Below are 230,686 nucleotides of genomic sequence, written 5' to 3' on the forward strand. Positions count from 1 at the left end.
CGTCGTTTTTCTCAAATTGGCTTACCTGAACAATTTCCTGGTGCTAGAAATACTTTTCTCTGGATGAGTGAAATGATGGATCTTAAAAAAGAAAAAAACTTTTTTGAAACTCGTGTGATTGAATATCAATCTGGTGGTACGCTAAGATGGGACAAATAAAGGATATTAAGAAGGCTGTTACATCTAAACAAACTGTATGAATAAATAAGGGAGAGCAAGTAGTTGCCTGTGTTGGAAGGAAAAAAATTTTTCATTACTTTAGTAGTTATTACCCTATATTTTCTTGACTTAAGAGGTTTTCTTGCACAAAATTGCTTACACTGATTTCTCTTGCTCTATCTTGCAACTCCCGATACTATTCAAAGCTATTTGTCGTTAGCTGAGAGAAATATGCGTACGCATTATACTAATAAGGTCAGTTCAGCATTAATCGGGCAGACTATTACTCTTTCAGGTTGGGTTCATCGTCGTCGAGATCATGGAGGGTTGATTTTTATCGACTTACGTGATCGAGAAGGATTAGTTCAGCTCGTTTGCAATCCTACCAAACCATCAGTCTTTAAAATTGCAGAAAACTTACGAAATGAATATGTCATCAGCGTTAAAGGAACGGTTCAAAAACGGCCAAAAGGGACAATCAATCCAGATATTACATCTGGTGAAGTTGAGATAGCGGCAACACATATGATTTTATTGAATAAATCTAAACCGTTACCTTTTAATATCGATGCATATCAAGAAATCAGCGAAGAAGTTCGTCTGAAGTACCGCTATCTCGATTTACGAAGACCCGATATAGCTCATCGTCTTAAAATGCGTTCCTATATCGTTCGAGAAATTCGACATTTTTTGGAGGCGCGTGGCTTTTTAGACGTAGAAACGCCCATGTTAATTAAATCTACGCCTGAAGGTGCACGAGATTATCTTGTTCCTAGTCGAACTCAACACGGTCATTTTTTTGCATTACCACAATCGCCACAAATTTTTAAAGAAATGTTGATGGTTGCAGGTTTTGATCGATATTACCAAATCGTTCGTTGCTTTCGTGATGAAGATCTCCGAGCCGATCGCCAGCCTGAATTTACTCAGCTCGATTTGGAAATGGCATTTGTAGAAGAGAAAGATATACAAAACCTCATGGAAGAATTAATCCGTTATTTATTTTCTACCTTTTTAAAGGTGGACTTACCTAATCCTTTTCCACGTATGACTTATGCGGAAGCAATTAAAAACTATAGTACAGACAGACCTGATCTTCGCAATCCTTTGAGATTTGTTGATGTTACAGATCTAATGAAAGCTGTTGAATTTAAAGTCTTTAGAGAGTCAACCAATGATCCGCAAGGGCGCGTAGTTGCTTTACGTTTACCGAAAGGCGCTGAATTATCGCGAAAAGCAATTGACGATTACACACAATTCGTAAGTGTCTATGGTGCTAAGGGACTAGCTTATATTAAAGTGGAGAATATCAATCGAGGTTGCAAAGAACTCCTCCAATCGCCCATTCGGAAATTTCTTCCGGAAAAAATCATTTCAGAACTTCTACTTCGCACACAAGCACAAAACGGCGACTTAATATTTTTCGGTGCTGATAAAGCAAAAATCGTCAATGAATCGCTAAATGCTTTACGTGAACGATTATGTGCGGATCGTAATTTGTATGTAGGATCATGGAAACCTCTATGGATAATAGATTTCCCCATGTTTAAACGCGAAGGTTCTGGAAATTGGCAAGCACTGCATCATCCCTTCACAGCTCCTCAAGATACAAACCCAACTAAAGTTATGGCTTACCCAGAGGCATCGCTTTCACGCGCTTATGATATGGTTCTTAATGGGAGTGAAATTGGAGGCGGTTCAATTCGTATTAATGATATTGACATGCAGTACGCGATATTAAAAATTTTGGGTATTTCAAAAGAAATAGCTGAAACACAGTTAGGGTACTTATTGACAGCATTACAATTTGGGTGTCCGCCCATGGGCGGTATTGCCTTTGGATTGGATCGACTGATAGCTGTCATGACTGGTGCTTCTTCCATTCGTGATGTAATTGCTTTCCCAAAAACCCAAACAGCACAATGCCCTCTAACAAACGCACCTGCTCCTGTTGAAATTCAACAATTAGAAACTTTGGGGCTTAAGGTAAGTAAATACGGAAAATAGATAAATTGTGTTGAACATATTAAGCGACTGCTATTAAACACACGACAGTTTATTAAGACGCTACTAAACCACAACAAGCTTTTCACTGATTCACAAAATTATCATAGCTACTCGTTTGAATAACAAAAGTACGAATTCCAATGCCTGTTTTCAAGCATTACAGCAGTCAACAAAACATTTTACACTAATATGCTAAAAGACATTAATTAATCTATTAAACAAGAACACTTTTGATAGTTTAAAAGTTCACTATGAAAAGTGAATATGGATTTGAGGCATAAGCTTTTATAATGAATTATTTAGTCAATATCATCATACTACAATGACGGAAGTATGCTATATCTTCAATAAATTCGGTGATATATGTAGAAATAAAGGGATTGTTGTTTATCTTTATTAAACAAAAGCCTATATGTAATCTTGATTCAGAGAACTAGTTAAAGAAAAAATGATGGAATTCGCTTTAGGGATGGCCTTTTTCTGCACCTTAGTATTACGGATGAGAAGAAAATAAATGACGATTTATCGTATTATTGAGTGTGTTAAAAGTGTGAGGACATTTAAAAATGTATGTACAGCATATGCTTCCAATTTTATTTCTTTTCACGTTAAAATTACCAAATGCTTATCTTCATGCAATTAAACTTGATATAAAATCGCAGAAAAAATGGAACGATTGACAAAAATATGGAAGATCTGAAATGATGTTCGAAATGTTTATTCTAGATAAGATTGAAGAAGGTTAGAATGGTAGAATGAACCAATCAAAGCGCATCATCATTGGTATCGATCCAGGATTACGCATTACCGGTTACGGGGTTATTTGGTCAAAAGGTTCTCAGCAGGGTTGTATAACATTCGGACAAATCAAAACTCGGGCTAAGTCTTTGAATGGTCGACTTCACCAAATTGAAGAAGAGTTACGTAACATCATCAGTACTTATCAACCTAACGAATCTGCTATAGAACAAGTGTTCACTTTTTATAATCATCAGTCAGCTCTAAAACTGGGACAGGCTCGTGGGGCCGCTTTAGTAGCTACATCTGTTTATGCCCTTCCTGTAGCCGAATATAGCGCTCGTCAAATTAAGCAAGCTGTTGTGGGTTATGGGGCAGCTACAAAAGCGCAAGTACAACATATGATTCGAATACTGCTACAATTAGAAAAAGTGCCATCAGCCGATGCGGCTGATGCGTTGGCGATTGCTTTATGTCACGCAATCAGCTTCCGTTTGAACAAAAAATTAATGCGTGCATAATAAATTTTCTACTGGTTAAATGATTTCGAGAGTAAAGAGAATCGGTTTTAATCAAGAAGAATTTCCTCAGCGCAGTTAAATAAATAAGTAAGAAGAGAAATATGATTGGACAACTTAGAGGGATTATCCTTGAAAAACAACCTCCCTATTTATTACTTGAGGTAAGCGGGGTAGGCTATGAGATAGCAGCACCTTTATCGACATTTCAACATCTTCCTGATACAGATCAGGAAATAATTCTCTATACCCATCTTGTCGTTCGCGAAGATGCACATGTTCTGTATGGATTTTATAATGAACATGATCGTCGTTTGTTTCGTGTATTAATTAAAGTAAACGGTATTGGGCCTAAATTAGCATTAACAATCTTGTCTGGTATGGGTTTAAATGAGTTTGTACGCTGTATTGTCGACCAAGATATTCAACAATTAATAAGCATTCCAGGAATTGGCCGAAAAACAGCAGGACGTTTAGTTATTGAAACGAAAAGTACTTTGACAAGCTGGCAATTGAATATAATTTCATCTAACGAAATTAATACATCTATCACTCAAGCTGCTCAAGATGCCATTAGCGCTTTAATTGCATTAGGTTATAAGCCTAAAGAGGCCAAGCGTACCATCGAAACCCTAAAAAAACCAGGGTTAACCCGCGAAGATTTAATTCGTCAAGCATTAAGAAAATGGTAACAGAGGAGTATAAGGAATGGAAAACTGTCTAATTGATGCTACGTTGGAACCGAATGAATTGATAATAAAAAATTCTATCCGTCCACGTCGGTTAAATGATTACATTGGCCAATTAGCTGTACAGGAACAAATGGATATCTTTATTCGTGCAGCAATGAAACGACGAGAAGCATTAGATCATGTTTTAATCTTTGGACCTCCAGGACTAGGTAAAACAACCTTGGCCCATATCATCGCTCATGAAATGCGAGCAGGCTTAAAGCAAACTTCGGGACCTGTATTGGAAAGACCTGGTGATTTGGCTGCTTTGCTTACAAACCTTGAACCACACGATATATTATTTATTGACGAAATTCACCGATTAAATTCGACTATTGAAGAAGTATTATACTCTGCGTTGGAAGATTTTCAGTTGGATATTATTATTGGCGAAGGTCCTGCAGCTCGCTCAATTAAATTAGATTTAACGCCTTTTACTTTAGTTGGTGCTACTACCCGTGCTGGTCTACTAACCTCTCCATTACGTGATCGTTTTGGGATTGTTCAACGTTTGGAATTTTACTGCGTTGACGATTTAGTTCGTATCATAAGACGCGCTGCTCAAATTTTAGGAGCGTCTATCGAAGAAAATAGTGCTCAAGAAATTGCTCGTCGTTCGAGAGGCACCCCCCGTATTGCAAATCGATTGCTTCGTCGGGTTCGTGACTTTGCAGAAGTTCAAGCTTCTGGAGTTATTACTGAAAATATCACTAAAGAAGCTCTCGATTTATTAAATGTTGATACTCGCGGTTTGGATTTGATGGATCGAAAATTACTGCACACTATTATTGAAAAATTTCAAGGCGGGCCTGTTGGAATCGAGAATCTCGCGGCAGCCATTTGTGAGGAGCGCAATACTATCGAAGACGTTATTGAACCTTATTTAATTCAAGAAGGATTTATTCTTCGCAAGCCTAGAGGTCGTATTGCTACTGAACAAACTTACCATCATTTTAAATTACCCATGCTCTCATCCACTTTTGTAAGAAATCCCAGTCATTGAAGTGATCTGCATTTATTTAGAGATGGATTTTTATTTACTCCAAAACGAGGGGTCTCCTTATTTTCCTTTTTAAAAGAGAGAGCTGTTACTAAAGGTTCTGAAAACCAGGACTAAAAAGTTCTCCATAAAGTTATTGTCTTTTAGAAGCAGATAGTGAATATTTAATTGAACTTAATCGAAGTCGAAGTGATCAATGAATTTATTAGGATATTCAGTTCTCATTAGCGTTTTTTTCTACTATTCAATCATTTAGTAGGAAATGTTTTTTATAGCTACACTGATATTTAGAAAGGATGTTACTCCTTTTTGAATATCAGTGCATTTTGTTTCCTATTGTGTGGTATGATCTCGTTATCGGTTCTTTTCGAACTGAACCTTTTTGTATGGGGAAGTACATTCCTTTTGCTTAGTTTAGATATAAAAATAATCACGTGTACTACATCTAAGTATTTTCTTTTTATAATGTATACTGTACGAACACTCAGATAATTTTTAACGATATACGATGTTCTGAAAAATGTTATTCCTTTCATTACGTTTAAATTTTATCCTTAATTTATTGGTTATCCTTTTAAAAAAGGTTATACTACATAAAAACTACGTATTTGGACATCTTTATTCTGAATTAATTCCAGGATCCACTCATACTGAACATGTACTATTTATTAGTTGAGTTCCAAAACATTAATAATACCGCTGTGATCCTATAAGTGGGCACTACTATTTTCATTAAAATCTTACTTCAATCCACTAATTAGATGAAAATTTCAAATATCGTTAATCATCGTAAAGTAATTGTAATGATTTCGGTACTTGAATGTATGCATGAAGGAGCAGAACACTATCGAATTTACTCGTTTATTTTGTTATTATTTTAGAGATACTCTCACTATTCCTATTCTCTGAATGAATCTCATTTCTTTTCTTGAGTGCCTCAAGATAAGTAGAAGAAATTTATCTCGACATCTTGAACTAATTTTCTCAAACTACTTATCGTTAATGCTGAATTTAATTCCTATTTTAGATAAAATGTAAATCTCAAAATTAGCGGGGTGTTCTACTCAAACATCTCTGATAAAATCAATCAACAATCTACATAACAGAGAGAAAAAAATGAGTGAACTTACTCTGTGGAGTTTTATCAGTCATACTAGCTTTATCGTTAAGCTAGTAATTTCTATTTTATTTTTAGCTTCTATTACTTCATGGGCTATTATTTTTCAACGGCTTATTTTACTACGTTATACTTACAGGGAAATAAAAAAATTTGAACAACTTTTTTGGTCTGGTATTGATTTAACAATACTATTTCATCAACTCGCAGAAAAAAAAAGAAAACTTTCAAATATGGCTAATATTTTTTTAGCTGGATTTAATGAATTCTCTCATTTACGACAAGAAGCACACTTAAAATCAGAAACCATCTTAGAAGGAACACAACGTGCCATGCATATCGCTCAAAGACGAGAAGTAAGTTTTTTGGAACGTAATTTAAACTTCTTAGCAACAGTTGGCTCAATCAGCCCATATGTTGGTTTGTTTGGGACGGTATGGGGAATAATAACCTCACTTCGAGCCTTGGGTACTGTTCAACAAGTTACTATTTCCGTAGTAGCGCCTGGGGTTTCTGAAGCCTTAATTGCAACTGCCATAGGGCTCTTTACAGCTATACCCGCTGTCATTGCGTACAATTACTTTATCAGTGAGTTAGAGCAAATAACTCAAGTTTATGATACTTTCCAGGCAGAATTTTTAACTCTATTAAATCGCAAATCTTATAGTTTAAGACAAGAAAATGCGTAAGCGACCATTAGTTGAAATTAATGTAGTCCCCTATATTGACGTCATGTTGGTTTTATTAGTTATTTTTATGATAACCGTACTCCCCCTAACACAAGGTATTCATGTGAAGCTTCCACAAGCTGCTGAAAAAAAACTTGTTCTGCAAAAAGAAATCCCTGTCATTATCAGTATAGATAGTCAAGGAAATGATTTTCTTAACATTGCAAAAGAGCCTTATCAACCAATTACCAAAAAAGATCTTATTATTCGAATTACTACAGCTTTGAAATTAGCTAAACAAAATCATCAAAAACGAAAGATTTATGTGAAGGGTGATAAGAAAGTAGACTATGGAAAAGTTGTTCAAGTTATGGTATTACTGCAGCGTGCCGGAGCTGATAGTGTGGAACTCATAACTCAAACATCTTCTACCACAAAATCAAAAATACTTAGGTGATACTTTACACTAAAGATGATAAGGATAAGTAATTACAATAGCCAATAGTAACATCTTCACAAATCAACTTAGATCTAAGTAAAGCTGCCACTTCTGTCTCTATGAGAGATGCGGACCGTAGAAATAGAGCAAAGACAATAGAAAAGAAGTAATGTCTCAAATAAAAAGTTTTAAAGTTTCTATTCGAAGAATTTCTTCAGAAAATGAATACTAAAAGAATTTTTTTGATTTTGATAATTTCTACCAATCAATAATCGAACTAGTTCATAATCAGAAAAATATTTCTCTGATATTAAAAGTATAGAAAGTGCCTTGAAAAAAGACATTTGAAAAGAAAAGAGCTATAAGCTTATGAAGGAGGAACAAACAAGTTTCACACTTTGGCATATCTGTATCAATACGAGTTGTTTTATGAACAGATTTATATAAAAAATCTCGAGAAGCTTTTAAATGCTTAATTTTCTGTCTGAAGTCAATAAAGAATCGGAATACCTGCTTTATGTTTTAGTAAAGAATATATTTAGGGGCGTTATTAGTAAAAATTTAAAAAGCCATCTAGCATCAAGATTTTCCCAATTTCTTAAAAAGCTTCTTAGCTTAGCGGTCTTGATATGCTCGATTATTTCTGAACCTTAATTATAAAGAATTTTCCTGAGCAAAAAATTTGTCCTTACCAAAACTTCAGGAGTACTTAACAAAGAAGATATTTCGTAAGCTATATAAATCAGTGATGCTTCGGGACATTTTGGATTGTAACATAAAAGAATCGAGGAAAGCACAATTTTGTTTTCCCTGTTAATTACTATTCTTTAGACTTTTCGTTAGACAGCAGGATAAAAGAAGATACTAGTGCTCAAGAAATATCATCAAATTCTTGATAGGATAGTTTATTCAATTCTTTCAATGCCAACTTAGGACAATTATCTGAAATATCTTCCTGTTAAATTCAACATTAATCCTCAGTCAAAGATGTAAAGGATACTATTAAAAATAGTCAAGAGGCTTCAGAATGTATTGTATTCATATTATGATTTTATTCTTCTTCTACCATCGTTTGATAATCTGCCGCAGATAAGATTGTTAGAAAATCCTTAATGACCCCCCCCTAAGGTAATAACAATAAATAAATAATAAATCTAGCAGATCAATTGCATTCAAAAAGCTCTTAAAAAACTCATTTTTTGATAAATTACAACATATTCATTATTTAATCAAAACTTACTTTAGATTTTTTATTTGCTTCTCAACTTGTGTCTATTAATAACCTTTTATTTATAGTAGTTAAGTGTTTTTAAAACTTTTCTAATGAAAATTTTTATCATTTTCTACTTATCAAGAAAATGAGATTGCACTTTCATCAGTTTATAAATAATATTCACCGCAATTTAATTCACTTATAATAAGATTACAGAAATTATTAGACCTCATTAATCAAAAACTGGCACAGAAGATGAAAAATGATTTTTTTTAACTGAGTGGTTTATAACACCTTATTTACTTATGAGATTTGTCTTATTATTATCTTATTATAAGGTCAAATATTTTTTTTTGACGATTTTTACAAGGTAAAATGTAAAACTAAATAACCTGATATCCCAGATAGGAAGGAACCAATAATAATACCTAATCGCACCATCGTAGAATAATGCTGTTGCTCAATGCTGCTAAATGCAAGAACTCCAATAAATAAACTCATAGTAAAACCTATACCTGCCACCAAACTAATTCCATAGAGAGAACGCCAGTTACCGCCGTATGGCATATGAGCCCAACCTGTCTTGATCCAAATCCAACAGGTCGACCAAATCCCAATTTGCTTTCCCAAAAATAAACCTAAAGCAATTCCTAGTGTGATAGGGTTAAATAAATTTTCTAATAACCTTATTTTCGAAAAAGAAATACCTGCGTTCGCGAAAGCAAATATTGGAAGCACCCCAAAAGTTACCCATGGATATAGTGTATGCTCTAAATTACGCAATGGCGAAACTCGAGGGTTTCTCCAATCACGGATTGGAATCGTAAAAGCTAAGGCGATACCGGATAAAGTGGCATGAACACCAGATTTTAAAACGCAAAACCATAAAGCAACACCAATCAAAATGTAAGCCATAATTGTTGTCACATGTAATTGATTTAATAGGATTAATAATCCTAAGAGTAAACCTGCACTCAATAAGAGAATTAAGGAAATATGATGCGTATAAAAAACGGCAATAATAAAAACTGCGCTAATATCATCAAAAATGGCTAACGCCGTTAAAAATACTTTGAGGCCGATAGGTAATTTATTTCCTAATAACGATAAAATTCCTAATGAAAATGCGACATCAGTGGCGACAGGAATTGCCCATCCCTGCAAATAACTAGTACCCTCCCTTACATTAAAAGCAAAATAAATTAAGGCGGGAATAAACATCCCTCCTAATCCTGCTATTACAGGAAGAAAAGCTTGAGCAAAATCATTGAGCTTGCCTTCAAGTATTTCTCTTTTAATTTCTAATCCTATTAATAAAAAGAAAACCGTCATCAATCCGTCATTAATCCATAATAATAGAGGCTTGGATAATTGTAACGGGCCTAATTGAATATTCAGAGGTAAATTGAACAGGGCCTCATAATAAGTACACCATGGTGTATTATCAAGGATAAGCGCCAAAATGGCGGTGATAAATAAGACAATACCACCACCGGATTCTAATTTAATAAATTTTCGCAGTGTCGAGCCCAAAAATTACTTTCCTTAAAATAAAACTTCATAATTCAACAAATTTAAATTTCAAAGGCTATTTAGTTTAAATAAGACAGACAACTCAGGTTTTCATTTAATTTACCTACGACAGACGCTTTGATCAATCTCTATTATCGATTTATGACATCTGCCGATATAAGACTATAGAAATCAAGAGATTACACTGCTCACTAATAAAGTCTATGATAGATCAATGCTTCATTAGAAGCGCTGTTATTAAACTCTCGAATTGCTACTTAGTTAGAAGGCGAGTGATTGTATTCTGTTCTAAAACCCAGTATGATTAAGGACTTTAGAGGTAAATTAATGTATGCCAATTATAGAAGTACCTAATAATAATGCTTTTGATGTTGCTATGCGACGCTTTAAACGAGCGTGTGAGAAAGCGGGAATTCTTACCAAATTACGTCAAATTGAATATTGTGAAAAGCCTACAAACAAACGCAAACGAAAACAAGCTGCTGCTGTGAAGCGCCACGCGAAGAAGATACAAAAAGAAAAAGAAGCACTAGAACGCGAGCGAACCCGCTATTAGTTTATTAAAAGGAGGAAAAATGAGGATTTAATCTGGCTACACTGGATGCAATTTAAGCGCTAACACAAAATCAATGTTCCTAAAGAAAGGGGCAAGAGGGGTAACAACATAATAAAGTAATCAAAGTGTAAACAAGCAAGTACGTAACGTCGAGAAAGTTTGTCTTCTATATCTATAATAAGAATATAATATAGCTGTCTCTGGATTCCTCTTATAGAACTATATCAGGAAGTTGATCAAATAATTTAAAATAACTAAATAATTATTAAAATGAAAAATAACTATATAAAGATTTAAATAATTTCAATTAAAAATAAAAATAATTTTATGATTTCGAATAATCTCGCAATATAAAACATTATCTCTTCTTCCCCCTCTGAACGACTGCGAAAAACCTAAGCTCTGCGTGTAAAATAAAATTATGCGACGTATCCCACAATCTTTCATCCAAGATCTATTATCTCGTGTTGATATTTTAGAATTAATTCAATCACGTGTGAATCTAAAAAAGAGGGGTGAAAACTACCTAGGACTTTGCCCATTTCATAATGAGAAAACGCCCTCATTTACCGTCAGCCCCACGAAACAATTTTATTATTGTTTTGGTTGTAGGACAAACGGAAATGCTATTAATTTTTTAATGGCATTTAATCACAGCAAATTTGTTGAAACCATTACAGACTTATCTGCTCAGATCGGCCTTGAAATTCCAGCAGAAGTTCAGAGATCGACCGTACCCGAACTGGAAGATCATTATAATCTTTTAGAAAAAATTGCTCGTTATTATCAACAACAATTGAAATATTCACCAATTGCTATTAATTATTTAAAATCGCGCAAACTCACAGGTGAGATTGCTAAACAGTTTATCATTGGATACGCGCCATCGAACTGGGAAAATTTGAAAATGTTTACTCAAAATCCTAAAGTTAAAGCTCAACTTATTACCAACGGATTACTTATTAAAAAAGACCATCGCTATTTCGATCGTTTTCGTCACCGTATTATCTTCCCTATTCGCAATGCTCGAGGTCATATCATTGCTTTTGGAGGACGAGCTCTAGGGAAAAATCAACCTAAATATATAAACTCTCCTAAAACACCAATTTTTCATAAAGGCAACGAATTATATGGGTTGTATGAATCTCATAAAAGGCATGGCAATCTATCACCGTGCTTTTTAATTGTAGAAGGCTATATGGATGTTATTTCTCTTCATCAACATCAGATTACCTATGCTGTAGCTACACTAGGTACATCAACCAATGTACAACATTTAAAAAAATTACTGCAGTATACTAATGAAATTATCTACTGTTTTGATGGTGATAGCGCTGGAAGGCGAGCTGCATGGCGAGCACTCACTGAGATTTTACCTTTAATGCGTGATGGTGTTCATATTCGTTTCTTATTTTTACCCGAAGGGAAAGATCCCGATAGTTTAATTTACAAAATCGGTAAGAGTGCTTTTGAAGAAAAAATAAAAGCAGCCTTGCCATTGAGTGACGTATTCTTTGAGCATTTGCAAAAAGAAATTCCATTACATTCCATTGCTGACAAAGCTGATTTTGCTAAAAAGGCGTTAAAGTATCTAAGCACTATGCCAAAAGGTCTCTTTTATCAACTTCTCGTCGAAGAACTTGCCAAACGGCTAACAGTTAGAGTTAGTGAGATCCATTCACTTATTGAAGACAATTCAGAAAAGAAAACCGATAATTCTTGTCTATCTTCCCAAGTACTCTCTCTAGCTAATCATGCAATATCTATCTTGGCACAAATACCCTCGTTGGCTAGTTTAATTTTGGAGAACGTTTTTCCTATCAGTGATGCGCCTGATATGCAATTACTCTTCAAAGTTATTACATTCTTAGCTAAAAATCAGATTAATTCGACTGCTGAATTGCTTGCTCTATGGCCTAATTCTCAAGAACGCCAATTAATTGCAGAGCTAGTCGGACGTCGTCTGCTCGAAGAAGCCCGTTTATCAACCGACGATTTAGCCATTGAACTCCAAGATGCTATTCGACGCCTTAAAGAGCAAAATGAAAAAGAAAAAATATTGCAGCTCTTGAAGAAGAAGGAACTTGACGAAACAGTCAAATAACCTTATATAAAGGGAAATCTTGTATTGTCTGATCCATTTTAATTAATACCTAAGAAAGTCTTTGGTAAAGTTTCAATTTGAAGGATGAGGAATGATATACTGATAGGCTATACGTTAGCAAATAGGCTGTATTTTAACCAAAACGTGATAAGGTAGAAAAATATTTATGCCAACTCATAAGAAAAAATCCAATTTTTTGAAAGAAAAAAGAAAAACAATAAAAGTAAAGATTAACAAAATTAAGATTAAAGCTTCCGTAAAACTCAAAACGAAACATGTGATTAAACACTCAGTGGAAAAGAAATCCAAACCATCCAAAACCAAAAGAGAAGTAATAAAAATGGCGAAAGTTTTGGTGTCTAAAAAAATCGAAGGAGAAGCGATTAAAAAACCGGGTCCCCTCCCCGCGCAACAGGCTAAAGAAGAAGCAGCTTTCATCTCATCAACTATTTCTTCCGCTAAATTAGAAGAGAATATAAACGAGATCAAACGATTAGGTTTTAGCGCCTTACTAGATGAAGCTAAAAATAAAGGATACCTAGTGCACGAAGATCTCATTAATCTTTTACCCAACGATTATGCCGATCCTACACAAATGGAAGGTATCATCGGTCGCCTCGCTGAGATGGGCATTAAGGTATTCGAGATTCCACCTGATACAGATTCTTTACTTTTGGAAGACGATACCCAATCAAACGATGACGAAATTAATGAAGACGTAGCAGAAGTATTAGCGACGGAAACGCGAACCACAGATCCCGTTCGTATGTACATGCGGGAGATGGGTAGCGTCGAGTTATTAACGCGCGAAGGTGAGATTGTCATTGCTAAACGAATAGAAGAAGGGGTTCGTCAAGTAATGGGGGCTGTGGTCCAATACCCAGAACTCATTGAATCCTTTATTAAAGAATATGAGACCATCGTAGCTACTGAGGGTCGATTAAGCGATTTACTTATCAGGTTTTTCGATGAAGAAGAAAGTGATGAAGAAGGTGTAGATGAATTCGGTGAAAGCGGGCCAGATCCAGTGGTAACTCAAAAACATATGGAAGAGTTTAAAGCACTCTACAGTCGTTACTTAAATACAATTAAACGCTACGGTAAGAAAGCACATGTTACGCTTAGGAATCAAAGAAACTTAGCAGAATTCTTTTCTACATTTAAACTCTCTATTCGGCAATTCAATCAACTCACCGGACGATTACGTCATTTATTGAAAGAAGCACGTAATTATGAGCGATTAATTATGACTTATTGTGTGATAAAAGCAAAAACACCCCGTAAAAAATTTATTGCATCTTTCCCTCATAATGAAACTAATATGAATTGGTTAGAACAATATAAAAAAAGAAATAAAGAGCAAGCAAAACGATTGGAACTTTACAGTAAAGAGATTTATCGTGCTCAACGAAATCTTGCACAATTAGAAGAAAAAAGTAATTTGACTATTCAGGAAATTAAAGAAATTAACCGGCGAGTTGCTATTGGGGAAGCCAAATCACACCGCGCAAAAAAAGAAATGATTGAAGCTAACTTACGTTTAGTGATTTCTATAGCAAAAAAGTATACCAATCGCGGCTTACAATTTCTTGATCTTATTCAAGAAGGAAATATCGGTTTGATGAAAGCCGTGGATAAATTCGAGTATCGTCGGGGTTATAAATTTTCAACTTATGCTACTTGGTGGATCCGGCAAGCAATCACTCGTTCAATCGCTGATCAGGCACGCACTATCCGAATTCCTGTACATATGATTGAAACTATCAATAAACTTAATCGAATTAGTCGGCAAATTTTGCAAGAAACTGGCATGGAAGCGACTCCTGAAGAATTAGGTCGTCGTATGGATATGCCCGAAGAAAAAGTAAGAAAAGTACTGAAAATTGCTAAAGAGCCTATTTCTATGGAAACACCAATTGGTGAAGATGAAGACTCTAACCTTGGTGACTTCATTGAAGATGTAACTGTAAAATCACCTATTGATTTCGCAACTTCAGCCGGTTTAGTAGAGGCAACCCGTGAAATTTTATCCATTCTTACACCACGTGAGGCCAAGGTTTTACGTATGCGTTTTGGAATTGACATGAATACTGATCATACTTTGGAAGAGGTAGGTAAGCAATTCGATGTAACTCGAGAACGAATACGTCAAATCGAAGCGAAAGCGTTACGAAAATTACGCCATCCCAGCCGAGCCGAAAAATTACACAGTTTTCTTGAAACTGAAGAATAAGCTAAATCTATTTCACTAAAAAGATTCGTAAAACCCATTAAAAGTAATGCAGTAAAATCTTATTTAATGGCTACATTAAATCCCTGTAAGTATATAAGTAAGAAGAACTCATACGCTAGCATCAATGAGATTTCTCAAAATGAAAAGTAATTTAAAGAAAATCTGCAAGCTTGTACACAATCAGTCCTCCAAACATTACATAGAATCATGGGGAAAAGGCAACCTTCTATCGAGTAAAAGAGAGTTCTTAAGTCGTTTCTATTCTCTATATATCAGAAAAAAAGTTCTAGAAAAATAACACAGAAAACCTTTCCTAATAACCGAATTTTTAAAATAACACACCCATACACTACTTCTCCACGAGTAAAGAAAGCTGCTTTAGAAAAATTAAAAATAAGATAAAATAAATCCCTTTGTCGTTAAGATGGTTGTTGGTATACACTGCTTTATGAATTAATGGGCCCACCAGGATTTGAACCTGGGACCTGTCGATTATGAGTCGATCGCTCTAACCAACTGAGCTATGGGCCCGTAGTTTATCTGCCCTCTTCTTTAGATAGGGTTATTTTTATTATACTACCATCCTATGAGACAAATAAGCATCTATCAAGTCAAGTCAAGTCAATTTAATTAAATTCTAATTCCCCCTTGGGCACTTTTATCAAAGTGATTATTGTGATTATTCAATGTTATCGGTATCGTTCTTAAGTACATAATATAAGTAGAATCGGCTTCTGAACTAAGCTAACAGGGTTATATATCGAGGTGGTGCTACAACCATAGCCCTCCCGCTTCTTTCAATCTAACACTTTATCTCATCCATGATTGGTCTAAGATTGGCAAATAACCACTTTTATTATTACTATCGGCATGACTGAATTTAATAAAAGCTAACTTACTAGCGGAATAAACCACTTCATGTTATTTCTTCCTTTTTTAATATTGTCCGTAGGTGAAATTAATTAAATCAAATTATTTAGCAAAATGGCAGATAGAAAAAAGGTCTTGTATTATTTTGTAAAGTACAAGGAAGTTATTATGATTAAGCAATCTTCGAACGTATCTTTAATGACCCTTGGTTGGCGTGAGTGGCTTACTCTTCCTGAGTTTGGTGTCAATTGCATTGAAGCTAAAATCGATACCGGTGCAAGGACTTCAGCCCTCCACGCTTTTTCCGTGGATATCGTAAATGGGAATCCCAATCGCTTATGCTTTCACATGCATTCCATCCAAAAAAATGATCAAGTTATAGTTGCTTGCGAAGCAGATATTCTGGATCAACGACTTATAACTAATTCAGGTGGATATAAAGAATTGCGTTACGTCATTAAAACAGACATTATTCTAGGTAATAGACGTTGGCCCATCGAAATTACTCTCACTAATCGCGCCAGCATGGGCTTTCGAATGTTATTGGGTCGATCAGCTCTAAAGAACATTATTATCAATCCCAATCGATCATTTATAGCAAGTCATAAGGATCCTTTTTAGTGAAAATTGCGATTTTATCAACTAAGCAAGCACTCTATTCTACTCAGCGTTTAAAAGAGGCTGCTTTGTCACGGGGACACCGAGTGAAAATTATTAACACATTACGCTGTTATATGAGCTTAAGTCATGAAAAACCAACTATTCATTATATGGGGAAAGAATTAGCTACATATAATGCCATTATTCCTCGTATTGGTTCTTCCATTACTTTTTATGGAACAGCAGTGGTACGCCAATTTGAAATGATGGGAACCTTTTGTCTCAATTCTTCTATGGCCATTACTCGATCTCGGGATAAATTTCGTTCACTTCAATTTCTTTCTCGAAAAAGAATTGATCTCCCCATTACTGGTTTTTCTCATTCACCTGATGATATTGGTGATCTTATTCAAATGGTGAGTGGTCCACCTTTAATTATTAAACTTATTGAGGGAACACAGGGAATTGGAGTGGTTTTAGCTGAAACCAAAAAAGCGGCAGAAAGTGTAATACAAGCATTCCTGGGATTGAAAGTAAATATTATTATTCAAGAATTTATTGAGGAGACCCAGGGGCAAGATATTCGCTGTTTTGTGATTGGTAACAAAGTAGTTGCAACTATGCAGCGCGAGGCACAACCCGGTGATTTTCGATCGAATGTACACCGAGGAGGAACGATGAAGCTAATTAAAATTACCCCTAAGGAAAGAGAGATTGCTATTAATGCTGCTAAAGCTATGGGACTTAATATAGCTGGTGTTGATTTATTACGCTCAAAACGCGGCCCTTTAGTGCTTGAGGTAAATTCATCCCCAGGATTGCATGGGATCGAAAAAATTACTCAGAAAGATATTGCTGGAATGATTATTGATTTTATAGAAAGGAATGCTAAGCCAATTAAAGGCTATAATCGTTATCAAGGCTAATTATAAAAAAGGAGCCTAAAATTTTTAGACATTCAATAGAATCTAAAGAATAACTCAACTTACGTTCTAAGTTATTTTACATAAATACCTATTGATATTCCAATAATTGGTGTTGTCTACAATTTATATACATGTTTATCTATAAACTACTCATCATCGAAATCTCTATTCTGGCGATGAAACCGTTCCGAGTTTATAAGAGATACCCTGTCATTAACCACGTTTTGGCAAAGTTGCTTTTGCCACCGATAATAATTAAAAATTTACTTCCGATGGTGATATACTATTAAAATCTCTAAATAATTCTGGATTTTTTTCTATTGTAGGTAATCCATCTAAAACTGAATTGGTATTCGGATCAATACCAGGCACTTGTAAATCGATAATATGATTGACAATACAATCAAAGAATTGCTGCTCATTATGAAAATCAACACTATAAAAACCATTGTCCAAATCTATCAAAATTATAGCTAAATTTCGAGATTTATAATAACTAACTGTCCAAGGAATAAAAAAATAACATCTTACTTGGTTAAGATGTTATTTTTTTATTCCATTGAATATTAAATTGGATTTCACAAATCATGGGTTTAAATTGGCTAAGGAGCGCGTGGATCTAAAATATCGATGATATTAAAAACTCAAGGAAAAAACAGATAATGGGAAAAAGTTTCGACGATAAATTAGTAATTACGGATTCTACAGTGGGATTCAGTGGTGTGCCAAGCGCGGTCTGTCGTTTTTTGACTTTGATCAAATAAATAGTGTAATGTGCGAATTTGTTCGAGTAAAAATAGCATCATTTTACAGATCGTATTTGAAAATATTTTGTTAACGTATTCAAAATCTTGCACTAGATTTGTAAAGCCATTTTAGTTGTTAACAATAGTACTTCCTAAAGGAAGTACCACAGCACTTAGGATTCCGTCCAGAGACACAAATCTAAAATAAATTTTTTGAGTGACGATAAAAGATGATTTAACGTGAATTTAGGTTTGATTCTAAAATTTGTCATTTGATTTGATTTATATTTCTTAAAGTAATTAAGCACTTAAACACAGGTACACAGGTACACAGGTACACAGGTACACAGGTACACAGGTACACAGGTACGGTCATCTAAAGCAAGCGCACCCTCTCCTTCCTACCTCTATCCTTATACGATTTTAGCAGCAGATTTTATCAAATCCAGGAAAGCGTTAATCTGACCTACAAGAATTAGGTGAGAAAATTATTAATCATATAGCAGTATATAATACAAAGAAAGCCGATAATAATCTTTCAATCGAAACCACATGGTTGGAGAATAAGTTGACACAGATCAGCGGTTTAAATTTTTTTATTTTTTATAAATGATATTTTCATCATTTCCTGAAGTTATTTAAGATCTTTTAAAATATACTTAGCTCCACAATAAGGACATACAAAATAGCCTTCTTGCTTAATAGGTAAGTAAACCCGAGGATGAGCATCCCAGAGATGATATTTTGGCATAGGGCAAGAAAGTGGTAAATCCGATTGAGTTATTTCATAGTATCTCTGTCCAGCAAATTGAAGTTTTTCACGTTTCGCCATTATCTGTCCTCTTTCAAAGAAGCAATTTTAACATTTGCTTTCATCAAGAAAAATGTTTAGATCGAATTTTAGTTTTTCCTCACTTTTAAAAGAAAACAACATCCTTCAATTATTCGCGACATTTCATTTTTTGAAGGTGCTTCCTTTTATTTTACAAAAATCACTCTATGAACTTAAACAACCTTTTTGCTAAATATGTTTTTATTTTTTTAATGGTTTTTCTATACAGAAGTAGCTTTTTTTAATTTTACTTTCCCAAAGTCGAAGCATACATCGGTATCATCGGTATTACTTTACTATGACAATTGGTTAAAATCGGGTTTATTGGCTCGAAGTTACAAAGAGGATTTGTCTGTTGAATGCATAAGTATTAAGGTAATGCCATTATGTTTTGTAATTAAAAATTACATAATCTCGTATTCCAAGTATCACTACAAAAACAACTTCATCAATCGATCGAGGAATAATTATCATTTATAAGACCATACCAGATTGAATCAAGTGGGGAGATGCAAATTACTCATTATAGATGCAGTCTAGTAATTCAAACTAAAACTCACGATGTGGCAATCTCACCCAGTTTAACTTGAAACGTCTAATATTTTGCCAGACCGAAACCTCAACTTTTTAGATAAAGCTTACCATGCAGAAGTAGTACTCTTATTTTTCAAGATGTTTTATCCAAGTAACTAATGGATCAAAAGCTTCATAATAAGTAAGATCCACACGCAATGGAGTTATTGAAACATATTGATTGTTGATGGCAAAAAAATCTGTCCCAGGACCTGCATCTTGTTCAGCTCCTGCTGCCCCTACCCAATAGATAGGATGACCACGAGGATCAATTTGTCGAATTATTGGCTCAGCTCGATGTCGAGTACCTAACCGAGTAATTTTAAAACCCTTTAATTCATGGTATGGCAGATCTGGTACGTTGATATTTAATATCATAGTAGGTGGTAAAGGATCTTTTATAATATGTCTAATTAATTGTCGAGTTACTTTGGCTGCTGTTTTGTGATAACAAAATTGTTCTCCTGCCAACGAAACTGCTAGTGCAGGCAAACCTAAAAACCGCCCTTCCATAGCAGCAGCGATTGTGCCGGAATACCAAACGTCATCACCTAAATTAGGTCCATCATTAATCCCAGCTACCACCATATCTGGCATTTCCAGAAGTACTCCTGTAATGGCCAAATGAACACAATCGGTAGGCGTTCCTTCTACACTGATCATTCCGTTTTCTAAGTTTTTAATATGTAATGGGGCATGCAAAGTTAAAGAATTACTCGCACCACTACGATTACGATCTGGCGCTACGACGTTCACGCGACCGAGATCTCCCAAGGTTTTGGCTAAAATTGATAGTCCTTTTGCATACACACCGTCATCATTGGAAAGTAATAAGTGCAATTTCTTATCTAAGGTACTTTTCATAGCAGGAAGCTTAACATTTTGCATCTAATTTGACGATAAAAGAGTCGAAAAAGCTTTTTTGTTGGGAACTTTCTTTAGAACTACTGATAAAGATTAGCAATTTGATAAAATACTTCACTTTTTTTAATCATTCCTAAATCGTTCCGAGCACATTCTTCTATGGCCTGATTACCATGTTTTAAATAAAAAATATCGGCTATTAATACAGTGTTACGCTCTGTTAATTTTTTATTCTCAACTGCTTGATAATTAAGATTTTCGTAAAGGCGATAAGCTGATAAAATACTACTTGCTGCAAACCACAATTGATACTGTAACAAAAAGAACGTAGTTAAAAGAATTAAAATAATCAAACGCATTTTTAATCGCTTTTTACTCTAAAAAAGGAAGTGCTTGCCTGCTAGTATACGGCGCTTGTTCACCGAGTTCACGCTCAATTTGCAGAAGTCGATTATATTTAGCTACTCGGTCAGATCGGCATAAAGAACCTGTCTTTATTTGCCCAGCGGTGGTTGCTACTGCTAAATCAGCAATTGTAGTATCTTCTGTTTCACCAGAACGATGAGAAATAATAACGCCGTAATTAACACTCTTAGCTAAGCCTACAGTAGCTAACGTTTCCGTTAAAGTTCCAATTTGATTAAGCTTAATTAAAATAGCATTTCCTATACCATCTTTAATTCCTGCTTCAAGAATTTTTGAGTTTGTGACAAAAATATCATCCCCTACTAGTTGCACTTTTTTCCCAAGGTGTTTCGTTAATAATTCCCAACTTGTCCAATCATGTTCAGAGAGTCCATCTTCAATAGAAATGAGGGGATATTTTTTTGTCCATTCTGAATAACGATTGATTAACACTTCACTAGTGAGTTTATTACTTTCAAAGAGATAATATTCTTCTTGATAGAGTTCTGAACTCGCTGCATCAAGAGCTAAATAAATATCCTTACCTGGAATATAATGAGCATCTTCAATAGCTTCTAAAATTAATTCAAACGCTGCTTCGGTTCGTGGTAAATCTGGAGCAAAACCCCCTTCATCACCGACAGTCGTCATCAATCCTTGTGATGTCAAACGGCGTTTTAATGCATGAAAAACCTCAGCTCCGTAACGTAAAGCTTCAGAAAAAGTCGGCGCTCCTAAAGGAACAATCATAAATTCTTGAAAGTCTAAATTATTATTTGCGTGCACTCCACCATTTATGATATTCATCATGGGAACAGGCATACTAAAAGGGCCATCGCCCCCTAAATAGCGGTATAAAGGCAGATTAGCATCATTAGCTGCTGCATAGGCCACTGCTAAAGAGACGCCAAGAATTGCGTTGGCACCCAAATTAGCTTTATTTTCCGTCCCATCTAATTCAATCATAATGCGATCGATATCTTCTTGCGACCCTGGATCTTGATCTAATAAGGCATCTCGAATAGGGCCGTTTACATTTTCCACCGCTTGCAAAACACCCTTCCCCCCATAACGATCGAGATCGTTATCGCGCAACTCCACAGCTTCATGCTTACCAGCTGAAACTCCAGAAGGTATAGTAACAAAACCTCGCGTATGGGAGGACAATGTAACTTCCACCGCAATGGTAGGATTACCACGGGAATCTAAAATCTCACAAGCATCAATATCGGTAATGATGGTTTTCATAGAAATTACTATAGCATTGCTGATTACTATGCTCTCAAATACCTATTTTTCTCGAGTTTCTAAGCTACTTTCTATAATTCTGATTTTTAACAACTTTATCAATAGCTTTCAACACCCTTAATAGATGTTGCATCTTTCCTAATGGCCATGAACTAGATCCATCGCTTAATGCCTGATCAGGATTCGGATGAGTCTCCATAAAAATCCCGGAAATTCCAGTTGCAACTGCAGCACGTGCCAAGACAGGAATAAATTCACGTTGTCCTCCTGAGCTTAGCCTTTGACCTCCAGGTAATTGAACAGAATGCGTGGCATCAAACACTACTGGGCAAGTAGTCTCACGCATGATAACCAAAGACCGCATATCAGAAATTAAATTATTATAACCAAAAGCATAACCTCGTTCGCAAACCATAATTTTTTCATTTCCTGTTGCTAATGCTTTGGCCACCACTTGTTTCATATCCCATGGCGCTAGAAATTGTCCTTTTTTTATGTTAACAGGTTTACCACAGGCTGCAACATTGCGAATAAAATTACTTTGTCGGCATAAAAAAGCTGGGGTTTGTAACACATCCACGATGGAAGTTACTTCATTTAATAGCGTATCTTCATGAACATCAGTTAAAACTGGAACGTTAGTTATTTTTTTAACTTTTTCAAGTATGGCTAATCCTTTTTCAATGCCAGGACCTCGGTAACTCAAATGAGAAGAGCGATTAGCTTTATCAAAGGAAGCCTTAAAAATAAAAGGCATTCTAAGTGCCTGGGTAATTGACTTGAGCTCATTTGCCATATCTAGGACAAGTTGCTCGCTTTCAATTACACAAGGCCCTGCAATTAAAAATAAAGGCTTATCTAAGCCTATTTCAAAATTAGCGATTTTCATTTCCACACTTTAAAGAAATTAATAAGGAATAACAAACACGTGCTTGGAAAAGCTTTATAATAACTATTATGATTATCCACTGATAGTTTTTGATAAAATTAAATAAAAATAATAATAAAAAATTTATTTTATCCCATTTTATCTATGGGTATTCCGAACACCAATTCTTTTCTTTCCTGACTCGCCAATGCAGCTTTAACAAAGCTAATAAAAAGTGGATGCCCTTTACGAGGGGTAGATGTGAATTCAGGATGGAATTGACAGCCCACAAACCAGGGGTGATCAGATAACTCAATCATCTCTACGAGACAACCATCAATCGAACGTCCTGATACAATTAGATTTCTTTTTTCTAATTCTCCAATCCAATCATTATTAATTTCATAGCGATGACGATGTCGTTCTGTAATAATATCTTTACCATAAAGTTGTCTTGCTAGTGTTTGAGGTTTAAGTTGGCAGGCTTGCCCACCTAGTCGCATTGTTCCACCTAAATTTTCCCCGAGTTTACGTTTTTTAATCATGCCCTCCTTCGCCAACCATTCACTCACTAATGCTACGACTGGGTAGGGGGTATTTGGATCAAATTCTGTGCTATTAGCATTTTTCATCATTGCTTTATGACGAGCAAATTCAATTACTGCAACTTGCATTCCCAAGCAGATCCCTAAGTAAGGGATATTATTTTCCCGTGCATAACGTACCGCTAAAATTTTCCCCTCAATACCTCTCGATCCAAATCCACCCGGCACTAAAATAGCATCTGCATTTTTTAAAAAATTAGTGCCTTGTAATCCAATCGCTTCAGAATCGATATATTTAATATTAATCTGCGTGTTTGTGTGGATACCGGCATGAATAAGCGCCTCGCTTAAGGATTTGTAAGAATCCGAAAGGTCTACATACTTCCCAACTACAGCAATAGTCACTGTGTAAAGATGCTTTTTTTGTGCTGCTATCACTTTTTTCCAATCGTCCAAATTAGCTGGAACCGCCTCAATTTTTAATTTTTTACAGACTTGATCTCCCAACCCTTGATCATATAAAACCAAAGGAATTTCATAAATAGATTCTACATCAGATAAAGAAATGACATCCGATATAGCCACATTAGTGAATAAAGCAATTTTTGCCCGCGCAGCTTTTGACAAGAACTGTTCGGAACGGCATACTAAAATATCAGGCTGAATACCAATGGAACGTAATTCTTTCACTGAATGCTGAGTGGGTTTAGTTTTAATTTCTCCTGCAACAACAATGTAGGGTACCAATGTTAAATGAATGAATAAAGTCCTGTCTTCTCCTAATTCAATACGCATCTGACGAATAGTTTCTAGGAACGGTAGAGATTCGATATCTCCAACAGTTCCTCCAATTTCTACTAAAGCGATATCAGACTCACTAGCACCTACAAGAATTTTCTCTTTAATTTCATCGGTAATATGGGGAATAACTTGAATTGTTCCACCTAAGTAATCGCCTTTTCTTTCTTTTCTAATTACATCGGCATAAACCTGTCCTGTCGTGAAATTATTTTTCCGCGTCATGGCCATATTAACAAAGCGTTCATAATGCCCCAAATCTAAATCTGTTTCTGCCCCATCTTCTGTTACAAATACTTCACCATGCTGGAAAGGATTCATAGTTCCAGGATCGACATTGATATAAGGATCAAGTTTGAGAAGATTAATCTTAAGGCCTTGTGCTTCAAGAATTGCACCAAGAGACGCCGAAGTAATGCCTTTTCCTAAGGAAGAGACCACTCCGCCGGTAATAAAGATGTACCGTGTCATACAACTTCCCCGCTTTTACTGAAAACGGAAAGCCATTTTATCAAAAGTGAATATAACTTGAAACTATAATGTCGACTAGCAGAGGATTTTGTTGATACTAAATAGTGAATTAGCATTAGCAAATGCATCGTAACTCACTATAAAAAATCACAGAAAAATAACAGAAATTTATTATCTCTTCAGTCTGGATTCTAAAAGAGGATAAACAATCCATTAAAAACCAATTTATTGTGTTTAACTTTAAATAAACAATATTTGTGAGATCTTTTGATAATTTGTAATAATCGTAGAAGCAGATAAATCTTTGCACAGAATTTCTCATTTCCAGGATTGTTATCACTGGATTTTCTGATTTTCAACGTAGTAAGAAGACTGATTCTGAGCTATGATGTAGAAAATTAGCCATACCCCACCACAGTGCCCCATTTAACCATACTCTACCTCAATACCCTGAGGACTGTACTATATTACATAAATCCAACCCTAATAACCCTAATAACCCTAACCCGAGCAGTAGTGCTAGGACAGATATAGGAATCAGTTTGTCTTCGTTAAACTCTGAAGATTAGAATATCACACAAGAGCTCATTTTCATTATGTCAAACTTCGGTGTACTAAATTTTAAGCGATTGGCAGCATTACTCCTCGTTGACCTTGGTATTTCCCTCTGCGATCTTTATAAGAAAGATCGCAGACTTCGTCAGATTCTAAAAATAACATTTGTGCAATACCTTCATAAGCATAAATCTTAGCAGGCAAATTGGTAGTATTAGAAAATTCTAGGGTAACATGTCCTTCCCATTCGGGCTCTAATGGTGTGATATTGACGATAATTCCACATCGTGCGTAAGTAGATTTTCCTAAACAAATGGTCAATATATTCCGCGGAATTTTTAGATATTCTATTGTACAGGCTAAAGCGAAAGAATTAGGTGGAATAATACAAACATCCACTTTTAAATCCACAAAACTATTTCGGTCAAAGTTTTTTGGGTCAACAATGGAGGTATTAATATTGGTAAAAACTTTAAATTTGTCCGCACAACGAACATCGTAACCGTAGCTCGAAGTTCCGTAAGATAAAATCTTCCCCGATGATGTTTGTCGAACTTGATTAGGTTCAAAAGGGCTAATCATTCCATAGGATTTCGCCATACGTCGAATCCATTTATCTGACTTAATTGACATTATTTTGTTTTCTCCACTACGATATTTGGGAATTTTATGCCATAATTAATCGGCTGTAATGACAATTGTTCCACTAATTTAGAGGCAATATCCTGATAAATTTTTGCTATAGAGCTATCCGGATCTGCAATCACTGCAGGTATTCCTCTGTCCGAGTTTTTACGAATAGTAATATTGAGAGGCATTTGTCCTAATAAGGGGATATCGCTACTTTCAGCCATTCTTTTTCCACCCCCATTTCCAAAAATTGTTTCTTCGTGGTTACAATGAGGACATTTATAAGTTGTCATATTTTCAATGATACCTAAAATCGTAATACCCAGTTTTTTAAACATCATAAGTGCCTTACCTGCATCAATTAAAGCCACCTTTTGAGGAGTAGTAACGATGATAGCTCCAGCAAGAGGAACTTTTTTAGCTAAAGTTAATGGTATATCACCTGTGCCTGGAGGTAAATCCAGGATAAGGAAATCAAGATCTTCCCAAAGCGTTTCATAAACTAACTGCTGCAAAGCTTGGCTCACCATCGGCCCACGCCATATCGTTGGGGTTTGCATATCAATTAAATAGCCAATGGAAATTGATTGAATGCCATGCTGACGAAGAGGAATAAATTTTTTGTTAGAACTAATTTTGGGCTTTTCGTCAACTCCTAGCATAATGGGCTGATTAGGTCCATGAATGTCGGCATCTAGTAAACCTACTTCGGCTCCCAACTTGTAAAGTGCTAAAGCAAGGTTGACAGCAGTAGTTGATTTTCCAACGCCACCTTTTCCTGAAGCAATAGCAATAATATTTTTAATTGTAGTAATTCCTTTTTGCCCTGCTTGTACTGCATATGCTGAAATAAAGCGTTGTTTTAATTTGTCACGCGTGGATTGCTTCATAGAGAAATTATATCATAAACGTCCTTCCGCTTATTCAAACACCCTTATCTAAAAAGGGGAAAGGCACTGCGCTAAATAAAAGGAAATGGTGTGTAAAAATATACTCCAATTTTATTCTCTTTAGGATTAAGTGGGAAGGGAAAAGAGCTGAGGTGAGATGGTTAATTAAGAGCTAATACAAAATAATTTCCAGATGAAAATCTTTAATAAAATGAGTATAGTGTTAGTCTATGGATACAAAAAAACGATACATTCTAGTTACTGCTGCCTTTCCCTATGCTAATGGGCCTATTCATTTAGGACATATGGTAGAGTATATCCAGTCTGACATTTGGGTGCGTTTTCAGCGTCTTTTAGGAAATTCATGTCTTTATATTTGTGGAGAAGATGCTCATGGAAGCGCTATCATGATTACTGCCCAAAAACTAGGCATCTCCCCTGAAGCTCTAGTAGCTAGAATGCATAAAGACCATGCGAAAGATTTTTCTGATTTTTTAATAGATTTTGATAATTTTTATACAACACATTCTCCCGAAAATCGTAAATTATCAGAATTTGTTTATCAGAAATTAAAAAATAACGGCGACATTTTTACAGAAACTATTTCACAAGCTTACGACCCTGTACAAAATATATTTCTTCCTGACCGTTTTATTCGTGGTACATGTCCTCATTGTGAAGTGCTAGATCAATACGGTGATGTTTGTGAGTCGTGCGGTGCTACATACAGTTCTACAGAATTAATTGATCCTGTTTCCATTCTATCAGGTGCTAAGCCTATACAAGAGCGTTCAAAACATTACTTTTTTTCTTTAAATCGGTATAGAAACTTATTAGAAAATTGGATAAATGGAGGTCATTTGCAACCTCAAGTTGTAAATAAATTAAAAGAATGGTTTTCGAATGACCTTAAAGCTTGGGATATTTCTCGCGATGCTCCTTATTTCGGTTTTAAGATTCCTGGGTCGGTTGATAAATATTTTTATGTATGGTTAGATGCCCCAATTGGCTACATGGCTAGTTTAAAAAACCTTACTATGCAACGTGCCGAAATTGATTTTAATTTCTATTGGCAAAGAGAAAGTTCAACCGAACTCTATCATTTCATAGGAAAGGATATCGTTTATTTTCACGCTCTTTTTTGGCCAGCCATGCTCGCCGGTGCTGGCTTTCGTTTGCCAACAGGAATTTATGTACATGGTTATCTTACCATCAATGGTCAGAAAATGTCAAAATCTCGTGGAACATTTATTACCGCCCGTCAATACCTAGAACAATTGAACCCGGAATACTTACGATATTATTTTGCTGCTAAACTAGGCCCCAAAGTAGAAGATATCGATTTCAATCTAGAGGATTTTACTCAACGTGTGAATGCCAATTTAGTCGGTAAATATGTTAATTTAGCTAGTCGGTGCGCTGGTTTCATCACTAAAAACCGAAAAGGAAAATTAGCTGATAAATTACCGAAACTTTCGCTATATGAATCATTTATAGAAACTGAAAAAAATATCGTAGAATGCTATGAAACCTTAAATTACAAAAAAGTCGTGCGTATCATTATGACTCTCGCTGATCGAGCTAATCAATATATCGATGAAGAAAAACCATGGGTGCTGGTAAAAAAAGCTGGTCAAGAAAAACGTCTTCAAGCTGTGTGTACACAAGGATTAAATTTGTTTAAAGTGTTAACAACTTATTTAAAACCTATTTTGCCAAATACAGCAAAAAAAGTAGAAATATTTCTAAATTGCAATGAATTAAATTTCGCAAATTTAAAAGAACCGTTACTTAACTGTTCTATTAATCCATTTAAACCATTAATGCAACGAATAACACCTAAGCTACAGATCAATTAATTCAATGAGTACAAAGCAAGAGTTAATTGATAAACTGAATGACTTATTACCTCAAACACAATGTGGTTTGTGCAACTATGAGGCATGTCTTCCTTACGCCACAGCAATCGTAAATAATAAAGCTACCATAAACTGTTGTTTGCCAGGCGGAGTTGACACGCTCATCAATGTGGCCACTCAATTAGGTCAGGATCCGACTCCGTATATGGCTGAAATGCATAAAAAAGCAAAGTTACCGTCCATAGCCAACATTCGTGAAGAGGAATGTGTTGGTTGTACTAAATGCATTCAAGTTTGCCCCACCGATGCTATTATTGGTGCTGCCAAGCTAATGCACACAATAATTACTGATGCGTGCACAGGATGTGAACGGTGTCTTCCCTCTTGTCCCATGAATTGTATTGAAATAAAAACACTCCCTTCCATAAACACAGAAGTAAAAAAACATCATGCACAAAAATGGCGTTTGCGTTATGAAAAACGTCAAAAAAGACTCATACACGATAAAAATGAACAGCAACAGAAACATCAGGAGGCAAAATTAGTTAATTCTAAAAAAACGCTAGAAGCTCTTCAAGAATCTGTTCGAGCTGCTGTAGCTCGCGTTCATGCAAAAAAAAAATATCATGAATCAAATTGAATGCGAGGAAATCTTTCGCCGCTTCAAAGCTCATAATGCTAAACCTACTTCAGAATTAATTTATCGCTCTGAATTTGAATTATTAATTGCAGTAATATTGTCCGCTCAATCCACCGATGTGAGTGTTAATAAAAGCACTAAAAAGCTATTTAAAGTAGCAGATACACCTTTGAAAATGTTAGATCTTGGTGAAAAAGGTTTAAGGAATTATATTAAATCTATCGGATTGTATAACAACAAATCTAAAAATATAATAAAAACCTGTAAGATATTGATAGAAAAGCACTATTCACAAATACCAAAAACGCGGAAGGGACTTGAAGCACTACCAGGAGTTGGTCGTAAAACAGCAAACGTTATTCTCAATACTGCCTTTGGCTATTCTACTATTGCAGTCGATACTCATATTTTTCGCGTATCTAATCGTACTGGTTTAGCTTCAGGAAGGACGCCTTTAGCAGTGGAAAATAAATTAATGAAGATAGTCCCTAAAAAATATTTATCTGATGCTCATCATTGGCTCGTTTTACATGGTCGTTATATATGCATTGCTCGTCGCCCTAAATGCCCTGAATGTTTTATTAATGATTTATGTGAGTATCCTAAATAAAAACCATTTACTTAGGATACTGACGAAAGAAGATGATTGTATATGAAAATATTTCGAAACTTAAAAATGTAATAAAAACCACTCTCGCTGGGAAATTAATTAATTTCAGTAATATTAATTTATCACGCGAATAACTTCAGAAGAAAGACATACTACCTTTTTACATACATGAGGTAAAATGTTTAACTATAACTTCATTTGGAAAATCTAAAAAAATGATGGGATCTCTAATAAATAATCTCATATCAAGAATTTGAAAAATAATATAAAAAATCATACTTAGCGGATAAATACCTGATAAAAATAAAAAACCCACTCCAAAAATGAAGCCTAGGACCCATTATAGCAAAATGCGATTTTAAAATAGACATCGAATTGCAAAACAAATATATTTTAGATGCTTACCAGTGTTCGCTTTGTATGAGATAAGATGAGTCTAAACACGTACTGATTTTTCCCATAGGTTGCAATATTCCACCAACAACACTTTCTCGACATTCAATCTAATAACTCATCAAAGGACTTTCACTTAATTTCGCTTTTTCTTCTTTAGCTGAACATGTGTATATGTGTATGGAGAGTATGATTGTATATTGCTTTTGATTAGTGATGCGGTGATCCTCATTTAAACAATATAATTCTTCTTTTTTATACGTAATTTACTGCAGTTTGTGCCTTATTTCTTCATCGTTCGAATTTTTCGAATGTCAAAAAGAAGAATAAGCAATAAAGCTTTAGGTAGCCGAAAATGTCACAAAAACCATTTTTCATTTTTTTGGGCTTTATTAGAAGTTTTCGAAAAAAGACTTTTAGTTGTACACGGATCAAATGAGTTTTGCTAGAATCAGTTTTAATTGGAATTTAGGAACAAGTGAGAATGAATAAAATTACAATAATTCAGCCAGATGATTGGCATTGCCATTTACGTGACTATCCATACCTTGAACGAACCGTCACAGATGCTGCGCTCCAGTTTGAGCAAGCAGTTGTTATGCCTAATTTAGTGCCACCGATCACAACAGTGGCTCAAGCTAAAGCATATTATGAAAGAATCAAACAGCATATTCCCGCCAATTCCAAATTTACCCCTCTAATGACACTCTATCTTACCGATACTCTATCACCAAAAGAAATTAAAGCAGCAAAACAATCGAACTTTATCATTGCTTTTAAACTTTATCCTATGGGAACAACTACACATTCTCGATTAGGTATTAAAAGCTTTCAGAAAATTTATTCCATTATAGAAGCACTACAATCTATGGATCTACCCTTATTAATTCACGGGGAAACTATTGATCCAACCATCGACATTTTTGACCGAGAAGCTGTTTTTATCGAACGAGAATTAACTTATTTAATTAAGCATTTTCCAAACTTACGAATGGTTCTAGAACATATTTCTACTAAAATAGCAGTAGATTTTATTACAGAGACAGCGCTGCCAACATTGGCAGCGACTATTACCCCTCACCACCTTTGGCTTACCCGAGATCATTTATTAAAAGGAGGTCTTCGTCCTCATTATTATTGTTTGCCAATTTTAAAGACGAGTTCAGATCAAGCTGCGCTTATTCAAGCAGCTATTAGCGGTAATCCAAAATTCTTTTTAGGTACAGACAGTGCTCCTCATCCAAAAATAGAAAAAGAATCAGCTTGTGGAGCTCCAGGTATCTATAGCGCTCCTGCCGCTATCGAAATTTATACAGAACTATTTGATCGATATAATGCGTTAGACAAATTAGAAGGCTTTGCTAGTCGTTTTGGCGCACGATTCTACGGTTTACCAATTAATGCTAAAAAAATTACTTTGGTTAAACAAACTTGGCGAGTAGCTCAAGCTTTACCTTTTGGTTCAGACACTGTGATACCCTTATTAGCAGGTGAAATATTAAACTGGCGGATTAGCCGCACTTTGCCATTAAAAGATCACTTGAAAATTGAAACCTATGACTTATGATCAAAAATGATTCCTATCCAAACGACCTTTTAAAAAAGAGATTTAGCGGTTATCTTCCTGTTGTAATAGATGTTGAAACGGGTGGACTGGAACCCCTTAAAAATCCTCTATTGGAAATAGCTACTGTTTTAGTTGAAATTAATCAGGAAAAAAAATTACATCCCGGAAAATTATTTGCTCGTCATATATTACCATTCGAAGGTGCTTCTTTGGACCCAGTATCTTTAGAAATCACGCGAATTGATCCTTTTCATCCTTTCCGCTTTGCTATTAAAGAAAAAAAAGCATTACAGGAATTATTTACGTTCGTGGAAAAAGCTGTGGTTAATCATGGCTGTCGTCGAGCAGTTCTCGTAGGTCATAACGCCCATTTTGATTTGTCCTTTATTCAAGCGGCTATGAAGCGTTGTAAGATAAAAAAATCTCCATTTCACACATTTACTTGTCTTGATACTGCTACTCTAGCAGCTACTGTATTCGGCAAACCTGTATTAGCTAAAGCACTGCAGGAGGCTCGTATTCCATTTGATAAAAACGAAGCGCACTCCGCAATTTATGATGCCAAGTGTGCAGCTGCATTATTTTGCCACATTGTCAATAAAATTGGACCAAGATGGAGACGAGAAGAGCCATAAATCTTTTATCTTTTCCATCTATCGTCACCCAAAAGGTGATCAGAAGTGCGAAGATATAACCTACGAAAATATATCTCTGCTTCAGATATGCATCCATTATGCAATACTTCTTATTTATTTTAGTCCTATCTTAGGTTAAACATTGCGGTTTATGTTATATTTATAGTGTACTGGGTTTTTGAAATTCAACAACGGGAATTTGAAACGCTGCTGCATGATGTACTTTCTCACTCTTTAATTTCTAAATAGTTCTAATTTAGACCAATTTCTGTTATTTTCAGGTACTTCTAACATAGTACGGCTTTTTAATACTGATGATTTTTTTTAAGCTTTTTTAGAAATATGAATACATTAGGAAAGAAAATATATTATACCCTTTAAATAAAGGGAAAACAATGGTATTTAAAATTAATAGAAATATTGCACCAAACAAGTAGGTAAACTGTAATATTTATGATACTTGAAAAAATCTAAAAAAATTATTAAGCTCAAGTTTTACTAAGAATTTCTAAGTTAATTAGAAGGAGACTCAAGTGGCTTTTGAACTACCGGATTTACCCTATAAATTAAATGCCCTCGAACACTATATTTCTCAAGAAACCCTATCATATCATTATGGCAAACATCATCGCGCTTACGTGGATAAATTGAACAAACTCATTAAAAATACATCCTTTGAGAGCAAATCCCTTGAAGAAATTATCACGCAATCTGATGGGAGCATTTTTAACAATGCAGCCCAAAGCTGGAATCATACCTTCTATTGGCATTGTATGAGTCCGAAAGGTGGTCATGACCTGAGTAGTGATTTAGAACTAGCAATAAAAGGCCATTTTGAGTCCTTCGAAAAATTTAAAGAGGAATTTACTAATTCAGCTAATAATCATTTTGGCTCTGGATGGACCTGGCTGATAAAAGATAAAAATGGGAAATTGGAAATCTTGAGTACAGTAAATGCTCATAATCCTATGAGGGATGGTAGAAAACCATTATTAACATGTGATTTATGGGAACACGCCTATTACATTGATACACGCAATGATCGTTCCAAATACATCAGCAATTTTTTGCATATAGTTAATTGGGATTTTGTAACAAAAAATTTTCAATCTCAATGATCAATGTTGTTATCAATGGAGTTAACGGTAAAATGGGCCGTGTGGTTAAAAAAAGTATTTTAACTCAATCTGATTTTCACTTAGTTGCAGGAACTGGCCGACAAGACAATTTATCGAAAATTATTAAAGCAACAAAAGCAGATATCGTTATTGACTTCACTACCCAAGATGCAGTTTTTGTCAATACAGAAATAATTATTGATGCGGGCGCCTGCCCTGTAATTGGGACCACTGGATTGACTCTAGAACAGATTAACATTTTAGCAAAACAATGTCAGAAAAAAAAACTAGGTGGAATAATTGCTCCTAATTTTTCTTTAGGAGCGGTGTTAATGATGAAATATTCCATGGATGCTGCCCGTTATTTCTCCAATGCCGAAATTATTGAAATGCATCATCCTGATAAAGTAGATGCTCCTTCAGGCACTGCAATTAAAACTGCTCAAATGATGGAAGAAGTACGTCCTGCTTCTAAAGGAAGAGAAATCTATCGAAACTCTGCTCGCGGAGTATTAAAAAATAATGTGCCTATCCATTCTGTTCGTCTTCCAAGCTTATTTTCCCATCAATTTGTAATCTTTAGTGGAAATAAGGAAACACTGACCATTCAACATAACGGAATAGATCGTAGCTGTACAATATCAGGTATTTTTATTGCATGTCGAAAAGTAATGGATCTTGATCATTTGGTATATGGTTTAGAAAACCTTTCGTTAAAAGCCTGTCGCGGTGATATTCCTGTAAAATAAAGGTGATATTCCTGTAAAATAAAAATGAAAAACCCCCACACGGGTGGGGGTTTTTCATCGATAAAAGCTCGGAAGCAATTACATCATGCCGCCGCCACCCATACCACTCATTCCTCCCATATCACCACCAGCAACAGACTCATCTTTCTCTTTTGGAGCCTCAGTCACTATACATTCCGTAGTAATCATGAGCCCAGCAATAGAAGCTGCATTTTGCAAAGCAGTGCGGGTAACCTTGGTGGGATCGAGAATACCCATCTCAATCATATTACCGTATTCGCCTTTTGCAGCATTGTAGCCATAATTCATATCTTTATGGCTCAACACCTTATCGGCAATAACAGCAGCCTGTTCCCCTGCATTTCTTACAATCTGAGAAAGCGGGTACGCCATAGCACGACGCGCAATTTCAACACCCATGCTTTGATCTTCATTATCCACATTAATACTATTGTTTTCCAAAGCCTTTATAACACGGATCAACGCTACACCACCCCCAGGTACTACACCTTCTTCCACAGCAGCCCGGGTTGCATGCAGAGCATCTTCTACTCGTGCTTTTTTCTCCTTCATTTCAACTTCCGTTGCAGCACCTACTTTAATGACCGCAACACCACCTGCCAATTTAGCAAGTCGTTCTTGCAATTTCTCTTTATCATAATCAGAAGTACTTGCTTCAATTTCTGCACGAATTTGTTTTACGCGGTCCTTAATATTCCCAGCATCACCTGCTCCATCAATAATGGTGGTATCTTCTTTAGCAACTACTACGCGTTTAGCAGAACCTAAGTCATCCAATTTTGCCGATTCCAAAGACAACCCTACTTCTTCAGAAATCACTTTACTATTCGTCAGAATAGCAATATCTTGTAACATAGCCTTGCGACGATCACCAAAACCTGGCGCCTTAACAGCAGCTACCTTCATAACACCTCGAATATTATTTACAACTAAAGTCGCTAAGGCTTCTCCTTCAACATCTTCTGCTACTACTAAGAGTGGTCGACCCGATTTCGCAATATTTTCTAACAACGGAATTAATTCACGAATATTAGAAATCTTTTTATCCACCAATAGAATAAATGGATCTTCGAGTTCCGAACTCATATTCTGCTGGTTATTAACGAAGTAAGGCGACAGGTAACCACGATCGAACTGCATACCTTCAACTACTTCTAACTCATTTTCCAATCCAGAGCCATCTTCTACAGTGATAACACCTTCTTTACCTACTCTTTCCATCGCATCCGCAATGATTTGACCGATAGATTCATCTGAGTTAGCCGAAATGGTCCCTACTTGAGCAATGGCAGTTTTATCTGCGCAAGGTTTAGAAATTTGTTTTAATTCTGCGACAGCAGCGATTACTGCTTTGTCAATACCGCGCTTTAAATCCATTGGATTCATACCAGCTATAACTGCCTTAATACCTTCCACTAAAATAGCTTGAGCCAATACGGTAGCGGTTGTCGTGCCATCACCAGCATCGTCTGAAGTACGAGAAGCTACCTCTTTAACCATTTGGGCGCCCATATTTTCGAATTTATCTTTCAACTCAATTTCTTTGGCAACGCTTACACCATCTTTAGTAATGGCTGGGGCACCAAACGATTTATCCAGTACAACGTTACGCCCTTTAGGGCCTAAGGTCACTTTTACAGCGTTTGCCAAAACATCCACACCACGACTCATGGCATGTAACGCCTCATGAGAAAACTTTAAAACTTTTGCAGCCATTTTCTTCTACCTCTTATTTCCACTTTGATTATTTTTCAGTTAATACACCCATAATGTCATCTTCTCGCATGACGACATATTCCTTGCCACTAATTTTGACTTCGGTACCAGCATATTTACCAAATAAAATACGGTCACCCACTTTGACATTCAAAGGGCGAGTTTCACCATTCTCAAATTTTCCTGGACCGACCGCAACGATTTTCCCTTCAGAAGGTTTTTCAGCGGCAGAGTCTGGAATGACGATACCACCTGCTGAAGTACGCTCTTTCTCTTCAAGACGATGGACCACCACTCGATCGTGTAATGGACGTATATTCATGCTTACTCTCTCCATAATTTAAATTTCACTTACACAAGCTCACTAAGCGCGAGCTATAATCATTAAGTATATGAGGGCGTTGAGTAAAAATTCAAGGGCGAAAGCGGAAACAAAATAAAAAAGTAGAATTTTTCTGTGACGGAGCCAAAGATTGGGTTGCAAGATAAAGATTATGATAAGCTCAGTGCGAGATCAACTTCTGCTGCTGTGAGGTTATTTTATGTTAGATTCATTCAAAACATTACGCACACTAATCGTTAATGGTGAAACTTATTATTATCATAGTCTCACAGCAGCAGAAGAGGCAGGGCTATCAAATATTCATTCTTTACCTTACTCTCTAAAAATTCTTTTAGAAAATCAATTACGACACGAAGACGGCCAAACAGTTACTTATAAACATATTGAAGCTTTTGCACATTGGCTAAGAGAACAACATTCCAATCAAGAAATCGCTTATCATCCCGCTAGGGTATTAATGCAAGATTTTACTGGCGTTCCTGCTGTAGTAGATTTAGCCGCTATGCGTGATGCTATAGCAAACATGAAAGGCGACCCAACTAAAATTAACCCTCTTTGTCCCGTAGATCTCATCATTGACCATTCAGTGCAAGTAGATGAATTTGGAAATAAAAAAGCTTTCTATAATAATATGCATATAGAAATGCAACGGAATTATGAACGATATACATTTCTAAAATGGGGACAACAATCGTTTCATCATTTCCAATTAGTCCCACCAGGAAACGGTATTTGCCATCAAGTAAATTTAGAATATTTAGGGCGCGGGGTATGGTCTAGTCAAGTAGGAGATAAACTATTTGCCTATCCAGATACCGTCGTTGGTATGGATAGTCACACTACTATGATTAATGGTCTGGGTGTTCTAGGATGGGGTGTAGGTGGAATTGAGGCAGAGGCAGCCATGCTAGGCCAACCTATATCTATGTTAATTCCTAAAGTAGTGGGCTTTCGTCTATCAGGTAAGTTACAAGAAGGGGTAAGCGCTACCGACCTTGTTTTAACGGTAACTCAAATGCTACGACAGAAAGGAGTAGTTGGAAAATTCGTGGAGTTTTATGGCCCAGGTCTTGCTGAGCTTCCTATTTCTGATCGCGCAACTATTAGCAATATGGCTCCAGAATACGGAGCTACTTGTGGTTTATTTCCTATCGATGCAGAAAGCATCAAATACATGAAACTAACTAGTCGTGACCCTAAGATCATTGAACTAGTGAAAGCCTATTCCCAAGCACAGGGTACCTGGTATAATAAAGACACTCCAGAACCTGCTTTTAGTGATACGCTCTCACTAGATCTTTCCGCGGTTGAACCTAGTCTAGCAGGTCCGAAACGACCACAAGATCGTGTTAAGCTACCTGATTTAAAAAGAGCCACCGAAAATTTTATTACTACGGCCGCGCAAGCTCAAGAATTAAACCAAGCGTTCAAAAGTACCGACGATTTCAATCTTCATCATGGAGATGTAGTTATTGCAGCAATTACAAGTTGCACTAACACCTCAAATCCCAATGTAATGCTTGCTGCAGGCCTGATTGCTAAAAAAGCGGTGGAAAAAGGTCTGCGAAAAAAACCTTGGGTAAAATCATCGCTAGCCCCAGGATCTAAAGTAGTAACAAATTATTTACAAAAAACGGGATTAATTGATTACTTAGAACAGCTTGGGTTTTATCTGGTAGGCTATGGTTGTACAACTTGCATTGGTAACTCTGGGCCTTTGCTTGAAACAATTATTAAAACAATTACAAAAAATGATTTAATTGTTTCAGCCGTTTTATCCGGCAATCGTAACTTCGAAGGTCGGATCCACCCTTTGATTAAAGCGAATTGGTTAGCTTCACCTCCTCTAGTAGTAGTTTTTGCTCTAGTAGGAACCACTCGAATTGATCTTACTAAAGATCCAGTAGGAATTAATGATCAAGGTAAGTTAGTTTACTTACATGATATCTGGCCGTCGAATGCGGAAATTGCTGAAGTAGTCCATCAGGTGCATCATGAGATGTTTCATAAAGAATATTTGGATGTTTTTAAGGGCGATTCTGAATGGCAACGTATTACTGTATCTACAGGTAATACATTTAATTGGCAGGAAGATTCCACTTACGTAAAAAAACCACCATTTTTTGAAAGTATGGGGACTCACTCTAAATCTCTCAAAGAGATAAAGAAGGCGCGTATTTTAGCAATCTTTGGCGACAGTGTAACAACGGATCACATTTCTCCAGCAGGTGCTATTAAATCAGACAGCCCGGCCGGTAAGTATTTAATTGAAAAGGGTATCGACGTTAAAAATTTCAATTCTTACGGTTCTCGTCGAGGAAATCACGAAGTAATGATGCGAGGCACTTTTGCCAATATTCGCATTCGAAATGAAATGCTATCTAACATAGAAGGGGGATTCACTAAACATCTCCCTGATGGCGAGCAATTATCTATTTACGATGCTGCAATGAAATACCGCCATGAAAATGTCCCGCTGATAGTAATCGCTGGAAGGGAATATGGCACAGGTTCTTCACGCGATTGGGCTGCTAAGGGTCCACGATTATTAGGTGTTAAAGCTGTTATTGCGGAAAGTTTTGAACGTATTCATCGTTCCAATTTGGTGAGTATGGGTATTTTACCGCTCGAATTTAAAAATGGCGCTAATCGCAAAAGTCTAAAATTAGAGGGCAATGAAATAATTGATATTACAGGAATAGAAAATAATTTACACCCAGGTAGAGATGTCATTATGACAATCAAGCGTAAAAACACAATGATCGAAAAAATTCCGCTGCGTTGTCGAATCGAAACCAAAAATGAATTAGCTTACTACCAACACGATGGCATTTTGCAATTTGTATTGCGTCAAATGTTATCGAGCACTTAGAAATTTTAATGGGTTAGTGGTTTCTAAATGTTTTATTCATTAGATTATTTTTCTGTCAGTTCATACATAATGTTCTTCTCTGTTGGAAATATTTATTAATTGTGGATATCAATAGTATCCAACGTATTTCCGAAGGAAATAGAGTTTATAGAAAAACCACAATCAGTAAGATGTTAAAATAAGAAAATGAGACGCTTTTTATTCGCAAAGCTGGTTACTATTTATTTCTCTACTACACATACCACTTGAACAATTTACCTCTTTGATCAAGCATTGCACTTAAAGATTACCAAATGTGATATTGTTATTTAACACATAGAATGGATTCGATTCTTTCTACTTCTTAATGCAATCAGATCCCTTCCAATTTACTTAAAACCGACCTTGAAAATTATCGGTTTGTTTCATCCGATTTAAAATACCTAATTCCTCTTAATTAAAAACTACCAGCTCAATGCTTTATTTTTACGATAGATTACCCAACAAAGTTTTGGATAAAGGTATCTATCTGCTCATTTCGAAACAGTGGTTATTTCTTAGTTGAGAATTGTATACAACTTACTACTCCCACTATTAGTTGAGTATAGACGTTATACCTCGCAGCATGTTCAAAAATAGAAACTATAGTGCTTCTTAGTGGCACTGTCATTTGCATTTCAAAACTTTGGGTTATCTTACTTTATTTAGATTAATTAAAGTGATAAAAGTACACTTGTCCTTGACACGCAGCTGCCCATTTGGGTAACAGCTATTTAAATATTAGCGCATATTTATCGGATAACATTACTAATCTACTATGAACTCTCATATTAGTCATTAATTCTACGCATTGTAAAAAATAAGATAATTAGTGGGATTAATTTTATTTATTTCCATAGATGGTCTTAGTTCGCAATTTCTCTGGAAATATCAACCCTCTGTATCCTTTTTCGGGAAGATCAGAAACTCAAAATAGGAATAAAGAAAAATTTTTTTTGATTTATTTAATTCAAGAACCAAGTAACTATTAAAAATAAATAGCTTAAGACCTGGATCAATTTTATTCTAATTGATTTTTATTTGGATTGATATATTTCCTAAGAACAGACGAACCAATCAACTTTTCCAAATTCAAGAGTATAAAAGGAAATGTTAAAGATTCTGGAAATTCCTTACATAGTCTTACCATGAGAAGATCTTCTAGGTAATTATTAATTAATATTAGGGCATATATCTACTGTTCAAAATAAGATAAAACTTATTCTAGCTAAGCGTTTTTGATTAAACTGGTTTTTAATAAAATAAGTTAGATCTTACTGAGGTCTGTAGCAAATAAGATGATCAATTTTCGATTCTAGACAACTAAGACAAGATGAGGCAAAATTACTAACAAGTGATTCTCGTGTAAATGGGAATAGTGGTGGTTAATTATTTCCTGACCTGATAAAAGAAATTTCTGTGGACATTCGCAAGATTAAAAAACTCATTGAATTAATTCGTGAAACAGAGGTGGAAGAAATTGAAGTAAAATCCGGCCAAGAATTAGTACGCATCAGTCGATTCCCTCAACAACGGTCTTCTATAGTACCTCCTGCTCCTACTACCGTCATAACTGATTCACCAGAGGAACCCTTTTCTAGAAATGCTCTGATGATGACACCGGAGGTAAGTGAGATTTCAGCCCATGTTGCCTTAAATGGTCACTCTTTAAAGTCCCCCATGGTAGGGACGGTCTATTTATCACCAATGCCTGGAGCAAAACCTTTCGTAGAGGTTGGACAGCGAATTTCAGTAGGCGAGACAGTGTGTCTTATTGAAGCAATGAAAATGTTTAATAAAATTGAAGCTGATAAGAGTGGTGTCGTTAGTGCTTGCCTTGTTGAAAATGAACAGCCTGTAGAATTTGATCAACCACTCTTTGTTATTGAACAAGGCTAAGGGCTAGACGATATTTTCATGTTTAAAAAAGTATTAATCGCTAACCGCGGTGAAATTGCCTTACGCATTCATCGAGCCTGCAAGGAAATCGGTATCCAGACGGTGGCAGCTTATTCTACCGTTGATCAAAATCTTATGCATGTACGACTGGCAGACGAAGCGGTTTGCATTGGACCACCCAATAGCACTAGCAGTTATCTGAATATTCCAGCTGTCATTTCAGCCGCTGAAATCGCTCATGCTGATGCTATTCACCCAGGATATGGTTTTCTTGCAGAAAACCCTAATTTTGCTGAGCAAGTAGAAAAAAGTGGATTTACATTTATTGGACCCACTCATGATACTATCCATCTTATGGGAAATAAAATCTCAGCTATTAAAGCGATGAGAAAAATAGGTCTACCTTGTATTCCTGGTTCTGATGGTGCCCTAAGTAAAAATAATAATGCCAATATAGAGATAGCTCATCGAATTGGTTATCCTGTTTTAATCAAAGCTGGTGGTGGTGGTGGTGGTCGAGGCATTCGTGTTGTTCATCAAGAGGTGGATTTATTAAATTTAATTGCCTTAACACGGACAGAAGCAGCTGTTGCTTTTGGAACGGATGAAATTTACATGGAAAAATACCTTGAAAATCCCAGACATATTGAAATCCAAATTCTTGGTGATGGTAAAGGGCATGCTATTCATCTTGGAGAACGTGACTGTTCGATGCAACGTCGTCATCAAAAAGTTATTGAAGAGGCTCCCGCTCCAGGTATAACACTAGAGCAACGCGCTGCTATCGGTGAACAGTGTACTCAAGCTTGTGTTACTATGAATTATCGAGGTGCTGGAACATTTGAATTTCTATACGAGAAAGGTGAATTTTATTTTATCGAAATGAACACGCGAGTTCAGGTTGAACATCCCATCACAGAAATGGTTACGGGTGTTGATATTGTAAAAGAGCAAATTCATGTGGCTGCTGGACATCCTTTACGCTATAAACAAAAAGATATTGCAATTAAAGGGCACGCAATTGAATGTCGTATTAACGCTGAGGACCCTAAAAATTTTATGCCGTCTCCCGGAGTGATAACTGCTTATCATGCACCTGGCGGATTGGGCGTACGTATGGATTCCCATCTCTATACAAATTATCGAGTTCCTCCCTATTATGATTCCCTGATTGGAAAATTAATTGCTTATAATGAAAATCGTCCTGAAGCTATTTCCCGCGTTAAAAACGCTTTAACTGAACTGGTGATTGAAGGAATAAAAACTAATATCTCATTTCACCAAACGATGATGGAGGATAGGGCTTTTTATAAAGGAACACAAAATATCCATTATCTGGAAAAAAATTGGCTTTAATGAGAAGACTGAACAACTCTTAATTCAGCCTAAAGACTATTAACCATTCCGTTTTTGAATTTAAGATAATATCTCCAAATAAATTTTTTTAGATTGCTTCTTTTGTTTTTAGGATTATTTAAGAAATGTAATAACTATTCGCTTTTCTCTAAAATTTCCAGCCCAACTCTATTTTATCCGAACGGTTTTCATCAATAATGTTTGTAGTTAGTGTTTTATGGTTGTTATTACCTTTACCTATTTATCTTCTAATATTTTTGATTTTTTTGAGTGTCTGTAACAATAAGTAATGGTATTAGCATGTTTCACAGCAGATCCATCTCCTTTTCGGAAAAAATTTCTTTGAGTTTATTTTCCTCTCGAAATATCAAGAAGTTGCGAGTTAGTAGAATGCTGCAATAACTTAGTAGTTATCAAAATACTAAAAAATACATGCAGGTAAAATATGACAGTGCATTTTGTCAGGAATGGATAGAGGCCCACCCCCGCCCAATATCTTGGAATCATAATAATTCCAATAGTCTAAGTTTGCTCATTACGTTGGTCCTAACTTGGCACATTGCAACATTAAGTCATTAAAAATGATAGGGAAATTAATACTAATTTAACAATTTAACTCATCAAAACAAGTGATTACATAAATTAGATTAAATTTAACATAAAAAAACGATAAAATAGGTTTATAAAAGTATTTAATCCCGTTTAAATTAAGATCTCTTCGCTAAAAAATAAAAAACGCTGTCTAGCGGCAATCCATGTGCTAATGATAACAATTTTCTTAAAGTTTGAGAATAAGATATTGTGAAGCATACCCACTTTGATCCATCAATCATATTGGTTCATAACTTTCTGTTTTTGTGATAAAAATCAAAACTGATGGTGACAAGAAAATGAAAACCTTCCTTAAGTATGAACATAAGAATCTTTAATAATTCGGAGACGCTTTTGAGTATTGGTGGTTGACATTCCACAACATAAACCTTAAAAAATTAACATCACTTTGCTTAATCAGTATTGCTCTGCATTATCTTTCTGAAAAACTGTCTTTTCCACATCTTCGCCCTGAGGCTTTCTCCGTAATGTTTTTTGAAATTGAGCTCGCGGCCACCTTATCTTAGTTAAGTGTCCATCTGCAAGTTTTGAAAACAAACCTCAACTTCACTTGTTTTATTTTATTGTTTTTTATTTAATTAATAAGTTCCCCTGATTAATTTGATTTAGACCTTTTTGGAAAAGATTTCTCTCTGTTTGTGATAATTTCTCTTGTTCATTAAGTGCCAGACATAAAGGCAAAACCGGTGACAATGTCTTTGTTTTAATATAAAAATCACACATTTCCGCAATATGATGTCGATAATAAGCTCCGCCATACCCAATAAATCGCTTTACTAAACTAGCAGCTTCTACGTCGTTCATTCCATCACCAATATAGGCGATGCGAGGGTGTTCCTTTCTTAGCTCTTTAATTATTTTGCATTTTCCCAGTTGATAAGTCATTGGAGAATCTTCTTCATAGCTATCAAATTGCCCTTCATTATTAAAATACACATCAACTGCAAAAATATGTGTAGCAGGGATTCCTAAGCGTTCAGAAAACGCCTTGACCGCCGTCTTAATTCCAGCAGAAACCACATAAACAGGTTTATTCATATTTTGAAAGACAGCTATTACTTTCTCAGCATCTGGTGTTAAATTAGCATAATAACAATCGTCTAAACAGGCTACTTGTTTAGCTGTAGGACGAACCAAATTTAAGCACTTACGATAGATATCTGTGGTAATCCCTGTAAGATTCATTGCCGTTTCTGTTAAAAATCGGACATCGTCATCAACATGATTGTTTGCTGCTAGATAACCTATCCCCTCAATCTGACTTAAGGTCCCATCACAATCAAAAGCAATAGCATCAAGTGGTTTCGTTAATTGCCAAACGGCAGGGAGCATTCTTCTCACTCTACTTTTATCAAGATGTTAATTATATATCACTTAACTGCACTTAACAAAATATCAAGGACGTAATAGAGTGTTGCTTACTGAACACTTTCCCAAAGATAGTGGTTTTTGTTTTTGTATTTTTGTTTCTATTTTGTTAGATATTCCTTGATGATCTTAACAGAATGCCTGTAAATCCTAATATAATTTTATTTTAATTCTTAAATAATTTTCACGATAAAAGTTTTTTTGACAGTGTTAAAGCTATTGAATTGCAGCAGATGCTAACATTAATAATGTCACAAGTTTCACAATTGACTTCTCATGATGTTTCTATATGAGATACCCAATAAACTAAGGAAAGAAAGAATTAATAATCATTAGCATGATTTTTGGTTAGACGTTATTATATTTTACTCATCTGTAATTACACAAGTCTATTGGACTGAGTTAAAGAAATACCTTTCGAAATTAAGTGTGCTATTCCCAGCATTGCCCTCAAGTAATTTGCTTACCTCAATTTTAGTGCTTTATTCTATTAATTTTCTCAACTATAAAAACTCAAACAAACAGAGAGTGTAAAATTAATGTCATTAATAAAAAAATTCCTAGAGCGGAATCGTAACATGATTGTCCGAATTTTTCTACCCTTGTTATCTCAAAGACCAATATAATATTACTTATGGAATTAATTTGCAGGAAAATCGCTCACATTGTAATCGATCTTAATGATAAGACCAAAGGACAAGATTAATAAAAAGTTCTTGAAGCAAATGTAAAGCATTGATAGCTATCACCCAAGATATAAAGGATGATTTCCTCTCTTTACTCACCTAACCCCACCTCCCTACTGATTGAAGAGAAGAGAAAATGCTTTGAGGAAAAAAGTTTATTTAAGTAAAGAAGAAAAAAAATTTTCTTTTTCATAAGGGGTAGTAGGTAAAAAGAAAAAGCTATAGAGCACTTTCTAGAGTAATTTTCAGATTAACGTGAGGCTTGTTGATCTAACCTATTTAAATAGCTTATGAGACGCATCTTGCAAGGTAAGTGATGCACTAAGAATTAACCTTCGTCAGGGGGTAATTTAAAATCGTGATTCATATGCATACATTTATAATACTTTAACTAAATAAATCAATTAATTTTATTTTCTAATATTTCTTTTAGTTCATATGAGATCTATTTTTATTATGATAAAAATTATTAAAAGTAATTTAATCTCTTAAATTAAATTTTAAAAGTAACTGATCTCTGATATCTTTAGTTAAGATAGAGCCAAATGACATGAAAAAAAATTATCACCTATGAACTTTTCTCTCTACTGATCCTATAACTTAATTTTTTTCTAAAGAATTATATGATTTTCTCCTTCCGTTTATCTGCACTCCCTTGCTATCCTTTCATTTATGTCCAAATTTAAAAAACTATTATCCTATCGTGATGCTGGTGTAGATATCGAAAAAGTCAACTTGTTTGTAAATTCGATCAAGCCCATCGCTAAACGCACTCATCGGCCTGAGGTTTTAAGCGGTATCGGGGGATTTAGTGGCTTATTCAAACTGCCAGGTGGTTACAATTGCCCTGTCTTAGTTTCAGGAACAGATGGTGTAGGGACCAAATTAAAATTAGCCATCGATCTTAATCGTCACAATACAATTGGTATTGATTTAGTTGCCATGTGTGTTAATGATGTTATTACTAGCGGAGCGGAACCATTATTTTTTCTCGACTATTATGCTACAAGCAGCTTAAATATTGAGCAAGCGCATCAAATTCTTACAGGAATTATCAAAGGCTGCGAAATGGCAGGAATAGCTTTGATCGGGGGTGAAACAGCAGAAATGCCTAGGATTTATGATAGTGTCAACTACGACCTTGCGGGATTTTGTGTGGGTATCGTTGAAAAAGAAAAGATTATCGATGGAAGTCAAGTTCACATAGGGGATATTTTGATCGCTTTGGCGGCATCAGGACCCCATGCTAACGGCTACTCACTAATTCATAAAATTCTTGCTCGTACTAAAGTAAAACCTACTGATGTTTTTAAAGACTCTACTTTTGGAGATACGTTACTTACACCTACTAGAATTTATGCTCAGATCATTAAACAACTTTTACACAACTTTAATCTTCATTTTATAACTCATATTACAGGCGGAGGATTGATAGAAAACATCTACCGTGTGCTACCTCCTTTCATGCGAGCTGTTATTAATACTCGTAGCTGGGATTGGCCAGAAATTTTTCAGTGGTTACAAAAAGAAGGTGGAGTGACAGAACAAGAAATGGTCCGAACCTTCAATTTAGGAATAGGTATGGTTCTCTGTATTGCAGAAAAAGACACAAACAAAGTTCTAGATTTTCTTCTCAGCCTTGGCGAAAAAGCCTGGATAATTGGTGAGATTCAATTTTCTCTTAACAAGGAACCCAACGTCATGATGAGTTGTCAATGACAGCCAAAAAATTACCTATTGTTGTTCTCATTTCAGGATATGGAAGTAACTTACAATCCATTATTGATACAATAGAACAAGGCTTAGCAGCGGAAATACGCGCAGTTATCAGTAATAACACAGATGCTTATGGAGTAGAACGGGCTAAAAAATATTACATTCCCACAGAGATTATTCCTCATAACAACTTTACTAAGCGTAGTGGTTTTGAGCAGATTCTTCAGAAAACTATTGATAAGTATCACCCTAAATTAATTGTACTAGCGGGGTTTATGAGAAAATTGAGCTGTAATTTTGTAAGTTATTATGAAGGAAGAATACTTAATATCCACCCAGCTCTCCTCCCAAAATATCCTGGTCTTAATACTCATGCTCGTGTACTCGCAGCAGGTGATCGCGAACATGGTGTTAGTATTCATTATGTAACGGAAATCGTAGATAGTGGACCTATTATTTGCCATGCTAAACTTTTAGTTTCATCCCATGATACTCTAAAAAGTTTACGCACACGAGTTAATGCCATTGAGCGTATTATATATCCCCAGGTTCTTTCATGGATTATAGCCAGACGTCTAACATTGGTAGGAGATAAGGTTTTTTTGGATCAGGAAATATTACCTAAGAACGGAAAACAAATTAAAAGCGAATAATACAACCAGAAACGAAATTCGCTTTGGGGAAAAAATCCTCATCTAGGATCTGCGAGTTTCCCCGATTGAAACTTTAGAAAACACCATAATAGAGTAGAATTGTTAATAGCCCATCATGTATAATCGCTACTTGTCAGTAAATAGAGCTTATACAGGTAACAGTGTAATGGTTAAGTCTGAACTTATCAATCGCATCGCAACGAAACAAAAAACCCTCTCATTAAAGGATGTTGCACTCAGTGTTAACTACATTTTAGAACGCATGAGCCTAACTTTAGGCCAAAATAACCGAATTGAAATTCGTGGGTTTGGTAGTTTTTCTTTGCGTTACCGTTCTCCTCGCAAGGCGCACAATCCAAAAACAGGCGAATGTATTTATACTGAAGCAAAATATACGCCGCACTTTAAACCAGGAAAAGATCTACGAAAACGCGTGAATAATAATCGTCATCGCTATCAGATCACGGAAATAAAGACGATAAGTGCATACGCTATTGTTGAATAGTATAAGTGCTAAAGAATAAATTTTTTCGAGAAACATCGCAATCATGGTTAAATCCACTTTCTTTTTAAGCATTAATTTATTAGGTAAAGTAATATGATTAATAAATATGATTTTCCTTACTTATTTCTTTTGTTATTTCAGGATATCACTAGATAAAAAACAAAAATTTGTCGCTTTTTGACCTGAATTTTCACTTAACCGTTTTTTTAATTCTTATCTAAGAAGATAGTATCAATATGAACTTTTGTTAACTTGCAAGCTACTTTTAGTTTCACGCTACGAAATCTCACATTAAGAATCATGATAATATTGGCTCTCTTCTTTAATTTTTTACACAATAGGGGATATAGGAAATGCTGAAGAGACTTCATTTTGTCTGTGTAAAAATAGAAAAGAGGTCTTTATTCCGCAATATTGCAATAAGTCTTTGTGTTTAGGTTTATCCTCTCTAACTCAATTAAGTCAATAGGTTCGTTTTTAAGTTAATAAGCTCGCGTGGTTTTGATCGCCTGAAGAAATAATATCGGTTTACTACTCAATTGGAAATAGCAATAATGTATACAAATCAGGTATTAGGTAAAAAAGAGTAACTCTATTAAAAGTTTTTTGGACTAAGATAGATTTTGGGTCATGTAGTAAAGATTGTTATAACTACCATCAGCACTTTTTTGATTTTTAGTTACACTTTTTTATTTAATCCAGATTCTTTTCATGTCCTGCAAACACAATGAGAATTACTTGACAAAAAGACAATTTATAAAGTTAATAAGGAATTAAGCTACGAAATTTGTCAATTGTCAAAAAATTATATCAAATATCGACAAATTAGAATTTTGAAATCAGCGTTTTATGTTAAGCTTTTATGCTAAAGCATTGCATAAAAAAATGTGTTTTATTTCTACATTGGTTAAGAAAATTTTGACACTATTTTTCTAGTTACTAACTTTACATCTAAGTGAGACAAATTATTCTACTATTTCATTTTTATTATGCAGACGACGTTTCCTTTCTATACAATTTCTGCTATATTTATTCTAAACAGCAGTTATCGACACGACCCAGATGGCACAATTTTTGATGGTACATCTAGATTCTGGTTATAAATAATTGCCATTACTTTTTCAAAAAACGCGCAATAAATTAATATACTCTGGCTAAATTCCTAAAAGTAAAACCTCCCCTTCTATGCATCAAATACCATGAGGTTTTACTATGGTTTTCTTCTTAATAACAATATAAGTTTAGCGACTCATGTCTAAACTTAATACCTAATTAGCAAGTTATCTCCAGCTCTTAAAATAGACGCAAAAGCAATTAACAGCTAAGCGTACAAGTAATGAGATAATAATTTTAAAAATCCTATTATCTACTATAACTTTAATTTTGGTTTTAAATTTGAAAATATCTTGCAAATTTTTACAATTGCTTTACATCAAGAAAAATTTTGTACACAAGACGGAAGTAATTGATTTAATGATATCTTATCGATCAATTCTAGTCTTTTTATGAGTTTTCTGTCGTTATTCTTTTCATTTCATACATCTTAATAAAATATTTTTTGCCTAAAAGCATTACCTTATAAAAACTGCTCCCGCTCTATTTTGATTAAAATTATCTTGCTGATTTACTCGTATATCGCTTTGATATTTATGATAGTATTATTAATGGTGGATTTATTTTAACGTATTTAACATAATTTCAACGAAAACATTCAAACTAAAATCAAACTAAAATAATAGCTGTGCGAGGTGTTTTGTCGATTCTATTTTTCAAGCAAGAAAATTATATAGTTCATTATATAGTTCAATGCTTACTTACAAAGCATAAAATTCTAAGTTTCGGAAAGTGAAATCTTTTCCCTATAAATTAAAGGATTAGGAGCAAGCAGCGATATTGTATCAGCCCATAGTACTTGTTCGGTTGTTTCAAAATCTCCTTCAGTAATAGACGCTACTCACCAGCATACAATGAATGTCATTGCATTGACGGGAGCGAAATGAGGAAGACCTCTCCCTTTAATTAATTCCTTCAAGAACATGGAGATTCGAGTGCCTGCAGAATCTGTACTTATGTTTAAGAAACTCATTTACTTATTATGTATTATCTATGTAATATTATCGGCTGCTAGTTGTTTGAATTTGATAAATAAAAACACATTTACTAGCAGTTCTAAGAAATCATTAATTATAAGAAAATAATGAAAAAAATAATAATTTTAATGATGTTTATTTTTCCTTTAGTAGGTTGCGTTCCTGCTGTGTTTTTAGCAGGTGGTGCTACTAGTGCTGCTCTGGGTCTAGGTAAAGCTGTGATTCATGATCAACGAGCTTATCGAACAATAAATCAAGGTCATAACGCTCGTTCGATTATCCAGTATTGCTTAAATAATGATCCGCTTTTAAAAGGAAGATCTCATATTACTATTTCAGTATTTAAAAGCGCAATACTGCTTCTAGGGCAAGCTGAAAAACCAGAAATTCGCGATCGTGCTTATCAAATTGTAAAAAAATTGACTCACTCTCAATACATTTATAACGAAATTACTATTGAATCTCTGCTTTCTTTGGTACAAAGAGCTGCCGATGCGTGGATCACTACTAAAGTTCGAACAGCTATGCTAGATATAGCTGGTTTACATTTTTCTAATTTTAAAGTAATGACCGAAAATAAAGTCGTTTATTTGATGGGTACAGCCAGCCCTAGGCAAGCAGCAATAGCAACCGACATTGCCAGTCAAATTTCTGGAGTAAAAAAAGTAGTCAAGGTATTTGAATATAAATAATATAAATAATTACGTCAAAGTTATTTACAACCCAAAAATAGAACGAATAAATTGGGAAAGATAAATAACGGGGGGTGAAAGTATTCGATCGAGTAATCCAAACACTAACAGACCCAGCAAAATCCACATCCCATAAGGTTCGATTTTTGAATAGCTATAAGCTGCTTTAGGAGACAATATAGCAGAAACAACGCGACTTCCATCTAAAGGGGGAAGAGGAATTAAGTTAAGAATCATTAACACTATATTAATTAATATCCCAAAAATACCTGCATTATAGAAAAAAACCGTTATATTTATTAAGATAGAATCTTCTGTTCCGCTTCCCAAAATAACGCTTAGCTTTGCAATAGCTGCCCACAAAAATGCCATAAATAAATTGGCAAAGGAACCTGAGATTGCTACAAGAGCCATATCTCGACGAGATTTTCTCAGATTCTGCCAAGTAATAGGAACAGGTTTTGCCCAGCCAAAAGCAAACGTAAATTTACTCAGAATTAACATCAGAATTGGAAAAATAATAGTTCCCAAAGGATCAATATGCTTTATAGGATTAATTGTAACCCGTCCCATCATGAGAGCAGTCTTGTCGCCTAATTTACTAGCTACCCACCCATGGGCAGCTTCATGTAAGGTAATTGCAAACAATAAAGGTAAAATAATGACTGCAATAAGATGGATGAGATTGTTATAATTCATGAGGCTTAGTATATCAGAGACATCAAAAACTATTTAACAATATTCAAGCCTTTTTTTGACCAGCACACTTATTTGAGCGTGCTTCTAATCCTAGCTTTTTGGACCAGGAGAGAATTGTAGATGGATTTTTCAGAAGTCATATGGGAGCCCCACTTTTTCCAGTCCCTTCTTTATTATAAGGTATTTCACAGCTAGTTTCAAAGATGCAAACCGTGTATATTTTTATTTCTGAAATAAAAATATGGTAAGTAACTAGAAGAACGTGTAAATTCAATTACATTATTACTTGTTTTGTTATTTTATTACTTATTTTTTAATCACGCTCATTGCTTAGGATTCAACATTCAAAATCGTTTTTCCCATTTTAAATCGTAAATATCCCCTAACAAATAAAGAACGATTAGCAAGTTCTTGCGAAGGAATGACTAGAGCTTTCCATTTGACTCTCTATATTCGCGTTCAGCTTCACTTAAACTTGTCTGAAAGGATTTTTGATTAAACAATCGATTTTCATAATTAGCGATAGCTTTAGCCGAACGAGGTAATTGAATGCCTAAATGCGATAATCGCCATAATAATGGCAATAAAACACAGTCCACTAATGTAAATTCATCATTCATAAGATAAGGTTTTTCTTTAAAAATTGGTTCCATCAGTATTAGATCTTTTTTGAGTGCTTCACCTTCAACTTCTGACTGTTTAAAGAAATCCTTTTCAATGGACTTTAATCGCGGATATAAATCTCGTTCAATACGATACATTAATGAACGACATTTTGCTCGAGCTACAGGATAAACAGGTAATAAAGGAGGATGAGGAAAACGTTCATCTAAATACTCCATGATGATATGTGAATTAAATAGGACTAAATCTCGGTCTACAAGAGTAGGTAAAGCACTGTAGGGGCTAAGTTCAATTAAATCTTTGCTAGGATGATTCGCATCAACGTTAATGATATCAACGCTAACACCTTTTTCCGCTAGCACGATTCGTACTTGATGACTATAAATATCCATAGGACCTGAATAGAGAGTCATAATGGAACGCTTTAACATAATCATGGTTAACTTTTAGGTTATCCTAGAATTATCGTTTAGAATATTGGGTACCCTTTCGTGACTTATGATGGCCTACCTTCTTACGCTCAACCATACGAGGATCCCGAGTAACAAATCCAGCTTTTCGCAATACGCTGCGCCATGAGCCACCCTTTTTACTTTCTTCATCATAGCTTATTAAAGCTCGAGTAATCCCATGCCGAATCGCGCCGGCTTGTCCGCTATCACCTCCACCTTCAACAGTAGCATAAATATCGAATTGAGACTGGGCATTAAGGCTCATTAATGGCTGACAAACTACCATCCGAGCAGTTTCTCGACTAAAATATTCATCTAACTCTCTTCCATTAACCACGATCTTTCCAGAACCTCGTCTCAAAAAAACCCGAGCAGAAGCCGTTTTTCGACGTCCTGTGCCCAAATTTCGCTTTTCTATCGCTTCTTGTAGTAGTGCCATAGCTAAGACTTCTCTCCCCCTTCTTCTGTATCTAAACCAGATTAATTAATTCAGGTTGTTGCGCCTGATGAGGATGTTGATTTCCCACATAAACTCTTAACTTATTGTACATCTTATAACCTAATGGACCCTTAGGTAACATTCCCTTAACTGCTAATTCTAACACACGTCCCGGATATTTTGCCTGCAAATCAGAAAAATTAATGGTTTTTATTCCACCAGGATATCTAGAATGATGATGATACTTCTTATCTTTCAATTTCTTACCAGAAACGCGTATCTTATCTACGTTCACAACGACTATAAAGTCACCTGTATCAGCATTAGGAATATATTCTGGTTTGTGCTTTCCTCGTAAGCGCATAGCAATTTGGCTTGCCAACCGGCCAAGTGTTTTGTCCTTTGCATCCACTAATAGCCACTGTGGCTTAACAGTCTTTACGTTTGTCCTACAAGTCACCATAGTTATAAAATCATCAATTCAAAGAAAGGGAAAGCATGGTACAGCACATTGTATTGATATGCAAGCATAAGAGCGTTTTCTAAGAGGAATGTTCTAGCCTTAGTGATTTTTGAAGCAACAGCACTGCGACGAGAAAAAAGATAGCCAAAGAAGTTCGAGGATAAAAAAATCACTAAGGCTAGAAAGTGCTGAAGGTAAAGTCTAAAAAGAAAAAATTTTAAAAAAATTCGTTTTTATGCGAAAATATCTTACTTTTCAATAGTAGCTTTCTTACTATTTATAGTAAATTGTAGAAAACATAAAGAAGGAATTCTTATTAAGTAAAGTAAAAAGAGAAATCTACAAAACAGTGTAGTAAGAACAAAACTAAAACTCAATTTTACTCAATATGTACTCACCAATTCGTATTCATTATAAAAATCCTAACTTAATATTCTAGTCTTAGCGAGAGAAGCCCTGCTAAGTAGCAAAGATTTTGTGAGTCCTGTTTAGAGTAATGATATTCAGAAGCTAAATCTGTTATGATGTCATCAACGTTCGACTTACAGTAAGTAAAGATTTATGCCTAGAAGGAAGAATAATAACCTCTTTTTTGTCTTATCCTCTATTACGTATCTTTATCACGTATCTTTAAAAGATTCCTAACATTCACTTTAAATTAACTTAAGCTCACGAGGATAATTATCTCCATAATGGCTGTGTGTGTAGGATGGCCACTATTCTTCTTACACGATTAGGTAATCGATTAAAAATTTAATCCCTATTTTAAAAGCGTTGCAAAATTAAGAACTATCTTTTTTCAGTATCGATGAACATCCAAAGTAAAAATCTGACATCGGGTTAGAGTTCTCATCGATAAACTCAATCAATTAACGACGCTTTCTGGAAAAGTAGATGTTCCCACTAATATGATTGCTTTCAGTAGTAATTCTAAAACATAAAAACTCAAAATGCCGCTTTTTTAATACACTCGCAAAATATAAGAACAAAGAAAAAGAAAAAAAATGAAGTAGATATGGATTGTGACACAAAAACATTATCATAACCATTATTAAACACAGGATCAAAGACTTGAAGATGAATATTAAAAAAGCTCTACATTCTCAATAAAGCTCAACTTGGAGTAACATCGACCTTTTTGGCCATTTAACCGACGTAATCTTAATTGTAATCTTAATTACAAAATAATACTTTTAAAATCAAAAGATTAGCTGAGATGATCAATTAGATTAGCTGTTTTATATATTCAAATTCAAGGCCTAAACAACGAAACGGCTACATATGAATGATGCGATTATAACAACACCTATATAAACGATTAGCAAATATATCTTAGAATTGACTATCAAATACATCAATTTCAGAAATACTAATGAAGAAAAGCATCCGTTAGACAATATTATAAAAAATCCACTTAAAACACTTATCAAGCACTAACAAAATTACTAGATGAAGTGCTTAACATTAATGCCGTATTGACAACGATGGTAACACAGCTTCCCAATTTAAGGAATTAAACCACTGGTTTTAACTACATGCTAACGTCAACGTTATCGGACAATACAATCCATTTTAGAAAAAGATAAAAATGAAAAAATCCCATCTTAAAATACAGCAAGAATAAAATTTAAAATCAAAAAAAAGGGCCTAGCCTATGATGCAGATTTCTCTTCTTAAGATAGAAGGAAAGAGAATTAATGTCATTTTCTGGATGAACATATAGATAAACATAACTCTCACTTATAGCGATTAATAAAGTATAAATTCCGCATTCCCATGTATTGTATAATTCAATGCTTCCTATCCTTTCCAGATACACATTGATTTTTATAGATGTTTTTCCACAATAACATTTGATCTCCTAATTATGATGCTGTCAAGATACAAAATACTCTTTAATTTTCTATATAGCATCAACATCTCAGAGTCTTAAGTATTTTATGTATTTATCCATTAAATAACAAATCATCACTTTTAATTATAGTGAAATTAAAAAACCGTCATCTCCAAGATCAATATAACAGACATAACTAGAAAGAGCTTTATAACTAAGACCTATAATATGCTGTTATTATGCTGTATACCCGCAGATAGATGTTATACGTAAGTCCTGCATTCTCGATTGTTTGATACGCTTGTGCCTTTCATGAGATTTTCCGTCTATCTCAATATTCTGCGAGCAAAAACTCGATTATCGGAGACTTTTGTGCATACTGCCTATATAACAGCAGATGACCGGTCAATCATCCTATCCTACATCATGTTCATCCACTCTGGATATTTTTTAGCCAGGAACCATTTCCGCCTCAGTACCAAAGGATTACCAAAGGATTGACTAAGAGTACCTTTTCGGATTTATGATTTCACCATCGCTATTATCCTCCTTAACTACCATACCCCTCTAGGAAAATATAGCAATCCCTCTTCGAATCAAAAAACCTGGGAGAGCTATTTATTAACTTACCATAATGATAAATCATCCTTCCGATTTATCCGTAATAGACTTAGACTCTAGAAAATCTTCCACTGCACTGATGCTTACTTCTTGTAAAAAACGCAGCAATACTGTAAAAAGCAGAGAATTTTCTACGCGCTAAAGGCCGCATCCCAATCTATATTTTTTAAATAGAGTTTTTTAAGAGTACCTTATATCTCATTAGTTCATATTTTTCTTTATACTTTTTTTATCTATTGAATGTGTGTATTTGAAAAGTGAATAATTTCGAACAAGTACTACTCTCTCCTACCATTTAGTATTCACTTCTCTGCTTTCATTTCTAAATTAACAAAAAAGACACATCCTACAAAACAATAAATCAGATAACAACCTCATATTTGTTCATCAATCCATTTATAAATTTCAGTAAATTGGGAATGGCAAATTTGACACCTCGTGCCACAATCTGATGGTTTTCCAAGACGGTATATTTTCCCTTTTTTTATCCAGTGTTCTAACATAGAACGTATTATTTGAGGCTGCTTGCAAAAATGTAAAGATAATTCTTGCAAATTAGCTGTCTTTCGTTCTCTTAAAAAAGATTTTAAAGATAAAAGCACATCGCACCTGCTTATATTCAGTTTAAAAAGGAATCAACCTCTTTGGCTACTTATTCGATTCTTATTTTTTCTTGAGAAATCACAATAACACCGCAATCCAGCAATAACAATCATTAAAAAAGTGAGTAAACTTGTATTCCATAATAGTGTGGTCCATGGATGCTCAAACACTGTCAATAATTGGTAACAAATTACAGCCGATGTATAAGCTAAGACTGTGCTCCAAAGTATAGAAAATAAAGCCCATTTCTTACCTGCTTCACGAGATATCGCTACTATTGTCGAGATGCATGGAAAATATAATAAAACAAATAAAAGATAAGAAAATGCAGAAGCCTTCCCGCCAAACTGTCTATACATGACTCCATAAGCTGTTTTATCCATCTCATACAGCGATTCATTAGTTGAAATAGGATTTTTGAAAGCATCCCCTAATTGACTCAAATTTTGTGGCACAGATTTAATAGCGTCACACAGCCCCCTAAAAAAATTAAATTGAAATACTACAGTCTGCTTGCTTAAACAACCTTCCTGTTCGCTATATAAAGTATTTAAAGTACCTACAACTACTTCTTTCGCCAATATACCCGTTACTAAACCTACTGTAGCTGGCCAGTTATCTCTTTTTATTCCAAAAGGAGCGAATATAGGTGTTATGATTCGTCCCCCAGCTGATAATAGTGATTCATGAGTTATATTTTGCACTAATTTTCCTGTTATGGTGACTGAGTTTAAAACACTAATAATGACGCAAATCGGAATAATGTATTGGCCAGCGCGAAACAAAAAGTTTTTTAGTCGCTGCCACATATGACGATACATAAAACACAATCGGGGCACATGATAATGAGGTAATTCCATCACCAATGGTGCAGGCTTTCCAGGAAGAATCGTTTTCCGCAACACTAAACCGGATAGAACAGCAATTAAAATACCGATTAAATATAAAATAAATATGATAGTAGCGCCCCCACTTGGAAAAAAAGCACTGGCAAAAACAGAAAAAATAACCAACCGCGCTCCACAAGACATAAAAGGTACCATCATAACGGTTAGCACTTGATCGCGTCGATTTTCTAATGTACGTGCTCCTATCACTGCCAGTACATTGCAACCAAAACCAACAATCATTGGAACAAACGATTTCCCAGGTAATCCTAATGCTTGCATGAAACGGTCCATCACAAAAGCAGCTCGCACTATATAACCAGAATCTTCTAAGAAAGTAAGGAATAACAACATACCTCCAATAATAGGTACAAACGTAATGGTAGTATTTATACCTTTTCCAACACCACTAACCAAAAGCATAGTTATCCAGTCGGGACAATGCAAAGATATTAACACACGTGTCAGGCCGCCAACAAAAACGGTCATACTGCTAATATTAAAGAATTCTTGAAAAGCACCACCTATATTAATAGCAAATAAAAACATTAGGTACATAACTCCGAAAAATATTGGAATACCCAAAAATCGATTTAATACGATACAATCAATCCATTTTGTTATAGATTGTCGCGGTATTTTAATAAATTGTGTTATTTCCTGCATCATCTGATTAATAAATACGTAACGCGCATTGGCAATTAAAATATCAGGCTCTTCATTGAATTTAGTTTTAATTAAATCAATTCTATTTTTAGAAAATTTTAAAACCGACTCTTCCACCATTTGTTTTGCTAAATAATCATCTTCTAATAAACGTAAAGCTAACCATTTTGATAAATGGTTATCGCCGAAAGATATCATTCTCGTAAGTAGATGAACTGCCTCATTAATTTCGCTTGGTAGCAATAAACGAAATTTAGAAGGGTAGGGAGTTTTTTTTAATTTTAAAATAACATCTTTTAATGAATTTATGCCTTGATTTTGACAAGCAACCAAACCAACAATTGGAGAACCTAATAATTTACTGAGCTGCTTAAGATCTAACTTTAAGCCACGCTGTTTCACAATATCCATCATATTTACAGCCAAAATCACCGGAATATTCATTTCTAATAACTGTAAAGTAAGATATAAATTGCGTTCAAGATTGCTACCGTCAATGACGTTTATGACCATATTAGCTTCATCCGACAACAAACATTGACAAGCAATTTTTTCATCGACTGCATCTGATGCTACACTTGTTGAGTAGACTCCGGGTAAATCTATCACTCGCACACAAGAGTTTTGATGCTGAAAAAAGCCATATTTCTTATCAACTGTAACTCCTGACCAATTTCCTACATGCTGACGGCTACCTGTTAACAAATTAAATATAGCAGTTTTTCCGCAATTGGGGTTACCGGCTAAAACAACAGTAAAATCACTACTCATTCGCCACTCGCTCAATTTTTAATTGAATAGCTTCGTTTTGCCGGAGAGTAAGATAAAAATCACGTACCTGTATCTGGATTGGATCTCCTAGCGGAGCCCGCCGAATTACTTGAAATTGAGTATTTGGCGTGAGACCCATGGCAAGCAATTTTCGTCGATAAGATTCATCACCTGGATGAAACCCACAAATCCTACCCATGTCACCAAAATTTAAGTCGGAAAGAGTCAACATTCCTCCTTTTAAATGAGAATGAGATGCAATTGTATAATTCGCTATTATCCTCGTAATTCCAGATTGGTGTCAAGAAAATTGAGAATCATTCTCGTTAAATATGACCAATCTTCAGAACCGCTCTTTCTAAAAAATTCTGTGCAACAGAAAAATGATTTCTAGAGTTCTTTAAAAATCTCTCTAAAATATTAAAGAGCTTTTTCCTATTGGTTCTTAAGAGATTTGAACTATAAGATTAGATAAATTTACGCCGATTCTTATTTTAATTACGAAATTTTGGATGACTAAAGAAGATGACGGACCAGTTTAAATCAGGTATTCGCATTCAATGCTTCTCGAAGTTTAATCAAATGAGCACGAAAAATAGATGCGCGTAGCTTTGAAGTAGCCAAAAAATGATCTCTTAAATAGCTTCTTTAAACTAAAGAGCCATTTAGTTATTACTTATAACTTTCCTTTTTCAGTCTATTTAGCATTAGTAAAGATGTTCTATTCTTTTTCTTTGAAAACAATTTCATTAAGGGTTCTCTAAACTTAGAATACCTGAATTATAATCGTAAGCAAAAATTTCTGCATATCGACCCCAGTCAATGACAGTAGTTAAAACTTCGCTCGCTGTCTGCTCACTGAGATAATTCTCAAGATTATCCAGAAAGTGCTCTTTAGAAATCTCGTGGTTGAGATGTTTATTTAATTCTTGGCAGATTTTACTTGCTAATGGAACACATTCAATTAAATGCCTTGCAAATATTTTTTTACGTTCTAGAATGTTAGCTTCTGCTAATTGACGTCCTGCCTTTGTTAATTCGATGTCTCCACCGGAGACGCGAGCAAAATGCAGTATTTCAAGTGCTTCTGTAATAGGAAATAACGCATCAATTTCATAATGTAATTCTTCCGTTAATTCAGGTAAATCTATTTTTTTCTGCTCATAAGAAGCTAATGTTTCTATAAAGCCCATCATTTCAGAAATGGGTACTTGCGGTAACCTATAGCCAATATCGATAGTCTTAAATTTAATGGCTTCTGGAACAGCTTCTACCGATGATGGTTTTGTCATTAATCCATAAATATTATCTACGATTTGACGAAATTTTGGATCTTGATCATTTCGCAAATGCGGCAAGTCAACTTTCACTTCTGCACGAATAGTTCCTGGATTAATTGAAAATACTAAAATGCGATCCGCTAAAAATGCGGCTTCTTCAATATTATGAGTTACGATAATTACATTTTTAATGTTAGTTTTTCCAGAACGCCATATATTAATTAAATCACTTCTTAAATTTTCAGCCGTTAAAACATCTAACGCTGAAAATGGCTCATCCATTAATAGCACTTCTGGATCTACAACTAATGCTCGTGCTAACCCAACCCGTTGAGACATACCGCCGGATAATTCTTTTGGATAAGCCGATTCAAAACCATCAAGGCCCACGACATCAATAGCTTTAAGAGCACGAGCCCGACGCTCCTCACGGAGGACACCTCGGGCTTCTAGACCTAATTCAACGTTTCCTAATACCGTAAGCCACGGCATCAATGCAAAATGTTGAAACACCATACTTAATCCAGGAACAGGTGCAACGATGGGTTTATCGTGATAAAGAACTACTCCAGATGAAGGCTTAATCAAGCCTGCAATAATTCGCAGTAGAGTGGATTTTCCAGATCCGGATTTTCCTAAAATTGCGATAATTTCACCCTCATTTAAATTAAAGTTTATACGATCTAGCACTAATAAATCCTGTAAACCTTGTTTTTTAAATAGTTTACTTACATTTCTAACTTCGGTGATAGGATGATTATTTTTTCTCACGATCCACTACTCTGCCTGTTTTATTTAACCTGAAAATGTTCTTCCGCCAATCGATATAGCGGTCTCCACAGGCCGTGATTAAATGTTAATACATATAAAGACATCACCATAATCACTAGAGCAAGACGTGGAAAATCACCTTGTTGAGAAACAGATGTGATATAAGCACCCAATCCGATTGCATGTAAATGCGTGTCTCCCCAGTTCACTGCTTCAGCAATAATACTTGTGTTCCAAGCACTACCTGCTGCCGTAATGGCGCCTGTAATGTAATAAGGAAATATTCCTGGTAACATAAATCGTTTCCACCAGAGCCACCCCGTAACGTTCAATGTACCAACAGCATGGTGTAAGTTTTTAGGTAACGCCATTACTCCAGCAATGACGTTGAATAAAATGTACCATTGTGCGCTTAAAATCATCAGCGGTGAAGTCCAAATATTTACATTTAAAGCAAATCGAATGATGCAAACCACTATGATTGGAAATAACAAATTAGCAGGAAATGCTGCTAAAAACTGCGCGATAGGCTGAACTACTCGAGAGATATTCGGTCGTAAACCAACCCAAACTCCAATAGGCACCCAAATGAGAGAACTGAAAATAAGTAAAATAGTAACACGTAATCCTGTCACAAAACCCAAATAAAAGACGTGAAATATCTCAGACCAACTCACTTCAGCTAAAATAAAACGCATTAACAAGTAAAAAGAGATCGCCAATGCCAAAATTAAAAGCATATTCCAGCTTATAGTAAAAAACCGACGGAATAAATGTCGATATTCAGAAAATTTTCGTGGAAGACGATAATGAAAGATCCGGCAATTAACGATAGTGTTTCCTAATAAAGAGAAATATTTACCAATAAAACGTAAAAATCGCGTACGCTGAAATAAATTTAATATCCACGATTGTGCTTCACTTTCGCCTACATTTACTTCCGCACTGAATTTTTCTGCCCAAGCAACAAGTGGACGAAACAACAATTGATCATATAATGCAATCACGATAATCATTGTGATAATCACATAAATCACAGCCATTTTATCCGCGCGCTTAATTGCCAAACCGATGTAAGAACCAATGCCCGGTAACATAATATCGTGTCCTGCTACAGTAATCGCTTCTGAAGCCACTAAAAAAATCCAACTACCTGACATGGATATCATGGTATTCCACAATAAACCTGGTGTAGCAAATGGAGCTTCCACTCGCCAAAAGCATTGCCAAGCAGATAATTGCAACATTGTAGAAGCTTCTTGTAAATCATTTGGCACAGTTCGAAGGCTTTGATAAAAACTCAATGCCATATTCCATGCCTGTGCTGTAAAGATTGCGAATAATGCTGCACATTCAGGGCCTAATAAGCTACCGTGAAATATGGAAACAAAAGTAGCTACCGTAATTGTTAAAAAACCTAACACGGGTACGGATTGTAAAATATCAATTATAGGGATAATAATGCGTTCAGCATTGCGGCTTTTGGCAGCCCAAGTACCAAAAGTAAATGCAAATAATAGTGAAAAAAACATTGCGATTAACATGCGTAATATAGTCCGTAATGCATAATACGGCAGCATGGTCGGATCTAATGAAATAGAGAGAGGCTGCCCTAAATCAAACCTTGCCATCATTGCATTGGCGCCATAACCTAGTAAAACAAGAATGGCTAAAACCAATAAAAGAGCGACTGCGTCCCAATAATTCGGGATCGGAGATAAAATAACTTCATTTTTTGCATACGTTTTTTTTTTAAATAACAACACGTCCTCTCTATTTCTTTTTCTTTTATGGAGTAATTTTGGTGGCATCAACTGAAACTGAGAAACACCACATCCGATAAATCAAGATTCGATAATTTCTACTATAACTAACTATCGTCCATCGGCTTTCTACATTACCTGCAAAAACCTAAATTTAGGTGCAGTTTGGAAAACTATCATTATAGTCCTATGGACTATATAGGGAACTACTGGAAGTTTTTAAGCAAGGTGTGGTGTGATACACACAGCGCTCCTAGACCTCACAAAGAGGTAAGTTATTCAAAATTTGAGAACTTTACAGTGGTTTTTTAAAAAAGGCAACCTTCCTCTCTTTTGATTCCTTTTTTTCTATTTTTATCGATACCAATCATTTAATACTAATTTTACTCCATCCAAACCATTACTGCTCCGGTTGTGAGAAGAAAATAATTGAATGGATATCTTATTGCTGTTCTTATTGCCGTATCTAGTATTCAGCCAATGTTGTACTTCACTAAGAACTTTTTTCGCTACGCTTTGATTAAGTTTATCTGATTTCGTGAGGAGTATGTGAAGAGAAATATTGTATTTCACCACCCACTCAATCACATCCTCGTCCATCCCTTTTAAAGGGTGTCGTATATCCATAACTACTACTAATCCTTTTAAACAGTTCCGTTTTTTTAAATAACTCCTAACTAACTTTTCCCATCGTTCTTGAATTATACGAGGAACTTTAGCGTAACCATAGCCTGGTAAATCTACCAAACGCTGTTTCTCATTTAAGGCAAAAAAATTAATCATTTGCGTCCGGCCAGGCATTTTACTGGTACGCGCTAAACCTTTAATACCTGTAATTGCATTTAATGCGCTCGATTTTCCGGCATTAGATCGACCAATGAACGCAACCTCGGTTCCCTTATCCGGCGGAAAATTACTAAATTCAGCCGCACTATTAAGGTATTTTGTCTCTTGATAGATGGTGGATATCATAGTTCGATCATAAACTTAAATGTTTAATCTTGAAGGGTAAAGTATAACACTGTTTAAGATAAAATACGGAACTTTATCTAATTTTTTAAATTTAGTTCTTGTATAAATCCGAATAGGCAACGTTCTTTTATCCATTTCTCAGATAAATGATGTGTTGAGCATCAATGTTGGTTACTCATCCCCTAAAAAAATTAAATGACGAATTAAATGGAAAACTAATTGAGAGGCCGAAATTGTTATAACAGCAACTATTCAACAATAACTTAATGGCTTAATTCAGTACTTCATTCAGAAGATGGGCGGCTTGTGAGTATAATATTTTTCTATATTCCCATTTAGCCTATATGGTAGAAGTAGAGAATCTAAAGGATCTAAGAAGAGAGAAGAACTTGATAAATTCTTCCTGCCAAATTGGACTTTATTGAAAGTAATCATCACTTTATCCTGAACCTGCGAAAATTAAAACAAAAATTTTTCCTGTTAATTTAGGAGATTTTTTGAATGGCAGAATAAATTTCCTTTCCTTTCCTTTCCTTTCCTTTCAAGTTTCCAATTTTCAAGGAATCTTCGTTTTTTTGAACAAGTTTATCGTAAAGAGCACAAACAGTAATAACAATTTTCTAGGAAGTGAATAAACTTTTCAATATGAGATAAACTTGCAATAGTAAGCGTTGGAATTAAACATTTAACTAACAACTATTTTATTAAAATCGTCTTTTCCTTCCTCGGAACTTAAAAATTAACACAAGTCATTTTCTAAAATAACTTTTTTCTTATTAATTGAAGACAGACCGTTACTCAACGAGAAGATGTGATCTATACTAAATTCATATAATTATTCAACACGACAACCATCATAAGATTAAGATTAAATTGTTAACCGAAAACAACTACTTTTCTAAGGAAGTAGCATCTATGCATTCCGAACTCTCGGTTCAAGCTCATCATTTTTATAACGTTTCATCATATTTTCTAGTGAAATCACTTTGATTTTGTCGGCTTGCCCCGCAGTGGCAAACGCTTCATAACGTATTTCACATATGGCTTTCATTGCTTTTAGTGCTTCACTTAAGTATTTTCGCGGATCAAATTGAGAGGGATTTTTAACCAGATAACGACGAATGGCTCCTGTAGAAGCTAATCTTAAATCCGTATCAATGTTAACTTTCCGAACACCATAGCGAATGCCTTCTTGGATTTCTTCAATAGGTACACCATAGGTTTCAGGAATTTTACCTCCGTACTTATTAATTATCTTAAGCCACTCCTGGGGAACTGATGAAGATCCATGCATTACTAAATGGGTATCGGGTAGTCGTTCATGGATAGCTTTGATTCTATCAATAAAAAGCACCTCCCCAGTTGGAAGTTGTGAGAACTTGTAAGCACCATGACTGGTGCCAATAGCAATGGCTAACGCATCTACTTTAGTTTTTTTAACAAAATCAGCAGCTTGTTCAGGATCCGTTAACATCTGCTCATATGATAATCTCTTTTCAGAATCCAAATCATCCTTTTTGCTTGCTTTTAATTTTTCCAGCGAGCCTAAGCAACCAAGCTCCCCCTCTACCGAAACACCACAAGCATGTGCCATTTGTGCTGTTAATGCTGTTACTGAGATATTATATTCATAATCTGAAGGAGTTTTTTGATCTTCAAGAAGAGAACCGTCCATCATTACTGATGTAAACCCCATTTGAATAGACCGTTGGCATACTGATGGTGAAGCACCATGATCTTGATGCATGCAAATCGGGATATGTGGCCATTCTTCGGTTGCTGCAAGAATGAGCGCACGAATAAAATGAGGACCAGCGTATTGGCGTGCACTCGCTGAGGCTTGAACGATAACTGGGCTTCTCATTTTATCAGCTGCTTCCATAATTGCACGTACTTGCTCTAAGTTACTGACATTGAAAGCAGGAACTCCATACCCGTGCTCGGCAGCGTGATCTAATAGTTGCCGTAAAGTGATAAGAGCCACAAAATCTCCTTCTTTTTTATGTTTTATTATGAACCACTTTTAAAGGGTAAAATCTTTATGGCTTTATAAGCTATCCATCTCCATTGTATCTATATGATCACCCTTACCCCAACATTATAAAATTCTCATTATTAAATAAGCTCTTTTCCCATAAAAAATAGTTCTCGCGTAAGCTACTATTTAGAGTATATTCTGCAACTTCTATTGCGATAGAGATTACACATAAACGTCCTAACTATAACGAAAAAATCAAGTGGTTTTTTTTTATGTGCCGAGTTAAAAGCAGAATCGTTATTATTTTAACCAACATAATTTGAACATCATCGGCAATTGTGCTATTTTTCCTTAAATATAATTAAGGCCTTGTGAATGAAAGTACGTTTGTTTTTTTATTTTAAAAAAGCATCCGCTACATCTAACATACGGTTAGAAAACCCCCACTCATTATCGTACCAAGAGATAACCTTTACTAGTTTATCGATTATTCGAGTTTGACCTGCATCAAAAACTGATGAATGCGGGTTATGATTAAAATCGATAGAAACAAGCGGCTCTTCATTATAACCAATAACACCTTTCATTTTACCCAAACAAACTTCTTTCATCAAGGCATTAACTTCTAAAACATTCACTGATTTTTTGGCATTAAAAGTAAAATCAATCACAGAAACATTAATTGTAGGCACACGAATAGCATAACCATCTAATTTTCCATTTAATTCTGGCAATACCAACCCAACAGCAACGGCAGCTCCAGTTTTGGTAGGAATCATTGATTGTGTAGCTGCACGTGCTCGATGCAAATCTCTATGATAGCTATCAGTAAGGTTTTGATCGTTAGTATAAGAATGAACAGTTACCATTAACCCACGTTTAATTCCAATTTCATCATTTAATACTTTCACCAGAGGTGCCAAACAGTTTGTTGTACACGAGGCATTAGAAATAATTCTATCTTCTTTAGTAATAGTATTTTCATTAATACCAAATACAATGGTTTTGATATTATTACCAGCGGGTGCAGAAATTAAAACTCTTTTTGCTCCAGCGCTCAAATGCGCCTCAGATTTTTCTTTATTCGTGAATAATCCTGTACATTCGAGCACTAAATCAATACCAAGTTCTCGCCAGGGTAATTCTTTTGGATTTCTTATCGAAAATACTTTAATTTTATCGCCATTAATCACTAGTCCTTCTTTGTCAACGCTCACGTCAGCTGGAAATAGTCCATGCACTGAGTCATATTTAGTTAAATGAGCAGCATTGATGTTGGTATCTCCCAAATCATTAATGGCAACAATTTTAAAGTCATGATGCCTCTTTGATTCGTAAAAAGCCCGTAAAATATTTCGGCCAATGCGGCCATAACCATTAATAGCAATTTTATATGCCATGTTATCTCTCCTCAGTTTCAAATTTTTAGAAAAACCCTTTCACTGTATCAATAATCCGTTTTGGAGTGAATCCATATTCATGATACATCACTTGATAAGGTGCTGAAGCGCCAAATCGATCGATCCCAATTACCTTACCTTCGCGCCCAACAAATTGGTACCAATAATCTGGATGAGCTGCCTCGATAGCAATGCGCTTGGTTATGTGTGAAGATAAAACTGATTCCTGGTAATTGATATCTTGATTTTTAAAAATTTCACAACAGGGCATAGAAACAACTCGTACCGGAATGTTTTTTTCCAAAGCTTTTGCAACTTCAACAGCAATCATTACTTCAGAACCCGTAGCTATTAGAATAACTTGAGCTGGTTTTGTCGCCTCCCACAATATATATCCTCCTCTTGCAATTAATTTCATTTGTTTCAAATCATGATGCTGATGGGTAACCTTTTGACGAGTTAATAAAATACAACTTGGTCCATAATGCTCAATCATCTCTCGCCAAGCCACTGCTGTTTCGGTACCGTCACAAGGACGCCACACATACAAATTTGGAATCATTCGCAAAGAAGGCAATTGCTCAATTGGTTGGTGCGTAGGACCATCTTCTCCCAAACCAATCGAATCATGAGAATAAACAAAAATAGTATGTGCCTGAGTAAGCGCTGCTAGACGTATAGCATTTCGCGCATAATCTGAAAAAGTTAAAAAAGTACCAACAAAAGCAATAAAACCACCGTGTAGTGCAATGCCGTTTGCTATAGCTGTCATCGCGAATTCTCGCACACCATATTCAATATAATTTCCCTGACGATTTTCTTTACTCAAAATATTCGCGCCCGACCATTTTGTGCAATTCGATTCTGATAAATCGGCAGAACCACCAATTAATTCAGGTAATGAAGGTACAATAGCGTTTAAACATTTCAAAGATAATTTACGTGTAGCACTGTCTTCTTTCAATTCTTCCATATTTAAAATAAATTTTTCTACTGTTTTAGCATAGTCTACGGATAATAATTTTTTCTGTCGTCGCAAAAATTCTTTTGCTAACTTAGGATGATGTTTTTCATAATGAGTGAATAATTGATTCCACTGAGTTTCGCGTTCTTCCCCTTTTTCTCTCGCATCCCATGCAGCATAAATTTCCTGAGGAATTTCAAATGGCGGATAAAGCCAATTTAAAATTTTTCGAGCACCGGCAACTTCTTCCTTTCCTAGAGGAGCTCCATGTGTCAACGCTTGGCCTGCCAAAATAGGCGCACCATAACCAATAATCGTTTTGCAACAAATTAGTGTTGGCTTAGTGATTTCATTTTTTGCAACAATAATAGCTTGAGAAATGACGTCGGGATCATGCCCATCTATATGTGGAATTACTTGCCATCCATAAGCTTCAAAGCGCTTTGGTGTGTTATCGGTAAACCACCCTCGCACATCTCCATCGATAGAGGTACCGTTATCGTCATAAAAAACAATTAATTTTCCTAGACCTAAGGTTCCTGCTAACGAACAAGCTTCATGGGAAATACCTTCCATGAGATCCCCGTCACCTGCAAAAACATACGTGTGATGATCCACTATGATTGGAAAATTCTTACGATTAAAAGTTCTAGCTAAAACTTGTTCGGCGATAGCCATTCCCACCCCATTGGCTAAACCTTGCCCAAGTGGACCCGTTGTCGTTTCAACACCAGGAGTGTGCCCAAATTCAGGATGACCTGGTGTGCGTGAATGGAACTGACGAAAATTTTTTAAGTCTTCAATTGTTAAATCAAACCCACTTAAGTGTAACAGCGCGTATTGTAACATGGCTCCATGACCGTTAGATAAAATAAATCGATCACGATTGAACCAATAAGGATTAGTAGGATTGAATTTTAAAAAATCGCGCCACAATACTTCAGCAATATCCGCCATGCCCATTGGCATTCCGGGATGTCCAGAACTAGCTTTTTCTACAGCATCCATTGTCAACACACGAATTGCATTAGCACACTCTCGGCGTGATAGCATAAACCTTTTCCTTTGATAATTCTAAAAATTAGAATTCTAAATTAAAACATAAATATCAAACTATAGATGGTAACGCGTCTAAAGAGGTTACGCAATTTTAAGAGGTTTGGTGTTAAGTAAAATTGACGTTAAGTAAAATTCTCGGTCGAAAATTAGAGCATTCAGATTAACATTGGATAATATTACAGGACTGTAACACTTTGAGGTCTAAGCGTATTATCTCCTAGAGGTTAGGAATGTTGTTAATCTTATTATAAATCTCCAATTTTCCAAAAATAGAAATATAATCCAATGGGAAGTATAATTCTGTTTTTAAATTTTTCGATAAAGGAATGAAACGATGTGTGGCATTATAGGGGCGATTGCTCAACGTGATGTGGCAGACATTTTATTGGAAGGTTTGAACTATTTAGAATACCGTGGTTATGACTCTGCCGGAATCGCCATCCTTCATCCAGAAACTTATAAAATTCAACGATCTCGTATTAAAGGTAAGGTTCAAGCTCTTGTCAAAAAGCTAGAAAAAAAACCTCTGAAAGGTTACACAGGCATTGCCCATACTCGCTGGGCGACGCATGGAAAACCCACAAAAAACAATGCTCATCCTCTCTGCTCGAAAAATTCCATTTCCATCGTTCACAACGGTATCATCGAAAATCATGAATTGCTTCGGCAAAAGCTCACAAAATTAGGCTATGTATTTAAGACAGAAACTGATACAGAAGTAATTGTTCACTTAATTAATTATTACAGTAAAAATAAAAAGGAATTATTACCAGCTATCCGGCAGGCCACTCAGGAATTAAAGGGAGCTCATGCCTTAGCCATTATTTCCACTATAGAACCCGAAGCATTATATGCGGTTCGCTGTGGCAGCCCTTTAATTATTGGTCTAGGAATTGGCGAACACTTTATTGCCTCAGATATTAGTGCTTTGCTTTCAGTAACTCAGAAATTTATTTATTTAGAAGAAGGAGATATTGCTAAAATTGGAATTAATACTGTTTCTATTTACGACCAATCTGGAAAATTAATTGAACGGCCTTCACATACTTCGAAAATTGATTATGATGAGGTGAAAAAAGGGAAATTCCGTCATTTTATGCAAAAAGAAATTTTCGAGCAGCCACAAGGTGTGCTAGATACGATTTCTGGGCATTTAATAAATAATACAGTAACCCTACAGAGTTACAATCATCAAAAAGCAGAATCTATTCTTAGAAGAATAAAACGTCTCCAAATTGTTGCTTGCGGTACAAGTTTTCATGCTGCTTTAGTTGGTCGTTATTGGTTAGAAGACTTAGCCGGTATTCCTTGTCAAGTGGAAATCGCCAGCGAAAATAGGTATCGCAAAGTAGTAGTAGAACCTAATACTTTATTTATTGCTATATCTCAATCTGGGGAAACAGCTGATACGTTAGCAGCATTACGCCAAGCAAAGAAATTGGGATATGCTGCAACCTTAGGTATTTGCAATGTTCCAACAAGTTCCATAGCTCACGAAACTGACCTAGTTTTTCTTACTCGTGCAGGAATTGAAATCGGTGTTGCAGCTACTAAAACATTTACTACACAATTAGTTTCTTTATTATTACTAGTCGCCTTGTTTCAAAGAGAAAATAATGGAAAATGTGAAATTATCATTAATCATTTACGAAATTTACCAGATCTTATAAAAAAAACACTTGATTTAAGCGCTTCCGTCAAGCAGTTGTCGCAGCATTTTTTGGATAAACAAAATGCTTTATTTCTGGGTCGCGGTGCACTTTTCCCAATCGCTTTAGAAGGCGCTTTAAAATTAAAAGAAGTTTCCTATATGCATGCAGAAGCTTACCCAGCAGGCGAATTAAAACATGGTCCTTTAGCTTTAATCGATAAAGGCATGCCAGTTATCGTCATTGCACCTAATAACCATTTGATTGCAAAGTTAGAATCAAATATACAAGAAGTTCGAGCGCGGGGAGGTGAATTATATATTTTCATAGATGAACAAATTCCCTGGAAATCCAAAACTTACAATAGCTTAGGCTTAGCTATTCAAATGCCTACTATGGCTGACATAATCGCTCCTATTGCTTATACCGTACCCTTGCAATTACTAGCCTATTATACGGCTATTTTAAAAGGAACTGATGTTGATCGACCACGCAATTTAGCGAAATCTGTTACGGTAGAATAAAAATTGCTCTTGGCCCTAAGTCGCTCTAAAAAATCACTAAGCTCAATTTTCTCAACTGATGTATTAGCTTTTGATGTATTAGCTTTTACAGATTTTCTGTTGGTTAAAATTTTACCATAAAAGCGGAAGTTATTTGAAACGTTCGGACCTATCTCAAGAAGCTGACCGTAAACTCTTGACTAGGTGTAATCACGAGCATACGTACATATATGATAAAGCCTTACTGATCTTTGATGAAATTCAAGAATGCTTTAATATGCATTATCCTAAATAGTTTGCAAATATTTCTAAAGTTCCTTGTTTAGGTATAAAGCTAGTATATACTAAAGAAGTTTCTGTCCTTGCTCTGTTTTAGAAAGATGTATTTCAAAACCCTTTTTACCCGATTAACTTTAGTCTACTTAACTTTAAATTGAATTTTTGTATAATGAAGGCATCGGGTCGCTAGAAACTAAGAAGAAGAATCCACTTGACCATGTTTTAGTCTCCTTTGCATTTTTCGTCAAGCTATACCCATTTGAGAATGTAAGCAATTAATTACAGACCTCCTTTGGAATTTTTCCATATCGAGTGAAGATACACACGCTAATTCAAAACTACTTAACTAACCTAACCAAATTTTCCGTTACCCGAAGCTTGGTCATTTTTAAGAAGAAATTTCCGCTACAAAATGTATTATTGTAGAGTAATCATAACATCACCTGCTTTACGCAATACAACTGAATCAATAAAATCTATTATTTTCCAAGATTGATAATCATCGCTGACAAAATCTAATCGATGTAAGGAAAAGATTAAATGATATTAACCTAAACAAAAAAAATTTTTAGAGAAATATCACATAAGTCCTTCACCTGATGCTTCTTTTTTATGTAATCATTTGCATCAACAAGTCTTTCCTAAATTTACTACTATTTATCAGAAAAAGAGTTCTATCCTTTTCAAAAGGTTGCATACTCATTAATCAAACCTAATTACCGGGTTATAACCTCTTTTTTAAGAGCGAGAAAAATTTCACTACTTTTTTAGAAAAAGAATATTCGTGATCTATTGATTAATATTACAATCATTTTTCAAATGATTCGCTTTCTCAAAGCTTAGGAACGATGTTATAAAGATTACTTAGAACTTCATCCAGCGAACAGTTAGAGTCATGAGAATATTAGCACCCATAGCTAACACAAATAATCGGTTAGAAAAGAAGTTGAGAAAACATAATGCCTATTCACTTATCTTTGCTTGTTTAACTCATTTAGTCCGAAAAGCATATATAATAATTACTGAATAGCTAACAATCAATAGAAGAAGATGCTACAAATACCAACAGAACCCAAAAATAAATAATCTTAAAATAAAACAGCAACAATTAAGAGAAATTGGATGCCCATTGATTTTAATCAACATTGCTTTGATAGACGATTTATTAATCCACTAAAATAACCACAACTAAAATTAAAACCCTATTTCATCCGTGGGAAGTAAGAAGAGTAAACAATCCATAGTAGTAAGAAAAATCAAAAATGAATGGAAGGAAACTACTCAATTCATAAAATCACCACTAATGCAAAAATGAAATGTTTTCATTTTCGGATTTTTCCGTTCAACAACCCCACCCGTATTAAAATCTTGTAAATCTTAATAAAATATATAGCGTGATGAAATCAGATATGCGTTGCTTTTTCTGTTTTCAAGTTTCTTTAAAAATAGCCAAGCACCCACAGTAAAAATGCATTGGCCAATGAAATTGGCAAAGAAAAATTAAAGCAGTACTGATAAATTCAACCAATTTAAAAACATTGTCTAAATAATAAATGCTGTTAATAATCAAACTGATAATAAAGTCAAATAAGATCAGCGATAAAGACAATATTTCGCTTTATATTGATAAAAACTGATATTCATAATCATGCTTACGCAATGGAGCTTGCTTGATATGAAGTCGGCAATCCACACTTACTTCTAATGATTAATTAATAAAGATTAAACTATGGATAGCTATTTAATAGCTGACAATAAATCACTAAGAAACAACTCCAGTAAACAAATTAAAAATGCTTTTTGCAATCTATACAAATCGGATAAATCCCCTGAAATTGACTAGGGACGGCTTAGCATTCTAAAACCGCTTTCACGTGTAATCAAAGATCACAGTTCCGCTCTACTCTAAATACAGAGGGGTTTATGTAAACTTACGATACGAATCGTATCGCTAGAGTACAGCAGATATTAATAACTTGCTAATGAAGAATCAATACAGTTAATCCAGGCAAGAATACCCCCTTTCAAGCTTGAAACTCGAGTAAACCCACTATCTTTTAGTAATTGTGCGGCGTAATAACTACGCTGCCCGGACTTGCAATAACAAACGATAAACTTGTTTCTCGGTAACGTTGTTAGAAGCTTATTAAGTTTAGGTAACGGAATATGCAGACCACCAATATGGCAAATATCCCTTTCATAGAATTCACGCACATCAATTAATAAAATGTCTGCGTTTGATTTTTCTAACCACTGAGAGAGTGTCTTCACTTCTATTTCCTGAATTTGTGCTTGATCCTTACCTATCGGAAAAAACTCACTGATTGATTCACCTTCAATACAGCATGGACAATGAGGATTTTTGGGTATAACAAATTCTTTTACCTTCATTGATAAAGCATCAATAGTCAGCAGTCGTCCCGATAGTACTTTTTCTTTGTTTAATAAAATTTTTATAGCTTCGGTGGCTTGAATACAACCTAAAATTCCAGGTAATACACCTAGAACACCACCTAATGTACAATTGCCAATAAGTTCCTTTGGTGATAGTGCTTCATATAAACAACGATAACAGGGACCTTCTTTATAATTGAAGACACTACATTGACCTTGAAATTGGTAAATTCCTGCAAAAATTAGGGGTTTTTTATGTTTAACACAGACATTATTTAGTAAGTAACGTGTTCGATAATTATCAGTGCAATCGATAATAATCTCAAAATCACGCACTGTTTTTTCTGCGTTATCTTCTCTTAAGAAGATTTCATAGGTAATTACTTTTAAAGAAGGGTTAAATTGTTCAAGATAATGTTTTGCTTGAACTGCTTTATTCTTACCAATATCATTAGGTGTGAAAATGACTTGTCTCTGAAGATTCGATATTTCCACTTGATCACCATCAATAATACCCAAAGTACCAATACCTGCTGCTGCTAAATATTGCAATACAGGAGAACCCAACCCCCCAGCACCAACACAGAGAATGCGTGAATTAAAGAGACGTACTTGCCCTTTTTGACCGATTAATGGAAAATGGCGAGTATAACGTCTGTTATCCATGGAAGTTAGCGCCATAAAAACCTAATGTGCCTCATCCCAATTATTTCCTACTCCAATATTAACCACTAACGGCACTAAAAGGGATGTGACTTCTTCCATTTCTTTCTTAATTTTCGGAATAATGCGATTAAGATCTTTATTTGCAACCTCAAAGACAAGCTCATCATGCACCTGAATAATCAAATTGGTATTAATGGTACTGTTATTTTTAAGCCAATCATTTAATTTGATCATAGTAATTTTAATGATATCCGCTGCAGTACCCTGTACAGGTGCATTAATTGCAGCGCGTTCGGAAGCACGGCGGCGCTGAAGATTAGAAGCGTTAATGTCAGGAAGATAGATACGTCGACCAAAAAGGGTTTCTACATAGCCCTGCAAAGAAGCTATAGCACGTGTTTTTTTCATATATTCATGAACCTTAGGATAACGTTTAAAGTAAATATCGATGTACTTTTGAGCAAGCTTACGTTCAATACCAAGTTGGTGTCCAAGACCAAAACTTGACATACCATATAATAATCCAAAATTAATCGTCTTAGCATGACGACGTTGTTCCGTTGTTACTTGCTCTAATGGTACTTCAAAAATCTCAGAAGCGGTGGTACTATGAATATCCCATTTTTTTTCAAATGCCTTGATTAATTCGGAGTCTTTGGACATATGAGCAATAATACGTAATTCCACTTGTGAGTAATCTGCTGAAACGATACAAAAACCCGGTGGTGCAATAAAAGCACGTCGGATTTTTCGACCTTCATCCGTACGGATAGGGATATTTTGCAAATTAGGATTATTTGAAGATAAACGTCCTGTAGAGGTAATGGTCTGATTGTATGACGTATGCACCCGACCGGTTAATGAATTCACTTGTTTAGGTAGACGATCGATATAAGTCGATTTTAATTTACTAAAACTTCGATGCTCCAAAATAACTTTTGGCAAAGGATAATTGCGTGCCAAATCCTGCAATACATTTTCCGCCGTCGACGGCTGCCCTCCGAGAGTTTTTTTGAATATCGGCAGTTTTAATTCATCGTACAAAATCTTTTGTAATTGTTTCGGTGAGCCGAGATTAAATGCCCGCCCTGCTAACTTATAAGCCTCATATTCAAGCTTATTGATACATTGACTCAATTCATCACTTTGTAAGCGCAACATTTGGGTGTCAATTAATACACCATGCCTTTCCATTTGCATTAGAATAGGTATAAGCGGTATTTCAATTGACTCAAAAACTTTCTTTAAATTTTTTTCTTTTTCGATTAACGACATTAATTTATAATGTAATTGTAAGATTAGATCCACATTTTCAGCAGCATAGATTGTTGCCTTGTCAATGGGGACTAAATTAAAGGTAATCCGTTTGATGTCCTTCCCCACAATATCTTCAAACTTGAGTATTGAACGCCTTAGATAATGTAAAGCTAATGCAGATAAATTATATCGACTACTATTGCTATTTAAAATATAGGATTCCAATTGGATATCATATATTTTTGCTTTGATACTCAAGCCTTCTTTGGCTAACATCTTACTGCCATATTTTACATTTTGACCGATAACTGTTTTTTCTGAATCACCGATAATTGATTTTAATTGCTGCAGTACCCACTTTTTTTCAAGTTGAACAGGGGCATGAGCGTAATTATGGCCTATAGGAACATAGGCTGCTTTATTAGGTCTAATGGCAAATGAAATTCCGACTACGCTCACTTCTACAGCAGAAAAATTATTAGTTTCTATATTAAAAGAAAATTCTTTAGCATCTCTTAATTTTTTTTCCCACTTTTCAAAAGTTTTTTTACTAACGATGGTAATATAATTAGGATTATCAGAAGATTTAATAGTCTTTTCCATTAAAATCTCCGAGAGCCAGGATTTAAATTCATATTTGGTAAATAATTCAATTAATTTTCTATTGTCTTTAGATCCCAATTTTAAATCCGTTAGTTTTTCTTCCAAAGGTAGATCAGAAATCACCGTAACTAATTGACGTACTAACGGTAATTGATGCAAATGAGCACGAAGGTTTTCACCTACTTTTCCTTTTATTTCATTAGCCTGTTTTTGAATATTTGCAAGGGATCCATATTCATTCAACCATTTAGCAGCGGTTTTTGGGCCCACTTTGGGAATGCTTGGAATATTGTCGATTTTATCACCGGTTAAACTTAAATAGTCAACAATTTTTTCAGGGGGGACGCCAAACTTTTCTACGACACCCGAAGGATCCAAGAAACGATGCGTCATTGTGTTAACTAAAGTAACACGATCACTGACAATTTGTGCTAAATCTTTATCTCCTGTAGAAACTAAAACAGGCAACCCATTTGCTTTAGCTTTTTTAGCTAAAGTAGCAATAACGTCATCAGCTTCATAACCGTCTTTAACGATCAACGGAAATCCGAGTGCTTTGATAATTTCAAATAACGGTTTTATTTGTTGAGACAATTCACTAGGCATCTCTTGTCGATTCGCTTTATAGCCACTATAGAGATCGTCACGAAATGTTTTCCCCTTAGGATCAAACACTACAGCAACATACTCTGGTTGATACTCTGCTATTAATTTTCGCAGCATACTAATCACACCATATATCGCTCCCGTCGGTTTTTGCCCTTTTACAGTGATTAACGGCGGTAATGCATAGTAAGCTCGAAAGAGGTAAGATGAACCATCTACCAACAAAACAAATGGCTTAGTAGTTTCATTTATCATAAGGCCCTCATCATCATTTGCTATCACGAAATAAATGGGTTAAGAAAGAAACCTAATATTAGGGTGAAATCACTAACCTATGATGCTCGCTGAGGATAATTGACATCTCAGTGAACCAGAAAACAATTAGATACGATTCAAACTGTTCAAAAACACACAAAACTGATAACATGAGCGATTTTTGATAATCATGTTCATGTTTAATTTCATTAAAGACTATGTTAAAAAGATCTATATCACCTTTTGCTTTGTTACTCACTTCTGTTAGCGCCATTTTGGGCTCGGGGTGGTTGTTTGCTACTTATTACACTTCGGAACTGGCAGGTCCTTCAGCGATCTTTGCTTGGCTTATTGGTGGTATAGCTACCATCATTATTGCTTTTGTTTTTGCTGAGCTTTGCACGATGCTGCCGATTACCGGTGCTAGTATCCGAATCCCGCATTATACACATGGTACACTGGTAAGCTTTCTTTTTTCTTGGATAATCTGGCTGTTCTACGCTTCATTAGCTTCAACGGAAGTTCAAGCAGTCCTGCAATATTTGAATTATTTCTTTCCCTCATTGGTTCATAACGATGGTGGTTTAACTACCTTAGGCTATTTTTTAGCTTCAGTATTAATGATAGCAATTTCAGCAATTAATATTTTTTCTTTACGTTGGTTACTAAGATTTAATAGCTCTTTAACCATTTTAAAAATTTCTATCCCTACGGTAGTAGCTATAGTTATTTTAAAATTATATTTTTCCCCTTCTCGACTTATTCATCCTGCTCATACCTCCTTCATGCCTTATGGAATGCACGGAATATTTTCAGCAGTCACCACTGGCGGAATTATTTTTGCTTTTAGTGGATTTAAACAAGCTTGTGAAATGGCCGGGGAAGCTAAAAATCCAACGCGTGCTTTACCTCTTGCTACCATTGGGTCTGTAATAATTTGTCTAATCATCTACCTTTTACTGCAATCCGCTTTTTTATCCTCGCTTTTGCCCATTAACTTAATTCACGGTTGGGCACACTTGGACTTACAAGGTGGAAAAAGTCCTATCACCGCGATTGTACATCAAAGACACTTAGATATTCTCCTTCCTTTATTGTATTTAGGAGCAATTATTGGACCCTTAGCCGCTGCGTTGATGTACACTGGTAGTGGGGGTCGCGCATTGTATAGTATGAGTAAAAATAATCATATTCCTCTTTTATTTCAACGTCTGACGACTCAGGGAAATCCTTCGATTGCTATCCTTACTAATTTTGTTTTAGGGATGTGCCTCTTTGCACCACTGCCGGGATGGAATCGCATGATAGCTTTTCTCACTTCATTAATGGCATTAACGTATGGTGTTGCTCCTATTTGCTTGTTAGCCTTACGTCAACAGCTTCCTCAACGTCTGCGACCATTTAGACTACCTGCTGTTACTTTATGGACTGCGGGAGCATTTTATATCTGCACTCTTCTTACTTACTGGAGTGGATGGATGATTATTTCTAAACTCGGCCTTACTTTACTTATCGGGCTTACTATATTGGTTGTTCACCGCTATTTTATCGAGCCAGATAAGCGATTTTCTTTTCACTGGCGAGCATCGATATGGATATGGCCCTATTTTCTAGGGATGGCATTAATTTCTTATCTCGGTAATTTTGGTGGAGGAAAAGAGATTATTCCTTTCGGCTGGGATTTTATTGTTATTGGTGTATTTTGTATTTTCACTTTATGGCTGGCAATGAAATTTAAATTGCCCGCTGAACTCACTCAACGTTTCCTTCAAGATCCTGAATTCGATCAGTAACCGCATAAAGGATTAAGGCCTTTTGTTTATTGAAAGAAGAAGAAGTTTGTCAAAATTTCTAGCGCCAATAAAATAACCCACCATCTCCTCCAAAGCAAGGAGGAGGTTAACGGTATTTTAAGTAAAAATGGGATTTTTCACACTTTAAAGTTCAATCTACACCTTAGTTTAGTAGAAGCACCTTAATATTCTATCTGAAGTAGACTCCATAAAAAAAGAAATACATCGATACATTAGCTCTGACTGATTTTCTTATATGGGATCGAGCTTGCAACTGATGGATTTTCTTTTTCTTGTTATGTTTCAGATAATCCTTTTATCTCAGCCTGTTTTCTTGTAACAGCAACCTGATGATTAAGTTGCTACTCTGGGTTATATAATAGTTCCTTGAGGAAGGGTGAATAACTATAATTATCAATTAAATTTCAACAAGTAAGGTTTCTATCGTGATAGACTAATGCGATTATCTTTTTGAATATAAAATTTATACAGCTTATTTTACATTTAGTTTTATTCATCGCTGCTCATCGTGCGCTACTCGTGAGCGAAAGGCATCTTGCGCAGAGTTTGAAACTATTTTGTTATGTCAACATTCTTAACTAAACTTACATCGGGCCTGCTAACAACACGTTACTATTTAGGATTGTGAGACGATGTTCATATTGTAAGTCAGTTCTCTTTCACTAATGCTTAATAAAATAGCAATAGCTAAATCACTTTTCATTACTTTTATTACTCATTATTTAGATAATTCAGTAAGTAGCATTTTTTAATTTTATCTCGATTGAAATAATGAAAAACTAATAGAAAACCTAAGTTTATAATGCTTTGTTTATTAACATAAGTCGTTCCTTAAGTTTCTATTTATTCCGATTATTCCGAATTATAAACGGACCAAGCAATAAAAAAATTAAAACGCCCTAAAGCGTTAATTGCAAGAAAAGTATTATTTATCACAATAGCTTTTACTCTCGTTTTTAATTCTAGTTATGACGATTGGTATTAATCTTGCTAATCGGGAAATGCATTATGGAATTTAATAAATTACTGATGGACCATGATAATTAATTCTATTTCACCTCAGTTACAAAACATTTATTAATTGCAAAACGAATGACTAACATTTGGTATTCAATATTATTTAATAGATCCTGCTACTAATATATTAACAACGATTATAAAAAAGTTTGATGATCAGTATCTAAATAAGTATTTAAGCTATTTTGTAGTATCGTTAAAAAAGTGTTAATACTAGCTTTAGCTCTTATTACAGTAAATTAAGTGTAGCTACTTCTCATACCTGCACGTACACTCACTTGCACTTGATTTGTATTAACTATTTTTCAGCACATAATGTTGTACATTACTAATCGCTAATTAATGATCTTTAATCCAAATAGTAACTACTGATTACAGGCAATATCACCGTAATAATACTATTTTTAAAGTTTAATTATCTGTTTTTGTTATCACAGTAAACTATATTATGAGCTAATCAGTCCATTTCTGCCTTATTTTAAGTGTGCTATTACAAAAAATTTTACAGAATAAGATTTTTATTAAAAGGCTATCTGTGCTACCTATAGGTAGCAATTACAAATTCTAATTCGTTGAAAAAAATGCATCTAAATCAAATGCTATTATCATTGTTTTAAAGCAAGTACGAGATGAATACCCGATCACCTCAATCCACTTTATTAAAAGTGGATTGAGGTGATCGGGTAAGAAAAAGACACTTGAATCCAATAAATCTTCCTTGATAGACTTCAAAAGATGATTACAATTCTTGTTGATGACTGCATTCCTTTTATTTCTGAATTATTTGGACGCTGGGGCAAATTAATTTTAAGGTCAGGAACTGCTATTCAAAGAAGCGATCTTAAAACAGTCAATGTTTTATTAACGCGGTCGATAACTCAAGTCAACGCTACTTTATTACAAAGAAGCACTGTTGAATTTATAGGCAGCGCAACTGCAGGATTTGATCACATTGATCATGAATGGTTAGCAAAACAACCTATCTCGTGGGCTTACGCACCTGGAGCGAATGCTGTAGCAGTGGCTGAATATGTGCTTCATTGTATTGCTTTTTTACGTAAAAAGGATTTATTACCGAAAGGATCACTAAACGCTGCTGTCATTGGAGTTGGTCATGTAGGTCGAATCGTTTCTGATCGTTTAAAAAAAATAGGTTTTTCTGTTGTCCATAATGATCCGCCACGTGCTGTTTCTGAAAAAGAATTTGTTTCTGTCCCACTAGATTCACTTACGAAAATGGATTTAATTTGTTTACATACGCCTCTAATTAAAACTGGAAAATTTTCTACTTATCATTTAATTAATGATATCTTTCTTAAAAAATTAAGGCCTGGTTGTGTCTTGTTAAACGCTGGACGAGGCGCAGTGATTAATAATCAAGCATTATTAGAGCATGATCATGTCATTGCCTGTTTAGATGTATGGGAAAATGAACCTAATATTAATTTGAATTTATTGCAAAAAATTGTTATTGGAACTCCGCACATCGCTGGTTATAGTAAAGCAGCAAAATTACGTGCGTCGCTAATGATTTACAAGGCTTTTTTAAAGCACTTTCAATTATCGGATATTCCTTGTGTCAAAGAACCACAACAATTATCAGAAAAGACAACTCTTGATGTCAGTGAATGTCGTACTGTCGAAGATGTCTTATTAAAAATCTATGATCCAGGGAAAGAAACTCAAATCATGAGCCAATTACTGATAAAGCATCTAGATTGGTTTGAAAAACTACGTCGTTATTATCCTTTACGTGAGGAATTTTCAAATATTCAATTAACGCCTTCACTAGAACCAAATCTAAAAAAAAATCTACAACAATGGGGATTTTCTTTTGATTAAGAGAAAGGATACTAAAGGCGATTTAAAATACTAAACGCAACCCTATTAAAGAGGGTGAATACACCGACGTGCAAACTTTACTTTGTAATAGTTTTAAGTGATTTAATCTTATCATCAAAATTCCTCAATTAAATTTAAATTTGCCAGATTATTGAGAAAATCAAATCTTGATTGAACTCCTTCCAATAATTTCGACTTGCTTAAAAATCCTAATGTTAATTAAGAAGACCCTCCTTTTTTTATTGCGCCAAAAGTAGATAATCGGCAGCCCTAAATCGTGTGTCCTATTCAATTCTACTCAATCTATGGTGCTTTTGGAGCGCAGATGCCATTTTGAACACCTACTTTCCTATTCAAGTTAAAATGATCTACTTAACGATCATGCAGAAAATCTTAACCAAATTAACAGAGGCTTCCTTTTATCATCCTTGTATGATAAAAGGAAGCCTGGCATAAGTTAAAAACAAAAGTAAGAAGAAATAAGCCCGTATAGTAAGAAGAAAAATTTTCCTTAAATAATTAAATTCATAAGATTATTATTTTATAAAGAGTTTGATATTAGGACCGACTTCACCCAGCTAGCTAATTAACTCTCAGAGATGCGTTTATTTTCTGTTTGATTTTTAATATCGTTTCAAACTGATTAGTGAATTTTCAACATCTTTGTTTTTAATGGTCATCATTATATGGTTTAGATCTTCGAAGCTTTTTATCAGATATTCCTTTCACTTATTTTAACTTATTTACGATAGGCATAAATAAGATTAAGATTAGCTCTATTAGATTAGGCTTAGAACGCTCTAAAGAGCTCTAAGATTAAATTATCTCTTGCGGATCCACATCTAAAGTCCAGCGTACCTTTGTATGTTGAGTTGGAAGTAAAGGGATTAATTTGGTTAGTACTTGATGCAAACACGCACGATGTTTGGATTGAAAAAGTAATTGATAGCGGTACCGTCCTGCTTTACGTGTCATGCTAGCAGCAACTGGCCCTAAAATTTCAACACCTTTATTAACAAGGATTTTTTGTTTTATTTCCGATAAAAATTCATAGGGAAGCATAGGCTTCGGAGACTCAGCACGTAATAAACTTAGGTAAGAAAAAGGTGGTAACCGAGCTGCTTTACGTTCTTTCAACAAAGCCTCTGCAAATGCAGCATACCCTTCCTTTAATAAAAAAGTAAGTAAAGGGTCTGTAGGATGATGCGTTTGAATAAATACCTCACCCTTTCGTTCTGCACGGCCTGCACGACCTGCCACTTGAATTAGTAGTTGTCCCATTCGTTCCGCAGCACGAAAATCAACACTGTACAAACTGCTATCAGCATCTACAATTGCTACCAAAGTTAAGTGAGGGAAATGATGACCTTTGGCAATCATTTGAGTTCCGATTAAAATCGATGCTTTTCGGTTGTGAATCAAATCTAATTTTTCTTTCATACTATTTTTAGTGCGGGTACTATCGCGATCAATACGCACAATACCATAATCCGGAAATCGCTTTCGTAAAACCGTTTCCAATTGTTCTGTACCTAAACCGACATCGATTAATTCCTGGTGTTTACATTGTATACAAACGGTAGGAATTTTTTTATTAGAACCACAATGGTGGCAGTAAAGTCGTTGAGGCTGATAGTGAAAAGTTAACCGCGCATCACAACGGTTACAATGTATTATCCACCCACAACCATGACACATCAGAGTAGGCGCATAACCCCGACGATTTAAAAATAATAAAACCTGGCCGTTATTACTAATATGGTTTTCAATAGCAATTAATAATTCGTCACTCATCCCTGCCATTAATTGCTTTTGACGCAAATCCATTATTGTGATACAAGGCAAGGAAGCACTACCTACTCGGCTGGGTAACAATAATAATTCATAACGTTCACGTTTAACGTTATAAAAACTTTCTAATGAAGGAGTTGCTGAACCAAGCACAATTGGAACGTCTTCAAACTGGCCACGTATTACAGCTAAATCACGTGCAGAATAACGAAAACCCGATTGTTGTTTAAATGAAGTATCATGCTCCTCATCTAAAATAATAATACCAATGTTAAGAAGAGGAGTAAAAATAGCTGAGCGAGTGCCAATAATAATTTTAGCTATACCCTTTTTAGCCATTAGCCAAGCTTGAGCGCGTTTCTTATCAGTTAAATTAGAATGCAAAATAACAATGGGTACATTAAATCGTTCACGAAATCGCTTTACAGTTTGGGGCGTTAACCCAATTTCTGGAACTAACACCAATGCTTGTTTTCCTTGCTTAACTAATGCTTCAATACAATGCAAATAAACTTCAGTTTTTCCGCTCCCGGTAATTCCTAAAAGCAAAAAAGTCTGAAAATTATGGCTACTGTTAATTGTAGCAACAGCATTTTTTTGATAGTGGTTTAAATTTAAAGGAGCTTGCGGAATATACGAACTAATATTATCATGAGCTTTAATAACCTGTTTTCCTTGACAAAAAATCCTCGGTAAGGCACCTAGAATAACTACCCCGATAGGATAATGGTAATAATCACTCGCCCATTGAAACAATTTAAGCAAAAAGGGCGGAATAAGTGGTTCCTTTTCGAGGATTGCTTTGATAGGCTTAAGACGTCCAATGGGCAAGGAAGAATGAGATTTTACTTCCATCAACACGCCTATACAGTCTTTTCGGCCAAAAGGAATTTTTAGACGAATACCCGGTTGTAATTTTACATTATTAAGCGAGGTGGGCACTAAATAATCAAAACACTGATACAGCGGCTTTGGTACAGCAACTTGTAAGATCATTGACATGAACATATGATAACTATCGTGATACCAATCTCAAGAGATTTTGATGATAATATATAGCACGAACGAGTTTTGTAGCGGATTAAAAGTCATGATTAATGGAGACCCTTGTAGCATCATTGAGAATAAATTTATTAAGCCTGGTAAAGGCCAGGCTTTTAATCGTGTTAAATTTCGCAACTTAAAAACAGGCCGGATATTGGAACGCACTTTTAAATCTGGTGAAACCCTGTCTGCTGCTAACGTGGTCGAAATAGAAATGCATTATTTATATAATGATGGAAAATTTTGGCATTTCATGGTTCCAGAAACTTATGAACAATATGCTGCTTCAATTGAAGCAATAAAGAATACGAAACAGTGGCTCAAAGAAGAAGCGTTGTGTACAGTGACTATGTGGAATGGCGCTCCCCTATCGGTTGATCCTCCTATTTTCGTGGAATTAAGGATTGTCGAAACAGAGCCCGGGATTCGTGGTGATACAGCTACTGGCGGAACAAAACGTGCAAAACTTGAAAGCGGTGCTGTAGTAAAGGTTCCATTGTTTTTACATGAAGGAGAAGTGATTAGGGTAGATTCTCGTCGTGGAGAATACGTTTCACGAGCGAAGTAATCTACAACACATTTCTTGAAATGCCTCTATTCAATCTTATTCAAGAAACGATGACAGATAATATTTTAACTAACTTTTCTGAATAAATAAAAATCAATGTCCGATTTAAACTGGCAGCCAACTGCTTCTCTTATAAATCAACGATTGCGTGCAACATTGTATTCCAATATTCGGCAATTTTTTGCTGAGCGGGATATCCTAGAAGTCGAAACCCCCCTCTTATCAAAATATACCGTCACCGATATTCATATTGAAAGTTTCCAAACAATTTACTATAGTCACAAAGAAAAACGCCAATATTATTTACAAACTTCTCCGGAATATGCCATGAAACGGCTTCTTGCTAGTGGAAGTGGACCAATTTATCAAATTTGCAAAGCCATCCGTAACGGTGAAATTGGATCTCAACACAACCCCGAATTTACTTTATTAGAATGGTACCGACCAGATTTTAGTCATCAAAATTTAATGAATGAAGTAGATGAGTTATTAAAATTTATCCTACAAACAAAAAAAGCCGCTCGAAAAACTTATGCTGCATTATTCATAGAATACCTATCGATTAATCCATTTCGAGTTTTATTAAAGGAGTTACAAGCTTTAGCTCAAAAGTTTTCACTAGAAAATGCTGAAGATTATAAAGATCGCGATACTTTATTACAGTTTCTATTTTCTCACATCATCGAACCGAAAATTGGATTTAATCAACCGCTGTTTGTTTATAATTTTCCGTCTTCCCAAGCAGCTTTGGCTAAAATCTACCCTAAAGACTCAAATATTGCTTTACGATTTGAATTATATATTGAAGGAATAGAGTGCGCGAACGGCTGTGAAGAATTAATCAACTCCCAGGAACAACGTTTTCGCTTCGAACAAGATATTTTAAAACGTCAAGAAAGAAGACTTTCCAAGATCAAGATTGATCGTCGCTTACTTGCTGCTTTAGAATCTGGAATACCTCCTTGCGCTGGAGTTGCTTTAGGGTTAGATCGCTTGCTCATGATTAAAACAAAAAAACGACAAATTAAGGACGTCATTGCTTTTCCAGCGGATGTCGCTTAGCCAATTGTAAAGATGTAATATCTAATACCTAATGCGGTATAATCCACTTTACAATAGTATTTTAATTCTTGTCTTGAGAAACTTACTCTAAAAACCAGTATACACGCATTTCTAGAACTACCACCTCACGAATTTTTTAGTGATCGGAATAATTATTTTTACCCATATGGATTTTACAGATGATCAAAAAATGTCACCTCTTTAATATCTTTACATTTGTAGACGAAAATCTAAAATAGACTAAATTTTTAATTCCATTTAGATTGATTACTCCCTGAATCTTAGTCTATTTTAGAATTAACGTCTGCTGCAACTTCAGTCATCATCACTAAAATTAGATATAAACGTGAACATAAAGTAACTGGATTAAACCTACGAAAGAACTCAAGCTCATTTCTACAGTCACTGCAAATTTACTACCATTGTTCACTTTGAGTAACTGCTGAACAGTTAAAAAAGAGAGCGCAATCTCATTCTACCTAATTGTAGGTTATTCTCCCAAAATTCAAATTGAAAACTCTTTATCTTATTAGCGTTCCAATCTTCTCACCAAAAAAAACACGACTATTAGTTTGACAATGAGATTCCCACTGTACTCTATGTAATGGAAATAATAAAATCACTGTAGACCCCATTTTAAAATGACCTAATTCGTCACCTCGAGTTAGATGAATATTCTCTTCTCGGTAATTCCATACTGAAATAGCACGTTGGATAGTAGAAGTTACAGTACCGTGCCAAATGGTGTTAATACTTCCTACTAAGATAGCACCCACAATCACGACAGCTATAAAACCAATTTGTGTTTCGAATAAACATACTACTCGCTCATTTCGAGCAAACAACAACGGAATTGTCTGAACCGAAGAAGGATTGACAGAAAAAAGGTAACCAGGTATGTATACCATCTCTAGCAAATGTCCATCAATTGGCATGTGGATTCGATGGTAATCTTTTGGAGCTAAATATACTGTAAAATACATACCCTCCCGAAAAATTTTTGCTTGTTCGCTATTGCCACCCAATAACTCAGTTACAGTGTAACTGTGTTTTTTTGCCTGAAGGATTGTTTCCCCTTTTAACTGTCCTATTTTGCTGATAATCCCATCTACAGGCGAAGCAACAGCTTGAGGGTCAGTCGTAATTGTTGGCCGTAAAGTAGAATTTAAATGTCGAGTAAAGAAAGCATTAAATGAGTGATATGATTGGATATCAGGATTCTGTGCTTCTTTCATGTTAACATCGTAGAAACGGACAAACAACCAAATTAAGATCCGTGTAATTAGACCCCATTGACGGTCAGCAAGCCAACCAACTATTCTAGATAAAGTGTATTGCGGATATCTATGTAATTTACTCATAATCTTAATAAAGATTCCTAGACAAACCTTCAGGAGTAGCAGTTTTTCTACTCACAGATTACTTACAAAGTAAGATAGGGTTAAACGATAAATCAGAGAGGATAACACAGTTGAGAATTTATTTGGTGGGTGGAGCTGTTCGTGATGAATTATTAGGTCTGCTAGTAAGAGAAAAAGATTGGGTTGTAGTAGGTACTACACCGGAAGAAATGATTACTCGTGGTTTTAAACCAGTTGGAAAAGAATTTCCGGTATTTTTACACCCCCAGACTCATGAAGAATACACACTTGCTCGTACGGAACGAAAGACAACTAAGGGCTATAAAGGTTTTAGCTTTTATACGACTCCCAATGTGACGCTCGAAGAGGATTTAAAACGTCGAGATTTAACCATCAATGCTATAGCTAAAACACCGAGTGGTAAGCTTATTGATCCTTATGGTGGCCAACAGGACTTAAAAAATAAGATTTTGCGTCATGTATCCCCAGCTTTTCAAGAAGATCCCGTGCGGATTTTGCGCTTGGCCCGATTGGCAACAAAATTTCCTGAATTTTCCATTCACCCTGAAACATTAGATCTGATGAAAGAAATGACAAATAAAGGGGAAGTGAATGCTTTAATACCTAATCGAGTTTGGCAAGAACTGGTACGTGCAATTGCTAACAAAGCTCCTACCCGATTTTTTACAGTATTACATGATTGTGGTGCTTTAGCTATTTTATTTTACGCTCTGCATCCTGAAAACAAAGGTGTAAATGCTTTATCTCAAATCGCAAGTAGAACCCCATCTCCTGTTATGCGATTTGCTGCCTTGCTAAGTGATCTTTCACCTAAAGTCATTCAAAAATTGGCTCTACAATATCGTGTTCCAAATGAATATTCCGATTTAGCAATCATGATTTCACGATTCCAAGGAATATATAAATATGTCAGCCGAACAAATGAAAAAGAATTATTGAATTTCATCCTTAAAACCGACGCATTACGGCGAGACAAACGTTTTGAACAATTTCTTTTTATTTGTACATCGCTTTATCCAGCGTTAGTAAAGAATAATGATAAAATTAAAAAAGCTATTAAAGCCATTAAATCAATTAACGTTAAACCCTTACAAGAAAGACAGTTAAAAGGGGAAAATTTCGCAAAAGCGCTTGAAACATTACGACTGGAAGCAATTCGCTTCTCAATTGTATCAGATATATTATCTCCAGAACAAAATATGTAATCATGAAAGGCGAGCTATTTGATTTCCACTTGTAAAGCCGAGCAAAGTAGCATTATAATCACGAGTTAAGGCAATTACTTTAAATAACTCACCCATTTCATTAGGCAATGTTAATCTCTTAATTTGTTGTGTAATTTGATAATGTTCTACTATGTTTTCTGGTGAAGAAGCGAATGAAGTGATATCACAGTTGAGTAAAAAACCTGCTTGGTGAATAAATCCTGCTACGATTAATTGATTACGGGCCGCCACCTCCGCAACAGTTGTAAAATCAACATGGACACTGATATCCTGAATACCAGGAAAAATAAGTGGATTGAAGTGACTATAGTGTCGATAATGACAGGCAATGGTGCCTCTATTACGATCTGGGTGGTAATATTCATGCCTTGGGAATCCGTAATCGATTAATAAGATTAGTCCTTTTTTTAGAATATCTGCTAACGAAACAATCCACGGTGCCAATAATAAATTAATTTCGGATTCATAATCATCAGGAAAATCGATTCCTAAATTTTCAATTTGCCAAATTAAATCAGATGATGATGGGCCAGCTATTTTCCAAAAAAATTCTCCTTCTTTACAATCTACATAAATTTCTTTGATAATGTTATTTTCAACTTTAAATTTGTGAGCCAGCAGGGCGTCCATTATTTCATTTCCAACAATAACGCCTACAAAATCGGTGGGTAATTGATTTAGCCAAACAATGCGATTAAATAATTCTGGAACGTCTTTTTGAAGACGTGCTTTTTGACGTTCTCGAAGATCCGCACTGACTTCTAAGATGAAATAATGATTAGGTAAACATTGATTGTCATTAAGTTCTTTTAATATATCGACTGCCATTATTCCAGTACCCGCGCCAAGTTCGAGAATATCGCCACCGTTTAAATCTTGTAATATTTGATAACATTGACGCGCCACACATTGAGAAAAAATGGGAGAAATTTCAGGAGCTGTAATAAAATCACCTACTTTGCCGAATTTATGTGCACCAGCACTATAATATCCAAGACCAGGTGAATAAAGAGTTAAGTACATATAAAATGCAAAAGTGAGAGGTCCTTGTTTAGTAATTTCCTCAATAATCTTTAACTTCAAGCGATTGCTGTAAAGCTTAGCAATGGGATCTGGGGGGGGCAAATCTTCGACTAGCATGTAATTACCTTAAAGCAAATTGTTAAAATGTCAAAGTGGAGTTAGTCTTTCCACAATTAACTTTAAAAGAAAGGATCCCCGTAAAATTTATTTGAGATTAATTTCTCTGTATGGATTTATACCAAACCGGTTCAGTGTTATTAATCTCTCCTATTTTCTACCTCAACTCACTCATTCATTTTACCTACAGGTATTTATTTTTATAGTATTGAAATATCCGGAGACCTAAAATTGTAATGTTGTGTTGCTCTCCTTAAGCGCTATTATGTTACTTATACATTAGAACAGTTATTGCAACAGTAATTAGTTTGATGGATTTCTGTTATTTGTCTTACAATAAAGCTGGAAAATCCAATTTTCGATATACTATAATGATTCTGTTTTTTACATCAAACTTTATTTTCAACTAGACAGGGATTTCTTTTTCTATTTGAGACATTGTCAAAGCTTGATAATTTAGATTCTTAGGAAACTCAAACAAGAATTTTTGAAATGCAAGAGATGAACTTTCTGATCTTAAAAAGTCTTAATTTTAATTAAGGAATAAGAATGATAGTTATTAAACATGCTCTCAAGTTTGACAGGAATGCTAAAACTGCTAATATGGCCTATAATTTATCTATTTTCGGTCTAATTGTTGGGGTGTCGCCAAGCGGTAAGGCACTGGGTTTTGATCCCAGCACTCCCAGGTTCGAATCCTGGCACCCCAGATAAGGTGTTTTTTCAACGGTATTTTCTCAAAGGAAATTTTGTGTCTAATTTCAGCGATATTCGCATTTTCCACGGCAGTGCTAATCCTACTCTTGCTGCTAACATAGCGAAAGCATTGAATACGACTATTGGTAATATGTTAGTTACTCGCTTTAGCGATGGCGAGATTCGAATTGAAATCCAGGAAAATGTTCGAGGCCGAGATATTTATCTTATTCATTCGATTGGTTATCCAGTCAATGAAAATGTTATGGAATTAATTTTAATGGGGGATGCTTTTCGTCGAGCATCTGCTACGAGTATTACTGCGGTTGTACCTTATTTCGGTTATGCACGTCAAGATCGTAGAGTCCGCTCTTCTCGGGTACCTATAAGCGCGAAAGTGATCGCTGATATGATGCAAAATGTCGGTTTCTCCCGCTTAATCACTGTTGATCTCCACGCAGATCAAATCCAAGGATTTTTTTATATACCGGTGGACAATATTTATGCTAGTATTACCGCATTAGAAGAATATCGCTTACTCGAGAAGTTAGAAAATCCCATGATCGTTTCCCCTGATGTTGGGGGCGTGGTACGTGCTCGCGCTATTGCTAAGCGGCTAAATGATTCGGATTTAGCGTTTATTGACAAACGCCGTCCTGAACCTAATCAAACTGAAGTCGTGAATGTTATTGGTAATGTAGAGGAACGTCATTGTGTTATTGTGGATGATATTGTGGATACAGCTGGTACTTTATGCCATGCTGCTCAAGCTCTAAAAGATAAGGGCGCTGTAAAAGTCTCTTCCTATAGTACTCACCCAGTTTTGTCAGGGGATTCTATTGAAAACATTATAGAATCTGCGATTGATGAACTTATTGTCACCGACACTATTCCTCTACAAAAAGCAGCTGCAAATTGTATCAAAATCAAACAAATTTCGCTCAGCCGTCTTATTGCTGAAACCATTTCTCGCATTAATCAGAAAGAATCGGTTAGCTCAATGTTTTTAGATTAATTGTTTAGTCAAGTAATATTTGTCATAACGATAAAATTTATTGAGAAGAGCTAAAAACCGGTAATTATGTGTCAGAAGTTCTTTTGTAAGGATGTGTAATAAAACTGACTAATTGCATGTATTTGTGATTCTCCTAACGTGTTTTCTCTATTTTTAAAGCTATCAAAAAGAAATTTGTTGAATGACTCGATCTGGCATTTTGAAAAATCAAAACGGTAAGTTTATATGTATTGAATAACTCAATAAAAAGTGTAAATACTACGCAACCAACTCTCTTATTCTGAACACAGACAGCACAATGGAGCTTAATTCATGACACCGGTTTACAAATAGTCCAAAATACTAAAAAATACGTGGTACGGTAGAGAGAATAGAGTTTGAAAGATCCATAATTAAATAAAATAAAGTCTCAGTTGTTCCAATATAAAAACTCATAAAAATACTTTTAATGATTTATCAACTACATACACAAATACACAAATCACTATTGCAATAAAAAATAAAGGTTTCATAAGTAATTAAACATCAATAAAGAAAATGACGGTTTGCTTCTACTTTTTGAACAATAAATAAAAAACTCACAACCGATTATATTGAATAACCATAAATCTTAATAATCACAACTAATTAATTGGTAAGCCTTTTTCAGTGAGACTATACAGTAAAGAAAGCAGATAATAAATAAACCAAACTTTATCAAAAAAAGCGAGAAATAGTTAACATTTTTGATAATAAAAAAACCTACTGTCATAACGGGAGTAATCGTAAATAAGATATATCTACGTAAAAAATTTTCTGATGACTGAACATAATCTCCCAACTTTCCGACTATTGTCATAGAAACAGTAAAATATGAGAGAATAAACATTCTATTACTCATCGTAGATGACAGGTAGTGACCCACTTGAGATTTTGGTTGTATAGCAGAAAGAGATGCGGTATGACAGTTATAAAATCAAGCAGAGCTATGGAAGATAGAAACATAATTCCTTTGTAAAGCATATCACTTATATTCCACTAGACCACTTTTTCTTGTAGTTCGGAAGATTAATTTAAAGACTAATGTAACTTTGATATTTACGTCTAGCAGGTTTTATCTATGAGGATTTCTTTTTTAGTTAAATCTCAGTAAAATGCCTAATTCAAAAATGGGAGAGTAAAATATGGCTACTGAATGTTTTGAATTTCAGGCAGAGTTACGTAAAAACACTGGAAAAAGAGCAGCACGACATATACGCCGATTTCATGATAAAATACCAGGTGTCGTGTATGGTGCAGGAAAGGCTCCTCAGCCTATCAGTTTGGTTCAGAAAGATATACTAAAAGCTTTAGAGAATGAAGCCACTTTTTCTTCTATTTTGATACTCAAAATCGGCGATAAGAAACAAAAAGTGATCCTGAAAGATCTACAACGTCACCAGACAAAACCTGAAATTCTTCATATTGATTTTCAACGTACTAAAGCATCCGAAAAACTAACTATGCATGTTCCTCTGCATTTTATTAGCAAAGAAGAATGCTTAGGGGTAGAATCTGGTGGTATCGTTTCTCATCTTCAAACTAATGTAGAAATCAGATGTTTCCCTTCTGATTTACCGGAATATATCGAAGTGGATATTTCTAAGTTAGGCTTGGATAAATCGCTCCATTTATCGGACCTTAAGTTGCCTTCCGGGGTTGAATTAGCTACTGCTATCGAGGACGAAAATGATTTGCCCATTGTGAATATTCATCTGCCACGAGTAAGTAAAGCGGATATTGAGGCTGAAGATGCTAACAGCAGCATAACTGCTAAAGTTACGGAAGAAGTTATATCGGGAGATCCTGAAGAGAAATAATAACTAACTAGTAAATCAGAAAGAACTGGAACTAAAGAAAAGAGATAAACACTTTTGGGAAATGCGATTAAACTCATTGTTGGTCTAGGAAATCCAGGTGATGAATATGCTAAGACACGGCATAATGTAGGAGCCTGGTTTGTCGAAACGCTAGCTGATCGAAAACAGCAACTCTTGTATAAAGAAAATAAATTTCATGGAGTAATTGGTAAATGGAATTATTGTTGGTTATTTAAATCTTGCACTTATATGAATGAAAGTGGCCTAGCAGTAACTGCTGTGGCTCAGTTTTATAAATTGGACCCACAAGAAATTTTAGTGGTGCATGATGAATTAGACTTTTCAGTCGGAGATATTCGTCTAAAAGAAAATGGAGGGCACGGAGGACACAACGGATTACGTAATATTATTCAACGATTAGGAACCACTAATTTTTATCGCTTACGGATTGGTATCGGCCGTCCAAAACATAGAAATTTGGTTTCTTCTTATGTACTAAGCCTTCCTTCAAAAAGTGATCGAAGTGCTATTCTTAAGGCTATCGAAAAAGGGCTATCCGTCGTTGGAGAATTAATAATCGGTGAGTTTCAAAAAGCAATAAGTAATTTATATAGTTGATATACTTTCCTTTTGACTTGTATGAATGAGAAAAGAAAAAATGGGTTTTAAATGCGGAATTGTTGGCTTACCTAACGTCGGAAAATCTACATTATTTAATGCATTGACAAAGGCAGGTGTCGAGGCGTCTAACTATCCTTTTTGTACTATTAAACCTAATGTGGGAATCATCTCAGTACCCGATAAACGACTTAAAAAAATTTCTAAAATTGTGAACTCAAAAAAAATCATTCCAACCACTGTCAACTTTGTCGATATCGCTGGTCTTGTTGCTGGTGCTTCTGAAGGAAAAGGATTAGGCAATCAGTTCCTTTCTAATATTCTTGAAACTCAAGCTATTGCTCATGTTGTCCGTTGCTTTAAGGATGAAAATATTACGCATATTTCTGGAACCATTAAACCCATTGTAGATATTGAGATAATAAATACGGAATTAGTATTAGCAGATATAGAAGCAGTCGATAAAATTTTAATTAAACTTATTAAAGATGCGAAACGCGAGGATAAAAAAGCTCGCGATACTCAACGTTTGTTTGAAAAATTTAAACATTGGTTAAATAAAGGAAAATCATTACGAAACTTGAAATTAACAGAAGCAGAAGAATTGTTGTTGCGACCTTATCAACTTTTAACTATAAAGCCTGTATTGTATGTCGCAAATGTGTCCGTAGAAGGCTTCTTTAATAAGCCTTTTTTGGAACAAGTTTTTGAATATGCCAAAAAAGAGAATGCGAAAGCAGTTTCTATCTGTGCAGCACTTGAAGCAGAAATCGTAGAGCTTTCTCCTTCAGAGCAGATAGAATTCTTAAAAAGCTTTAATATCAAGGAGTCTCGATTACATTACGTCATTCAAACAGGCTATGAGTTATTGGGTTTAATTACTTTTTTCACTGCTAGCGCTAAAGAAGTTCGAGCATGGACCTGTCCAAGTGGCTCTAAAGCACCTCAAGCTGCTGGTGTGATACACACCGATTTTAAAAAGCATTTTATCCGAGCTGAAGTTATTAGCTATAATGACTATATCCAATTTAATGGGGAGCAAGGTGCTAAAGATGTAGGTAAATGGCGTCTTGAAGGTAAAAACTATATTGTACAAGATGGTGATATAATGTACTTTCGGGTGGGTAATCAGTAACTTGACAAGCTTATAGAAAATCTTCCAAAATGCACTTTTCTCTTAAGTTCTCTGCGGCTATGTAGCTCAGCTGGTTAGAGCACAGCATTCATAATGCTGATGTCGGTGGTTCGAACCCACCCATAGCCATTTTTGAATATTAGATCTTAACTACAACTTACGAGAATACCGTACCTTTCATAGGTTACTTGCGTTCACCAAACATACTACTAAAAGGGGCAAATAGTTCGATTTATCGTAACATATCATATGATAAGTATATACTCTTGACCATGTTCTAGAAAAAGTGATTCCATTCTTCGGTATAAGGATTGTTTCCACCTAGAAATTGGTTCTTGTCGCTGTCTTATCCTTTAAATAAGAAAGATAATACATGAACAGGTATCATTTTATGATTACAGCTAATATTTTAATATTTTCTATCTAGCTGATTATTTTTAGACTATTTAGTTTACTCTCTTGCAAAGAGAAAACGTGAGTTTTCGCGGGCACTCAAAAAATTGGTGTAACCTACAATTATCGAGTTCGATATGATGTCGGAAGCATTAAGCTATTAGGAAATATAAGAAAAATCTAGAAACGATGAGATTGATATATAGATTTAAATGTTCTTAGAAAAAGTATGATGTTTGGTAGACTTTCGATGTCGGTTAACTAAACATTAATCGTACAATTAAAATTAGAATCACAATCTATTAATCTTTCTGGAATATTTTTCATTTTTGAATTTGAAACAGAAAATTTCTATATATTAAGCACTTTCAAATAAAAAAACTATCACGATTGAATTAGAGCCCATTATTGATTTAGAAAATTTAACGTCTGTTGTTCTCCTTAACTGAAATTATATAATCAAACTGATGTTACCTTCTGATAAAAAGAGCATCATTAGTATTCGTCTAATAGAATTTAAATAATGAAAATTAGTGAAAGATTGTATCAAAAAGACAAAAGTTGGATAGACTCATTTAGCGTTCTCTCAGACTTTCTATTATAATCCCATTTTATAAAGAGAAATTTTGAAGGGATAACCTTATGTAGCAAAATCAGTTTATAAAATCTGATGAGTATTATTATATTATGATAAGGGCAAGAATAAAATTAAATTAATTACAGTGCCAGAAAACCCCCTTTTAAATTCATATTTGCTATTTTATATAATACTGATTTAATTTCTATTATTATTTTTTCAAATTGTTTCTTTCGTCAGTCTTTTCCTACCCGTACATGATAAAGGATATAAATTTAACTGATAACACCTATATAGATATCAACTAACAACAGAGCATCATCTTATTCTAGTTAAAGTAGAGAAATAAGTAGGATGAATAGTAATAAAACTTGCAACGTAAAAACAGATAGGGTAATTATACGAATATTAAATGATGTTATCGGATCATCCATCAAAAAATCCTGCTTGGTACATCGAATAATAAAGAAAAAGAAAAATAAATAATGAAGTTTAGCGTTCCGAGAAAATAATCCCATTTGAATACTTTTTAAGAACTGATCTAAAATATTCGAGGCAGCTGTTTCTAATACATGATAGACCTATTCTATTAAAGATCTTCCATCTAAATTAAAAAATAACTTCAAATAATTAATTAAAATAAAAACTACATCAATAGAATTCATTAAATAAAGTAAAGCTTTTAAAAAAATGCGGAAATAATTTCTACTCTAATATCTCTCCAATCTTTCAAATTAGATTGTCATATTTTAAGACGGATAATCATGAATTCATCGGCCATCCGAGCATAAAATAATTTATTTACTGTAGAGATACATATCAAAATGGTTTAAATAGGTCTCTTATCACAAAACTAACCAATCACCACCAGCATTTCTAAATAGATTTACATCGTTAATCTTCTATTAGTTATACTTTCAGATCAAACATTATTCATCTAATGCTAAGCATTTTTCTCTTATCAAGAAGAGTGCAGACAGGAATGATTACTATCATTCCTGTCTGAATACCTAAAGTGAAAAATGGATATGTATAATAATTTTTGAAAAATAGTGTACATATAAATTTTCCCATTAGTCTCTTTCACACAATTATAAAATTGATGCTTATCCATATTCTGTTTTCTATCTCTTAATCACTGCTTATATAATAAGATTTTCTCAAAAATATAAATGCGCTATTAAATCCGGTGTATCAAATAAAAAAATAAGGTAATGAAATTACTCCAATAATTTTTCGAATTAAATAAAAATATATCACTTTTCTACTTTCATTAGCATTATTGTGAGAGAATGAAATGATGTGAAGCCGTGTTTGTTGTCATTAGACTCGCTTTTTAAAATCAATTTATTATATTTTAAGTTATTATTTAGCTATACTCTCATAGATTTTTTTAGAAAATTCTTCTAGTAATCCAAAAAAAATTAATTGAATATATCTCTTAGATCTATAGGTGCTATTCTCTCAAACAACAATTCATTAATTTCTTTTTGTTGTTCTATGTTATCGGCCACAGTGCATGTTTAATAGTGTATTAACTTTTGAAATATAATAATTTTCAACATTTTCTTTGTCATATCTTGCTTTTCTCTTTGTTAAAACAAGGTAAAAACAGAAAATTTTCTTGGTCAGAATAATTAACAAGCTAGTCCATGAGAAAATTTAAGTCTTATCAGTTCTGACTTTATATTTGGAAATCGATTACATACGTAGAGTTTCTTAAATATTTAATTTGATTCTTAACTTGGAAAGTTATTTACGTATCCAACTGCATTGAGCTCTATTATATTGTCTTACTTTTTTCGATAAACAATACCATAAGTTTGTCTGAGATTTTGAATATTATAGGAGTTGACGGTCGACCACAAGTTAAAGACTTACTTTCTCCTTTAAAAGAATGGTTAAATTATCGAATGCAGACCGTTCAAAAACGATTACAATATCGGTTATAAGTCGTTGTTAAACAATTACACATTCTCAATGGATTAATTATTGCTTTTTTAAATTCAGAAAAAATTATTGGAATTATTCGTAAAGAATATAAATTAAAACTTATTTTAATAAAACAATTTAAACTTAGCGAAAAGCCAAGCTAACGCTATTCTCGAAATTAAACTACGTCAATTGGTTAAACTTGAAGAAAAGAAAATCTATGGAAACAGACGAAATTAGCTCAAGAACGGCAAAAAATCGAAAAAATCTTAGCATCAAAAATAAAATTAAAAAAATTGATTCGATCTGAATTAACAGCTGATAAAAAAAATTATGGCGATAAACGTCGGCCCCCTTTAGTGGAAAGACCTCTTGCGAAAGTTATTCGTGAAAAAAGATGATTTTTCCAGAACCTATTACCGTTATTTTATTAAAAAAGGTTGGGTCCGCGCGGCAAAAGGACATAATATTGATGGTCTAGGATTGCATTATCGTTCAGGAGATGAATTTTTAATGCAAACTCAAGGGTGCATAAATGAGTTGGCTATTTTTTTAGATTCAGCCGGAAAAAGTTATACGTTATCAGCACATACATTAAAATCCGTACGCGGGTAGGTAAGCCGTTAACAAGTCGACTAAAATCTGAAGTTGGAACTCATTTTGTTGCAGTTTTAATAGGTAAAAATGAAGATCTTTACTTATTAGCTTCTGACCCGGCTATGGATTTTTAACGCCTTTATCTAATTTATATATAAAAAGTCGAAGTGGAAAAACAGTGCTTAAAGTTCCTAAGGGCGCGAAAGATATGGATCCCTTGTGAGTAGCAGATAAAGAATCGCAACATCTTGCAACTATTACTTCAGAAGGAAGATTACTAGTATTTCCAATTTCTAAATTATCTGAATTAAAAAAAGGAAGAGGAGATAAAATTATTCAAATTCCTCCTGCTCGGGTGAGACCGCGAAGAATACTGTGTAGCATTAGCATTATTAAAAGAGAAGAGTACCTTAGTTCTTTATGCTGAGAAACGATAACTAACGTTAAAAACTGATGCGTTATTCAACTTTCAAGGAGAACAAGGACACCGAGGTAGCAGACTACCTCGAAGTTTTTAAAAGGTGGACAGCATAGTAGTTCTAAATGTAAAAGAAAATGCTTAAAATCCGAAATAATTTTCGGGTATGGTAATTGTATCCCTTAAAGCTTTATCTGAGGGTGAATTGGGCGTAATTTACTTGAAATATTTTTGCGCCGTTTAAAAGAAGTCAACATTAATCAGACTATTAAAGGGATATAGGGCGGGACGTATAATTTTGCACCAATATAAAAACTGATTAAATTTCAACGTGGTAATCCAAGGTAAGTAATTCTCTGATTAATGAAGAAGAGGCTGCTAGTGCGCAATCTTAAAGAGTTATAGAAACGGGTACCTTTGCTGGAGCATCCGAAATTTCTCGTACTAATTTAGGGACGAGATAACCTGGAAGGCGTTTTATAATTTCTGCGATTAAATATCGTGTTTGTGCTTCACTTACTTCAAAGTGTGCAGCTCCTTGTACCCGATCAAGGAGATGCAAATAATAAGGCAGAACTCCGACTTCAAATAAATCTTCACTTAAGCGAATTAAAATTTCCGCTTTATCATTGATATTTTTTAATAAAACAGATTGATTGAGTAAGGTTACTCTTGTCTTCCGTAAAGAATGAAGTGCTTTTGCAACAGATTCATCAATTTCATTTGGATGGTTACAATGGATAACGATTGTGGGTGATAATCTTGTATATTCTAACAAATTGATAAGTTCATCTGTAATTCTTTCGGGAATGACAATTGGTAAACGTGTATGAATGCGCAGACGTTTGAGATGTACTATCGTTTCAAGAGAAGAAACAAATTCGGTTAGCATATTATCTTTCATCATTAAAGGGTCACCACCGCTTAAAATAATCTCAGTGATGGATGTATCCGATTTTAGATAATCGAAAATTCGATTCCATCCTTTTTTTCCGGGTGTATTTTCCTCATAAGGAAAATGACGGCGAAAGCAATAGCGACAGTGGATTGCACAAGCGCTACTTAGTATAAGCAGCACTCGCCCATGATATTTATGTAAGAGACCAGGTATTCTATTTGATTTCTTTTCATTAAGAGGGTCTAGCCAGTAACCTGGAGAGCTAATGAGCTCTCTTACTTGTGGTAGCACTTGCAGTAATAGAGGATCTTGCGGATTACCTTTTTCCATGCGTGCAAGAAATGCCCTAGGGACCTGTAAGGGGAAATGAGCTATTACTTTCGGAGTTTGAGGAAACATATTGGGATTAAGTGCTAATTCGCGGTATAACTCATCTGGATCGGTAATAGCTTTTTTTAAAAAAAGTTGCCAATTAGACATGAATGCCTCGTTAAACAAACAGGTAACTATTTTATCCTTTTCTGATTCTGATTATAAGCGCAGTAATAAGCAATTTTTAAATCCATGCGTCTACTTCCTTACTAATCAATTACTTCAAAATAAATAGTTTTAGAACCCGGGGATTTCAAACGGAGCTGCTTTATTAAATAATTTTTTCTTAGTGTTTTAAACTTTCATCATTTCTTCAGTCTAAGGAAGAGATTTCAAGAAGAGAACAAATTGGATAAATAGAAAAAAGCAGGAATTTTAGTTGAGCTTTTTCTATTTAATTTTTTTATGGAAGACGGCGTTTTCTATTAAAACAATCCCTATCTCAGACAAACTTATGGTATTGTTTATCGAAAAAAGTAAGATAATTATTATCAGATTAGTTCGATAACTGTGTTCTAAATCTATGGTAGCAAACAAATGCACCTAAGTTTATCAATATTTACTCGATTAGAGCGAAGAGAAATAACAAGCCGTATGGAATTTTCATGGTCGGATTCATCGCAAGTATCGCTCACAGCAGTAAGCTTCTTAGTAAGCATCTGTGCTGAAATTTGCTCTAAAATTCGATTTCTAGAAACTTGATAAGGTAAGGTGGAAATTACAACTTCTCCATTTTGTTTCTGATAAGTCGCGCGCATGCGCAACTTCCTTGTCCAGTATGATAGATTGTTCGAATTTCACTAATAGGAGTTATAATCTCAGTAGACGTAGGATAATCGGGTCCTCGAATAAATTTCATTATATCTTTTAAAGTAGCTTTGGAGTTATCCAATAAACACACACAGGCATCTACCACCTCAGAAAGATTATGGAGTGGGATATCTGTTGTCATACCAACCGCAATTCCTGAAGCCCCATTTAATAATATATTAGACAAGCGAGCCGGTAAAAAGGCAGGTTCTTTTAAAGTACCATCAAAATTAGGGATCCAATCCACAGCCCTTTCTCCATATGCTCAGCTTTTATTAGCTGAGCATATGGAGAAAGGCGGGCTTCTGTATAGCACATTGCTGCAAAAGATTTAGGATTATCAAGATTGCTTTTTCAGTGAATTCTGCTAAAGACTGCTGTTTCAATAATGGTGTGTGTACTATTATCTGTCATAAAGCAGCATACTATCTAGTTAAGTGATCAAAGTGTATGGGATTCTAGATATTTTTCAGTCTTGATAATCGTTAATCTGAATTTCCGGTTCATTGTGCAATATTTGTCTAAAAACAGTTTTGGCATACAATTAAAATAGTCAATAGAACAGAGAAATCTCGTGAACAATTATTGTTATTGGTTAATATTAATATTGGGTGTTTACATTTAGTACTTTTACTTTTCCTGCCTTGCAGAAATCAAGAGCGTGCTCGATTTTAAAGGTAATATTGATTGTGAAAATGCCAACAACTGCATTCAAGTCATTAATTAGGTTAGAATGCAAATTGAAAGACCTCTTCACTAATTGTAAGATTTGTATTCAAAACCTCTTAGTTAGTCATCCTATCTATCATCAGTAACACCCTCGATGTTATTTGAGTGGATTGTATTTACATTTCAGAGCAAGGCATAGGGCACTCTTTTAACACCAAATGGGCAATTAACAATTCTGTCAATCCTAATTTCTAAAAAGAAATTAGGATTGACGTATGAATCTGACTTTCTTTAAATTAACTGATAGGGCATTTTTATAAAGAAATCCATCATTACAACATCAAGATATTACAAATCATTATCTTCATGTTGATGCCTAGCAAATTTTGGATTTTCCCTACGCCGTAAAATTACCCAATATCATTATCGACTGGTTTTTACACAACAATTAAAAAACAATTGTAACACATACGCATTACCAGGTAAAGTGTGGATAATTTATGATTTCTCAGCAAACGGAAAAATTTTTTACAGGATGAAAGTACTTGAATTAATCTCACAGAGTAAATATGAACAATAATAACCTTCGTCATTATTCTTTCCTCGATGAAATCATTTTGCAATGTCATAATTTTGTAGAAACTGTGTTTAATCAATCCAGAGCTAAACGACAAAGTCCAGCCGAGAAATTTACTGAAGAACCAGTTCTTATTCCGTCTAAAAAACGAAGCAGTATTGGATTCATGCGGGTGAATCACAGTGGAGAAGTCTGTGCTCAAGCACTTTATCGTGGACAAATGGTTTTATCTAAAAATTCAGAGATTCGATCAATATTAGCAACAGTAGCTAAGGAAGAAACTGATCATTTGGTATGGTGCAGAGATCGTATAAAGGAATTAGGGGGACACGTCAGCTATTTAAATGTTTTTTGGTATACTAATGCCTTCCTCATAGGACTATTAGCTGGTGCTGCGGGGGATCGATTGAGCCTTGGTTTTATTGAAGAAACAGAAAAACAAGTCGAGGCACATTTAGAATATCATTTACATAAACTTCCCACTGCCGATATTAAAAGCCGAAAAATTGTGGAACAAATGCAAAAAGACGAAGTATCGCATGGGCAAAAAGCAAAATCAGCAGGTTCAGAGGAGTTGCCCTATAATATAAAAAATTTAATGAGCCTCCATGCAAACGTTATGAAAACTCTAGCTTATTGGATTTAATTTCATGTCCATATTTCTCCCTATCCTTTAAAGAGAAAAAGCAAAAAGAACTTCCTTCCTATTCAATATATCTACAGAAGTAAAGAAAGGTAGATCATAAGAAATAAGATTATAAGAATCTAACTTAATGGATCTAAATTAATTTTCGAATAGCTTGAATTTCTTTTAGATAGTCAGAGGCATGAAATAATCCGGAACCTACGACAAAAAAATTAGCACCGGCTTGAGAAACCGACGCAACATTATTTAATTTTATTCCACCATCGATACCGAGCATTGCCTTACTCTTTAACTTTTCTAATAAGAGTTTTGTAGATGCGATTTTCTTCATACTATTTGACATAAAGGATTGGCCTGCAAGACCCGGATTAACAGACATAATCAAAATTAAATCGACTTCTTTTAAAATAGAAGGCTCCAACAACACTGATTGCTTTGGATTGAATGCAATACCTTTTTGCATCCTAGCTTGATCAATTAATTCTAGTGTTTTTTCTACATTCTTTGTTGTTTCAGGATGAAAAGTAACTAAATTAGCACCAGAATTCGCAAACGCTTTTATAAATTCATTCGGCTTCTCCACCATTAGATGAACATCAATAGGAACAGTAATTCCAGCTTTTCGTAACGCTTCGCATACTATAGGACCAAAACTTAAATTAGGTACAAAATGATGATCCATTACGTCAAAATGAATATAATCAATGCCAGCCTCGACAACTCGCGCTACTTCTTCTCCCAAACGAGCGAAATCAGCTGATAGAATCGAAGCTGAAATAATTTTTTTTTCAAAAAATCTTCTTTTCATTTTCTCTCAGCCTGCTCAATAAAAGAAGAGATAAATTTTTTATTTTCATACTATCCCACGAGATTTTCGAATTTGTTCGTAAGCATTTTTAATTTGTTGAGTCTTTTTGGTAGCTATTTTTATCATTTCAGGTGAAAGTTTTTTCGCCATCAATTTATCAGGATGATGTTGACTCATCAAGCGGCGATAGTTTTTTTTAATTTCAGAATCAGTAGCACTCATAGTAAGTCCTAATATTTTATAAGCATCGTTTAAATGGAAATGGGGATTTAGTTGAGCCTTTTGCTGATATTGTTGATCATTTTGTTTGGTTTGAAAAGAATACTTAAATTGATGATATTGGAAATTGTTTACCCCAAGCTGTTCAAAAATATATTGTAATACTTGTTTTTGATATTCGCTAATCCATGGTCTATCCGCGTAAGCCATTTGAATCTGAATTTCTAAAAACGTCTGTAGTAAAGTAGGTTGAAATAAACACGTTTTTCGTAATTGATTGAGAGTAACATCGAGGTTGAAATAAGATTGTTTGCCCTCCGTAAATAAACGGATGGCTTCTCGTTTCATATTATCGTCTAAGCTCATCTGCTGCATGATATTACGAGCTTGACGAATTTCATTTTCAGAAACTTGGCCATCCAATTTGGCCATAAAACCCATTACACGGAAAATGGTATTAAAAAACACTTCTTGCACTGTAGGTTGAAAAAAACGAGAGGAAGAAATTGATTGTAATAACTGGCGAAACCAACTTTGATCAAAAATAATATGACCAAAAATTAAACCAGCAATGAGGCCCACTAATGAACCAGTCAAAAAAAAGCCTAAGAGCATACCAATGATTTTACCAATCCAATTCATTATCTTACCGAACAATTAACTGTGTTAAAATCAAGTAAGTTCCTCAGAGTGGCGATAGGAAAAAGATCAAAGATAAAAAAAATATTAATTAACATGTAAAACGGGAGAATCGCTAAGCTTAGAGCTTTTTCTGGGTATTCCCTTTTAAAATAAATCAAATAGGAAATTAATGTATGCTTCCCAACCTGACCAAATTGCAATTTTCCTCTGCTTTCGCTGGCTCTTTGCATTTGTGCCAATTGGAGGAACGTTTTCTCGAACATCAAATAAATATTGAAACGTGGTTTCGTGAACAATGGCTAAAAACACCACCGCCATTTTATACTTCCATAGACCTACGCAATTCAGGATTTAAATTGGCGCCTGTAGATACCAACCTCTTTCCTGCAGGCTTTAACAATCTAAATTCGCATTACATGCCACTTTACATCCAAGCTGTGCAAGCCACTATAGCGGAGATTTGCCCAGATGTCACACGTCTTCTCATCATTCCAGAAAATCATTCCCGCAACACCTATTATTTTGAAAGTCTAGCAATGCTTCTAGAAATTTTTAAAAATGCAGGATTTGAGGTGCGTATCGGTTCATTGAGCTCCTCGTTAACCGATTTTCAAATTCAACTACCTTCAGGCCGAAAACTAAAGATTGAACCTTTAGAACGTAAAGTAGATCAAGTAGGCGTTAGAGATTTTTTCCCATTTTGTGTCATATTAAATAATGATCTATCAGGCCATATTCCTGATATTTTTCAAAACCTCAACCAACAAATTATACCCGCTCTCCAATTTGGCTGGGCCAATCGACTTAAATCGAGACATTTCACGGCTTATGGGACTGTTTCTGAACAATTTGCATCTCTCATTAACATTGATCCATGGTTAATTAGCACTCTTTTCAATCAATGCTCAGAAGTTAATTTTCTTGAAAAAGAAGGCAAAGAATATCTCGTCAACTGCGTTGAAATTATGCTACAGGCTGTTAAAAAAAAATACACTCAATATAATATTACCAAAAAACCATTCCTAGTTATTAAAGCGGATGCTGGCACCTATGGTATGGGTGTGATGATGATTCAAGATCCGGAAGCCCTATACCACCTGAATCGCAAACAGCGCATGCAGATGTCTATCTCGAAAGGTGGCATCCCTGTTACTAAAGCGATTGTCCAGGAAGGGGTTTATTCTTTTGAAACGGCAGGAGAAGAAAATGCTGTAGCTGAACCTGTCGTTTACTTATTTGGTCGCCATGTAATCGGCGGTTTCTATCGTATTCATAAAAGTCGGGGACCAAACGAAAATTTAAATACTCCAGGAATGAATTTTATTCCCATGGTATTTGACATTCCATGCAAGGCACCCTTTGAAATCAATGAGTCTGTGAATTGCTTTTATGTTTATGGAGTAATCGCACGCCTTGCTGCACTAGCAGCAACTCGTGAATTAGCACTATCTAATATAAAGAGTAAATTATAATGAGTGAAATTAAAATTGGTATCCTTATGAACCCTATTTCTAGCATTCATGTCTATAAAGACACAAGCTTTGCAATGTTATTGGCGTTTCAAAAACGAAATTACGAACTTTACTATATGGAAGCATCGGATATTTTTTTACAAAATGGGGAAGTTCATGCTTTTATGCGTCGCCTTCGAGTAAAGGATAATGCCTCTTTTTGGTTTGAATTAAACGATTCGCATATTCAATCCTTAGATAAACTTGATATTCTTCTTATGCGAAAAGAGCCGCCCTTTAATATGTCTTATATCTATTTAACTTATTTATTGGAACTAGCTGAAAAAAAGGGGTTATTAGTAGTAAACAAGCCTGCAAGTTTGCGTGATGCTAATGAAAAATTGTTTGCAAGTTGGTTTCCTCAATGTACTCCTAGAACCTTAGTTACGTCGCATAAAGAATTATTACAAAAATTTCTCCAGGAACAAAAAGAAATTATCATCAAGCCACTTGGAGAGATGGCAGGCAAATCAATTTTTCGACTAACTACTCGAGATCCTAATTCTCTTGTTGTCATAGACATAATGACAGCCAACGGAAAACGGCTCGTCATGGCCCAAAAATTTATTACAGCCATTAAAAACGGTGATAAGCGAATTATCTTAATTAACGGTGAACCCGTTCCTTACTCCTTAGCGCGTATTCCTGCAAAAGGTGATTTTCGTGGAAATTTAGCAGCAAAAGCTAGATGGGAAGGACGAGAGTTGACGGATCGCGATCGATGGATATGTCAACAAGTAGCTCCTATATTACGTCAAAAAGGCCTCTGGTTTGTTGGTCTTGACGTGATTGGGGATTATTTAACAGAAATTAATGTTACGAGCCCAACAGGAATTCGCGAATTAGAGACTCAATTTAAAATTAATATTGCCGATCAATTTGTCGATTTTTTGCAAAATAATTTAACCATACGTGGGAAACTTCCTAAGAGTTTTTAGAATGACCAATATTACTGTCACTTGTTTAGATGAATCACGTCAGCAATATGCAGAAAAACTTGCTGCGGAATTAAAATTGACATTGGTGTCGCCGCCTACCACCGAAAATTATCGTATTTTGTTGGCTGTTACACCTACTCGTCTTGAACTGCGTTTGACAGATCCTAGAGCGCCAGGTCCGGTATACGTGGATTTTCTTAAGGGGGCATTGCATCGACGGCTGACTGGTGGCGTCATTAAAGGCCAATTAATCTCTCGTGCTATTGGCTTAAAAGGCCATTCTAATCGAACTGTCTTGGATTTAACAGCAGGTCTGGGTCGTGATGCGTTTATACTTGCTAACCTCGGGTGTAAAATAACTATGCTCGAACGTAATTCTATTATCGCTGCGCTATTAAAAGAAGGTTTAGCTCGTGCCCGAACAACAGCTAATTGGTTTAACTCGTTACAATTAAAGTTAATTGAAATAGAAGCACAAAGTTATCTTTCAACGCTTAAAACTTCTTACGATGTTATTTATATAGATCCTATGTATCCAATTAGAAAAAAATCCGCACTCGTTAAAAAAGAAATGCGTGTATTGCGTCAAGTGGTTGGAAAAGACGAAGACGCACCACAGCTCTTAGAAAGAGCTTTAGAGAAGGTAAGACATCGCGTTGTTGTTAAACGTCCGAGATTAGCACCTAAATTAACAGACGCTCATCCCTCCTTATCTTACGAGGGTAAAAGTAGTCGATTTGATGTCTATTTGACCTGTTAAAGAAAGACTGCTGCTCCCATCCTAGTATTTATTGTGATGCTGCAAAAGAAGACCCACAACCGCAGACAGTTGCGGCGTTTGGATTGCGAATCACAAATTGTGCGCCACTTACATCTTCACGGTAATCAATTTCAGCACCTTTTAGATATTGGAGACTTAAAGGATCAACTAATAGTCTTACCAATTTTATCTGACCACTACCGCTATTATCTCTATCTGCTTTATCTTCTACTTCATGATTTGCTTGTAAGGATTTTTCAATAACCAGATCATCGGTATTTATGGTTTCATCAAAAGTGAAACCATATTGAAATCCCGAACAACCTCCACCTGTAATAAAGACGCGCAAGTTAAGATGAGGGTTATTCTCTTCATCAATCAGTCCCTTCACCTTACGAGCTGCAGCATCAGTAAAAATCAAGATAGGTTGCAATGGAAGTTCTAAATTTGCCATAAGCTAGATTATCTAACTATTGAACATTAACGTCAACTAGCTCATGTTTCTTTCAATTCCCGACTAGATTTTTGTTCTTCATGATCTGTCTCTTACACAATAAGCACATGCGCTGGATTCTCGTTTTTTATCTTATCTTTGTTATCTGCCTTATTGAGATTTTATCTACTGCAACTTTTTTTGTATAATAATAAGCGATTAATAAAGTTATGGGATGTAAGCTGTTTTTATAATAATGGCACCGGGTGCATTTTAATAACAGTGTTTATTTTTTAGTTTATGAGTTGTGCTTTTCTTAGATTATAGTTCTATCATGCTTATGCTCCAGATGTACTTCAAGTTAGGAGCAAATACACTTTTGTAGATTTTTCATCCCGGACTATATGAATATTTATTTAGATTTTAAACATGATTGTGTCAACGCTCATACCGTTTTATTATTTGTTCAACGAGACATCTGACAAGACAACCCGACCCTATTGTTAGGATTTAGAATAACTTGTGTTTTTACTGTTAATATGCAAAAGCCCTTTTAGGTTAGAAGTAATTAAAATGAAATGTTGTTTACAGAAAATGCAAATATATCTTAGTTTCCAATCTTTTTTCATAATTTTTTAAATAAACCTATTTGCAGATTCATAATTATTATTGTTAAGTATCAGTATTGTTATAACAGGCAATTTAGTAACACAATAAATAAAACTATATCAAACCAAATTGAATTTCTATCGGTACTTGAAATAGCGATTTAAGAAGGTGTTTGCTTTAAATGAATGCATGTGTGTTTTCCATTAACAAATCGATTATTGTATAACTTATTGTATAAATACTCGGAAAATACTTCTTTATTTAATTTGTCTTCAATACAAATATTCACACCTATTCCCTATGTTTCTCAAATATTCTATAAACAACTAGAATATAACCAGAATAAAGAATTTAAAGTTGAGATATCTATAAAGACGCTCTGCACTATATTTCAATCATTTCAAAATCTGACTTCATCGCGCCACACTCAGGACAAAACCAACTTTCAGGCACGTTATCCCATCGTGTACCAGGAGTAATACCATCTTCGGGCCAGCCTTTTTCTTCTTCATAGATGAAACCGCATAATAAGCACATGTATTTTTTATATGGCATAATAAAGCACCTTTAGTTTCGGATAGTTTCAGAGGATGAAGATAGTCGACCACTCTGCCTGTACTTTTTGATAGAACCCAGAATTATATGCCAGATTATGTCAATCTGCTAGTGCAGAGGTGAAGGGTTTTTTTACTGGGAGAAAAGCAACTGTGATTTATCAAAACTTAGTATCTATACTTACTTGATGTTAACAATGATCGTTACATTCATTATGGAAGGAGCTATAGCTAATGAAGTGAAATTAACTTCAGCCATCTAGGAATTTATACCCTTACTGAAAAGAGGTGTGTACGGTGAAAACTTTAGCACCAACGCAAAGCTATCTTATGAAAAAACTTCAATTGGCTACAGAGGTTGATAGGTCAGGACAAAATTATTAATTTGAAGATTGTTACTAATGATCAATGGTCTCCTCATAAAAGCTAATTTAAGGTTCTTACTTTAAAGCCACTCTAGTTCTTCCCTACGTGCCAATGAAAAACTACTCCAGATAATTTGTAACTGTTACTTTAAATAACTTAGATTTGATTCTGTCGCTTTTCGAAAAGCTTCCTAATGAAATTATACAGTCATCGTAAAACCAATTTACAGATAATATAAATTTAGTTAGTCTCAACGCTTTTGAATTGCTTAAATTATCGAGAGAACTCCACAATTTCATTATAGCAGCTTGTTAATTTTTAATGAAGTAATGATTGAGATTCCGAGTGATAAAGGGTAGCGAACAAAATTTATATAAAATCAAATCAGATCTTGCTGTTTTTGGTAAAACTATTGGAGGAGAAATACTATTCTCTGAGGCTTATTTATTAAGAAGAGACATAACACACTATGGATTATCCACTACTTGGAGAGCAGCCCTCTAGGCATTATGCGCTAAAGAGGAGAGTATTACCCAGGAATCTCGTCTCCATTTCTGCTAGTTTGTTCACTTTTAAAGAAATTGAGAAAGAAAACTTTTTCTGTTTTTAAGAAAATAGAGCGCTTAATTCTAAGCATTTTATCGCTAATTTTAGAAAAACGCATTAACTGCCGTTTGTTACGAAATTTTTAGTTTTTTCATACCCGCAGGAAAAAACACCCACTGAGATTTGGATATTATTTAAATCTTATTACTATGAATAACTACTAATAGAAAAATACTATCGATGATAGGTTTCTTTCGTAATGCCGATCTACGTTGTATAACCGAAAGTATACAAACTTTTATCAGGGTTTATGACACCTGTGTTGTTTTTCGTAGGTAGTTAATTAATATATTACAGGTATTAATCATGAAGGTTAGAAACATGATTGTGACGCTTAAAAGCCATTTTAGAGTTTCTATTATAAATGAGTTAGAATTTTTTCCCAGATAATCATTACTAAGTTTCTTATCAATTTTCAAGACTAAAAAACTTCGTGAATTTTTTGAATTTTGGATATAAGGTTTTCTTGTGTGTTACAGAACTACGTATGACTTTTACCGCTCGACAGTTACGACGGATACGGGTCCCCCTCACCCCCTGTTAACCGCTTATTTGTTATGATTATTACTTTTACTGTATAAATCATTCGAAATTTAAGGAGTTAAGATATTCTATACTTGAGTAAGGGTCACTTAAAAAGATTCGCTCCCGGACTACCACTTGTACATACCCTCTAAAATTGCTTTCAACGCTAATTGAATTGGACGTTAGTCCCTTTTCTCTATATCTTAGTTGTCAATGGTCCATCGAAGCAAAACCATCATATCTGTTGATTATAGTTAACATTTAACATTTGATTAAATGTTAAATGTTAACAAACACTATCTTGAAAGAAATTCTCAGTAGAGTATAACAATATTTTTCTTTTAAGGATGATTATCTTAATCTTAGGACTGCCTAACCAATTTACTCTAAGGTAATGATTAATAATCGAAAAACAAACACGATTGAGGCGCAATGCACAGGAGAGTGTGCCAATAAGGAAAACTCAAATCCAGTGGAATCTAGCGGGTTTGTGCAGGATTCTTATCTTCTGAAATGTTGGTACCGCCATCAATGTATTATTTAGTAGCCATACATAAACAATTATCAGTCTCCATAATATCACAAATGATTATAATACATACACAGCATTATAAAAAACTCAATAACATCTATCTTATCGGTCCAATGGGATCTGGTAAAACTAGTGTGGGTAAACAGCTTGCTAATTTAATTGGAAATCGTTTTTATGATTCAGATATCGAAATTGAAAAGCGTACTGGTTTAAACATCCCATGGATTTTCGAACATGAAGGAGAAAAAATATTTCGTAGACGAGAAACCGAGATAATTTCTTCATTGTGTAAACTCAATAATATTATTTTATCCACGGGAGGTGGAGCTGTATTAATTGAAGCTAACCGCCACCATTTGTCTAAAAATGGCATCGTCGTTTATTTAACGGTCTCCGCAGAGACACAATTAAAACGTATCACCTGTACAGATAAATCTCGCCCTCTCTTTATCAAGCATAATTCAAAAGAAAGACTTCAGAAACTCAATAAAGAACGTGAAATTCTGTATCAAACTATTGCAGATTTCACCTATTCGATGGATAGTTTAAAACCTCATCATCTAGCTATTCGAATTTTGATGGATATTAAAAAATTTATAAAGTGCGCTTATGAATACCACTTGTCTTTTCGTTAACATCAAAGAATCTCGCTATCCAATTTATATTGGTATAGATCTTTTAAAGAATAAAACACTTCTTTATCAATATATTAAAGGTCATCAAATAATGATTGTAACTAATAAAACAATTGCGCCATTCTATCTTGAATCACTGAAAATTATTTTTTATGATTTTCAGTGTGATCAATTTCTCTTACCCGATGGAGAGCAATTCAAAGATATCAGACATTGGAAAAAAATTCTAAATAAGCTAATTACAAGTAATCATCATAGAGATACTACTTTAATTGCTTTAGGAGGTGGTATTGTAGGTGATTTAACGGGCTTTGTTGCAGCATGTTACCAACGAGGCGTGGATTTTATCCAACTGCCAACAACTCTCCTCGCTCAAGTTGATGCCTCTATTGGTGGTAAAACTGCTGTAAATCATCCGTATGGTAAAAATCTCATTGGAGCATTTTATCAGCCTAAAGCAGTAATTGTTGATCTGAATACACTCAATACCCTACCTCAACGTGAATTTAACGCAGGAATTTCTGAAATTATTAAAGCCGCCCTCATTTACGATAAGGAATTTTTTATTGATCTTGAAAAAAATATTACTTCTTTATTAAAAAGAGATTTAAATTATCTGCAAACTACTATTAAACGAGCTTGTGAAATCAAGCGCGATATTGTTAATGCTGATGAGAAAGAGAAGACCGGTCAACGCGCTCTCTTGAATTTAGGTCACACTTTTGGTCATGCTATTGAACAACTATTAGGTTATGGGTATTGGCTCCATGGCGAAGCTGTAGCAGTAGGATTGGTATTGGCAGCTGAATTATCTTGTTACTTAGGGCTTATCAGCTCTTATGAAGTAAATCGTATTCGAGAGCTGCTTCAAAAAGTTCCTTTACCTACTCAATTACCTAAAGAGATCGATCAAGATTCTCTATTGATCACTATGTATAGGGATAAAAAAGTAATGAATGAGCGCCTGCACCTTGTGTTATTAGAACGGATTGGCCGTGCCATCATCTCGGATTAAATTAATGACGATACTTTACAGTTTCTAAGATAACGTAGTTTTCTTTAAATCAGCTAAAGAAAATTTCTAACAAAACACAATAACATTAAAATTTTATTAGTTCTCATCGATTAGCTATCAGGGGTATAAATTCCATCTAAACAACGATACTTGCTGATGAAAAATATGAGTTCGGTTTAACTCACGGCAGTGCTAATATTGAAAGAATAAAAACAATTCTAATCAGTATTATCAAACTATAAAAAAGCCTACCAACGCTATTTTCACTATGTTTCTAATATCAGAAAGTCACCTGAAATAACCATTTCACGGACTAGTACAATTGCTACAAGCAAATAAACGGCTACAGTCTATTTCTAAATTCATCATAAGAAAATAAATTAAATAGGTAGACGATATGTTGTTTAAGAAGCAGAGCATCAAAACACACCACCGTAACTTAATTATCGCTCGAAAAAATAGTACACCTACTATTAATAAACACTATAATAACATTACACGAAGGCCTTTTATTCAAAGGACAGCTTCTTAATAGCGTATAATCCCAGTTTCTCTATTTTTACGTCTTTTTTAAGTTAATTCAACATTTTTTAAGTTAGTTGACAACAGGCCAAATAGTTCATTTTTGAAGAGATATCAGGCTTTTCCGCTGTTAAAAGGATGCGTTCAAGTCTGATTATAATAGTAGGAATCTACCAGTAATATCCGCTAGGTATTACTGGTAGAATAGCCGCGAGAGAGTGTAACTTTATAATCATTACGAAATTGTCGGGTTATCTATCTTACTTATTTTAGCATCAACTGTATGTTTAAATTCGATTGGCATCTTATACAAACATTATTTTGATGGTTGTACAAAACTACTTACAACAAAGAATTGTACAAACAGGAAGATAAAAATTAATGATAGTCTAATTATTACTGACTACTGATCTTAGTTTAATTTGCATATTAAAACTGCGCAACCTTATTAACCCCAAATTTTTAGGTTCTAAGAAATCTTTCACCATGTATAATCTAACATTAAAGTTTTGTTAGTTTTAAGAAATATCACAACTGAATGCGTTATTTTAGTAAACACATGCGAAACACTTATACTCCACAGCCTAAGACTTAGAAATTATTTAGGACGGTGACTACTTATCTGGGCATCCTCCATCTCAAAGGTCGTATATACGAGCATCATAAATTTTTTTAGGAAAAATAAAAATGGATAAATATGCAATTATTGGCAATCCTATTAATCATAGTTTGTCACCTATTATTTTTCAGGCTTTTGGAGAGCAAACCCAACAAGTATTTCATTATCTAAAAATAAAAACATCTTTTAACAATTTTTCTAAGGTATTAAAAGAATTTCAAAAAGAAGGAGGCAAAGGAGTCAATATCACTTTACCTTTCAAACGTGCAGCCTATAAGCTATTGAATAAACAGAGTTGGGAAGCAAAAGAAGCGCAGGCTGTGAGTGCTTTGCAATTTCTTAACGACGGCAGCATTTATGGTGTTAATTATGATGGTTTAGGGTTAATACGAGATTTAACGCGCAACCATGATATTGCTCTTGCTCAAAAATCAATTCTAATTCTAGGAGCAGGTGGGGCCACTCAAGGAATTTTAGGATCATTAATAAGTACTTCGCCGCAGAAAATTGTCATAGTAAATCGCACAGTTTCTAAAGCATGCGAATTAGCTTCACATTTCTATTCACGCAGTGAGCTTCGAGGCATCGGTTATGATGATTTAAAGCCAATGCCTTATGATATTGTCATTCATGCTACTAGTTTGGGTCACCAAGGTAAGTATCCACAGTTTCCAGCTGCTATTATTGGACCTCAGACCTACTGTTATGATCTTTCTTATGGCAAAATTGCTGTACCATTTTTAAAATGGGCTAAGCTTCAAGGTGCTAATAAATGTTTTGATGGCTTAGGCATGCTAATAGAACATAATGCTGCTCTTTTTTATTTATGGTTCGGGATTTATCCAGATACGTCATATGTTTTCAAAAAGCTGAGTACATATTGTTAAGATATCTCTTAAATAAGCACTAAGTTAATTTCATAATTTGCTAGATTTTCAAAAACCCCTAATAAAATATAAAACGAATATAAATATGTACTTAACGAATATATATTTTCAGTTTTGGTGAGAGAAAATTATTCGATTTATGAGTTAATCCTGTCGCTATTTTTGATTCTAAATAAATTACACGTTAAATTGATTGCATGATTAATAGACTAATTTGAACTACTTTTGGAAAGCGACGACTATGCAATAGTTTTAGGAAGGTTTATCTCAAGAAACGAGAAAGGCTTGAGGATAGACTTTTTATCAGGTATTATCTCAACTGGAGGGTAAGCAATCACTCTTATTTTAATTATGCATTAAGGTCTTTATAGAAAAATAGTTCTTTCCTCTTATTCTATGTTCGTTTCAATCTCTCTGTCAGCACAGAATAGATAAATTCCCTAATTCAGCCATACATTTTGTGCAAGTCTAACCGTACAAAAAACTTGATTAAAATAATTTGTATTATAATAATAGGAAAGAAAACTACTTCCTAAAAAATTTAAGATACTGATTATTATACAGATTCAGATTTTTCTCAATAATTTTTTGGAGTTGTAGGCTTAGTACTTGTGTATAACCATTGAAAATGATTAAGCTTGTTACGAGTCTTAGCAATATAAAGATAAAAAAAAGAACTAAGAGTTAATCGATTAAAATAACACATGGCCAACTACTAACAGTAGAAAACTAAACGTTTTGAAAAGATATTTTTACCTGTTCACTGCAAGGTGAGTTAATTCTCGAAGATTTTTCTGTAATACTTTTCCTATTTCAAGATTCCATTGGTATTTGAATTAAGTTTTTCTTTAATAATGGATAATTGTTTCATCAGTTTGTAAATTTAATTTCTCTTCTGATACTATAACCCGTCTAAGGATCATGGTGTCTTTTGTTAGGTTTTTAATTTCATAATATTGGTAAATTGTGTGCACTTTTAATTAATCTGGATTTTCCTTATAGAAATGAAATCCATTTACGGGTTAATCAGCTTACTAAATCACGACTGTTATTCTATAATACTGCTATAGTCAATCAGTCCCTGACAAAATAAATAAAGATTTAAAAGCTATTAAAAAGATGATTGAGGCAAGGCTCAAGAAGTTGATATACTAATTTTATGTTACCGCAGACTGCAATTTTAAATACATTTGGCTGTTCTCCTGTTCAACTGCTGCGACGTCACAAAGAGAAAGTATATAATTTTGTGAAATTGCCTCTTTGTTTTTTCAATATGCTTACCGTGCGAGATTGGAAACAAATCTCGAGCTTGCAACAAAATATTACTCAATTTGAAACTAAGAATGATAAATTAAAACATGATTTTCATTATCATTTCTCCAGAATTTTGTTTCCTCCGCCTACTCCTCTTAATGATTTGCTAATCATCTTTCTAGAAAAGCAGATTAAAATAGCCAACACTATAAAGAATATTTCAGTAATTATAGTCGAACGTCGAATGGAAATTCTTTCACCTCTTCTCATAACCAAACTTAAAAATTCCTTTCAAGCACAAGAAGTTATCAATTTCATTGATAACTTCTTAGCTTTAAGTTTTCAAAGAAAACAAGAAAATGATGTGGATAAAATAATTCAGAAACTTAATGATATTAAGTATCAGACCAACCAACTACAAATTCAAGTACAACAACAACCTTTTCAAATCAAAAATACTTTATTGCCCATAAATGTAATCTTTTTATATAAAATAATAAAAAATCAGCTTCTTAAAAAGACTGGTAATTATTTGCAATTATCAATGGCAGGTTAGATAATGACACTTGCTTCTTATGAAGCTTTAAAAGAAATTCAACATCATGCTCCTGATTTTCGGCCTCGACTGGCTATTGTTCTAGGTTCAGGTTTGGGTGAACTAACCAACCAAATTGAAGAACCCATCATTATTTCTTACCATCAGTTACCGGGTTTCCATAAGCCAAAAATCGAAGGCCATGCTGGTAATCTCTATTTAGGAAAAATAAAGGGCATTCCGGTAGCTTGCTTACGAGGGCGCACTCACTACTATGAAGGTGTTGATAATAATCCTATAAAAACTATGGTCCGTACTTTTAAATTGCTGGGATGTGAAGCTTGGTTAGCTACTAATGCTTCTGGTTCCTTACGAGAAGATATTAAACCAGGCAGTTTAGTTTTAATAAAAGACCACATAAATTTTCAATTTAATAATGCTCTGGTGGGTCCCAATGAAGATGATTTCGGACCCCGCTTTGTTGGTATGGAAGATACTTACGACCCAATTTTTCGTATTAAATTTTCCAAAATCGCAGACCAATTATCTATCAACTTGCCGGAAGGAGTTTATATTGGTGTCTTGGGACCGGCTTTTGAAACACCTGCCGAGATTAAAGCCTACCGCATTCTAGGTGCGGATGTAGTGGGTATGTCTACTATTCCAGAGGTGATTATCGCTCGACATTGCGGAATGCGTGTTGCAGTAATTTCAGTCGTCAGCAATTTTGCTTCCGGAATGATGGAAGAAAAAACTACTCATGAACAAACATTACGTGGAGTAAAATTAGCTACAGAAAATTTGACTAGATTAATCTTAACCTTTATTAAGCAATATCTCTCTCTACTATGAAAACTGAAAATACTAATAAAACCTAATCTCTTTACTTAGATTTAATTGGTTTAATAACAAAGATATTGTACAAGCTATTGAGAAACTATGCTATAAAAGCGAAAACCCTCTATGATTTTATAGTATCTACAAATCTGATGAAATGTTTACGCTCTGTCTATTTCGTTAAAATTATTATCGAAATAGACTCTGATTGATTATGATATTATTTTAGAACTATCAATTTTTTTCTATTTAGAATATGGAAAATTTTATCAAGACCCTAAAGAAAAATAGCCAAAAGGCTGTTCTGGAAATTGCTAAAAATCAAAACCATCTCACTCCTCTTTGATAAGAACAAATTTGCTCTTTAATACTTCCGGACGATCTAATACGTTCCTTATAAATTTCATAACTTCTTCCACTTAATCAAATCATACTAAAGATATGATGAATGAAACACATAAATCTTTTTTATTATGATCTAAGATCAATCTTTTTCCAGGCAAAGTAAAATTAATTCATACATTATATAGTTTTTCTTAGCATTAATGATATTTAAAAAATTCTAAAGCTACATATGACAAGAAACAATTTTATTGGGATATCAATCTAAGTTTATCGGATTTTTACAAATTTGATTTTCATTCAGTTCTATAACTTCAAAAACCTTTATTCAGTAAGTTATTTATCTTAAAATATTAAGAAATCTGTTATGAATGTTATGAAATCATTTCTGTGTTACTTAAACTCAAAAAAAGTAGAGTTCCCACTGAATGATTTTTTCATCCCAATTCCTAGATGAGCGAATTTTAGAGCAGTTTTCTTCAAATGTACCATCTGATTAAATCAAATTTTTAAATTTAATTATCTTGAACTTTGTCAAAGATTCTATTAATACAGATGTTTAAAACTATAGAAAAATAAATCTGATTTGATTCTATAAGCTTTTAATGAGAGATAATTCCGAAATATGAATACTTTAAAGCTTATTTAAGACTAGTTTTGAAAATAAAATTCAAGACCAATACCTTAATTAGGTTACTCTCTTCATCTTTAATTAAAATAATTTTTAATAAAGAAAAAATTAAAAATGATTAAAAGTTATTAAAAGATAAAATATTTCTTCTGTTTAGGTACATGCCGCCTAGGCATAATCTCTTTTATTCATCTTAATTCCTAATTCCTACTCCCTAATGATATTGAGGATTTTATTGTGTTTTCATCTTGAACTTCAAGCTTAGATCTTTAAGAGACGTTAAGCATACTACTCTTTCTTAATCTTTTCTGTTTCTGATACTTTTATTCTCTCCTCGTTTTGAATACGCTGATAAATTTCTTCCCGATGAACTGGGATATGTTTCGGTGCCTCGATACCAATTCGTACCTGATTACCCCGAATTTCCAAAACTGTTATAACAATCTTTTCGTTGGATAAATCGCTCTGGAGGGTAATTGCACGTGCCAAGGTTTCAGTTGTTTCAGTTTTTATTTTTTCATCTTTCCCAATGATCAAACGTTGACCGAGCGTTCTTGTTAGGACTAACATGATAAACTTCCTTTATCTTAGGCCACCTCTTACAGAAACCGGTGGCAGTTTCACGTAGAACTTCCTTTTTGTAATCTCCTTTTAGAAATCTCACTAGATTTTAACCAGAGAGCATCCGTAAAATAAGGTTCAGATCGAGCCATTTTATACCTAGGATAGTGAGAAGTGCAAGAGTTCAATTTTTTATATAAAAACTCATGAGTTATCCTTAATGCGCTCTTCTATAAAATTTAACACCAGAAGAAGTTCCAACAATTAAAGTATCTGCAGGACGGTAAGCAAACAGTCCATTACTGACAATGCCAGGGATATCATTCAAAGTGCTTTCTAGATCTATTGGATCAAGAATATTTAAATTATAAACATCTAAAATAACATTACCGTTATCTGTAATAAACCCTTGACGATAAACAGGATCACCTTTTAATTTCACAATTTCACGCGCAACAAAACTTCTGGCCATAGGAATAACTTCGAGAGGTAAAGGAAATTTACCTAAAATATCAATTTGTTTACTTTCATCAACCAAACAAATGAAATGCTCTGAAGCAGCAGCGATAATTTTTTCACGTGTCAGTGCACCTCCTCCACCCTTGATAAGATAAAAATGTTTATTAAATTCATCTGCCCCATCTATATACACTTTCAAATTTGAAACAGAATTGAGATCAATTAATGGAATGCCTTTTTCTTTTAAGCGTTTTTCTGTAGTAACAGAACTAGCTATTGCTCCATCAATTTGTTGTTTCATCTCAGAAAGTGCATCGATAAAGTAGTTCACAGTGGAGCCAGTTCCAATGCCGATGATATCGGTATTTTTAATATATCGAATGGCTTTAAGCGCCGCCATCTTCTTAAGATTATCTTTTGACATTCTTCCTCGCTTCTAATTAACTGTAAACTTCTGACGTTTTCTCACTGCTTCAGTGTTGGTGAATATGATAATGGTTCCATTAAATCCACGTGCGATCTCTAAACATCATCAATAATACTTTATAACTACATCCGCTGATATTCTCCAAAGAGATTTTTCATTTTTACAACTGCTTGAAACAACTGATAGCTATTACCTAAAACAACTACTACCCGAAATTAAACGTATGTATACCTCAATTATTCTGAATTGGAAAAGGTGATAAATTACCTCATAAGCACAGCAAATTTACTGAAACGAAATACGTTACCGCCTTAAGAGCAAGCCCAGCCTTATAGAATCATAGAATCGGAAAGTGAAAAACAACCTTCGCCGAACTACTTCATGCATTCAAATTTAAAATAATCATCAGAATATCTGTTGTAAAAGATCCTTCGATAAAACACTGAGTTTATATCAAAGACTGATACCCATCTGTAATATTAGACTGTTGAGCTTGTCCTGTTTGGTCAAATCCACATATTTAAGAACACTGTAACAAAGATAACTCAAGTAAATATTATATATGATAACTCGCTTTAAGCACGGTGTTTATTTAAATAATAAAATGTGTCTATTAAAATCATTTTTACTTTTATTATGAAGGAGAATAAAAACTATCAACGAATATGAGCTATCACATCTATCAATCTATAGATTGAATAAGTTAAGAGAGATTGGAGATGTGAAGATTAAATAAAATGAGTTAATACCGGTGATTTGGATAAAGAACTATGGAACCCAAAAAGAGAGGCTATTCTTTATCCAACTGAATTAATTTAACGATTAGATTATTCGAAGTGCACTACATTTTATCAAATCTATAACTCTAAAAGAGAAAAACTCTTAAAAAGCCTTCAATAATCTTTAAGAATACATGTATAAAAAATGACGTTGCAAAGAATTCTTAGAAGAACAGAAAAGAGCAACTAAAAGCTTAGCTTTGCATCTATGAAGTTGGAACTAGTAATTCACCTTATATTAGTACAATATTTGACCTCAAGTTTTTCTATTTAATTTTAAATAATAAGTCCCTTTTGGCAATCAAATCAAATCCAACCAAGTATTTCTTTTTTCCTCCACTCTCTATGAAAAAGAGAAGTGTTAACTACCGGGGAGAGCCTAGACGGAATTATTAGAAACCGGAATTAAGGCGTTACGATAGCTTATATAATATGTTCCTTACGAATCTCTTACTGGACTTAAAGGATCTAAGATGGAAGATTCTAAAATCCCTTTCAGATAGGAAGTATTTATGGTAGGGTTTATTTTCCAATTAGGTTGATAACAATAATTACTTTTTTAATTAAAAATTACCTAATTAATGACATATAAATTGTCTGTCTTTTTAAGCAATCTTTAGGATATGAAATTGTAAACCTTCTGAATACAATGCCTATTTTACTCATAAAGAATAGTAACTTACTGCTTTAGAGTTTGTGCGAGCGATACTCGATACTCTACATCTACGAAGCAAGACTATACTCTGTCATAATATGCTGATATAAACTTCTCGATCCTGCTAGGAAGCTGGTAGGAAGTAAGATATTTCATATTTATTGACCATAACATAACATCTTACAGATGTGCTCTTGTATAGAAATATCTGAGTTTTTTAATTGGAATTGGAATATAAAATAAGACAAGGGAATAATTCGTCCGGAATTGTGTTGCTGAATTTAATGAGTACTATCTAGATTTTTACGATCGAAGCAATAAAAACTTTCTCATGAAAGACAGAATTGATATTCTTTTTCGAATCCACAAATTTCACTTACCAATATGCTTTTTTAACTAAAAGTAAAGCTGTGATTTTTTTAAAAAAAACCGTCCTTGATTTAATGTTAATTAATTTCATTAGATAATCAGAAGAATAACCTGCTAAAATGTTTTTTCAGGATTTCTTTTTTGGACAAAACCAACCTTTAATAGTATGTTGACGCTTGCGAGCTAGGGTCAATTGATGTGGTAGAACGTCTTGAGTGATTGTAGAACCAGCTCCAATGGTTGCTTCTTCTCCTACAGTTAATGGAGCAACAAGAGAAGTATTTGAGCCTATGAAAGCACCATCTTCAATTTTCGTTTCCCATTTATTAACCCCATCGTAATTACAAGTGATCGTTCCTGCGCCAATATTGACATTTTTTCCAATTGAGGCATTACCGAGGTAGGTTAAATGATTAACTTTACTATTGAATCCTAAAATTGTTTTTTTAATTTCTACGAAATTTCCTACTTTAACCCCCTTTTTCAAAACGCTGTTAGGTCGAATTCGGGCAAATGGACCAACATTACAATGGGCTGCAATACGTGCGCCTTCAATAATGCTGTTTGAATAAATTTTTGCATCATTACCGACTGTAACGTTCTTCAAGATAACATTAGAGCCAATTCTAACATTAGCTCCTAGTTGAATTTTTCCTTCTAAAACCACATTAACGTCGATAAAAACATCTTGGCTAATCTGAATATTTTCTCCTCGAATATCAACTCGGTTTGGATCGGCCACTGTCGCCCCAGCCAAAACTAATTTTTTAACCATTAATCGTTGATAATAACGTTCCAGGCGAATCAATTCCCAACGGTCGTTGATACCCTGTACTTCTTCATGAAAGGAAGGCTTAATACTTTTTATAGAACAGCCCATAGTCGCCGCTAAAGCTATCATATCCGTAAGATAGTATTCTTTTTGACGATTATTGTTGATTATATGAGATAACCAGTTTTTTAAATTCTCTGTTGAAGCAGTCAGAATACCAGTATTAATTTCGCATATTTTTCGTTGTTGATCGTTCGCATCTTTATGCTCAACAATTCTGATGATATTTCCATATTCATCACGAATAATTCGTCCAAAACTATGAGGATTGGGTGATTCAGTAACGACCAATCCTAGTCCATCAGTAGGCGTGCTTTGTAATAAATATCTGAGTGTTTGAGAAGAAATGAGTGGAACATCTGCATATAAAACGAGAATTCGATCTTTATTCCAACAAAGAGGGATAGCTTGCAACAAGGCATGACCTGTGCCTAATTGCTTTTCTTGTTCGACCCAATTAACGGACAAGTAACCTAATTTTTCTCGGATCTGACGTCCATCATCAGTACTATAGACCACATGAATTCTATCAGCATCTAAAGTTTGTGCCGTCTTCACCACGCGCTCTAAAAGAGGGATCCCACCTAATGGGTGCAAGACCTTTGGAATACTCGACGCCATTCGCTTTCCCTTACCCGCTGCTAAAATAACGACGATTAATCTCATTCGACATCTACCATTATGGATATTTAACCTTTTGCGCGTTTACGAATCATCTGAATGGCTCGCAACTTGGCAGTAGCTTCTGCTAGCTCTGTCATTGCGCGTAAATATTCGATTCCTATCCTTTGATTACTCAATTTTTGCTCTGCTTCTTTTTTGGCAGCAATCGCAGAGACCTCATCCAAATGAGCAACTCGTAAAGCTGTATCTGCCAAAACGGTTACAACTTCCGGCTGGACTTCTAACATTCCTCCAGATATATAAAACACTTCTTCTTTACCGTTTTCTAAAATTGTACTGATTTGTCCTGGCTTCAAAGAGGTTAAGAGCTGCCGATGGCCTGGATAGATTCCCAGCTCGCCCATTATACTACCTGTGACAATAATTTTTTCAACTCTTCCGCTAAATATAGCCGCTTCAGCTGAAACTATTTCTAATTGCATTGTTTTAGTCATAATTTTCTACGAGTCAAATAATTTCCAAATTTCCTTCTCGAATATCTGAACTTAGAAATTTTTCCTTCAGTGACTACCGACTATCATTCCTTATGATTTTTCAGAAAAGACGTTTCGAAATCACTTGCAATATTATTAAAGACTTCACCTCTTCAGTTACTTTTTTCGATCGTTCCAGTCATATAAAAAGCTTGCTCAGGAAGATCATCATATTCCCCATTAATAATACCCTTAAACCCACGAATGGTATCGCGCAGCGCAACGTATTTACCCGGAATTCCTGTGAATACTTCAGCAACAAAGAAAGGTTGAGAAAAAAAGCGTTGAATTTTACGAGCTCGACGGACAGAAAGCTTATCGTCTTCGGAAAGTTCATCCATTCCTAAAATAGCTATAATATCTTTCAATTCTTCATACCTTTGAAGCGTTTCTTGAACACCTCGCGCAACTCGATAATGCTCCTCACCAATGAGCAACGGATCAAGTTGCCGACTAGTGGAATCAAGGGGGTCAATTGCTGGGTAAATACCCTGTTCGGCTATTTGACGGGAAAGTACTATCGTGGCATCTAGGTGAGCAAAAGTAGTTGCTGGTGAAGGATCTGTTAAATCATCAGCAGGTACATATACCGCTTGAATAGAAGTAATGGAGCCTGTTTTAGTAGAGGTAATTCGCTCTTGGAGTACACCCATTTCTTCAGCCAATGTTGGTTGATAACCGACTGCGGATGGCATACGACCAAGAAGCGCGGAAACCTCTACACCTGCTAATGTGTAACGGAAAATGTTATCAATAAATAATAATACATCACAACCTTCATCTCGGAAGGCTTCCGCTAAGGTAAGTCCGGTCAAACCAACACGTAATCGGTTACCTGGAGGTTCATTCATTTGTCCATATACTAAAGCTACTTTATCTAGTACTTTAGATTCTTTCATTTCATGATAGAAATCACTCCCTTCTCGAGTCCGTTCTCCTACACCGGCAAAAACTGAATAACCACTGTGTTCAATAGCAATATTACGAATTAATTCCATCATATTAACAGTCTTACCTACACCTGCGCTACCAAAAAGACCAACTTTTCCCCCTTTTGCAAAAGGACACAGTAGATCAATCACTTTAATTCCGGTTTCTAATAATTCCGTAGTACTCGATTGTTCGATGAAAGAGGGGGCAGAACGATGGATAGGAAATCGATCTTTTGCACTGATAGGACCAGCGTCATCAATTGGATCTCCTAAGACGTTCATAATACGCCCTAACGTTTTTTCTCCCACTGGGACTTCAATCGGTCTTTCGGTATTTACTACAGTGATACCTCGTCTTAATCCTTCGGTAGTTCCCATAGCAATAGTGCGGACTACACCATCTCCCAGCTGCTGTTGAACTTCCAATATTAAGTGATTATCAATAACCTGAAGGGCATCGTAAATCTTAGGAACAGCCTTGCGCGAAAACTCCACGTCAACCACAGCGCCGATAATTGCGGTGATAGTACCGGTCATTGTCATTTGCTTTACCTCATTTTTCTCAATTTATTCCACTGCTGTAGCACCTGAAACAATTTCTGCGATTTCTTGCGTTATTCCAGACTGACGTGCTTTGTTATACATTAGCTGCAGCTCATCAATTAATTGTCCAGCGTTTTCTGTCGCATTTTTCATAGCCACTCCGCGTGCACTTTGTTCACAAGCGATGTTCTCAATGATGGCCTGATACACTTGCGATTCAATATACCGCACTAATAACATTTCTAATAAATCTTTAGAGGCATCGTCGGGTTCATAAATATAATCCCAATAACCTTCCTTAAACTTTTTCTTATCAATCATCAAGGGGAGCAGTTGGCGAATAATCGGTTTTTGGATCATTGTATTTACAAATTTATTGGTAGCAATGTAAATAGCATCGATTTTTTTTTCATTAAACCGATCTAATATCACTTTTACTAACCCGATTATATTTTGTACTTTGGGTTTATCGCCTAAATAATCCGATATAGCTATAACATTTCCTCCATGACGCTGAAAAAAAGTCTTACCTTTACGGCCAATAATACATAAATCAATTTCAATATTCCGTTCCTTCCATTTTTTCATTTCTGCTACAGTGGTGCGAAATAAATTAATATTTAATCCACCACATAAACCTCGATCGCTACTTGCTATGATGTAACCTACGCGCTGAGTTATTTCACGCCGTTCTAAATAAGAATGAATATATTCAGAATGACTTACAGCTACATGACTAATAACTTTGCGAATTTTGTTGGCGTAAGGACGAGACATTTCCATGCGATCCTGTGCTTTTCGCATCTTACTTGCTGCCACAAGCTCCATTGCTCGCGTAATTTTTTTTGTGTTTTTAATACTAGCAATCTTGCTACGTATTTCTCGTGTTTTAGACATAATTGTAAAATTAATTCAGATCTGATATTAACAATAAATTTGTGTTTCCTTAAATTCCTCTATAACAGTTTTAATTTTTCCAATCACTTGTTCAGAATAATTTGGATTTTTGTTAATTTCGTCTAATAAATCTTGATTCTGATGATCATGTAAAAAACTCAGTAAAGATTTTTCAAAATCTACTACTTTTTTCAACTCTACATCATCTAAATAATTATTATTCACGACGTACCATAAAATAGCCATTTCCGCAACGCTTAGAGGCTGGTATTGAGGTTGTTTTAGTACTTCCATTACTCGTTGGCCGTGCTGTAATTGTTTACGAGTAGTTTCATCTAAATCAGAAGCAAACTGAGCAAAAGCTTCTAATTCTCGATACTGCGCTAAAGCAATCCGCAATCCACCAATTAATTTTTTAATAATTTTATTTTGTGCGGCACCGCCCACTCGCGAGACAGATAAACCAGCATTAATAGCAGGACGAACACCAGCATTAAATAAATTAACATCCAAGTAAATTTGGCCATCTGTAATGGATATCACATTTGTTGGAATGAACGCCGAAACATCACCTGCTTGGGTTTCAATAATAGGTAGTGCAGTAAGCGAACCGGTTTTATTTTTTACTTTTCCCTTTGTAAATTGCTCTACATACTGCTCATTAACATGAGCCGCTCTTTCTAATAATTGGGAATGCAAATAGAAGATATCACCAGGATAGGCTTCACGTCCTGGCGGACGACGTAATAAAAGGGATATTTGACGATATGCCCAGGCCTGTTTAGTTAAATCATCGTAAATAATTAACGCATCTTGCCCGAGATCTCTAAAATATTCTCCCATTGAACATCCCGCATAGGGTGCTAAATATTGTAAAGCAGCTGCTTCTGAAGCACTTGCATTCACGACAATAGTATATCCCATCACCCCATGTTCTTCTAATTTTCGAACAACAGCTGCAACAGAAGATTGCTTTTGCCCAATAGCAACGTAAATACATCTCACCCCGGTATTTTTTTGATTAATGATCGTATCAATAGCAATGGCAGTTTTTCCAGTTTGACGGTCACCAATGATCAATTCTCGCTGACCACGACCAATGGGAACCATCGCGTCGATTGATTTAATCCCAGTTTGCAAAGGTGTATCTATGGATTTTCGAGTAATTACGCCGGGCGCGACTTTTTGAATCGAGGAAGTAAGTATAGTGTCAATAGGACCCTTTCCATCAATAGGTTCACCAAGAGCATTTACTACTCGTCCTAATAAAGCTTCACCTACTGGAACTTCTAAAATTTTCCCAGTACAACGGACTGCCATCCCCTCCTCTAAATGTTTATACGGACCCATTACAACCGCACTGACAGAATCATACTCGAGGTTAAATACTAAACCAAAGGTATTTTTCGGAAATCTGATCGTCTCTCCAAACATGACATCACGTAGCCCATAAATTTGAACAATTCCATCCTTGAGGCTAACGATAGTACCTTCTGTGCGTTCTTCAGCTTTAATACTGAATCTTTCAATACGCGATTTAATAATGTTACTAATTTCAGCTGCTCGTAATTGCCTTGTCATAAACATTACCTACCTCTTTAAATTTTCCATCAATCGGGCCAGCTTTCCTTTGATAGAACCATCTATAACCCAATTATCGACACGAACAATAGCGCCTCCCACCAAAGATTCGTCAGTTGTGATTTTTAATTTAACTTTGGCATTAAATCGTTTTTCTAGTTTCTTTTTAATTTGTTTCCGTTGGTTATTACTTAAAAGGAAAGCTGATATAACCTCGGCTTCTGTTATCCCTTTATAATCATTTAAAATCTTACTATAAAACAAAGCAATATCGGGTAAAGCAATTAATCTTTTTCCATCTATCAGCAATTGAAGAAAATTTCTCAACTTCTCTTTTACAACATGGATAGTCTTTGGTTCAATTTCGTGAAGCAATTTAAGAAATACATCTTTTATTTCTTCATCTGAAATGTTAGGATTATCAATCACTGAACCTATTGATCTATTTTTAATAATTTTTGCAAGGACATTTAATATTACCAACCAAGAGGTCAATTGATCATTCTCTTTAGCTTCCATAAAGAGTGCCTTGGCATAAGGCCTTGCAAGTTTTAAATGCGCAACCATCCTTAAATCTCACTAACTAATTCATCGACTAAATGATCATTACTAGCTTTATTTACTTCACGTTGCAAAATCTTTTGAGCACCTGCTATAGCGATGTCAGATACTTGCTGAAGCAATTCAATCTTTGCTGTGTTGTATTCTTGTTTAATGTTACTTTTAGCTAACTTCAGAAATTGCATTCCTTCTTCGTGCGCTTTATTTTTAGCAGACTCAATAATATGATTTGCGCGTTGATTTGCTTTTTCAATTATCTGAGCTGCTTGTGCCTTTGCCTCTATCAGCTCTTCTTTTGCCTTAATTTTTGCAAGCTTAAGTTCATTATAGCCTTTTTTCGCAGCAAATAATCCATTCTCAATATTTTTACGGCGCATTTCAAGGGCTTTTATTATTGGTGGCCATAAAAACTTCATTGTAAGTCCAACAAATACTATGAAAACAAACAATTGCACAATCAACGATGCATTAATATCCATTCTTAACTTACCCCTGTTACTTTATATTTACACACCAAAAATTAAGCTCAGTTATTGACCAATAGTAGTTTTTCCTACAGCTTCCATTAAGACATTCAAAAATGGATTTCGAGCAAAAATCAAAATCAACCCCATTACCAATGAGATGGCAGCAAATGCATCCACTAATCCTGCCATTAAAAACATGCGAATCATCAACATAGTCGATAATTCAGGCTGTCGAGCTACCCCTTCCAAGAACTTCCCACCGAGTATACCAAATCCGATAGCTGTTCCCATTGCTGCAAGCCCAATAAATAAGCCTGCTGCAATCGCTGAAAACCCCTGCACGCTTGAGATTAACTGAGCGATATTCATTAATTTCTCCTCTTTATATTTATTAATTTAATGTGATTCTGCTGCAAGACTGATATACACAACCGTCAGCATCATAAAAATAAATGCCTGAACTGTGATCACTAACAAATGGAATACCGTCCAAACTATGCCTAATGTAAACTGACTCCACCAGGGTAACAATGCAATTAACATAAAAATTAATTCCCCTGCAAAAAGATTTCCGAAAAGCCGCAATCCTAAGGAAATCGGTTTAACCCCTTCATCAATCAAACGAAAAATCACATTAATAGGGATAAGATACCAGCCAAACGGTTGGCTTAAAATTTCCTTCCCTAAACCAATAGCACCTTTTATTTTAAAATTATAAAAAATAACTAAAATAAAAACGGTAATCGACATAGCAAAGGTTAGAGTATAATCTGCTGTAGGGACTGCTTTGAAATGGTTTATACCAATAAAATGAAATAAGTGGGGTATTAAATCAACGGGTATAAGATCCATAAAATTCATTAAAAACACCCAAATGAAAATAGTCAGTGCTAGAGGTGCTACTAAGCTCCGATCACCATGAAAAGAACCTTTAACTGTTTTATCGACTGTTTCCACAACCATTTCCACAAAATTTTGCCATTTTCCTGGGATATTTACTGTTGCATTCCGTGCAATCATATAAAAGAGAGTAAGAAATAAGAGGCCGAGTACTATAGAAACAATGAGAGTATCAAGATTAAGTGTCCAAAAACCTCCATTCGTGAATGTAAGATTATGCAGGTTTAGTGTCCAATGGACCATATGATTCTGAACATATTCCGCTGGTGTCAAGTTAATCTGTGTATTCATTAAAATTCTATCTAAACTTAAATAACTAATGGTGCAAGCCAAAATCCAAACTGAGCTCCTACAAATCCAATGATAAAAGATACAATAGAGACTGGGACATATAGGATAATTATAATTACTAGTCCAGCACTTAGTATCAATTTGATCAATTCTCCTATATAGAAATTAACCATGAGTTGTTTAACTGCTTGAAGGCTTGTGGTATCAAACAAACGACGAGCAAAATAAAGGCTGGGCAACAGGCAAGCCATGCCTCCTAAAAGTACAGATAATCCCTCCCCTGGTCCTTTGATCCACCACCAAAAGGCAACGATAACAATGACTATTGCTTGCAGCCCAACTAACCGATAAGCAATTAAGCGTATGGACTGTGCTGCTTTATCAGAAGGAGACTTTTGATGTACAAACACTTCCGTCACCGAAAAACGATTAGACCTTCCGAGTATATAGATTTTTAGAAGGAGTAGCAACATTACTTCAGAAATGTGATTCCTTAATCTAAGTCGATAAAGTAGGTTGATATATTAGCATCTCTAAAATTTTTCTTTCGCGTCTTTGGAATAAATGGAAACAGATATAGAATCATAAAAATTAATTAAGAGTATTAAAAATATAAAGAAGATAGTTCTGCAATGTCCACGGGACACTACGCAATGCTATTGAAACTAGAAAACATTACGATGATTATAGTAAAAAGAAATATTAGTAGCTAATATATTGATTAATTTCATTATATTTCAATAGACAATACTTTGCCCTTACAAAAGAAAGGAAAGCTGTCTAATAATTTTTATGAATGATATTATTTTAGATGGTTCTCTTTTTCTACTTTAAATAAATTTCACAAATTCCACGATTAAAAAATATAAAGAGAAATCTTACGCGGTTCTATCTGAAACTGAAATTTATTCTCATCAATCCTGGTATGACAAGCAGAAACAGAGCGATAATAAAAAAATAACAACTCAAAAAGTAAAAGCGCAAAGGGGTAATCCTATAAAAATTATCTTTCATAGTTTTCTCTATCCTTTACAATCAGCAATAACTTCAGAAGGTTAAACTTGTAAAGAGTAACTCATATTCCTTTGCCACTATAACAAAATCAGTTCCCTATTATGAAGTTCGCACCAATTTATTACTGACTACTTTCGGTAAAATAATCAAAAATTAGCCCAATCTTAATTATAGTTCGATTGATAGTTTCTAGTTGTTTTATTATTGCAGTAATGGCTAATCTTCCAGAAAAAATTCACCTATAAAAGTCAATGCAATCGACAATCAGTAAATCTAAATGTTTAATAAAACTTTTATCAGCATCTTTAAAATTATAATATTGATATAATTCGAATAATTTGAGACACAAATCTTTATATTGTTATTAATCTTTTCTTTTCCTTCCATAAAAATTAAACATAATGTCATTTATAAAATTAATCATGATGACTATTTAATATAGTGTAGCTTAGTGTAGCTAAAAAATTTTTTAATTTCTGAAACGATTAACTAATTTCTCAGGAACCAATTTTTTATCTTTGTTATTTAGCCCCACTTAACACCGTGTTTACCGCAGTTACTTTTAAATTAAGTAAGAACGAAATCTTAAATAATTTACCTAACTGAGTATAGTATTATTGAAAGTTATTAGAATTGGGTATTCACATTTTCTAATATAAATTACTTCGTGCTTTGCACAATCTTCAATTTAATCCATACGAAATGGAGGATAAAGAAGAACATGAATGTCTTCTAGTAAGTAGAGTGCCTGAAAATCAAAATCATAAAAAATTCATTCAAAAGTAGCAAGAATATGTAGGAAGAATATAAAGTAGGAAGAACACAATGGCGACGGTTTTTCAAGCATTAATCCTTTATGCACTGAATCGTTAGCAAACGCTTTTGCTTCACCAAATTTCCTTATTTCTATAAGGTTTTTTGATCATTATATTTCTCTCATTAATAACTTTAAACTAATTTAACAAACCTAACTTCTCGATACGATTAAATAATTCGGCTTTTCTAAGCTGCAATTTTCTAATCTTTAAACTTACTAAATCAAAATCTAACTAGGCTTCGAGAGTAAAAAATCAGGCTGTGTAATTAGTTCCTGAATCTAATTAAAAATTAATTAAGTAACAGCAACGAGCTCAAATTAAATTTGAATTTATAGTTTTGTCCCTAGAAGTAAATCACCTTTATTATCGTATTCATTCTCAAATCCTCACCGATTCGCTGATATTATTACTTAAGACACATGAAACAATTTTCCTATAAATTTTGAATTATACTGAGCTGCAAATCTAAGCCCCCAAGCTTATTCAGATCAATCCTTTTGCAAGCTAACTATCATCAGGATCCGTCGGGATTCAAAGTATCTCACTTTATTACTTTCTTAAATTAACGAATTAATTTTTCTGTTTTACACATAAGACCATTTGCTACAATCTTTTTATTCGTAAAATATCATTTTGACGAAATTCTTACAACGCTTAAAACCTCGAAACGGACCAATATGACTTTATTCGAATCCAGTTGAGTGCGGACATCAGAATTCAATTCTAAAGTTTTTAAATAAAGTAATGCTTCATAGAATTTATCTACAGTTTCAACTACTGCTTCATGGGCTATAGTAGATTTTTTAGTAATCGAATCGTTGAAAATAAGCTACTTTTGTGAAATTCAAATTCTGTTTCTTGAATATTTTTAATCAGCGAGATAGATTTTAGATATGCCCCATAACCACTTCATTAAAAATTGGGTAAATAAAGATGGAAATTTGATTCAGCTCAGCTAATGAATAGTCATCAGATGATTACTTTAAGATAAGATGTCAAGAGACTAAAACAATAGTTCATGATGTTTCTTTATGAGTAAATCGAACAAGCTAGCTCCCCTAAAGTTCCTTATTCAGTTAGTAATTTTTTAATTCACTGCCCTCAAAAATGATGTATTTGTACAATTAATTTCAATTAGTGTTCATTTATTCTAACTCACTTAATCCACCTAATATCCAATCCCCTATCTTGCTTTTGTACTATATATGACGTCTATTATAATAATATCTATGATAGGATACATCATATTTTTTCCGTTAAGGTTAAATAAGCCAGCGTATCTTTCAAATTTAGTATGATTCATAGTTTTAACACTGTATCTGACTTCTTTCGTTAAGCGAAGTATTTTAAGAATAACCGTAAAGCATAATATCTGTATTGAAAAAGGGTATAATTGTCAAAATAAAATCGTATAAAGAAAATTCTTTTTGACCAGATTTTCAACGGGCGACTCTCAGCTGCGATAAGGATCACTATTTGATAGAATGGTGGATCGCGTTTCGGTTAGAAACACACTCTGTTGCACAGTTAGACTGTCAAATGACCGTATTAATTGAAAAAAAATAATCCACCTACCAACTTTCTCAAACCCATACAGCGCTACAATCCGCAGATTCATATCAACTAACAAAATACAACGTTTCATTAATTCTATGAATGAGCTCTCATTCCCATCATGAACTCAAGATTCACAACCTCGTGCAAGGTTTATAAATCAGATTCTATTTTTTGAGGTGAATAAGAAAATTAGGTATGATTTTCCGTAACTCTTCAAGATATTATTTAAAAACCCAAATTTTTTTCTTAATTTTTCTCTTTACAACTTTTAAACCAGGAAAGACATTGGCATAAAAAAGAGCGGAAAAAGCGGAGTGCTCATAATACTCCTCTTTTTTTTAGATGAACAAGCAATAAGGAAACTGCCGCTGGAGTAACTCCGGGGATACGTCCAGCCTGCCCAATTGTGGTAGGTTTAATTTCTATTAATTTTTGGCGCACCTCATTAGATAAACCAGCAATTTCCTTATAATCTATTGACTCGGGAATTTCCATATCTTCATATTTTTTCTGACGAGCAATTTCCTTGAGCTGATGAATTAAATAGCCTTCGTATTTTGCTTGAATCTCAATTTGCTCAGCTATTATCGCATCAGAAATTCCAGGCCCTAAACTCTCAATACTCATTAATTGAAAATAAGTGATTTCTGGCCGGCGCAAGAGATCTAACAAACGATGTTCTCGTTTTAACGTCTGTTGAAAATGTATTTCAATGGATTGTGCAATGGTCGTATTTGGTCTAACCCAATATTGTTTCAATCGTTTTTGTTCTTTTTTAATCATTTCCTTTTTGTGAATAAAAGATTCCCATCGGACATTGTTTACACATCCTAATTCTCGTCCCTTTGCGGTCAGTCGTAAATCAGCATTGTCTTGACGTAACAATAACCGATATTCCGAACGACTCGTAAACATGCGATAGGGCTCTGTGGTGCCTTGAGTAATAAGATCATCAATTAAAACTCCAATATACGCTTCGTCACGCCTCGGTGTCCAAGGCTTGCACTCCCGAATTTGCAAAGCAGCATTAATTCCGGCAATAAGACCCTGTGCTGCTGCCTCTTCATAACCTGTGGTACCATTTATTTGTCCTGCAAAATAAAGCCCAGGAAGATTCTTTGTTTCTAAAGAAGATCTTAGGTCGCGAGGATCAAAATAATCATATTCTACGGCGTAACCAGGACGAGTAATGTGGCAGTTCTTTAATCCTTTGATGCTATGGATAAAATCTACTTGAATATCAAAATCTAAGCTTGTAGAAACTCCATTAGGATAAACTTCAGGAGTATCTAATCCTTCTGGTTCTAAAAAGATTTGATGTGAAAGACGATCTTGGAAACGCACTACTTTATCTTCAATAGAAGGACAATAGCGTGGCCCCACACCTTGAATAACCCCTGAAAAAATCGGGGAGGTCTTTAATCCTGAGTAAATAATATCATGGGTTTTTTCATTAGTATAAGTAATAAAACACGACATTTGCTTCGGATGCTCACTAATCTTGCCACAATAGGACATTATTGGTGTAGGCTGATCACTAGGTTGCTCTTCCAGTTGAGAATAATCAATAGTTCGCCCATCGATCCTCGGAGGTGTTCCAGTTTTAAACCGTTTTACTCGAAAAGACATGTCCCGTAATCGTTCAGCGAGGGTAATGACTGTGGGGGAGCCCATATAACCACCGCTGTAGTTTTTCATACCGATGTGAATTTTACCACCTAAAAAGGTTCCTGCTGTTAATATGACTGCAGGAGCATAAAAGCAAAGACCTATCTGAGTGACAACACCCTTTACTCGATGGTGTTCTTCAATTAAATCAATTACCGCTTGTTGAAATAACCAAAGGTTTGGCTGATTTTCTAATGTTCGGCGAATAGCTGCTTTATAGAGAATGCGATCGGCTTGAGCCCGGGTTGCTCGAACAGCTGGGCCTTTACGTAAATTAAGGGTGTGGAAGTGGATTCCAGCTTGATCAGCTGCATAAGCCATAATCCCACCTAGAGCATCAATTTCTTTAACCAATTGGGTTTTACCAATTCCTCCAATTGCGGGATTGCAAGACATGTGGCCAATTGTTTCGATGTTATGAGTAAGTAATAAAGTTCGAGCACCCATACGTGCAGATGCTAGGGCTGCCTCAGTACCAGCATGCCCTCCCCCGACTACAATGACTTCGAATTGTTGAGCAATATTTTTCATTCAACAAATTTTAGCAAGTTTACTATCTTATTAAAAATCTTATTAAAATAATTATTTCTTTACTTGCCGATGCAAAATTCGGAGAATATTTTTCTAAGTAAATCATCAGACGTAAATTCACCTGTAATTTCTGTTAGAGCTTTCTGAGCTAGAAAAAGATCTGCTGCTGCGAGTTCACCTGCTTTTTGTTGAGTTAATTGTTTATACGCACTCTGAAGAAACATTTTACTCCTTCTAATGGCATCACAATGACGACTCCTGGCGATAAAATTGCTTTCATTTGTCATTTCAAATCCAACTATTTCTTTTAAGTGTGCTTTTAAAATTTCGATGCCTGCACCAGTTTTAACTGAAAGTTTAATTCGTGTGTAATCACTTCTTTCTTTGGAAGATTTTTCTTTTATCAAATCAATTTTATTCTCCACAATAGTGATTGGAATATAACTTTTATTTTCTGAAAAAAGCTCAGATAACGTATTTTTGATTGTTCTTGATGAAGCTTGAGAAGCATCTACCATTAGCAAAATAAGATCAGCTTGTTCAACAGCTTTTTTAGTTCGCTTAACACCTTCTTTTTCTACAATATCTTCAGTAATTCGCAATCCTGCTGTATCTAATATGTGAACTAGCATTCCATCAATATGAATTGATTCTCGCAAAATATCCCGAGTAGTACCTGCAATATCTGTAACAATTGCTGTTTCTTGTCCACTTAATAAATTCAATAGACTGGATTTACCTACATTAGGTTTACCAACAATAACAACGGTAATACCATCCCGCAATAGTGCTCCCTGTTTTGCTGTTTTTTCAATTTCTTGAATATTTTTTAGTATTTTTTCTAGCTTTTTTTGAAGAACACCATCAGTCAAAAAATCAATTTCTTCTTCAGGAAAATCGATAGCTGCTTCGATATACATACGTAATTTAATCAATCTATTTACTAATATAGTAATTTGCTGAGAAAATTCTCCTTGAAGAGAGCGAACTGCTGAACGCATTGCTTGTGCCGAGGTAGCATTAATTAAATCAGAAACAGCTTCGGCTTGAACCAAATCAATTTTGTTATTTAAAAAAGCTCTTTCAGAAAATTCTCCAGGCCGTGCTAATCGAGCTCCTGCTTCTATGGTGCTTTTTAAAAGCCGATCCATAACTGCTGGCCCACCATGTCCCTGTAACTCCAAGATATCTTCTCCCGTAAAAGAGTGAGGTTTGGGGAAATATAAAGCTACCCCTTCATCAATGAGAGATCCGTCAAAGTCTTTAAATACACTCAAGGTGGCATGTCTCGGTCTTGGAACAAACCCCATTATTTTTTTAGCAATAAAAGGTGTATTAGTACCAGAAATACGGACGATACCTATCCCTCCTCGACCTGCAGGAGTTGCCAATGCGACAATAGTTTCATGAGAAATCTCAAACATAACTAAGAAAAATAGATTATAACACAACCCTAAATTATCCTCCTTTGAGGACACACAAAGTCTTGTCGAAGCTAGAATAAAAGACGCGAAAGTTAGGGCAGCAGACGCAAGAGAGAAAATAAAATCTTTACTTCTTCTTTCTTTCACGTCGAATTTTTAACTTTGCTTTATGATTTTCGTAGGTTTTATTGAAATGCCACTGCTGAAAAGTTTGCATTACGTTGTTAGTTAACCAATATAATACAAGTCCAGCAGGAAAATTAATAAAAAATACAGTAAAGACTATTGGTAAAATCCACATCATTTTTTGTTGAGTAAAATCAGATGAGGTTGGTGATAGCCATTGCTGAGCTAACATACTAAGTCCCATTAAAATGGGTAGAATATAATAGGGGTCTTTTACAGACAAATCGTGGATCCAAAGAATAAATGGTGCTTGGCGTAACTCCACACTTTCAATAATTACGTAGTAAAATGCGATAAAAACCGGAATCTGAATTAGCATGGGTAAACAACCGCCTAATGGATTAATTTTTTCTTTACGATAAAGCTCTATGGTGGTTTGACTCAATGTTTGTCGATCATCACCATAACGCTTTTTTAAAGATTGCAAACGGGGTTGCATTTCACGCATTCGAGCTATCGATCGGAAATTTTTTGCGGAAAACCAATAAAAAACAATTTTGATAAGGATTGTTGTTAGAATAATAGTCCATCCCCAATTTTTAACCACGACATGAATGGCACTTATTATCCAAAATAACAGAGTAGAAATTGGCCACAACCAGCTATAATCAATGGTTCGATCTAGGCCTAGTGCTAATGTTTTTAATTGTTTTGCTATCTCTGGACCGACATAAAATACTGTATGACCTACAACTGTTTTATCCGATTCCACTATCATTTTTGGACTCGTAAAGCCAATGACATAAAGATTAGCGCTACTACTGGTCTTAGAGTGAATTACATGGCTGTAATAGTGATAAGTAAGATCTGGATTGCCTGGAATCCAAGCACTTAAAAAATAATGTTGTTGCATAGCAATCCAACCATTTTTTGAAATACGATCAATATCTTTTTTATCCATCGCTGCATAGGTGATCTTTTCATAAAGCATTTTCTGACCGGAGATGGCTGCACCATTATAACTCCGCATGTAAAAATGGTGATGTTTAACTGAAGGCTCTCGTCGAGTAATTTGAGCATAGAGACTGCCTTCCCAAAGTTTTTTTGTATTATTATGCACTTGATAAGTAATTTGAACTGCATAATTATTGCGATGGAAAGTATAGGTTCTTATAATATGCAGGCCATTAGACGCTGTCTGACCTGTTAATTGAACAATGAGTTCATTTTGATTATCAGCCAATTCATATTGGCTTCTTTGTGTTGTGTAGTGAATAGGCGCCCCTCTATTTAAGTTAGTGAAGCTGCTTTGAGCAATATAAAGATGATCAGTATTATCATTTAAAATTTGGATTGGATTTTGATTTTCTTCTAATGAGACTGGGTATTTAAGCAATTTAGCTGAGACAATATTTCCTCCGTAAGTATCGATGCTTAATTCTAAAACATCTGTTTTAATAGTAACTAATTGTTTTTCAGAGATTTTTTCTTGATTCAAATTGGAGTGGAGAGCTGCTTTATTTCTAATTTTTTCTTTTCTATCCAGTAGGTTGAATGTTGGTGGGATATAGTCTTTAGATGTTTTTCCGTTCGATTTCGCATTCACTAATTTTGTAGAGTACTGCTTGAGAGCAGGCGGGTAATCGTGCATCCAGGTGTTTAAAATCGCAATAGCTAAAAAGGCAACGATGATGTATACAACTGCTTTTTTAATATCCATTACTATATAACTACATTAACTTTTTATTGTTTTCAGGGACCAAATTTACTCCTCCTAGATGAAAGGGATGGCACTTTAAGAGCCGAAAAATGGTTAAATAAATCGCTTTCACTATATTGAATCGTTTGAAAGCGATTTTAGCATAACAAGAACAACTTGGATAAAAACGACAAGCGTTTCCTATATAGGGGCTTATAATATATTGATAAATTTTAATCATTTTAAGCAGGACCTTTCGGACAGTATAATCAATTGATGGAGTAATTGGTTTATACATTCATGCAACTCTTTTTTGCTTGCTTCCCCTGATCGAAATTTTGCTATAAAAACAATATCTACTGAAGGTAAGCGATGCTTTTGCAAACGAAAATTTTCTTTCACTATTCGTCTGATGCGATTTCGCATTACTGCTTTTTTTAAGTTTTTTCGACTAGCTACGACTCCTAAACGAGAGTAGTTGAAATTACTATTCCAATAGTAGAGAAAACAGTAGTGTCCAGACAAAATTTGACATTCTGAGTAAACGCGCCGAAATTCGGCTGTAGTACGAATTCGCCAATTCTTTGAGAAATTATAATTCATCAACCTACTAAGCGTTTTCTTCCTTTTGCTCTGCGCTGATTCAGTATTCGTCGACCACTCTTAGTAGCCATGCGTGCTCGAAACCCGTGCGTGCGATTTCGTTTTAATTTACTGGGTTGATAAGTTTGCTTCATAAACGTTTGCCTAACCAATAAAATTAATAAGATCTAGAATATAAATCAGAGGTGTCAGTCTGTCAAACGGACAAATGCTTTTAAAAAGCAGTCTACTTTAAAATTTTTAACTGCTATAAAGAAAAATTATCCTCAATAGCATTACAATAAATCATATCTTCTGAAAATGATTTGGATCATGACTTGTAAAAGGATTTTTCTCACTTTATTGTTGAACTCAGTCAGCATCGACTTGCTCATTGAAAAAGCTAAAGAATTAATAGCGAAAAAAGAAACTGAATTATATTTGAGGAATAACAGAGTATTTAATATTCGGTGACGCTTGATAACTCCAAAGGTAGGGTAGAAAGTATTGAGAAAAATTTGATCAAGACTATTTGTTATTCTATTGATTTAGATAAGTTATATTAATCGATATAGGCTGTAACATTTTTTTGATCTTCGTCAATTGATACACCGCTTTTATTTATTATAATTAATTGTCTTTTCACAATTTCAAAGTTAAGTTCGATAATATAGGTCGTTTACTCCTAGGCGAGCAGCAGCAGCCGCGCGTATGTCAAAATAGTTGCATTTTATCTAATTTCAAAAAGATAAATGACCAAGTTGTTTGGCTATAATCTTTGAACTGAACACAACAACCTTTAAATTAAATCTTGGTAACTGGTAAACCTGGTAATGCTTTTTTTAAGATAAATGGCAGTAGGGAAGATTCGATTTTTTTGTGGGAATGTCTTGTAGCAAGTTCGGATCATTATCTCAACTAATTTTGTTAAATTAACCCAAAAGATTTAAGGAGAGATGATTATGAAATTTTAAACAGACTCTTAAAATCAGAGAAAGTTATTTATTGAATAAACCACTTAAAATGCGCGTGTATTTATCTTTAGGTATTTTTTCTGCGATGCAAACCCACTGCTCTGTTGATAAAATAAAACACAATTTATTAATTAAAAACTTACTCAGGTGTTTTTGAGATTTTATAGAAGAAGTTAGCGGTCATTTTTTAAATCGCTTCATTTAAAGCATTGTTTTTATTTCATGCGTGGTGATATTCATGATAATAACGAAATGTCAGCAATTTTTGTAAGCAACTTTTGCAGAGAAATTAATAGTATTAATCGATTATCACGTCTTTTTTTGTCGTCCACCATTACCATGACTTTATCGAAGAACGTATCAATAGGATCTTTTAATGATACTAACTCACTTAGCGCTTTCAGATAATCTGCTTCCTCACACAGACTGTTGACTGACTTAACATGGGTTTTCAGTTCTTCAGCCAGCTTATGCTCTGCATCGGAATCGAATAGAGAAGGATCGATCTGATTAACTTTTATTTTAATCGATTGTTTTTTTAAAATATTGCTTACTCGTTTATTAGCAGCTGTTAGAGCGTTAGCTTCAGGTAGAGTTTGGAAATGTTGCACAGCTTTGATGCGTCGATCAAAATCTAATGGTTCTGTAGGATGAGTAGCAAGAACTGCCATAAAAACTGCTGAAGATACATTTTTTTCAAGATACCAAGCACGAAGTCGTTCGATAATAAAATTAAAGGATTGATCAACTACGTTCTTGTTAGGTAATTGATTAACATAATTTTTTTCTGTTTTTTTTAATAACATCATCAAATCGAGTGGAAGTTCTTTTTCAATTAAAAGACGTAAAATTCCAAGAGCTGCGCGACGCAAAGCAAAGGGATCTTTATCGGCCGTAGGAAATTTATTAATGCCGATAATGCCAATAAGTGTGTCTAAACGATCTGCAATAGCAATACAAGTACCTTCTAAATTTCTCGGAAGGCCATCTCTAGAAAATCGCGGTAGATAATGATCTTGAATAGCTTTGGCGATAGTTTTAGATTCTTTATCATGCAAAGCATAGTAATAACCCATTGTCCCTTGTAAATTGGGAAATTCACAGACTATTTTGCTGACTAAATCACATTTGGCTAATAGCGCGGCTCTTTCCGTTAAATTTTCATCACCTTGCATTTTCTTAGAAATAAAAGCAGAAATTTTAGATATACGTGTGGCTTTATCCAATAAAGTCCCTAATTTTTTTTGGAAAATAATTCCTGCTAGTTTAGGTAGTCGATCTTCGAGCGATACTTTAAGATCATTACGATAAAAAAAGGAAGCGTCTGTTAACCTCGCATTTATCACTTTCTCATTTCCCTCAATAATACGTTTAGGATTCTTACTTACAATATTGCTGATAAGAATAAAATGAGGCAACAAATCACCTTGCTTATTTTTTATAGGAAAACAACGTTGGTGAACTTGCATCGTGGTGACTAATAATTCATAGGGAAGCTTTAGAAATTCCAGCTTAAAATGACCCAATAATGCTACAGGCCATTCGACCATTCCAGTTACTTCTTTTAATAGCTCTTCATCAATTATCGCTTCTCCTTTTGAGGATGCTGTTTTTTTTATTAGTTTGCGAATTTTTTCGCATCGCTTATTAAAATCAACAATAACCATTCCATGGTTTAGCAGTAATTTCTGATAGTCAGCAGGTTGAATAATGGTAATAGCTTTTGGGTGATGGAAACGATGTCCAAACGTTTTACGATTTGCGGTATGGCCTAGAATAGTTGCCGGTATAGTTTCTTTATCAAATAACATCGTCATCCAATGAACAGGGCGTACAAAAGATTCAGAATGATTTCCCCAACGCATAGCATTAGGAATAGGAAGATTTTTGATGACAGATTGAATAACTTGTGGTAGTAATTTACGGGTGGGTTGGCCCGGTTGTTCAATCTGACAATAAATAAATGTCCCTTTTTCTGTTTCTTTTATTTTAAGCTGATCTATTAAAACACCACAAGAACGAGCAAATCCTAAACAGGCTATTGTGGGAGTGCCGTTTTTGGCAAAGGCTACTTGCACGCTTGGGCCTTGACGTCTTAAAATACGAGATGGCTGTTCCGATATTAAATTTTTTATTAATACCGCTAACCGACGAGGAGTTGCGTAACGGTGCATGGACTCAAATGAGAGTTCAGCTTTTTTAAGCTCTCTTTTAATATTTTGAGATAAGATTTGTGATAATTTATCCAAGATACGTGGAGGTAGTTCTTCGCAACCAATTTCCAATAAAAAATCTTGGGTAACCATTATACTGTCTCTGTCTTTAACATCGGAAAACCAAGTTTTTCCCTTGCTGAATAATACGCTTTTGCTACCGTATGCGCTAATTTTCGAATACGCAAAATATAACGTTGACGTTCAGCAACTGAAATAGCTTGCCGAGCATCTAAAAGATTAAATGTATGGGAAGCTTTTAGTACCATTTCATAAGCCGCTATAGGAATTTTAACTTTAATTAATCGCTCAACTTCTTTTTCGTAAAAATCAAAATTCTTAACAAGTGAACTCACATTAGCGTGTTTAAAATTATAAGCTGACATTTCAAGTTCATTTTGATGAAAGATTTGACCATAAGTGATGGACCCATTAGGTCCATCTGTCCAAATCAAATCAAACATGTTGTCTACCCCTTGAAGAAACATGGCTAATCGTTCTAATCCATAAGTAATTTCTCCTGTGACGGGGTTACATGGAAAGCCACCCACTTTTTGAAAGTAAGTGAATTGAGTAATTTCCATTCCATCTTGCCACACTTCCCACCCAACTCCACAGCAACCTAACGTTGGTGCTTCCCAATTATCTTCTACAAAGCGAATATCATGGATTAAAGGATCGATGCCTAAAGCTTTTAACGAATTGAGGTAAAGTTCTTGGATATTATCTGGGGATGGTTTTAAGATAATCTGATATTGATAATAATGTTGGGTGCGCTGAGGATTATTTCCGTATCGACCATCAGTCGGTCTCCGAGAAGGTTGCACATAAGCAGCTCGCCAAGGTTCAGGACCGATGGCTCGTAAAAAAGTAGCAGGGTGAAAGGTGCCCGCTCCTATTTCAATATCGAGAGGCTGAAGTAAAACACAGCCTTGCTGATCCCAATATTGGTGCAAGATGAGTACAGTTTTTTGAAAATTGATCCATTGCGATGATCTCATTTGAAAGCTTTTATCATGATCTGAAATGGAAAGCTAGTCAAAGCTCTAAAGGCCAATTAAGCAGAGGTTACTACAACTTACTTTTTATTTATTATTCATATTGACTTTACAACTTGGTCAATTGCGTTTTGTATGTTTTTTTACGAAGTCGTTCCAAGAATAAAATTGAATTTTGAATCACTGAGCTTATTCCTTGATAGTAATTGTAATTAGTAATCAAAAAATTTTACTAACGTAGCGTTATCATTCAGACTTGTCTTCTTTAGGTGAATTTAGATCATGAAAGAGTTTTGAGCATTCTTCTTAATCACTTCCGAGCTTTGTTGTTGTTCTAAGTCCAAGGTAATCTCTTAATACTTTAAAGTAATTGATTAAATACTCGCGAAATTTTTTCTATTTTTTGTTTTTATTCGAGTTATAAGAATTGTAGGTTTTATTTGAGCTGAAATAACAGCACAGTGAGGAGAAATGGGAGGTGAATTTGAGGTAGTCGCTTAAAATTAAAAGATTAAGCAGTCATTGCCTCACGAATCTTCTGCATAGCATTTTTTTCAAGTTGGCGAATACGCTCTGCTGAGACGCTGTATTTTTCTGCTAATTCATTTAGAGTTAATCTCTCTTCACTTAACCAACGTTGGTGAAGAATATCTTGACTACGCTCATCCAAGATTTGCAGTGCTTTATGAAGTTGTTGCTCTTGGTCTTCTGACCAATCACTTCGCTCTAATTGTGTGGCAGGATTATAACGTTTATCTTCCAAATAATGAGCTGGAGCACACCAGCTTACATTGCTACCATAGTTCTCGTCATCAATACCATCGAAAGCTTCATCTTGGTTGTTTAGCCTTTCTTCCATTTGCCGTACATCTTTGGCATTTACATTGAGCTCTTCAGCTAAAAAGGTTACTTCCTGGTCATTAAACCAGCCCTGTTTTTTTGTATGTTTTCGCAAATTAAAAAAGAGTTTTCGCTGTGCTTTAGTGGTAGCAATTTTAACAATACGCCAATTTTTAAGAATAAATTCATGAATTTCAGAGCGGATCCAATGAATAGCAAAAGAAACTAAACGAACGCCTATTTTAGGGTCAAATCGCTTAACTGCTTTCATCAAGCCAATATTCCCCTCTTGAATTAAGTCTGCTTGAGATAGGCCATAACCTGCGTACCCTCGTGCAATTCGAACAACAAATCGCAGATGGGAAAGAACAAGTTTTCTAGCTGCTTCCAGATCATTATTTTGTCGCAGTTGGGTAGATGATTCGTATTCTTCTTCAGTACTCAGCATGGGAATACGATTGACCCAGCTAATATAGCTATTCAAGCTTCCAATCGCCAGCGACTGCTCTTCTACTTGTGTTATAAATTGACTCATAGACTATTTTATTTAATATCTGAATGAGTTGGTACTTAAAATATTCATTCTAACATTGTTCTTGAAGGAGTGCTATATGGATTTCCTAATTTAAAGTCCTAAACTAGCTATAAGATTTTTCTAGCACACTACAAATTTCTCCAATTAACTATTTATCTTGCTAGCCTAAATTTCAAATAGTGTTAATTGGAGAAATTTGATGAGATCGGTATATAACCTATTTTCAAATTCAAAAGAGAAATTTAGTTAAACGATAATACCCATTGGCATAAGATGATGAATTGCCTCAAGCCCGAGAATGAGTTGGAAGTGATGTTATACATGATACTTTCAGATACTTTTTGTAATAATACACTGAAATAAGTTAAATTATATGGACTGTCTCACTATCACTAATAAAATTAGTGGGTATTGTAGTAAACATGAAGTTGTATTACAAAAGTCAGAATAAATTAAGACATTATCATCTCTTTAGTCAGTTTTTTGCTCTAAATAGTATTACTAAAGCGTAAGCTGTGAAATTTATTGTAGAAGACAATAAATCTAAGTGTAGTACAGGATTACCTGTAGAATCTTATTCAGATAATTATTAAAAAGTGTAGCGGTGACAGAGAAAGAATATTGGCAGGGAAAGGGGAGGGGGCGGAGTGCTAACTTTATAAAAGGAATTTAAAGAATATGAAAACATGGAGTTAAAATTATAAGTTTTTGTCCATGGCTCTGATAGTGTCTCCAACAGTGAGGGTACCCCCTTTTTTTGGGCAGCCACTGAATCAGTCAAAAAAGAACCTTGAAACGTGAGTAAGAGTGTTAACTAGATAATCCGGTAATTTGGATTTAAAAAAGATTTTTTAGTGGTGACTTTAAATTCAATGGGATAACCTACCAGTAATTAAAATTACTCTAGTATAAAAAAGACAGTCAGAGTATTAGTACTTTGTTGTTCAAGCATCATGAAATGGTGTAAGCAATTTACTCAGGTTAAGTTTAAATAGGCAGTAGATTGGATTTTAGGATATCAATTATATTTTTGAGAATTATAGATTTTTTAACTTTAATCAAGCTTCGTGGAAAATATATTAAACATAAGAAAGATTATTTTTATTTTAATGTATTTAATTTTAAATACATTAAAATAATTCTTACTGCATTCAAGGTTTGCTTAGGCTAGAAGTTTTTTAAAAATAAAAAGCTTCAGGGTAAGGGAGCAGTAGGAATGTTGGATAGTACTACTTATATAACAAGCCGTCATTAAACTGACTAAAGAGAAGACACTTGAATTAGCTTTAAGTACCTTATGTATAAACACATGGGGTGGTGGGATATACCCTATCCGCAAAAGAGAGGATTGCAATACTTTTTTTGATCGCGAGAAGAGTTCATTTTACTCATCTGGATCCTCTCCCAATAAATATCTTTTCTTTAAGATAATGATTCAATGTATTAGGAGGATAATGGGAGCTAAATTATGGGTAACAATAAGTAGTAACATTTGAAGCATTACATTGTTGGTTTGTTAACATTATGCTACTGCTTGATAAGTATATAAGGATTGCATACTGCAATACTAAACTTTATCTCAAGATGCAAATCTGATAATCAATTTCCTGACACCGACGCCGACAGCTTGAAATAATTAACGGAATAAGCACCATTGAATGAAATACTACTATCAAATGGTAATATTATCAAAAAAAGTAAAATTATTCCCAAATATACAGTGTAGGTAGTGCTTGTCTTTTCTTTATTTAGATAAAACAAGACAAGTTGCTATTATTCATATAATTTAATATAAAGTTACTGAATTAGCCGGATTAGAATGATGATTCAATAGAGATACCATGTAACCGTCTGATGTTCATTTGAATGGGTTTCTCAGTGACGTTGACGAACGCATTGAAAAAACAACTTACTGAATTAAAATAATGCGTTGGTAAATTCTTTAGCGTTAAATGGTCTTAAGTCATTGATTTTCTCTCCAATACCAATAAAGCGAATAGGTAATCGCATTTTCTGAGCGATAGAGAAAATTATTCCTCCCTTTGCGGTCCCATCTAATTTAGTGAGAGCGATGCCTGTTAGTTCAATGTATTTATTAAATTGATTTGCTTGATGAAATCCATTTTGTCCAGTTCCTGCATCAATCACAAGCAAAGTTTCATGAGGTGCTTCAGAGGTGATCTTTTGCATAACACGCTTAATTTTTTTTAGCTCGTCCATAAGATGGAATTGAGTATGCAGGCGGCCAGCGGTATCTGCGATTAAAATATCATAATTTTTCGCGATCGTTTCTTCCAAAGCATTGTAGATAACGGAGGCGCTATCTGCACTGGAGGTACGCTGGGTGATTACCGGCACATTATTATGTTCTCCCCATATTTGAAGTTGATCAATAGCGGCTGCTCTGAAAGTATCACCAGCTGCTAGCATAATTCGCTTTCCTTGAAGCTGGTAAAAATAGGCAAGCTTAGCGATAGTAGTAGTTTTTCCCACACCGTTAACTCCTACAGTTAAAATGACAAAAGGCGATTGATTGACCTCCAGGGGTCTTTGACAAGGTTCAAGAATGGAAAACAATTCCTTTTTGAAAGCGTTGATTAGTGCTGTTGAGTTGACTAGGGACTTCTGATCAAATTGTTGAGAAAGATTGTTAAGAATAGTTTTGCTAGCTTCTACACCTACATCCGCCGAAAGCAGAATCGTCTCTAATTCTTCCAGTAAATTTGCGTCGATTGTTTTTTTTTTAAGCATTAGGCTTCTAAACCCATCGGTAAGTCGATGACGAGTACGTTTTAAACGCTCACCAAGCTGGTCGATCCATTTCTTCTTTAAAGGTAGATGGAGTGGCTCATCGCGAGTTTCTTCTGCATGAAGCTTTGATTTCAAAAAACGAAACATTTTTTAGGTGGGGACTCTTATCGAAAGTTAGTATAGTGAGAATTATATCATAATACTAAACCTTATTGTAGGACATAGAATAATAAGATGATGTGATTGGCTTATTAATTTATCTATAATTTACTCAATTAGTACTAAACTAAAAGACTGAATTTGAATAATTTATTCATCTTAAAAATGGTTTATTGTATTAGGTATGAAAAGCACATGAAATAATTTGTCTTATCTTGTTATTAGAAAAGAATTTATTGTGCATAACAAAAAATTCGGACAATAGATTTTATTATGATCGAGTATTTATCTGGAAAATCGCGAATTATTGGTGGAAAATGGCGAGGAAGGAAAATTACTTTTTCTTCCTCGCCGGAATTGCGGCCTACTGCAGATCGTATTCGGGAAACTCTATATAATTGGTTGTCTCCTTATATCAAAAATGCTTATTGTTTAGATTTATTTGCAGGTAGTGGAGCATTAGGATTTGAAGCTTTATCTCGAGGATGTGCTCACGTTACTTTTATTGACATCTCAAAATTTGTTATTGAAAATCTGAAGAAGAACGCTAAAATTTTAAATGTCATGAACACTAAGTTTGTCTGTGGAGAATTCCAATCCGATACTCAACAATTAAAAAATGCTACTTTTAACATTGTTTTCCTTGACCCACCATTTTATCAAGGACTTGTTAATAAAGCCATATTATGGTTAGAGGAGGCCAATATTCTTGCTTCTGAAGCCTATATTTATATTGAAGCTGAAAAAAATATGTCATTAATTCTTCCAAAGAATTGGAAAAGTTATCGGGAAAAGAGAACAACTAAATTGTTTTATGGATTATTTTTTCGTTCCAGGAAATAAAGTGAATAACAAGTGATTTAAAAAATAATTAAATTGGATATGGTTATTATCTGTTCTAAAACTTGTCGGTGTGTTTCCTAGAATTTCAGTAGGACTTTTTGTTTTTTTTGTTTTATAAGTTTTTTATATAAAAGCTCTGTAGTTTAAATTAGACTAATTTTTTTTAATCATTTTCTACGAAGTTACATAACGTAAAATGAAATATTTTGCGTTTTAATGAGGAATGTTTTTAAAAACATTCCTCATCGTGCTATCAGATTGGCTTACAGAATATCACAGAACAATGAACAGTATGAGGTAAGAAACGAGTCTATAATTTTTAAATAAAATTCAGACAACTGGCAATCGATAATTCCGCATTTAATGGTATACACATTTTACTATATCTATCATTTTTATCTTAGCAATTTGGCTTTTTTATTTTTGTATAATCCTTTGGAGATCTTTGACCTTAAATAGTTTATTCTATCTATTTAACAAATTTAATTTCAGAAACCAAAGTCTGGGTTTAATCTAATGAGTAACTGGTTTTTTCGAAATCAGATATTTTCCTAAAATAGAAGGTAATTTTTATTATCTGTTAATTTGAGTAGCGCCTAGTTCCTACTTTCTAAATAATAAGAAAGATTTTCTTTTTTACAAATATTTTAAAGGTAACTCTAAAAATAATGTTGTTTGTTATCAGGATTCTAATCCCCAATGATAAAATCATATTATCTCATTAGAATTTGAATTCTTTTTCTTCGAAAATAATATAATTTCCACCACGATAGAGCTTTGGCGATTTTATCTAAAAATATCTCTTTGTCAAATACCGACTTTTGTTTAATTCTTACGTAGATGAAAATGGGTTTCCGTATGGATATATTGTGCGAATGCAAATAAACAGAAATATTGATCAATCAAAAAGATATGAATTCCTGCAGATCCGCAGAGTGACAAACATTACTAACATTCAGAACCTAAAATAGAACACTTAAATACACTTCCTCTGGTTTAAATGTCTAAATGCTCAACAGCTAATGCATTTTGTTCAATGAAAACTCGTCGGGGTTCGACTTGATCGCCCATCAAGATGGTGAAAATCTTATCTGCCATTACTACGTCTTTGATATTAACAGATAAAAGACGACGAGTTTTAGGATCCATTGTGGTTTCCCATAACTGTTCAGGATTCATTTCACCTAAACCCTTATAACGTTGAATGGTTAATCCCTTTTTCCCTTCTTCAATAAGCCAGTTTAATACTTCTTTAAAAGAGCGAACTCCTATTTTTTTGTCATTGCGTTTTACATAAGCTCCGACCTCAATTAATCTAGATATTTCATTATAAAAATTAATAAGATGATGATAATCAGTGCAACAAAAAAAATCTTGATTAAAAAGGTATTTTCGAGTGATTCCGTAGCTAGTAATTGAGATGAAAGGAAAATACAGTTCCCGTTCTTCATCCTTTTTTAAGGAAAGATAGTAGCGAGCACCTGTTTCCACTCTTTGCGATACAAGTTTGTTTTCTAATTCTTTTATCCAAGCACTTATTTTTGATTCATCACTAAAGTGCTCTATCGTTAACGGAGTAATTTCCAGTAAATGTTCTAAGACAACAGCAGGATAACGTTTTCTTAAACGCTTGATACTTCTTGTAGTGGCTAAATAGTGGGAGGCTAATCTTTCTAACGCAGAGCCCCTAATAGCAGGGGCATGAGGATTCACATGAAGTTCGGCACCTTCTAAAGCCAACTGAAGCAATAAAGAATCGAGTGTTTGATCATCTTTAATATATTGTTCTTGCTTATTTTTTTTTACTTTATATAAGGGAGGTTGAGCAATATAAATATGACCTCGTTTAATCAGTTCTGGCATCTGTCGATAGAAAAAGGTAAGCAAAAGAGTGCGAATGTGTGAACCATCAATATCCGCATCGGTCATCATAATAATATGATGATAACGTAATTTATCAGGATTATATTTTTCCCGGCCAATCCCGCAACCGAATGTGGTGATCAAGGTGCCGACTTCAGTAGAAGATAGCATTTTATCAAATCGAGATTTTTCTACATTAAGAATTTTACCCTTTAAGGGTAAAATAGCTTGATAGCGGCGATCACGAGCTTGTTTAGCTGAACCACCGGCCGAGTCTCCCTCAACCAAAAATAATTCACACAGAGTTGGATCTTTTTCTTGGCAATCGGCTAATTTTTCAGGTAGCCCGCTCAGATCAAGTGCACTTTTTAATCGTGTCATATCACGTGTTTTACGCGCTGCTTCTCTTACTCGAGCTGCATTGACGATTTTAAGGACAATGGTACGTGCTTGTTTTGGATTTTCTAACAGATAGTCACGAAATTTTTCGGCCATCACGCTCTCAACTACAGACTTAACTTCAGAGGAAACTAATTTATCTTTTATTTGAGATGAAAATTTTGGATCAGGTACTTTGACAGAAAGAATGGCTGTTAAGCCTTCACGAGTGTCATCACCATTTATGGTAACCTTACTTTTTTTAAAAATTCCTTCATTTTCAATATAATTATTAATCGTTCGTGTTAAGGCAGCTCGAAATCCAGCTAAATGAGTTCCGCCATCGTTTTGAGGGATGTTATTAGTGAAACAAAGGATAGTTTCTTGAAATCCATCATGCCATTGCATTGCTACTTCCACGACGATATCTTTCTCTTCGATAGCAAAATGGAAAATATCTGAGTGAATGGGGTTTTTTTTCTTATTGAGATGCTTAACGAAAGTTTTGATACCCCCTTTATATTCAAAAATATCTCCTCTTCCGGTTCGTTCATCGAGGAGCTCAATACGTATACCTGAATTTAAAAAAGAAAGTTCTCTGAGTCGTTTTGCTAGAATGTCATAACGAAATTCGGTATTGCTAAAAATAGCAGCACTAGGTTTAAATCGGATTTTCGTCCCGGTCTTATCACTTTTCTTTTTTACTGCTGCTATTGTTAATGGAGCTTGAGGAACTCCTGTTTTATAGAGTTGATAGTAAACATTATCGTTTTGATAAATGGTTATACAAAGCTCTTCTGAGAGAGCATTAACCACTGAAACGCCTACACCATGAAGTCCGCCGGATATTTTGTAGGCATTTTTATCAAATTTTCCACCTGCGTGGAGCACTGTCATAATAACTTCTGCAGCTGAACGACCTTCTTCCGGAAGAATTTCTGTGGGAATTCCTCTCCCATTATCACAGACAGTAACAAACCCATCGATGTGAATAATTACATCAATATGATTACAAAAACCAGCAAGTACTTCATCGATAGAGTTATCGACAACTTCAAATACCATACGATGAAGCCCAGAGCCATCATCTGTATCGCCGATATACATACCCGGACGCTTTCGGACTGCATCCAAACCTTTAAGAATTTTAATTGTTGAAGAATCGTATTTTCGTTGGGCAACCACGTCTATTCGCACTCCATACCAGGTTGGGATTAAATTTCTTCCTGCTATTCAAAATTAAGAGGTTTAATTGTACCACAAAAAGAATTAGCTGTTATGTTTATTGTTGAACAAAGTAGAGTTAAATATGAATTTGTTGATAAAGAAATAGCATTTCGCAATTTGAGTTAGAAAAATCTTAAACTCTAGCATTAATTAAAAACTCCTGGCTTTTGTTAAAAAAGACTAGGGTGAACAGTGCAATGTTTCACATGAAACATTGCACTGTTCGTTGGAATCTTGATTTCTTGAGAACTTGTGCCTGTAATGAAAACTTGAGATTGCAATTGAGTTAATAGACTAATGACTCGATAGCGTTTTTCGGTGTCCAATTCAGCTGTCAGATCATCGATTAAGTAAATAGGTGAGGTTTGAGTTTTATCTTTAAGAAAAAGTCCTTGCGCAAGATAAAGTGCGTAAGTAACGAGCTTTTGTTGTCCTTGAGATAGAATATCTTGAGCTGGAAGTTTATGAACCAAAAGACGAAAATCAGCACGTTGTGGTCCAATTCGGGTGTAACCATATTGTAAATCTTGTTTGAGATTAGATTGAAGCTGTTCTAACAGGGATTTTTTTTCAAGCCAACCTCGATAATAATGAGTTAAAATCATTTGATTAGGTAAAAAATGTTGCAGCACTTGACTAAAAATAATATTGAACTCAGAAATAATATTTTGGCGCAATGCATGAATATGCTCAGCGGCTTCAGATAACATTTGGTCCCAGTGAGTTATTTCATCAAGTGGGAGTTGTAATTTAAGGGCCGCATTACGTTGCTTTAATAAGCGTTGAATACGTTGCCAGGTAGGAAAAAAAGCAGGTTCCGCGTGGAATAATAACCAATCTAAAAATTGGCGACGAATTTTTGGACCGTCCAGCAAAAATCGGTGATTCATGGCGCTTAATAAACAAAGAGGCAACTGCTTTGCCAATGAAGTCCAATTAGATAATACTTCGCCGTCAAGTTTTAAACGGTGATCCCCTGATTGATATCGTTCAACTCCGATGGGAACAAACTGTTCCTTTTCCTTAATGGTAGCAAATACGGAGAAATGATTAGCTGTATGCTGGATAAGTTGTTGGCAAAGATGCGTACGGAAAGATCGCCCCATTCCTAAAAAATAAATTGATTCCAATAAGCTGGTTTTTCCAGATCCATTCGAACCAAAGAAAAAATTAAACTTGGAAGCAGGTGAGACGACTACTTCTTTTAAGTTTCTAAACTGATTGATTTTTAAAAATGCAATGTTTGGCATCCAATTACAGCCGTATAGGCATGACAACGAAGGCACTGTCTACTTGATTTTTCGCTTCAGTAACTAATACGCTACCGTTTGAATCAGAAAAGTGTAGTATAACGTTTCCATACTCAACGACATTTAGAATGTCGAGCAAATAATCAACATTAAATCCAATATCTAATTTTTCTTTCGTATAATCAATTTCAATCTTCTCCTCAGCTGATTCTTGCTCAGGATTATTGGATAAAATACGTAATAAACCGCAGCTCAGCTCGAAATGGATACCCTTAAATTTTTCATTACATAGAATGGCTGTCCGACTAAGAGCTTTCTTCAGTAGATCTCGATTAATAGTAATTTGTTTATCATGATTTTTTGGAATGACTCGTTCATAATCTGGGAAACGGCCTTCGATTAGTTTAGAAGTAAAAGTGAAGTCCGTAGCAGAAATACACACATGATTATTTCCAATCATCAATGTAATAAAATCTTCGTTTTCTGTAAGAAGTCGCAATAATTCAATAACCCCTTTTCGAGGAATAATAACTTGTAGCTTATGTTCGACAGCAGTCTCGATTTCTAAGGTATTGATGGAAAGACGATGACCATCAGTAGTCACGGCTCTTAATTTAGTAGGATACGCCTCAAGAAGTAAACCATTTAAATAGTAACGGACATCTTGCTGGGCCATGGAAAAATAGGTTCGTTGTAATAAGCGATGAAGTTTATATTGGGGGAGTGTCAATTTAAGGTGATATACCATCTTTTCTATAGTTGGAAAATCATTAACAGGTAAGGTGGATAACGTAAAGCGACTTTGGCCAGAACACAATACAATTTTTTCTTTATCCCGATGTAATTCAATAGATGCTTTCTCGGGCAAAGCACGACATATATCCATCAATTTTCGGCCTGGTAGCGTTAAGCGAGAGACCTCTACACTTTCACTGTCAAATTTCGTTTGCCCTACTAGTTCAATCTCTAAGTCCGTACCTGTAATGGAGAACTGATTGTTTTCTGTGGATAACAACACATTGGAAAGAATGGGTAACGTTTGTTTACGTTCCACGACTCCGATGACTTGCTGTAAAGGTTTCAAAAGCGTTTCACGCATTAATTTCAGTTTCATAAGAGTGTGCCTTAAATATATATCCAAATTAACACCTAAAATTCGCATCAGATTTTTACAATCTTCTAAAATATTGAGCGATGTGACAAGCAATTCTTTCATTTTACGAAAAGAATGCAATACTGTTTATAATCTTTATTACAAAATGTATTACCAATTTCTGGAATGCTATGATTTATAAAGTTCTTTAAGAAAGAGCCATTGCCATTTAACGTGGTCGAGCAATAGAGTCCGCCGTTTGACTAATAAATTAGTCAATTTGATTTCGTAGTACTCAGCCATAATCCTCTGATGTTTCCAATGGTAATCATACGAGCTTGAAGTGTAATCAAATCTTTTTCTTTTTTTTAAGTGTATCTCTGTAAGTGTATCTCTGTTAAATTCAATCGTATGATTTGCATCATGAGCATGAGGTTGACAGCCAAACTCTTTTCAAAACATCTCGCAGCTCTCCGAATATTGGACTGGATATTGCTTTGCTATGAAAGAACTCCGCTTCTTGTGGGAGAAGCATTTTCAATTTTTCTGTTTTTTCATTAAAACGGCTACTTGCGTTTCCAATTCTGACGATTTGATGGCAACTGTCAAGCTTCAGCTAAATCGAGTCAGAATAGAGATTGAGTACTCTCATCAAAATGATATTGCTAACAGCATGTATATCTTCCAAAATTTTGGCTGCTTTAGAGAAGTAGGGTGTGGGCAGTTCGAGTAAGCTGATTTGATTTGCCTTCTATTAACTATTTCAAAAAAGATAAATATTAAAAAAGCAAACTGATTAAAATGCTTCAAAACTTTTATTTTTGGAAACTTTATTATCCTAAAAGAAAATCATGACAATAGAGAAAAATCTATGGATAAAATTCCTATCGTTTAAAAGATGGATAGCAAAAAGGATCGGTATATTCTGGTCGAAGCACAATAAGTATAATTAAAAATCTTCATGTTATATATAAGGGTATACGTGCATTAGTTATTTGGATAGAAAAAAACACTTCTTTGATTAAAAAAAATATGGCAATATGCCTAAATTCTATCGGTTCATTACAGTAAAATTTATTAAACCTTAACAAAATTGGCGGTGATTAATTTTTAAAGAACCAGCAATTAAATGATAAGATTTGATGCAGGTATTTGATACGAACAAGACCCTTTTAATAAAAGATAATTGATATTTTTGGTACTACACATCAATTGGCAACGGTACTTGTTTATATATCAACTCTCCTTAATTGATCGGAATGTGATGTGATGATATCTATCTAAAAAACCAAATTAATTTTTTCTTTGAAAAATCACATTTATTATTAAATATTCAAATCGGCATTTGAACATACAATTAGGAAAAATAGAACAAATAATGAAATTAATGTTCTGCAAAACAGGAAACCTCAAGGGTTTTTCTTGATATACTAAAATATGACTTGATTTACCCATATTTAAGTCCGATTTTTAGGATAGTTAGGATCGCGGATATAAGCACCACTAAGCTCATTGATGCTTCTTAAAAAAGTCAAAAATTATAAAAACTAAGGCGTAAACTTTTCTAATATTAGAAACTAAGTTATTGAGGAATTAGTATTTTGGAAGCACTAATTTCTTTCCTGGATAAATTAGGGATTCTGGAAATGCTTGAGAAATTAAAGATGTTGATTCTCAGATTACAAGTACAGAAAATGCTCTTACACAAGTATTTATGACTAGAAACTTGGTTCTAAATCAATCTATGAATTTATTTAAGTAAGAATAAAATAAAAACAGATGACTAATCGAAATGTATCAAAGGTTTTCGGCCTCTGTGAAGTTTAAAAATCTGTAGGGACGATGAGACTGCCTCAAGGATTTTTAGGAAATTGTTGAAGTTCACAGAAAAAATTTTAGGTAGAGAAAGTTATTAGCCAGTAGATGGCAAATTATTTTTAGTATGTTAGATTTTATCTTTGATGGCAAGAAATAGTAGTTCCAAAATTGCCATGCGAATAGCCACTCCGTTTTGTACTTGTTGTAGAATGACTGATTGCTCACTGTCGGCAACTTCGGAAGTCATTTCAATTTCTCGATTTACAGGACCCGGATGCATAACAATTGTATTAGGTTTTGCTAGTGCTAATTTTTTGGCTGTCAAACCATATAACTGACGGAAAGTATTTAATTCTATGAGATTGCTGTGTCGTTCTTTTTGCAGACGAAGGGTAACGACAACATCACTATTAATTAAGCTCGCTTCCAATTTCTGAAATTTTTTAATTCGAGGACTCTTGAGTGTTTTTGGCAATAACTCCGAAGGACCAGTGAGTCGAATATCAGGAACCCCCATTATTAACAATCCATCTATCAAGGAGTTTGCTACTCGAGAATGATAAACATCACCAATAATGACAACACATAATTTCGCCCAATCTGATTTATATTGCTGGATGGTCATTAAATCAATGAGCCCTTGCGTAGGATGTTGATGATTTCCATCTCCAGCGTTAACGACCGCACTATATTTTAATTGTTCTGCTAACATTCTTGGTTGATTATTTTTAGTATGACGAATAATAAAAAAGCGCACTCCCATAGCCTGTAAATTCTGAGCTGTATCTAAGATCGATTCGCCTTTATTTATAGCAGAGACTTTAAGATCAGGACTTAAGACAATAGCCCCTAATCGTTTTCCTGCAATTTCAAAAGAATTACGCGTACGGGTACTAGTTTCAAAAAATAAATTAGCAATCACTTGTCCTTTAAGTGTATCAAAAATTTGATTTTTCTTGATTCTGATAAGAAAATAATTCGCTCGTTGCAAAATTAAATTAATTTGATTTTGAGTGAGGGATTGCATACTTATTAGATGATAAGGAAAATTTTTTTTAAACATTATCGGATTCGATCTGCATTTTCTTGAAACCACTGCTCTAAGATGATCTTAGCAGCATAAGAATCAAATTGTTGAGGAAGCTTAACATTTTTTTGAAATTTCTGATCAAACCACCATAATCTTTTGGCTTCAACAGTTGTAAGACGTTCATCCACTGTGTAGTACGGTAAGCCCGATTTTAATTTTAATTTGTTTGAAAATTTAAGCGCAGCATAAGTAATAGGTTGTTGCTTTGAACTGTTCATGTTGTAAGGAACTCCGATGACGAGAATATTAACTTTCCATATCTTGATAAGTTCTTTTATTTTTTCCCAATCAGGAATGCCATTTTCGGCTTTTAAAATAGTAACGGGATTTGCCGATTGCGTTAATGTTTGTCCTATGGCTACACCAATACGCTTTAAACCGAAATCAAATCCTAACGCTATAAGATGAGAGGATTGAACGAGATTCGCTTCTACCGATAGACGATTGTTGTAGGTAAAACTATTTTTAAGCATGACCTACTTGGTCAGAAAGTTGATTAATATCAATTCCAATCAGCAATGCTGCTTTTTGCCATCTCTGTTTTAAAGGTGTTTCAAACAAGATGACACGATCATAAGGAACGATTAACCAATCGTTCCTTGAAATTTCTTTTTCTAATTGCCCTGCCTCCCATCCAGAGTAACCTAAAGCAACTAAAAAATTATTAGGACCTTTGTTATTGGCAATAGATTCTAGTGTTTCTTTAGAAGAAGATACAGAAAGTTGAGCTCTTTCATTTTCGGATTGTTTTTCATAAATAATAAAACCATTTTCCTGACTGATTGGCCCTCCCATCAAGATAGGATGTTTCCCAACATCGAGAACGTTAAATTTAATATTTAAGTGTTCTAATACATTACCTAAAGTTACTCGCAGAGGCTTGTTAATAATTATTCCTAACGCTCCTTTACTATCATGTTCGGAAATATAAACAACGGATTGGGTAAAATTAAAATCATTTAATTGTGGCATAGCTACTAAAAGATAATTTGATAAAAAATTTGTTTTTAACATATCAATAAAAGTATGCGGGGATATTTCCTGAGCCGCAACTCCCTTATTCAATATACTAAATATTCACCATAATTATTCTATTCTAGCATGGCTATGAAAAATATATGGATCAAATCGCCGTGAACTATTTGCACGGTTTTCTATTAATAAACTTACTACTAGCTGCTGTTAAAAACGGAGAGTAAGAAATTGAGTTCGATAAGCTTTGACTGTTAAAAAACAGGTAGCGGACAGAATGCTTTCCTTTTAAAGATTGATTTATTATCGAAGATACCAAAACTATTGATCAAATCCAATAGAGAAATACTTAATTAATCTATCGAATAATCCTATTTAATCGATTTTTGGTCCGAGCAAACTCCTATCTTTCTAAATATTCCAGATGTATTTCTTATTTTCAAGTGAATACGAATAAAGAGTTATTTTCTTTCGGTATAAGTGATTATTGAAGATACTTCATTAGCCTTAGTGTAATTTATTTTCATATGATCTTTTATTTAGCTTAATGGTGGTATATTAAAAGGCACCTGAATGGATTATTTTAAATATATCTGATTTTAAAACAGACCCAGAGTAGAATGAAAGTAATTGGTGATGATACTGTCATAATTAATTAATTTCTCTTCTCACAACATCGTATTTTTAGTAGGTATGTCTCAAATATGGGTGAAAAGATTTAATTTGGCAATTCTCTTAAATCAGCTGTTAGGTATACAGAGTATAAAACCTTAAAATCCTTGACAGACGCAGGAGGATTTTAGAGCATAAGATGTTAACGTATTCGTATCAATTAGAAAAATTTCGAAAAAATTTTATTAAATTTTTTAAGTAATAGATGCTATTCAAAAAGTAGTAGACCCGTTAGTTAAATAATCTCCTAATCAAATCTACCATAGAAAATGCCTATAAGCTATAAATATTAAAGTATATTTGGCAGGAAAATGGTAGAACAGAAAAAATATAGGCGAAAACCCAATTCCATTATTTTATTAGCTATTAGAAAATTGTTAATATATTGATAAATTTAAAATAGTGATTTTAAATTGGTTTTAATTAGTAAAGTAAAGACTTTTTAGCTTTTTAGTAAGACGTGCAAAGCTTTTAATATAAAATAACTGCTTTTACAGAATTACCATTTGGAATAATATGGTATTGAGTCGGTTTAATTTAAAAACTCATATTTTTGTAACTCATTTCGATTAGGTACGTAAGGTAGTGTTTTCAATTAAAATAGTAGAGCAGTTGAACCGGTATTGAATCTTAGAATTGTTTCTCCACTAAGCATTTATATTCAAATCAATACTGATAAGGAGAAAAGTAAGAACGGGAACTAATCTGTTGATTTACTTAAATTTTCTACTAAAATAAATAAGTGCAAGTGATTATGATTGCATAGTTTAATGGTTATTTCAGATTGTTAAAAGACGAGTTTAATGCAAAAAAAAGACCTTAAGAAATAAAACATGCCCAACAACAATAAATAAAGCAATATTTTTACTAGATATCTTATCGATGAGAAACTCGCAATTTTTAGGTAGTAATTATAATTAAAGAAACGATGAGCATGGACCGCATTGATACTAATTTTGGTTCGCAAAATGAAAACACTTATGTTTATTTATGAAGCAATTATGTAAGAGATTGACACATGAATAAAGCTAATCTTACGTTCATTGGTGGTGGTAACATGGCACGCAGTATCGTGATGGGTCTACTTGCTGATGGATATAATCCTGATCGTATTTGTGTGACAAACCGAACTTTAGATAATCTTACTTTTTTTCAGGAAGAATGCAAAGTTCGCACGACGCAGAATAATCGCGAGGGCATAACTAACGCTGACATTATCGTTTTAGCCGTGAAACCTAATCAGATTAAAGGAGTATGCGAAGAATTAACAGGTATCAGTTGTGATTTTCGTCCTCTTATTATCTCTGTGGCTGTTGGTGTTCCTATTAAGTTACTTCAACAATGGCTAAAAAGCGATTTAGCTATCATAAGGGCAATGCCGAATGCTCCAGTTTCGGTGGGAGCAGGCGCAACTGCTTTATTTGCTAGTGAGCAAGTAACTAAGCAGCAAAGAAATTTAGTGGAATCTATTCTTCGAGTCGTTGGGCTTGTGGTTTGGTTATCTTTAGAAAATCAGATTGATGCAGTGGCCGCTCTTTCGGGTTCTGGACCAGCTTATATTTCTTTTGTGATGGAGGCTTTGCAAGAAGCGGCAAAGCCTTTGCAGCTATCGAAAGAAGTGGTGCAACTGCTGATAGCTCAAACGGTGTTAGGTACTGCGCGAATGTTTCTGGAAAAGGAACAAAATGTGGTCCAATTACGTCGATTTGTAACCTCGCCAGGTGGCATAACCGAACAAGCAATGAAAATATTAGAGTTAGGTAATTTACCGAAATTATTTGACAATGCATTGAGGGCAGCTCTTCAACGTGCTAGGGAATTATCTGCTGCATTAGAGAAAGCGGTTTAATATCCTCATTGTACTGGTCAACAAGGTAGAAAAGTCCATAATTTACCTTTCAAATACTTATTGTATTAATATCATGACTGCTTACATGAAAAGATCGTTTAACAAGATTGGACTTTTGTAAAATACTATCCTTAATTAGTAAAGCTAAAAAAATTATAGTGATTAAAATAAAGGTAATTGAGATTAAAATTTAATGCTCAGAAAAATATTCATATCCTTAAAATGGAGATATGATTGTATTTAAGAACCTAGCATATTTCAATTACTGATGATAGTTTTCAAGCTTATTCAGATCTTTCTTGTATTTAGATTGTTTTATATTTAGGTAATACTCTCATCGAGTAAACTTATGTATAATAGCAATTAGGCTTTGAACAGTAAATTTAGAAATTATGTTCCAACGCTATCATTGCCCAAATAATCATACATTATCCACTTTTTGTTTAGTTTCTTTTTTAAAATAATTTTTTGATTATAGAGCCTCTATGCGTTCGTATGTCGACTTATTCTAACCGTGCTAGATTTGCTTTTACCTATTCTCTTGTTGATATTTCTGTAGTTAATTTCAATAATTATGCCAATCCTATGATAGAAATAGAGAAAAAGCGTTATTTTAGGAAATAGTTGCTGAAGCATACGGATTCGATTAGCATGTTAGAAATGGAGGGTAACTTAATGAGCGAATATGTACAATCCACTTCGGATAAGAATTTTAGTAAAGATGTTCTTAAAGAAGATAAGCCTGTGCTTGTCGATTTCTGGGCTGAATGGTGTCAGCCCTGCAAAATGATTAGTCCGATTGTAGAAGAAATAGCTAAAGAATACTCTGATCGTGTTAAAGTATTTAAGATGAATGTAGATGATAATACTGAAACGCCAGCTAAATATGGCATAAGGGGAATACCTAGTCTTTTAATCTTTCGTGAAGGGGATGTCATTGCTACGAAGGTAGGGGCATTGAGTAAATCACAGCTAGCTGCTTTTTTAGACGGGAGCTTGCATTCTTCATAATTAAAATAAGCTATTACTTAAAATCCTTTCCTATATCATGGTTGGCCTATCAGTTACGATCCTATTGCTTTCAGGTGTGTTCCAGCTATTTAAGTACTAGTTTAGGATGTAGTTTGTAAGGACTGGTCAAATAAACAGACAAGCTTTAATCGATTTATCTAGATAACGAAGAGGTTTTATCACAAGTTATGAACTTAACTGAGCTTAAACAAAAATCAGTTCCAGAGTTAATGGAAATTGCCCAAGAGATGAATTTAGAGTATGTATCACGCTCTAGAAAGCAAGATATCATTTTTGCGGTTTTAAAATCGCATGCTAAGAAAGGAGAGGACATTTTTGGTGATGGTGTTCTAGAAATTCTCCAGGATGGTTTTGGATTTTTGCGCTCTGCTGATAGTTCTTATTTGGCTGGTCCTGATGATATTTATGTTTCTCCTAGCCAAATTCGAAGATTTAATTTACGTACCGGGGATACTATTTCAGGGAAAATCCGCCCACCTAAAGAAGGTGAACGCTACTTTGCCTTATTACAAGTGAATGAAATTAATTTAGAAAAACCCGAAGCTTCTAAAGGCAAAATTCTTTTTGAAAACCTCACACCACTTTTTCCAAATGAACAAATTCAAATGGAAATGGGAAATGGCAGTACGGAAGATATTACTGCTCGAATTATTGATTTAGTAGCACCTATTGGAAAAGGTCAAAGGGGTTTAATCGTTTCACCACCCAAGGTTGGTAAAACGATGATGTTACAAAACATTGCCCATTCCATTACTAGTAATCATCCAGAATGTGTGTTAATTGTATTGTTAATTGATGAACGGCCGGAAGAAGTAACGGAAATGGATCGCTCCGTAAAAGGAGAAGTAGTAGCTAGCACCTTTGATGAACCTGCTGCACGTCACGTACAAGTAGCAGAAATGGTTATTGAAAAAGCGAAACGACTCGTAGAGCACAAGAAAGATGTTGTAATTTTGCTCGATTCTATAACCCGTTTGGCACGTGCTTATAATACTGTAATTCCAGCTTCAGGAAAAGTTTTAACCGGCGGTGTGGATGCGAATGCACTTCAAAGACCTAAACGCTTTTTTGGAGCTGCGCGTAATATCGAAGAAGGTGGCAGCTTGACAATTATTGCAACTGCTTTAATAGAGACTGGTTCTAAAATGGATGATGTAATTTATGAGGAATTTAAGGGTACGGGTAATATGGAAATTCATTTGGATCGTCGAATTGCTGAGAAACGAATATTTCCATCTATTAATATTAATCGCTCCGGTACGCGGAGAGAAGAACTAATGATGAAGCAGGATATTTTACAAAAAGTATGGATCCTTCGTAAAATTTTACAACCTATGGATGAAGTGGTAGCAAGCGAATTTTTAATTAATCGCTTAAAACTAACAAAAACAAATAATGATTTCTTTGACTCAATGAAGGGTTAAAGTCTTTTCTTGTTCCACAGCAGGTAATACATGCTTATGTGCACTTTCTTTTATTTAGAATATCAGATTTTTGGGGTTGAAAAGGTAAATACATAAGTCTGTTTTAGTATTTGGGAATGATAAAAATAAATTTAAGGAAATACCATATAAAGAATTGCTCATAACTTGAATCTTCCTAATTAAGAGCTGGATTATAAAATCTCCCGATAAGACCTATAATATGCGAATTACCAAAGGATATTTCATTATTATAGGTCTTATCGGGAGATTTTATAATCCAGTGCGACAAGTGCAAAGATTTCTCCCACTTTTTGCGTTCATAGGCTTATTGGACTAAGAAAACCTTGATTGGCAGTCAAATGTAATTGATTAAGAAGACAAGAAGACCTTTGGGTCATCCTTATTGATTTTATTAAAAGTCTATTTGGTAGATTGCTAGCACATCCTTTGGAAAGTGCATACAGAACTAGTAGTAGTGAAATGACGGACTGCTTCGATAAATCTACATTCTCGAATATCGTTACATATTCTTTAAAAGATGAGCAGCGTAAATAAGTAGACGCAAAATCAAATAAAGCAAAAGAAAGAGAACAATCAAAGAAATGATAGCTACACAAAGAGTTGTTTCAATACTCCAATGATGGTAAATGATTAATACATGGCCTGTATCTTGAGTCATTGCTAATCCTAACCAAAACGATAATAAAAGAAGAAGAAATAATAAAATTAAAAATTTCATTTTTTATTAAAAAGTTGAGATATTAGCTATCGCTCGCAAGGACTTTAAAGCGGAGAAAGTAGGTTCAATATTAATCTTAACTAGCGCCTGAATTTTCTTGATAAGCTTGGCTGTTTCGATTTGATTAGAATTGTATTCATATAATCGCTGAATAGCGGTTTTTAAACTTTTTTGATAGAGGAAAGCATTGTGATTGAGTAACGCCCATTGTGCTTGAGATAAATTTAACTGTATGTTTTCTTCAAAAAATAAAGTTCGTTGAGATTCTAATACCGGTGAAGTAGAAGGATAGTCAACGTGTCGGACGATAAAGAGTTTTTTTAAGCCACCCAGATTATATTTAAGTCTTTTACACCAATTTCTTCCTTCTTGTTTAGATTCAATTCTTACTGATGTTATTTTGGACTCCCTCGAAGGGAATGTCGATAGATTATTTGTTTCGGTTTTTAGTTGATCGAATCGACCAGACAACTTTGTCACTTCAACACTTGGAGTAACAGAAAGAATAGTTATGTCTTGATTGATCGCCTCCTTTAATGTAAGGAGATTCTTTTGTGAAGAAGATTCTAATTGTTGTCGTGCCAATTTCAATAATTGGCGGGCATTAATAGAGTCTTTTCCAATCATTAAATAGATATTAGCTAATCGAATTAAATAAGCTGCTTTGGCTATTTTTTTTTCAGAATCAGTCTGACTAAATCTTTGAAAAAATTGGGTAAGGCTTTCCTGGTCGGCATTGATGGTTGCTTGCATTTGTGCTCGTGATTGTTGAAAATCGGCTCTTAGCTTATTTAACGTACGTTCACATCGATGAGCATCAAGATAATACCAGATAGCGATACTAGAGCTTATACCTCCTACTAGAGCCAAAATAAGTATAACTGTACTAAATAATAAACTAGGGAATTGAGAACTAGGTTTTATTAGTTTTTTTGGTAAATTATTTGTGGTAGGCATTTCTTGCAAGATTTTCCCTATTAAAAATTAATTTGATCTGCCTTGAAATTTGAGTTGCCTTGAAAATAGCTGATTTTTGAAATATTTCGATAACAGATTTCCTATGGTGTTTTCTTCCATTATTATATAATTTAAATTCATGAGAAGCACCGTATCGCATCACTTTCATTTTGTTAATGACGAGTAATAGTGCTGTTCAACCACTACTAATGAAAAGAAAATAAATTTCTTAGATTTTGAAAATTTTTCATACTTGACGATCATTATAGCATGGATAAATTTCTTAGTTGAGGTTTCAATTGTTTTGAGATCTACCGAAGATTTTTCTCATCAATAAAAAAAACTGAAACCATCCTTACAGAAAACTCTTTTGATATATGTAAGTGCGGTACAATTACCGCTAATCTAAACACATTGTTTTTTAATTTGATTTAAAGGTTTTACATTGTAGAAAACAATAGTTTTTATTCGCTTTCTCAATAACATTTTCGGTTGTTTTTCTTGATCTTTAAGAACGGGTAATAACTATGATCCTATCTTTTCTTGACTTTTTCGAATAAAGATTCTACTTTCCATGCTGCATAAGCTGGTGTTTCATAAGGATGAACATGTATTAGTTCTTCCAATACAGCTTGCAAATGCTCATTTTCACACATGATCTCCACTAAATACTCTTTAACGGTTTCAATCTGACCCTGTGTGCCTATATAAGGCTTGCTGCCATTCAGAGGACGATACTGGCCTGTTCCTGATGTTTGCCACGAACAGTAATCGTAATCGCCTATCCGACCTGCCCCCTTTGCAAATAAAGCAGTTTTAACTGAATCTAAATGCTTTTTAGGAACATAAAAAGCGATCTTGTACACAGTAAATTCCTCATGAAACTGATTATCTTAATTATATACTGTGAGTATCTTAAATTATATACTGATGAATTATAGCGAAATAGTGTCTCAGTAACCTAAAATTTCTTGGAGATTATTATAGAAATTTTCTATTGCTTGATAAGTAATTTGTGCTAATGCTGATTTCGTTTCCTTCAGAGAGGCGAAGGTTAAATATGCCCCCAATAGGGGCGACAACAATCGGGTTATTTTTCCTTGTTTGCCCATGCCCAACACAATCATATTTTCATTTTCTTTTTTATTGATTAGTAATTGAAATAAAGTCTTAACATCAATTTTGCTATTCGCCATAACTGAAAATTTTAGAATATCTGGCTTAAAATCCCGCATATGTGATGCGATAGTTTTAAGCTCTTTTAAATTTGGAGTTTTTTCGAAGTTATGATAAGAGAGAATAAATTTGACTTTTTTGTTTTGAATAGTAATTTTATTTGCAATACAAAAATCAATATCAAGATAATTGAATCCGAGGTTATTTCCCATTTGTAAAATTTCATTTTGCTTTTCTAGAGTACCTTCGAAATTCCCTCCCTCCTTTTTAGAACGACAGCATAGGATAGATCTTTTATTAGTACGTTTTGCAATAACACTGAGCATTTCTAAATTTATATTTTTAATATAATCTACACGCAGCTCCACAAAATTAGCTAAGTTTTGGGATTTCTTGAGCTGTAATAAAAACGATTTGAGAGTTTTTCCAGTTACTGGAATGCAGATTTTTGAGTTATTCAACATTTTTTTAATTACGTTAATATTGAATTAAAAATTTGATTTTAAAAAATTACTGAATGTTTTGCAGCAATTATTTATGTTTCTTCAAGTTTACCATAATCATATAATTATATATGTTCAAAGAACTGCCTGACTTTCTTAATCATGACAGAGCGAAGATATCCGTTGTTAATTATTCTATGTTCTGAAATTTTGCGAAAAACCCATGCTAAATTTATAATCAACAGCTCGTACGTAATCATGTATCGCATTTTATCATCTAATAATTTTAATAAATCATGAAGCCAAATATCTTTCTATAGCATTTTACATTACTGATAGTTTCTTGCTAAATAGCGGGATATTTTCCATCTTCCATTTGGAAAGAATTAAATTTATAACTGATTGAAATATCTTAGAAATCCTCGTAAAGCGGGAATTCATAATAATTAATTCTGCTTTGCCTGCAGCAACGGATCTTTAACAGAGTGAGATAATATCGCTCTCTGTTTAGAAAAACGTGTTGCAAATCCTTAACGAAGAGATCTTTGTCGTTTCCTCTCTCGGATAACTTACTAGTTACTCGATTGTTTTCGTAGCTTGATTAATGATGGTGAAATAGATTAAGCGATAATTTTTTTGAAGTTGGTATTTTATAATTACAGTTATTTTATTTCTATTCACCGTTAATCGGTTGTGATACTTAGTTTATTTAACAATAAATCCTTGCTTTTCCAGATCGAATTTAGCCATTTCTGAAAATAACGACGAAAACTACGATCCTCATAGTAATCTCCAATAAGATTGGTGGTGATAGGTAATAATTCATAGAAAACTGTGACAGTAGAAAAATTACCACAAAAATATTTCCATAACGTGAGAGGCTGTGAATAATGAATAGTCACATTTAAAATTCCACTTAACTCATGTCGTAATTCTTTTATAACAATAGCAATTCCACCGGATTTTGGCTTTAACAAATGTAAATAAGGAGAAGATTGGCGTTTTTGCTTAACTTTTGTAAAACGAGTACCCTCTACAAAATTCATTACCGTTGTCGGAAATTCTTTAAATTTTTCACATGCCTTTTTTGTAGTTTTAACGTCTTTTCCCTTCAATTCTGGTTGTTTTCGGACCTCATAGAGAGAATGACGGCGAAGAAAAGGATAACCCAAAGACCAACAACTTAGACCAAGTATAGGTAAGCCCCATAGTAATTCTTGTTTCATAAAAAATTTAATTACAGGAATTTTACGATCAAACACATACCCAAGTACTAATATATCAAGCCAAGTTTGATGATTGCTAATCAACAGATACCAGTGACGAGGAGAAAGATTATCTTTGCCTTCAATTTTCCATTTGTGACGGCGTAAGTTTAGAAATCTGCCAGAAATAGTGGCCCAGAAGGTAGGAAAGAATAAAGCGATCTTCATTAATGCTCGATACCAAGATTTAACTGGCATGAGTCGGGCTAGGAAGCCGAAAATAAGCGCAAATACTCCTAAGATAAGTGAGGAGATAATATAAAGAACAATAAGAAAAGTTCCTACCAAATAATTAAAGAGATGTTGCATTCACTAATTCCTTCTTTTCAAAACCCCATTTTAATTAATTTTGCTCCTTAATTGACTTGCTTATTGATAAGCATCATCAACCTTCGATTGAGCCTGAGATTTGGAAATAAATTGGTATTGGTTAGATTTTTATAGTCGGTGTAACTTTCCAAGCTTTTACTCTACTTCCTGCCCATAAGGTGGCTACGAGTAAATTTTATTCTAAAGCAATAGAGAATGCCATCTTTTTAGAAGTAAAAAGGCAAATGATGACTGGTACTATAGCCACTTAGATTCCTAAAATTTTATTTATATGATCAAAGATTAATCTATATAATTAATGAGAGATATGCATAACTAAATCCCATTTTTTCCATAAACCAAATTCATTTTTATAGGATTTCTTTGAAGATCGCCTATTTCTTTACGAGATAACTGGAAGATGGTTTTATTAAAAGGACTTTGAACTGTTTTGAAGCTACAGGCCCAAAATCCAGTATCGTTAAACAATGGAAAATTAAAAATATAGAGAACAACAGACAAAAATTTCACGGAGAAATACTCAGTTTAATTTTCTATCTAATATTATAAATCTATCTTTCTTAAAATTAAAGTAATAACTTTAAGTAAGCAGTCTCTGCTTAAAAAAGTATGAAGTTAATAATTTTTTTTGGGGCAATTTAAGTGTTATATTCTAGAATTAGTATGGATTCTGTAGGATTACTATGAAAAAAAAGATTATCAGAACTTTTATTAGGTAGGGGCTATTCTATTAAGGAAGAATGAAGAAAATATTGAAATTCCTACGGATTTTCTTTGTGTTCCTTCATAAAGATCCCTAAAATATACTCTTGTTAGTTCTCTCCTTTGAAAGTAAGAGAGTTTGCTTATTTAGTTAAATTAAAAACAGAGCTACAGTTAACCCTAACCTTTTCAAAAGTATGAGCTAAGTTTAGCTACTATATACCAAAGATATAATTTATGTGCTCTATAGTTGAATATTTAATAAATTAAAAACATCAAAAGTATAAGATTGATCTTCCGTTATATTCTTGATAGGTGATCTTTGGCACATAATTACAAAGAGAGATACACGCGTTCTATTCATAGAAATCATCCTAAAATAAAATCATCCCTTATATTAGGATTATAAAATTGAATCTTTGAAGACTAATTTAAATATAACAGCTTATTATATAGGTTGCTTTATTATATAGGTTACTAGTGTGACGTTCATAATTTCAAAATTATGTATTACGATATTCGTTACAGTCAATAATTTTTTTAAGATAAATTAATAGGAAAGTTATATTTCTGCTATTCTCAGCGGACAACTGGTAAAAGCACCACATCCTTACGATTAGATTATGATTACAATGAGAGAAAAATACGGCATATTTTTATCTCTTACGTTCTTGTTTCTTTCCGTAATTGATGATTGTGATAAAGAAGATAAAACCGGGTAGTATGTAAATTGGTTTAGAAACCGAGCTTTATAGTAACTTACTGAAAATTGTTTCTACTAAATTAAACACAAATCCTGATATTCTCTTGCGTCCTAGTCAATAATGAGGGATTTGAAATAGGCATAACTGTGCGATATCGAACATCTTTTCATTATACATCTCACAATTTTATAGGATTAGGCGCAATTAGCAAACTTCTATGCAAACTCGCAGATAGACATCAGATTTAGAATTGCATTTTATCAAATCAGTATTTTCTTGATAAATGTAAATACAATCGATCATTGTATGAAAGTGATCTGGTTCAGTGTGCTTTCTATACTAATTAAGGCATTGATTATATGATAATTTTTACAAGAGTGCCAGTCCAAACAAACTTTGGCATATTAATAGAATTATCTAAGACTAAAAAGAAATACCCAAAGATATGATCACCTATGGATTCATTCACCAGCTCACTTAGAACGCTGCTTCTACATTCTTAGATATATACTTAGTGATACAAGAGCTATATGGAATAAATAGGTCCAAGATGCTTCCTCTGGAGAACACCGTTGCTTAGATTTCTAAGTGTTCAAAATAGTGAAGGAGTAAATGAGACAATGGTCATTTTAGTCGCAAATAATCAATAAAGTGGCTAATCTTCATTTATTATAAGGGTAAAAGATACACAATCATCGTATTAATTACACACTATCTTTTATAAGATAAAGCGGAAGCAGCTTACTTATCTTATTTTAGATAAAACACTATTAAATAGTTTTCTCCAATAACGAAATCGACTTTAATTGTTTGGTCAATACCACCTACTGTTATCGCAAACATGATAGTGGTTACGTTATTAAAATCATGTCTTAATAAAAATCATATAGATATTGGTGAGTTTATAGTAAGCTTAAAAAGCAACCAAAATTGGTTGATGACCTTATATCACTTTATTATTGAATTCACGGATTTTTTATTATGCGCCATATGGAAAAGTCTTTATTCGACAAAAACTCAAAGACTGACGCAAGCCGACCCTTCATTTATAATATCAATTCTACCATCTATAGGTACCATTATTATAGAATAAGAATCAACGAACACCTTAATAACGAGGCACTGTTATATTAAATTAATTCCAATTTTATTATTGGTGCATTTCCCATATTTATTATTACCAGATTATTTAAGTATTTTTGGAACTTAGATTTATTACGATTATAAAGATTGTTAGTTACTCTGTGATTACTGAAAGTTATATACCATTAAAAAATCGAAATGGAAGAGCTATATCTTCTACCATGTCAATTAGGTGGTTAAAAACCTCGCTTGTTCATCTAATGAAATAGTAATGGGCCACAGATAGTTAACACAGCCTGTTTTATTCAAAGTAATTTTCCGACTCACATTGGAGCAATTATACCTTTGGATTTTATGCTAGGATTAGTTATGGCGTATTTATAGGTGTATAACATTCTCTTATTCTTAAAAATAAAGAAAAGAACAGATATAGAATGAAAGACTCTCTAATTAGTTTCAATAATTCACTTGAGTTACCGAAATCTGTCCAACACGCCAGTCTTTGGCAGTCTTGGTTGGTATGTTTATCAGCATCCCTTTTTTTCTTTTATGAATTTATTCAAATGAACATGTTTGACGCAATTAGTGTTCCATTAATGCGAGCTTTCCATATTCAAGCAACTCAATTAGGACAATTATCTTCTTTTTATTTTATATCTAATGTCATTTTTCTCTTTCCTGCAGGCATGTTGCTTGATCGATATTCTACCAGAAAGATTATTTTATCTTCTCTGAGTATTTGTATTTTTGGTATTACAGCTTTTGCGCTAACTACTTCATTATTTTGGGCTTGCATTTTCCGTTTTTTGATGGGTATTGGTAGCGCGTTTTGTTTTTTGAGCGTTATACGTTTAGCTACGCGTTGGTTTCCATTATCACGATTAGCGTTGGTTACAGGCGTCATTGTTACTATGGCAATGCTGGGAGGAATAGCAGCTCAAACACCGCTTTCATTATTAGTAAGGATATTAAGTTGGCGAAAGGTTTTATTAATAGATGTTGCTTTTGGCTGTTTAATTTTTTTAATCATCACTCGTGTTGTGAGAGATTTTCCACATTATTATGATAAATACCATTGTCTGAAACACCAGAAAATTAATGATGTGGAATATTGGAAGAGTATCGGTTCAGCTTTTTTAAAATTACAAAATTGGCTAGGTGGAATTTATACTTGTTTAATGAATCTACCTTTATCTTTGTTAGGAGGCATTTGGGGTGTATTATATTTGACTGATGCGCACCACATTTCTAAGATTGAGGCTACATATATTACGAGCATGTTATTTATGGGCACTGTTGTCGGTGGACCGCTGGTAGGCTTTTTATCTGATAAAATCGGTTTGCGAAGATTACCGATGTTAGTAGGTGCTTTTTTATCGTTGAGTCTAGTTTTAGCAGTTATAGAAATTCCAAATTTATCGTTCTTTTCTTTGCTTATGCTATTTTTAGCGGTAGGTTTAACTACGAGTAGTCAAGTTATCGGATATACCATGGTAGCTGAAAACAGTTTACCAGCTATAACAGCTATGTCCGTCAGTGTTGTTAGTATTACCACTATGGGTGGACAGGCGATCTTCCAACCATTGTTTGGTCGTCTTATGGATTTGCATGTGATTTATTTTCACCATTCAATGGGTATTTACCTCGCCTCAGATTTTCATTGGGCTATGCTAATTCTACCTATCGGATTTTTGATTGCTTTAGGAGTGGCTCTTTTTTTACGAGAAACCCATTATCATTCTCACTTTTAATAAAAAAAATTAGAATGTTGACTAGTATAGTAGAATTATTTCAAATTAATCCTATTTTATAAACGCGGCGGGAAATTTTCCCGCTTTGTTCGCTACTAACATCTTTCTTGTCACAGTATTATTTACATAAAGGGAAATTTTAATTTCCCTTTATGTAAATAATATGTAAATTGGAATATTAATCGGTAGATTTGCAGTTTTATGAGCAATTACAACCTAATCAAATCACTTATGGAACCTTTTTTCTTTTTTTAGACAGAGAGAAAGCTCCAGTTTTTTAATTATGAGAATAGAAAAGTATTATCTATAAATATAGGCGATTAGCATAAAAATAAACTAGTTCCTGGTGATCCATCTATTTTTTTTGTACTTCATCTGGATTTTTAGTTACTTTTGTTAGTAATAATATTTATGACAATCAGTAATAGTTTTTAATTAAGATTAGAAGTAATTTATTAGTCTTTTTTAGAAAAATAATAATTCATTGTGTTGTTATTGTCGAGCTAACTTTTAGTTAAAAACTTTACATATGCATTCTCTATCTTTAGTTGATAATGATTAACATAAATATGAGTTTGATCAATTAATTAATAGTCTCATCATAAAAAATTTATTTTTTATGATGAGACTAAATGCAATGGCATACAATTAAATTTTGAAGCTATTTCTTTGGAATATAAGGAGTCAAATTAATTAATGTTCATCGAACGAATTAAGCTTATATAAGACACAGTTCAATCTATTTTAGAGGTATATAAGCCCGATTTTTAAATGAGAAAATACAGTTACTTATAAATTTTGTCGTAATTGTAATTCCATTCTCTTTGCCATATTTGATTTGAGCTTTGATGATCATTCGCTAAGAATTCTAAATCGAAATATTATCTAACAAGTTGCAAAATAGCTATCTGATAATTTACGATTCATATAATTTTATTCAACTAAAAGAAAACACACTCAAAATATTAAGTGATTTATTTCAAAATAAATAAAACGTTATCAAAATAAAAATAACACGATTATTGATCAATGGAGATCTTCCTTTCAAGAACTCCTGAGTGCTATAAATATTAAACTAAGCTTTAGCTATAACAAAGAATATACTAAGAAGTGAGATATATTAATCTCATACGATAAATATTTTTCTTTGCTGCATTGTTCTGAGATATAACAAATTAATTTCATTAAAACTACTCATTTCTGACATTTATCTTTTACCTAAATACACCATTCTCTCGTATCGGTTGACCTATTATAAAAGTATAATTGTTATTGATCACGGAAGAACATTTAAATTTCCTTAAAAAGGACTTTCGTTGCGACGGGATTGGGGAGAGAAAGAAGCGCGTATCCGCCTTCCGGCTATACTCGTTAAGACTTAGAAAGGGTTTTATGAGGCTTAAAATCCTGTTGAGCTGAATTGGTAGAGTATCGTGTGAATATTTACGTACCCTAATAAACAGAATCTATATAATAATGTTTTGAATCCTGGTTAATTGGTTATCATCCTTTTGTGACATATTTATATTAAATTGACATACAAACAATCATATTCTCTCCATGAGCACTCTTCTAATTAATTATAATATCCGCTGTTACCAAATTTAGGATAATTTAACGTGGTGATCCTATATAAACAGTCTTACCTGCTCGAGCTCTTTGTTCAGAGACAATAGGAGCTGATCGAGAGATTTTTTCTGTGAATCGAGTTACGTCGATTAGTTCTCTTGGAATTTCACTCAAAAATCGTGAAGGCTGATTAAATTTCTCTAACCCATGTAAATATCGACATTTAGCGTAAGTTAGAATTAATTTTTCCTTAGCACGTGTTATCCCTACATAACATAATCGTCGCTCCTCTTCTAATCCATTTTCAGTATCTACAGACATGTGGTGAGGAAACAGGTTTTCTTCTAACCCGCTAATAATAACTAACGGAAATTCTAGCCCTTTAGCAGTATGCAAAGTCATCAAATTTACACAATCACTGTGTGGTGGACTTTCTTGTTCTTCGTTAATTCCTAAAGCAACGTGGGAAAGAAAGGCATCTAATGGCGATAATAAAATAGTTTCACCAGTCATCAGTTCTGGGGTAAATTGCGAAGTGGCACTAATTAATTCTTCTAAATTTTCAATGCGGGAAAGGCCTTTCTCACTTTTATCTTTTTTGTAGAACATGAGTAATCCGCTTTTATCTAATGTTTTTTCTGTTTGTGTAGTTAACGAAAGGTTTTTTATTTCTGTACTGAGTGATTCGATTAAATTTAAAAATTGTTGTAAAGCATTGAGTGCACGTACACTCAAACCTTGCTTATTGATCAAGTGTATTGCAGCTTGCCATAAAGAGATACTTTGATCACAAGCCACAGTACGCAATGTTATCAGCGTGGAATTTCCAATACCACGCGTTGGGGTGTTGACGATACGTTCAAAAGCTGAGTCGTCGTGACGGTTGGCTAGTAAGCGTAAATAGGCAAGTGCATCTTTAATTTCTACTCGTTCGAAGAACTTTAAACCGCCATAAATTCGGTAAGGAATTTTTTGATCGATCAGTCGTTCTTCTAATAAACGGGATTGAGCATTTGAACGATAAAGAATTGCAATATCGCTGTGTTTCCGTCCCTGTCGTATCCAAGATTTAACGCATGAAATGATGTAAAAAGCCTCGTCTCGCTCATCAAAGGCTGTATATAAAGTAATTTTATCTCCAGTATTACTTTTGGTCCATAATTTTTTTCCGAGACGATTAATATTATTTTCAATAACGGCATTTGCAGCATCGAGAATGGTTTGTGTCGATCGGTAATTTTGTTCTAAACGAATTGTTTGAACATCAGTAAAATCTTGAGAAAAACGATGAATGTTTTCTATCTTTGCGCCACGCCAACCATAAATAGATTGATCGTCATCTCCCATTATCATCATTCCTGTATTTTTACCTATTAAAGCACATAACCAAGCATATTGGATAGTATTGGTATCTTGAAACTCATCTACTAATATGTGACGAAAACGTTGTTGATAGTGGTGTCGAATCGACGACGCATTGTGGAGCAATTCAAGCGAGTGTAACAATAATTCTGAGAAATCAACCAGCTTACTTCGACGACAAACGTCTTCATAGGCTTTGTACACTTTGACCAGCATTTCTATGAAATAGCTGTCATTTCTATTAATCACCTGATTAGGTCGTAGACCTTCTTCTTTTTGCTTATTAATAAAATATTGAGTTTGTTTAGGAGGCCATTGTGTTTCTTCTAAATTAAGACTTCTCTGGATGCGACGGATTAAACGATATTGATCGTCGGAATCAAGAATCTGGAAATATTGAGATAAATCGGTCTCTTTCCAATGTGCACGAAGCAAACGATGAGCTAAACTATGGAAAGTACCTACCCACATTACTGTGATAGGGACACCCAACATGGCTTCAATGCGCCCACGCATTTCATATGCCGCTTTGTTGGTAAAAGTCACTGCTAAAATGCTATCAGGAGATACACCTTTCTGCTGTATGAGCCAAACTATGCGATAAGTTAATACCCGAGTTTTTCCACTACCTGCGCCAGCTAGTACACGAACATAAGGACGTGATGAAATAACTGCTTCTTTTTGTGGTAGATTTAGTGATCTTAAAAGAGCTAAATTTTTCATACCGGCCATTGTACCTGAACTGTGCTACAGTTGACAAAAGACTTTGAGCTAGCGATGATGAATCTATGACTAAATTTATACAGAAACCACGGTTACTTAGTGGCGATACACCCACGGGGCGTCTGCATCTTGGACATTGGGTAGGTTCTATCGAAAATCGAATTTCACTTCAGAACGAATATGAATGTTATTTTTTACTCGCTAATACTCACGCATTTACCACACATGCCGAAAAATCTGAGTCGATTCACCAGAACACGTTAGATATCGCTCTTGATTATTTAGCGGCAGGGATTAATCCTGACAAAAGCACGATTTTTATCGAATCAGACATCCCAGCTATTTTTGAGTTAACGGCTTTCTTTAGTATGCTTATTCCATTTTCCCGATTAATGAGAAATCCAACTATTAAAGATGAAATTCGAGACAAAGAATTAAAAGGTAATTATCCGATAGGGTTTCTATTATATCCAGTCATGCAAGTAGCTGATATTTTATCAATACGTGCCGAAATTGTCCCTGTTGGTGAAGATCAAGTTCCCCATCTTGAATTAACTCGTGAGGTAGCTAGGCGTTTTAATCGATTGTATTGTGGAGTAGATTCGCATGTTGATGACAAAGATCATATCAAAGCTGGTGGTTTATTTCCGATACCAGAAACTAAGGTTGGACGTGTACGACGATTAGTGGGAACCGGAGGGCCTGGAAAAAATGGTCAATTATTGAAAATGAGTAAATCACTAAATAATGGAATTTTTTTAAGTGATCCACCGAATGTGGTGCAAAAAAAAATTATGAATATGTATACTGATCCAAATCGTTTACGTGTGACAGATTCAGGAACTGTCGAAAATAATCCTTTATGGATTTTTCACAATATCTTTAACCTTGATAAAAAATGGTTAGAAGAAGCGAAGCAGCTTTATCGTGAAGGGAAAATCGGGGATGTAGAATGCAAAAAGCGCTTAGTAGAGGTATTGTTGGAATTTTTAGCACCTCTTCAGAGACGTCGTGCTGAATATGAAACAGATCATATATATGTGTGTAAAATTTTGCAGAAGGGTGCAGATCGAGTTAATGCCATTGCAGACAAAACATTACGCCTTGTAAAAGAAGTAACCAACCAGAATTATTTTTAACATTTATTAAACTTCTCTATAATAAAATATGAATCAACTGCATTAAAACAAAAGACTCTTAATGTTTTCTCAAGTAAAATTAGTTAGGCACGTAATATCACCTAAACGCTGGTTTGATCAGCATTTTGATCAGCTGCAGATACTAGAAACAGATAAAGTGCTTAGAACGATTATTGAGTTTCTTTTAAACAGTCTGTAGATCCTTCCTTCCGGTAGTTTATAAATACTATATAAGGGTATGATATATAGCTCACGTCTGGTTTATGTTTTTTATATTGAAATTAAAAGTGATGTGAAAAAACTGTTTAACTTATTAATAGTGAGAAATTTCAAAAAAAAGCAATTGCATTAACAAACCAATTCAATTAGTAGATTGATCAATTGTCGATTCTGATTTTCGTACTTTCTATTATTAAAAGAAGATTTAAAGGACTATTTCAATTAGCCAGTAAAATTTTTTCGGCTAGCCTTATAATAAAAATAGCCTTATAATTGCGCAATTATACTAAATGCAACAGTATAGAGATTAAGTTGGACGTTTACGATATTAATTTCTTCAAACTCTGATTATTGCTAAAACTGAGGATTTGGTAACTTATACATTTCAATATGTTCTTATCGAATACTTATGAATTAATCTTAATTATGTGTTGAAAGTTAAACATGGTGTTTATTTAGATTATTCTAGAAATTTGGCGATAAATCTTTATCTTTTTAAAGATATTAAGGATATTTTCTTAATTAAAGAAATAGACACTTTATATGAAATAAGAACTTTCTCATAAATCAACAGTTAAATTTTTATTATCAATGTATGAGAAGCATGGAGCATCATATGCTTAACCTAAACCTTATAACTTTAGCAAGAAGATCTAAAAATAGCACCTTGATAAATCCACCTGAATCACTCGTTATCGACGGTGTTAAAAATGAAGACATTAAAACTAAGTAAATTATTTGATGATTTAAAGAAGAAATTAAAAGTGTTTTTCGAAATATCTAACTTTGTTACGTATTTTAAGAGTAAAAAGATGTGAGCAGATGAAATGAAATTTTAGAAAATTATTAACAAAATCATCCAAACTTATCAGAATTCTAAAGATAGTAGATTTAAACAACTTTATAGAAAGAGTTTAGGAGTTTTCAAAGATTTATTAAATGAAAAGAAAGAAAAATATGGGTTCATAAAATAAAAGTCTGTTTAGTTAATGAGGGTAGCAAGAGAAAATTGATTGCTGAATTTGCAATAATGATTTAAAAATCGCATTATCTTTTGAAAAAAGAAGGTAGACGTTGAAATAATTGCCTAAATAAAATAATAATCATTTTATATATCCATTTTACTCGAATTAGGACATTTCAATTAATATTTATTTTATTATATAGGCATTTATTAAACGAAGAGCTTGTTGACCATCAATTAAATCTTATACAGTAAGCTTCCATTAGTGAAATTAAAAAATTTCTTTAGCTCTTGCGCAATTTTTTTGATTGCAATGCTAATATTCTGTATTGTATAGAGGGGATTATCAATGCACTAACTTTTGAAAATAATTGTTTTAATATGATACTGATGCTGATAAAGCTACGTGTAATTAATAATATTAATAACGATAATGATCTGATTTAAATGGTCCTTTGTGATCTACACCAATATAGGCAGCTTGTTTTTTTGTCAATTTCGTTAATGTAGCACCTACTTTTTGTAAATGGAGACGTGCTACTTCTTCATCTAAGTGTTTGGGTAATACATATAAGCCGATCGGATATTTTTCTGGATGTTGCCATAATTCCATCTGAGCCAATACCTGATTAGTGAAAGAGGTTGACATAACAAAGCTAGAATGACCCATAGCACAACCTAAATTAACTAAACGACCCCTTGCTAAGACTGTCAGTTGTTTTCCATTAGGGAAAATAACTTGATCAACTTGAGGCTTAACAGTAATCCACTTATACTCTTTTAGAGAGTCTATATCAATTTCCTTATCAAAATGGCCAATATTGCAGACAATAGCTTGGTTTTTCATTTGAATCATGTGATTATGTGTAATAACATCTGTATTACCAGTCGCAGTAATAAAAATATCAGCAATTGAAGCGATTTCTTCTATGGTTACAATCTGATATCCCTCCATAGAGGCCTGCAAAGCGCAAATAGGATCGATTTCAGTAATATATACAGTAGCACCATATGCGCGCAGGGACTGCGCACAACCTTTACCTACATCTCCATATCCGCATACGACGACACGTTTTCCTGCAATCATGACATTAGTTGCTCGTTTAATAGAGTCGATAAGTGATTCGCGACAACCATAGAGATTATCAAATTTTGATTTAGTTACAGAGTCGTTCACGTTAATCGCAGGAAATTTCAAGATTCCCTCCTTGAGCATTCTATAAAGTCGACGAACTCCTGTGGTTGTTTCTTCAGACACGCCACGAATACGTTGGCATAATTCTGGATGCTGCTCTAGAACATAAGTAGTTAAGTCTCCACCATCGTCTAATAGCATATTAGGCTGCCATTCGTTAATCCCTTTTAATGTGGAAGCAATGCATTCCCAATATTCTTCATCAGTTTCTCCTTTCCAAGCAAAAACAGGGATACCTTTTTCTGCAATGGCTGCAGCTGCATGATCTTGAGTCGAAAAAATATTACACGAAGACCATCGAACTTCAGCACCAAGCTCAATTAAAGTTTCAATCAAAACAGCTGTTTGAATAGTCATATGAATACACCCAGCAATACGGGCACCTTTTAATGGCTGACTCTTTTTATGTTGTTGACGCAAAGCCATCAATCCAGGCATTTCTGTTTCGGCAATTTCGATTTCCTTTCGACCCCAATCTGCCATTGTACTGTCAGCAATTCGAAAATCTTGAATCATTTTCATTCTTAAATACTCGCTATTTTAAAATGAGTTATGTGGTTGATTAAAAGTAAGCCCTGCAGCCTTCTCGAAGTGCTTCAGCTTTATCAGTCCGCTCCCAAGTAAATTCTGGCTCTTCTCGACCAAAATGACCATATGTAGCAGTGGATTTGTAAATAGGTCGTAGCAATTTGAGTTCTTCGATAATTCGTCCAGGGCGAAGATCAAAAAATTCTATAATTAATTGTCGAATGCGCGTTTCGTCAATCTTCGCGGTTCCAAAGGTTTCAATACTAATTGAAGTAGGTTCAGCAATACCTATTGCGTAAGAAACTTGAACTTCACAACGATCTGCTAGTCCTGCAGCTACTATGTTTTTAGCAACGTAACGAGCTGCATAAGCAGCCGAACGATCTACTTTCGAAGGATCTTTCCCTGAAAAACAACCTCCTCCATGACGAGCCATTCCTCCATAAGTATCAACAATGATTTTTCGCCCTGTTAATCCACAATCACTAACAGGTCCACCAATAACAAAACGTCCGGCAGGGTTTACTAAAAATCGGGTTTTCTTGCTAATCCAGGCTCGAGGAATAACAGGCTTAATAATTTCCTCAATTACAGCTTCTCGTAAATCTTTTTGCGGAATATCCGAGCTATGTTGTGTAGAAAGCACGACGCAATCCACTGATACAGGGATTCCGTTTTCATAACGGAAAGTAACTTGTGATTTAGCATCTGGACGTAACCAGGAAAGAGCACCTTCTTTGCGTAACTCTGCTTGTCGATGAACTAGGCGGTGAGCATAGGTAATTGGGGCTGGCATAAGTACATCAGTTTCCATCGAAGCATATCCAAACATTAAACCCTGATCTCCCGCCCCTAATTCTCGATCTTCACGTCCATCAACCCCCATCAAGATATCGGGCGATTGTTTTCCAATAGCCGAAAGTACTGCACAAGTTTCTCCATCAAAACCAATATGAGGATCATTGTAGCCGATCTGTAAAACTGTATTACGAGTGATTTGTTCTATGTCAGCCCAAGCACTAGTAGTTATTTCTCCTGCGATGAAAACCATGCCAGATTTTACAATAGCTTCACAAGCCACGCGAGAATGGGGATCTTGACCAATGAGGGCATCTAAAACAGCATCAGAAATTTGGTCAGCTATTTTGTCGGGATGACCTTCTGAAACAGATTCTGAAGTGAACAAAGTTGTACGCATCACACTAAAATCCCTGGGTTTAAACCTAAGTAATCATGGTAATAAAATTTTAAGAAAATTGCACTGATTTTATATGAGGCATTTCTGGTTAACAATGATAAATGTAGGATAGGAAAACGAATGCCTTAATGGAGCGGTAAAAAATGACTATTCAAGAAATCCGGAGATTGGGCACTGATTAGCTTCTCACAGTCATTTACATTGCAAAAAACTCCAGAAAGGCCATGATATCTCACTTACTCTTAGATTTATTTGCTACTAGATAAAATCTTCTCCTAAAATACTCGTTGGCTCAATTAAACTTGAGTAGCTCTTGATTCTAAGGGGAGCTGATAAATTTACTCTTAGTATAGTGAATTTAGTGAATCGATTTTTGAATATGAGACTTTGTGCAGGGTTTAGCGATTGCTTTACTTGTTCGTATTTATTTAGAGAGCATAAGTACCGGTTGAATTGATGATAATGAGGTTGTGTAATCGATAGAACAAAATCACATTCATAAGACATTCAAATCATAGAAAATTTATGCATGATTTTAACAATTGTAGTAATGATTTGTCTTTAACTAATTATTCCAATTTTCGATTAATAGAAACTCGCTTAATTATTCTTTACTCTTTTAATATGAATGATATAAAATATGAATTCTAAATTGAAAAATAAAAGTGAGTCTTTATGTGTGTTTAACACATATCTCTGATTGTTTATATGGAAAAGAGCAAAAAAAATTAAGATCGGTTATAGTTATTTTAATACGTTTTGCTGTTTAAGACATTTACTTGGACGTAGTTTTAACGGTCGAAATATCTACAAAGACATTACTAAAGCTTACCTATTTAGTAGATGGTGTGTATTAATAATTCCTTATTTAATTTTAAGTAGGGAAAGGAAAAGCTGGATTTTTTCTTTTAATGAAGACAAAAAGGATCTACAATAAGCTAATGCAATAGTTGTAAAAACATAGGAGGAAAAATGCGACGATTAATTATTACTCTGGGGATTTCCTTCTGCTTGTCTGTATTAGGGTTAGGTATAACTTATGCAGCAGCTCCACAGCAACAATCTTTTGGAAATCCAAAAAATAGCAATTTTATTGATCTCTACCAATCACCTGGGCTGAAATCAACTGTATTACAGAAAATTATATCCCCTGAGTCGTTAATACCTATTTATCATAAAAATGGTTGGATTAAAGTAGGTAATCTTCATAACGGGCAAGTAGGATGGGTAAATCGTGAACAATATCATAAAGCAATCGAAACCTATTACCAACCTGATATTCAGAAGGTGTTTATTTGTATCAAGCATAATGGAAAAGAAGAAAAGCCACTTATAAACGTGGTAGCCTACAAAAATGGAAAAAGATTATCAGATAAAGAAGCTGAACAATTATGTCAGGATATCGAAAAACAACAAGCGCAGACATCTCGTTACATGCAACAAGCTTTTCGGCGTATGAATCACCTAATGGTGGATTTGATGGTGGAGCAAATGCATGAAATGAATCAGTTGATGGAATCTTTTAAGTAAGGAGAATTTGGCTTAAACTTTTGATTATCGTGGATCCTTTACGAACTTTGAAGAGTAACAAAAAGTGAAGGTAAGACACGACTTAGATTTTGTCTTTTGCTAATCCAAATTTTAATTTCTGAGCATATCATAGGAGTTTTAGAAGTTCTAATCACTTTCTTTTAGGTACTGTATTGTTTGAACGTTCGTAAATACAGTTCCTAAAGATCTAGCTGCGCGCAGATCTTCTTGATGGATTCAGCACTGGATACCATTAAAAAATTTTTTTATCATCTATTTTGATATAGTTATCGAGATAATAGCGTATTGAGGAAAAATTGTTACTAGCCATCCTTGCCATTAAATTGATATTATTTCTTCTTATTTCTTCACTATAAAAATTGATCCGAGATATGGGATAAAGGCTCTTTTTGATAACACCTGATATGGTCTTCGATAAACTTCCACCGGGATTAAAAATTCTCACTTGCTATAAATTTCAAAAAAGAGGATTTCACTAATACACTAAAATCGGACGATCGAACAATAGAAACTTATGTCTTGAGGTTGTGGTTTCTATGATTATAGAGACAGAATATATCCTATATTAGTGTTCTTGATGAATAATCGTAAATAAACTTACGGTATTATGTACATTTAAGTATCTTAATTGGATCATTATGCTACGCACTTATAAGATTTTAATAGGATGGTATAATACCAGAATAAATAAGAAATCTTTAATAAAGAAAATCTTTTATGTTTGATCTAAAAAACCTTAGTGATATCGTTAGTCATTTCTTAGAATCAATACCGCCTGGCATTAAAAACTTGCCTAAAGATTTAGGAAAAAATTTTAAAAGCCTTTTGCATCAATCAGTTAATAAACTTAATTTGGTGACTCGAGAAGAATTCGATATTCAAATTAAAGTATTAGCTCGAACCAGAGCAAAATTACAGGCACTTGAGGAAAAACTGAACGAGCTTGAAAGACATCAAAGATAGCAAGTTCATGTTTCTTGTTATTTTTAACATACAGTATCCTTACAGTAACTGTTTGAAGTCCGCTTATCTAATTAGCACAGCCCCCAATTAGTATGCGTCGAATTACTGAAACAACTTTTTTTTAAAATCTGCCTAAATTTACATAATTTGCATTTAAAGAAAGTCAACTTTATTATATTATTTCTTAGTATCTCTTCTTAGTGTCTCAATGAAAAGATCCTTTACTCCAATTCTTTCTCTCTCTTCGGGAAAAATAAAAGCCTCTTTCCATTGTTTCTTAAAAAAGGGAATTGGATCATCCACCGGTGATAATAAAATTATTAATAATTTTATTATCACCATCTAATAAATTGATTTTACGTAAGGAAAAAAGTGGAGAGTATGTCTGGAGAACAATTAATCCACTACAACCTTAGAAATTAATAACTTATGTCTGGAATAGTAAGAATATTAACAAATTCCTAGGGTATCTAACTGATTATGAGTAAGCAGAAGCCAAGGCTGAGAATAGCCCATTGCCAATAGGAAGCCGAAGTTTGGGTAATAAAGAAGCTTATGAAAGCGTTTAGAATAAACGCAAATCCTGCTCCGAAAAGAAAACTGTGCTTTTGTTTTTTGTGAAGTGGTGATAGTTCTTTATGTTTCAGACGTTGGCGGAAATTAATTTCATCTAAAATATTGTAAAACAGCAGTGGAAGTTTTGCTAAGGCTTCAGTACTGCCTGGGAGTTCTTTAACAATCGTTTCAATTAGATGCGTTGGCCCTTTTTGCTTGCGTATCCATCGTTCAATGAAGGGTTTTGCTGTTTGCCAAAGGTCTAAGTCAGGATAAAGCTGGCGGCCGAGACTTTCAACGCTAAAGAGGGTTTTTTGTAAGAGAAGTAATTGAGGTTGAATTTCCATATTAAATTGATCAGCAGTTTGAAATAAACGTAGTAATAATCTACCAAAGGAAATATCTTTCAAAGGTCTCTCAAAAATGGGCTCACAAACCGTACGGATGGCCGACTCAAATTGATCAACTCGTGAGTCAGCGGAAATCCAACCAGATTTAATGTGTAAATCAGCTACTTTTCGATAATCTCGATTGAAAAAAGCTAGTAGATTTTCAGCAATATAATACTGATCTTGAAGAGCGAGAGAGCCCATAATTCCAAAATCCACGCTGAGATATTTAGGATTTTCAGGATCATTAACATCAATAAATAAATTGCCGGGATGCATGTCTGCATGAAAAAAACTATCGCGTAATACTTGAGTGAAAAAGATTTCCACACCGTATTCCGCCAATTTTTTAAAATTAGTGTTTATCGCTTTTAATTTAGTAACATTAGAAATATGAATTCCACGGATTCGTTCCATTACCATTACATTATGATGGACATAATCCCAATAAATTTTAGGAACATACATTTTTTCAGAATTTAAAAAATTTCGGCGTAATTGAGATGCATTAGCTGCTTCATGAATTAGATCCAATTCGTGATAAATGGTTTGCTCAAATTCAGCGACGATTTCTACCAATTTTAATCGCTTGCCGTACTTCCATAATTTACGAACCATTTTAGCTCCGAGATACATTAATGCGATATCGCGTCGAATAATTTGTGTAATATTTGGTCGGAGTACTTTAACAATAACTTCGTTTCCATCACGTAGCGTGGCTGCATGTACTTGAGCAATTGAAGCAGAAGCTAAGGGATTTTCATCAAAACTAGTAAATATATTATTAATTGACTTACCGCAAACAGCTTCTATTAACGATTTTGCTATTTTTCCAGGAAAAGGTGGGACTCTGTCTTGCAATTTTTCTAATTCATTAGTAATATCATCAGGTAAAAGGTCTTGCCTAGTAGAGAGAAGCTGACCAAATTTGACAAAGATAGGACCAAGTTCTTCCAGTATAATACGCAAAGATTCTCCTCGGGGCTTTTCTTTTTTGGTAAAGCTCCAAGGATTAAGATAGCTCAAGGTTCGCAGCCAAGGAGAAAGTTCTCCAATAACAGGGCGGGTAAGACCATAACGGATGAGGATAAAATTAATTTGAATGAATCGAACTAATTGAAGAAGCCGTTTCATGCTGTTGGTCCCTTTTCTTTTTGGTCAACAAGCTCAGAACTTGTGATTCTGCGCGATCGACGCTGTATCGCAAATCAGTAATAGATCGAGTAAGTGATTCGACTTCTTCTGAAGACGGTGTAACTTGAGATTCATTTTGTAAATAGTCCTGTATATTCATTCTGAGAGTTTTAAGAATGAACTTTCCAAAGTTTGCAATACGTCTAATGTGAATTCCAACTTGATGAGCTAGAATATCGCCAGTAATTTTAGATAAATGTTCTTCCCAATCGATTTCGACGTTAATCAAAATTTTCAGAATTTGTTCGCCAACATGGGTATCTCCATTAATTTCCACTCGATTTTTAAATAATGTGGCACTTGAATCCTTCTTCGCACAGCAGATTTTAAAGAGATTCAGTAAGGTCCCATAAATAATAATGTCAGCCTCTTTGTTACTAGAGGCTGTTAATTGTAACCCTTTTTTAGTAAGCAAAATAAAAAATTCTGTATTCCAATCAGTGATTCGAATTTTAATGATTTTATTTTTTAAATGGGATAGTTGTTGAACACTATCGGAATCTAATTTCAAATAAGCATTTATCATTTTTTCTAATCTAGCAAGCACTAACGTGAACATTAAAATTTATAGCCTCTATGAACAGCGACAATACCACCACTTAAATTATGATAATTACAGTCTTCCCAACCTGCTTCAATCATCATTTTAATAAGTGTTTTTTGATCGGGGTGTACACGAATTGATTCCACTAAGTAGCGGTAACTTGCTTCATCATGAGCAACTTTTTTTCCTAACCAAGGCAATAATTTGAAAGAATAGAAATCATAAAGGCTTTGTAAGGGGTAATGAGGCTTTGAAAATTCTAAGATAGTAACTAGACCACCTGGCTTTAGAACTTGATACATAGAGCGAAGTGCTGCAATTTTATCAGTAACATTACGCAAGCCAAATCCAATGACTATCCGATCGAAAAAATTATCCGGAAATGGAAGTGCTTCTGCATTGACTTGAATAAATTGAATGTTGTAGAAAATGCCTTGATTCAAAAGTCGGTTTTTTGCTATTTTCAGCATAGCGCTATTAATATCTGCCAGCACTATGATTCCGTTGTCTTCAATTAGAGAACTAATTCGTTGAGTTAGATCACCAGTTCCTCCTGCAAGATCAAGAATCTGATGACCAGGACGTAATTGACAAAGTTTAATTGCAAAATCTTTCCAAAATCGGTGAATACCAAATGACATAAGGTCATTCATTAAATCGTACTTGCTTGCAACCGATGTAAAGATATTTTTAACTTTGCTTGTCTTTTGATCTATGGGGATAGTCTGATAGCCAAAATGTGTGGTTTTTTCAATTTTACTCATGAACTAATCATAGCTTGCTGGTAGAAGTACGACAAGCTAACTTAAGTAAGTCAGGTATTTAAGGCTAATCTAACTTATTTTCCACAGGTAGAGTGACATCAGTTAAGTACAGAGCTCGGTTTCTTCATAAAATATTTTCTTTATTAAAATATAGATCGAGAAAATAAAATTCTCTACCTCACTTCTGAAAATTACAGCGCTTGAATGAATATTATTAAAGAAATGAGAGTCTTGAGATCATAACTGTTTTATAATTGCTTTATTCATTTGTAGGTGTTCAGAGAATAAGTAAGAAATTTAACCTTATCATTACTTAAAAAATGATATAAACTTACCGCAATAAATTAATAAATGTTATTATCGCATTTTTCACCGTATTTTCCAGAAAGATTTAGGTATGACATACTTGAAATTGATTATTAGCTGAGGAAAATACGGTGAAAAATGCGAACTTCTTTCTAAGCTATTAAAAAATAAAGTTTCAGTCACATCGACTTTATTAGGTAGTTATAGCAATTCCATTAGGAAATAATTCTATTAAATCCCACTTTAAGCGAGTAATTTTTATTAAAGAAAATACATAGCTGTTGTATTGCTGAAGAAGTTGCAGAAATTGGTATCGTCACATCTCATCCCAACAATAATCATTGTATGCCCCAAATTAAATTTTCAAGTGTAATTGTATAGAAATTTTAAATATCTCAAGAAAATTGTTTGAGATGAGTCTGGCTAATTTCTTCCGGACAAAGGCAGTAATCCAAAATTAATAGGATTGCAGTCTCAGTCAAGAAGTAATGTTGCTCTAAAGAAAATAGGGAATTTGATTAACGGATTTCTCACACATTAGTAAAAATTTAGAATAACTATGCATATCAATTGAATACCATTTAATTTAATAAGTAAATGTCTTTAAATTCTCTCTTAAAATTGCTTTATTTTTATTTTTGATATACTCAAGTCAAATAACTGAGTGTTTTGATTCGGCTTTATTTTTTAATCAGATTCTTAGCTTCGTTGCAAAAAATAGAGGGATTTTTTACTCTGATAGTCATCTTATCCTATTTTTCTCTACAAAAAAAATTCTTAAAAATTTGGTTAGAAAAACTGAAATATTTGAGAAGTACGTTTTTTAAAGAATATAACGACTTAAATCTTCGTCTTCCGCTAATTTCTCCAGTTGCTTATCAACATAATTAGTATCGATAGTAATTGATTCGCCTTGTTTGTCTGTTGCTTCAAAAGAAATTTCTTCTAATAATCGTTCCATAACGGTATGTAATCGGCGGGCTCCAATATTTTCAGAACGATTATTCACTTGATACGCGATTTCGGCGAGGCGTTTGATCCCATCCTGAGTAAAAGATAGTCCAAAGTTCTCAGTTTTCATCAATTCAATATATTGTTCGGTCAGCGAAGCTTTGGGCTCTATTAAGATACGAATAAAATCGTCAGTCGTCAGTGCTTTTAATTCAACTCGAATGGGAAAACGACCTTGTAATTCAGGAATTAAGTCAGAAGGCTTTGTAATATGAAAAGCACCAGAGGCAATAAATAAAATATGGTCGGTTTTTACCATGCCGTATTTAGTAAAAACAGTGCTGCCTTCCACCAGTGGTAATAAATCACGCTGCACACCTTCACGTGAGACATCAGCACCTAAAGCAGTACCCTCGCGTTTTACAATTTTGTCAATTTCATCCAAGAAGACAATACCATTTTGTTCTACGCTTGAAACAGCATTTGATTTAATTTCATCTTCATTGATTAGTTTTGTTGCTTCTTCTTCAATTAAAATACGTTTAGCATCTTTTACTTTTAAGCGTCTGGACTTAGTACGTCGACTAGATATACTCGACATAATCCCTTTTAGTTGGCTAATCATTTCTTCCATGCCAGGAGGCCCCATAATTTCAAAAGAGGGATGAACACTGACTTCAATTTCGATTTCTTTATTATCCAATTTCCCTTCACGTAATTTTTTACGAAATAAATTTCTTGTCGCAGACTCTTTTTTTTCGGTCGGCTTTGTTTCTTTCAGTCGTGCTGCTTCTTCAATCGTAGATTCATCTTGAAAAGCACTCCTAATAGGTGGGATTAAAGCATCTAATATGCGTTCTTCAGCAGCCTCTTCTGTCAAACTTTTTACTTGTTTGATAGCTTTTTCACGAATCATTTTAACAGCGGCTTCAACTAAGTCGCGGATAATTGATTCAACGTCCCGACCTACATAACCCACTTCAGTAAATTTAGTGGCTTCAACCTTAATAAAGGGTGCCCCAGCTAAATTAGATAAGCGACGAGCAATTTCCGTTTTGCCTACACCAGTTGGGCCAATCATTAAGATATTTTTTGGAGAAATTTCCTGTCGTAATACTTCTGGTAATTGCATCCGACGCCAACGATTACGCAAAGCAATAGCGACAGCCCGTTTTGCGTCGTCTTGTCCGATAATAAATTTATCCAGTTCCGCAACAATTTCTCGTGGAGTCATAGTCATTTGAAGTTCAGGATTATTCAGAGTTAACGAAGAAGAGGTGATATCCATCATAGTCTTATCCACTTAAATAAAAGTTAGGTTTCGCTATCGAGTTCTTTGATTGTGAAATGAAGATTTGTATAAACACAAATCTCGGCAGCAATAGTAAGTGCTTTTTCAACAATTTCCCGAGCGCTTAAGTCTGTATTATCCAATAAAGATTTTGCTGCAGCTTGAGCATAAAGTCCACCTGATCCAATAGCCATTAAGCTTTTTTCAGGCTCGATAACATCTCCAAGACCTGTAATAATGAGTGACTTCTTTGCATCAGCTACAGTCAATAATGCTTCTAAGCGGCGCAGTATTCGATCTGTCCGCCAGTCTTTAGCTAGTTCAACGGCAGCACGGGTCAAGTTACCTGAATAATGTTCCAATTTTTCTTCAAATCGTTCAAATAGAGTAAAAGCATCTGCTGTACCCCCAGCAAACCCAGAAATTACCTTATCTTTATAAAGGTGTCTGACCTTACGCGCATTGGCCTTCAAAATAGTTCCGTTCATTGACACTTGACCATCACCTCCTATGACGACTTTGCCGTTTCTTCTTACAGAAACTATTGTGGTACCACAGAATTGTTTCACTATCTTTCTCCACTAATTAAATTCTCACAATAGGAGAAGTAATACCACATAGATATTGGGTTATAAAAGCTAGTTTTCAAGCGTCCGAGGAATTGCTTTTAGAAAATAAACATTTTTAATTGATTGTCTCTGAAGATTAATTTGAGCTTGTGTTCAGTTTCTTGGGACGATTATATACCACAAATGATTCTTCTTTTTATTTAATCGATTCCATATTTGGAATTATTATCTCTTTATTACAGCAAGTATGAATGAAGGCAGAAAAATTTGCTGAGATATGATTGAACTATTCAGGTTGTTGATTTTTTTTTAAATGAGACATTTAGAAAATGAAATAAGCAGCGGGAAGGGTGCCTAAGCTACAAAAGATGTTTGAGACACAGCACAGTATAATGGTACTGTCACTTCCATTTTAGGAAGAAGAGTATAAAACTTAAATTGAGATTCCGATTTAATAGATGTCGTCAGTGGTGGTGGTTTTACGGGAGCGATTGAAATGGTGCTTATTGTCGTCTTCCCAGTGACCTTTTTTTCATGTTTCTCATGACAGCGACAAACAAAAAAGAGAAAAGTAATTATAACAGCAATGATGCTAATGGCAAAAAGTGCAGCAATTATGATTTTGAATCCCGAACAACGTTGGGAATTAGGAAATTTTTTGGCATAATCTCGACTCATTTTTGCGATAACACAGAGAAAGCAGGTATTTCATTGATTAATAACTGACCTCATTATAAATTAGTTTGAAATTAACATTGAGATAATCTAAAATCAATTGCTTATTGGTTGATCAATTTAGTGGGTTCACTGGTCTTTTTTGTTTCTTAATCTAGCATCAAATGTCAAATCTTGATCCCCAATTTTCACTTTTTCTTTTGATAAAGAAATTGAGTTATGCTTTTAGCTGTGTTAGGAGTATTCTTATTTTTGTTTAGCTTGTTTCATTTACCATCCTGTAAAGTAAATCCATTACCTTATCTAGTACTAAAAATTTAATTGATTTAAAGAAAAAAACACCATGTCTTAGTGCGCACAGGATATGAGAATAAATTGACATAAGAATTTATTATCCACTACAGCTCCTTGAAAGTAGTAATACTTATTTGAATGAGCAATAATTTAATATTGTAAAATAAGTTAATATTTTACTAGTGTAATATTAAAAAGATTATTTTGTCTTTTCTAGGCACGAGCGATAATGATGAGGTTGTTCGGGTGTTGATTATTGTTTTCTGGATTTGCGAGATTTCATGTCATCTGCATAAGTTGCTCAAGATTGAGATAACAAGTGAGTTTATTAGCGTTCTAAAAAACGCTGTCTTAAAGTTAATTTATTGTTGCTTGTTTAGTAAAATTAATTTGATCAGCATGAAGAGGCCTTCTCGCTATCATTTTTAAAATAGATCAATATGAAGAGATAAAAAAATTAAATTTGGGTTCCTTAAAAATATATTTCCTTTCTGTCCCCTTGCTCTTTTTATTTTTCTTAATAAAGTAGGTACGTACAGTACACTATTGAGCATTTGCTACTCGAGCTATAAGTTTGCAGTGATGCGTTATTCTTTTAGCAACAGGCTCACAGAGTTACTTTGAATAAGTGTATCAAAAGTAAACTAATCGCACTTAAATTTAATACTCTCAAAACTAGTATAATTTGTGCGTGGTGGTATCCATCCTAGATAAGCTTAAAAATTTGAATAATTGTTTATTGATCTAAAAGCCTATGGCTAAGAAGTTATAAAAGTAGAAATAGTAATAACAAACGTTGGAATAAAAACATTAATTGATTGCTTTAGTTATTTTACGCATCTTTTCTCCTACATTTTCTCGGGTGCGGATACACCTAACAAAGTTAAACCATTGACAATGAGTTGACGTACAGCAGCAATTATATTTAATCGCGCATTGCGTAATTTATCATCATGTTTAATGAGTAATTGTTCTACATTATAATAAGCATGAAATTGGTTGGCAAGGTTTTGTAGATAATGAGCAAGTAGATGAGGAGCCTGTTGGATAGCAGCAGTATTTATAATTTCGTTATAACGCGATAAAGTGCTTAATAACTTTTTTTCATAAGGACTCGATAATAAGGCTAAATTAGCCATTCCTTCTGTAGAGTTCCATTTTTTTTGGGCTGCATTTAACTGACGGAAAACACTGCAAATTCGTGCATGAGCGTATTGAATATAATAAACAGGATTTCTATTCGATTGGGATTTTGCTAGCTCGAGATCAAATTCCAAATGTTGATCAGGCTTACGCATAATATAAAAAAACCGCGCCACATCATTGCCGACTTCATTTCGAAGTTCTCGTAGAGTGACAAAAGTACCGCTGCGAGTCGACATAGATATTTTTTTATCGCCTCGATAGAGAATAGCGAATTGCACTAGTAAAGTTCGTAATTTAGAAGGAGATTTTCCTAAAGCACGTAAAAAGGCGCGCAGACGAGGAATGTATCCATGATGATCTGCTCCAAAGATATCAATAATGAAATCATATTCTTGATTGAACTTATAGAGATGGTAAGCAATATCAGCCGCAAAATAAGTCGGTATACCATTATTGCGAATTAACACTCGATCTTTTTCGTCACCTAAAGCAGTAGCTTGGAACCATTGTGCACCATTTTTTTTGTACACATAACCTTTTTGACTTAAAAGCTCTAGTATTTCTTTAATTAAATCTTTTTTTATGAGTCGACTTTCGAGAAACCATTCATCATAAACAACACCAAATTCTTCTAAATCACTTTTAATATCCCCTAAAATATTATTGAGTGCCGCATCAAAGATAATAGTGAAATCTTCTCCAAGTAAGTCCTTTTGGATCTTCACCCATGCATCCAGGTAATTTTCAGAATCAGTTTTAGTATTAATGATAGACAGTTCACGAATCTGCTCTCGTGAATAAAGAAAGCGATCACCGTATTTATCTTTCAGCTCACAGGCAATATTTACGATATACTGGCCTTGATAGGCGTTTTTAGGCAGAGTAAAGGTCTCTTCATATTGCTGTAAATATCGAATCCAAACACTTAAAGCCAGGATTTCCATTTGTCTACCAGCATCATTAATATAGTATTCTCGGTGTACTTTATAACCGACTTTTTTTAGTAAGTTAGCTACACAGGCACCATAAGCAGCACTTCGGCCGTGTCCGACATGTAAAGGGCCTGTTGGATTAGCAGAAACATATTCTATATGAACTGGCTTTCCTTGGCCAACCTGGCTTTCTCCATAGCGACATCCCAATTTTAAAATAGCGGAAATAATTTGCTGATAACTAATTTCCGCGACATAGAAATTAATAAAACCCGGATCAGCAATTTCCACTTTGACGATGTTCGAAAAAGATGGTAGAGCGTTGACAATCTTTTTAGCGAGAATACTTGGGCTAATTCCTGTAATTTTTGCCATCACTAAGGCTAAATTGGTTGTAAAATCACCATGTTTTGGATTTTGACTATACATAACCTTGAGTATGGGAGAGACATTGGGGTCTAATATCCCTTCTGCTTTTAACTTTGCAATAGCTTGATTCAATGATGTTTCGAGATTTTTCTTCATAAGTTTTTAAGTTTATCATGTTGGGTATGGAATAAAATCAAAATAACAAATCACGATAATAAATTACATGAGTTCTTTAGAAGCCTTATAATTTCGAGTCTTTCAATGCTGTTAAATAGGCAGATACAATTGTTACATGACGCTATCTAACTTAAACTTATTTAAATAAATGATATTATCTAGGCAATATTCTCTTCATAAAGAGAAAATGAAGCTTTTCATAAACGATTCAGTTTATTTTGTGTTTGAATTTTGTTAACCGGAATTAATGGTTAAATATTAACGCTGTATCGTATGCACATTTCCTTTTAAGGCAGATTTCATATCCTTTTTCTTGAGATTATAATTTTTTTATTTTAATTTCGACTGGTCTGTTGATCACTTCGTCCAGTTCCATTGAAAACTTTAGAAGAGCGGTAGAGCGTTTCAGTATAGAGTACTTATGTGAATTTAATTTTTAATTGCACTCAAATACTTAGGAATCAGTACCGATCCTTCATAATTTTCGAATGTCAGTCATCTGCATGAAATTGCAGTAAAGTTTATCACAACCGTTTCTGAAAAAACATTGGCTAGTGAATTTAGATTCTATTTCCTTAATACAATCTTTGATAGAGTTATGAATATTTGTATTTGAGATGATGGTTGAGAAATTTCAGAAAAAAATTAGAGCAAGTATTTGAACTATTTTGCCGTGGTGGTATTCCCCACTGTTCACGCGACATTGAAGAAGATGGAGAAAAGTTTGTCCGCTTGCGTATTGATGGTTACTTGTAAAATTAATTAGTAACCATAAGGATAGTATTTTAATCAAGATCCCTCTTACGAAGGGCTATTAAAGGCTGTATGCGACAATAGAGTGAGTTGCTCCTTATTGGTAATCAATATGTATGAAATTCTATCTCTTAATGTTGAATCTATTGGTACTTTCTGAATGTCTTATCTAGTAGCTTCAGTCCACATTGCGTTTGCATATACTCTATTTTAGGAGGAAGAATTGGAGTGTTCCAGAGAAATGAATAACTAAAAAACAATTACCAACTGGTAAAACCTACTTAATTCTATAGTGGGCAAAGTTCTTAGACTATTTGAGAACTCTTAATTAGAGACGAACGTTCCTTTGTTACCATAATGAAGAGGATCAACCGGCTCTCAAGATTTCGCCGGTGATGGCATTACGGATTTCGGTAGGTTGTTTAGAAGATTCAAAAGTACCACCCTTAAGAATGATATCAATTTTGTTACCGAAAATCATTCTCAGGATTTTTATGTCCTTTATGGGAGGCTGTCCTTCTAAGTTGGCGCTGGTTGAAATAATAGGTCCTCCAAAATGACGACAGAGCAAGCGAGCTAACGGATGATTGGTAACACGAATGGCAATAGTAGTGTGATCCCCCCGCACCCAATAAGGTACTTTGGCTGTAGCAGGAAAAAGCCACGTAACAGGTTTTTCGAGCCATGTGGTGAAAACTCGAGATAGTATTTTAAGATCCAGTGGTTTAATGAGAGCTTCTACTTGCTTCCATTCCGAAGCGATCAAAATAAAACCTTTTTTAATTGAACGATTCTTGAGAGAGAGTATTTGAGTAACAGAATATGGATTAAAGGGGTCACATCCAAGACCATAAACAGTTTCAGCAGGATAAGCAATCACTCTTCCATGTCTTAAAAATTTAATAGCCTCGTTAATAGATCGTGTGTAATCATCTATATTTGAAAAAAATGGCCTGAAGTTTTTCATCTGCTTTTTTTAAGTTTGTTTGGTCTTGAATTCTATTTTCTCTTAATTTTTCTGTAATAGTTAGATTTCTAATTATAATAGCTCGCGCAGCTAGGAGAATAACATTTTTGATCCCAGATTTGTTAATAACAGTGCAAGTCATAAGGAAAATACTGTCGAGTATTTGAATAAGTCGAGAGAAGAATTTCTAATCTAACTAGATCAACTTTTCCGGTAGTGAATATGCTAATAACAAGATTGTTTGTATATGTAGCAGACCTACAAAGTGAGCAGCGAGCAAAGCTAATAATATAATACACAACACCCCCTCAACTTTTTAATAAAATCTTTAATTGCTTCTAGAGCGTAGTAAGCAGAAAGAATATGCGCTTAAAAGGGAATACCCAATTTTTTGTTTAGTTTAGTAAAGTCGTTTCCATAATCACTGCTGTCAGACCAATCCCCCCATTAAAATAATAATAAAAAATTTATTCATAAAATTTACAACTCTTTTGTGGACATACTTTTTTTATTCCTTGAGTTCTCATTTTTTTTATAGACAAAATAGGCCAGTGACATTTAGGACACTCCTGACTGATAGGCATATTCCAGATAGCATAATTGCAATCTGGATATCTTGCACACGAGTAGAAGATTTTTCCTCGACGCGATTTACGTTGTAAAATAGTCCCTTTATTACATTTAGGACAGGTAACTTTAGTATCTTTAGGTTTTTTTAGTGGTTCCATGTAATGACAATTTGGATAACCACAGCAACCAATGAACTTACCATAGTATCCACTTTTAATCACAAGTTTGGATTGACATTCGGGACATTGTCGATCTTCGATGAGTTTTTGTGAAGAATCTGCAGTTAAATCTATTAAGTTACGAGTATAGTCACAGTCAGGATAAACGGTACATCCAATGAAACATCCCCATTTTCCAAAGCGGATAGATAATTGGGCTCCACATTTAGGGCATCTTTCATCAATTTTTTCTTGTGTTACATCGCTGCGTTTAACAGTCTTTTTAGTAAGATCAACAAGGTTTTTAAAGGGGGGCCAAAAAGCTTCTAATACCGGGACCCAAGCCTTTTTCCCTCGAGCGATCTCATCTAGTTCATTTTCTAATTCTGCTGTGAATCCATAGTCCACGTATTTAGTAAAATAATGAGTTAAAAATCGATTAACAATACGGCCAACGTCTGTAACGATGAAACGTTTATTATCTATCTCGACATATTTACGATTTTTTAAGGTGGCAATAATGTTTGCATAAGTAGAAGGACGACCAATGTCATATTCTTCCAGATCTTTAATTAAACTTGCCTCAGTATACCGAGGTGGAGGTTCAGTGAAATGTTGTTCGCTTTTGATATCATTAATATCGATAATTTGTCCCTTCTTCAGAGGAAATAACATTCCATCTTTTCCTTCGTCATCTTTTTGCTTTTTGTCGTTGTCTTCTTGGTAAACAGTAATAAAACCTAATTTAACTACAGTGAAACTATTAACACGAAAAAGAGCATTAGGCGCTGCCAGATCAATGACAATCGTATGCAAGATGGCTTCGGCCATTTGGCAAGCAATCGTTCGTTTCCAAATTAAAGTATATAATTTCAATTGATCGCTTGTTAAATTTTTTTTTAAATTTTCAGGGAGTCGAAAGACAGAAGTAGGTCGGATGGCTTCATGTGCTTCTTGAGCGTTTTTAGATTTAGTTTTATAGATACATTTTTCTTTTGGCACATTTTCTTGTCCATATTTTTGATTAATTAATTCTCGGATTTCTTCTATAATTTCTGGTGCTAACGTGACAGAATCTGTTCTCATATAGGTAATAAGACCTATTGCACCTTCATCTCTAATATCAATACCTTCATACAATTGCTGAGCGATTTGCATGGTTTTGGAAGCAGAAAATCCTAATTTGCGCGCTGCTTCTTGTTGCATTGTCGAGGTGATAAAAGGTGGGACGGGATTGCGTTTGCGTTCTCGTTTAATGACTTTAGTAACCATAAGCTTCCCATCAATAGATTTGATGATATTTTTACAGGTATTCTGAGCTTCTTTTTCTGTGATTATAGAAAATTGCTTAATTTTTTTGTTCCGAAATTCAATTAATCGCGCACTAAAGTTTTGTTTCTGAAACTGGCAATTCGCATGAATAGTCCAATATTGTTGGCTTTTAAAATTTTCAATTTCAATTTCCCTTTCTGCAATCATGCGTAAAGCGGGACTTTGAACCCGACCTGCAGAGAGTCCAGGACGGACTTTTAGCCATAACAAAGGAGATAAATTGAAACCAACCAAGTAGTCTAATGCACGTCTTGCCTGCTGCGCATTCACTAAGTCCTTCGAAATATCACGTGGATGTTTCATGGCATTTTGCACTGCTTTTTTTGTGATCTGATAAAAAACAATGCGGGAAAAATTTTTATTTTTTAAGCTATTATTAGTTTCTAATATTTGTTTTACATGCCAAGCAATGGCTTCACCTTCACGATCAGGGTCTGTAGCTAAAAATAAATTTTCACAATTCTTAAGAGCTTTTATGATAGCTTCCATATGACGGCTGTTGTGTTCTATTATTTGGTAATGCATTCTAAAATTATCAGCCGGATCCACAGCACCTTCTTTAGGAATCAGATCGAGTACATGGCCATAAGAGGCTATTACTTTAAAATCTTTACCTAAATATTTTGCTATTGTTTTAGCTTTTACAGGTGATTCAACCACCATTAAAGATTTCATCATAATTAATGAATACTACCCGACTTGTCATCAAGCACAAGAAGCCTCATGCTAGCAAGAGTTTGCTTTTCATTAGGTTGATTAAAAAGAACCATTAAGGTGACCCATTTTAACAGGTTAACATCGATATTTTCTGCATTTAATTCAATGAGTTGATTAATAACGAGCTCTCGTGTATGAGGATTTAAAATTGATTGTTGTTCTAAGGTGATCAAAAAACGACGGCAATCACTATCTAGTAATTCACATTCGTAGCTACTAAATACTCTAAAGGAATTTTTGTTAGGTAATTGCATAAATTCATGGACACCTTGTGAGAGATTATTTAACCAACGAAACGCTTGATCAATAACGATACGACGAAACCCAAACTCCTCCAGTCTGAGGAGTAATCGTTTTTCCCCCGCGTCAAGAGTGTAATTTTCTTGCATATAATGTTTAAACAAATACATCAATACCATTAACATACTTTCATCTTTCATTATTTCACCTGTACAAACCACCTCTTTTGAGTAAAGCGAGTACATCTAATATACCCTGATTGGGCATCTTCACCAACGGATAGACCTATTTTTCAAATCTGAAATAATATACTCTATTAGAATCAATCAATTTCTTACTCTCTTTAAGTAGGATATTTTAACTAGCAAGGGGATTTAAAACAAATCTGGGGTGGTAAAATTTCTTAATTCTGCTTGGCTATAAATTAGATGATGATCATCAAATTAGAGTGCAATGGTAATTTCCATCACCGCAACGCTGGACTAAGGCTTCTGAATAAGGTGATTTGAGTGAGGAAAATAGATAGTAGCACCAATTCCTAATGCAAGCAAGGTCCATTATATAAAAGCTTGCTTAGCTTGATTGTCCTTGCTTGATTGTCCTTTATATTCAAGATGATTTTTTGTCACTATATAAAAAATGAGTGAAGTTGTTCTATCTAAAAAATATTCAATTTTGATACGCTTAAGATATGAGGATTGTCGATAATATAAGAAAGGAGAAGAAAATTAGGTATTTCTTTAATAAGGTAGAGAAATTGGGTTAATTGAATGTTGAGATATAATAATTTTAATCTTCAATTCTAAATTTTCTCAATGCATGCATACTGCTATCGTGCAGCAAAGCGATAATTCTGATAAATTTCTTCGCCAAAAGAAGTAGTTATGAAAAAAGAATGATCTCATTATATAAGTCTTAAAATACCAAAGTAATATAGGTACTAAGATTTCATATGACAGGACCAATCTCCATGCCTTTTAATGTAATTTTTGCTGGGACATCTCTATTTGCCGTGCCGACGCTTCAGGCGTTAATTAAATCTAAGCATCAGGTAGTGGCGGTTTATACGCAGCCTGATCGACCAGCAGGGCGTGGACAAAAAATGGTAGAAAGCCCCATAAAAGCTCTAGCTAAATCTCAAAAAATAACTGTTCACCAGCCTTTATCATTTCTGCGATGGGAAGAAAAACAAAAAATAATGGCCTTAAAGGCTGATATCATGATAGTTGTAGCTTATAGTTTGTTGTTACCGCGAAATATCCTAGCTGCTCATCGATTTGGGTGTATCAATGTCCATGCTTCTCTCTTGCCTCGATGGCGAGGAGCAGCGCCTATTCAGTATGCTATTCTATCAGGAGATCAAGAATCAGGTATAACTATTATACAAATGGACGAAGGGTTAGATACCGGCGATATTTTAATTCAGAAATCCTGCCCAATTAAGGAAGGAGATACAACCGGTGATCTCTATGAGCGACTTTCAGCTCTGAGTTCTGATTTACTAATTGAGACCTTAGATAAAATTGAATCAGGGACTATTCAGGCAATAAAACAGGATGTGAGCTGTGTTACTTATGCCCCTAAAATTCAGAAAAAAGATGCCGAGCTTAACTGGCATAAATCTGCTATTGATTTAGCACGACAAGTGCGTGCGTTTAATCCAGCTCCAATCGCTTTTACTTATTTTAAGTGCCAACCTCTTCGAATTTGGCAGGCAGAAGTTCTTTCAGAAAAAACTCAACTAAGAATAGGAAGTGTAATCCGATTAGATAAAAAGGGATTGGATATAGCTACTGAGCATGGTATTTTACGTCTTCATCAGTTACAGTTGCCTGGGAAACGAATTCAGTCAGCTCGGGATTTTATAAACGCTTATCGAAAAGAATTAAATCCAGGTCAAACTATTTTAGGTTAAAAATATATAAAATGAAAGATGCAAAAAAGATTGTGTTATTTAGATCGCGATAATACTGTTAATTCAGTATATTGAAATTTTAGATAAACAGATTCCTATTCCCAGAAGTCTTTCTGTCGTTTTTTTGTTCTAATAAATTAGACTATTCAATATCGTGGCAATTAATTAGACATTATTCGCGGTTATTATATCCTGGAAATTAGAGGTAATTCATCAAAATTTGAGAAGAATTGGTGAAAATTTAAGTCAAATAAAACGAATTTATTTCTACTTTCTTATTGCTTGAGCTAATTGTATCTGTCAAAAACTACACTCGAATTATTGTATGCCACTATCTAAGACTTTCCAAAATCTTTTCCAGATATTAAATCAATAAGAGATAGGATTTACAACGTTTGGACTGCTAAAAGGTTGAATGTCGAGCTGTGTTGATGCAAGTAGGAAACAGTAGAAAAAACTATTCTATTAAAAAAGGTTTGGAGTACAGTCTTTTCAATTTTCAATGGACAAAAGATAGAGAGGCCCTTTTCATAGCTATTCTGTAAAAACCAGAATAGGATCTCTGTTTAAAAAAGCTACTAATTTCATGTTCTTTCATTGAGAAGATTTTTTATCTAGTGTCAGTGAGTTCTAGTTTTTTGTTTTTGACGTTTATGTGTTATCGCGAAAAATATTTTATATCTTGCCAGATAGGGGTTATACGGGCACATGTTTTTTTCTTTTGTGGCTCATCCTTTTCTCTTATTACATGTAATACAATGTTAATGAGTTTTGAATATCAAGTCACTTTGTTGAAAAGGAGAGGCTGCCTCATCATCGCATTTATAGATGCAGTTAAAATTAAATTAATATAGTTTAAAGACGTTTTTTCTCGAAATTAGGAGAGATTGTTTGTATGGAATAAGCTTGATTTACTATAGGGCGTAATTAGTTATTTGTTATATCTTCTTACTACACCATTGCATAAGAGTAATCACCTGGTGCTTAGTTAAATTCGGTATTTATTTTTCAATCTTTTTTATAATTCTAATATTTATCTAGATTATTAATTCAGACTACGATCGAAACAATTTTGGTGAAAAAAGCTAAAGAGGTTTAGGTCGATCAGAACATAGATAGGACATATGATTTGCTTTACACGCGAAAGGAATGGTATTTTATATATGAAAATAATTTCAATATGATATCAAACACGTTGGACATTCCTCTGTGCAAGCATGAAGCAGATAAAATGATTGCGATATGGAGTAGTAGTGGTAAAACGTCTCTGAATAACCTAACAGATATTCAACAGGAATGTTAATGTTATAGTTGTGTGTATTCTTTAAGTGATACCAAACACTGATGGCTTAAAAAGTAAGCAGTAGAAAATTGAGATAGTGTAAAATACTATGAAATAGGTAGACATAATCCGATGGTTATTACACTTGTCGCTGCTATGGATAAAAATAATCACGTTATTGGTCAGAATAATCGTTTACCATGGCATTTACCTGCTGATTTAACGCACTTTAAATCAATTACCCTAGGCAAACCTATTGTTATGGGACGAAAAACTTTTGAAAGTATTGGTAAGTCATTGCCTCATCGACGTAATATTGTGATTACTCAGCAAAAGAATTTAATAATTGAAGATTGTGAAATTTTTCATTCACTCGACGAAGTTTTGAATTCTTTAATAGATGAATCTGAAATTATGATTATTGGAGGTGGGCGACTTTTTAAAGAAGCTTTACCACAAGCAGGTAAAATGATTTTAACGATTATTGAGCATTCATTTGATGGAGATGTTTATTTTCCTTTTTGGGATGACGAAGAATGGTACGTTGCCTCTAAAATAGATTATAAGCCAGATAAAAACAATCCTTATCGCTTTAGTTTTTTAGAATTAAGTCGAATTATTGATTTTAATGAAATCCGAGTAAAATAATGGTTAGTGATTAATGAGTTATCTAAAATTTTATAAATTAATCGATGATTTTGATTTAGATTTCTTGATTAAGACCTTTTTATGCAGTAAGAACTTAGTTTGCGAGCTGTGTATTACTTCCGAAGGAAAGAACGACAAGGAACAGTGATTCGTTGTTTTGTTTCAAGTTTTAACGCAGTAAGTCGATGACCCCATGCACAACCCGTGTCTAATGCGTAGCAATGGAGAGCATCACATTGACCGTCGAGTGCAGACCAATGACCAAAAAATATATCGACCCTTTCTCTTTCAGATCGACGCCAATCAAACCAGGGTTTGAAGTTTTCTCTATTTGTAATTGCTTTCCCGTTCGCTTTTAAGTCAATCACTCCATCTTCGTCACAAAAACGAATACGTGTGAATGCGTTTACAATGTATTGAAGGCGCTCTTGTCCTTTAAGATCAACGTTCCATTGAGAAGTCCTATCCCCAAATAAATTTTTGAGAAAATCCTTGAAATACAGCCCTTGTAAAGCAGCCGATACTTCCTTCGCGTGCTGCAGATTTTCCTCGATAGACCATTGTGGAGGAAATCCAGCATGTACTAAAAGAGCATGATTATTTTCTTCGTAATGAACTAAAGGGTAATATCGTAACCATTCTAAGAGTTCCATTTTGTCTGGAGCTCGTAGAATATCATTTAAAGTGTGTTTGTAAACACCTTCAGAAATAAGATCATAACCTAACATTAATAGAAATAAATCATGATTTCCAAGCACTATTAATGGTGAAGAAAGAGATTTGATAAAACGTAATACTTCAAGAGAATTAGGACCACGATTAACAAGGTCGCCTACAAATCCTAATCGATCTTGAAAAGGATTAAACTGGACTAGAGATAATAATTTTCTCAACTCATAGTAGCATCCTTGAACATCACCAATAATGTACGTACTCATTTTTCTTCGCTCTAATAGATTTGTTCGCGAATTGGAGAAATTTCGTTAGTTAAATGAAAAAAAAGTTGTGCAACTGTACTATGAAGTAACGCTTGGAAGAAAGGAATTTTTTCGGTGTAATCACGATAATGCTCTACTCCAAATTCTTGATTAAGCACAGTCCACAAATTTGCTGTACCGTCGACAATTCCAAGTTGCGTCGCTTCTTTTCCTGTCCAAAAATCACCTGAAAATAATTTCTCACGATTGCCTCGTAATCGGTTTCCCCGATCGGCAATGACGGTATTAATAAAATTTTGATGAACTTGTTCTAACACTCTTTTAATTTTGGCAATATTCTGAGAATCTAAAGGTTCAAAGGGATCTAAGCGGTTTTTATGAGCACCTGCTGTAAATAGGCGTCTAGTCATTCCTATTTTCCTTAAGGTGTCTACAAACCCAAAACCACTCATCATTACACCAATTGATCCAGTGAGAGTATCGTTACTAACATAAATTTTATCGGCAGCCGTGGATATAAGATAAGCACCCGAAGCAAGCTCATCTTCTCCCACAACCACAACTTTTTTACAGTATTCTTTTTTTAATTTAAGAATTTTGTCATGAATAATGGAAGCTTGAACAGAGCTGCCTCCTGGAGAATTAATTACTAGGACAACTCCTTTAGAGTTTTTATCAGCGAAGGCTTTCACTAGATTAGGAAAGATTCGATAGGCCGAAAAATTAGTATTCGACATAATCGGCCCATTTAAGCGCATTAAAGAAACATAGGAGGCATTGCTTTTTCCTGAGTTTAATTCTGAAGTTGATGGGGTAAAAATTAATATAATTAGAAGTAATAAAATAGATATCCAACCTACAAAACGAATGTTTCGCCATCGTCGATCAGAATAACGATCTTTAAGAATAGCTTTAATCAACGTGTTTTCAAGTGACTTATCATTCATGAAATTAGCTCATAAAATCTATTTATTTATGTAGGGTACGGGAAAGGAACTTCCAACACAATAAAAAATCTTCATGTATTAAAAAGTCTTTAAAATTGGTAAGTTATTTTTAATGTCGATATGTATAAAAGTCGATATGATTGACAATAGGAATAATATATAACCATCTAATATTGAAATCTGTGCTCCAGCATTAGGCCTCCTCCCATAAATACATGATTGATGCAGATACCGAAACAGCAGAAGAACATTCAACATCATCGACGAGCGAATCGTGCAACGAATAACAGCTCTTAACGTGTTAGTAAACGCATAAAATCCAGAGGAAGCTTAATTGGATCTGCATTTACGAGAAAATTATATGCATAAATTACATATATGGAAAGATAAAAAGAGTTATGGCGAAAATTATAAAGATGCATACCTTTAAAATAACTATTGTATTAAGGAAACGAGTTATAATTAACTTAAGAGATAAAATTTGGCTAAATTTCATAACTCAAGATGGATCTATGTAAAAACGGCAGCCAATTAGAGTGTGAAGAAAATAGTAAGAATCATCATTATATCATCCCCTTAGTAATTAAAACTGATTTCAATTGATGTTATTTAGCTTAACGATGCTTAAGCAGAATAGATATTCATATCAGAAGGAAGAAAAATTATTAAATTTAAAATGATTAACAAGAAGTGTTTTGTTTAAAAATGATGACCAATTAAAATAGCTAACACCAATAATGTAGCTAATTTTTTAGTGCATTATTTAATAATCTATTACTAATTATCAATCTTAGAAAACTCCTCGCCATTTAGAAATGGCGAGGAGTTTTCTAAGATTGAGAGTATGTGATAAATGCTCATACTGACACTTCAGATCGGTAAGGTTACATGTTACAGATTCCATCGAAAATGCACTTTATTAAGCATCATTACAATCCTAAACATATTAACAATATGTTTAGGATTGTAATTACATATACCTTCTCATTCAATTAGCAACCTAATATTAACAATAGTGAGTGGAACATTTATAAAAAATAGAGTCACTCAGAGCTGTACATTCACTTTAGTTTGAATGCACCAAGTTTTCATTACCCTTCTGAAAAAGCTAGCAAAAACTATCCTGAATGATGGTAGAATGCTGAGGAAAAAGCAACAATGATCAATAGGATTAATTTTCATTTTCAAAATGCTTTTAAAATGAAAATGAAATAGGGTGAAATAAGGGGAAAACGAGAGCAAGATGATTGAAGTGGCAGTTCCATTAATTTCATATCTTATAACACTGTTCTCTAGCACCTATACATAATGTTACATGAAAATGTAATATTTAAGATATATCATCTGCGATTCGGATTTCTATTATAAACTGTCAGAGAAAATTTAAATTCTCTTCTTTAAAAACAGTAAGAAAGTTACATTAATTTATCGATACTGTGATATGTAAGTAGTCCTACAATAATTAGGATTAGTATTTGATTCTTATCAATTATAATACGTTTGGAATACTAAAGGGTGTATTTGCCTTCCCATATGGGTTCTGCTTTCTTAAAAAACTTTACTATAGCTTTTTAAGCTTAGGCTTTATTAATGATTCAATATTAATTTCTTGCTATGAGAATCAATGATGGATTAATTATATTGCTTAATTTATAGGATTCCTTATCATCCGGTATTATCTAATTGTCCTTTAGCGCATTACTGATTTTTACAAAATCCTCTATCAACAATTCTTGAGGACGTGATTGAGAATTAACGTTTATCTTATTCCATTTTTCACTGGGTATTAATTTTGCAAGCGCATTGGCGATTGTTTTTCGCCGATGAGTGAACGCCTCTTTGACAATGACACTGAATTGATTCAAATCCTTTACAGTTTTAGTTCTATTTTTTTGTGGAATTAAGCGTACAAAAGCCGATTCTACTCCCGGGAGAGGAGTAAAAGCGTTAGGAGGCACGTTAAATAAAAAGGTATTATCACAAAAAAACTGAGTCATGATGCTTAAACGGCCATAATTTGCGTTGCCTGCTAGAGCAGTCAACCGTAACACAACCTCTTTTTGGAGCATAAAATGCATATCCTCAATAAGCTCAACCTGAGAAAATAAATGAAAAAGTAAGGGAGTTGAAATATTGTATGGTAAATTACCTACAATACGCAGTGGCTTATTTGCGATCTTTAAGTCCGAAAAATCAAATTGTAATGCATCTGATTGATAAATAATCAATTTTTTTGAAGAAGGGTATTTTTTTTTAAAAAGGCCACAAGATCTCGATCGATTTCTATCAGAATTAATTTAGCATATTCCCATTTGTTGATTAAAAAATCAGTTAATGCGCCTTGACCAGGCCCAATTTCTATTATCGTATCCGTTTTTTTAGGGCAAATGGCGTTAATGATTTTATCCAAAATAACGGAATCTTTAAGAAAATATTGGCCAAAACGTTTGCGTGGTAGATGAAATCCATTCATGCGATATTTTCTGCTAATTTTATTGCTTTAATTAAGCTTTTTTCATCAGCCAATCCGGTTCCTGCAAGATCAAACGCTGTTCCGTGGTCTACAGAAGTCCGTATATAAGGCAAGCCTAGTGTCATGTTTACCACGTGACCGAATTTTAAAGCTTTAATTGGTGCTAATCCTTGATCATGATACATTGCTAAAATAGCATCGCAATTCTTAATTACTTTAGGTGTGAATGCAGTGTCTGCTGGGAATGGACCCACAAGAGAAAAACCCTCCTGATTAAGAGTTTTAATAACAGGAATAATTGTTGATAGTTCTTCTTTTCCTAAATATCCCTCTTCACCTGCATGAGGATTTAATCCGCATAAGGCAATAGTTGGTGTTTTAATTGAAAAATATTTTTTAAGACCTGCATGCAAAAGTCGAACGCATTTTTTTAAAGACGATTTTTTAATTAAAGTGTGGACTTGAGATAAAGGAGCATGTGTCGTATACAAAGCTACTTTTAAATCATCTGCTACAAAGAGCATTACGGTTTGTCTCACATTTGCATGTGCTGCTAGCCATTCAGTATGGCCAGTAAAAGGAATGCCGGCACTATTTATGATTGTTTTGCTTACAGGACCTGTCACTAGAGCTTTAAAATTTCCATCTAAACAACCATCCGCAGCAATCTGGAGTGTTTCTAAAATATATTCCGCATTAGCAGGGGTTGGTTTCCCAATTACGGAACGTATTTTTAATGGAACATGATATATTGTCAAATTATCAGGCACTTCGAGTCCAATCGCTTTTGCTCTTTCCATTAACAAGGTGCGATCAGCAATGACGATAAAAGAAATTGGAAGCTTGTATTGTAACAGCTTTATTACAATATCTGGCCCAATGCCTGCAGGCTCTCCCAATGTAATAACGATAGGTGTCATCAAGAATTAATGTAAATTCGAATGTAAGAAGAACGGCGTAATTGCCACAGCCATTGCCGCAATGCCTTTTCAAATTTTTGTTGATACACAGCCTGTTGAATTTGCTGACTATGACTATTAGGCATATCTTGAATCTCTTTACCGAGTAATTTAATGAGATGGAATCCATTGGAAGCTTGTATCGGACCCACGACCTCATTAAGTTTTATTTTTCTGATGGAGCTTGCAAAGATCTGAGGAAGATCACTAATCAATCGCCATCCGAGATCACTACTGCCAGGATAAGTAGACATTACATATTTAAAATCTAACCCTTTACGAAGTTGTTTTAAAATTAAGAAGGCTTTGTATTTTGCATGATCAATTTGAGCTTGAGTAGTGCATTCAGTTACTGGAATTAATATTGTGGCTATATGATAACGAGTAGAAGCAATTTGAATTCGATGTTGCTTTCGAAAAGCAACAATGTCCGATTTGCTAACAGTGATATTGTTAGCAATTACTTGCTGTTGTAATTTGGAAATAAGCAATTGTTTTTGTATTTGGTTACGAAATTCCATGTAAGAGATACCTTCTTGCTGCATGAGCTTTTCTTTGAGAGATGATTGAGACAGTTGATTTTGAGCTGCTATTCTAGCAATAGTCGTGTTTATTTCTTCATCGCTGGCTTTCAGTTTGTTTCGTTTAGCTAACTGTAATTGCAATTTTTGATAGATCAATTGGTTTATCACTTGTTTTCGAAAAACCTTTTTATTGGATATAGAAATATGATTCTGAGTGAATTGTTGTTTTGCAATCGCTAGGGAATGATTAAATGCGCTTTGAGTAACAATTTCGTTGTTGACTATTAGAGCGATTTGATCGAGAAGTTTCTCCTTTGTAGTGTTAGGTTTAAGCAGAAGAGATTGAGCCATGCTAGAGATGCTTATAGTAAGAAGAAACATCATGATTAAATAGATTATTGTCTTTAACATTCTTTGCCTTACACCATTAAGAAAATCGTATATCGTGTTTAGTTAAATAAGGATTGCGTTGCAATAAGAGAGTTTCCAAAATTACCCAATCCTTTTAAATCGAGTTGAATAACATAGGTCGTGTCATAGCTGTTTTTATGGTTACCACCTGCATCAACAGTTAATCCTGTATAAGTTTGTCGTGTAATAAAATTCAATGTCCAGCAACACGTTTTGTATTGTACACCAAAAGCAGTAATGTCGGTACGATGACGAGTGATATCGTGGTCCCAACAGCCTGTGATAGACCACTGAGCAGAAAGAGGCCACGATACAGAAAGGTAGGCGAAATTCGTGTTGGTGTTATAGCAATTGCTTGTTTGGCCAATGATATCAGTAGGGTCCATAATAGATTGACCATTCCTATGTAAAAAAATATATCTCATGATGACTTTTTGTTTTCCATTAGTGTAGCTTATTTCAGTAGAAGCATTATCGTTTTGTCGAAGGTTAGGATCCCATGCAATACTGCTAGTTATGGACCAGTGAGAGAAAGGATAAAAAATGAGTTCGCCAACAATAGGCGAGAAGTGAAAATTAAAGGGTGTACAGCTTGCAGAAAGACAAACGCGTTTTTTTTCAATTAAATAAATAAAACCAAGATTAGTGGTTAATAAGGGGGATCCAGTGATGCTATTAAAGATACGAGAGATAAGACCAAAACTTGTTTGATTAGCGTTTTGGAGGCGGTCGTCACCTATGTATTGATTCAGCGTAAATAATTGCTCGAAAGTAAAAGGTAACAAGACAGTATCAAAATTAGGCAATTTATCTTGGTTTTGATAAGGAACATATAGATAAAAGAAACGAGGCTCAAGTGTTTGAGTGAGATTGCATCCCCAGAGATAAAGATCTCGATCGAAATAAAGGCACAAATCGATATCAAAAATTGGCAATAAGCGGCCAGCAGTTTGTACCCGATTTGGTTGAAAATGTTCGATATTATAGGTCGTTGTATCTACCCATATCTGGGGAATGAGATAACCTGACGCAAAGTAAAATGGAAAACTTAAACCAGATCGTATATGGAAACGCTGTCCAATGGGTTTTTCTGGAGCGAAATCACTTTGATAATTAAAATTGGTTGCTTCTGCATCAAGATTAAAGTCCATATGAAGTGCAATATCTGGATAATAACCATCAACGTTGACATTGGGTAATCGGGCATATTGATTAAATGCGGGTTCGAAAATTTGCGAAATTAGATGAAGAGTCTGATAGGCTCGAAACATACTGTTAAACTGCCAATGCAATCCACTGTACTGTAAATCAACTTGATTTAAAAGTTGATTAGAGAGTGAATTTGAATTCATTTGAACGCCTAAATCCCGGAAAAAATAAGGATCTGTAACGTAATTTAACATGACATTGAAAGACCATTTAGAATTAAAAACAGTATGTTCGTTAATTGAAAAAAAGCCACGCTGATTTTTCATATTTTTTAATTGATTAAGATAGGGAGTATATAAGGGATTATTAGTATAAACAGGATCAGAAAATTTACTTAAGGTTTCTTCGCGAAACTGCTGCAAAACAGTATCGTTTGGAAGATAGCTTAGGTATATGTCGTCACTACTCCTAATGCTTAAGAAACGAAAAAGTGCGTTTATATTAAAACCACGTTTGATCATAAATTCTGGAGCTAATGTAAGGTCATAATTGGGTGCCATATTCCAATAAAAAGGGAAGGAGAAAAGGCCGTTTGAACTATCATTAAGGCCAACACGTGGAGTTAAAAATCCAGTCTTTCGATAATTATCGATAGGAAAGTTATAGTAAGGAAAATAAAAAACAGGAAAATCGTAAAACCACAAAATTGTATTGTAGGCTTCTCCTCTATGTTTCTGTTTATTTAACACTAGTGTTGTAGCACTAAGCTGCCATATAGGATTAGTAGGATCGCAAGTGCTATAAGTAGCATGCCGTAAAGTAATGACTTGCGACATATCTCGAATTGCATATTGTGCTGTTCCCCAAGCATCGAAAGGATCATGAAATCGCGGAATGTCAGATTTATTATTATAGATCAGATAGGCTACATTTTTAAAAAATGCTGTCTTAGGATAACGTGTTAATTTCCCTCTATCTGCCACAATTAATTTACCAGATTCATGCAAATGAACACGACCAACAAGAATAATTCTTTTAACTCGATCAGTTTTGTTATCCCAATAAATATAAGCTTTGTCAGCATTGATTACATGGTTGAGTCGAGTAACAACCAAGGGCTTTTTAAAATAACCGTGACAGAAAAGGCAAATTTCTTCAGTAGGGATCCATCCGAGAATATTGGCGATATGTTTGTGGAAAAGGTAATGAGACCAGCCCTTCGGTAAAATTTCGGAAATGAAGTGTCGTTTTGGTAAGGAAGTTTTAATAGCTTTACTCGTTGTTAAAGCAACACACAGTAGCTGAAAAAAAAGTAGGATTAAGATAAAAAAACTAAAAATAAATAAATTTTTTAACTTCACTGCAAGAATTTTTTTCTAGTTATAAAGTTGTTGAAGAATAGTAACCTCTTAATTACTATTTAACCATGATTAATGAGTAAAGTAATTGTGATTAGGTAAAATATCTCCGTGATCAGTGACTATAGGAATTGCATACATAATTTAAATAAGATCATATAGAAATTATTTCAGTGTATTTTCTTCTGCAAAAACGATTTTGTATCTAAACATGCTTGATGCTTTGTTACTTATTCAATTTTTCGTAAAATGATAAGCTTTTCTTTATGCCCGCACTATCCACTATATATCTAGTCTCTAAATATCGTGAAATAATTTTGTTTTCTGATTGATATTTAGAAGAATATTTGAAAATGTTTTATCCCTAGATAGGGATAATCATTGCTTGGATAATCGTCTCTTATGTCTTGAGAAAGTTGAATGATCGGTATTGCAGTTTCAACGGTAACCTGTTTGAGAAGGGTCGATTGGGATTCAGAACAATTTTTGCGCTAATTGAATTGTATTAGTTTAAACATATGTAAAGTATGCTGTTTTTTGATCGATTGAATAAATGAAATACCAATTATTTTCAATATATCCAAAGAGTTATAAGTTATTCGGAAAGTATATGCGAGCGCTTTCTAAATTGAAAGAAATAAAATCGTTGTTTCAAGAACAGTGGTTAGCTCCGAGACGCGAGATAGTCAGAGATTGATGAAAAAAATGATAGCGATTCTCAACTTAGCCAAAAGATCATAGAGTATTGAGCGACAATGATTAATATTATGAGTATGATTTTTTATGTTTATGAACCAATTATTACCACAAAACGTCAATATTTGGCGTAGCTTTTATTTTATTTTAAGATCAAAACTTCCTAGAATCTCAGTGGAGAGTCTACTCTTTAAGAAAAGCTATTAGTTAACCAGTTGCTAATTGCTTTAATTTCTTCATAACATATTTGATGTCCTGTTGCGTAATCGTGCCATTCTATAAGATAACCCAATTGACTTAAAATCTGGAAAGTTTTCCTTCCTAGAGTTAAAGGCAGAATGGGATCCAAATTACCATGAGCCATAAAAATGGAAATCTTTTGATTAACTACACTCATTTCTACAGTTAATTGATTTTTACAAGGAAGATAAGTCGATAAAGCGATAATTCCTGCGAGTGGTTTTAAATATCGAAGGCCAGTATAAAGAGCCACCGCACCACCTTGAGAAAACCCCGCGAGAATAATACGATGACTTGGAACACCATGTGAGATTTCTTCTTCAATTAATTGGTTAATAGATCGTTGAGCTTGAGCTATACCTTTTTCATCTTCTTGTGCAAAATCAGCGAGGCTATAAATATCGTACCAAGCACGCATCCGCATACCGGCATTTATCGTAATCGATCTCATTGGTGCGTGAGGAAATATGAAGCGAAGATGAAGATCTTTTGGCAAGGCTAACTGGGGTATAATATCAGTAAAATCACGACCACTAGCACCCAAACCGTGCAGCCAAATCACACTGCCTGTAGCCACTTTAGTTGATGGTATCGTAGTTCTTTCCAAAGAATTGTTCATATCTATATTACTAATATATATTATTTAGTTATGAAAAACATCTTTCCTATTTATGCTTTTTTAATCCTCTATACTTCTTTAATCCTCGTTGGCTGCGGAGCCCGAGGACCTTTATATTTAGCACAAAAAACGAATTCGCAACAGTTCAATGATAGAAGATCTGAACTGACTTTAGGATTTATAAATTTTTCTGTTGCTTCTGCTATTAGGTCTATCTCTGTAACTTGCTCATCCTTAACACTAGACACTTTACAATCGACTAAGCTCTATCTTTAAATAGTAGAACGTTAATATAATGAAAATTAATTTCACAAAGATGCATGGATTGGGCAACGATTTTGTTGTGATTGATGCTACAAAACAACCATTTCAAATGACAACTCCTCAAATTCAAAAAATGGCACATCGTCGCTTAGGAATCGGGTTTGATCAATTGTTAGTGATTGAACTTCCTAAAAGCTGTTATACTGTTGATTTCCATTTTCGTATCTTTAATGCCGACGGAAGTGAGGTAAGTCAATGTGGAAACGGTGCTTGCTGTATTGCGCGTTATATTTACGCTAATCAGCTCACAGAGCGAAATGAATTGCGAGTTTCTACCTTAAAGGATATTTTAGAGCTTAAAATCCAATCTGACGACACAGTCTCTGTTAAAATGGGGATCCCACGATTCAATCCAGCTGACGTTCCTTTCATTGCATCTAAAACTGCCAACTTTTATGATCTGGAAATTGATAATCAAAAAATAAAATTAGGTGTAGTCAATATCGGAAATCCACATGCGGTAATTCCAGTAGATACTATTGATGCGCTGCTAGTATCTAAACTCAGTCCTCGATTAAGTACTCACAAGTGTTTTCCAAAAGGAATAAACGTGGGGTTCATGCAAGTCATTAATTCACAAAACATTCGCTTGCGCGTATATGAGAGAGGCGCTGGAGAAACTCTATCGTGTGGCAGCGGTGCTTGTGCAGCAATGGTAGTAGGTCGGCGTTCAGGCTTGCTTCAGAAACGCGTTGTTGTTGAACAGCCTGGTGGAAGTCTTTTTATTGATTGGGAAGGTTTTTTAGCCCCAGTTATTATGACTGGCTCAGCAGCTACCATTTTTCGTGGTGAGTGGTCGGATTAACTCTTCATATAAAAATTCTTAAATAAAAAAATAAAAAATAAAAATTAAGATCTTTTATTCGATACCATGTTTTGAATAAAATTTAGCTTGAGTGTTTTGCAGTTTAGTATAAAATGTGTGAACTTTTTACGGGACTCCTGGAGGAAGTGATAATGGTGGTGTTAAAATCAACTACTATGAAAAATAAGATAACTGCCGTAGGTTTTTCGCCTTATAAAATAAAAAAAGGTGAAGAGTATATGAATGAAAAGCAGAAGAATCATTTCCGTAAAATTCTGCTTCAATGGAAAAAACAACTTATGGAAGAGGTTGATTCTACAGTCGACCATTTAAAAGAAGAAGCGAACATCTATGCGGATCCATTGGATCGTGCTAGCCAGGAAGAAGGATTTAATTTAGAATTGCGAACCCGTGACCGCGAACGCAAGCTTATTAGAAAAATTGAACAATCCCTGGATTCAATTGAAGAAAGTGAGTATGGGTATTGTGAAGATTGCAGTGCAGAAATTGGTATCCGTCGTTTAGAGGCACGTCCTACGGCAAGTAAATGCATTGACTGTAAGACTTTTGAAGAGATTCGAGAAAAGCAGTCCGGTGGATAAACTTTTTATTAGTAATCTCAAGATATCTGCCCAGTTAGGTATTTTGCCGCACGAAAAAATGTCATCGCAGACAATTGCTCTTGATGTTATCTTAGGTATTGATAGCAAATCAGCTTGTATTTTAGATGATCTTAGTTATACCATCGATTATGCAGCAGTACGAAGCAGTTTGATTAAATTTTTTAGAATTCAACGATTTAATTTAGTCGAAACATTAGCGAATCAATGCGTTGATTTTCTTTTTTCTCAATTCGCTGTACATTGGATTCAGTTAAGTGTTACAAAATTGTCTGTGTTTGATGATGCTGATGGCGCTGGAATAATAATTGAGCGTACACGAGAACTTCCCCTGTAGATTAAGCCATTCCTTTTTAAGCAACACTTGCTTTAAAGTCTAGGAATATGAGAGTGCTCTTTTGTTTCATAGGTTAGCTTTATCAGATTCGAGAAAAGTTAATATTCAATTGTAAGTTTCTTAAGGTATAAACGATATCCCTCCTATTTTTTTAAAAATAGGAGGGATATTGGTCAGAAAAGACAACAGAAAAGCTTTTCGATAACAAAACATTAATCTATTTTCAAGCAAACCCTAGCTAGCTGTACTCGAATATCAAGCCAGAAAAAGTATAAAAAAGCTAAGAGATAGCATATCTTCAAATAACCTTGACAATTTTCAGGCGTTAGTCATCCAGAATTGAAAGCATTTCTTTCAGTGAGGCATCAATCAGAAGCCATGATAGGCAATATGAGTAGAGCTTACTAAACCTATGTTAATTGTAAATTCATAAGGCTGTCGTAATTTGTTTTGTGAACGACTAGATATCTTGCGTGATTAAGAAACGGAAAAGCGCTTATCTATTGAAATGGATGCAAAATTTTGAGATAGTAATCACTTACCTGCACACAATTTAAAATAAAATAACTCCTCAGTTGATAGTAAAATTGTATCAAGTTACTTGTGAAAGAACATATGAGATTGTTATTGCCTGAAAAAAAATTGTTTGATATTTAATTTTGTGATGAAAACTTCTCTCGTTGAAAAACTAAAACATCTAAGTTTTCGCTACAGTGAGATCGGTGGATTACTAGGTGATATCAGTGTGATGGGCGATCAAAATCGCTATCGAGAATTGGGAAAAGAATACGCGCAATTAGAACCAATCGTAAAATGTTTTCAAGTTTATGAAACAAACAATGAGGCTATTAAGTCAGCTCAAGAAATTATTTCAGAAAAAGACTCGGAATTAAAAAAACTGGCTGAAGAAGAATTAAAGCAGTTAACTATTAAAAAAGATCAATTAGAGGATCAATTAAAAGTTCTTTTAATTCCAAAAGATCTAAATAATGAGAAAAATATTTTTCTTGAAGTTCGTGCAGGTACGGGTGGTAATGAAGCAGCAATTTTTGCAGGTGATTTATTTCGAATGTATGTGCGTTATGTAGAAAAGAAAGGATGGCATATAACTATTATATCCGCTCATGAAAGCGAGCATGGTGGATTTAACGAGATAATTGCTCGAATTGTCGGAAAAGGAGTTTATTCCCAATTACAGTTCGAATCGGGGGCTCATCGAGTTCAACGAGTACCCATGACAGAATCGCAGGGGCGAATACACACCTCTGCTTGTACAGTAGCGGTGATGCCTGAGGCAGAAGAAATCGACGCAGTCAGAATTAATTCGGCCGAATTGCGCGTTGATACTTTTCGAGCTTCTGGTGCTGGTGGACAGCATGTAAATCGAACGGATTCAGCAATTCGAATTACACATATTCCTACAGGAATGGTAGTCGAATGTCAGAATGAGCGATCACAACATAAAAATAGAGCTCACGCAATGTCTCTATTGCAGGCAAAATTATTATCTTCAGAACGATCAAAACAAGAACAAGAACAAGCCACCAAACGAAAATTGCTTGTTGGCAGTGGTGATCGTTCTGAAAGAATTCGTACTTACAATTTTCCGCAAGGTCGAGTCACCGATCATCGAATTAATTTAACGCTATATCAACTCGACGAAATTATGAGAGGGAATTTAGACCCTGTTATTAATCCTTTAGTTCGCGAATTGCAAGCAGAGCAATTGTCTAAATTAAGTAAAAGTGATAAGAAAATAGGGTGATTAAATGATTTCAATTAAGGAAATGATGAATAAAATAACTCAACAATTAACGGGTTGCTCAGAAACTCCTAAGTTAGATGCTGAAATACTTATGGGTGAAGTGCTAAAAAAAACGCGCGCTAAATTATTTTCTTATCCGGAAGTAGTATTAACTAAAAAACAACAGAAACAAATAATGAATTATGTGGCACGCCGTCTGATTGGTGAGCCTATTGCCTATATTATAGGTAAAAAAGAATTTTGGTCCTTAAGTTTGACTGTAACGCCTGATGTATTTATTCCACGCCCTGAAACGGAAATGCTTGTGGAGTATGCGTTAAAATTACTCCCAGAAAATGAGAACATTCGGCTTGCTGATTTAGGAACAGGCTCTGGTGCAATTGCTTTAGCTCTTGCTTGGGAACGTCCGTATTGGCAAATTGATGCTACTGATAATTCATTAAAAGCATTAAAAGTAGCAAAAATTAACACTGAACATTATAAAATAAAAAACATTAATTTTTATCTTGGAGAATGGTGTAAAGCTTTGCCTCAGTACGATTACCACGCTATTGTAGGAAACCCTCTTTATATTCCTGATGAAGATAAGCATCTTCAGCAATTAAAATATGAACCACGAGAAGCTTTAATCGGTGGTCCAGATGGCTTATCGGCGATTAAAGTGATTATTGAAGAAGCACAAATATACTTAAGACTTGGCGGATGGCTGTTGCTAGAACATGGATTTGATCAGTCCGAAAAAGTTATTGTTCTTATGAAACATTTTGGTTACCAAGAAATTAAAGATTACAAAGATCTAGCAGGATTGCCAAGAATGATTGTTGGGAAAAAATAATTTTGAATTAATAAATTTAAATTTTAAAAATAAGCATCTTGCTAATTCCATTGATATACCGAGCATTTGCATTCTATCAGCGGTGCGACGATTTTTAAAACAATTTCTTGTTAGACTTTTCACAAGGACTCCTATTCTGAGTTAGTTGATTTTAATTTTTATTAAGGTTCCACCGCTATTAATCCATAGTCAGGTTATATTATTTATAGGGAGTGGTAAAAAACTTAAGGAAATGAACTTCTGTTTTCACGATTTTTTCATTGGCAACAGAGTTTACTGTAATTTTTGTTGTGCTTAATGTTTTTAATATTGCCATTGCTTGCTAGTCAATTGTTGGAACTTGGTGGTTATTACAAATTTGTTTTCCAATTGTTATATTAGGTTAAGCGCTATGAACACTAACTTAATATCAATCACTGTTGGTAGAATTAGACTAGCAGAAAAGAGATTTAAAAAACTGGTTATTGTTTATCTCTCTTTTTATAAAGACTGTTTTTGAAACTTAGAAAAAATTAGTATTCGGGTAAAATATTCAATGACAAGAATTTAGAAATAGAGACAGGGAAAAGGAAAGTAGGTTGGGGAATTGTAGTCCATGCTTTTATTATCTTGTCTTCAATAAGTAAATACAGTTAACTGTATGATTAGAGATCAAATAATTTCTGATAGAAATCGGAATAAATGTCTATTATAAAATAAAGAATAACTTCGTTAGCAACTACGGATCTGCTCTAACTAATCACGTTAAGCTCACTAAATTATGACAGTAAAGTTCATCTGTAAAGTAGATTTATAGTTAGAGTGAAAAAATTGCCTTCTAATCATAAGAAAATACTGTGGAATATATAAAAATTATTTTCAGTGATATCCAAAAAAAGTTGCTTGAGCCTGTTTGAAAAGATGTGTAAAATCACGTACATCATTAAAGTGATGAAAGCTGCTTGTTTGGATTTGAATTCTTTAATAAAGTTGTAAATATGTTGAAGATTGTTTTAGCAAGTCAAAATGAAGGAAAATTAATAGAGATACAAAATTTATTAAAAAGTCTTGAAATACAATTGATTCCTCAGAAAAAACTTGATATTTCTTCGGTTGAAGAGATCGGGACAACCTTTGTGGAAAATGCCATTATTAAGGCACGTCACGCGGCAAAGTATTCGGGTCTCCCTGCTTTAGCTGATGATTCAGGTTTAACCATTAATGCTTTAGATGCAGCACCTGGAATTTTATCTTCGCGATATGCAGGCGATAATGCAACCGATTCTGATCGAATACAAAAAATTTTAAAAGAATTGGAGAAGATAAATAGTTCTGATCGTAGCGCAAGTTTTCATTGTATTTTAGTTCTAATGAAAAGTGAAATGGATCCAGTCCCTCTCGTCCTCCATGGAGTATGGAAAGGGGAGATTACTAACGAACCAAAAGGGGAGAATGGATTTGGTTATGATCCTATTTTTTATATTCCTTCTCATCGCTGCACCGCTGCCGAACTGGATCTTAAAGAAAAAAATTTAATTAGTCATCGAGGCCAAGCTCTACAAAACTTAACGACCTTTTTAATAAATACTTTTTTAGCATAGCCTATCCTGTGTAATAGCACCCATATGTGATCTACTTGATTTAAAAGCTTATGTCCGTATCCGATTTTGTAATAAAAATTTTGCTAACTAGCTTAGATTATTTAATTGTATAAACCAGTACTGCGGTTTTTCTATTTTTAGTATCGCTATTCTTAGTAGAGCTATTTTATTTTTTCCCTTGCTTGTATTAGCACCTTGGAATATTTCTTAAAAATAAGGTTGACGTCACGATCATCAATGCAAAAGGTTGCATCTTAAATTAAACGGAAATTTTACAAAAGGCTGTATCTCAGTATTCTTCAGATCTACACAGATAAGATTTATGTATATTCTGCAATTTCAATGGATGTTTAGCGCTTGAGAAGAGGATACACAACTAATCGTTAAGTTGGGTTCACGCAAAGATTAATAATTAAATAGTTTAAACTAAGCTCCCAAGGCTTTTCTCTAAACGATGAATGATATCATTATTTCCCATTTCATAGTTTTCTAAAAACTCTTTTAAATTAATGAGAAAAATGTCCAATACCTGAATAAGAATAGTAAACTTGCGCTATCACTGATCGATGTTTTTTCAATACTCTCTACAATCAAATAACCAAATATCACAGTATGATTTTTCTTTCAAAGATTCAGATTTTCTTTAGATTAGTTGAGTTAGTTTGGTAATTCGCTCTGCTCTACTTGTGGAAAATACTTGCGTGAGTAACATTTAACAGCAAGATACTGTGGATTTTTAGCGTTCATCTTTGTATCTCTTTTTATGCTGCATTTGAATGTATAGCTGTAAAATCTGAAGGTTCATGATCAAAATTGCTCTCAAGCATAAGCGAAAATGATTCATGCCTTAATCAAACTAATATCCTCTAATCTAAATCTAAGTTCTCGAAGTTTATAGTTTCTATAAATTTATCCAAAATGTATTTTTTAATTTAAGAACTCTTTTTTCAGGTAATAAGAGAGTCAATGCCAAGATGTAGATCAAGATATAATATCGTTATTCAGGAATTCTCAAATGATTTGTAAAGAAAGAGCAAACTGTATTCTATCTAAATATCCTATGAAACGAAGAGGTCCCTTGCAACCTAATGTATATTTCCTTTTTAAGGAAATGTTCTTCTTAGTTTTAATGTGGTGATCTTTCACGCATGACAATCATGGTTGATTCACCTCTTTCTGAAAGGATTCAAAATTCTTTAAGTAAGTATTTTAGATATCAGAATCAAGATCACTGTGACTCTACTAGTTCTGATCTATTTAGCTAGACCTCTTTTTTTTGTGCATATGGTACTGCTAAGATAATGAAATCATAAAGATCTAAAAATTTGCTAATAGTCACTAATTTAACATTTATTCCACAGCGTGGAATTGTCCAGTGGTGTTTTTTAAAATCAAGCTTGCTGCTGACCATTAATAATTGAAGACAGGGCTAAGAACTATAAATAGAGGTTCCTAATATAAAGTGAAGATGCAGTCTAAGTTAATCTATTATTTCGAAGAAAATAAAACCAATTGTTCTATTCACTAAGAGATCACTGATTCCAGTGCCTAATAATATGGTAATAGACATATAAATATTCAACATCTCATCTAAACTAAGATGTATATGAAATAAATATTATTTACAAGAAGATTAAAGGCTAACAACTTTGTTTGCATACTACTCGTAAGTTAGCAAATAAATGATTTGTTCAACATTGTATTTTAGCACCAACTAATCCTTAGATAACATTAAAGATGTAGATTAAATGAATTCGCACTAGTTTTATTTATAACATAGTATTTAATAAGTTAGTTCTCGTCTGTTAGTTCTCGTCTGTGAATTATGAATAAAAAATTTTTTGATCTGCAAAATAACACACGACAACTGTTTATTGTAATTCGAGAAATATTTTGTTGCGAAAATTTAATACTATACATTTTGGATTCTCATTCCCTTGTCTGTCAAATGATAAATCTACACTTTCTTGATATCAACAAAATGAAATTCTAAAAACGTTATGATTAAGCTTATCTCAAAAAGGTTATACTCTTAATGCAATACTTATTTGCCAGTACCGCACTTATTTTGAAATTCATAAGCATCGGATGCCCTCATAATGTCCTTGTTAAAACGCCTTAAGAACAATAAGAAAAACTCATCACTTTAAAAATATTTCTTTCAAACTTCCAAGTTCATGCAGTTGATTAGTGGTATAATAATGACTCTGAGTGGATGTCAATGTGCAATTTCTTTTGCTAATCATAGAAGCAAAAAAGGGGATAATTAAAATATATTGATTGGTACTATTTATATGGTGTATTATTTTCCGCTTTAGATCTTGTTTATAGTGGTTTTGGATTATGCAAATCACTGAATTGGTAGCCTGTCTGTCACTAACGAAAAGATCATAATTTGAGCTTGAATTTCGTTATTTTATTTCGGTGGAAGTCCTTTCATGCTCGTAAGTAAAATATTTTTTTAACTTTATTTGCAACATGTTAACTTGTAATGGTTAATTTGCGCCTACGTTTGCTTCATTATTTTCGCTTAATGCGTTTTGATAAGCCTATTGGAGTTTTTTTATTACTTTGGCCCACATTGTGGGCTTTATGGATTGCCACTCAGGGACACCCCCCTTTAAAACTAGTGATTATTTTTATTTTAGGTGTCATTATTATGCGTGCTGCAGGGTGTGTCATCAATGACTTTGCTGATCGAAACATTGATAAACAGCTCTGTCGTACTCAAAACCGGCCATTGACTGCTGGCATTATCAATCTTCCTGAAGCAATAGGTTTATTTATTTTTTTGTGTTTTATTGCGTTAGTTTTGGTATTATTATTAAATCGTTTGGCGTTTGAATTAGCGATTCTAGGAATGTTGTTTACTATTATCTATCCTTTTTTGAAGCGATTTACTCATTTTCCCCAATTGTGTTTAGGTATTTTATTTTCATGGAGTATCCCGATGGTTTTTGCTGCTCAACAAGAAAATATACCTGTGATTGCTTGGTTATTATTCTTTTCAGCTGCGATATGGCCTATTACATACGATACGCAATATGCGATGGCAGATCGGGAAGATGACCTTAAAGTAGGTGTAAAATCAACTGCCATTTTATTTGGGCATTATGATCGGATTGTTATTGCGCTCTTACAAATGAGTATGTTGATTATGCTTAGTATTTTGGGTGAGTATTTAAGTCTTAATTATTTATTTTATTTAGGATTGATAGTAGCTTTTGGATTAATGAGCTACCAACATGTTTTAATCCGACAACGAGAGCCAAGACAATGTCTTAAGGCTTTTCATAACAATAATTGGGTAGGGTTTTTCATTTTTCTGAGTATTTTTTTTTCTTATATGCGATAATTAATCGAGTCATTATTATTACAGTAATTTTTACTAATTTGACAGGCTTAATGGGATAATAAAGCGGGGAGGATAATGACGATCATTATGAGGATGGTATCCATGAGAAGTATGAGACAATCTTAAAAACTATTTAGACAATAATTATGAAAAGAAAACTTCTTGCGTTCGCTGCGATTCTTCTTTCTTTAATTACGCCATCTCTTTATGCAGATAACCTTATTCAAGTTTATTATCAAGCAGTAAAGAATGATCCTGCTTTTTTGAAAGCTCGAGCAGATTGGTTATCAGCACAGCAAGATTTACCTATTGCAATGTCAGGAGCAGACGTGCCTGACTCTAGTTTGTTTCCTTATTTGACGATCACTGGGTCACTTACACAAACTCATCAGGAAATTAAAATGGGTCTTGATAGTACAAGTAGTTATTTTAATCAAAATAGTTATTTAGTAACTTTAACTCAGCCGATATTTAATTATGCTACTTGGAAATCAATCAGTAGTGCTCATTTTGCGGTAAAAGCGGCAATGGCTAATTATATAGCCGCTGCTCAAAATTTAATGTTTCGGACAGCTCAAGCTTACTTTTATGTCTTGAATAGTTATGACCAATTGCAATTTACACTTGCACAAAAAGAATTTTTCCTTCATCAGTTAATAACCGTGAAAGAAAAATTTAAAGTGGGTTTAATTGCTGTTACAGGAGTTTACGATGCACAAGCTAGTTACGACCAAGCAGTAGCTCAAGAAATTCAGGATCGCAACAATTTGGCTAATCAACTTGAGAATCTACGTGCTATTACAGCAAAAGAGTATAAGTCACTGGCTGGGTTAAAAAAAACAATCCCGCTGATAATTCCACACCCTCATGATATTAATGCGTGGATGCGAATCGCGGAACGACAAAGTTATTCTATTCAATCAGCATCATATGCTATGCTCACACAGCGAGAGACGGTTAAAAAAGCTGCTGCTAGGTGGTACCCAAAGTTAATTGGTGTTATCGTTCATGGAACCATTAACCAAAATGGATTTCCTCTCAATATTAGAGGTTCTACGACAGATATTACAACTGATTTTATAAATACCGCTACAACAACTACAAGTGGTGGACTCAATTTGAATTTCCCTATTTTACAAGGAGGATATGTAATCCATTCCACTCATCAGGAAGAATATAACTATCTTTCTGCTAGTCAACAACTGAACCTTACGCATCGGCAGGTAGTTCAAAAAACCCGCCAGGCCTATCTCGGAGTAGACGCTGGCATTATTAAAATTAAAGCGGACCAACAAGCTATTGTTTCTGCACAAAACAAATTAGAAGCTACTCAATCTGGCTATGTAGTGGGAACAAGCACGATGATAGATGTATTGAATGCTGTAACAGATTTATATAAAGCTCAGAAACAATGGGCTAGTGATCGTTGTACTTATATCATCAATATTATCACTTTAAAACAGCAGGCTGGCACTTTATGTCCAGAGGACTTATTTCAGATTAATTCTTGGCTGGGAAAGTCCGTAAAATTTGACGTGAATAAGTCTGTCATTGTCAGCAAATATATTACCACACTACCAAGGACGTTTCTTCGTGAGGTAGAAAATCTATAGAATGAGATTACCAATTTTTTTTATGCAATACTACGTAAGTCGCTTCAATGATTCTCTAAGGAGAAAAAATTTCATTTTATAATTTTTGCTTCTTGTTATTAAAGAAGCTAACGTAGAGATCTTTTTAAAAAGCCCCCCCACCAGCTTCTTAAGATTATCTACCTAAAAGGCAGATAAAAAAGCCATGTACGATGTTCTATTTAACAAAAGCGGGGGTTGTTGGTAGCACCCCCATTTTTAATCCCTCTTAGTTTATAAAAAGAAAACCTTAGGCAGCCTAATACTTTATCTATTGCACACAGTTAATTATTGAAACTTCGCTACCTGAAATTAAAGCGAATAGTATTTTATGAACGGACCCATTCTCCTTGGAGATATAATAACAAAGAGTTAATGAATCGGAACTTCTGTTTGGGCAGGAAAGTTTCCCTTCATGTATCTCTTAGTTAACTGTGTATTAATCCATTGCATATGTTTATTAAGGGCGCCCGTGTTAGCCATACTTACTTGATAAGCTCGTTCTCCAAGATTTTTTCTTTCTTGCGGGTTATTAAATAACCATGTTACATTCATAAAAAGACTGTTACTATCAGAAACGATAATCAGCGCGCGAGCAGTTTTTAATAAATTACTTATTGTCACGAAATTTTTTAAATTAGGTCCACTAATAATTGGAAGATGGATCGCGGCAGGCTCGATTAAGTTATGCCCTCCGACAGGAACTAAACTGCCTCCTACAAAAGCTACATCACTTGCCGCATAGAGTAAGCGTAATTCTCCCATTATATCACCTAATAAAATATTATCTTGTGGGTGAGGGACTTTATGTAAACTGCGTTTAGCAATAGAAAAACCAGTAGATTTGCAAAGGCGAGCTACCTTATCAAATCGGTCTGGGTGACGAGGAACTAAAATTAAAAGAGCATCCTGAAATTGATGACGCAACTGACGAAATGCTTCAAGTACGATAATTTCTTCGCCTTCGTGAGTACTAGCAGCGATTAAAGTTGGCTGAAAGCCCCAATTTTTTCGTAAGTTTTTTCCTTCTTCAATTAAAGAAGCAGGTAAATGTAAATCAAATTTTATATTGCCTGTAACAAGTAAACGATTAGAGGCTAGGTCAAGCTGAAGAAATCGTTTTCCGTCAAGATTACTTTGAGCTGCAACGCATGTGATCTGTGAAAGCATTTTTCGGGTAATCTGATTAATATACTGATAATTACGCATAGAATGTTCTGATAAGCGAGCGTTTGCTAGGAGGATAGGAATACTTTTTCGATTTAAGTAATACAGTGTATTAGGCCAAAGTTCAGTTTCCATGATAATAGCTAGTTGTGGATGAATGCGTTTCAAAAATCGATTGATTGGACCAGGGAGATCGTATGGAAAATACACGTGATGAATTCGATCGCCAAAATTTTTATGAATTTGTTCAGAACCAGTAGGAGTGGTTGTAGTAATCACTAGTATATATTGAGGATATCCCTTCAATAAAGCTTTAATAAGTGGAATAGCGGAAATGACTTCCCCCACAGAAATAGCATGAAGCCAGAGAGATTTTTTATTAGGATCGAGGGCATCAATGTATCCAAAACGTTCTAAAAGACGATAACGATAACCTTTTACTTTACGAGATCGCCATAACATTCGGAGCAGGACAAAAGGTAAAGCTACATAAAACAACAAGGTGTACAGATAACGCATAAGCTTAGTACAATTTACTTGATCATTTGTTCACTGATTTAAAAACAGCAGATATTAAGAAACTAAGCAGAATAACTTGGATCATGTTTTGGTGCAATATAAAATTATTTCAGATAATTATCTAAAATTATAGGTAAAATAAAGATAATGGAAAAATTTGAAAAAAAATAAGTAAAAAGAGTATACAGCAGAGGTTATTGAAGTTTTAAGTGGTTTGGAACCAGTAAGACGCCTGGTATGTACACCGATATTTCATGCCCTAATCATCTTGCTCATAAGGCTATTGATAATAGTATAGATGAAGTAATTGCCGGATTTGCAAGTCATATAGAATTAATTCTCTACAAAGATAATTCGCTTGAAACTATTGATGATGGTTGTGGTATGCCATTGATATGCATCCCAAACATAAGGTTTCAGGAATCGAATTAATTCTTACTCATCTTCACTCAGGTGCCAATTTTCTAATAAAATTTATGAATATTTGGGTGGATTGCATGGGGTGGGCATTTCGATTGTAAATGCGCATCGAAAAAATTAATTGTGCAAGTGAAAAAGGAAGGGAAAATTTATCAAATGGATTTTGCACATGGCGAGAAAACATCAAAATTAAGAATTGTTAGCTCATGTGGTAGGCAGAAAACAGGGACCAGTATTCGATTCTGGCCAGATGTCCATTATTTTGATAGCACTAAATTCAGCGTACCTGCTTTAAGGTAGATTCTGCGCGCAAAGGCAGTTCTGTGTCCTGGATTAAAAGTTCAGTTTACTGATGAAAAAACTGGACAATATCTAGAATGGTATTATGTGGAAGGATTAAAAACCTATTTATTGGATAATGTCTGTGACTGTGAATGTCTGCCGAAGAGACCTTGGATGGGAAGTTTTTCTGAAGCCCAAGAAATGGTAGATTGGGCAGTTATCTGGCTTCCTGAAAGGGAAGAAGGACTGGAAGAAATGAACCTCGGTCAACTCCGAGAGACTACTATGAATCCAGATACTCGCCGCTTAGTTCAATTAACAGTAAAAGCTAGAGACAAAACAGAGCAGCTTTTAGATATGCTATTAACTAAAAAGCGAGTGCAGATCGTCGCAGGTGGCTAGAGAAAAAAGGAAATCTTGCTGAGATTGAAGTTTAAGGTAATATTTATGCAAAACAACAGGTCGCCTGGGGGCTTTGGTGTGGTATTAGCTCAATAGATTGAAAAATTAAAGAAACGGATATCTATCTGTTTAAAGAATAATCGATAGATAATGAGGATTTTGATTTTATCAATGTTCTCAAGAGAAATAACGGGACAATAGTTATTATTACGATGGTAATTTTCGTTTTGCTCTTACTGGTGCAAATAGTTTCAAAAATGAAATATAAGGAAGTAGATTTTCCTGTTTTAAATGATTAGAGAAGAGTAGTGCATTTTATTACAACTTAGGCGCGTGTTTAAACTCTATGATATTTTTATAAATGTATTTACAGGATGACAAGATTGCTAAGCTTTCCTTAGGCGTTTTTTTTAGTTGTTTTAATCTTATTTTTTGTATTGCGGTGGTTTTATTTTGTATTTGCTTAGACTAGCGTTAGTAATTATGACTATATTTTAGGAGTGGTGGTTACGATTATCATAGTTTTAGATATTATAAGCATGTTTTTTTTCATTTTTGGAAGTTATATGGGTATGCTGGTTTTAGGAATTATTGGCTCTATCTGGACGCTCCTGGTCATTCTTCTATTTTCTGTTATTTTTCCAATATTATTTCAATGTCGACAATATTTTCATTTATTGGATTTCTGTTTCAGAAAAGATTTTAGGTACCTGGCTTTTAATTAAGATGTGTAATTATTACGCATGCAATTTTTGTGTCATTCTAGTTTTAAGGAATTCAAAATGTAGAGGTGATAAAAATTATGTAGGAGGCCATTTTTAATACTCACCCGTCAACGCTTTGGCAGAATAGAATAATTACATAATAACCAACGAAATAATCTACGATTAAAGAATGCCATTATTTTGCGAAAAGGAAATCAATCTACCTATTTTCCTATTACAAAAAAAGAGAATGATGGGAAATTTTAAACTATGGTCTCTTAAAATTGATAAATTGTTTTTTCTGTTATGACTAAATTTAATGGAATATCCCATTTTCCAAAGGGAATTTTATCAATTTTTTGAAATTCATAAGCAATACCTACCAGTAATGGATTTTTTGAGTCCTTACCTTTTAAAGGCGCTAAAGTTCGATCATAGTATCCAGCTCCATAACCTAATCGATTACCTTTTTCATCAAAGGCAACTAAAGGTAAAAAAATTAAATCAAGATCTGCTAAAGAAGTAGGGTTTTCTCTGGATATATTAGGTTCTTCAATGTTGAAACGGTTTTGAATTAAAGGATTTTCTAAAAGGTAGGAATAAAAATTTAAACGCTGCTGATGAGAATGTAAGACAGGTAAATAACAATTTTTTCCCATTTTCTGAGATTTTATGAGTATATTATCAATGCTCACTTCACCATCGTATGCTCTATAGAACGCGAGATTTTGACTAGCTTTGAAAGAATGAAGTGTTATCGTGTTATTGCAAACTGCTTGAGCCACATAAGTTTGTTCTTGAAGAGAAAGAACATTACGGCGATGACGCATAAGAACACGCAGTTCTTTTTTATGAAGGGGCGAATTCATTAAAGCCTCTATGAAGTCGTTACGTTAAAATTTGGTTGGAAAATATAAACACTGCCTCAGAGACAATTCTTGTTCATATTGGTTCAAACGCGAAATTTTTAAAAAAAGTCATAGAAAACACTATGATTATATAGCATTCTTTAATTAGCTTTCTAGAAATTTTTTAATTCGCCTTTGAAAATCTTGAATACATTTAAAGCGCTTGTGCTTACCTGGGACATTTGATTTTATAACGTAGTGGGAATTTTTACAGAAATAATATCCTACTCAACATTGCTTATCATGATGTTTCTTCCTTTAACTGTATAATTATTTTTTTTATTTTCCGAGCTATATGAACTTTTCTGTACTAAATAAAAGGATCGGTGCACAACGCGCTATTTGTTAATTTTTGATGTAGGTTATTTTCTATTTTTAAACGTTTTAACGAACATAATAAGTGATCAATTTGATATTCAATTTTACTGAGTTTCATTAGCATATGTTGATTGTATTCCTGAAATAGTTGTTCTCCTGGTATGTTTATTTAAAGATACTATTGTACTAGATTAGGTGTTGATCTTAAAAATTAAGAACAATGCTTTCTCCTAAATTATGAGCAATCTTGCGAGACTTTCTTAGAGCAGCGTTGTTTCTTGACGCAGCCAGTCATTTAGTTCGTTATTCGGCAATAAATCTTTTAATGTGATGTAAATTTTCCGATGGTAATCGTTAACTTGCTGAATTTCTTGTTTAGTAAGATCTTGCAGATTAATCAATTTCCGATGATACGGGACTAATGTAAGATCCTCAAAACCATAGAATGGACCATGACTTGTCATGCTGTCATTTATTTTAAATTTTTCAGTAACTAAACAGAGATTTTCGATTCGAATTCCGTATTGATTGGTCATGTAAAGACCTGGTTCATTGCTTATAATCATGCCGGGTTGCAGTTGAATCTTTGTGTGATGAGCTGTAATGGCCTGAGGTCCTTCATGTACGCACAAATAACTACCAACACCATGTCCAGTTCCGTGACTATAATCTAGCGCTTCACGCCATAAAAATTGATGAGCAAATGCATTGAGGTGCTCCCCACAGGTCTCTTTGGGAAAGATAGCATGGCGGATCGCAAGATGTCCTTTAAGGACTAAGGTATAAAAATGCATTTGTTCTTTTGTGGGGTTTCCTAAATGAATAGTACGGGTAATATCCGTTGTTCCAGAAAGATATTGCCCACCTGAATCGATCAAATAAAGTGTAGAATCATCTATAGTAACATCAGTTTCTGGCGTAGCTGTATAATGCACAACAGCACTATGAGTACCAAAACCACTGATGCTAGGGAAGCTTAAATCCAAACAGCGTGAGTCTGCTCGACGAAAGGCTTCTAGT

General features: G+C 34.3%; 154 protein-coding genes, 3 tRNA genes and 4 pseudogenes (2 of these 161 running past the window's edge). 68 read left to right on the forward strand and 93 right to left on the reverse strand.

Annotation, left to right across the window (positions count from 1 at the left end; translation table 11 throughout):
• The 7 genes from ONG85_RS00700 to ONG85_RS00730 form a co-directional block, all read left to right on the forward strand.
• A protein-coding gene (locus tag ONG85_RS00700) for a ribonucleotide-diphosphate reductase subunit beta (protein ID WP_264435670.1) crosses the window boundary here: on the forward strand, window positions 1-159 show its end. It extends 1,083 nt beyond the left edge of the window; only the last 159 of its 1,242 coding nucleotides appear in the window; its start codon lies off the left edge, out of view; its stop codon occupies window positions 157-159.
• 171 nt (window positions 160-330) lie between these two features.
• On the forward strand, window positions 331-2,166 hold the full coding sequence (gene aspS / locus ONG85_RS00705; RefSeq protein ID WP_264435672.1) for an aspartate--tRNA ligase: 1,836 nt from the start codon (window positions 331-333) through the stop codon (window positions 2,164-2,166).
• Between the two features lie 755 nt (window positions 2,167-2,921).
• The gene (gene ruvC, locus ONG85_RS00710) at window positions 2,922-3,425 is read left to right on the forward strand and encodes a crossover junction endodeoxyribonuclease RuvC (RefSeq protein WP_264435674.1); all 504 of its coding nucleotides are present in this window, start codon (window positions 2,922-2,924) and stop codon (window positions 3,423-3,425) included.
• A gap of 101 nt (window positions 3,426-3,526) precedes the next feature.
• Window positions 3,527-4,114, forward strand: coding sequence for a Holliday junction branch migration protein RuvA (gene ruvA / locus ONG85_RS00715; RefSeq protein WP_264435676.1), 588 nt, complete (start codon window positions 3,527-3,529; stop codon window positions 4,112-4,114).
• 16 nt (window positions 4,115-4,130) lie between these two features.
• Window positions 4,131-5,156 (forward strand): Holliday junction branch migration DNA helicase RuvB, encoded by a 1,026-nt coding sequence (gene ruvB / locus ONG85_RS00720; RefSeq protein ID WP_264435677.1) that lies wholly within the window; start codon window positions 4,131-4,133, stop codon window positions 5,154-5,156.
• 1,113 nt (window positions 5,157-6,269) lie between these two features.
• Window positions 6,270-6,959: a protein TolQ gene (gene tolQ, locus ONG85_RS00725; RefSeq protein WP_264435678.1), complete on the forward strand. Its 690-nt coding sequence runs from the start codon at window positions 6,270-6,272 to the stop codon at window positions 6,957-6,959.
• Window positions 6,952-7,395 (forward strand): ExbD/TolR family protein, encoded by a 444-nt coding sequence (locus ONG85_RS00730; RefSeq protein WP_264435679.1) that lies wholly within the window; start codon window positions 6,952-6,954, stop codon window positions 7,393-7,395. The genes tolQ and ONG85_RS00730 overlap by 8 nt, the downstream gene beginning before the upstream one ends.
• Before the next feature lie 1,558 nt (window positions 7,396-8,953).
• On the opposite strand, the gene nhaA is transcribed toward ONG85_RS00730, so the two are convergent.
• A complete protein-coding gene (nhaA, locus tag ONG85_RS00735) occupies window positions 8,954-10,123 on the reverse strand; it encodes a Na+/H+ antiporter NhaA (RefSeq protein ID WP_264435680.1) in 1,170 nt (389 codons plus the stop codon).
• A 331-nt stretch (window positions 10,124-10,454) separates the two neighbouring features.
• Between nhaA and rpsU the strand changes: the two genes are divergently transcribed.
• From rpsU to rpoD, 3 genes are all read left to right on the forward strand, one after another.
• The gene (gene rpsU, locus ONG85_RS00740) at window positions 10,455-10,679 is read left to right on the forward strand and encodes a 30S ribosomal protein S21 (protein WP_264435681.1); all 225 of its coding nucleotides are present in this window, start codon (window positions 10,455-10,457) and stop codon (window positions 10,677-10,679) included.
• A 421-nt stretch (window positions 10,680-11,100) separates the two neighbouring features.
• Window positions 11,101-12,783, forward strand: coding sequence for a DNA primase (gene dnaG, locus ONG85_RS00745; protein WP_264435682.1), 1,683 nt, complete (start codon window positions 11,101-11,103; stop codon window positions 12,781-12,783).
• Between the two features lie 166 nt (window positions 12,784-12,949).
• The gene (gene rpoD / locus ONG85_RS00750; RefSeq protein WP_264435684.1) at window positions 12,950-15,016 is read left to right on the forward strand and encodes an RNA polymerase sigma factor RpoD; all 2,067 of its coding nucleotides are present in this window, start codon (window positions 12,950-12,952) and stop codon (window positions 15,014-15,016) included.
• A gap of 457 nt (window positions 15,017-15,473) precedes the next feature.
• Here rpoD and ONG85_RS00755 read toward each other — a convergent pair.
• Window positions 15,474-15,547, reverse strand: a tRNA-Ile gene (locus tag ONG85_RS00755).
• A 507-nt stretch (window positions 15,548-16,054) separates the two neighbouring features.
• Between ONG85_RS00755 and ONG85_RS00760 the strand changes: the two genes are divergently transcribed.
• Both ONG85_RS00760 and rimK read left to right on the forward strand, forming a co-directional pair.
• The gene (locus tag ONG85_RS00760; RefSeq protein WP_264435685.1) at window positions 16,055-16,507 is read left to right on the forward strand and encodes an ATP-dependent zinc protease family protein; all 453 of its coding nucleotides are present in this window, start codon (window positions 16,055-16,057) and stop codon (window positions 16,505-16,507) included.
• Window positions 16,507-17,412: a 30S ribosomal protein S6--L-glutamate ligase gene (gene rimK / locus ONG85_RS00765; protein ID WP_264435686.1), complete on the forward strand. Its 906-nt coding sequence runs from the start codon at window positions 16,507-16,509 to the stop codon at window positions 17,410-17,412. The genes ONG85_RS00760 and rimK overlap by 1 nt, the downstream gene beginning before the upstream one ends.
• Window positions 17,413-18,792: 1,380 nt before the next feature.
• Here rimK and ONG85_RS00770 read toward each other — a convergent pair.
• The 8 genes from ONG85_RS00770 to apbC all read right to left on the reverse strand — a co-directional run bounded on the left by ONG85_RS00770 (window position 18,793) and on the right by apbC (window position 26,837).
• The gene (locus ONG85_RS00770) at window positions 18,793-18,990 is read right to left on the reverse strand and encodes a zinc-finger domain-containing protein (protein ID WP_264435687.1); all 198 of its coding nucleotides are present in this window, start codon (window positions 18,988-18,990) and stop codon (window positions 18,793-18,795) included.
• 660 nt (window positions 18,991-19,650) lie between these two features.
• Window positions 19,651-20,403, reverse strand: coding sequence for a 5'/3'-nucleotidase SurE (gene surE, locus ONG85_RS00775; RefSeq protein ID WP_264435859.1), 753 nt, complete (start codon window positions 20,401-20,403; stop codon window positions 19,651-19,653).
• A gap of 104 nt (window positions 20,404-20,507) precedes the next feature.
• Window positions 20,508-20,786: a septum formation initiator family protein gene (locus tag ONG85_RS00780; protein WP_264435688.1), complete on the reverse strand. Its 279-nt coding sequence runs from the start codon at window positions 20,784-20,786 to the stop codon at window positions 20,508-20,510.
• A 13-nt stretch (window positions 20,787-20,799) separates the two neighbouring features.
• Window positions 20,800-22,080, reverse strand: coding sequence for a phosphopyruvate hydratase (gene eno, locus ONG85_RS00785; RefSeq protein WP_264435689.1), 1,281 nt, complete (start codon window positions 22,078-22,080; stop codon window positions 20,800-20,802).
• A gap of 64 nt (window positions 22,081-22,144) precedes the next feature.
• Complete coding sequence (kdsA, locus tag ONG85_RS00790) at window positions 22,145-22,975, reverse strand: 3-deoxy-8-phosphooctulonate synthase (RefSeq protein WP_264435690.1); 831 nt, start codon at window positions 22,973-22,975, stop codon at window positions 22,145-22,147.
• A 122-nt stretch (window positions 22,976-23,097) separates the two neighbouring features.
• Window positions 23,098-24,762, reverse strand: coding sequence for a CTP synthase (locus tag ONG85_RS00795; protein ID WP_264435691.1), 1,665 nt, complete (start codon window positions 24,760-24,762; stop codon window positions 23,098-23,100).
• A 621-nt stretch (window positions 24,763-25,383) separates the two neighbouring features.
• A complete protein-coding gene (dcd, locus tag ONG85_RS00800) occupies window positions 25,384-25,950 on the reverse strand; it encodes a dCTP deaminase (protein ID WP_264435692.1) in 567 nt (188 codons plus the stop codon).
• The gene (gene apbC, locus ONG85_RS00805; protein ID WP_264435693.1) at window positions 25,950-26,837 is read right to left on the reverse strand and encodes an iron-sulfur cluster carrier protein ApbC; all 888 of its coding nucleotides are present in this window, start codon (window positions 26,835-26,837) and stop codon (window positions 25,950-25,952) included. The genes dcd and apbC overlap by 1 nt, the downstream gene beginning before the upstream one ends.
• A 230-nt stretch (window positions 26,838-27,067) precedes the next feature.
• Here apbC and metG point away from each other — a divergent pair, with 230 nt between their 5' ends.
• The 7 genes from metG to dapB all read left to right on the forward strand — a co-directional run bounded on the left by metG (window position 27,068) and on the right by dapB (window position 34,408).
• Window positions 27,068-28,696 (forward strand): methionine--tRNA ligase, encoded by a 1,629-nt coding sequence (gene metG / locus ONG85_RS00810; RefSeq protein ID WP_264435694.1) that lies wholly within the window; start codon window positions 27,068-27,070, stop codon window positions 28,694-28,696.
• 4 nt (window positions 28,697-28,700) lie between these two features.
• The gene (locus ONG85_RS00815) at window positions 28,701-29,336 is read left to right on the forward strand and encodes an RnfABCDGE type electron transport complex subunit B (protein ID WP_264435695.1); all 636 of its coding nucleotides are present in this window, start codon (window positions 28,701-28,703) and stop codon (window positions 29,334-29,336) included.
• The gene (nth, locus tag ONG85_RS00820) at window positions 29,323-29,946 is read left to right on the forward strand and encodes an endonuclease III (RefSeq protein WP_264435860.1); all 624 of its coding nucleotides are present in this window, start codon (window positions 29,323-29,325) and stop codon (window positions 29,944-29,946) included. The genes ONG85_RS00815 and nth overlap by 14 nt, the downstream gene beginning before the upstream one ends.
• An 877-nt stretch (window positions 29,947-30,823) precedes the next feature.
• Window positions 30,824-31,906 (forward strand): dihydroorotase, encoded by a 1,083-nt coding sequence (gene pyrC / locus ONG85_RS00825; protein ID WP_264435696.1) that lies wholly within the window; start codon window positions 30,824-30,826, stop codon window positions 31,904-31,906.
• On the forward strand, window positions 31,903-32,541 hold the full coding sequence (locus ONG85_RS00830; protein WP_264435697.1) for an exonuclease domain-containing protein: 639 nt from the start codon (window positions 31,903-31,905) through the stop codon (window positions 32,539-32,541). Before pyrC ends, ONG85_RS00830 begins: the two co-directional genes overlap by 4 nt.
• Window positions 32,542-33,074: 533 nt before the next feature.
• The gene (locus ONG85_RS00835) at window positions 33,075-33,659 is read left to right on the forward strand and encodes a superoxide dismutase (protein WP_264435698.1); all 585 of its coding nucleotides are present in this window, start codon (window positions 33,075-33,077) and stop codon (window positions 33,657-33,659) included.
• Window positions 33,656-34,408 (forward strand): 4-hydroxy-tetrahydrodipicolinate reductase, encoded by a 753-nt coding sequence (gene dapB, locus ONG85_RS00840; RefSeq protein ID WP_264435699.1) that lies wholly within the window; start codon window positions 33,656-33,658, stop codon window positions 34,406-34,408. Before ONG85_RS00835 ends, dapB begins: the two co-directional genes overlap by 4 nt.
• A gap of 78 nt (window positions 34,409-34,486) precedes the next feature.
• On the opposite strand, the gene groL is transcribed toward dapB, so the two are convergent.
• The gene (groL, locus tag ONG85_RS00845; protein ID WP_264435700.1) at window positions 34,487-36,145 is read right to left on the reverse strand and encodes a chaperonin GroEL; all 1,659 of its coding nucleotides are present in this window, start codon (window positions 36,143-36,145) and stop codon (window positions 34,487-34,489) included.
• Window positions 36,146-36,173: 28 nt separating this feature from the next.
• Window positions 36,174-36,467, reverse strand: a complete 294-nt coding sequence (locus ONG85_RS00850) for a co-chaperone GroES (RefSeq protein WP_264435701.1) — start codon at window positions 36,465-36,467, stop codon at window positions 36,174-36,176.
• A 220-nt stretch (window positions 36,468-36,687) separates the two neighbouring features.
• Between ONG85_RS00850 and acnA the strand changes: the two genes are divergently transcribed.
• The 3 genes from acnA (at window position 36,688) to accC (ending at window position 42,633) form a co-directional block, all read left to right on the forward strand.
• Window positions 36,688-39,360: an aconitate hydratase AcnA gene (gene acnA, locus ONG85_RS00855; RefSeq protein WP_264435702.1), complete on the forward strand. Its 2,673-nt coding sequence runs from the start codon at window positions 36,688-36,690 to the stop codon at window positions 39,358-39,360.
• A gap of 1,437 nt (window positions 39,361-40,797) precedes the next feature.
• The gene (gene accB / locus ONG85_RS00860) at window positions 40,798-41,277 is read left to right on the forward strand and encodes an acetyl-CoA carboxylase biotin carboxyl carrier protein (protein WP_264435703.1); all 480 of its coding nucleotides are present in this window, start codon (window positions 40,798-40,800) and stop codon (window positions 41,275-41,277) included.
• An 18-nt stretch (window positions 41,278-41,295) separates the two neighbouring features.
• On the forward strand, window positions 41,296-42,633 hold the full coding sequence (accC, locus tag ONG85_RS00865) for an acetyl-CoA carboxylase biotin carboxylase subunit (protein WP_264435704.1): 1,338 nt from the start codon (window positions 41,296-41,298) through the stop codon (window positions 42,631-42,633).
• A 1,182-nt stretch (window positions 42,634-43,815) separates the two neighbouring features.
• Here accC and ONG85_RS00870 read toward each other — a convergent pair.
• On the reverse strand, window positions 43,816-44,577 hold the full coding sequence (locus ONG85_RS00870; RefSeq protein ID WP_264435705.1) for an HAD-IB family phosphatase: 762 nt from the start codon (window positions 44,575-44,577) through the stop codon (window positions 43,816-43,818).
• A gap of 1,394 nt (window positions 44,578-45,971) precedes the next feature.
• On the opposite strand from ONG85_RS00870, the gene purM reads away from it, so the two are divergent.
• The 4 genes from purM (at window position 45,972) to ONG85_RS00890 (ending at window position 50,955) form a co-directional block, all read left to right on the forward strand.
• Window positions 45,972-47,018: a phosphoribosylformylglycinamidine cyclo-ligase gene (gene purM, locus ONG85_RS00875; RefSeq protein WP_264435707.1), complete on the forward strand. Its 1,047-nt coding sequence runs from the start codon at window positions 45,972-45,974 to the stop codon at window positions 47,016-47,018.
• Window positions 47,015-47,668: a phosphoribosylglycinamide formyltransferase gene (gene purN / locus ONG85_RS00880; RefSeq protein ID WP_264435708.1), complete on the forward strand. Its 654-nt coding sequence runs from the start codon at window positions 47,015-47,017 to the stop codon at window positions 47,666-47,668. The genes purM and purN overlap by 4 nt, the downstream gene beginning before the upstream one ends.
• Before the next feature lie 166 nt (window positions 47,669-47,834).
• Window positions 47,835-48,173: an integration host factor subunit beta gene (gene ihfB / locus ONG85_RS00885; protein ID WP_264435861.1), complete on the forward strand. Its 339-nt coding sequence runs from the start codon at window positions 47,835-47,837 to the stop codon at window positions 48,171-48,173.
• Between the two features lie 2,197 nt (window positions 48,174-50,370).
• Complete coding sequence (locus ONG85_RS00890) at window positions 50,371-50,955, forward strand: BON domain-containing protein (RefSeq protein ID WP_264435709.1); 585 nt, start codon at window positions 50,371-50,373, stop codon at window positions 50,953-50,955.
• A 24-nt stretch (window positions 50,956-50,979) separates the two neighbouring features.
• On the opposite strand, the gene ONG85_RS00895 is transcribed toward ONG85_RS00890, so the two are convergent.
• From ONG85_RS00895 to rplM, 4 genes are all read right to left on the reverse strand, one after another.
• Entirely contained in the window at window positions 50,980-51,654 is a 675-nt protein-coding gene (locus tag ONG85_RS00895) for a site-2 protease family protein (protein WP_264435710.1), read from the reverse strand.
• 425 nt (window positions 51,655-52,079) lie between these two features.
• Window positions 52,080-52,709 (reverse strand): glutathione S-transferase N-terminal domain-containing protein, encoded by a 630-nt coding sequence (locus tag ONG85_RS00900; protein WP_319640527.1) that lies wholly within the window; start codon window positions 52,707-52,709, stop codon window positions 52,080-52,082.
• Between the two features lie 31 nt (window positions 52,710-52,740).
• Window positions 52,741-53,169, reverse strand: a complete 429-nt coding sequence (rpsI, locus tag ONG85_RS00905; RefSeq protein WP_264435712.1) for a 30S ribosomal protein S9 — start codon at window positions 53,167-53,169, stop codon at window positions 52,741-52,743.
• A gap of 31 nt (window positions 53,170-53,200) precedes the next feature.
• Window positions 53,201-53,632 (reverse strand): 50S ribosomal protein L13, encoded by a 432-nt coding sequence (gene rplM / locus ONG85_RS00910; RefSeq protein WP_264435713.1) that lies wholly within the window; start codon window positions 53,630-53,632, stop codon window positions 53,201-53,203.
• Between the two features lie 2,146 nt (window positions 53,633-55,778).
• On the opposite strand from rplM, the gene ONG85_RS00915 reads away from it, so the two are divergent.
• On the forward strand, window positions 55,779-55,967 hold the full coding sequence (locus ONG85_RS00915) for a hypothetical protein (RefSeq protein WP_264435714.1): 189 nt from the start codon (window positions 55,779-55,781) through the stop codon (window positions 55,965-55,967).
• Between the two features lie 494 nt (window positions 55,968-56,461).
• Here the strand turns inward: ONG85_RS00915 and ONG85_RS00920 are convergent, their stop codons facing one another.
• The 9 genes from ONG85_RS00920 to tkt all read right to left on the reverse strand — a co-directional run bounded on the left by ONG85_RS00920 (window position 56,462) and on the right by tkt (window position 69,195).
• Window positions 56,462-56,689 carry a FeoC-like transcriptional regulator gene (locus tag ONG85_RS00920; protein ID WP_264435715.1) on the reverse strand — a complete coding sequence of 76 codons (228 nt, stop codon included), beginning with the start codon at window positions 56,687-56,689 and terminating at the stop codon, window positions 56,462-56,464.
• Window positions 56,690-56,722: 33 nt separating this feature from the next.
• A complete protein-coding gene (gene feoB / locus ONG85_RS00925; RefSeq protein WP_264435716.1) occupies window positions 56,723-59,014 on the reverse strand; it encodes a Fe(2+) transporter permease subunit FeoB in 2,292 nt (763 codons plus the stop codon).
• Complete coding sequence (locus ONG85_RS00930) at window positions 59,007-59,246, reverse strand: FeoA family protein (protein WP_406566712.1); 240 nt, start codon at window positions 59,244-59,246, stop codon at window positions 59,007-59,009. Before ONG85_RS00930 ends, feoB begins: the two co-directional genes overlap by 8 nt.
• 517 nt (window positions 59,247-59,763) lie before the next feature.
• Window positions 59,764-61,065, reverse strand: coding sequence for an ABC transporter ATP-binding protein (locus ONG85_RS00935; RefSeq protein WP_406566713.1), 1,302 nt, complete (start codon window positions 61,063-61,065; stop codon window positions 59,764-59,766).
• 20 nt (window positions 61,066-61,085) lie between these two features.
• The gene (locus ONG85_RS00940; protein WP_264435863.1) at window positions 61,086-62,831 is read right to left on the reverse strand and encodes an ABC transporter permease; all 1,746 of its coding nucleotides are present in this window, start codon (window positions 62,829-62,831) and stop codon (window positions 61,086-61,088) included.
• Window positions 62,832-63,182: 351 nt separating this feature from the next.
• Complete coding sequence (gene yihA, locus ONG85_RS00945) at window positions 63,183-63,800, reverse strand: ribosome biogenesis GTP-binding protein YihA/YsxC (protein ID WP_264435717.1); 618 nt, start codon at window positions 63,798-63,800, stop codon at window positions 63,183-63,185.
• Window positions 63,801-64,713: 913 nt separating this feature from the next.
• Entirely contained in the window at window positions 64,714-65,784 is a 1,071-nt protein-coding gene (gene fba, locus ONG85_RS00950) for a class II fructose-bisphosphate aldolase (RefSeq protein ID WP_264435718.1), read from the reverse strand.
• Window positions 65,785-66,173: 389 nt separating this feature from the next.
• The gene (gene gap, locus ONG85_RS00955; protein WP_264435719.1) at window positions 66,174-67,178 is read right to left on the reverse strand and encodes a type I glyceraldehyde-3-phosphate dehydrogenase; all 1,005 of its coding nucleotides are present in this window, start codon (window positions 67,176-67,178) and stop codon (window positions 66,174-66,176) included.
• Between the two features lie 25 nt (window positions 67,179-67,203).
• Window positions 67,204-69,195 carry a transketolase gene (gene tkt / locus ONG85_RS00960; RefSeq protein WP_264435720.1) on the reverse strand — a complete coding sequence of 664 codons (1,992 nt, stop codon included), beginning with the start codon at window positions 69,193-69,195 and terminating at the stop codon, window positions 67,204-67,206.
• A gap of 340 nt (window positions 69,196-69,535) precedes the next feature.
• On the opposite strand from tkt, the gene glmS reads away from it, so the two are divergent.
• Window positions 69,536-71,374 carry a glutamine--fructose-6-phosphate transaminase (isomerizing) gene (gene glmS, locus ONG85_RS00965; RefSeq protein WP_264435721.1) on the forward strand — a complete coding sequence of 613 codons (1,839 nt, stop codon included), beginning with the start codon at window positions 69,536-69,538 and terminating at the stop codon, window positions 71,372-71,374.
• A 2,226-nt stretch (window positions 71,375-73,600) separates the two neighbouring features.
• Here glmS and ONG85_RS00970 read toward each other — a convergent pair.
• Window positions 73,601-74,707, reverse strand: coding sequence for a HesA/MoeB/ThiF family protein (locus ONG85_RS00970; RefSeq protein ID WP_264435722.1), 1,107 nt, complete (start codon window positions 74,705-74,707; stop codon window positions 73,601-73,603).
• 6 nt (window positions 74,708-74,713) lie between these two features.
• Window positions 74,714-77,413 (reverse strand): DNA polymerase I, encoded by a 2,700-nt coding sequence (gene polA / locus ONG85_RS00975; RefSeq protein WP_264435723.1) that lies wholly within the window; start codon window positions 77,411-77,413, stop codon window positions 74,714-74,716.
• A gap of 218 nt (window positions 77,414-77,631) precedes the next feature.
• Here polA and ONG85_RS00980 point away from each other — a divergent pair, with 218 nt between their 5' ends.
• Both ONG85_RS00980 and ONG85_RS00985 read left to right on the forward strand, forming a co-directional pair.
• On the forward strand, window positions 77,632-79,206 hold the full coding sequence (locus ONG85_RS00980) for an APC family permease (RefSeq protein ID WP_264435724.1): 1,575 nt from the start codon (window positions 77,632-77,634) through the stop codon (window positions 79,204-79,206).
• A 1,773-nt stretch (window positions 79,207-80,979) separates the two neighbouring features.
• A complete protein-coding gene (locus ONG85_RS00985) occupies window positions 80,980-82,086 on the forward strand; it encodes a 4-phosphoerythronate dehydrogenase (RefSeq protein ID WP_264435725.1) in 1,107 nt (368 codons plus the stop codon).
• Between the two features lie 816 nt (window positions 82,087-82,902).
• Here the strand turns inward: ONG85_RS00985 and ONG85_RS00990 are convergent.
• Window positions 82,903-84,879, reverse strand: coding sequence for a primosomal protein N' (locus ONG85_RS00990; protein WP_264435726.1), 1,977 nt, complete (start codon window positions 84,877-84,879; stop codon window positions 82,903-82,905).
• A 43-nt stretch (window positions 84,880-84,922) separates the two neighbouring features.
• Between ONG85_RS00990 and efp the strand changes: the two genes are divergently transcribed.
• Together efp and epmA are read left to right on the forward strand one after the other, a co-directional pair.
• The gene (efp, locus tag ONG85_RS00995; protein ID WP_264435728.1) at window positions 84,923-85,489 is read left to right on the forward strand and encodes an elongation factor P; all 567 of its coding nucleotides are present in this window, start codon (window positions 84,923-84,925) and stop codon (window positions 85,487-85,489) included.
• A 96-nt stretch (window positions 85,490-85,585) separates the two neighbouring features.
• Entirely contained in the window at window positions 85,586-86,551 is a 966-nt protein-coding gene (gene epmA / locus ONG85_RS01000) for an elongation factor P--(R)-beta-lysine ligase (protein WP_264435729.1), read from the forward strand.
• A gap of 521 nt (window positions 86,552-87,072) precedes the next feature.
• On the opposite strand, the gene asd is transcribed toward epmA, so the two are convergent.
• Window positions 87,073-87,912, reverse strand: a complete 840-nt coding sequence (gene asd / locus ONG85_RS01005; protein WP_264435730.1) for an archaetidylserine decarboxylase — start codon at window positions 87,910-87,912, stop codon at window positions 87,073-87,075.
• Between the two features lie 74 nt (window positions 87,913-87,986).
• Between asd and ONG85_RS01010 the strand changes: the two genes are divergently transcribed.
• The gene (locus tag ONG85_RS01010) at window positions 87,987-89,138 is read left to right on the forward strand and encodes a multifunctional CCA tRNA nucleotidyl transferase/2'3'-cyclic phosphodiesterase/2'nucleotidase/phosphatase (RefSeq protein ID WP_319640528.1); all 1,152 of its coding nucleotides are present in this window, start codon (window positions 87,987-87,989) and stop codon (window positions 89,136-89,138) included.
• Here ONG85_RS01010 and ONG85_RS01015 read toward each other — a convergent pair whose 3' ends face one another.
• On the reverse strand, window positions 89,139-90,299 hold the full coding sequence (locus ONG85_RS01015) for a class I SAM-dependent methyltransferase (RefSeq protein ID WP_264435732.1): 1,161 nt from the start codon (window positions 90,297-90,299) through the stop codon (window positions 89,139-89,141). It lies immediately after the preceding gene.
• Between the two features lie 638 nt (window positions 90,300-90,937).
• On the opposite strand from ONG85_RS01015, the gene ONG85_RS01020 reads away from it, so the two are divergent.
• From ONG85_RS01020 to ONG85_RS01050, 7 genes are all read left to right on the forward strand, one after another.
• Window positions 90,938-91,009, forward strand: a tRNA-Gln gene (locus ONG85_RS01020).
• Window positions 91,010-91,050: 41 nt separating this feature from the next.
• Complete coding sequence (locus tag ONG85_RS01025) at window positions 91,051-92,010, forward strand: ribose-phosphate pyrophosphokinase (RefSeq protein ID WP_264435734.1); 960 nt, start codon at window positions 91,051-91,053, stop codon at window positions 92,008-92,010.
• A gap of 1,163 nt (window positions 92,011-93,173) precedes the next feature.
• Window positions 93,174-93,848, forward strand: coding sequence for a 50S ribosomal protein L25/general stress protein Ctc (locus tag ONG85_RS01030; RefSeq protein ID WP_319640523.1), 675 nt, complete (start codon window positions 93,174-93,176; stop codon window positions 93,846-93,848).
• A 54-nt stretch (window positions 93,849-93,902) separates the two neighbouring features.
• Window positions 93,903-94,466, forward strand: a complete 564-nt coding sequence (gene pth, locus ONG85_RS01035; protein WP_264435735.1) for an aminoacyl-tRNA hydrolase — start codon at window positions 93,903-93,905, stop codon at window positions 94,464-94,466.
• Between the two features lie 40 nt (window positions 94,467-94,506).
• Complete coding sequence (ychF, locus tag ONG85_RS01040; RefSeq protein ID WP_264435736.1) at window positions 94,507-95,601, forward strand: redox-regulated ATPase YchF; 1,095 nt, start codon at window positions 94,507-94,509, stop codon at window positions 95,599-95,601.
• Window positions 95,602-95,656: 55 nt separating this feature from the next.
• Window positions 95,657-95,730, forward strand: a tRNA-Met gene (locus ONG85_RS01045).
• A 3,160-nt stretch (window positions 95,731-98,890) separates the two neighbouring features.
• Window positions 98,891-99,118 carry a hypothetical protein gene (locus tag ONG85_RS01050; protein ID WP_264435737.1) on the forward strand — a complete coding sequence of 76 codons (228 nt, stop codon included), beginning with the start codon at window positions 98,891-98,893 and terminating at the stop codon, window positions 99,116-99,118.
• Between the two features lie 791 nt (window positions 99,119-99,909).
• Here the strand turns inward: ONG85_RS01050 and epmB are convergent.
• Window positions 99,910-100,896, reverse strand: coding sequence for an EF-P beta-lysylation protein EpmB (gene epmB / locus ONG85_RS01055; protein WP_264435738.1), 987 nt, complete (start codon window positions 100,894-100,896; stop codon window positions 99,910-99,912).
• Between the two features lie 375 nt (window positions 100,897-101,271).
• A pseudogene (locus ONG85_RS01060) lies at window positions 101,272-101,940 on the reverse strand (DNA gyrase subunit A); the annotation flags it as partial.
• A gap of 896 nt (window positions 101,941-102,836) precedes the next feature.
• Here ONG85_RS01060 and coq7 point away from each other — a divergent pair.
• The gene (gene coq7 / locus ONG85_RS01065) at window positions 102,837-103,490 is read left to right on the forward strand and encodes a 2-polyprenyl-3-methyl-6-methoxy-1,4-benzoquinone monooxygenase (protein WP_264435739.1); all 654 of its coding nucleotides are present in this window, start codon (window positions 102,837-102,839) and stop codon (window positions 103,488-103,490) included.
• Window positions 103,491-103,623: 133 nt separating this feature from the next.
• Here the strand turns inward: coq7 and rpe are convergent, their stop codons facing one another.
• Window positions 103,624-104,298: a ribulose-phosphate 3-epimerase gene (gene rpe / locus ONG85_RS01070; RefSeq protein ID WP_264435740.1), complete on the reverse strand. Its 675-nt coding sequence runs from the start codon at window positions 104,296-104,298 to the stop codon at window positions 103,624-103,626.
• A gap of 45 nt (window positions 104,299-104,343) precedes the next feature.
• Window positions 104,344-105,159 carry a co-chaperone DjlA gene (gene djlA / locus ONG85_RS01075; RefSeq protein WP_264435741.1) on the reverse strand — a complete coding sequence of 272 codons (816 nt, stop codon included), beginning with the start codon at window positions 105,157-105,159 and terminating at the stop codon, window positions 104,344-104,346.
• Between the two features lie 173 nt (window positions 105,160-105,332).
• Here djlA and gshA point away from each other — a divergent pair, with 173 nt between their 5' ends.
• Genes gshA through ONG85_RS01090 form a run of 3 tightly spaced genes read left to right on the forward strand, consistent with a single transcriptional unit; the run spans window position 105,333 to window position 108,368 of the window.
• Window positions 105,333-106,631, forward strand: coding sequence for a glutamate--cysteine ligase (gene gshA / locus ONG85_RS01080; protein WP_264435742.1), 1,299 nt, complete (start codon window positions 105,333-105,335; stop codon window positions 106,629-106,631).
• A complete protein-coding gene (gene gshB, locus ONG85_RS01085; protein WP_264435743.1) occupies window positions 106,631-107,608 on the forward strand; it encodes a glutathione synthase in 978 nt (325 codons plus the stop codon). The genes gshA and gshB overlap by 1 nt, the downstream gene beginning before the upstream one ends.
• Window position 107,609: 1 nt before the next feature.
• Window positions 107,610-108,368 (forward strand): class I SAM-dependent methyltransferase, encoded by a 759-nt coding sequence (locus tag ONG85_RS01090; protein WP_264435744.1) that lies wholly within the window; start codon window positions 107,610-107,612, stop codon window positions 108,366-108,368.
• A gap of 28 nt (window positions 108,369-108,396) precedes the next feature.
• On the opposite strand, the gene erpA is transcribed toward ONG85_RS01090, so the two are convergent.
• Window positions 108,397-108,822 (reverse strand): iron-sulfur cluster insertion protein ErpA, encoded by a 426-nt coding sequence (erpA, locus tag ONG85_RS01095; protein ID WP_264435745.1) that lies wholly within the window; start codon window positions 108,820-108,822, stop codon window positions 108,397-108,399.
• 972 nt (window positions 108,823-109,794) lie between these two features.
• Window positions 109,795-109,965: a rubredoxin gene (locus ONG85_RS01100; protein ID WP_264435746.1), complete on the reverse strand. Its 171-nt coding sequence runs from the start codon at window positions 109,963-109,965 to the stop codon at window positions 109,795-109,797.
• 2,081 nt (window positions 109,966-112,046) lie between these two features.
• On the opposite strand from ONG85_RS01100, the gene ONG85_RS01105 reads away from it, so the two are divergent.
• From ONG85_RS01105 to ONG85_RS01125, 5 genes are all read left to right on the forward strand, one after another.
• The gene (locus tag ONG85_RS01105) at window positions 112,047-112,628 is read left to right on the forward strand and encodes a shikimate kinase (RefSeq protein WP_264435747.1); all 582 of its coding nucleotides are present in this window, start codon (window positions 112,047-112,049) and stop codon (window positions 112,626-112,628) included.
• Window positions 112,603-113,643: a 3-dehydroquinate synthase gene (gene aroB, locus ONG85_RS01110; protein WP_264435748.1), complete on the forward strand. Its 1,041-nt coding sequence runs from the start codon at window positions 112,603-112,605 to the stop codon at window positions 113,641-113,643. Before ONG85_RS01105 ends, aroB begins: the two co-directional genes overlap by 26 nt.
• A gap of 1,209 nt (window positions 113,644-114,852) precedes the next feature.
• A complete protein-coding gene (gene aroE, locus ONG85_RS01115; protein ID WP_264435749.1) occupies window positions 114,853-115,671 on the forward strand; it encodes a shikimate dehydrogenase in 819 nt (272 codons plus the stop codon).
• A 1,159-nt stretch (window positions 115,672-116,830) separates the two neighbouring features.
• Complete coding sequence (locus ONG85_RS01120; protein ID WP_264435750.1) at window positions 116,831-117,481, forward strand: DUF47 family protein; 651 nt, start codon at window positions 116,831-116,833, stop codon at window positions 117,479-117,481.
• A gap of 3 nt (window positions 117,482-117,484) precedes the next feature.
• Window positions 117,485-118,312 carry a purine-nucleoside phosphorylase gene (locus ONG85_RS01125; protein ID WP_264435752.1) on the forward strand — a complete coding sequence of 276 codons (828 nt, stop codon included), beginning with the start codon at window positions 117,485-117,487 and terminating at the stop codon, window positions 118,310-118,312.
• A 1,246-nt stretch (window positions 118,313-119,558) separates the two neighbouring features.
• Here ONG85_RS01125 and ONG85_RS01130 read toward each other — a convergent pair.
• The 22 genes and pseudogenes from ONG85_RS01130 to ftsY all read right to left on the reverse strand — a co-directional run bounded on the left by ONG85_RS01130 (window position 119,559) and on the right by ftsY (window position 148,558).
• On the reverse strand, window positions 119,559-119,840 hold the full coding sequence (locus tag ONG85_RS01130; RefSeq protein WP_264435753.1) for a carbon storage regulator: 282 nt from the start codon (window positions 119,838-119,840) through the stop codon (window positions 119,559-119,561).
• 208 nt (window positions 119,841-120,048) lie between these two features.
• On the reverse strand, window positions 120,049-120,714 hold the full coding sequence (gene rpiA / locus ONG85_RS01135; RefSeq protein WP_264435754.1) for a ribose-5-phosphate isomerase RpiA: 666 nt from the start codon (window positions 120,712-120,714) through the stop codon (window positions 120,049-120,051).
• A gap of 1,933 nt (window positions 120,715-122,647) precedes the next feature.
• On the reverse strand, window positions 122,648-124,018 hold the full coding sequence (glmU, locus tag ONG85_RS01140) for a bifunctional UDP-N-acetylglucosamine diphosphorylase/glucosamine-1-phosphate N-acetyltransferase GlmU (RefSeq protein ID WP_264435755.1): 1,371 nt from the start codon (window positions 124,016-124,018) through the stop codon (window positions 122,648-122,650).
• 23 nt (window positions 124,019-124,041) lie between these two features.
• Window positions 124,042-124,470 carry a F0F1 ATP synthase subunit epsilon gene (locus ONG85_RS01145; RefSeq protein ID WP_264435756.1) on the reverse strand — a complete coding sequence of 143 codons (429 nt, stop codon included), beginning with the start codon at window positions 124,468-124,470 and terminating at the stop codon, window positions 124,042-124,044.
• Between the two features lie 100 nt (window positions 124,471-124,570).
• Window positions 124,571-125,984, reverse strand: a pseudogene (gene atpD / locus ONG85_RS01150) (F0F1 ATP synthase subunit beta).
• Between the two features lie 24 nt (window positions 125,985-126,008).
• Window positions 126,009-126,881, reverse strand: coding sequence for a F0F1 ATP synthase subunit gamma (atpG, locus tag ONG85_RS01155; RefSeq protein WP_264435758.1), 873 nt, complete (start codon window positions 126,879-126,881; stop codon window positions 126,009-126,011).
• Window positions 126,882-126,908: 27 nt separating this feature from the next.
• Window positions 126,909-128,462 carry a F0F1 ATP synthase subunit alpha gene (atpA, locus tag ONG85_RS01160; protein WP_264435864.1) on the reverse strand — a complete coding sequence of 518 codons (1,554 nt, stop codon included), beginning with the start codon at window positions 128,460-128,462 and terminating at the stop codon, window positions 126,909-126,911.
• A gap of 9 nt (window positions 128,463-128,471) precedes the next feature.
• On the reverse strand, window positions 128,472-129,029 hold the full coding sequence (locus tag ONG85_RS01165; RefSeq protein WP_264435759.1) for a F0F1 ATP synthase subunit delta: 558 nt from the start codon (window positions 129,027-129,029) through the stop codon (window positions 128,472-128,474).
• Between the two features lie 2 nt (window positions 129,030-129,031).
• The gene (locus tag ONG85_RS01170; protein ID WP_264435760.1) at window positions 129,032-129,502 is read right to left on the reverse strand and encodes a F0F1 ATP synthase subunit B; all 471 of its coding nucleotides are present in this window, start codon (window positions 129,500-129,502) and stop codon (window positions 129,032-129,034) included.
• Window positions 129,503-129,553: 51 nt separating this feature from the next.
• On the reverse strand, window positions 129,554-129,859 hold the full coding sequence (gene atpE, locus ONG85_RS01175; protein WP_264435761.1) for a F0F1 ATP synthase subunit C: 306 nt from the start codon (window positions 129,857-129,859) through the stop codon (window positions 129,554-129,556).
• Window positions 129,860-129,886: 27 nt separating this feature from the next.
• A complete protein-coding gene (atpB, locus tag ONG85_RS01180) occupies window positions 129,887-130,681 on the reverse strand; it encodes a F0F1 ATP synthase subunit A (protein WP_264435762.1) in 795 nt (264 codons plus the stop codon).
• A 17-nt stretch (window positions 130,682-130,698) separates the two neighbouring features.
• Window positions 130,699-131,154, reverse strand: a complete 456-nt coding sequence (locus tag ONG85_RS01185; protein ID WP_264435763.1) for an ATP synthase subunit I — start codon at window positions 131,152-131,154, stop codon at window positions 130,699-130,701.
• Between the two features lie 3,234 nt (window positions 131,155-134,388).
• Window positions 134,389-136,269 carry a tRNA uridine-5-carboxymethylaminomethyl(34) synthesis enzyme MnmG gene (mnmG, locus tag ONG85_RS01190; RefSeq protein WP_264435764.1) on the reverse strand — a complete coding sequence of 627 codons (1,881 nt, stop codon included), beginning with the start codon at window positions 136,267-136,269 and terminating at the stop codon, window positions 134,389-134,391.
• 59 nt (window positions 136,270-136,328) lie between these two features.
• Entirely contained in the window at window positions 136,329-137,684 is a 1,356-nt protein-coding gene (gene mnmE, locus ONG85_RS01195; RefSeq protein WP_264435865.1) for a tRNA uridine-5-carboxymethylaminomethyl(34) synthesis GTPase MnmE, read from the reverse strand.
• A 136-nt stretch (window positions 137,685-137,820) separates the two neighbouring features.
• Complete coding sequence (gene yidC / locus ONG85_RS01200) at window positions 137,821-139,539, reverse strand: membrane protein insertase YidC (RefSeq protein ID WP_264435765.1); 1,719 nt, start codon at window positions 139,537-139,539, stop codon at window positions 137,821-137,823.
• A 10-nt stretch (window positions 139,540-139,549) separates the two neighbouring features.
• Complete coding sequence (gene yidD, locus ONG85_RS01205) at window positions 139,550-139,816, reverse strand: membrane protein insertion efficiency factor YidD (protein WP_264435766.1); 267 nt, start codon at window positions 139,814-139,816, stop codon at window positions 139,550-139,552.
• Complete coding sequence (rnpA, locus tag ONG85_RS01210) at window positions 139,756-140,121, reverse strand: ribonuclease P protein component (RefSeq protein WP_264435768.1); 366 nt, start codon at window positions 140,119-140,121, stop codon at window positions 139,756-139,758. Before rnpA ends, yidD begins: the two co-directional genes overlap by 61 nt.
• Complete coding sequence (rpmH, locus tag ONG85_RS01215) at window positions 140,121-140,255, reverse strand: 50S ribosomal protein L34 (protein ID WP_264435769.1); 135 nt, start codon at window positions 140,253-140,255, stop codon at window positions 140,121-140,123. Before rpmH ends, rnpA begins: the two co-directional genes overlap by 1 nt.
• A 1,055-nt stretch (window positions 140,256-141,310) precedes the next feature.
• Window positions 141,311-143,380 carry a glycine--tRNA ligase subunit beta gene (gene glyS, locus ONG85_RS01220; protein ID WP_264435770.1) on the reverse strand — a complete coding sequence of 690 codons (2,070 nt, stop codon included), beginning with the start codon at window positions 143,378-143,380 and terminating at the stop codon, window positions 141,311-141,313.
• Complete coding sequence (gene glyQ, locus ONG85_RS01225) at window positions 143,380-144,288, reverse strand: glycine--tRNA ligase subunit alpha (protein ID WP_264435771.1); 909 nt, start codon at window positions 144,286-144,288, stop codon at window positions 143,380-143,382. The genes glyS and glyQ overlap by 1 nt, the downstream gene beginning before the upstream one ends.
• Window positions 144,289-144,796: 508 nt before the next feature.
• Window positions 144,797-145,660: an RNA polymerase sigma factor RpoH gene (rpoH, locus tag ONG85_RS01230; protein WP_264435772.1), complete on the reverse strand. Its 864-nt coding sequence runs from the start codon at window positions 145,658-145,660 to the stop codon at window positions 144,797-144,799.
• A 1,917-nt stretch (window positions 145,661-147,577) separates the two neighbouring features.
• Window positions 147,578-148,558 carry a signal recognition particle-docking protein FtsY gene (gene ftsY / locus ONG85_RS01235; protein ID WP_406566714.1) on the reverse strand — a complete coding sequence of 327 codons (981 nt, stop codon included), beginning with the start codon at window positions 148,556-148,558 and terminating at the stop codon, window positions 147,578-147,580.
• Between the two features lie 285 nt (window positions 148,559-148,843).
• Here ftsY and rsmD point away from each other — a divergent pair, with 285 nt between their 5' ends.
• Window positions 148,844-149,413, forward strand: a complete 570-nt coding sequence (rsmD, locus tag ONG85_RS01240; RefSeq protein ID WP_264435774.1) for a 16S rRNA (guanine(966)-N(2))-methyltransferase RsmD — start codon at window positions 148,844-148,846, stop codon at window positions 149,411-149,413.
• A gap of 996 nt (window positions 149,414-150,409) precedes the next feature.
• Here the strand turns inward: rsmD and gyrB are convergent.
• The 6 genes from gyrB to ONG85_RS01270 form a co-directional block, all read right to left on the reverse strand.
• Window positions 150,410-152,839, reverse strand: coding sequence for a DNA topoisomerase (ATP-hydrolyzing) subunit B (gyrB, locus tag ONG85_RS01245; protein ID WP_406566715.1), 2,430 nt, complete (start codon window positions 152,837-152,839; stop codon window positions 150,410-150,412).
• Between the two features lie 212 nt (window positions 152,840-153,051).
• Window positions 153,052-154,131, reverse strand: coding sequence for a DNA replication/repair protein RecF (gene recF / locus ONG85_RS01250; RefSeq protein ID WP_264435775.1), 1,080 nt, complete (start codon window positions 154,129-154,131; stop codon window positions 153,052-153,054).
• 4 nt (window positions 154,132-154,135) lie between these two features.
• A complete protein-coding gene (gene dnaN / locus ONG85_RS01255) occupies window positions 154,136-155,347 on the reverse strand; it encodes a DNA polymerase III subunit beta (protein ID WP_264435776.1) in 1,212 nt (403 codons plus the stop codon).
• 1,822 nt (window positions 155,348-157,169) lie between these two features.
• Window positions 157,170-158,105 carry an aspartate carbamoyltransferase catalytic subunit gene (locus tag ONG85_RS01260; RefSeq protein ID WP_264435777.1) on the reverse strand — a complete coding sequence of 312 codons (936 nt, stop codon included), beginning with the start codon at window positions 158,103-158,105 and terminating at the stop codon, window positions 157,170-157,172.
• Complete coding sequence (ruvX, locus tag ONG85_RS01265; RefSeq protein WP_264435778.1) at window positions 158,105-158,605, reverse strand: Holliday junction resolvase RuvX; 501 nt, start codon at window positions 158,603-158,605, stop codon at window positions 158,105-158,107. Before ruvX ends, ONG85_RS01260 begins: the two co-directional genes overlap by 1 nt.
• Window positions 158,598-159,197 (reverse strand): YqgE/AlgH family protein, encoded by a 600-nt coding sequence (locus ONG85_RS01270; protein WP_264435779.1) that lies wholly within the window; start codon window positions 159,195-159,197, stop codon window positions 158,598-158,600. The genes ruvX and ONG85_RS01270 overlap by 8 nt, the downstream gene beginning before the upstream one ends.
• Before the next feature lie 1,597 nt (window positions 159,198-160,794).
• Here ONG85_RS01270 and proC point away from each other — a divergent pair.
• The 3 genes from proC to rho all read left to right on the forward strand — a co-directional run bounded on the left by proC (window position 160,795) and on the right by rho (window position 164,081).
• Window positions 160,795-161,625, forward strand: coding sequence for a pyrroline-5-carboxylate reductase (gene proC / locus ONG85_RS01275; RefSeq protein WP_264435780.1), 831 nt, complete (start codon window positions 160,795-160,797; stop codon window positions 161,623-161,625).
• A 675-nt stretch (window positions 161,626-162,300) separates the two neighbouring features.
• A complete protein-coding gene (gene trxA / locus ONG85_RS01280; RefSeq protein WP_264435781.1) occupies window positions 162,301-162,636 on the forward strand; it encodes a thioredoxin TrxA in 336 nt (111 codons plus the stop codon).
• 188 nt (window positions 162,637-162,824) lie between these two features.
• Window positions 162,825-164,081, forward strand: coding sequence for a transcription termination factor Rho (gene rho / locus ONG85_RS01285; protein WP_264435782.1), 1,257 nt, complete (start codon window positions 162,825-162,827; stop codon window positions 164,079-164,081).
• A gap of 520 nt (window positions 164,082-164,601) precedes the next feature.
• On the opposite strand, the gene ONG85_RS01290 is transcribed toward rho, so the two are convergent.
• From ONG85_RS01290 to ONG85_RS01310, 5 genes are all read right to left on the reverse strand, one after another.
• Window positions 164,602-164,760, reverse strand: coding sequence for a heme biosynthesis HemY N-terminal domain-containing protein (locus ONG85_RS01290; RefSeq protein WP_264435783.1), 159 nt, complete (start codon window positions 164,758-164,760; stop codon window positions 164,602-164,604).
• 66 nt (window positions 164,761-164,826) lie between these two features.
• Window positions 164,827-165,777: a uroporphyrinogen-III C-methyltransferase gene (locus tag ONG85_RS01295; protein WP_264435784.1), complete on the reverse strand. Its 951-nt coding sequence runs from the start codon at window positions 165,775-165,777 to the stop codon at window positions 164,827-164,829.
• Window positions 165,778-166,310: 533 nt separating this feature from the next.
• Entirely contained in the window at window positions 166,311-166,643 is a 333-nt protein-coding gene (cutA, locus tag ONG85_RS01300) for a divalent cation tolerance protein CutA (RefSeq protein WP_264435785.1), read from the reverse strand.
• Window positions 166,644-166,730: 87 nt separating this feature from the next.
• Entirely contained in the window at window positions 166,731-167,417 is a 687-nt protein-coding gene (aroD, locus tag ONG85_RS01305) for a type I 3-dehydroquinate dehydratase (protein WP_264435786.1), read from the reverse strand.
• Between the two features lie 662 nt (window positions 167,418-168,079).
• Window positions 168,080-168,970, reverse strand: a complete 891-nt coding sequence (locus ONG85_RS01310; protein ID WP_264435787.1) for an acyltransferase — start codon at window positions 168,968-168,970, stop codon at window positions 168,080-168,082.
• 2,944 nt (window positions 168,971-171,914) lie between these two features.
• Between ONG85_RS01310 and ONG85_RS01315 the strand changes: the two genes are divergently transcribed.
• Complete coding sequence (locus ONG85_RS01315) at window positions 171,915-173,231, forward strand: MFS transporter (protein WP_264435788.1); 1,317 nt, start codon at window positions 171,915-171,917, stop codon at window positions 173,229-173,231.
• Window positions 173,232-174,845: 1,614 nt separating this feature from the next.
• Here the strand turns inward: ONG85_RS01315 and uvrD are convergent.
• Window positions 174,846-176,894, reverse strand: a complete 2,049-nt coding sequence (gene uvrD / locus ONG85_RS01320) for a DNA helicase II (RefSeq protein ID WP_264435789.1) — start codon at window positions 176,892-176,894, stop codon at window positions 174,846-174,848.
• Window positions 176,895-176,950: 56 nt separating this feature from the next.
• Here uvrD and trpS point away from each other — a divergent pair, with 56 nt between their 5' ends.
• Window positions 176,951-178,024, forward strand: a complete 1,074-nt coding sequence (gene trpS, locus ONG85_RS01325; protein WP_264435790.1) for a tryptophan--tRNA ligase — start codon at window positions 176,951-176,953, stop codon at window positions 178,022-178,024.
• 1,604 nt (window positions 178,025-179,628) lie between these two features.
• Here the strand turns inward: trpS and ahcY are convergent.
• Window positions 179,629-180,924, reverse strand: a complete 1,296-nt coding sequence (gene ahcY, locus ONG85_RS01330) for an adenosylhomocysteinase (protein ID WP_264435791.1) — start codon at window positions 180,922-180,924, stop codon at window positions 179,629-179,631.
• A 40-nt stretch (window positions 180,925-180,964) separates the two neighbouring features.
• Window positions 180,965-182,131, reverse strand: coding sequence for a methionine adenosyltransferase (gene metK, locus ONG85_RS01335; protein ID WP_264435792.1), 1,167 nt, complete (start codon window positions 182,129-182,131; stop codon window positions 180,965-180,967).
• 969 nt (window positions 182,132-183,100) lie between these two features.
• Between metK and ONG85_RS01340 the strand changes: the two genes are divergently transcribed.
• Together ONG85_RS01340 and ONG85_RS01345 are read left to right on the forward strand one after the other, a co-directional pair.
• Window positions 183,101-183,658 (forward strand): SH3 domain-containing protein, encoded by a 558-nt coding sequence (locus ONG85_RS01340; RefSeq protein ID WP_264435793.1) that lies wholly within the window; start codon window positions 183,101-183,103, stop codon window positions 183,656-183,658.
• A 738-nt stretch (window positions 183,659-184,396) separates the two neighbouring features.
• Window positions 184,397-184,642, forward strand: coding sequence for an accessory factor UbiK family protein (locus ONG85_RS01345; RefSeq protein WP_264435794.1), 246 nt, complete (start codon window positions 184,397-184,399; stop codon window positions 184,640-184,642).
• A 470-nt stretch (window positions 184,643-185,112) separates the two neighbouring features.
• Here ONG85_RS01345 and ubiB read toward each other — a convergent pair whose 3' ends face one another.
• The 10 genes from ubiB to ONG85_RS01395 form a co-directional block, all read right to left on the reverse strand.
• Window positions 185,113-186,720, reverse strand: coding sequence for a ubiquinone biosynthesis regulatory protein kinase UbiB (gene ubiB, locus ONG85_RS01350; protein ID WP_264435795.1), 1,608 nt, complete (start codon window positions 186,718-186,720; stop codon window positions 185,113-185,115).
• A complete protein-coding gene (locus ONG85_RS01355) occupies window positions 186,680-187,306 on the reverse strand; it encodes a ubiquinone biosynthesis accessory factor UbiJ (RefSeq protein ID WP_264435796.1) in 627 nt (208 codons plus the stop codon). Before ONG85_RS01355 ends, ubiB begins: the two co-directional genes overlap by 41 nt.
• Before the next feature lie 32 nt (window positions 187,307-187,338).
• Complete coding sequence (ubiE, locus tag ONG85_RS01360; protein WP_264435797.1) at window positions 187,339-188,088, reverse strand: bifunctional demethylmenaquinone methyltransferase/2-methoxy-6-polyprenyl-1,4-benzoquinol methylase UbiE; 750 nt, start codon at window positions 188,086-188,088, stop codon at window positions 187,339-187,341.
• A gap of 1,129 nt (window positions 188,089-189,217) precedes the next feature.
• A complete protein-coding gene (hslU, locus tag ONG85_RS01365; protein ID WP_264435867.1) occupies window positions 189,218-190,585 on the reverse strand; it encodes an ATP-dependent protease ATPase subunit HslU in 1,368 nt (455 codons plus the stop codon).
• A gap of 74 nt (window positions 190,586-190,659) precedes the next feature.
• Window positions 190,660-191,205: an ATP-dependent protease subunit HslV gene (gene hslV, locus ONG85_RS01370; protein WP_264435798.1), complete on the reverse strand. Its 546-nt coding sequence runs from the start codon at window positions 191,203-191,205 to the stop codon at window positions 190,660-190,662.
• A gap of 354 nt (window positions 191,206-191,559) precedes the next feature.
• The gene (locus tag ONG85_RS01375) at window positions 191,560-191,883 is read right to left on the reverse strand and encodes a hypothetical protein (RefSeq protein WP_264435799.1); all 324 of its coding nucleotides are present in this window, start codon (window positions 191,881-191,883) and stop codon (window positions 191,560-191,562) included.
• 1,139 nt (window positions 191,884-193,022) lie between these two features.
• Window positions 193,023-194,777, reverse strand: coding sequence for an arginine--tRNA ligase (gene argS / locus ONG85_RS01380; RefSeq protein ID WP_264435800.1), 1,755 nt, complete (start codon window positions 194,775-194,777; stop codon window positions 193,023-193,025).
• 1,141 nt (window positions 194,778-195,918) lie between these two features.
• On the reverse strand, window positions 195,919-196,488 hold the full coding sequence (locus tag ONG85_RS01385; protein WP_264435868.1) for an L-threonylcarbamoyladenylate synthase: 570 nt from the start codon (window positions 196,486-196,488) through the stop codon (window positions 195,919-195,921).
• 497 nt (window positions 196,489-196,985) lie between these two features.
• Complete coding sequence (topA, locus tag ONG85_RS01390; RefSeq protein ID WP_264435801.1) at window positions 196,986-199,256, reverse strand: type I DNA topoisomerase; 2,271 nt, start codon at window positions 199,254-199,256, stop codon at window positions 196,986-196,988.
• Window positions 199,257-199,258: 2 nt separating this feature from the next.
• Window positions 199,259-199,738: a DUF494 domain-containing protein gene (locus ONG85_RS01395; RefSeq protein WP_264435869.1), complete on the reverse strand. Its 480-nt coding sequence runs from the start codon at window positions 199,736-199,738 to the stop codon at window positions 199,259-199,261.
• Window positions 199,739-200,505: 767 nt separating this feature from the next.
• Between ONG85_RS01395 and fmt the strand changes: the two genes are divergently transcribed.
• Both fmt and ONG85_RS01405 read left to right on the forward strand, forming a co-directional pair.
• Window positions 200,506-201,450: a methionyl-tRNA formyltransferase gene (gene fmt / locus ONG85_RS01400; protein WP_319640530.1), complete on the forward strand. Its 945-nt coding sequence runs from the start codon at window positions 200,506-200,508 to the stop codon at window positions 201,448-201,450.
• Between the two features lie 1,414 nt (window positions 201,451-202,864).
• A complete protein-coding gene (locus ONG85_RS01405; protein WP_264435803.1) occupies window positions 202,865-203,380 on the forward strand; it encodes a dihydrofolate reductase in 516 nt (171 codons plus the stop codon).
• A gap of 113 nt (window positions 203,381-203,493) precedes the next feature.
• Here the strand turns inward: ONG85_RS01405 and ONG85_RS01410 are convergent, their stop codons facing one another.
• The 7 genes and pseudogenes from ONG85_RS01410 to ONG85_RS01440 all read right to left on the reverse strand — a co-directional run bounded on the left by ONG85_RS01410 (window position 203,494) and on the right by ONG85_RS01440 (window position 213,694).
• Window positions 203,494-204,318 carry a symmetrical bis(5'-nucleosyl)-tetraphosphatase gene (locus ONG85_RS01410; RefSeq protein WP_264435804.1) on the reverse strand — a complete coding sequence of 275 codons (825 nt, stop codon included), beginning with the start codon at window positions 204,316-204,318 and terminating at the stop codon, window positions 203,494-203,496.
• An 11-nt stretch (window positions 204,319-204,329) separates the two neighbouring features.
• Window positions 204,330-205,265, reverse strand: a complete 936-nt coding sequence (locus ONG85_RS01415) for a S49 family peptidase (RefSeq protein WP_264435805.1) — start codon at window positions 205,263-205,265, stop codon at window positions 204,330-204,332.
• Window positions 205,266-206,944: 1,679 nt separating this feature from the next.
• Window positions 206,945-207,738, reverse strand: a pseudogene (gene rsmA, locus ONG85_RS01420) (16S rRNA (adenine(1518)-N(6)/adenine(1519)-N(6))-dimethyltransferase RsmA).
• Window positions 207,735-208,658 (reverse strand): 4-hydroxythreonine-4-phosphate dehydrogenase PdxA, encoded by a 924-nt coding sequence (pdxA, locus tag ONG85_RS01425; protein WP_264435806.1) that lies wholly within the window; start codon window positions 208,656-208,658, stop codon window positions 207,735-207,737. Before pdxA ends, rsmA begins: the two are co-directional and overlap by 4 nt.
• Window positions 208,658-209,632 (reverse strand): SurA N-terminal domain-containing protein, encoded by a 975-nt coding sequence (locus tag ONG85_RS01430; protein ID WP_264435807.1) that lies wholly within the window; start codon window positions 209,630-209,632, stop codon window positions 208,658-208,660. The genes pdxA and ONG85_RS01430 overlap by 1 nt, the downstream gene beginning before the upstream one ends.
• A 38-nt stretch (window positions 209,633-209,670) precedes the next feature.
• Window positions 209,671-212,142, reverse strand: coding sequence for an LPS-assembly protein LptD (locus tag ONG85_RS01435; RefSeq protein WP_264435808.1), 2,472 nt, complete (start codon window positions 212,140-212,142; stop codon window positions 209,671-209,673).
• A gap of 883 nt (window positions 212,143-213,025) precedes the next feature.
• A complete protein-coding gene (locus ONG85_RS01440) occupies window positions 213,026-213,694 on the reverse strand; it encodes an alpha/beta hydrolase (RefSeq protein WP_264435809.1) in 669 nt (222 codons plus the stop codon).
• Window positions 213,695-213,989: 295 nt separating this feature from the next.
• Between ONG85_RS01440 and dapF the strand changes: the two genes are divergently transcribed.
• The 8 genes from dapF to ONG85_RS01480 all read left to right on the forward strand — a co-directional run bounded on the left by dapF (window position 213,990) and on the right by ONG85_RS01480 (window position 224,928).
• Complete coding sequence (dapF, locus tag ONG85_RS01445; RefSeq protein ID WP_319640525.1) at window positions 213,990-214,823, forward strand: diaminopimelate epimerase; 834 nt, start codon at window positions 213,990-213,992, stop codon at window positions 214,821-214,823.
• Between the two features lie 152 nt (window positions 214,824-214,975).
• Window positions 214,976-215,425: an RNA polymerase-binding protein DksA gene (gene dksA / locus ONG85_RS01450; RefSeq protein ID WP_406566716.1), complete on the forward strand. Its 450-nt coding sequence runs from the start codon at window positions 214,976-214,978 to the stop codon at window positions 215,423-215,425.
• Window positions 215,418-215,780 carry a dihydroneopterin aldolase gene (locus tag ONG85_RS01455; RefSeq protein ID WP_264435810.1) on the forward strand — a complete coding sequence of 121 codons (363 nt, stop codon included), beginning with the start codon at window positions 215,418-215,420 and terminating at the stop codon, window positions 215,778-215,780. The genes dksA and ONG85_RS01455 overlap by 8 nt, the downstream gene beginning before the upstream one ends.
• Before the next feature lie 664 nt (window positions 215,781-216,444).
• Window positions 216,445-217,545, forward strand: coding sequence for a peptide chain release factor 1 (gene prfA / locus ONG85_RS01460; RefSeq protein ID WP_264435872.1), 1,101 nt, complete (start codon window positions 216,445-216,447; stop codon window positions 217,543-217,545).
• A gap of 4 nt (window positions 217,546-217,549) precedes the next feature.
• Window positions 217,550-218,380, forward strand: a complete 831-nt coding sequence (gene prmC / locus ONG85_RS01465; protein ID WP_264435811.1) for a peptide chain release factor N(5)-glutamine methyltransferase — start codon at window positions 217,550-217,552, stop codon at window positions 218,378-218,380.
• A gap of 977 nt (window positions 218,381-219,357) precedes the next feature.
• Window positions 219,358-219,960 carry an RdgB/HAM1 family non-canonical purine NTP pyrophosphatase gene (gene rdgB / locus ONG85_RS01470; RefSeq protein ID WP_264435812.1) on the forward strand — a complete coding sequence of 201 codons (603 nt, stop codon included), beginning with the start codon at window positions 219,358-219,360 and terminating at the stop codon, window positions 219,958-219,960.
• Window positions 219,961-222,451: 2,491 nt separating this feature from the next.
• On the forward strand, window positions 222,452-223,315 hold the full coding sequence (gene ubiA / locus ONG85_RS01475; protein WP_264435813.1) for a 4-hydroxybenzoate octaprenyltransferase: 864 nt from the start codon (window positions 222,452-222,454) through the stop codon (window positions 223,313-223,315).
• Between the two features lie 146 nt (window positions 223,316-223,461).
• Window positions 223,462-224,928 (forward strand): TolC family outer membrane protein, encoded by a 1,467-nt coding sequence (locus ONG85_RS01480; RefSeq protein WP_264435814.1) that lies wholly within the window; start codon window positions 223,462-223,464, stop codon window positions 224,926-224,928.
• 390 nt (window positions 224,929-225,318) lie between these two features.
• On the opposite strand, the gene waaA is transcribed toward ONG85_RS01480, so the two are convergent.
• Window positions 225,319-226,632, reverse strand: coding sequence for a lipid IV(A) 3-deoxy-D-manno-octulosonic acid transferase (gene waaA / locus ONG85_RS01485; protein WP_264435815.1), 1,314 nt, complete (start codon window positions 226,630-226,632; stop codon window positions 225,319-225,321).
• A 196-nt stretch (window positions 226,633-226,828) separates the two neighbouring features.
• Between waaA and ONG85_RS03525 the strand changes: the two are divergent.
• Window positions 226,829-227,771 (forward strand): annotated as a pseudogene (locus tag ONG85_RS03525) (ATP-binding protein).
• 947 nt (window positions 227,772-228,718) lie between these two features.
• Here the strand turns inward: ONG85_RS03525 and ONG85_RS01500 are convergent.
• Window positions 228,719-229,309, reverse strand: coding sequence for a 5-formyltetrahydrofolate cyclo-ligase (locus ONG85_RS01500; RefSeq protein WP_264435818.1), 591 nt, complete (start codon window positions 229,307-229,309; stop codon window positions 228,719-228,721).
• Window positions 229,310-229,926: 617 nt separating this feature from the next.
• Window positions 229,927-230,686 carry the end of an aminopeptidase P family protein gene (locus ONG85_RS01505; protein WP_264435819.1) on the reverse strand. It continues 1,037 nt past the right edge of the window, so the window shows 760 of its 1,797 coding nt (coding positions 1,038-1,797); its start codon lies beyond the right edge, outside the window; its stop codon occupies window positions 229,927-229,929.

This window comes from Coxiella endosymbiont of Dermacentor marginatus (assembly GCF_907164955.1).
In the GTDB taxonomy this organism is placed as follows: domain Bacteria; phylum Pseudomonadota; class Gammaproteobacteria; order Coxiellales; family Coxiellaceae; genus Coxiella.

Bases quoted from the DNA above. Each gene is read 5' to 3' on its own strand.
- tolQ (WP_264435678.1), top strand. From the start codon at position 6,270: ATGAGTGAACTTACTCTGTGGAGTTTTATCAGTCATACTAGCTTTATC.
- ONG85_RS01130 (WP_264435753.1), bottom strand. From the start codon at position 119,840: ATGTTAGTCCTAACAAGAACGCTCGGTCAACGTTTGATCATTGGGAAA.
- hslU (WP_264435867.1), bottom strand. From the start codon at position 190,585: ATGACTATGACTCCACGAGAAATTGTTGCGGAACTGGATAAATTTATT.
- eno (WP_264435689.1), bottom strand. From the start codon at position 22,080: ATGAAAACCATCATTACCGATATTGATGCTTGTGAGATTTTAGATTCC.
- uvrD (WP_264435789.1), bottom strand. From the start codon at position 176,894: ATGGCCGGTATGAAAAATTTAGCTCTTTTAAGATCACTAAATCTACCA.
- mnmG (WP_264435764.1), bottom strand. From the start codon at position 136,269: ATGAAAAATATTGCTCAACAATTCGAAGTCATTGTAGTCGGGGGAGGG.
- nth (WP_264435860.1), top strand. From the start codon at position 29,323: ATGAATCAAATTGAATGCGAGGAAATCTTTCGCCGCTTCAAAGCTCAT.
- dnaN (WP_264435776.1), bottom strand. From the start codon at position 155,347: ATGAAAGAATTGCTTGTCACATCGCTCAATATTTTAGAAGATTGTAAA.
- ONG85_RS00770 (WP_264435687.1), bottom strand. From the start codon at position 18,990: ATGGCGAAACGTGAAAAACTTCAATTTGCTGGACAGAGATACTATGAA.
- rpe (WP_264435740.1), bottom strand. From the start codon at position 104,298: ATGAAAAGAAGATTTTTTGAAAAAAAAATTATTTCAGCTTCGATTCTA.
- ONG85_RS00795 (WP_264435691.1), bottom strand. From the start codon at position 24,762: ATGACACGGTACATCTTTATTACCGGCGGAGTGGTCTCTTCCTTAGGA.
- ONG85_RS00890 (WP_264435709.1), top strand. From the start codon at position 50,371: ATGAAAAAAATAATAATTTTAATGATGTTTATTTTTCCTTTAGTAGGT.
- trxA (WP_264435781.1), top strand. From the start codon at position 162,301: ATGAGCGAATATGTACAATCCACTTCGGATAAGAATTTTAGTAAAGAT.
- tkt (WP_264435720.1), bottom strand. From the start codon at position 69,195: ATGCTATCACGCCGAGAGTGTGCTAATGCAATTCGTGTGTTGACAATG.
- ONG85_RS00870 (WP_264435705.1), bottom strand. From the start codon at position 44,577: ATGCTCCCTGCCGTTTGGCAATTAACGAAACCACTTGATGCTATTGCT.
- ONG85_RS01185 (WP_264435763.1), bottom strand. From the start codon at position 131,154: ATGTTGCTACTCCTTCTAAAAATCTATATACTCGGAAGGTCTAATCGT.
- rpmH (WP_264435769.1), bottom strand. From the start codon at position 140,255: ATGAAGCAAACTTATCAACCCAGTAAATTAAAACGAAATCGCACGCAC.
- ONG85_RS01145 (WP_264435756.1), bottom strand. From the start codon at position 124,470: ATGACTAAAACAATGCAATTAGAAATAGTTTCAGCTGAAGCGGCTATA.
- rdgB (WP_264435812.1), top strand. From the start codon at position 219,358: ATGTTGAAGATTGTTTTAGCAAGTCAAAATGAAGGAAAATTAATAGAG.
- rsmD (WP_264435774.1), top strand. From the start codon at position 148,844: ATGATCGAGTATTTATCTGGAAAATCGCGAATTATTGGTGGAAAATGG.
- fmt (WP_319640530.1), top strand. From the start codon at position 200,506: ATGCCTTTTAATGTAATTTTTGCTGGGACATCTCTATTTGCCGTGCCG.
- groL (WP_264435700.1), bottom strand. From the start codon at position 36,145: ATGGCTGCAAAAGTTTTAAAGTTTTCTCATGAGGCGTTACATGCCATG.
- ONG85_RS00815 (WP_264435695.1), top strand. From the start codon at position 28,701: ATGAGTACAAAGCAAGAGTTAATTGATAAACTGAATGACTTATTACCT.
- ruvB (WP_264435677.1), top strand. From the start codon at position 4,131: ATGGAAAACTGTCTAATTGATGCTACGTTGGAACCGAATGAATTGATA.
- glyQ (WP_264435771.1), bottom strand. From the start codon at position 144,288: ATGAGATCATCGCAATGGATCAATTTTCAAAAAACTGTACTCATCTTG.
- ubiB (WP_264435795.1), bottom strand. From the start codon at position 186,720: ATGAAACGGCTTCTTCAATTAGTTCGATTCATTCAAATTAATTTTATC.
- aroE (WP_264435749.1), top strand. From the start codon at position 114,853: ATGGATAAATATGCAATTATTGGCAATCCTATTAATCATAGTTTGTCA.
- rplM (WP_264435713.1), bottom strand. From the start codon at position 53,632: ATGGTGACTTGTAGGACAAACGTAAAGACTGTTAAGCCACAGTGGCTA.
- ONG85_RS00970 (WP_264435722.1), bottom strand. From the start codon at position 74,707: ATGGCGCTAACTTCCATGGATAACAGACGTTATACTCGCCATTTTCCA.
- pyrC (WP_264435696.1), top strand. From the start codon at position 30,824: ATGAATAAAATTACAATAATTCAGCCAGATGATTGGCATTGCCATTTA.
- yidC (WP_264435765.1), bottom strand. From the start codon at position 139,539: ATGGATATTAAAAAAGCAGTTGTATACATCATCGTTGCCTTTTTAGCT.
- ahcY (WP_264435791.1), bottom strand. From the start codon at position 180,924: ATGAAAATGATTCAAGATTTTCGAATTGCTGACAGTACAATGGCAGAT.
- polA (WP_264435723.1), bottom strand. From the start codon at position 77,413: ATGATAAATGAAACTACTAAGCCATTTGTTTTGTTGGTAGATGGTTCA.
- ONG85_RS00895 (WP_264435710.1), bottom strand. From the start codon at position 51,654: ATGAATTATAACAATCTCATCCATCTTATTGCAGTCATTATTTTACCT.
- atpE (WP_264435761.1), bottom strand. From the start codon at position 129,859: ATGAATATCGCTCAGTTAATCTCAAGCGTGCAGGGGTTTTCAGCGATT.
- glmS (WP_264435721.1), top strand. From the start codon at position 69,536: ATGTGTGGCATTATAGGGGCGATTGCTCAACGTGATGTGGCAGACATT.
- ONG85_RS01120 (WP_264435750.1), top strand. From the start codon at position 116,831: ATGTTACCGCAGACTGCAATTTTAAATACATTTGGCTGTTCTCCTGTT.
- ONG85_RS00930 (WP_406566712.1), bottom strand. From the start codon at position 59,246: ATGTTGACTCTTTCCGACTTAAATTTTGGTGACATGGGTAGGATTTGT.
- ruvC (WP_264435674.1), top strand. From the start codon at position 2,922: ATGAACCAATCAAAGCGCATCATCATTGGTATCGATCCAGGATTACGC.
- ONG85_RS01345 (WP_264435794.1), top strand. From the start codon at position 184,397: ATGTTTGATCTAAAAAACCTTAGTGATATCGTTAGTCATTTCTTAGAA.
- djlA (WP_264435741.1), bottom strand. From the start codon at position 105,159: ATGAATTGGATTGGTAAAATCATTGGTATGCTCTTAGGCTTTTTTTTG.
- ONG85_RS01170 (WP_264435760.1), bottom strand. From the start codon at position 129,502: ATGGATATTAATGCATCGTTGATTGTGCAATTGTTTGTTTTCATAGTA.
- ONG85_RS00900 (WP_319640527.1), bottom strand. From the start codon at position 52,709: ATGTTAAAGCGTTCCATTATGACTCTCTATTCAGGTCCTATGGATATT.
- dapF (WP_319640525.1), top strand. From the start codon at position 213,990: ATGAAAATTAATTTCACAAAGATGCATGGATTGGGCAACGATTTTGTT.
- ychF (WP_264435736.1), top strand. From the start codon at position 94,507: ATGGGTTTTAAATGCGGAATTGTTGGCTTACCTAACGTCGGAAAATCT.
- ONG85_RS00760 (WP_264435685.1), top strand. From the start codon at position 16,055: ATGATTAAGCAATCTTCGAACGTATCTTTAATGACCCTTGGTTGGCGT.
- ONG85_RS01015 (WP_264435732.1), bottom strand. From the start codon at position 90,299: ATGCTAGTCGAAGATTTGCCCCCCCCAGATCCCATTGCTAAGCTTTAC.
- ihfB (WP_264435861.1), top strand. From the start codon at position 47,835: ATGGTTAAGTCTGAACTTATCAATCGCATCGCAACGAAACAAAAAACC.
- ONG85_RS01105 (WP_264435747.1), top strand. From the start codon at position 112,047: ATGATTATAATACATACACAGCATTATAAAAAACTCAATAACATCTAT.
- ONG85_RS01315 (WP_264435788.1), top strand. From the start codon at position 171,915: ATGAAAGACTCTCTAATTAGTTTCAATAATTCACTTGAGTTACCGAAA.
- dapB (WP_264435699.1), top strand. From the start codon at position 33,656: ATGATCAATGTTGTTATCAATGGAGTTAACGGTAAAATGGGCCGTGTG.
- ftsY (WP_406566714.1), bottom strand. From the start codon at position 148,558: ATGTTTCGTTTTTTGAAATCAAAGCTTCATGCAGAAGAAACTCGCGAT.
- feoB (WP_264435716.1), bottom strand. From the start codon at position 59,014: ATGAGTAGTGATTTTACTGTTGTTTTAGCCGGTAACCCCAATTGCGGA.
- ONG85_RS01290 (WP_264435783.1), bottom strand. From the start codon at position 164,760: ATGACTCAAGATACAGGCCATGTATTAATCATTTACCATCATTGGAGT.
- rpoD (WP_264435684.1), top strand. From the start codon at position 12,950: ATGCCAACTCATAAGAAAAAATCCAATTTTTTGAAAGAAAAAAGAAAA.
- ubiE (WP_264435797.1), bottom strand. From the start codon at position 188,088: ATGAGTAAAATTGAAAAAACCACACATTTTGGCTATCAGACTATCCCC.
- atpG (WP_264435758.1), bottom strand. From the start codon at position 126,881: ATGTCTAAAACACGAGAAATACGTAGCAAGATTGCTAGTATTAAAAAC.
- topA (WP_264435801.1), bottom strand. From the start codon at position 199,256: ATGATGAAATCTTTAATGGTGGTTGAATCACCTGTAAAAGCTAAAACA.
- ONG85_RS01295 (WP_264435784.1), bottom strand. From the start codon at position 165,777: ATGCCTACCACAAATAATTTACCAAAAAAACTAATAAAACCTAGTTCT.
- efp (WP_264435728.1), top strand. From the start codon at position 84,923: ATGATAATATATAGCACGAACGAGTTTTGTAGCGGATTAAAAGTCATG.
- epmB (WP_264435738.1), bottom strand. From the start codon at position 100,896: ATGTCTAATTGGCAACTTTTTTTAAAAAAAGCTATTACCGATCCAGAT.
- ONG85_RS00830 (WP_264435697.1), top strand. From the start codon at position 31,903: ATGATCAAAAATGATTCCTATCCAAACGACCTTTTAAAAAAGAGATTT.
- ONG85_RS01410 (WP_264435804.1), bottom strand. From the start codon at position 204,318: ATGAGTACGTACATTATTGGTGATGTTCAAGGATGCTACTATGAGTTG.
- dnaG (WP_264435682.1), top strand. From the start codon at position 11,101: ATGCGACGTATCCCACAATCTTTCATCCAAGATCTATTATCTCGTGTT.
- erpA (WP_264435745.1), bottom strand. From the start codon at position 108,822: ATGGCAAATTTAGAACTTCCATTGCAACCTATCTTGATTTTTACTGAT.
- prmC (WP_264435811.1), top strand. From the start codon at position 217,550: ATGATTTCAATTAAGGAAATGATGAATAAAATAACTCAACAATTAACG.
- acnA (WP_264435702.1), top strand. From the start codon at position 36,688: ATGTTAGATTCATTCAAAACATTACGCACACTAATCGTTAATGGTGAA.
- dksA (WP_406566716.1), top strand. From the start codon at position 214,976: ATGGTGGTGTTAAAATCAACTACTATGAAAAATAAGATAACTGCCGTA.
- rnpA (WP_264435768.1), bottom strand. From the start codon at position 140,121: ATGAATTATAATTTCTCAAAGAATTGGCGAATTCGTACTACAGCCGAA.
- aroB (WP_264435748.1), top strand. From the start codon at position 112,603: ATGAATACCACTTGTCTTTTCGTTAACATCAAAGAATCTCGCTATCCA.
- apbC (WP_264435693.1), bottom strand. From the start codon at position 26,837: ATGAAGCAATCCACGCGTGACAAATTAAAACAACGCTTTATTTCAGCA.
- atpA (WP_264435864.1), bottom strand. From the start codon at position 128,462: ATGACAAGGCAATTACGAGCAGCTGAAATTAGTAACATTATTAAATCG.
- ONG85_RS00780 (WP_264435688.1), bottom strand. From the start codon at position 20,786: ATGCGTTTGATTATTTTAATTCTTTTAACTACGTTCTTTTTGTTACAG.
- ONG85_RS01405 (WP_264435803.1), top strand. From the start codon at position 202,865: ATGGTTATTACACTTGTCGCTGCTATGGATAAAAATAATCACGTTATT.
- rpsI (WP_264435712.1), bottom strand. From the start codon at position 53,169: ATGGCACTACTACAAGAAGCGATAGAAAAGCGAAATTTGGGCACAGGA.
- ONG85_RS01500 (WP_264435818.1), bottom strand. From the start codon at position 229,309: ATGAATTCGCCCCTTCATAAAAAAGAACTGCGTGTTCTTATGCGTCAT.
- purN (WP_264435708.1), top strand. From the start codon at position 47,015: ATGACAGCCAAAAAATTACCTATTGTTGTTCTCATTTCAGGATATGGA.
- recF (WP_264435775.1), bottom strand. From the start codon at position 154,131: ATGCCAAACATTGCATTTTTAAAAATCAATCAGTTTAGAAACTTAAAA.
- rho (WP_264435782.1), top strand. From the start codon at position 162,825: ATGAACTTAACTGAGCTTAAACAAAAATCAGTTCCAGAGTTAATGGAA.
- pdxA (WP_264435806.1), bottom strand. From the start codon at position 208,658: ATGACACCTATCGTTATTACATTGGGAGAGCCTGCAGGCATTGGGCCA.
- rpoH (WP_264435772.1), bottom strand. From the start codon at position 145,660: ATGAGTCAATTTATAACACAAGTAGAAGAGCAGTCGCTGGCGATTGGA.
- rpiA (WP_264435754.1), bottom strand. From the start codon at position 120,714: ATGTCAAAAGATAATCTTAAGAAGATGGCGGCGCTTAAAGCCATTCGA.
- dcd (WP_264435692.1), bottom strand. From the start codon at position 25,950: ATGTCAATTAAGTCAGATAAATGGATTCGACGTATGGCGAAATCCTAT.
- ONG85_RS01030 (WP_319640523.1), top strand. From the start codon at position 93,174: ATGGCTACTGAATGTTTTGAATTTCAGGCAGAGTTACGTAAAAACACT.
- proC (WP_264435780.1), top strand. From the start codon at position 160,795: ATGAATAAAGCTAATCTTACGTTCATTGGTGGTGGTAACATGGCACGC.
- ONG85_RS01310 (WP_264435787.1), bottom strand. From the start codon at position 168,970: ATGCAACATCTCTTTAATTATTTGGTAGGAACTTTTCTTATTGTTCTT.
- trpS (WP_264435790.1), top strand. From the start codon at position 176,951: ATGACTAAATTTATACAGAAACCACGGTTACTTAGTGGCGATACACCC.
- argS (WP_264435800.1), bottom strand. From the start codon at position 194,777: ATGAAGAAAAATCTCGAAACATCATTGAATCAAGCTATTGCAAAGTTA.
- ONG85_RS00850 (WP_264435701.1), bottom strand. From the start codon at position 36,467: ATGAATATACGTCCATTACACGATCGAGTGGTGGTCCATCGTCTTGAA.
- waaA (WP_264435815.1), bottom strand. From the start codon at position 226,632: ATGCGTTATCTGTACACCTTGTTGTTTTATGTAGCTTTACCTTTTGTC.
- ONG85_RS00980 (WP_264435724.1), top strand. From the start codon at position 77,632: ATGTTAAAAAGATCTATATCACCTTTTGCTTTGTTACTCACTTCTGTT.
- ONG85_RS01165 (WP_264435759.1), bottom strand. From the start codon at position 129,029: ATGGTTGCGCATTTAAAACTTGCAAGGCCTTATGCCAAGGCACTCTTT.
- rpsU (WP_264435681.1), top strand. From the start codon at position 10,455: ATGCCAATTATAGAAGTACCTAATAATAATGCTTTTGATGTTGCTATG.
- gshB (WP_264435743.1), top strand. From the start codon at position 106,631: ATGAGTGAAATTAAAATTGGTATCCTTATGAACCCTATTTCTAGCATT.
- accC (WP_264435704.1), top strand. From the start codon at position 41,296: ATGTTTAAAAAAGTATTAATCGCTAACCGCGGTGAAATTGCCTTACGC.
- aroD (WP_264435786.1), bottom strand. From the start codon at position 167,417: ATGTTGAATAACTCAAAAATCTGCATTCCAGTAACTGGAAAAACTCTC.
- gap (WP_264435719.1), bottom strand. From the start codon at position 67,178: ATGGCATATAAAATTGCTATTAATGGTTATGGCCGCATTGGCCGAAAT.
- ONG85_RS01375 (WP_264435799.1), bottom strand. From the start codon at position 191,883: ATGAGTCGAGATTATGCCAAAAAATTTCCTAATTCCCAACGTTGTTCG.
- ONG85_RS01480 (WP_264435814.1), top strand. From the start codon at position 223,462: ATGAAAAGAAAACTTCTTGCGTTCGCTGCGATTCTTCTTTCTTTAATT.
- ONG85_RS01100 (WP_264435746.1), bottom strand. From the start codon at position 109,965: ATGCCATATAAAAAATACATGTGCTTATTATGCGGTTTCATCTATGAA.
- asd (WP_264435730.1), bottom strand. From the start codon at position 87,912: ATGAGTAAATTACATAGATATCCGCAATACACTTTATCTAGAATAGTT.
- ONG85_RS01260 (WP_264435777.1), bottom strand. From the start codon at position 158,105: ATGTTTAAAAAAAATTTTCCTTATCATCTAATAAGTATGCAATCCCTC.
- ONG85_RS01355 (WP_264435796.1), bottom strand. From the start codon at position 187,306: ATGATAAATGCTTATTTGAAATTAGATTCCGATAGTGTTCAACAACTA.
- ruvX (WP_264435778.1), bottom strand. From the start codon at position 158,605: ATGCTTAAAAATAGTTTTACCTACAACAATCGTCTATCGGTAGAAGCG.
- glyS (WP_264435770.1), bottom strand. From the start codon at position 143,380: ATGGTTACCCAAGATTTTTTATTGGAAATTGGTTGCGAAGAACTACCT.
- ruvA (WP_264435676.1), top strand. From the start codon at position 3,527: ATGATTGGACAACTTAGAGGGATTATCCTTGAAAAACAACCTCCCTAT.
- prfA (WP_264435872.1), top strand. From the start codon at position 216,445: ATGAAAACTTCTCTCGTTGAAAAACTAAAACATCTAAGTTTTCGCTAC.
- ONG85_RS01430 (WP_264435807.1), bottom strand. From the start codon at position 209,632: ATGTTAAAGACAATAATCTATTTAATCATGATGTTTCTTCTTACTATA.
- gshA (WP_264435742.1), top strand. From the start codon at position 105,333: ATGCTTCCCAACCTGACCAAATTGCAATTTTCCTCTGCTTTCGCTGGC.
- yihA (WP_264435717.1), bottom strand. From the start codon at position 63,800: ATGATATCCACCATCTATCAAGAGACAAAATACCTTAATAGTGCGGCT.
- ONG85_RS01090 (WP_264435744.1), top strand. From the start codon at position 107,610: ATGACCAATATTACTGTCACTTGTTTAGATGAATCACGTCAGCAATAT.
- ONG85_RS00730 (WP_264435679.1), top strand. From the start codon at position 6,952: ATGCGTAAGCGACCATTAGTTGAAATTAATGTAGTCCCCTATATTGAC.
- ONG85_RS00915 (WP_264435714.1), top strand. From the start codon at position 55,779: ATGAGATTTTCCGTCTATCTCAATATTCTGCGAGCAAAAACTCGATTA.
- yidD (WP_264435766.1), bottom strand. From the start codon at position 139,816: ATGTATAAACCAATTACTCCATCAATTGATTATACTGTCCGAAAGGTC.
- purM (WP_264435707.1), top strand. From the start codon at position 45,972: ATGTCCAAATTTAAAAAACTATTATCCTATCGTGATGCTGGTGTAGAT.
- ONG85_RS01340 (WP_264435793.1), top strand. From the start codon at position 183,101: ATGCGACGATTAATTATTACTCTGGGGATTTCCTTCTGCTTGTCTGTA.
- ONG85_RS01440 (WP_264435809.1), bottom strand. From the start codon at position 213,694: ATGAACAATTCTTTGGAAAGAACTACGATACCATCAACTAAAGTGGCT.
- coq7 (WP_264435739.1), top strand. From the start codon at position 102,837: ATGAACAATAATAACCTTCGTCATTATTCTTTCCTCGATGAAATCATT.
- ONG85_RS00990 (WP_264435726.1), bottom strand. From the start codon at position 84,879: ATGTCAATGATCTTACAAGTTGCTGTACCAAAGCCGCTGTATCAGTGT.
- ubiA (WP_264435813.1), top strand. From the start codon at position 222,452: ATGGTTAATTTGCGCCTACGTTTGCTTCATTATTTTCGCTTAATGCGT.
- glmU (WP_264435755.1), bottom strand. From the start codon at position 124,018: ATGAGATTAATCGTCGTTATTTTAGCAGCGGGTAAGGGAAAGCGAATG.
- ONG85_RS01415 (WP_264435805.1), bottom strand. From the start codon at position 205,265: ATGAATGATAAGTCACTTGAAAACACGTTGATTAAAGCTATTCTTAAA.
- epmA (WP_264435729.1), top strand. From the start codon at position 85,586: ATGTCCGATTTAAACTGGCAGCCAACTGCTTCTCTTATAAATCAACGA.
- atpB (WP_264435762.1), bottom strand. From the start codon at position 130,681: ATGAATACACAGATTAACTTGACACCAGCGGAATATGTTCAGAATCAT.
- ONG85_RS01125 (WP_264435752.1), top strand. From the start codon at position 117,485: ATGACACTTGCTTCTTATGAAGCTTTAAAAGAAATTCAACATCATGCT.
- ONG85_RS00985 (WP_264435725.1), top strand. From the start codon at position 80,980: ATGATTACAATTCTTGTTGATGACTGCATTCCTTTTATTTCTGAATTA.
- metG (WP_264435694.1), top strand. From the start codon at position 27,068: ATGGATACAAAAAAACGATACATTCTAGTTACTGCTGCCTTTCCCTAT.